This window comes from Duganella sp. GW821-FHT01E12, assembly GCF_059422325.1.
In genome coordinates this window covers 102,437-328,097 of record NZ_JBWKWR010000002.1, presented here as the reverse complement: position 1 = coordinate 328,097, position 225,661 = coordinate 102,437, and the positions used below count along the sequence as shown (strand labels likewise).

205 protein-coding genes and 2 pseudogenes (1 of these 207 only partly in view) are annotated in these 225,661 nt (G+C 65.7%); 103 read left to right on the top strand and 104 right to left on the bottom strand.

Translation table 11 applies throughout. The features are described 5' to 3' along the window. On the top strand, nt 1-685 hold the final stretch of the coding sequence (gene flgK / locus AC07WS_RS06745; RefSeq protein ID WP_494728309.1) for a flagellar hook-associated protein FlgK. The gene continues 1,271 nt to the left of window position 1, outside the view; only the last 685 of its 1,956 coding nucleotides appear in the window; its start codon lies beyond the left edge, outside the window; the stop codon is at nt 683-685. Nucleotides 686-690: 5 nt separating this feature from the next. Further along, complete coding sequence (gene flgL / locus AC07WS_RS06740) at nt 691-1,953, top strand: flagellar hook-associated protein FlgL (RefSeq protein WP_494728308.1); 1,263 nt, start codon at nt 691-693, stop codon at nt 1,951-1,953. A gap of 165 nt (nt 1,954-2,118) precedes the next feature. Here flgL and AC07WS_RS06735 read toward each other — a convergent pair whose 3' ends face one another. The 14 genes from AC07WS_RS06735 to fliF form a co-directional block, all read right to left on the bottom strand. Next, nucleotides 2,119-10,914, bottom strand: a complete 8,796-nt coding sequence (locus tag AC07WS_RS06735) for an SPM autocatalytic domain-containing protein (RefSeq protein ID WP_494728307.1) — start codon at nt 10,912-10,914, stop codon at nt 2,119-2,121. 85 nt (nt 10,915-10,999) lie between these two features. Further along, a complete protein-coding gene (gene fliR / locus AC07WS_RS06730; protein ID WP_494728306.1) occupies nt 11,000-11,842 on the bottom strand; it encodes a flagellar biosynthetic protein FliR in 843 nt (280 codons plus the stop codon). Between the two features lie 96 nt (nt 11,843-11,938). Then, nucleotides 11,939-12,208, bottom strand: a complete 270-nt coding sequence (gene fliQ / locus AC07WS_RS06725) for a flagellar biosynthesis protein FliQ (protein WP_494728305.1) — start codon at nt 12,206-12,208, stop codon at nt 11,939-11,941. Nucleotides 12,209-12,217: 9 nt separating this feature from the next. Continuing rightward, entirely contained in the window at nt 12,218-12,994 is a 777-nt protein-coding gene (gene fliP, locus AC07WS_RS06720) for a flagellar type III secretion system pore protein FliP (RefSeq protein WP_494728304.1), read from the bottom strand. Then, nucleotides 12,984-13,679 (bottom strand): flagellar biosynthetic protein FliO, encoded by a 696-nt coding sequence (gene fliO, locus AC07WS_RS06715; RefSeq protein WP_494728303.1) that lies wholly within the window; start codon nt 13,677-13,679, stop codon nt 12,984-12,986. The genes fliP and fliO overlap by 11 nt, the downstream gene beginning before the upstream one ends. Then, nucleotides 13,676-14,101 carry a flagellar motor switch protein FliN gene (gene fliN, locus AC07WS_RS06710; RefSeq protein WP_494728302.1) on the bottom strand — a complete coding sequence of 142 codons (426 nt, stop codon included), beginning with the start codon at nt 14,099-14,101 and terminating at the stop codon, nt 13,676-13,678. Before fliN ends, fliO begins: the two co-directional genes overlap by 4 nt. Before the next feature lie 44 nt (nt 14,102-14,145). Then, the gene (gene fliM, locus AC07WS_RS06705; RefSeq protein WP_494728301.1) at nt 14,146-15,126 is read right to left on the bottom strand and encodes a flagellar motor switch protein FliM; all 981 of its coding nucleotides are present in this window, start codon (nt 15,124-15,126) and stop codon (nt 14,146-14,148) included. Nucleotides 15,127-15,137: 11 nt separating this feature from the next. Then, a complete protein-coding gene (gene fliL / locus AC07WS_RS06700; protein WP_494728300.1) occupies nt 15,138-15,659 on the bottom strand; it encodes a flagellar basal body-associated protein FliL in 522 nt (173 codons plus the stop codon). A 205-nt stretch (nt 15,660-15,864) separates the two neighbouring features. Continuing rightward, nucleotides 15,865-17,544, bottom strand: coding sequence for a flagellar hook-length control protein FliK (locus tag AC07WS_RS06695; RefSeq protein ID WP_494728299.1), 1,680 nt, complete (start codon nt 17,542-17,544; stop codon nt 15,865-15,867). Nucleotides 17,545-17,577: 33 nt separating this feature from the next. Further along, on the bottom strand, nt 17,578-18,018 hold the full coding sequence (fliJ, locus tag AC07WS_RS06690) for a flagellar export protein FliJ (RefSeq protein WP_494728298.1): 441 nt from the start codon (nt 18,016-18,018) through the stop codon (nt 17,578-17,580). 36 nt (nt 18,019-18,054) lie between these two features. Next, nucleotides 18,055-19,476 (bottom strand): flagellar protein export ATPase FliI, encoded by a 1,422-nt coding sequence (gene fliI, locus AC07WS_RS06685; RefSeq protein ID WP_494728297.1) that lies wholly within the window; start codon nt 19,474-19,476, stop codon nt 18,055-18,057. 1 nt (nt 19,477) lies between these two features. Then, the gene (locus AC07WS_RS06680; RefSeq protein ID WP_494728296.1) at nt 19,478-20,233 is read right to left on the bottom strand and encodes a flagellar assembly protein FliH; all 756 of its coding nucleotides are present in this window, start codon (nt 20,231-20,233) and stop codon (nt 19,478-19,480) included. Beyond that, nucleotides 20,233-21,231: a flagellar motor switch protein FliG gene (fliG, locus tag AC07WS_RS06675; protein ID WP_008451337.1), complete on the bottom strand. Its 999-nt coding sequence runs from the start codon at nt 21,229-21,231 to the stop codon at nt 20,233-20,235. Before fliG ends, AC07WS_RS06680 begins: the two co-directional genes overlap by 1 nt. Continuing rightward, nucleotides 21,224-22,975 carry a flagellar basal-body MS-ring/collar protein FliF gene (gene fliF, locus AC07WS_RS06670; RefSeq protein WP_494728295.1) on the bottom strand — a complete coding sequence of 584 codons (1,752 nt, stop codon included), beginning with the start codon at nt 22,973-22,975 and terminating at the stop codon, nt 21,224-21,226. Before fliF ends, fliG begins: the two co-directional genes overlap by 8 nt. Before the next feature lie 228 nt (nt 22,976-23,203). Here fliF and fliE point away from each other — a divergent pair, with 228 nt between their 5' ends. Beyond that, the gene (gene fliE / locus AC07WS_RS06665) at nt 23,204-23,548 is read left to right on the top strand and encodes a flagellar hook-basal body complex protein FliE (protein ID WP_117011627.1); all 345 of its coding nucleotides are present in this window, start codon (nt 23,204-23,206) and stop codon (nt 23,546-23,548) included. Here the strand turns inward: fliE and AC07WS_RS06660 are convergent. From AC07WS_RS06660 to AC07WS_RS06605, 12 genes are all read right to left on the bottom strand, one after another. Then, nucleotides 23,545-24,303: a flagellar brake protein gene (locus tag AC07WS_RS06660; RefSeq protein WP_494728294.1), complete on the bottom strand. Its 759-nt coding sequence runs from the start codon at nt 24,301-24,303 to the stop codon at nt 23,545-23,547. The two genes, fliE and AC07WS_RS06660, sit on opposite strands and share 4 nt — an antisense overlap. A gap of 8 nt (nt 24,304-24,311) precedes the next feature. Further along, a complete protein-coding gene (locus tag AC07WS_RS06655; RefSeq protein ID WP_494728293.1) occupies nt 24,312-24,644 on the bottom strand; it encodes an EscU/YscU/HrcU family type III secretion system export apparatus switch protein in 333 nt (110 codons plus the stop codon). Next, on the bottom strand, nt 24,641-26,224 hold the full coding sequence (gene fliK / locus AC07WS_RS06650) for a flagellar hook-length control protein FliK (protein ID WP_494728292.1): 1,584 nt from the start codon (nt 26,222-26,224) through the stop codon (nt 24,641-24,643). Before fliK ends, AC07WS_RS06655 begins: the two co-directional genes overlap by 4 nt. A gap of 14 nt (nt 26,225-26,238) precedes the next feature. Next, nucleotides 26,239-26,568: a flagellar protein FliT gene (locus tag AC07WS_RS06645; protein ID WP_494728291.1), complete on the bottom strand. Its 330-nt coding sequence runs from the start codon at nt 26,566-26,568 to the stop codon at nt 26,239-26,241. Nucleotides 26,569-26,571: 3 nt separating this feature from the next. Further along, nucleotides 26,572-27,009 (bottom strand): flagellar export chaperone FliS, encoded by a 438-nt coding sequence (gene fliS, locus AC07WS_RS06640; protein WP_494728290.1) that lies wholly within the window; start codon nt 27,007-27,009, stop codon nt 26,572-26,574. Nucleotides 27,010-27,037: 28 nt separating this feature from the next. After that, entirely contained in the window at nt 27,038-29,728 is a 2,691-nt protein-coding gene (gene fliD, locus AC07WS_RS06635) for a flagellar filament capping protein FliD (RefSeq protein ID WP_494728289.1), read from the bottom strand. 249 nt (nt 29,729-29,977) lie between these two features. Continuing rightward, a complete protein-coding gene (locus AC07WS_RS06630) occupies nt 29,978-30,367 on the bottom strand; it encodes a flagellar protein FlaG (protein ID WP_494728288.1) in 390 nt (129 codons plus the stop codon). Nucleotides 30,368-30,460: 93 nt separating this feature from the next. Beyond that, nucleotides 30,461-32,038: a flagellin N-terminal helical domain-containing protein gene (locus tag AC07WS_RS06625; RefSeq protein ID WP_494728287.1), complete on the bottom strand. Its 1,578-nt coding sequence runs from the start codon at nt 32,036-32,038 to the stop codon at nt 30,461-30,463. Between the two features lie 300 nt (nt 32,039-32,338). After that, nucleotides 32,339-33,928 carry a GGDEF domain-containing protein gene (locus AC07WS_RS06620; RefSeq protein ID WP_494728286.1) on the bottom strand — a complete coding sequence of 530 codons (1,590 nt, stop codon included), beginning with the start codon at nt 33,926-33,928 and terminating at the stop codon, nt 32,339-32,341. A 138-nt stretch (nt 33,929-34,066) separates the two neighbouring features. Further along, on the bottom strand, nt 34,067-34,714 hold the full coding sequence (locus tag AC07WS_RS06615) for a response regulator (protein WP_117011614.1): 648 nt from the start codon (nt 34,712-34,714) through the stop codon (nt 34,067-34,069). A gap of 24 nt (nt 34,715-34,738) precedes the next feature. Beyond that, nucleotides 34,739-35,923, bottom strand: a complete 1,185-nt coding sequence (locus tag AC07WS_RS06610) for a sensor histidine kinase (protein WP_494728285.1) — start codon at nt 35,921-35,923, stop codon at nt 34,739-34,741. A gap of 23 nt (nt 35,924-35,946) precedes the next feature. Continuing rightward, nucleotides 35,947-36,516, bottom strand: coding sequence for a hypothetical protein (locus tag AC07WS_RS06605; protein ID WP_494728284.1), 570 nt, complete (start codon nt 36,514-36,516; stop codon nt 35,947-35,949). Between the two features lie 115 nt (nt 36,517-36,631). Between AC07WS_RS06605 and greB the strand changes: the two genes are divergently transcribed. The 3 genes from greB (at nt 36,632) to AC07WS_RS06590 (ending at nt 39,995) form a co-directional block, all read left to right on the top strand. Beyond that, a complete protein-coding gene (gene greB, locus AC07WS_RS06600) occupies nt 36,632-37,198 on the top strand; it encodes a transcription elongation factor GreB (RefSeq protein WP_008451309.1) in 567 nt (188 codons plus the stop codon). A 1-nt stretch (nt 37,199) separates the two neighbouring features. Continuing rightward, nucleotides 37,200-38,066 carry a hypothetical protein gene (locus AC07WS_RS06595; protein ID WP_494728283.1) on the top strand — a complete coding sequence of 289 codons (867 nt, stop codon included), beginning with the start codon at nt 37,200-37,202 and terminating at the stop codon, nt 38,064-38,066. 141 nt (nt 38,067-38,207) lie between these two features. After that, on the top strand, nt 38,208-39,995 hold the full coding sequence (locus AC07WS_RS06590; RefSeq protein ID WP_494728282.1) for a hypothetical protein: 1,788 nt from the start codon (nt 38,208-38,210) through the stop codon (nt 39,993-39,995). Nucleotides 39,996-40,046: 51 nt separating this feature from the next. Here the strand turns inward: AC07WS_RS06590 and AC07WS_RS06585 are convergent, their stop codons facing one another. From AC07WS_RS06585 to AC07WS_RS06570, 4 genes are all read right to left on the bottom strand, one after another. After that, nucleotides 40,047-42,377 carry a RelA/SpoT family protein gene (locus tag AC07WS_RS06585; protein WP_494728281.1) on the bottom strand — a complete coding sequence of 777 codons (2,331 nt, stop codon included), beginning with the start codon at nt 42,375-42,377 and terminating at the stop codon, nt 40,047-40,049. A 97-nt stretch (nt 42,378-42,474) separates the two neighbouring features. Further along, entirely contained in the window at nt 42,475-42,678 is a 204-nt protein-coding gene (rpoZ, locus tag AC07WS_RS06580; protein ID WP_008451304.1) for a DNA-directed RNA polymerase subunit omega, read from the bottom strand. 24 nt (nt 42,679-42,702) lie between these two features. Next, the gene (gmk, locus tag AC07WS_RS06575) at nt 42,703-43,341 is read right to left on the bottom strand and encodes a guanylate kinase (protein WP_494728280.1); all 639 of its coding nucleotides are present in this window, start codon (nt 43,339-43,341) and stop codon (nt 42,703-42,705) included. 83 nt (nt 43,342-43,424) lie between these two features. Beyond that, on the bottom strand, nt 43,425-44,168 hold the full coding sequence (locus tag AC07WS_RS06570; protein ID WP_494728279.1) for a DUF72 domain-containing protein: 744 nt from the start codon (nt 44,166-44,168) through the stop codon (nt 43,425-43,427). A gap of 114 nt (nt 44,169-44,282) precedes the next feature. Here AC07WS_RS06570 and AC07WS_RS06565 point away from each other — a divergent pair, with 114 nt between their 5' ends. From AC07WS_RS06565 to AC07WS_RS06555, 3 genes are all read left to right on the top strand, one after another. Next, the gene (locus AC07WS_RS06565) at nt 44,283-44,570 is read left to right on the top strand and encodes a putative quinol monooxygenase (RefSeq protein ID WP_494728278.1); all 288 of its coding nucleotides are present in this window, start codon (nt 44,283-44,285) and stop codon (nt 44,568-44,570) included. A gap of 72 nt (nt 44,571-44,642) precedes the next feature. Continuing rightward, nucleotides 44,643-44,927 (top strand): hypothetical protein, encoded by a 285-nt coding sequence (locus tag AC07WS_RS06560; protein ID WP_494728277.1) that lies wholly within the window; start codon nt 44,643-44,645, stop codon nt 44,925-44,927. A gap of 117 nt (nt 44,928-45,044) precedes the next feature. Beyond that, on the top strand, nt 45,045-45,347 hold the full coding sequence (locus AC07WS_RS06555; protein WP_494728276.1) for a hypothetical protein: 303 nt from the start codon (nt 45,045-45,047) through the stop codon (nt 45,345-45,347). A 19-nt stretch (nt 45,348-45,366) separates the two neighbouring features. Here AC07WS_RS06555 and AC07WS_RS06550 read toward each other — a convergent pair whose 3' ends face one another. Then, entirely contained in the window at nt 45,367-46,257 is an 891-nt protein-coding gene (locus tag AC07WS_RS06550) for a YicC/YloC family endoribonuclease (protein ID WP_161091886.1), read from the bottom strand. A gap of 88 nt (nt 46,258-46,345) precedes the next feature. Between AC07WS_RS06550 and AC07WS_RS06545 the strand changes: the two genes are divergently transcribed. From AC07WS_RS06545 to hemW, 6 genes are all read left to right on the top strand, one after another. After that, a complete protein-coding gene (locus AC07WS_RS06545; RefSeq protein WP_494728275.1) occupies nt 46,346-47,371 on the top strand; it encodes a serine/threonine protein kinase in 1,026 nt (341 codons plus the stop codon). A gap of 26 nt (nt 47,372-47,397) precedes the next feature. Beyond that, a complete protein-coding gene (locus AC07WS_RS06540) occupies nt 47,398-48,369 on the top strand; it encodes a PP2C family protein-serine/threonine phosphatase (protein WP_494728274.1) in 972 nt (323 codons plus the stop codon). A gap of 12 nt (nt 48,370-48,381) precedes the next feature. Continuing rightward, nucleotides 48,382-49,116 (top strand): ribonuclease PH, encoded by a 735-nt coding sequence (gene rph / locus AC07WS_RS06535; RefSeq protein ID WP_494728273.1) that lies wholly within the window; start codon nt 48,382-48,384, stop codon nt 49,114-49,116. A gap of 72 nt (nt 49,117-49,188) precedes the next feature. Beyond that, on the top strand, nt 49,189-50,118 hold the full coding sequence (locus AC07WS_RS06530) for an ABC transporter substrate-binding protein (RefSeq protein ID WP_494728272.1): 930 nt from the start codon (nt 49,189-49,191) through the stop codon (nt 50,116-50,118). Nucleotides 50,119-50,181: 63 nt separating this feature from the next. Beyond that, the gene (rdgB, locus tag AC07WS_RS06525) at nt 50,182-50,766 is read left to right on the top strand and encodes an RdgB/HAM1 family non-canonical purine NTP pyrophosphatase (RefSeq protein ID WP_070270546.1); all 585 of its coding nucleotides are present in this window, start codon (nt 50,182-50,184) and stop codon (nt 50,764-50,766) included. After that, nucleotides 50,763-52,022 carry a radical SAM family heme chaperone HemW gene (gene hemW, locus AC07WS_RS06520; RefSeq protein WP_494728271.1) on the top strand — a complete coding sequence of 420 codons (1,260 nt, stop codon included), beginning with the start codon at nt 50,763-50,765 and terminating at the stop codon, nt 52,020-52,022. The genes rdgB and hemW overlap by 4 nt, the downstream gene beginning before the upstream one ends. 4 nt (nt 52,023-52,026) lie before the next feature. Here hemW and AC07WS_RS06515 read toward each other — a convergent pair whose 3' ends face one another. From AC07WS_RS06515 to tal, 6 genes are all read right to left on the bottom strand, one after another. Further along, nucleotides 52,027-53,772: a methyl-accepting chemotaxis protein gene (locus tag AC07WS_RS06515; protein ID WP_494728270.1), complete on the bottom strand. Its 1,746-nt coding sequence runs from the start codon at nt 53,770-53,772 to the stop codon at nt 52,027-52,029. A 101-nt stretch (nt 53,773-53,873) separates the two neighbouring features. After that, a complete protein-coding gene (locus tag AC07WS_RS06510) occupies nt 53,874-54,959 on the bottom strand; it encodes a patatin-like phospholipase family protein (RefSeq protein ID WP_494728269.1) in 1,086 nt (361 codons plus the stop codon). Between the two features lie 102 nt (nt 54,960-55,061). Next, on the bottom strand, nt 55,062-56,495 hold the full coding sequence (locus AC07WS_RS06505) for an efflux transporter outer membrane subunit (RefSeq protein WP_494728268.1): 1,434 nt from the start codon (nt 56,493-56,495) through the stop codon (nt 55,062-55,064). Continuing rightward, entirely contained in the window at nt 56,488-59,640 is a 3,153-nt protein-coding gene (locus AC07WS_RS06500) for an efflux RND transporter permease subunit (protein WP_494728267.1), read from the bottom strand. Before AC07WS_RS06500 ends, AC07WS_RS06505 begins: the two co-directional genes overlap by 8 nt. A 12-nt stretch (nt 59,641-59,652) precedes the next feature. After that, nucleotides 59,653-60,852 (bottom strand): efflux RND transporter periplasmic adaptor subunit, encoded by a 1,200-nt coding sequence (locus tag AC07WS_RS06495; RefSeq protein WP_494728266.1) that lies wholly within the window; start codon nt 60,850-60,852, stop codon nt 59,653-59,655. 177 nt (nt 60,853-61,029) lie between these two features. After that, nucleotides 61,030-61,965, bottom strand: a complete 936-nt coding sequence (gene tal / locus AC07WS_RS06490; protein ID WP_494728265.1) for a transaldolase — start codon at nt 61,963-61,965, stop codon at nt 61,030-61,032. Nucleotides 61,966-62,341: 376 nt separating this feature from the next. Here tal and AC07WS_RS06485 point away from each other — a divergent pair, with 376 nt between their 5' ends. Further along, complete coding sequence (locus AC07WS_RS06485; protein ID WP_494728264.1) at nt 62,342-63,817, top strand: glycosyl hydrolase family 28-related protein; 1,476 nt, start codon at nt 62,342-62,344, stop codon at nt 63,815-63,817. Between the two features lie 15 nt (nt 63,818-63,832). Here the strand turns inward: AC07WS_RS06485 and AC07WS_RS06480 are convergent, their stop codons facing one another. The 4 genes from AC07WS_RS06480 to pgi all read right to left on the bottom strand — a co-directional run bounded on the left by AC07WS_RS06480 (nt 63,833) and on the right by pgi (nt 68,829). After that, nucleotides 63,833-64,687: an SIS domain-containing protein gene (locus tag AC07WS_RS06480; protein WP_161087322.1), complete on the bottom strand. Its 855-nt coding sequence runs from the start codon at nt 64,685-64,687 to the stop codon at nt 63,833-63,835. Nucleotides 64,688-64,693: 6 nt separating this feature from the next. Further along, complete coding sequence (gene zwf / locus AC07WS_RS06475) at nt 64,694-66,166, bottom strand: glucose-6-phosphate dehydrogenase (RefSeq protein ID WP_494728263.1); 1,473 nt, start codon at nt 66,164-66,166, stop codon at nt 64,694-64,696. A 112-nt stretch (nt 66,167-66,278) separates the two neighbouring features. After that, nucleotides 66,279-67,175 (bottom strand): SMP-30/gluconolactonase/LRE family protein, encoded by an 897-nt coding sequence (locus tag AC07WS_RS06470; protein WP_494728262.1) that lies wholly within the window; start codon nt 67,173-67,175, stop codon nt 66,279-66,281. A 4-nt stretch (nt 67,176-67,179) separates the two neighbouring features. Continuing rightward, entirely contained in the window at nt 67,180-68,829 is a 1,650-nt protein-coding gene (gene pgi, locus AC07WS_RS06465; protein WP_494728261.1) for a glucose-6-phosphate isomerase, read from the bottom strand. 209 nt (nt 68,830-69,038) lie between these two features. Between pgi and edd the strand changes: the two genes are divergently transcribed. Both edd and eda read left to right on the top strand, forming a co-directional pair. Then, nucleotides 69,039-70,961, top strand: a complete 1,923-nt coding sequence (gene edd / locus AC07WS_RS06460) for a phosphogluconate dehydratase (protein WP_494728260.1) — start codon at nt 69,039-69,041, stop codon at nt 70,959-70,961. Nucleotides 70,962-70,964: 3 nt separating this feature from the next. Beyond that, nucleotides 70,965-71,588 carry a bifunctional 4-hydroxy-2-oxoglutarate aldolase/2-dehydro-3-deoxy-phosphogluconate aldolase gene (gene eda / locus AC07WS_RS06455; RefSeq protein ID WP_161087327.1) on the top strand — a complete coding sequence of 208 codons (624 nt, stop codon included), beginning with the start codon at nt 70,965-70,967 and terminating at the stop codon, nt 71,586-71,588. Between the two features lie 16 nt (nt 71,589-71,604). Here eda and AC07WS_RS06450 read toward each other — a convergent pair whose 3' ends face one another. The 4 genes from AC07WS_RS06450 to AC07WS_RS06435 form a co-directional block, all read right to left on the bottom strand. Beyond that, nucleotides 71,605-71,817: a BrnA antitoxin family protein gene (locus tag AC07WS_RS06450; protein WP_494728259.1), complete on the bottom strand. Its 213-nt coding sequence runs from the start codon at nt 71,815-71,817 to the stop codon at nt 71,605-71,607. Nucleotides 71,818-71,968: 151 nt separating this feature from the next. After that, nucleotides 71,969-72,121, bottom strand: a complete 153-nt coding sequence (locus AC07WS_RS06445; protein ID WP_494728258.1) for a hypothetical protein — start codon at nt 72,119-72,121, stop codon at nt 71,969-71,971. A 281-nt stretch (nt 72,122-72,402) separates the two neighbouring features. Next, the gene (locus tag AC07WS_RS06440; protein ID WP_494728257.1) at nt 72,403-72,915 is read right to left on the bottom strand and encodes a hypothetical protein; all 513 of its coding nucleotides are present in this window, start codon (nt 72,913-72,915) and stop codon (nt 72,403-72,405) included. A gap of 52 nt (nt 72,916-72,967) precedes the next feature. Beyond that, on the bottom strand, nt 72,968-73,867 hold the full coding sequence (locus tag AC07WS_RS06435; protein ID WP_494728256.1) for a LysR family transcriptional regulator: 900 nt from the start codon (nt 73,865-73,867) through the stop codon (nt 72,968-72,970). Between the two features lie 84 nt (nt 73,868-73,951). Here AC07WS_RS06435 and AC07WS_RS06430 point away from each other — a divergent pair, with 84 nt between their 5' ends. Then, entirely contained in the window at nt 73,952-74,740 is a 789-nt protein-coding gene (locus AC07WS_RS06430) for an NAD(P)H-dependent oxidoreductase (protein ID WP_494728255.1), read from the top strand. Here the strand turns inward: AC07WS_RS06430 and AC07WS_RS06425 are convergent. Continuing rightward, nucleotides 74,737-76,167: a cytochrome P450 gene (locus tag AC07WS_RS06425; protein WP_494728254.1), complete on the bottom strand. Its 1,431-nt coding sequence runs from the start codon at nt 76,165-76,167 to the stop codon at nt 74,737-74,739. The two genes, AC07WS_RS06430 and AC07WS_RS06425, sit on opposite strands and share 4 nt — an antisense overlap. A 91-nt stretch (nt 76,168-76,258) precedes the next feature. Here AC07WS_RS06425 and AC07WS_RS06420 point away from each other — a divergent pair, with 91 nt between their 5' ends. Next, the gene (locus AC07WS_RS06420) at nt 76,259-77,107 is read left to right on the top strand and encodes a helix-turn-helix domain-containing protein (protein WP_494728253.1); all 849 of its coding nucleotides are present in this window, start codon (nt 76,259-76,261) and stop codon (nt 77,105-77,107) included. Here the strand turns inward: AC07WS_RS06420 and AC07WS_RS06415 are convergent. The 4 genes from AC07WS_RS06415 to AC07WS_RS06400 all read right to left on the bottom strand — a co-directional run bounded on the left by AC07WS_RS06415 (nt 77,089) and on the right by AC07WS_RS06400 (nt 79,540). After that, on the bottom strand, nt 77,089-77,505 hold the full coding sequence (locus AC07WS_RS06415) for a DoxX family protein (RefSeq protein WP_494728252.1): 417 nt from the start codon (nt 77,503-77,505) through the stop codon (nt 77,089-77,091). The genes AC07WS_RS06420 and AC07WS_RS06415 overlap by 19 nt on opposite strands. A 72-nt stretch (nt 77,506-77,577) precedes the next feature. Beyond that, nucleotides 77,578-78,543, bottom strand: a complete 966-nt coding sequence (locus AC07WS_RS06410; RefSeq protein ID WP_494728251.1) for a diguanylate cyclase — start codon at nt 78,541-78,543, stop codon at nt 77,578-77,580. Then, nucleotides 78,540-79,166 (bottom strand): chemotaxis protein CheX, encoded by a 627-nt coding sequence (locus AC07WS_RS06405; RefSeq protein WP_494728250.1) that lies wholly within the window; start codon nt 79,164-79,166, stop codon nt 78,540-78,542. Before AC07WS_RS06405 ends, AC07WS_RS06410 begins: the two co-directional genes overlap by 4 nt. 2 nt (nt 79,167-79,168) lie before the next feature. After that, nucleotides 79,169-79,540, bottom strand: coding sequence for a response regulator (locus tag AC07WS_RS06400; RefSeq protein WP_494728249.1), 372 nt, complete (start codon nt 79,538-79,540; stop codon nt 79,169-79,171). 221 nt (nt 79,541-79,761) lie between these two features. Here AC07WS_RS06400 and rpiA point away from each other — a divergent pair, with 221 nt between their 5' ends. Continuing rightward, nucleotides 79,762-80,439: a ribose-5-phosphate isomerase RpiA gene (gene rpiA / locus AC07WS_RS06395; protein ID WP_494728248.1), complete on the top strand. Its 678-nt coding sequence runs from the start codon at nt 79,762-79,764 to the stop codon at nt 80,437-80,439. Nucleotides 80,440-80,557: 118 nt separating this feature from the next. Further along, nucleotides 80,558-80,917, top strand: a complete 360-nt coding sequence (locus AC07WS_RS06390) for a hypothetical protein (RefSeq protein ID WP_494728247.1) — start codon at nt 80,558-80,560, stop codon at nt 80,915-80,917. A 45-nt stretch (nt 80,918-80,962) separates the two neighbouring features. Here the strand turns inward: AC07WS_RS06390 and AC07WS_RS06385 are convergent, their stop codons facing one another. Together AC07WS_RS06385 and argA are read right to left on the bottom strand one after the other, a co-directional pair. Further along, on the bottom strand, nt 80,963-81,235 hold the full coding sequence (locus tag AC07WS_RS06385; RefSeq protein WP_494728246.1) for an oxidative damage protection protein: 273 nt from the start codon (nt 81,233-81,235) through the stop codon (nt 80,963-80,965). A 34-nt stretch (nt 81,236-81,269) separates the two neighbouring features. Next, nucleotides 81,270-82,580 (bottom strand): amino-acid N-acetyltransferase, encoded by a 1,311-nt coding sequence (gene argA, locus AC07WS_RS06380; protein WP_494728245.1) that lies wholly within the window; start codon nt 82,578-82,580, stop codon nt 81,270-81,272. A gap of 217 nt (nt 82,581-82,797) precedes the next feature. Between argA and hrpA the strand changes: the two genes are divergently transcribed. Both hrpA and AC07WS_RS06370 read left to right on the top strand, forming a co-directional pair. Then, a complete protein-coding gene (gene hrpA / locus AC07WS_RS06375; protein WP_494728244.1) occupies nt 82,798-86,859 on the top strand; it encodes an ATP-dependent RNA helicase HrpA in 4,062 nt (1,353 codons plus the stop codon). A gap of 67 nt (nt 86,860-86,926) precedes the next feature. Then, nucleotides 86,927-88,057, top strand: a complete 1,131-nt coding sequence (locus AC07WS_RS06370; protein WP_494728243.1) for an extracellular catalytic domain type 1 short-chain-length polyhydroxyalkanoate depolymerase — start codon at nt 86,927-86,929, stop codon at nt 88,055-88,057. A 26-nt stretch (nt 88,058-88,083) separates the two neighbouring features. Here AC07WS_RS06370 and AC07WS_RS06365 read toward each other — a convergent pair whose 3' ends face one another. Together AC07WS_RS06365 and AC07WS_RS06360 are read right to left on the bottom strand one after the other, a co-directional pair. Then, complete coding sequence (locus AC07WS_RS06365; protein WP_494728242.1) at nt 88,084-88,392, bottom strand: hypothetical protein; 309 nt, start codon at nt 88,390-88,392, stop codon at nt 88,084-88,086. Nucleotides 88,393-88,593: 201 nt separating this feature from the next. After that, nucleotides 88,594-89,847, bottom strand: a complete 1,254-nt coding sequence (locus tag AC07WS_RS06360; RefSeq protein ID WP_494728241.1) for a putative Na+/H+ antiporter — start codon at nt 89,845-89,847, stop codon at nt 88,594-88,596. A 136-nt stretch (nt 89,848-89,983) separates the two neighbouring features. Between AC07WS_RS06360 and imuA the strand changes: the two genes are divergently transcribed. Genes imuA through AC07WS_RS06345 form a run of 3 tightly spaced genes read left to right on the top strand, consistent with a single transcriptional unit; the run spans nt 89,984 to nt 92,898 of the window. Next, the gene (gene imuA / locus AC07WS_RS06355) at nt 89,984-90,703 is read left to right on the top strand and encodes a translesion DNA synthesis-associated protein ImuA (protein ID WP_494728240.1); all 720 of its coding nucleotides are present in this window, start codon (nt 89,984-89,986) and stop codon (nt 90,701-90,703) included. Next, entirely contained in the window at nt 90,633-92,111 is a 1,479-nt protein-coding gene (locus AC07WS_RS06350) for a Y-family DNA polymerase (RefSeq protein WP_494728239.1), read from the top strand. Before imuA ends, AC07WS_RS06350 begins: the two co-directional genes overlap by 71 nt. A 31-nt stretch (nt 92,112-92,142) precedes the next feature. Beyond that, nucleotides 92,143-92,898: an alpha/beta hydrolase family protein gene (locus AC07WS_RS06345; RefSeq protein WP_494728238.1), complete on the top strand. Its 756-nt coding sequence runs from the start codon at nt 92,143-92,145 to the stop codon at nt 92,896-92,898. Nucleotides 92,899-92,903: 5 nt separating this feature from the next. Here AC07WS_RS06345 and AC07WS_RS06340 read toward each other — a convergent pair whose 3' ends face one another. The 3 genes from AC07WS_RS06340 to AC07WS_RS06330 all read right to left on the bottom strand — a co-directional run bounded on the left by AC07WS_RS06340 (nt 92,904) and on the right by AC07WS_RS06330 (nt 96,157). Then, the gene (locus AC07WS_RS06340; RefSeq protein WP_494728237.1) at nt 92,904-93,251 is read right to left on the bottom strand and encodes a hypothetical protein; all 348 of its coding nucleotides are present in this window, start codon (nt 93,249-93,251) and stop codon (nt 92,904-92,906) included. A gap of 43 nt (nt 93,252-93,294) precedes the next feature. Next, nucleotides 93,295-94,221 carry a sensor domain-containing diguanylate cyclase gene (locus AC07WS_RS06335; protein ID WP_494728236.1) on the bottom strand — a complete coding sequence of 309 codons (927 nt, stop codon included), beginning with the start codon at nt 94,219-94,221 and terminating at the stop codon, nt 93,295-93,297. A gap of 61 nt (nt 94,222-94,282) precedes the next feature. Then, the gene (locus tag AC07WS_RS06330; protein WP_494728235.1) at nt 94,283-96,157 is read right to left on the bottom strand and encodes a M61 family metallopeptidase; all 1,875 of its coding nucleotides are present in this window, start codon (nt 96,155-96,157) and stop codon (nt 94,283-94,285) included. Between the two features lie 256 nt (nt 96,158-96,413). On the opposite strand from AC07WS_RS06330, the gene AC07WS_RS06325 reads away from it, so the two are divergent. The 6 genes from AC07WS_RS06325 (at nt 96,414) to AC07WS_RS06300 (ending at nt 103,598) form a co-directional block, all read left to right on the top strand. Next, nucleotides 96,414-96,872, top strand: a complete 459-nt coding sequence (locus AC07WS_RS06325; RefSeq protein ID WP_494728234.1) for an Hsp20 family protein — start codon at nt 96,414-96,416, stop codon at nt 96,870-96,872. Between the two features lie 155 nt (nt 96,873-97,027). Beyond that, nucleotides 97,028-98,530 (top strand): DegQ family serine endoprotease, encoded by a 1,503-nt coding sequence (locus tag AC07WS_RS06320; RefSeq protein ID WP_494728233.1) that lies wholly within the window; start codon nt 97,028-97,030, stop codon nt 98,528-98,530. A 46-nt stretch (nt 98,531-98,576) separates the two neighbouring features. After that, on the top strand, nt 98,577-99,236 hold the full coding sequence (locus AC07WS_RS06315; protein WP_117011532.1) for a response regulator: 660 nt from the start codon (nt 98,577-98,579) through the stop codon (nt 99,234-99,236). A 5-nt stretch (nt 99,237-99,241) separates the two neighbouring features. Continuing rightward, nucleotides 99,242-100,630 carry an ATP-binding protein gene (locus tag AC07WS_RS06310; protein WP_494728930.1) on the top strand — a complete coding sequence of 463 codons (1,389 nt, stop codon included), beginning with the start codon at nt 99,242-99,244 and terminating at the stop codon, nt 100,628-100,630. A gap of 32 nt (nt 100,631-100,662) precedes the next feature. Then, nucleotides 100,663-101,811 (top strand): pantetheine-phosphate adenylyltransferase, encoded by a 1,149-nt coding sequence (gene coaD, locus AC07WS_RS06305; protein ID WP_494728232.1) that lies wholly within the window; start codon nt 100,663-100,665, stop codon nt 101,809-101,811. Nucleotides 101,812-101,933: 122 nt separating this feature from the next. Beyond that, complete coding sequence (locus AC07WS_RS06300; protein ID WP_494728231.1) at nt 101,934-103,598, top strand: phospholipase D-like domain-containing protein; 1,665 nt, start codon at nt 101,934-101,936, stop codon at nt 103,596-103,598. A 150-nt stretch (nt 103,599-103,748) separates the two neighbouring features. Here AC07WS_RS06300 and AC07WS_RS06295 read toward each other — a convergent pair whose 3' ends face one another. From AC07WS_RS06295 to AC07WS_RS06245, 11 genes are all read right to left on the bottom strand, one after another. After that, on the bottom strand, nt 103,749-104,033 hold the full coding sequence (locus tag AC07WS_RS06295; protein WP_494728230.1) for a type II toxin-antitoxin system RelE/ParE family toxin: 285 nt from the start codon (nt 104,031-104,033) through the stop codon (nt 103,749-103,751). 2 nt (nt 104,034-104,035) lie between these two features. Then, on the bottom strand, nt 104,036-104,320 hold the full coding sequence (locus AC07WS_RS06290) for a hypothetical protein (protein WP_494728229.1): 285 nt from the start codon (nt 104,318-104,320) through the stop codon (nt 104,036-104,038). Between the two features lie 73 nt (nt 104,321-104,393). Further along, nucleotides 104,394-105,137, bottom strand: coding sequence for a tetratricopeptide repeat protein (locus AC07WS_RS06285; protein WP_494728228.1), 744 nt, complete (start codon nt 105,135-105,137; stop codon nt 104,394-104,396). Between the two features lie 52 nt (nt 105,138-105,189). Then, nucleotides 105,190-107,286, bottom strand: coding sequence for a bifunctional 2',3'-cyclic-nucleotide 2'-phosphodiesterase/3'-nucleotidase (locus AC07WS_RS06280; RefSeq protein WP_494728227.1), 2,097 nt, complete (start codon nt 107,284-107,286; stop codon nt 105,190-105,192). A gap of 77 nt (nt 107,287-107,363) precedes the next feature. Then, nucleotides 107,364-109,067 carry a DUF3443 domain-containing protein gene (locus tag AC07WS_RS06275; protein WP_494728226.1) on the bottom strand — a complete coding sequence of 568 codons (1,704 nt, stop codon included), beginning with the start codon at nt 109,065-109,067 and terminating at the stop codon, nt 107,364-107,366. A 10-nt stretch (nt 109,068-109,077) separates the two neighbouring features. Continuing rightward, the gene (locus tag AC07WS_RS06270; RefSeq protein WP_494728225.1) at nt 109,078-109,539 is read right to left on the bottom strand and encodes a DUF2844 domain-containing protein; all 462 of its coding nucleotides are present in this window, start codon (nt 109,537-109,539) and stop codon (nt 109,078-109,080) included. 106 nt (nt 109,540-109,645) lie between these two features. Continuing rightward, on the bottom strand, nt 109,646-110,986 hold the full coding sequence (gudD, locus tag AC07WS_RS06265; RefSeq protein WP_494728224.1) for a glucarate dehydratase: 1,341 nt from the start codon (nt 110,984-110,986) through the stop codon (nt 109,646-109,648). 9 nt (nt 110,987-110,995) lie between these two features. Then, entirely contained in the window at nt 110,996-112,324 is a 1,329-nt protein-coding gene (locus tag AC07WS_RS06260) for an MFS transporter (RefSeq protein ID WP_494728929.1), read from the bottom strand. A 61-nt stretch (nt 112,325-112,385) separates the two neighbouring features. Continuing rightward, nucleotides 112,386-113,459: a porin gene (locus AC07WS_RS06255; RefSeq protein ID WP_494728223.1), complete on the bottom strand. Its 1,074-nt coding sequence runs from the start codon at nt 113,457-113,459 to the stop codon at nt 112,386-112,388. 117 nt (nt 113,460-113,576) lie between these two features. Beyond that, nucleotides 113,577-114,461, bottom strand: coding sequence for a LysR substrate-binding domain-containing protein (locus AC07WS_RS06250; RefSeq protein ID WP_494728222.1), 885 nt, complete (start codon nt 114,459-114,461; stop codon nt 113,577-113,579). Nucleotides 114,462-114,552: 91 nt separating this feature from the next. Further along, the gene (locus AC07WS_RS06245; RefSeq protein WP_494728221.1) at nt 114,553-116,955 is read right to left on the bottom strand and encodes a TonB-dependent receptor plug domain-containing protein; all 2,403 of its coding nucleotides are present in this window, start codon (nt 116,953-116,955) and stop codon (nt 114,553-114,555) included. Nucleotides 116,956-117,662: 707 nt separating this feature from the next. Here AC07WS_RS06245 and AC07WS_RS06240 point away from each other — a divergent pair. Beyond that, entirely contained in the window at nt 117,663-119,408 is a 1,746-nt protein-coding gene (locus AC07WS_RS06240) for an AAA family ATPase (RefSeq protein ID WP_494728220.1), read from the top strand. Further along, a complete protein-coding gene (locus AC07WS_RS06235) occupies nt 119,405-120,268 on the top strand; it encodes a hypothetical protein (protein ID WP_494728219.1) in 864 nt (287 codons plus the stop codon). Before AC07WS_RS06240 ends, AC07WS_RS06235 begins: the two co-directional genes overlap by 4 nt. 139 nt (nt 120,269-120,407) lie before the next feature. On the opposite strand, the pseudogene AC07WS_RS06230 reads toward AC07WS_RS06235, so the two are convergent. Then, nucleotides 120,408-121,004: pseudogene (locus tag AC07WS_RS06230) on the bottom strand (integrase core domain-containing protein); the annotation flags it as partial. A gap of 373 nt (nt 121,005-121,377) precedes the next feature. Here AC07WS_RS06230 and AC07WS_RS06225 point away from each other — a divergent pair. Then, a complete protein-coding gene (locus tag AC07WS_RS06225; RefSeq protein ID WP_494728218.1) occupies nt 121,378-124,551 on the top strand; it encodes an error-prone DNA polymerase in 3,174 nt (1,057 codons plus the stop codon). Here the strand turns inward: AC07WS_RS06225 and AC07WS_RS06220 are convergent, their stop codons facing one another. Next, a complete protein-coding gene (locus AC07WS_RS06220; protein WP_494728217.1) occupies nt 124,552-124,974 on the bottom strand; it encodes a PRC-barrel domain-containing protein in 423 nt (140 codons plus the stop codon). 203 nt (nt 124,975-125,177) lie between these two features. Here AC07WS_RS06220 and pyrG point away from each other — a divergent pair, with 203 nt between their 5' ends. The 11 genes from pyrG to AC07WS_RS06165 all read left to right on the top strand — a co-directional run bounded on the left by pyrG (nt 125,178) and on the right by AC07WS_RS06165 (nt 134,071). Beyond that, nucleotides 125,178-126,866 carry a CTP synthase gene (gene pyrG / locus AC07WS_RS06215; RefSeq protein ID WP_494728216.1) on the top strand — a complete coding sequence of 563 codons (1,689 nt, stop codon included), beginning with the start codon at nt 125,178-125,180 and terminating at the stop codon, nt 126,864-126,866. Continuing rightward, complete coding sequence (kdsA, locus tag AC07WS_RS06210; protein ID WP_445233212.1) at nt 126,863-127,717, top strand: 3-deoxy-8-phosphooctulonate synthase; 855 nt, start codon at nt 126,863-126,865, stop codon at nt 127,715-127,717. The genes pyrG and kdsA overlap by 4 nt, the downstream gene beginning before the upstream one ends. Nucleotides 127,718-127,846: 129 nt before the next feature. Continuing rightward, on the top strand, nt 127,847-129,130 hold the full coding sequence (gene eno, locus AC07WS_RS06205; RefSeq protein WP_494728215.1) for a phosphopyruvate hydratase: 1,284 nt from the start codon (nt 127,847-127,849) through the stop codon (nt 129,128-129,130). A gap of 42 nt (nt 129,131-129,172) precedes the next feature. After that, nucleotides 129,173-129,493, top strand: coding sequence for a cell division protein FtsB (ftsB, locus tag AC07WS_RS06200; protein ID WP_494728214.1), 321 nt, complete (start codon nt 129,173-129,175; stop codon nt 129,491-129,493). Between the two features lie 6 nt (nt 129,494-129,499). Continuing rightward, nucleotides 129,500-130,297, top strand: coding sequence for a substrate-binding periplasmic protein (locus tag AC07WS_RS06195; RefSeq protein WP_494728213.1), 798 nt, complete (start codon nt 129,500-129,502; stop codon nt 130,295-130,297). 4 nt (nt 130,298-130,301) lie between these two features. Next, the gene (locus tag AC07WS_RS06190; protein ID WP_494728212.1) at nt 130,302-130,697 is read left to right on the top strand and encodes a VOC family protein; all 396 of its coding nucleotides are present in this window, start codon (nt 130,302-130,304) and stop codon (nt 130,695-130,697) included. Between the two features lie 82 nt (nt 130,698-130,779). Further along, complete coding sequence (locus AC07WS_RS06185; RefSeq protein ID WP_494728211.1) at nt 130,780-131,694, top strand: L,D-transpeptidase family protein; 915 nt, start codon at nt 130,780-130,782, stop codon at nt 131,692-131,694. Nucleotides 131,695-131,772: 78 nt separating this feature from the next. Next, on the top strand, nt 131,773-132,084 hold the full coding sequence (locus tag AC07WS_RS06180) for a DUF4124 domain-containing protein (protein WP_494728210.1): 312 nt from the start codon (nt 131,773-131,775) through the stop codon (nt 132,082-132,084). Between the two features lie 98 nt (nt 132,085-132,182). Then, entirely contained in the window at nt 132,183-132,875 is a 693-nt protein-coding gene (locus AC07WS_RS06175; protein WP_494728209.1) for an aspartate/glutamate racemase family protein, read from the top strand. A 15-nt stretch (nt 132,876-132,890) separates the two neighbouring features. Beyond that, nucleotides 132,891-133,511 (top strand): glutathione S-transferase family protein, encoded by a 621-nt coding sequence (locus AC07WS_RS06170; RefSeq protein WP_494728208.1) that lies wholly within the window; start codon nt 132,891-132,893, stop codon nt 133,509-133,511. Nucleotides 133,512-133,540: 29 nt separating this feature from the next. Continuing rightward, nucleotides 133,541-134,071, top strand: a complete 531-nt coding sequence (locus tag AC07WS_RS06165) for a gamma carbonic anhydrase family protein (protein ID WP_494728207.1) — start codon at nt 133,541-133,543, stop codon at nt 134,069-134,071. On the opposite strand, the gene AC07WS_RS06160 is transcribed toward AC07WS_RS06165, so the two are convergent. Further along, nucleotides 134,056-134,544 (bottom strand): hypothetical protein, encoded by a 489-nt coding sequence (locus AC07WS_RS06160; RefSeq protein ID WP_494728206.1) that lies wholly within the window; start codon nt 134,542-134,544, stop codon nt 134,056-134,058. The two genes, AC07WS_RS06165 and AC07WS_RS06160, sit on opposite strands and share 16 nt — an antisense overlap. An 18-nt stretch (nt 134,545-134,562) precedes the next feature. Next, the gene (locus AC07WS_RS06155; RefSeq protein WP_494728205.1) at nt 134,563-135,639 is read right to left on the bottom strand and encodes an extracellular catalytic domain type 2 short-chain-length polyhydroxyalkanoate depolymerase; all 1,077 of its coding nucleotides are present in this window, start codon (nt 135,637-135,639) and stop codon (nt 134,563-134,565) included. Between the two features lie 259 nt (nt 135,640-135,898). Here AC07WS_RS06155 and AC07WS_RS06150 point away from each other — a divergent pair, with 259 nt between their 5' ends. The 8 genes and pseudogenes from AC07WS_RS06150 to AC07WS_RS06115 all read left to right on the top strand — a co-directional run bounded on the left by AC07WS_RS06150 (nt 135,899) and on the right by AC07WS_RS06115 (nt 144,598). Beyond that, nucleotides 135,899-138,199, top strand: coding sequence for a TonB-dependent receptor domain-containing protein (locus AC07WS_RS06150; protein WP_494728204.1), 2,301 nt, complete (start codon nt 135,899-135,901; stop codon nt 138,197-138,199). A 9-nt stretch (nt 138,200-138,208) separates the two neighbouring features. Continuing rightward, nucleotides 138,209-139,390: a hemin-degrading factor gene (locus AC07WS_RS06145; RefSeq protein ID WP_494728203.1), complete on the top strand. Its 1,182-nt coding sequence runs from the start codon at nt 138,209-138,211 to the stop codon at nt 139,388-139,390. A 57-nt stretch (nt 139,391-139,447) separates the two neighbouring features. Then, entirely contained in the window at nt 139,448-140,200 is a 753-nt protein-coding gene (locus AC07WS_RS06140; protein ID WP_494728202.1) for a DUF4440 domain-containing protein, read from the top strand. 94 nt (nt 140,201-140,294) lie between these two features. Further along, nucleotides 140,295-141,581, top strand: coding sequence for a methanethiol oxidase (gene mtoX, locus AC07WS_RS06135; RefSeq protein ID WP_494728201.1), 1,287 nt, complete (start codon nt 140,295-140,297; stop codon nt 141,579-141,581). Next, nucleotides 141,562-142,290, top strand: coding sequence for an SCO family protein (locus tag AC07WS_RS06130; RefSeq protein WP_494728200.1), 729 nt, complete (start codon nt 141,562-141,564; stop codon nt 142,288-142,290). Before mtoX ends, AC07WS_RS06130 begins: the two co-directional genes overlap by 20 nt. Further along, nucleotides 142,257-143,582, top strand: a pseudogene (locus AC07WS_RS06125) (NAD(P)/FAD-dependent oxidoreductase); the annotation flags it as partial. The gene AC07WS_RS06130 and the pseudogene AC07WS_RS06125, both read left to right, overlap by 34 nt. 71 nt (nt 143,583-143,653) lie before the next feature. Next, entirely contained in the window at nt 143,654-143,905 is a 252-nt protein-coding gene (locus tag AC07WS_RS06120; protein WP_494728199.1) for a sensor histidine kinase, read from the top strand. A 78-nt stretch (nt 143,906-143,983) separates the two neighbouring features. After that, complete coding sequence (locus tag AC07WS_RS06115) at nt 143,984-144,598, top strand: PEP-CTERM sorting domain-containing protein (RefSeq protein ID WP_494728198.1); 615 nt, start codon at nt 143,984-143,986, stop codon at nt 144,596-144,598. A gap of 5 nt (nt 144,599-144,603) precedes the next feature. On the opposite strand, the gene AC07WS_RS06110 is transcribed toward AC07WS_RS06115, so the two are convergent. Both AC07WS_RS06110 and AC07WS_RS06105 read right to left on the bottom strand, forming a co-directional pair. Continuing rightward, entirely contained in the window at nt 144,604-145,776 is a 1,173-nt protein-coding gene (locus AC07WS_RS06110) for a glycerophosphodiester phosphodiesterase (protein WP_494728197.1), read from the bottom strand. Continuing rightward, the gene (locus tag AC07WS_RS06105; RefSeq protein ID WP_494728196.1) at nt 145,776-148,172 is read right to left on the bottom strand and encodes a TonB-dependent receptor; all 2,397 of its coding nucleotides are present in this window, start codon (nt 148,170-148,172) and stop codon (nt 145,776-145,778) included. The genes AC07WS_RS06110 and AC07WS_RS06105 overlap by 1 nt, the downstream gene beginning before the upstream one ends. Nucleotides 148,173-148,290: 118 nt before the next feature. Between AC07WS_RS06105 and AC07WS_RS06100 the strand changes: the two genes are divergently transcribed. The 5 genes from AC07WS_RS06100 (at nt 148,291) to bla (ending at nt 151,386) form a co-directional block, all read left to right on the top strand. Next, nucleotides 148,291-148,605 carry a hypothetical protein gene (locus tag AC07WS_RS06100; RefSeq protein WP_494728195.1) on the top strand — a complete coding sequence of 105 codons (315 nt, stop codon included), beginning with the start codon at nt 148,291-148,293 and terminating at the stop codon, nt 148,603-148,605. Nucleotides 148,606-148,711: 106 nt separating this feature from the next. Beyond that, on the top strand, nt 148,712-149,437 hold the full coding sequence (locus AC07WS_RS06095; protein ID WP_494728194.1) for a hypothetical protein: 726 nt from the start codon (nt 148,712-148,714) through the stop codon (nt 149,435-149,437). Further along, on the top strand, nt 149,434-150,009 hold the full coding sequence (locus AC07WS_RS06090; protein WP_494728193.1) for a GNAT family N-acetyltransferase: 576 nt from the start codon (nt 149,434-149,436) through the stop codon (nt 150,007-150,009). Before AC07WS_RS06095 ends, AC07WS_RS06090 begins: the two co-directional genes overlap by 4 nt. Further along, nucleotides 150,002-150,490: an MgtC/SapB family protein gene (locus tag AC07WS_RS06085; protein WP_494728192.1), complete on the top strand. Its 489-nt coding sequence runs from the start codon at nt 150,002-150,004 to the stop codon at nt 150,488-150,490. The genes AC07WS_RS06090 and AC07WS_RS06085 overlap by 8 nt, the downstream gene beginning before the upstream one ends. A gap of 17 nt (nt 150,491-150,507) precedes the next feature. Continuing rightward, nucleotides 150,508-151,386: a subclass B3 metallo-beta-lactamase gene (gene bla / locus AC07WS_RS06080; protein ID WP_494728191.1), complete on the top strand. Its 879-nt coding sequence runs from the start codon at nt 150,508-150,510 to the stop codon at nt 151,384-151,386. A gap of 77 nt (nt 151,387-151,463) precedes the next feature. Here bla and hslO read toward each other — a convergent pair whose 3' ends face one another. Next, nucleotides 151,464-152,423: an Hsp33 family molecular chaperone HslO gene (gene hslO / locus AC07WS_RS06075; RefSeq protein ID WP_494728190.1), complete on the bottom strand. Its 960-nt coding sequence runs from the start codon at nt 152,421-152,423 to the stop codon at nt 151,464-151,466. A gap of 3 nt (nt 152,424-152,426) precedes the next feature. Further along, nucleotides 152,427-152,951: a gamma carbonic anhydrase family protein gene (locus AC07WS_RS06070; RefSeq protein WP_494728189.1), complete on the bottom strand. Its 525-nt coding sequence runs from the start codon at nt 152,949-152,951 to the stop codon at nt 152,427-152,429. A gap of 156 nt (nt 152,952-153,107) precedes the next feature. Here AC07WS_RS06070 and AC07WS_RS06065 point away from each other — a divergent pair, with 156 nt between their 5' ends. From AC07WS_RS06065 to dapA, 9 genes are all read left to right on the top strand, one after another. Further along, entirely contained in the window at nt 153,108-153,992 is an 885-nt protein-coding gene (locus tag AC07WS_RS06065) for an alpha/beta fold hydrolase (protein WP_494728188.1), read from the top strand. Nucleotides 153,993-154,244: 252 nt separating this feature from the next. Further along, nucleotides 154,245-155,285, top strand: a complete 1,041-nt coding sequence (locus AC07WS_RS06060; protein ID WP_494728187.1) for a threonine ammonia-lyase — start codon at nt 154,245-154,247, stop codon at nt 155,283-155,285. A 29-nt stretch (nt 155,286-155,314) separates the two neighbouring features. Next, nucleotides 155,315-156,148, top strand: coding sequence for a 3',5'-nucleoside bisphosphate phosphatase (locus AC07WS_RS06055; RefSeq protein ID WP_494728186.1), 834 nt, complete (start codon nt 155,315-155,317; stop codon nt 156,146-156,148). 19 nt (nt 156,149-156,167) lie between these two features. Further along, a complete protein-coding gene (gene htpX, locus AC07WS_RS06050; RefSeq protein ID WP_494728185.1) occupies nt 156,168-157,052 on the top strand; it encodes a protease HtpX in 885 nt (294 codons plus the stop codon). Between the two features lie 43 nt (nt 157,053-157,095). Further along, nucleotides 157,096-157,719, top strand: a complete 624-nt coding sequence (locus tag AC07WS_RS06045) for an L-threonylcarbamoyladenylate synthase (RefSeq protein ID WP_494728184.1) — start codon at nt 157,096-157,098, stop codon at nt 157,717-157,719. A 106-nt stretch (nt 157,720-157,825) separates the two neighbouring features. Further along, complete coding sequence (locus AC07WS_RS06040; protein ID WP_494728183.1) at nt 157,826-158,503, top strand: site-2 protease family protein; 678 nt, start codon at nt 157,826-157,828, stop codon at nt 158,501-158,503. Between the two features lie 6 nt (nt 158,504-158,509). Beyond that, nucleotides 158,510-159,709, top strand: coding sequence for a tryptophan--tRNA ligase (locus AC07WS_RS06035; RefSeq protein ID WP_494728182.1), 1,200 nt, complete (start codon nt 158,510-158,512; stop codon nt 159,707-159,709). Continuing rightward, on the top strand, nt 159,709-160,257 hold the full coding sequence (locus AC07WS_RS06030; RefSeq protein ID WP_494728181.1) for a class I SAM-dependent methyltransferase: 549 nt from the start codon (nt 159,709-159,711) through the stop codon (nt 160,255-160,257). Before AC07WS_RS06035 ends, AC07WS_RS06030 begins: the two co-directional genes overlap by 1 nt. A gap of 87 nt (nt 160,258-160,344) precedes the next feature. After that, complete coding sequence (dapA, locus tag AC07WS_RS06025; protein ID WP_494728180.1) at nt 160,345-161,220, top strand: 4-hydroxy-tetrahydrodipicolinate synthase; 876 nt, start codon at nt 160,345-160,347, stop codon at nt 161,218-161,220. 5 nt (nt 161,221-161,225) lie between these two features. Here dapA and AC07WS_RS06020 read toward each other — a convergent pair whose 3' ends face one another. After that, complete coding sequence (locus AC07WS_RS06020) at nt 161,226-161,384, bottom strand: hypothetical protein (protein ID WP_175001155.1); 159 nt, start codon at nt 161,382-161,384, stop codon at nt 161,226-161,228. Between AC07WS_RS06020 and bamC the strand changes: the two genes are divergently transcribed. Then, on the top strand, nt 161,359-162,474 hold the full coding sequence (bamC, locus tag AC07WS_RS06015) for an NlpB/DapX family lipoprotein (RefSeq protein WP_494728179.1): 1,116 nt from the start codon (nt 161,359-161,361) through the stop codon (nt 162,472-162,474). The genes AC07WS_RS06020 and bamC overlap by 26 nt on opposite strands. Before the next feature lie 177 nt (nt 162,475-162,651). Here bamC and AC07WS_RS06010 read toward each other — a convergent pair whose 3' ends face one another. The 3 genes from AC07WS_RS06010 to AC07WS_RS06000 all read right to left on the bottom strand — a co-directional run bounded on the left by AC07WS_RS06010 (nt 162,652) and on the right by AC07WS_RS06000 (nt 164,804). Continuing rightward, nucleotides 162,652-162,894, bottom strand: a complete 243-nt coding sequence (locus AC07WS_RS06010; RefSeq protein WP_116990225.1) for a hypothetical protein — start codon at nt 162,892-162,894, stop codon at nt 162,652-162,654. 296 nt (nt 162,895-163,190) lie between these two features. Beyond that, on the bottom strand, nt 163,191-163,667 hold the full coding sequence (locus tag AC07WS_RS06005; protein WP_494728178.1) for a DUF7931 domain-containing protein: 477 nt from the start codon (nt 163,665-163,667) through the stop codon (nt 163,191-163,193). Between the two features lie 15 nt (nt 163,668-163,682). Continuing rightward, entirely contained in the window at nt 163,683-164,804 is a 1,122-nt protein-coding gene (locus AC07WS_RS06000; RefSeq protein ID WP_494728177.1) for a JmjC domain-containing protein, read from the bottom strand. A 103-nt stretch (nt 164,805-164,907) separates the two neighbouring features. Between AC07WS_RS06000 and AC07WS_RS05995 the strand changes: the two genes are divergently transcribed. Beyond that, nucleotides 164,908-165,450: an FKBP-type peptidyl-prolyl cis-trans isomerase gene (locus tag AC07WS_RS05995; RefSeq protein ID WP_161095451.1), complete on the top strand. Its 543-nt coding sequence runs from the start codon at nt 164,908-164,910 to the stop codon at nt 165,448-165,450. A gap of 4 nt (nt 165,451-165,454) precedes the next feature. On the opposite strand, the gene AC07WS_RS05990 is transcribed toward AC07WS_RS05995, so the two are convergent. Then, nucleotides 165,455-166,441, bottom strand: coding sequence for a hypothetical protein (locus AC07WS_RS05990; protein ID WP_494728176.1), 987 nt, complete (start codon nt 166,439-166,441; stop codon nt 165,455-165,457). Further along, a complete protein-coding gene (gene mutS, locus AC07WS_RS05985) occupies nt 166,438-169,128 on the bottom strand; it encodes a DNA mismatch repair protein MutS (protein ID WP_494728175.1) in 2,691 nt (896 codons plus the stop codon). Before mutS ends, AC07WS_RS05990 begins: the two co-directional genes overlap by 4 nt. 224 nt (nt 169,129-169,352) lie before the next feature. Here mutS and AC07WS_RS05980 point away from each other — a divergent pair, with 224 nt between their 5' ends. Then, entirely contained in the window at nt 169,353-170,255 is a 903-nt protein-coding gene (locus tag AC07WS_RS05980; protein ID WP_494728174.1) for a LysR family transcriptional regulator, read from the top strand. Here the strand turns inward: AC07WS_RS05980 and AC07WS_RS05975 are convergent, their stop codons facing one another. Genes AC07WS_RS05975 through AC07WS_RS05925 form a run of 11 tightly spaced genes read right to left on the bottom strand, consistent with a single transcriptional unit; the run spans nt 170,256 to nt 181,610 of the window. Continuing rightward, a complete protein-coding gene (locus AC07WS_RS05975) occupies nt 170,256-170,969 on the bottom strand; it encodes an SDR family oxidoreductase (RefSeq protein WP_494728173.1) in 714 nt (237 codons plus the stop codon). Then, the gene (locus tag AC07WS_RS05970; protein WP_494728172.1) at nt 170,966-171,352 is read right to left on the bottom strand and encodes a 5-carboxymethyl-2-hydroxymuconate Delta-isomerase; all 387 of its coding nucleotides are present in this window, start codon (nt 171,350-171,352) and stop codon (nt 170,966-170,968) included. Before AC07WS_RS05970 ends, AC07WS_RS05975 begins: the two co-directional genes overlap by 4 nt. 11 nt (nt 171,353-171,363) lie before the next feature. Then, nucleotides 171,364-172,749: an MFS transporter gene (locus tag AC07WS_RS05965; RefSeq protein ID WP_494728171.1), complete on the bottom strand. Its 1,386-nt coding sequence runs from the start codon at nt 172,747-172,749 to the stop codon at nt 171,364-171,366. Between the two features lie 14 nt (nt 172,750-172,763). Continuing rightward, nucleotides 172,764-174,020 carry a hypothetical protein gene (locus tag AC07WS_RS05960; RefSeq protein ID WP_494728170.1) on the bottom strand — a complete coding sequence of 419 codons (1,257 nt, stop codon included), beginning with the start codon at nt 174,018-174,020 and terminating at the stop codon, nt 172,764-172,766. After that, nucleotides 174,017-174,964 carry a hypothetical protein gene (locus AC07WS_RS05955; RefSeq protein ID WP_494728169.1) on the bottom strand — a complete coding sequence of 316 codons (948 nt, stop codon included), beginning with the start codon at nt 174,962-174,964 and terminating at the stop codon, nt 174,017-174,019. The genes AC07WS_RS05960 and AC07WS_RS05955 overlap by 4 nt, the downstream gene beginning before the upstream one ends. A 10-nt stretch (nt 174,965-174,974) precedes the next feature. Next, a complete protein-coding gene (locus tag AC07WS_RS05950) occupies nt 174,975-176,732 on the bottom strand; it encodes a thiamine pyrophosphate-dependent enzyme (protein WP_494728168.1) in 1,758 nt (585 codons plus the stop codon). A gap of 10 nt (nt 176,733-176,742) precedes the next feature. Beyond that, on the bottom strand, nt 176,743-177,855 hold the full coding sequence (locus tag AC07WS_RS05945) for an enolase C-terminal domain-like protein (RefSeq protein WP_494728167.1): 1,113 nt from the start codon (nt 177,853-177,855) through the stop codon (nt 176,743-176,745). Further along, nucleotides 177,848-178,720, bottom strand: a complete 873-nt coding sequence (locus AC07WS_RS05940) for an alpha/beta fold hydrolase (RefSeq protein WP_494728166.1) — start codon at nt 178,718-178,720, stop codon at nt 177,848-177,850. The genes AC07WS_RS05945 and AC07WS_RS05940 overlap by 8 nt, the downstream gene beginning before the upstream one ends. A 7-nt stretch (nt 178,721-178,727) precedes the next feature. Further along, nucleotides 178,728-180,398, bottom strand: coding sequence for a GH3 family acyl-acid amido synthetase (locus AC07WS_RS05935; protein ID WP_494728165.1), 1,671 nt, complete (start codon nt 180,396-180,398; stop codon nt 178,728-178,730). A gap of 31 nt (nt 180,399-180,429) precedes the next feature. After that, nucleotides 180,430-181,401 (bottom strand): aldo/keto reductase, encoded by a 972-nt coding sequence (locus tag AC07WS_RS05930; protein ID WP_494728164.1) that lies wholly within the window; start codon nt 181,399-181,401, stop codon nt 180,430-180,432. A gap of 2 nt (nt 181,402-181,403) precedes the next feature. After that, nucleotides 181,404-181,610, bottom strand: a complete 207-nt coding sequence (locus AC07WS_RS05925) for a hypothetical protein (protein ID WP_494728163.1) — start codon at nt 181,608-181,610, stop codon at nt 181,404-181,406. A 596-nt stretch (nt 181,611-182,206) separates the two neighbouring features. Between AC07WS_RS05925 and AC07WS_RS05920 the strand changes: the two genes are divergently transcribed. The 6 genes from AC07WS_RS05920 to AC07WS_RS05895 all read left to right on the top strand — a co-directional run bounded on the left by AC07WS_RS05920 (nt 182,207) and on the right by AC07WS_RS05895 (nt 188,948). Next, nucleotides 182,207-185,119, top strand: a complete 2,913-nt coding sequence (locus AC07WS_RS05920) for a reprolysin-like metallopeptidase (RefSeq protein WP_494728162.1) — start codon at nt 182,207-182,209, stop codon at nt 185,117-185,119. A 92-nt stretch (nt 185,120-185,211) separates the two neighbouring features. After that, entirely contained in the window at nt 185,212-185,778 is a 567-nt protein-coding gene (locus AC07WS_RS05915; RefSeq protein WP_494728161.1) for a cohesin domain-containing protein, read from the top strand. A 167-nt stretch (nt 185,779-185,945) separates the two neighbouring features. Next, the gene (locus tag AC07WS_RS05910; RefSeq protein WP_494728160.1) at nt 185,946-186,416 is read left to right on the top strand and encodes a VOC family protein; all 471 of its coding nucleotides are present in this window, start codon (nt 185,946-185,948) and stop codon (nt 186,414-186,416) included. 16 nt (nt 186,417-186,432) lie between these two features. Beyond that, nucleotides 186,433-186,846: a YciI family protein gene (locus AC07WS_RS05905; RefSeq protein WP_494728159.1), complete on the top strand. Its 414-nt coding sequence runs from the start codon at nt 186,433-186,435 to the stop codon at nt 186,844-186,846. A gap of 34 nt (nt 186,847-186,880) precedes the next feature. Beyond that, nucleotides 186,881-187,693, top strand: coding sequence for a YciI family protein (locus AC07WS_RS05900; RefSeq protein ID WP_494728158.1), 813 nt, complete (start codon nt 186,881-186,883; stop codon nt 187,691-187,693). Nucleotides 187,694-187,724: 31 nt separating this feature from the next. Next, nucleotides 187,725-188,948, top strand: a complete 1,224-nt coding sequence (locus AC07WS_RS05895; RefSeq protein ID WP_494728928.1) for an RNA polymerase sigma factor — start codon at nt 187,725-187,727, stop codon at nt 188,946-188,948. 70 nt (nt 188,949-189,018) lie between these two features. Here the strand turns inward: AC07WS_RS05895 and AC07WS_RS05890 are convergent, their stop codons facing one another. Beyond that, nucleotides 189,019-191,679, bottom strand: coding sequence for a TonB-dependent receptor (locus AC07WS_RS05890; RefSeq protein ID WP_494728157.1), 2,661 nt, complete (start codon nt 191,677-191,679; stop codon nt 189,019-189,021). A gap of 288 nt (nt 191,680-191,967) precedes the next feature. On the opposite strand from AC07WS_RS05890, the gene AC07WS_RS05885 reads away from it, so the two are divergent. Then, nucleotides 191,968-192,711, top strand: coding sequence for a GntR family transcriptional regulator (locus AC07WS_RS05885; protein WP_494728156.1), 744 nt, complete (start codon nt 191,968-191,970; stop codon nt 192,709-192,711). Here AC07WS_RS05885 and AC07WS_RS05880 read toward each other — a convergent pair. The 3 genes from AC07WS_RS05880 to AC07WS_RS05870 form a co-directional block, all read right to left on the bottom strand. Further along, nucleotides 192,678-193,547 carry an alpha/beta hydrolase family protein gene (locus tag AC07WS_RS05880; protein WP_494728155.1) on the bottom strand — a complete coding sequence of 290 codons (870 nt, stop codon included), beginning with the start codon at nt 193,545-193,547 and terminating at the stop codon, nt 192,678-192,680. The genes AC07WS_RS05885 and AC07WS_RS05880 overlap by 34 nt on opposite strands. A gap of 34 nt (nt 193,548-193,581) precedes the next feature. Continuing rightward, nucleotides 193,582-194,088: a GAF domain-containing protein gene (locus AC07WS_RS05875; protein WP_494728154.1), complete on the bottom strand. Its 507-nt coding sequence runs from the start codon at nt 194,086-194,088 to the stop codon at nt 193,582-193,584. Between the two features lie 68 nt (nt 194,089-194,156). Next, nucleotides 194,157-195,047 (bottom strand): LysR family transcriptional regulator, encoded by an 891-nt coding sequence (locus AC07WS_RS05870; protein WP_494728153.1) that lies wholly within the window; start codon nt 195,045-195,047, stop codon nt 194,157-194,159. 89 nt (nt 195,048-195,136) lie between these two features. Between AC07WS_RS05870 and AC07WS_RS05865 the strand changes: the two genes are divergently transcribed. The 3 genes from AC07WS_RS05865 to AC07WS_RS05855 all read left to right on the top strand — a co-directional run bounded on the left by AC07WS_RS05865 (nt 195,137) and on the right by AC07WS_RS05855 (nt 196,993). Beyond that, a complete protein-coding gene (locus AC07WS_RS05865) occupies nt 195,137-196,111 on the top strand; it encodes an aldo/keto reductase (protein WP_494728152.1) in 975 nt (324 codons plus the stop codon). A 222-nt stretch (nt 196,112-196,333) separates the two neighbouring features. Continuing rightward, the gene (locus tag AC07WS_RS05860) at nt 196,334-196,465 is read left to right on the top strand and encodes a hypothetical protein (RefSeq protein WP_494728151.1); all 132 of its coding nucleotides are present in this window, start codon (nt 196,334-196,336) and stop codon (nt 196,463-196,465) included. Nucleotides 196,466-196,633: 168 nt separating this feature from the next. Then, entirely contained in the window at nt 196,634-196,993 is a 360-nt protein-coding gene (locus AC07WS_RS05855; protein ID WP_494728150.1) for a KGG domain-containing protein, read from the top strand. Between the two features lie 81 nt (nt 196,994-197,074). Here the strand turns inward: AC07WS_RS05855 and AC07WS_RS05850 are convergent, their stop codons facing one another. Next, nucleotides 197,075-197,572, bottom strand: a complete 498-nt coding sequence (locus AC07WS_RS05850; protein WP_494728149.1) for a pyridoxamine 5'-phosphate oxidase family protein — start codon at nt 197,570-197,572, stop codon at nt 197,075-197,077. A 168-nt stretch (nt 197,573-197,740) separates the two neighbouring features. Between AC07WS_RS05850 and AC07WS_RS05845 the strand changes: the two genes are divergently transcribed. From AC07WS_RS05845 to AC07WS_RS05820, 6 genes are all read left to right on the top strand, one after another. Further along, complete coding sequence (locus AC07WS_RS05845; RefSeq protein WP_494728148.1) at nt 197,741-198,388, top strand: PepSY-associated TM helix domain-containing protein; 648 nt, start codon at nt 197,741-197,743, stop codon at nt 198,386-198,388. A gap of 18 nt (nt 198,389-198,406) precedes the next feature. Further along, nucleotides 198,407-198,922 carry a DUF2271 domain-containing protein gene (locus AC07WS_RS05840; RefSeq protein WP_494728147.1) on the top strand — a complete coding sequence of 172 codons (516 nt, stop codon included), beginning with the start codon at nt 198,407-198,409 and terminating at the stop codon, nt 198,920-198,922. A 9-nt stretch (nt 198,923-198,931) separates the two neighbouring features. After that, nucleotides 198,932-199,753 carry a DUF4198 domain-containing protein gene (locus AC07WS_RS05835; RefSeq protein WP_494728146.1) on the top strand — a complete coding sequence of 274 codons (822 nt, stop codon included), beginning with the start codon at nt 198,932-198,934 and terminating at the stop codon, nt 199,751-199,753. Nucleotides 199,754-199,770: 17 nt separating this feature from the next. Next, on the top strand, nt 199,771-200,781 hold the full coding sequence (locus AC07WS_RS05830; RefSeq protein ID WP_494728145.1) for an FAD:protein FMN transferase: 1,011 nt from the start codon (nt 199,771-199,773) through the stop codon (nt 200,779-200,781). Then, nucleotides 200,778-202,142: a sulfite reductase subunit alpha gene (locus AC07WS_RS05825; protein WP_494728144.1), complete on the top strand. Its 1,365-nt coding sequence runs from the start codon at nt 200,778-200,780 to the stop codon at nt 202,140-202,142. Before AC07WS_RS05830 ends, AC07WS_RS05825 begins: the two co-directional genes overlap by 4 nt. Before the next feature lie 349 nt (nt 202,143-202,491). Further along, on the top strand, nt 202,492-205,203 hold the full coding sequence (locus tag AC07WS_RS05820) for a TonB-dependent receptor (protein WP_494728143.1): 2,712 nt from the start codon (nt 202,492-202,494) through the stop codon (nt 205,201-205,203). 81 nt (nt 205,204-205,284) lie between these two features. Here AC07WS_RS05820 and AC07WS_RS05815 read toward each other — a convergent pair whose 3' ends face one another. From AC07WS_RS05815 to AC07WS_RS05790, 6 genes are all read right to left on the bottom strand, one after another. Next, a complete protein-coding gene (locus tag AC07WS_RS05815; protein ID WP_494728142.1) occupies nt 205,285-206,589 on the bottom strand; it encodes a DUF2325 domain-containing protein in 1,305 nt (434 codons plus the stop codon). 14 nt (nt 206,590-206,603) lie between these two features. Then, entirely contained in the window at nt 206,604-206,936 is a 333-nt protein-coding gene (locus tag AC07WS_RS05810; RefSeq protein ID WP_494728141.1) for a hypothetical protein, read from the bottom strand. Between the two features lie 107 nt (nt 206,937-207,043). Then, nucleotides 207,044-207,238 (bottom strand): hemin uptake protein HemP, encoded by a 195-nt coding sequence (gene hemP / locus AC07WS_RS05805; protein ID WP_494728140.1) that lies wholly within the window; start codon nt 207,236-207,238, stop codon nt 207,044-207,046. A 161-nt stretch (nt 207,239-207,399) separates the two neighbouring features. Further along, the gene (locus AC07WS_RS05800; RefSeq protein WP_494728927.1) at nt 207,400-208,197 is read right to left on the bottom strand and encodes a Crp/Fnr family transcriptional regulator; all 798 of its coding nucleotides are present in this window, start codon (nt 208,195-208,197) and stop codon (nt 207,400-207,402) included. A gap of 301 nt (nt 208,198-208,498) precedes the next feature. Next, complete coding sequence (locus AC07WS_RS05795) at nt 208,499-209,143, bottom strand: response regulator (RefSeq protein WP_008450985.1); 645 nt, start codon at nt 209,141-209,143, stop codon at nt 208,499-208,501. Between the two features lie 88 nt (nt 209,144-209,231). Next, nucleotides 209,232-209,699 (bottom strand): universal stress protein, encoded by a 468-nt coding sequence (locus AC07WS_RS05790; RefSeq protein WP_028819635.1) that lies wholly within the window; start codon nt 209,697-209,699, stop codon nt 209,232-209,234. Between the two features lie 390 nt (nt 209,700-210,089). Between AC07WS_RS05790 and AC07WS_RS05785 the strand changes: the two genes are divergently transcribed. The 15 genes from AC07WS_RS05785 to accD all read left to right on the top strand — a co-directional run bounded on the left by AC07WS_RS05785 (nt 210,090) and on the right by accD (nt 225,654). Then, the gene (locus AC07WS_RS05785) at nt 210,090-210,905 is read left to right on the top strand and encodes a protein phosphatase CheZ (RefSeq protein ID WP_494728139.1); all 816 of its coding nucleotides are present in this window, start codon (nt 210,090-210,092) and stop codon (nt 210,903-210,905) included. Further along, nucleotides 210,905-212,782 carry a chemotaxis protein CheA gene (locus AC07WS_RS05780; RefSeq protein ID WP_494728138.1) on the top strand — a complete coding sequence of 626 codons (1,878 nt, stop codon included), beginning with the start codon at nt 210,905-210,907 and terminating at the stop codon, nt 212,780-212,782. Before AC07WS_RS05785 ends, AC07WS_RS05780 begins: the two co-directional genes overlap by 1 nt. Nucleotides 212,783-212,997: 215 nt before the next feature. Next, a complete protein-coding gene (gene leuC, locus AC07WS_RS05775) occupies nt 212,998-214,401 on the top strand; it encodes a 3-isopropylmalate dehydratase large subunit (RefSeq protein WP_494728137.1) in 1,404 nt (467 codons plus the stop codon). A gap of 30 nt (nt 214,402-214,431) precedes the next feature. Then, a complete protein-coding gene (locus AC07WS_RS05770) occupies nt 214,432-214,554 on the top strand; it encodes an entericidin A/B family lipoprotein (RefSeq protein ID WP_020701795.1) in 123 nt (40 codons plus the stop codon). A 56-nt stretch (nt 214,555-214,610) separates the two neighbouring features. Beyond that, nucleotides 214,611-215,258, top strand: a complete 648-nt coding sequence (gene leuD, locus AC07WS_RS05765; RefSeq protein WP_117014888.1) for a 3-isopropylmalate dehydratase small subunit — start codon at nt 214,611-214,613, stop codon at nt 215,256-215,258. A gap of 15 nt (nt 215,259-215,273) precedes the next feature. Next, a complete protein-coding gene (gene leuB, locus AC07WS_RS05760; RefSeq protein WP_494728136.1) occupies nt 215,274-216,344 on the top strand; it encodes a 3-isopropylmalate dehydrogenase in 1,071 nt (356 codons plus the stop codon). Between the two features lie 37 nt (nt 216,345-216,381). Then, on the top strand, nt 216,382-217,509 hold the full coding sequence (gene asd / locus AC07WS_RS05755) for an aspartate-semialdehyde dehydrogenase (RefSeq protein ID WP_494728135.1): 1,128 nt from the start codon (nt 216,382-216,384) through the stop codon (nt 217,507-217,509). A gap of 255 nt (nt 217,510-217,764) precedes the next feature. Next, the gene (locus tag AC07WS_RS05750; protein WP_494728134.1) at nt 217,765-220,461 is read left to right on the top strand and encodes a motility hub landmark protein FimV; all 2,697 of its coding nucleotides are present in this window, start codon (nt 217,765-217,767) and stop codon (nt 220,459-220,461) included. 48 nt (nt 220,462-220,509) lie between these two features. Next, on the top strand, nt 220,510-221,313 hold the full coding sequence (truA, locus tag AC07WS_RS05745; RefSeq protein WP_494728133.1) for a tRNA pseudouridine(38-40) synthase TruA: 804 nt from the start codon (nt 220,510-220,512) through the stop codon (nt 221,311-221,313). Between the two features lie 6 nt (nt 221,314-221,319). Beyond that, nucleotides 221,320-222,033: a phosphoribosylanthranilate isomerase gene (locus AC07WS_RS05740; RefSeq protein ID WP_494728926.1), complete on the top strand. Its 714-nt coding sequence runs from the start codon at nt 221,320-221,322 to the stop codon at nt 222,031-222,033. Beyond that, the gene (trpB, locus tag AC07WS_RS05735; protein WP_494728132.1) at nt 221,996-223,231 is read left to right on the top strand and encodes a tryptophan synthase subunit beta; all 1,236 of its coding nucleotides are present in this window, start codon (nt 221,996-221,998) and stop codon (nt 223,229-223,231) included. The genes AC07WS_RS05740 and trpB overlap by 38 nt, the downstream gene beginning before the upstream one ends. 10 nt (nt 223,232-223,241) lie before the next feature. After that, entirely contained in the window at nt 223,242-224,039 is a 798-nt protein-coding gene (gene trpA / locus AC07WS_RS05730) for a tryptophan synthase subunit alpha (protein ID WP_494728131.1), read from the top strand. Nucleotides 224,040-224,129: 90 nt separating this feature from the next. After that, nucleotides 224,130-224,405 (top strand): BrnT family toxin, encoded by a 276-nt coding sequence (locus AC07WS_RS05725; protein WP_494728130.1) that lies wholly within the window; start codon nt 224,130-224,132, stop codon nt 224,403-224,405. A gap of 4 nt (nt 224,406-224,409) precedes the next feature. Next, nucleotides 224,410-224,673: a hypothetical protein gene (locus tag AC07WS_RS05720; protein ID WP_494728129.1), complete on the top strand. Its 264-nt coding sequence runs from the start codon at nt 224,410-224,412 to the stop codon at nt 224,671-224,673. Between the two features lie 108 nt (nt 224,674-224,781). Then, nucleotides 224,782-225,654: an acetyl-CoA carboxylase, carboxyltransferase subunit beta gene (gene accD / locus AC07WS_RS05715; protein ID WP_020701805.1), complete on the top strand. Its 873-nt coding sequence runs from the start codon at nt 224,782-224,784 to the stop codon at nt 225,652-225,654. Nucleotides 225,655-225,661 lie beyond the last annotated feature (7 nt).

The window sequence follows — 225,661 nt, the reverse complement described above, 5'->3', positions numbered from 1 at the left end:
CGTCGCCATCACCGACCGCACCAAGATCGCGCTGGCGGCGCCGATCGCCACGGCCGCGCCGACCGCCAACGCCGGCAACGCCAAGATCAGCGCCGGCACGGTGGACGTCAACTACCTCACGCCGGGCAATGCGCTGGCCGCGCCGGTCACGCTGACCTACGACAAGGCCAGCGGTTCGCTGTCGGGCTTCCCGCCGGCGCAGGACGTGACGGTGACGGTCAACGGCGTGGCCACCGTGTATCCGGCCGGCACGCCGAGCGTACCCTACACCGACGGCGCGGCGATCAGCTTTGGCGGCATCAACTTCAACATCAGCGGCACGCCGGCCAACCTGGACACGTTCACTGTCGGGCCCAACGTCAGCGGCGTTGGCGACAGCCGCAACGGCGCCTTGCTGGCCGGGCTGCAGACCAAGAACATCCTGGACAACGGCAACGCCACCTACCAGACCACCTACGCGCAGATGGTCAACTTCGTCGGCAACAAGGCGCGCGAGGCGCAGATCAGCGGCTCGGCCGCCGACGCCGCCGTGGCCCAGGCCACCACGCAGCAGCAGAGCGTGTCCGGTGTGAATCTGGATGAGGAAGCGGCAAATCTGTTACGCTATCAGCAGGCCTACCAGGCCAGCGGCAAAGTCATGCAGGTCGCCAGCACGCTGTTTGACGTATTGCTCAACATTAGGTAATTATCATGACCATGCGCATCAGTTCCAAGACGATCTACGACGTCGGCGTAGGGCAGATCAGCACGCTGCAGACCGCGCTCGCCCGCACCCAACAGCAGCTCTCGACCGGCCGCAAGAACCTGACCGCGGCCGACGATCCGATCGCCACCGCGCGCGCGCTGGAAGTGACGCAGTCGCAGTCGATCAACACCCAGCTGGTGACCAACCGTTCCAACGCCAAGGGCACGCTGTCGCTGGAGACGGTGGCGCTGGCCAGTTCGACCTCGATTTTGCAGGACATCAAAACGCTGACCGTCAACGCCGGCAACGGCGGCATGACGCAGAAGGACCGCGAATCGCTGGCGACCGAGCTGGAGGGGCGTCTGGCCGACCTGCTGGGCCAGGCCAACACGGCCGACGGCACGGGCGGCTATGTGTTTTCAGGCTACAAGTCGACCACCTTGCCGTTCACCCAGACCGCCACCGGCGCCGCCTACCAGGGCGACCAGGGCCAGCGCGAGTTGCAGGTGGGCTCGACCCGCAAGCTGCCGATCAGCGATTCGGGCGCGTCGGTGTTTGAAAACAATGCGACCGGCAACGGCACTTTCGTCACCAGTCCCGATCCGGCCAACTTCACGCGCGGCGGCTCGGGCATCATCAGCGCCGGCTCGGTCAAGGACGCGACCCAGCTGACCGGCCACAAGTACCAGGTGGATTTCCAGGTGGTGCCGGCCACGCCGGGTACGCCCAAGGTGACCACCTACACCGTCACCGACCTGACGCTGAACCAGCCGGTGCCTCCGGCGCCGGTGCCGGCCGTGCCGCAGCCCTACGTCAGCGGGCAGAACATCACCTTCGACGGCGTGCAGTTCGACGTCAAGGGCGACCCGGCCGACCTCGACAACTTCACGGTGCAGCCGAGCACCAAGCAATCGGTGTTCACCACCGTGACCGACTTGATCGCGGCGCTGCGCGCGCCGGGCGACGGCGCGGCGGGGCAGGCCAGCCTGAACAACAAGCTGAACCAGGCGCACATGAATATCGACAACGCCACCGACAATCTGTTGTCGATCCAGTCGGAGGTGGGATCGCGGCTGAAGGAGCTGGACTATCTGGACAGTTCCGGCGACGATTTGAATTTGCAGTACGCGACCACGCTGTCGGACTTGCAGGACGTCGACACGGTGAAGGCGATCTCGCTGTTCACGCAGCAGCAGACCACGCTGGACGCGGCGCAGAAATCGTTCAAGAGCCTGGCGGGCTTATCGCTGTTCAACTACATCACCTGATCGTCGCGCCCACGGCGCGATCAAAAAAAAAGCCCTGACGCTCACGCGCTCAGGGCTTTTTTGTGGCAGCAATTTTGGGGTCAAGTCTGACATTCGGACACGAGCTCAACCGTAGCGTGGCGCTACGGTTGAGCTCGTGTCCGAATGTCAGACTTGACCCCAATTTTATTTGGCGGCCAGCAGGCCGTTTGCGGCGTTGGGCTTGCGGAACCAGTCCTGCTCGCCGGCTGAGGCGCTGCCGCTCAGGCCGGCGGCGGCGTCGTACTGCTTCAGCTGCTCGGTCAGGGCGGCGACGTGGCCGGCCAGGCCAGGGGCGGCCGGCGCCGTCAGCTGGCCGGCCGCGCTGTTGCCGGCCACTGCGCCGGCTTGCTGGCCGTAGCCGGCGATCGCCTGCGTCAGCGCGCTGGTCTGCGCCGCCCGGCTGGCCAGGAACCAGACGTCGGCCATCTGGTGCGCCACGCCGTCGCTGCCGGTGTAGCTGGAACGCAGGCCGATCCAGTTGTTGTTGTCGAGTTCGCTCACTTTGTCGGCCTGGACCGTCAGGCTGGCGATGCCCAGCGAACTCAAGGTCTTGAGCTCGCCGCCCTGGCTGACGCCGTCCGCGTTGGCGTCGATCCACACGCGCAGGTCGCCGAACTGCGCGTCCTTGCCGTCGACCACGCCGTCGTGGTTGCTGTCGAGGTCGGCCAGCGCGGCGAAGCCGTCCTTGGCCTTGCCGCCGGCCGCGCTGTTGGTGGCGGTGCCGAACAGCTCGCTGCCGTCGTTGATCAGGCCGTCATGGTTGCGGTCCAGCGCGAGCAGGCCGTCGCCCCGGCCGACCCAGCCGGTGTTGACGCGCTGGCCGTCCGCGTACAGGTCGAACTGGACGCCCGCCTCGATGCCCAGCGTGCCGATGCCGTCGCCGTTGAGGTCGAGGATCAGCGGGCTGCCCAGCGGCAGCACCGCCAGTTGCTCGGCCGTCAGCGCCGCGTGCTGGTCGGCGGTCAGCGCGCACACCTGGGTCGCGGCCAGCGCCGAGATCTCGGTCACCGTCAGCGCGGCGATCTGCGCCAGCGTCAGCGCCTTGATCTGGGTCGCCTTGAGCGAGCGGATCTGCGCGGTGGAGAACGCGGCCACCTGGTCGGCGCCGAAGTTGGCGATGGTGGTCGCCGTCAGGCTCGACAGTTGCGCGGTCTTCAGCGCCACGATGTCGTTGCCGTCGAGCGAGTGGATCTGGTCCGAGTTCAGCGCGTTGAGCGCGGCCGCCGACAGCGCCGCCACCAGGGTCGGGTCGAGCGAGGAGATTTGCGTGGTGGTCAGGCCCTGCGACTGGGTCGCGCCGAACGCGGCGATCTGGGCGGTGCGCAGGCCGTTGATCATGTCGGCCGACAGGCCGACGATCTGGTCGGAACTGAAGCCGGTGATCTGGGTCACGGTGAAGGCGCTCAGCGAGCCGAGCGCGGCCAGCTGGTCGGTGCTCAGGCCGCGGATCTGCGTGACCGCCAGCGAGGCCAGCGAACGGGTCGACAGCGCGGCGAACTGGGCGCCGGTGAGGGCGGCGAGCTGGTTGGTCTTGAGCGTGACCAGCTGCGCCGTGCTCAGCGCGGCCACCGCGTCGACATTCAGCGCGGCGATCTGGTCGGTGCCCAGGATGGTCATGTTCAGGCCGCGCGCCTGCTGGGTGCTCAGCGCGCCGAGCTGGTCGGTGGTCAGCAGCGCCATCTGGCGCAGGGTGAACGCGGCGATCTGCGCCGAGCGCAGCGTGGCGAAGTGGTCGACGTCGATGCCGCCCAGCTGGTCGGAGGTCAGCGCCGCCACCTGGCCGGCGTTGAGCACGCCCAGCGTGCTGAGCGTGTTGATCTGCTGCGTGCTCAGGGCGGTGATGTCGTTCGGGCTCAGCGTGGCGATCTGCTGGGTCGCCAGGCTGGCGATCTGGCCCAGCGTCAGCGCCGTGAACTGGGCCTTGGTCAGCGCATTGAGCTGCGCGCTGCTGAGCGCGGGGATGTCGTCCAGCGTGATCGCCTGGATCTGGTCGGTGCTCAGGCCGGCCAGCGCGGCCACGTTCAGCGCGCGCACTTGCGCGGTGCTCAGGTTGGCCAGCTGGTCGGTGGTGATCGCCTGCAGCTGGCCCTTGGTCAGCGCGGCGATCTGCGCGGTCCTCAGCGTCACCATGTGGTCGCCGTTGAGAGAGACCAGCTGGTCGGTGGTCAGCGCGCCGACCTGCAGCGTGGTCAGCCCGGCCAGCGTGGCCAGGCCGTTGAGCTGGTCGGTGGTCAGGGCCTTGGCCTGGGTGGCGGTCAGCGCGGCCACTTCGGCCGTGGTCAGCACGCCGAACTGGTCGACGCTGAGCAGCGCGATCTGCTGCGTGCTCAGCGAGGCGATCTGGCTGGTCTTCAGGCCCGACAGGTCCTCCACTTCCAGCGCGGCGATCTGGTCGCTGTACAGGCCGCGCAGCGCCGAGGTGCTCAGCGCGCGCCACTGCGCCACCGACAGTTGCTGGATCTGGTGGGTGGTGAAGGCCTGCATCTGGCGGCTGCTCAGCGCGGCCAGCTGCGCCGTGCTCAGCGCGCCCAGCTGGTCGTCGCTGAGGGCCTGGATGCGGTCGGTGCTCAGCGTCGAGACCTGGGTGGTGTTGAGCGAACCGAGCGAACCGAGCAGCAGGAACTGGTCCGGCGTCAGGTAGCTCAGCTGGGTGGTGCTCAGGGCGGCGATCTGCGCGGTGCTGAGGGTGCTCAGCTGGTTGGTGGTCATGCTGACCAGCTCGCTGGAGGTCAGCGCGCGGATCTGCCCGCTGCGCAGCGCGGCCAGGTCGCCCAGCTCGATCGCGACGAACTGGTCGGTGCTGAGCGTGGCGATGCTCCGGGTCGACAGCGCGCGGAACTGGGTGTCCGTCAGGTTGACGATCTGGTCGGTGGTCAGCGCGCGCACCTGGTTGGCGGTCAGGCCATTGACCGCGTTGGTGCCCAGCACGGCGATCTGGTCGGTGGTGAGCGCGGCGATCTGGTCGGTGGTGAGCGACGACAGCTGGGCCGAGCGCAGCGCGGCCACGTCGGCCAGCGCGAGCGCGACGACCTGGTCGCTGGTGAGCGCGGCCAGGCTGCGCGTGTTCAGCGCCAGCATGTCGGCGGTGCTCAGCGCGCCGATCTGGTCGCTGGTGAGGTTGACGATCTGGGTGGGGCTCAGCGCGGCGATCTGGGCGGTGCGCAGCGCGCCGATCTGGCCCGGCAGCAGGGAACTGAGCTGGTCGGAGGTCAGCGCGCGGACCTGCGCCGTGGTCAGGCCGTTGATGTTGTTCAGGTAGATCAGCTGGCTGGTGGTCAGCAGCGGGATCTGGCTGGCCTTGAGCGACGCCACCTCGCGCGAGGTCAGCGAACCGACCTGGTCGCTGGTGAGCGCCTGCAGCTGGGCGCTGGAGAGCGCCTGCAGCTGGGCCGACTTGAGCGCGGCGATGTCGCCCGCCTCGATGTAGGTGATCTGGTCGGTGCTCAGGCCGGCCAGCGCGGCCACGCTGAGCGCGCCCACCTGGGCGCCGCTCAGTTCGATGATCTGGTCGCTGCTCAGCACCGACACCTGCAGCGACGACAGGGCGCCGATCTGGCGCGTGCTCAGCAGGTCGATGTCCAGCAGCGACAGGCCGGCGATGCGGCTGGTCGACATGGCGGCGATCTGCAGCGTCGAGTAGTCGGCCAGGTTGCCCAGCGCGGCGGCCTGGGCGTTGCTGAGCGCGGCCAGCTGGGCCTGCGAGAAGGCGGCGATGCCGGCCGGCGTCAGCGCGTGCAGCTGGTCGGTCAGCAGCACCTGCATCTGGGCCGTGGTCAGCGCGTGCAGCTGGGCGGTGGTCATGGCGGCGAAGTCCAGCGCGCCGATGGCGTCGAGCTGGTCGCTGCTGAACGCGGTCAGCAGGCCGGTGGAGAGGGCGCGGATCTGCGCGGTCGACAGCGCGCCGATCTGGTCGCTGTTGATGCCCTGCACCTGGCGGCTGGTCAGCGCGCCCAGCTGGCGCGTGCTCAGCGTGACGAAGCGCTGCGCGGTCAGCGCGCCCAGCTGGTCGGTGGAGAGGGCGCCGATCTGCAGCGTGGTCAGCGCGGCCAGGTTGGCCAGCGCGGCGATCTGGTCGCTGGTCAGGTAGCTCAGCTGGCGGGTGGTCAGCGCCGCGATCTCGCTGTTGATCAGGGTGGCGTACTGGGTCAGCGACAGCGCGCCCAGCTGGTCGCTGGTCAGGGCCATCAGCTGGTTGGTCTTGAGCGCGGCTAGGTCGGGGCCGCTCAGCGCCAGGATCTGGTCGGTGGTCAGCGCGGCGACGACCGCGCCCGGCAGCGCCCGCACCTGGGCCGTGCTGAGCACCGGGATCTGGTCGCTGGTGAAGTACTGGATCTGGGTGCTGCTGAAGGCGGCGATCTGGGCCGTCTTGAGCGCGGCCACCTGGGCCGGCGTCAGCGCGATGATCTGGTCGCTCGACAGGCCGCTGATCTGGCGCGTGTTGAGGCCGGCCAGACTGCCCAGCGCGGCGAACTGGTCGGTGGTCAGCACGCCCAGCTGGCGGGTGGTCAGCGCGGCGATTTCCTGCGAGGTGAAGGCGCCGAGCTGCGCCAGCGTCAGCGCGGCGATCTGGCTGGTGCTCAGCGCGGCGACCTGGACGGTGCGCAGCGCGGCGATGTCGACCAGCTCGATCGCGGCGATCTGCTCGGTCGAGAGCGCGTTCAGCGCGGCCGCGCTCAGGCCGCGGACTTGCGCGGTTTCCAGCGCGATGATCTGGTCGCTGGTGAGCGCCTGCAGCTGGGCGCTGGCCAGCGCGTTGAGCTGGCGCGTCTTCAGCGTGGCGATCTGGGCCAGGCCGAGGCTGGCGATCTGGGCCGTGGTGAGCGCGGTGATCTGGTTGGTGGTCAGCGGCGCCAGCGACGCCAGGCTGTCGATCTGGCCCAGCAGCAGGCTGGCCACCTGGTCGGTGGTCAGGCTGGCCAGCGTGCGGGTGCTGAGCGCGGCGAACTGGCCGGCCGTCAGCGCCGCCAGCTGGTCGCTCGACAGGGCGGTGATCTGGTTGGTGCCCAGCGCGGCCACGTCCACCACCTCGATCGCGGCCACCTGGTCGGTCGACAGCGCGGCCAGCGTGGCCGCGTTCAGGCTGCGCACCTGGGCCGTGCTCAGCGCGACGATCTCGTCGGTGGTGAGCGCGCCCACCTGGGCGCTGGTCAGGCCGGCGATCTGGCTGGTCTTCAGCGTGGCGATCTTGGCCAGCGCCAGGCTGGCGATCTGCAAGGTGGTGAGGGCGGCGATCTGCTTGCTCGTCAGCGGCGCCAGCGTGGCGAAGCTGGCCACCTGGTCGGTCGACAGGGCGGCGATCTGCTGCGTGCTGAGGTTGGCGATGTCCAGCGTGCTCAGCGCGCCGAACTGGGCCGGCGTCAGCTCGCTCAGCTGGGTGGTGGTCAGCGCGCCCACCTGGCGGGTCGACAGCGCGCGCACGTCGGCCAGCGGGATGGCCGGCACCTGGTCGGACGTCAGCGCGGCGATCTGGTCGGTGGTCAGCGCGCGGAACTGGGCGGTCGACAGCGCGACGATCTCGTCGGTGGTGAGCGCGCCGATCTGGTCGGTCGTCAGCGCGGCGATCTGGCGCGTGGTCAGGCCGGCCAGGATGGCCAGCGGCAGCGAGGCGATCTGCGCGGTCGTGAGGGCGGCGATGGCGGCGGTCGAGAAGCTGGCCAGCGAGCTCAGCGCGCCGAGCTGGTCGCTGCTCAGCGCGGCCTTCTGGTCGGAGCTGAGGGCGGCGATTTCCTGCGTGGTCAGGCCGGTGATCTGGGCCGTGCTCAGCGCGACGATCTGGTCGGTGGTCAGGTTGACCAGCTGCCGGGTGCTCAGCGAGGCCAGCTCGGCGTTGGACAGCGCGCCGATCTGGACGGTGGTCAGCGCCGCGATGTCGCCGGCGGCGATGCCGCGCAGCTCGGCCGTGGTCATGCCGTGGATCTGGTCGGTGGTCAGCGCCACCAGCTGGTCGGTGCTCAGGGCGCGGATCTGGCGCGAACTGAGCGAGCGCAGGTCGGCCAGGTTCAGCGTGGCCAGCTGGTCGGTGCTGAAGCCGGCCAGCTGTTTGGTGGTCAGCGCCGACAGCGTGGCCAGGGCGTCGATCTGGTCGCTGCTCAGGCCGGCGATCTGGGTCAGCGTCAGCGCGGCGATCTCGGCGGTGGTCAAGACCCGCAGCTGCTGCGTGCTCAGCGCGGCCAGCTGGGCGGTGGTGAGCGCGGCCAGCTGGCGCGTGCTCAGCGACACCAGGTCGGCGTTGCGCAGCGCGGCGACGCGGTCCAGGCCGAGCGCGGCGATGGCGTCCGAGCTCAGCGCGCGCACCTGCGCGGTCGACATGGCCAGCACCTGGTCGCTGCTGATCGCGGCGGCCTGGTCGGTGTTGAAGGCGGCCAGCTGGTTGGTCTGCAGCGACGCGAAGTCGGTCGTGCTCATCTGCGCGATCTGGTCGGTGGTCAGGCCGGCGATCTGCTTGGTCACCAGCGGGCCCAGCGTCGAGAGCGCGACGATCTGGTCGCTGCTGAGCACGGACAACTGGTCGGAGGTCAGCGCGCGGATCTCGCCGGTGGTGAACGCGGCCAGCTGGGCCGTGGTCAGCGCCGCCACCTGGGTGGTGCTCAGCTGGGCGATCTGGGCGGTGCGCAGCGCGCGGATGTCGCGCGTCTCGATGGCGGCGATGGCGGCGGTCGACAGCACGGCCATGGCGCTGGTGCTCAGCGCCACCAGCTGGGCCGAGTTGAGCGCGACGATCTGGTCGCTGGTGAGCGCCTGCAGCTGGTCGCTGGTGAAGCCGGTGAACTGGCGCGTGGTCAGGCTGGCCAGGTCGGTGGTCGTGATGCTGCCGATCTGGTCGGTGGTGAGCGCGCGGATCTGGCGCGTGGTCAGCGCGGTCAGGAAGCGCAGCGCGTCGATCTGGGCGCTGTTCAAGGCCTGCACCTGGTCGGTGCTCAGCGCCGCCGTCTCGGCCGAGGTCAGCGCGAACATCTGGTCGGTGCTCAGCACCGCGATCTGGGCGGTGCCGAACTTGTTGATCTGCTGGGTGTTCAGGCCGGCCAGGTCGGCCGTCTCGATGGCGGCCACCTGGTCGGTGGTCAGCGCCGCGATGGCGGCCGAGCTCAGGCCACGGAACTGGCCGGCGCTCAGCGCGACGATCTGGTCGGTGGTCAGGGCCTGGATCTGGTCCGAGTTCAGCGCCCGCAGCTGGCCGGTGGCCAGCGTGCCCAGGTTGTGCAGCGACAGGGAACTGAGCTGCGCGGTGGTGAAGGAGCTGATCTGGCGGCTTGACAGGCCCACCAGCGTCGACAGCGCGTTCAGCTGGTCGGTGGTGAGCACGCTGATCTGGTCGGTGCTGAGGGCGCCGATGGCGCTGCTGCTGAGCGCGGCGAACTGGTCGCTGAGCAGCACCACCAGCTGGTCGGTCGACAGGCGGGCGATCTGGCCGGCGCGCAGCGCGGCGATGTCGCGCGTCTCGATCAGGCCGATCTGGGTGCTGGTGAGCGCGTTGAGCATGTTGCTGCCCAGGTTGCTGTACTGGAGCGCCGTCATCTCGATGATCTGGTCGCTGGCCAGCGCCTGCACCTGGTCGAAGGTCAGCGCCGCCAGCTGCACGCTGCTGAGGTTGACGATGGCCTTGCTGTTCAGGCCGGCGATCTGGGCGGTGGTGAGCGCCTGGATTTGCTGCGTGCTCAGCGGGGCCACGCTCTTGAGCGCGTTGAGCTGGTCGGTGCCCAGCGCGGCCAGCTGGTCGGGCAGCAGGGCGGCCTCGTCGGCCGTGCTGATCGCGGCGATCTGGACGGTGGCGAGCGCCACCAGCTGGTCGCTGCTCAGGGCGCGGATCTGGGCCGTGGTCAGCGCGCCGATGTCGCGCGTCTCGATGGCCTGCATCTGGCCGGTGGTCAGCGCGCCCAGCATGGCGCTGCTCAGCGCCGCCACCTGGGCGGTCGACAGCGCGACGATCTGGTCGCTGTTCAGCGCCTGCACCTGGGCGGCGTTGAGCGCGGCCAGCTGGGCGCTGCTAAGGGCGGCGATGGTGCGGGTGGTCAGCGAGGTGAGCTGATCGGTGCTCAGCGCGCCGATCTGGGCGGAATTGAGCGCGGCCAGCGAACTGAGCGCGTTGAGCTGGTCGGTGCTCAGCACCGGCAGTTGGTCGGTGGTGAGGGCGGCGATTTCATTGCTGCGCAGCGCGTGCAGCTGGTCGCTGCCCAGGCCGGCCAGCTGCAACGGGCCCAGCGCGGCGATCTGGCTGCTGCTCAGGCCGATCAAGTCGCGGGTTTCCAGCGCCGCCACCTGGTCGCTGCCCAGGCTGGCCAGCGAGGCGGTGGCCAGCAGGCTCACCTGCAGCGCGCTCAGGCCGGCGATCTGGTCGGTGGTGACGGCGGCCAGCTGGCCTTGCGTCAAGGCGTTGAGCTGGCTGGTGGTCAGCTGGGCCAGCATGGCGGTGGCCAGCGACTGGATCTGGTCGGTGGCGATGGCTTGCACGGCGCTGGTGCTGAGGGCGCGCAACTGCTGGGTGGCCAGCGAACCGAGCTGGCCGCTGGTGAGGGCGGCGACCTGGTCGGAGCCGAGCACGCTCAGCTGCATGGTCGACAGCGCGCGCAGGTCCACCGTTTCCAGCGCGCCGACCTGGTCCGAGTTCAGCAGGTTGAGCTGGCGGCTGGTCAGCGCCTGCATTTCGCGGCTGCTCAGGGCGACCAGCTGGTTGGTGCTGAGGGCGGCGATCAGATCGCTGTTGAGCGCGCCCACCTGCAACTGGGTCAGGACGGGGACGTTGGCGGTGGACAGGCCGGCCAGGCCGTCGGTGGTCAGGTAGTTCAGCTGCAGCGTGGTGATGGCGCGCACCTGCGCCGAGCTCATCACGCCGACCTGGTCGGAGCTGAGCGCCTGCATGTCTTCGGTCGTGAACAGGCCGATCTGCGCAACCGTGAGGCTGACGATCTGGTCGGTTGTGAAACTGGTAACGATCGAAGTCATTGCGTTGTTCTCCCGGGGAGCTTCCATGATACGCGCATAATTGCCTCATGGAAACCAAAAATCACTGGCTGGCTATTGAATTTCGCTATGGCCGCGGCGCCGGAGGTTGAACCGGCAAGCTTGCCGGTTTGGCCGTCGCGGGGCGCTGGGACCAGGTGCGCGGCATCAGCCGCACGCGTTCTATGCCATCCAAAAACAGGTTTTGCACGGGCGTCGCCAAGTACGGGAGCGTCGTGGCGATGACCAGCAAACCTACACCTAAGGTGATCGGAAATCCGATCCCGAACAAATTCAGTTGCGGCGCCGCGCGTGTCAGGATGCCCAGCGCGACGTTGGTAATCAGTAAAGCCGCCACGATGGGCAGCGACAGCTGCACACCGGTGCTGAAAATCTTGCCGCCCCAGTCGGCCAGCTGCTTGAAGCCGCCCCCGTACACCGGCGAGGCCGACACCGGCAGCGTGTAAAAGCTCTCCACCAGCGCCGACAGCAGCACCAGGTGGGCGTTGACCGCCAAAAACGTCATGGTCGCCACCAGCGCCAGGAACTGGCTGATCGCCGACGAGCGGCCCTGGGTGTTGGGGTCGAAGAACGTCGCGAACCCCAGGCCCATGGTCAAACTGGAGATTTCTCCCGCCATCTCCACCGCCGCGAACACGATGCGGATGCTGAAGCCCATCGCCAGCCCGACCAGCATTTCCTGCAGCACGATCAGCAAGCCGGCCAGCGAGGTCGGATCGGCGGCCGGCAGCGGCGGCACGGCCGGCGCCACCACCATGGCCAGCAGCACGCCCAGGCTGATCTTGACGCTGGCCGGCACGCTGGAGTTGCCGAACAGCGGGGACGCCGCCAGCAAGCCCAGGATGCGGGTAAGCGGCCACAGCAGACCGGCGATCCACAGGTTGATATCGGCAGTGGAGAACGAAATCATGAGGCGTTTTCCCTATTTATTTCCACCGAGCATCTACCTTCTTATTTTAAATCAACTTCTTATTGAATCGTAAATTGTTACATATTGGCAAAATGTCTAGCCGACCAGGCCGGGGATGCCGCCGAAGATCTCGCGCATGTAGTCGAGCATGACCGACAGCATCCACGGCCCGGCCACCACCAGCGCCACGAAGATGCCGACCAGCTTGGGGATGAAGGACAGCGTGGCCTCGTTGATCTGGGTGGCGGCCTGGAAGATGCTGACCACCAGGCCGATGATCAGCGCCACCAGCAGCATCGGGGCGGCGATCATCAGGGTCACCTCCATCGCATGGCGGCCCATCGTCATCACGCTTTCGGGTGTCATGGCGCGCTCCTAGTAAAAGCTCTGGGCCAGCGAGCCGAGCAGCAGTTGCCAGCCGTCCACCAGCACAAACAACATCAGCTTGAACGGCAGCGAGATCACGGCCGGCGACATCATCATCATCCCCATCGACATTAAGACAGAGGCGACCACCATGTCGATAATCAGAAATGGAATGAAGATGGCGAAGCCGATCTGGAACGCGGTTTTCAGCTCGCTGGTGACGAAGGCCGGCACCAGGATGCGCAGCGGCACGTCTTCCGGCCCCTGCAGCGCGGGACTGCGCGACAGTTTCACGAACAGGGCCAGGTCGGCCTGCCGGGTTTGCTTCATCATGAAAGTTTTTAACGGCGCCGCGCCCTTGTCCATGGCCACGCTCATGTTGATCTTGTTTTCCTGCAGCGGCAGATAGGCCTCAGTGTAGATCTTGTCGAAGGTGGGGCCCATGACGAACAGCGTCAGGAACAGCGCCAGCCCGACCATCACCTGGTTGGGCGGCGCGGACTGCGTGCCCAGCGCCTGGCGCAGCAGCGACAGCACGATGATGATGCGGGTGAAGCTGGTCATCAGCAGCAGCGCGGCCGGGATGAAGGTCAGCGCCGTCATCAGCAGCATGGTCTGGATCGGCAGCGTGTAGCTGGTGCCGCCGCCCGGCGCCGGGGTGGCGTTGAAGGCCGGGATGCCGATGCTCGAATCGGCGCCGGCCGCGAGCGGCAGGGCCAGCGCGGCCAGCATCAACAGGGATTTGACGGCCGTAGCCAGGGGGAAGCCGGCCTGCTTATTTGCCATTGCGCTTGTCGATCGTTTGTTTGAACCATTCGGCGAAGTTGGCGGTCGGCAGCGCGGCGGTGGTGGCCGGTTCGCTGCTTTCCTGGCGCGGCATGGTGGCCAGCGCGTTCATGCGGCCGGGCGAGGCGCCGACCACTATCCATTGTTCGCCCACTTCCACCACCAGGATGCGCTCGCGCGCGCCCACGCTAAGCGCGCCGACCAGCTTGACGTTGCTGTTGCCGCCGCCGAAGTTCTTGGGGCCGAAGCGCTTCAGCAACCAGGCCGCGCCGATCAGCAGGGCCAGCACGAACATCAGCGCGAAGGTGGTCTGCAGCAGGCCGCCGCCGGGCGAGGCCGGCGCCGCCTGCGGCGTGGGGATGGTCATCGCCAGCGGGCCGGCGGGGGCCGCAGTGGCCGCCGAGCCCGGCGCGGGCGCCGCTGCCGTAGAGGCGGGCGCATCGGCCGCAACGCCGGCGGGCGGCGCGGCCGTTGCCCCGGCGGCCGGCGGGGCCGTGATGGCGGCTGCGGCGGCAGGCGGGGCGGCGGGAGCAGAGCCGGCGGCAGCGGCAGGCTGCGCGGCCACGGCCGTTGCGCTGGCCGCGTGCTGGCCGCCGATGGTGCCCGACACGCTGCGCTGGGCCATTGCAGGCGCGGCGGCCAAGGCCGCCGCGAGGATCAGGGTTGAGCTCAGTCCGTGCTTCATTTATTCAGTTTTCGGATACGTTCGGACGGCGTGATGATGTCGGTCAGGCGGATACCGAACTTGTCGTTGACCACCACCACCTCGCCCTGGGCGATCAGGCAGCCGTTGACCAGCACGTCCATCGGTTCGCCGGCCAGGCCGTCCAGCTCCACCACCGAGCCCTGCGCCAACTGCAGCAGGTTCTTGATGGCGATCTTGGTGCGGCCCAGTTCGACCGTCAGCTGCACCGGGATATCGAGGATGAAGTCGATATCGTTGTGGGTCTCGGTCTTGCTCGGCGTGTTGGAAAAGTCCGTGAACACGGCGGCGCTGGCCGCCTGGGCCTGCTGCTTCTCCAGCGCGGCCGCCTCGGCCTGGGCCTGCTCGGCGATGGCCGCGCCCCATGGGTCGTCGTCCATCGTATCGTCTTGATTATCCGACATGCTTCTCTCCTGTATTGCGGTCACCGGCGGCGGTTGCGCCGGCGTTATTTGATGTTATCGGCATTGGCGAGCAATTTCTCCACCTTCAGCGCGTATTGTCCGTTCATCACGCCGTAGCTGCAATCCATGACCGGCACGCCGTCGACCGTGGCCGACAGCAATTCCGGGATGTGCAGCGGGATGATGTCGCCCACGCGCATGTTGAGGATCTCGTCGAAATTGACCTTGGCCGTGCCCAGCGAGGCGACGATTTCCACCTCGGCGATCTGGATCTGCTGCGTCATCAGGCGGATCCAGCGCTTGTCCACTTCCAGCGCCTCGCCCTGCAGGCTGGAGGTCAGCGAATCGCGGATCGGCTCGATCATCGAGTACGGCATGCAGAAGTGGATCTGGCCGGACACCGATCCCAGCTCCACCGTGAAGGTCGACGCCACCACCACCTCGTTGGGCGTGGCGATGTTGGCGAACTGCGTATTCATTTCCGAGCGGATGTACTCGAACTCGACCGGATAGACCGGTTCCCACGACTTAGTGTAGGCCTCGAACACGATGTCGAGGATGCGCAGGATGATGCGCTGCTCGGTCTGGGTGAAGTCGCGGCCCTCGACGCGGGTGTGGAAGCGGCCGTCGCCGCCGAACAGGTTGTCCACCAGCAGGAACACCAGGCCAGGATCGAACACCATCAGCGCGGTGCCGCGCAGCGGCTTCATGTGCACCAGGTTGAGGTTGGTCGGCACCACCAGGTTGCGGATGAACTCGGAATACTTGGAAACCCGCACCGAACCCACCGACACCTCGGCGCTGCGGCGCAGGAAGTTGAACAGGCCGACCCGCAACAGGCGGGCGAAGCGCTCGTTGATAATCTCCAGCGTCGGCATGCGCCCACGGACGATACGTTCCTGGGTGGCCAGGTTGTACGTTCGTACTCCCGCGACGTCTTCCTGCGCCTGGACATCGTCCTGGTCGCCGTTGACGCCCTTCAGAAGGGCATCGACTTCTTCCTGGGAGAGAAAATTATCAGCCATGATGATTCAACTTACTGAATGATAAACGAGGTGAACAGCACATCTTCGATGTCCTGCGGCGAGCCGCGGTCCTCGAAGGGTTCCTTGAGCTGCGTGATGATTTCCTTGGCCAGCTGGACCTTGCCGTCCGGCGTGTTGATGTCCACGGCGCGCTTGCTCGACAGCAGCAACAGCATGCGGCTGCGCACCTTGGCCATATTGTTCTTGACGTTTTCCTTCTCCTCCAGCCCGCCCACTTCCAGCGTGAAGGCGATCTGCAGGTACTGGTCGGCGCCGTTGTCGCCCGGCTGCAGGTTGACCGTGAACGGTTCCACCGGCACGTATTCGGGCGGGCCGGCCTTGACCTTCTTGGCGTTCTTGTGCTTCTTGGCCGGCGCCTCTTCCTCGGCCGCGTCGCCTTTGCCATGCAGGAAGAACCAGGCCGCACCGCCGCCGGCCGCGCCCAGTACCAGGACCGCCGCCAGGATGATGATGATCAGTTTTTTGCTGCCGCCGCCGGAGGGCGCCGCTTCAACTTTCTGATCGGCTTTCATTTTTGGGTTCGCTTTCAAAATTGCCCTTGCATGATGCGGAAGTGGAACATGACGCCATTATGTCATTATCGGTTGGGACTGCGGCATTGCATACGTCGAAAAGAGGGGCGATCCGGGTACTGCTTGAGGTTTCCGTAGTGAAACAAACAACAAAACCGGGAAGGCAGGGTGGCCGCTCCCGGTTTTCGTCGCTGCCGCGGCGGGATCAGGCGAAGGTGTCGACCGCGCCGGCCGGTACGCGGCGCGCCGGCGGGGCGCTGCGCGGCACGTCGCCGCCGCTTGCGCTGTCGCCGCCGAAGCTGGCGCCGGAACGGCCGCCGCCCCCGTGGCCGCCGCCGTTCTGCGCCGAGCCGGCCTGCTGGTTGAAGCCGTTGTTCTGGTCAGACATGCCGGCCGAGACGGTGGCGTTGCCCAGCTGGATGCCGGCCTCGCTCATCATCTCGCGCAGCTTGGGCATGGCCGCTTCCAGCGCCTGGCGCACTTCCGGCGCGGCCGAGCTGAAGGCGGCGGTGGCCTGGTCCTTGTTCACGCTCAGCACGACCTGCAGCGGGCCGAGGTCGGGCGGATTCAATTCCATGGTGGCGCTCTGCTCGCCGCCGGCCGCCATGAAGATGATCTTCTGGCCCAGTTGCTGGTCCCAGGCCTGGGTGCCGACGCGGCTGCTGAGCTTGTCGGTCGGCACGGCGGTGACGGCGGCCTTGGCCGCCTCCAGCGCCGATTGCGCGCTCGGCGCGATGGTGATGGCCGGGCCGGCCTCCTTCAGCACCGGCGCCGCCTCGGTCGGCTGGGCGGTCTTGCCGTTGAAGACGGGCTGCAGCGGATCGGACTGGCGCGGCGTGGCGTGGGCCACGTCGGCCGGCTTTTCCATGCCGGGGCCGGCCTTGATCGGGGCGGCCGGGTCGGCCGGCGTGGCCGGCGCGGCGTCGGTGGTGTCGGCCAGGGTGTCGATGACCGGGCCGTCCGGCACCGCGCTGGCGGGCTTGCTGTCGGCGACGGCGGGCTTGACGGCGTTGGCGGCCGTGGTGGCGGCGGCGACGGTGGCGCCGGCCGTGGTGCTGGCGGCGGCCTTGGCGGCTGCGGCGGCCGCATCGGCGGCGCTCTGCGCGGCCGAGCCGGCTTTGCCCAGGGCGGCCTTGAAGTCGGCGGCGGCGTTGGCGTTGGCGTCGGCGCCGGCCTGGGCGGTTTTCAGCGTGTCGGCGTCCAGCGCTGCGGCGGCGGGCAGGGCGGCGGTGGCGTTGGCGTCCACGGCGGGGGCGGCCGCGTCGTCGGTGCCGGCGCCGGCGGCGGATGCGGCTGTCGCGGCGGCTGCCGCAGCGGCGGCTTCGGCAGCCAGGGCGGCGGCGCTCACGGCGCCGGTGCCGGCGTTGCCGGCCGAGGCGTCGGCCGCGCTGGCGACTGGTGCGGCGGCCGGCGCCGCCGGTTGATTGAAGGCGGCCACCAGGGCCAGCATGTCGGCGACCGGATCGGCCTGGGCGGCCGCTTGCGCATCGCTGGCCGCGTTCGTTGCGGACTCGTCGGCGCTGGCATTGCCATCCTTGCCGGGGTTCTTGGCCGGCGCGGGCGCGGCGGGCGCCGCCTGGCTGTCATTCTTGGCGACAGCCTGGTTGTTGTCGGCGGCGTCGGACTGCTGGTTTTGCGCCGGGGCGGGCTTGGCCTGCTCGGCCGGCTTGGACGCGGACGGGCGCGAGGCGGCGGGGCGCTCGGGCGCCTTGGCGACGATGGCGGGGCCGTTATTGGCGTTGCCGGCCTGGCGCTGGTCCATCTCGCGCGACAGGGCGCGCTGGAAGGAGTTGTCGGCGCCGCCGGCGTTCAGATTCAGGTTGACCTTGGGCGCCGCCACCGCATTGGCGTTCAGAGTGGGAATTTGGAGATTCTGGGTTTGCATGATCGCGCCGTGTCGGTTGGTTGCGTCTAAATGTCAGCGTTTGTAATACGCCTGCCGTGCTGCATGTTCATCCATCTGCTTCTGGTCGCGCTTGTTTTCCAGCTTGAGCGCCTCGGCATCCGCCCGGTCGTTCAGGGTGGAGTAGGACATGCGCTTGCGTTCGCTTGCCTGCCAGGCGGCCTTTTCCTGCTCGCTGCGGTACTCGGCGTGCTTGATCATGTCCAGCTGGCCCTTGACCGCCACGTCCAGCTTCTCCATGAAGGCCTGGAAATTGCGGTAGGCCATGGGCGTGATGCCGGCCTGCTGCGCCGCCTCGAAGCGTTTCGCATACTCGTCGCGATAGCCGGCCAGCATCTGGTGCTTCTGCTTGGCCTCGTCCACGGCCTTGAGCGAAGCGCCCAGCCGCTTGGCGGCGTCGTCGGTTTCCCGGCGCGCCAGGTCCATCAGTGTTTCAAGTTGCGCTTTGGAAGCCATGATGCGTCAATTATAGGTGGCGGTTGCCGGCGTCAATCAGTCGAACAGAGAGGTAAGTTGGGCCAAGCTCTCGCCCATGGTCACCCGTTCGGTGATTTGCTGCTGGAGGAAATTCTCTATCCGGTCGTGCAACTGGATGGCCTGGTCGAGCACCGGATCGCTGCCGGGCGCGTAGGCGCCCACGCTGATCAGGTCGCGGCTGCGCTCGTAGCGCGAGAACAGTTGCTTCAGGTGGCGCGAACGGGTCTGGTGCTCGGGCGAGGTGATCGAGTGCATGGCCCGGCTGATCGACTGTTCGATGTCGATGGCGGGGTAGTGGCCGGCCTCGGCCAGGCGGCGGTTGAGCACGATGTGGCCGTCGAGGATGGCGCGCGCCGAGTCGGCGATCGGATCCTGCTGGTCGTCGCCCTCGGTCAGCACGGTGTAGAAGGCGGTGATCGAGCCGCCGCCCATCTCGCCGTTGCCGGCGCGCTCGACCAGGATCGGCAGCTTGGCGAACACCGACGGCGGATAGCCCTTGGTGGCCGGCGGCTCGCCGATGGCCAGGGCGATCTCGCGTTGCGCCATGGCGTAGCGGGTCAGAGAGTCCATGATCAGCAGCACGTTCTGGCCCTTGTCGCGGAAGTGCTCGGCGATCGCGGTGGCGTAGGCCGCGCCCTGCAGGCGCATCAGCGGCGGCGTGTCGGCCGGGGCCGCCACGACCACGGAGCGGGCCAGGCCTTCCTCGCCCAGGATCTGCTCGATGAATTCCTTGACCTCGCGGCCCCGCTCGCCGATCAGGCCGACCACGATGATGTCGGCCTCGGTGTAGCGCGCCATCATGCCCAGCAGCACCGACTTGCCGACGCCGGAGCCCGCGAACAGGCCCATGCGCTGGCCGCGGCCGACGGTCAGCATGGCGTTGATCGAGCGCACGCCCACGTCCAGCGTCTCGGTGATCGGCGCGCGCCCCAGCGGGTTGGCGGGGCGGGTGTTGATGGGCGCGCTGTCGGAGGCGTGCAGCGGGCCGAGGTTGTCGAGCGGGCGGCCGGCGCCGTCCAGCACGCGGCCCAGCAGCTCGGGGCCGACCGGCAGGTGGCGCGCGCGGTCGCTGGGGCGGCGGCGCGGGTGGTTGACGGTGCCGGGGCGCGGTATGGCAGGCTCGACCGGGAACACGCGGGTGCCCGGCACCACGCCCTCGACGTCGCTTTGCGGCATCAGGAACAGTTTTTCGCCCTCGAAGCCGACCACCTCGGCCTCGATCTTGCCGCCGGACGGCAGCGGCACGGTGCAGGCGGCGCCCACGGCCAGGCGCAGGCCGACCGCCTCCATCACCAGCCCGGCCACGCGCGTGACGCGGCCCGACACCTGCATCGGCTCGACGAAGCCGACCAGCGCGCCGCAGTCGTGCAGATAGGATTTCCAGCGGCCGGCGTGCGGGCTGGCGGGAGCGGGGGCGGGTGGCGCGACGGCGTCCATATCAGGCCAGCCAGTCCACTTCTTTGCCGAGCGCGTGGCTCAGGCGCTGCCAGCGCGCGGCGGCGGTGGCGTCGATCTGGTTGCTGGCGGTGTCGACCTTGCAGCCGCCGCGGCCGACCTGCGGATCCTCGACCACGCGCCAGCCGCCCTTGTCGAGCTCCTCGCCGATGCCGGCGCGCACCACGGCGGCGTCGTCGGGATGCAGCACCAGCAGCGCAGGCTGTTGCAGCACCGGCAGGTATTCGATGGCCTCGCGCACGATCGGCAGGATCAGCTCGGGCTTGACCTGGAAGGCGTTCTTGAGCATGCCCTTGGCCAGCTGCAGGGCCAGCTCCAGCACGTCGTTGGCGATCAGCTGGTCGGCGTCGTGCAGGGCGTTGCTGAAGTTGGCGGCGAGGGCGCGCACCTGCTCCAGCTCCTCGGCCGTGACCAGCTTGCCGGCCGCGAGGGCGTCGGTGTGGCCGGCCGCGTGGCCCTCATCGTAGCCGTCCTTGCGGGCTTCCTCGCGGATCGCCTCGAGTTCCTCGACGGTGGGGTAGTCCATCGGCGGCGGCAGCGGCGGGCCCATTTCCAGCGCCTCCTGCTGCTCCATCAAGGCGTCCTGCACGCGCTGCTCGGCGTCCAGGCGCGCCTGTTCGGCGTCGCGCTCGCGCTGCTCGGCCTCGCGCTGCGCGATCACACGGGGACGCTCGTCGCCAAACGAGGTCATCTCCCAGCGCTGGAACGCCGACTGCTGTTCTTTGGGTAGCAGAGACATTAGACGAAGGAATCCTCACCTTTACCGCCAAGCACGATCTGGCCTTCGTCGGCCAGGCGGCGGACGATCTGCAGGATCTGCTTCTGCTGGGTTTCCACCTCGGACAGGCGCACGGGACCCTTCGATTCCAGGTCCTCGCGCATCATTTCCGACGCACGGGCCGACATGTTCTTGAAGATCTTGTCGCGCAGCTCCTGCGACGCGCCCTTCAAGGCGATGATCAGCATTTCGGACTGCACCTCGCGCAGCAGCAGCTGGATGCCGCGGTCGTCGATATCGATCAGGTTGTCGAACACGAACATCTCGTCCATGATCTTCTGCGCCATGTCGTTGTCGTAGTTCTTGATGTTGTCCATGACCGAGCCTTCCTGCTCGCCGGACATGAAGTTGAGGATCTCGGCCGCCGCGCGCACGCCGCCCAGCGACGATTTCTTGATGTTCTCGTTGCCCGACAACAGCTTGGTCAGCACGTCGTTCAGTTCGCGCAGCGCGGCCGGCTGCACGCCGTCCAGCGTGGCGATGCGCAGCACCACGTCGTTGCGCAGGCGGTCGGTGAAGTGGCCGAGGATCTCGCAGGCCTGGTCGCGCTCCAGGTGGACCAGGATGGTGGCGATGATCTGCGGGTGCTCGTTGCGGATCAGCTCGGCCACGGATTGCGAATCCATCCACTTCAGCGACTCGATGCCGGACGCGTCCTTGCCGCCCAGGATGCGCGACAGCAGCACCGAGGCCTTGTCGTCGCCCAGCGCCTTGGTCAGCACCTGGCGGATGTACTCGTCCGAGTCCAGGCCCACGGTGGAGGCGGCCGCGACCATGTCGCGGAAATTGTCCAGCGTGCCCACCACTTCCTCGTGCGGCACGTTCTTCATGGTCGCCATGGCGGCGCCCAGCTTGAGCACCTCGCGCGGGCCGAGGAACTTCATCACCTCGGCGGCCTCGCTCTCGCCCATGGCCAGCATCAGGATGGCGGCCTTTTGCAGTCCGGTATTCTCAGTCATTTGCGCCTATCCATTCTTTGATCACGTTGGCAACGATGCGCGGATCCTCGGTGGCCAGCTTCTTGGCCATGGCCAGGTTCTCGCGGTAGGAGCGCACGGTGTTTTCTTCCATCTTGCGCAGTTCTTCCTCGGCGATGAGGGCCTCGTCCGGGCCTTCCTCGACCACTTCCTCCGGCTCTTCCGGCTCCGGCTCCGGCGCGTTGATCTCGTCGATCTTCTTGAACACCGGACGCATCATCGGCTTGACGATGCGCAGCACGATGTACAGCAGGATCAGCGCGGTGATCAGGAACTTCGCCAGGTCCTTGGCCATCGGCAGGTTGGCCGGATCGCGCCACCACTCCGGCGGCGGTTCGAACGGCTTGTCGACGCCGTCGAACGGCGAATTGGCCACGCTGACGGCGTCGCCGCGGTCCTGGTTGTAGCCCATGGCCTGCTTGACCAGGTCGTTGATCTTGACCATCTCTTCTGGAGTATAGGCCTTGATGGTGACTTTGCCATCCTTGCCGATGATGCGTTTGTAGTTGACCACCACCGCCACCGTCAGGCGGCGCAGGCCGCCCATGCCGCGCTGTTCGTAGCGCACGGTCTTGTCGACCTCGTAGTTGGTGGTCGATTCCTTGTGGCTCGGGCCGGTGGCCGTCGTGGTCGAGGCCGCGCCCGGCGGCGTGCCCGGCGCCGGCGCGGTGCCGGTCGGCGAGCCGGCGGTCTGGGTCAGCGGCGCGGTGGCCGTGCCCGGCGGCTGGTTCGACAGCGCGCCCGGAATGCCGCCCGGATTGGTGCTGCCGTTGTTGCCGTTGGTCTCGCTGCTCTGCTGGCTGCGGATGGCCGAGGCAGCCGGCGGCGAGTTCGGCTTGTAGGTCTCGGCGGCCTGCTCGATCTGGGCGAAGTCGACGTCGGCGGTGGCCTCGGCGCGCACATTGCCCTCGCCGACGATGGGGATGATGATCGATTCGACCTGCTTGATGACCTGCAGCTGCATGTCCTTGACATACTTGAGCTGGGTCTCGTCCATGTTCTTGGCGTTCAGGCCGCCGTTGCCGTTCTTGTTCTGGTCGGAGATCAGGTTGCCGGCCTGGTCGATGACGCTGACGTTGGCCGGCAACAGCTCCGGCACGCTGGAGGCGACCAGGTGGACGATGGCGGCGGTCTGGGACGGGTCGAGCTGGCGGTTCGGGTGCAGCGTGACGATGACCGAGGCGGTCGGCTTCTGCTGGTCGCGCACGAACACGGACGGCTTGGGCAGCGCCAGGTGGACGCGGGCGTTCTCGATCGCGGCCAGCGACTGGATCGAGCGCGCCAGCTCACCCTCGAGCGCGCGCTGGTAGTTGACCTGTTCGAGGAACTGGGACACGCCCAGCTTCTGGTTCTCCATCAGCTCGAAGCCGACGTTGCCGCCCTTGGGCAGGCCCTGGGCCGCCAGTTTCAGGCGGATGTCGTGCACCTGGTCGGTCGGCACCAGGATGGCGCTGCCGTTCTCCGAGAACTTGTGCTTGACGTTGAGCTTGTCCAGTTCTGCCGTGATGGCGCCGCCGTCGCGGTCGGTGAAGTTGGAGAACAGCACGCCGTACTCGGGCGGCTTGTTCCACAGCCACAGGCCGAGCAGGATGGCGACGATGGCCGCCGCGCCGGCCGCGCGCAGGAAGTTGCGGCCCATCGGGGTCTGGATGAAGGGCAGCTTCTCGGCACCGTCATCGGCGGCGTCGGCTGCTGTGTCGTTGTCGAGTGGTTCGGCTACGGCCATGATGATAGGTTTCCGGTGCGTGGTTCTAGAGAGGATGAGCCATTATTGCCTGATCGCGGGCGAATCAATCGGCCAAACAGAGCGCCATTTACGGTCCTGCTCGGCCAAGGGGACTGGCTTTGCCCTTGGTATTCTGTCAGCACTGATAGAGCCGTGCCGTATTGTAACGCCGCGCCCGGCCGTGTCGTGGAAATTTGTTCCATGGCAGCAACAAGATGGGAGTATGCGATGAAGACAGGTGGAATCGACGGGAGCCAGATCCAGGCCATGATCGCCCAGTTGAAGGCGCACGCCACGCGTCCGGGGCTGACGCCGCCGGTGATCAAGACCGAGCCGGCGCCGGCGGCCAAGGTGGAGTTTTCCGACGCCCTGAAGAACGCGCTCGACGGCGTGAACGCCAGCCAGGTGCAGGCCGACGACATGGGCAAGAAATTCGCGATGGGCGACGACAGCGTCAGCCTGTCGGACATGATGGTGTCGATGCAGAAGGCCAGCATCAACTTCCAGGCCACCATCCAGGTGCGCAACAAGCTGGTGTCAGCCTACCACGACATCATGAACATGCAGGTTTAGATCAGGCCGGCGATGCGGGCGTTGCGTTCGCGTTCCAGCTTGGTGATGTAGCGCTGCACGTACGACAGCATGCCGCGCGAGATGCCGACGAACTCGCAGCCCAGCCGCCGGTTGGTCTTGTTGTTGAGCAGGGTCAGGTCCAGCGAGTTGCGGATCTGTAGCGACGTCGCCACCTGGCCGATCTCCGGCAGGTCGATGCGGCAGTCCGGATACTCGCGGCCGATGGCGTCGCCCAGCATCATCTTGTTGTCGAGGATGGCGATGCCGCCGCAGCTGATATCGGCCAGCGGGAAGGTGGTGTTGCCGCCCAGCTCCTCCGGCAGCGGGATCAGCACCCGCACCGGATTGGTCACCGGCGTCGAGATGCGGTAGTACTCGCGCCGCTGCAGACGGATCAGCGTCGGCGGCACGGCGATCTTGAACGCCGGATTGCCTTGCCAGGTGGCGGTCTCGATGCGGTCGGCCGCGAACAGGATGCGCACCTTGTCCAGCGTGGTCTCGAACGACAGCCGGCGCGACGCCAGGATGCGCTTGTTCTGCTCGCGGTCGATCGAACAATCCAGGTAGACCGTGTTGTGCGGCTCGTCCACTTCCAGGATGGAGGTCACGCAGACGTCGGCCTCGCCCTGGATCAGCATGCGGATCAACTGGTTTTTTTCGCCGATACCGCGCAGCAGGGAAGTGATTTCCTTCCGTGATTCGACTTCAAAATCGTGCCAGTTTTCCAATTCCGCATCCTGAAAGTGTGGGTACATCGTTCGCGTCAAATTTCTGTGAGGGGGATGCCGGTGTCGGGCGCCGCCGGAAGCGGCAGGCCGGACTTTTGCGCTGCTTCAATATAATATAGCCACGCTAATAGTTCCGCAATCGTCCGGTAGAGCGTGGGCGGAATCTGTTGATCCAGGTCAACGTCCATCAACAAAGAGACAAGTTCCTTGGACTCGTGGATGAACACGCCGGCCTCCAGCGCCACGCTGATGATCTGCTCGGCCACCAGCCCGCGGCCCTTGGCCACTACCTTGGGCGCGGGCGCGCCGTTTTCGTAGGTCAGGGCCACCGCCTGCTGCAGCGGACGGCGCGGCAGGTCCTCGGTCATGGCGCTTCCTGGGCGATGGTCAGCGAGGACAGCGGCGCGCCGGCCGCCTCCATCGCCTGCTCCAGCTGGCCGGCGTAGGCGCGCAAGGTGTCGGCGGTGCCGCCGTCGTCGGCTTGCACCTGGATATGCACCTGGCCGCCGATCAGCGTGACCGACGCCGACACCGCGCCCAGCATCGGGAAGCGGAAGCGCACGCCGCTGCGCCAGATCTGCTCGGGCTCGCCGTCGGCGCCGCCCTGGTCCTGGCGGCCTTCGCGCTGCTCGCGGCGGATTTCCCATTGCATCGGCTGGCCGGGCCAGGCCTCGCCGTTCCACTGCACCCGGCCTTGCTCGTGCGTGTGCAGTTGCTGGTTGATCAGCTGCGCCGCGCTCAGGTCGGGGCCGTTGGCGGCGGCGCGCGCGGCGGTCTCGCCGCCTTGCAGCATGCGCTGCATCTGCGGCTCGCGCATCAGCTCGGGCAGGGTGCGCTCGCCCTTGGCCCATTCGGTGACATGCGATTCGTAGAACAGGCCGCTTTGCGAGATGGTGTCCTGCAGCTTTTGCGCCAGCTGCTCGGTGGCCGGCGCGGCGTTGCCGAACAGCGCGCTCTTGCCGATCAGCGCCAGTTGCGCGGCGCCGCCGCTCTGCGCGGTGCTGAGCACGGTGGTCAGCACGCGGGCGGCGTTGCTCAGCGTGGCTTGCGGCGTGTTGGGGTCGAGGTCGGGCAGCTCGTTGGCCGGCGTCAGCGGCGCCTTGCCCAGCAGCGTGGCGGCCAGGCTTTGCGGCTTGACGGCGTCGGCCGGGACGGCGCCGCCGGTGGCTGGTGTTGCGACTGCCGCGCCGGCCTGGGCTGCTGCGCCGGTGGCTGCGGTGGGCGGCATCGCGGCCATGCCTGGGAGATTTGTGGCCGGCGTCGCGGTGCCGGCGGTCGCCGCAGGCGCGGTGCCGGCGGGACGGCCGGTTGTCGGAGTTTGATTGTCGGCGGCATCCGCGCCGGCTGCGCCGGCAGAGGCGCCTGCCGCCGCGTCGGCTTGCGCGCCACCGGCAGCCGGGCTGGCCGCATTGCCGGCGGCCGGCTGCGTGCCCGGCTTGGGCTGGCCCGGCACACCTTCCGCTTCCGCCGGCACGCCGGCTTCGGCGTCGGCCGCGCCGGGCGTGGCCGGCTGGCCCGGCGTGGCGTTGCCGGCCGGTTGACGTGGCGTGCCCGGCAAGTTGGGCGGCGCGTCCTGCGACGGCAGGGTGGGGGAGTAGAGGCCGGGGTCGGCTTCGGCGGTGTCGCCGTAGACCAGCGTGGTTGAGCTGCCGGGGTTGCCGTTACCGAGCTGGAAAGTGGGGCGGGGACTGGCGGTCAGCACGGTCAGCGGCACGTCGGCGCCGACCCGCACTTCCGGCGGCAGCATCATGCGCACGGCGTTGTCGGCCACGCGGACCAGGAAGCTGCCGTCGTTGTACTTGGACAGCACCTCGGCCGTGACCGATTGCCCGACCAGGCTTTGCAGCGCGCGCTGGAAGGCGGCTTGGCGGCCGTCGCCCACCGGCGCGGCGCCGCCGACGCCGGCGGCCGGGCCGACCGGCAAGATGGTGACCGCTGGCGGCAACATGGCGCGCCCCTGCTTTAGACGCTGCCGTAGGCGTTAATCACGCGCCGTTCAGTGCCGGTGGAGTTGATCAGTTTGGACAGTTGCGCCATCCACGGCATGGTCAGGTCGCGGATCTGGCGGTCGGCGTTGAGCATCTGGCGGATCAGGTTGATCTTGCGTTCGCGCTCGGCACCCTGCATCGGCTGTGCCGGCTCCTGTTCGCGCAGCGCCTGCACGTGGGCGGCGCAGCGCTGCTCCAGCAGCACCAACTGGTCCCAGTCGCTGCGCGTGGCGGCCTGCACCATCTGTTCGGTCAGGTCGGCCATGGCGGCGTACACGGAGAGGATATCTTGGCTGGTCATCATGAATCAGGCGCTCGCGAGATTGGTGGTCGGGTGGATGCCGGTGGCGGCAGGGGTGTCGGCGATCGCATTCCAGGCGTCGCGCAACTCGGTCAGCAGGCGCTGCACTTCCTCCAGGATCGCTGGATCGTTGTTCAGGTTGGCCGTCAGCAGGCGCGCGCTCATGTACTCGTACAGCGCGTCCAGGCCCTCGGCGATGTCGCCGCCGGCCTTCTTGTCGAGCGCGGCGCGCAGACCGCTGTCGATGATCATGATGGCCTTGGAGATCGATTTGCCTTTCTCGCCGATGTCGCCATTGCGCATGCCGTTCAATGCCGCGCTCAACGCCACCAGGGCGCCGTCGAACAGCATGACGATCAGCTTGTGAGGACTGGCGGCTACCACGCCGGTTTCCATGCCAACCTTGGCATAGGCATGCACGCCAGTTTGTCGCGATCCGAACATACTCTGTCTCCTGTTAAAGCGTCAGCGGCTATTGCTTGGACATAGCCGCGAACTGTTGCGCCAAGAATGACGCGGTGGTATTCATGCTGGCGATCGAGGTATCGAGCGCCGAGTACTGTGCGCGGTAACGCGCTTCGATGTCGACCAGGCGGGCGCTGAAGGCGTCCTTCTGCTTGGAGATGTCCTTGACCGAATTGTTCAGTCCGGTGGTGCGATCGGTAATCGCGCCCTTGGCACCCAAGTAGCCCGCCGCCAGCGCGTTGAGCTGATATGCATAGCCCTGCGAGAAGCCGAAACTGCCGCGCGAGCCAACGGCATCGCCGGTGACGGTTAGCTTCAAGCCGTCCACCGGTGCGCCCGGCGAACCGGTCAGGGTCTGGCCGCTGCCGGTGGCGGTGTAGCCACCGATGGTGCCGGCTACGTCCAGGCCATCGACCGACGCGCCGGTGCCGAAGACGGCCGAGATGTCGGTGCCGGTGGCCGTGGCGATGTGGATGTTCGATTTCGAACCATAGTTGGTCGAGGCCAGCTTGAGCTTGCCGTCGTCGCCGACGGTGGCGGTGACGGTGGCGCCTGCGTTGGAAAACGCGCTGACGCCATTGATCGACGATTGCAGCAAGGTGGCCAACTGGCTGGGGTTGTAGCTGCCGGCCGGCAGGGAAATGGTGGCGGTGTTGGCCAGCGTCGGCGGCGTGGTGTCGTTCAGCGTAACGGTCCACGTGGTGTCCGCATCGATCACGGTTTCGGCCGGCAGCACGTTGGTGCCCTGTAGCGTACCCTGGGTTGCCAGTTGGGTGATGTTGATCGCGTAGTCGCCGGCCTTGGTGTTGGTGCCGGAGCTGGAGAACTTGACGTCTGGATCGGAGCCGTGGCCAACCGCCGCGAACAGGCCGGCAATGTCGTTGAAATTATTGGTGACGGCTTTTTGCAGCTTGGAGTTGTCCAGGGTCAGCGAGCCATCCTTCTGGAAGGAGATGCCAATCTGCGATAGATTGGTCAGGCTGGTGCCTTGCAGGCCGGTGATCGAGGTGCCGAGTTGGCGTCGGATCGAGGCCTGCAGATTGCGCAGCGTCGGATCGCCCAGCAGCGGCCCCCCGGTCTTGGTGTCGGGATCGTATGCGCCCAGCTGCTTGATCTGGTTGTTCAAGTCGTTGTACGCCTTGACAAAGCCGCTGACTGCAGTTGTGAGCGAGCCGCTGTCTTTGCTCACCGACAGCGTCGAGCTGCCGACCTTGAGTGCGCTGATATTGATGCCAGAGATCGCGCCGCCGATGCTGGTGCTGGAACTGGTGACGGCAATGCCGTTGACGGTGGCCAGCGTGTCGGCCGCTGCGGATTTCTGGCTCAGGTTCTGCACGCCGCCAGGATCGTAGCCGAGCAGCGAGACCAGATCCGGGTCCGGTGGATTGCCGCCGGACCCGGCCAACGTGATCTTCATGGTCGAGGTGGCGCCAGTTGCCGTCGAAGTCAGGATCAGGTGGTTGGGCGTGGCAGTGGTGCCGGTGGAGCCGTCCGAGACGATGCTGGCGGTGACGCCGAAGTTCCCCTTGTTGATCGCGGCCAGGATGCCCTGCAGCGTGTTGTTGCTGCTGTCGATGACGATATTGCCGCTGGTGCGGGTCGAATCGGCGCTGAAGCTGGCGCCCAGGTAGGCGCCGCCGACGCCGGCCGTCAAGCCGGCGCCGGCCGGATTGGTGCCGCCGACGCTGATCGGGCTGCCGTCGGCCGAGACCAGCGAGATCGAACCGACCGCCGTGGTGCTGGAGCCGATATTGGCCGTGCCGCTGTTGCCGATGCCACCCGTAACGGTGCCGGTGACGGCCTCGGCGATGGCGATGTTGCTGCCGTCGGCGTTGGTGAACTGCAGCGTGCCGGCGGCGGCGGTGCCGGTGACGGTGATGTTGGCGTCGGCCAGCGCGCGGCTGACGGCGGTGTTGCCGGTCAGCGCGGCATCGATCGAGGCGGCGCTGACGCTCCCTGCGCCGCCGCCGGCGACGCCGGTCGCCTGGGCGGCGATCTCCACGCCGCCGACGGTCAGCGCATAGGTGCCGCCGCCGCTGGTATCGATATTGCCGAAGGTGGAAGCGCCGGCGGCGCCGAACAGCGTCGCGCTGGTGACGGTGGGCGCGGCCTTGGCGGATACGCCGGTGGTGGTGCTCTTGGCGTTGATGGCGTCGGCCAGCAGGCGCGCGCTGCGGGTGGTGCCGTCGCTGGCGATGACGGTGTTGTTGATGCTCAGCGAGCCCGGCGACAGGCCGCCGCTCGACAAGCTGGCGCCCAGCTGCGTGCCGGTGATGCCGAAGCTGCCGCCGCTGACGGTGCCGAGCGAAAAGTTGATCGTGGTCTTGGCGCCCAGGCCGATCGCCGCAGTGGTGGTTTTGTAGCCGCCCGAGGCCAGCGTCTGCGATTGCGCGAGCTGGTTGATGTTGACGCGATAAGTGCCCGGCTGAGCGGTGCTGCTGGCGGTGGCGGTCATCACGGTGGCGTCGCTGGGCGTGCTCACCAGCGTCTGGAAGCTTGACACCGAGGTCAGTCCCGCCAGCACCCCTTGGAAGCTGCCCAGCGCACCGGACAGATTGCCGAACGCGGACACTTGGGCCAGGTAGCTGGCCGACTTCTTGTCGTAATCAGCCAGCGGCGCAGACTCTACCGCCATCAGCTTGCTGACGATTTCGTCGACTTTGATGCCAGAGCCGATGCCCGGTGAAGAGATGCCCACGATGTGCTCCTAAGTAAAGCAATAATATAAGACAATATCGGCAGAATCAAACCGGACTTGAGAGGGAGGAATACCTGCCAGTTCAGGCAAAGCTGAAAAAACGGGCAGATGTCGGCGGTACGGAAGGGACGTGGCGCGATGCCGTTGCGGGTCAGGCCCGTCAGATTCTATGTGATGCGACAACGTGGCGCTCCCAAGGATCAGGATGCCATGAAGGTAGAAAAAGCGGCGCGCGCAAGCGCGGCCGCTTCAGGCGGTCTGCTGGATCAGCAAGCCGGAGTTGCTGGACTTGGACTCCAGCGATTTGGCGATTTCCAGCGCCTCGGGCGAGGGAATCTGGCGCAGCACTTCCTTGGTGTTCTGGTCGATCACCTTGACCACGGTGCGCTTGGTGTCGCTGTCGACCGAGAACTCCAGGCCTTGCGACTTGGCCTGCGCCGACTTGTTCAACTGCGACACGGCGTGGTTGACTTGCTCCAGCGTCGGCACGTTGGCCGGGCCTTTGACAGCGGCCGCCGTTTCCACGGCAGTAGCTGGCGCGCGCGCGGCGCCCTGCGCGGCGACATCGCCGCCGGCGGCGCTGGCCGGGCGGTCTACTGGGCGGGGCTGGGTAGCCGAGCCGATGGTATCGATAGTCATGATGCTTCCTTTGTGAAAAATCCCCGACTGAATAAATCAGCCGGGGAACCTAGTCAGAGCTGCGGCGCTCGTCCGCCGTCTCTTCCCCGGATTTTAGCCACGCAGCAGGGACAGCACGCCGTTCGGCAGCGAGTTGGCCTGGGCCAGGATGGCGGTACCAGCTTGTTGCAGGATCTGGCCGCGGGTCAGGTTGGCCGTTTCCGACGCGAAGTCGGTATCTTGAATCCGGCTACGCGAAGCGGACAAGTTCTCCGTCGTCGTGTTCAGGTTCGAGATGGTCGAGGCGAAACGGTTCTGGATCGCACCCAATGCTGCGCGGTTGCTGTTGATCTGGTTCAGTGCCGAGTCGATGGTTTTCAGGGCCTTGTTGGCGCCGTCCACGGTCGACACGTCCACCTTGGACACCGATTGCAGGTCCGAACCGGTGGAGCCGTTGACGATGGTCTGGGTCGGGGCTGCCGAAGCGACGGTGAAACCGCTGTCGGACGAGAAGTTCAGCTTGCCGCCAATCGTGATGCTGGCGGTGCCACCTTGGGTTGGTCCGGCCTGGGCGAATGCGGCCACCGCGGCGGTGTTACCCACGGCTGGCTGGTCGGTACCGCGGATAGTGGTGCTTTTCAGCAGGTCATCGCCAGCAGCATTGGTGTTGTTGATCTCGATGTCGGCGCCCGATGCGTTGGACAGCTGCAGTTCTTTAACGCCGGTGGTGCTATTGGTCTTGATGCTGGCCGAAATGCCGGTGGTGCCGGACTGGGCATTGACAGCCTGTGCCACTGCCGACAGATCGCCGCCCTTGACCTTGGCCGAGATGGTGACTGCAGTCGAATTGGCATCCGCTTCCAAGGAGTTATCGCCTCGCAAGGTGAACTGCACCGAGCCGTCGACGGCGGTCGACAGGCCGGAGATGGTGGCGGAGGTGCTGGCCGAGGCGCTTACACCACTCTGAGCCGACAGTGCGTTGACGCTCGCGGCAATCTTCTTGGCGCTGTCGCCGGCCGCAATGCTCACATTGGTGGTGATGCCGCTGCCGGAGGTTACGTTCAGCGTGTCGGCTGCCTGATTGTTGGCCAGGTGACCGCCAGCGACTGCTGGGGTGCCAGCGGCAGTCGCATCCGACAATGTGCCGCCGGTGCTTTGGAAGAAGGACGACAGCGTATTATTGCCGATATCAGTGGCCTTGGCCGACTGCACGCCGATGTTGATGGTCTGGCCCGAGTTGGCGCCGACCTGGAACTGGGCCGAAGTCAGCGAACCGTCCAGCACGTTCTGGCCGTTGAACTGGGTCGACGTGGCGACGCGATCGAGCTCGCCCGACAGCGCCGAGACCTCGTTCTGGATCGACTTGCGGTCGGAATCGGAGTTGGTGCCGTTGGCGGACTGGACTGCCAGTTCGCGGATACGTTGCAGCAGATCGCCTGCGGTGCTCAAGCCACCCTCGGCCGTTTGAGCCAGCGAGATGCCGTCGTTGGCGTTACGTGCAGCCGTGGTATTGCCGCGAATTTGCGAGGTGAAGCGCTCGGAAATCGCCAGGCCGGCGGCGTCGTCTTTTGCGCTGTTGATGCGCAGACCGGAAGACAGGCGTTGCAGGGAAGTCGACAGCGAGGCTTGCGACGTGGTCAGGTTACGTTGCGAATTCAGCGATGCAATATTAGTGTTAATGACTTGTGCCATGATGTTTCTCCAGACTTAATACTTCGATTCGGCGATATGCTCAGTTCCCATTGGTCTGTCTCCACGTTCCGAGACATTCAAACCGCTGTTGTAACTGGTAACGGTTGCCCTATGGGAAAATTAAGGGGTAAAAAGCCGGGAAATTTTCTGCGGCAGGCCTAAAGTTCATTCGCTATGCCCGTTTAAACGACCGCGATCGCGGAATCTTTAGGGCAAAAATAATTATTTTTTAGCCTTGTTTTTGGGCAAAAAAAAGCCCGGCGGGCGCCGGGCTGGAATCAAATTGACAATAAACGGGGCTTAGTCGGCCACCACCACCCGGTTTTTGCCGGTCTGCTTGGCGGTGTACATGGCCTTGTCGGCCCGCTTGACCAGCTCGGTCTGCTCCTCGTTCGGACGGCGCAGCGCCACCCCGGCCGAGAAGGTGATCAAGACCTTCTCGTTATCGTGCAGGAAGAAGTGCTTGGTCAGCTCGCGCTGCAGGCGGGTCATCGTGCTCGCGGCCGCCTCGACCGTGGTCTCCGGCATCAGGATCAGGAATTCCTCGCCGCCGAAGCGGGCGATCACGTCCATCGAGCGCAGCGTGTCCTTGACGATCTTGACCAGGTGCTTGAGCGCGGCGTCGCCGGCGATGTGGCCGTAGGTGTCGTTGAGCTTTTTGAAGTCGTCCAGGTCGAGGACGGCGATGCACAGCGGCGTGCCGCGGCGGTCGGCGCGCGCGGTCTCGCGCTCGAACACGTCGTCCAGGCCCCGGCGGTTGAGGCTGCCGGTCAGCTGGTCTTCGCGCACCAGCTCGCTCAAATGCTGCAGCTTGGCCTCCAGCGCGTGGATGCGGTTCTCGGCGTCCTGCACCTCCTGGCGCGCCAAGACCATCTTGTCGCGCGCTTTCAGGGCCTCGCTCTGCACCAGCCGGGTTTCCTTGAGCACCTCGTCGAGGATGTTGTTGAGCTCGGCGATGTTGTCGGCCTTGCTGATCTTTTCCGAATAGCCGCCGATCTTTTCGTGGAAGTCGCCGGTCGAGGCCGCCACTTGGCCGAGGCGGTCGATAAAGGTCATCATCATGTTCTTGACGGTGAGCTTGACGTCCGACAGGCTGTGCTTGAGCTGGCCCTGCTTGTAGATCACTTCCTTCAGGCTGCGCGTGGCTTCCTCCAGCGCGCGCACGTCGATCGGGCCGGTGATCAGGTTCTGCACCGACTCGATCTGGCCGCGCAGCCAGCTGTCGTCGTCGAGCAGCTCGCTGACGTTCTCCAGCAGCAGCTTGAACAGGCGCAGCAGCAGCTCCTGCTGCTCGCCGCTGTCGCCGCCGCGCAGCTCGATCTGGTAGCACAGCTGCTTGAGGCGTACGGCGATCTCGGCCAGCGCCTCCTCGCTGTGGGCCAGCTTGGTGGCCGCGCCCAGCGATTCTGCCTCGGCCACCAGCACCGGCGCGCCCGACAGCAGCGAGGCCACCGCGAAGGTCAGCGTGCGGCTGAGCAGGTCGCGCAGCGTGCGGCTTTGCTCGTCCTCCGGCGCCAGGCTGGCCACCTCGATGCCGCTTTTCCTGCTGACGAAGTGTTTTTCCACCAGCTGCGACAGCGCCTTGGCGTAGCCCTCCCAGTCGCGCGACTTGACGGCGCGGTTGAAGCGGCGGCCGAAGTCGGCCAGGTCGCCGGTGTTTTCGGTCAGGCGGGTGGCGAACTGGCTGAGCACGGATTCCGGGCCGGGATCGACCGCGCCCAGCGGCGCCGCGGCAGCCGCGGCCGGCTCGGCGGCGACGCCGGCGATTTCGTTGTAGATGTCGCGGTAGGCTTCCGGCGTCGGCGCGATGCGGCGCACCGCCAGGCGCTTGAACGCCTCGCGCGCGATATCGGCCGGATTCTGCTCGGGAGTGGTCGGTTTGCTGGACATCAGATGCTGCCTCTTAAGGGTTTGTTCATTAAACCATAATAAGCCCGCGTCCCGGTCGGCATAGCCTGAATAAAAGGGCTGAATGTGGCTTTCATCAGAGTATTAAGTATGGGCATTCCGGCAAGCCCCTGCCCATGCCTATTCGATCAGCTGGTTCTTGATCGCATAGTGGGTCAGTTCGGCGCTGTTCTTCAACTTCATCTTGACCAGCAGCCGGGCCCGGTACTCGCTGACCGTCTTGACCGACAGCGACAGTTCCTTGGCGATCATGCCCACCGTCTTGCCGGAGGCGATCATGGTCAGCGTCTGGTATTCGCGGTCGGACAGGCAGTCGTGCGGCGGCGCCTCGTGGTCCTCGCCGACGTGGTTGGCCAGTTCCTGCGCCAGCGCCGGGCTGATGTACTTGAGCCCGCCGGCCACCTGGCGGATCGCTGTCACCAGCTCGCGCGGCGCGCTCTGCTTGGTCAGGTAGCCGGCCGCGCCGGCCTTGAGCGAGCGGATCGCGTACTGGTCCTCGCGGTGCATGGACAGCATCAGCACCGCCAGCTCCGGCTTTTCCTTCTTGATCTGCTTGAGCACCTCGATGCCGCTGCGGTCGGGCATCGAGATGTCGAGCAGCATGACCTGGCAGTCGGCCTTGCGGAACAGCTTGATGGCGTCCAGGCCGTTCTCGGCCTCGCCCGCCACGACGATGTCGCGCGTCTCGGCCAGGATTTGTTTCAAGCCTTCCCGCACGATGGCGTGGTCGTCGGCGATGAAGACCTTGATGATGGCTTTTTCTGACATGTGAGTCACTCTATCCTATCTTTACTATTTCACAGCAGAAATGTTTTCACCTGCTATTGTAGCGCCGGCGGCGGCCGCGATGAGGGCCGCGCGCTCGGTTTCGCGCTTAATTTTGATGGCGACCACGGTGCCGCCGCCGGCCGCGTGGCTCAGCGCCAGCGTGCCGCCCAGCGCGCGGGTCCGTTCGGCCATGCCGCGCAGGCCGAACGAGGCCGGCTTGGCGCGGTCGGCCTGGCGGATGCCGCGGCCGTTGTCGCTGATCTTCAGGCTGATGTGGTGCCGCAGCCGCGCCAGCTTGACGCTGATGCGGGTGGCGCCGGCGTGCTTGGCGATATTGGTCAGCGCCTCCTGGGCGATGCGGAACAGGGCGGTGGCCTGGTCGTCGTCGAGCTCGACGTCGCGCTGGTTGGCGTTGAAGCTGCAGGCGATGCCGGTCTGCTTCTCGAATTCCTTGACCTGCCACTCCAGCGCCGCCGCCAGGCCCAGGTCCAGCAGCGCCGGGCGCAGGTCCAGCGAGATGCGGTGCACGGCGTCGATGGTGCGGTCGACCAGGGCGTCCACGTAGTCGGTTTTTTCGCGCAGCGCGGGGTAGTCGCCCACCTCGTCCAGGCGCGCGGCCAGCATGGCCACCGCCATCTTGATCGCGGTCAGGTTGCCGCCCAGCTCGTCGTGGATCTCGCGCGCGATGCGGCCGCGCTCCTGCTCCTTGACGCGCTCGGCGTGCGCGCTCAGCTCGGCCAGGCGGGCGCGCGAGTGGCGCACCTCCAGCTGCTCCTGCTTGCTCTCGCTGATGTTGGTCATGATGCCGTCCCAGCGCACCGCGCCGTCCGCCAGCGCGTGCGGCGTGCAGCGCAGGTTGATCCACTTGACGTCCTTCCAGGCGTCGACCCAGATCCGGCCTTCCCAGTTCCAGCTCCACAGCGCGCTGGCCGAGGCTTGCATCGCGTCCAGGTAGGACTTGCGGTCGTCGGCCAGGATCAGTTCGAGGAAGCGGGCCGGGTGGTCGTGCAGCTCGGCCGCCGTCAGGCCCAGCAGCGCCTGGCAGCCGTCGCTCAGATAGGGGAAGGAGACGTTGCCGTCGGGGTGCAGCACGAACTGGTAGACCAGGCCCGGCGTGTTGGAGACGATGGCGTCGAAGCGCGCGCGCACCTGTTCCAGTTCGGCGGCCAGGGCCGCGCTGTCGGGGTGGGGGAGGGAGGCTGCGTTCATGGTAATGATATAAATAGTATGGATTAACGGGGCCGCCAGCGCGCGCGGAAGCGCCGCAGCAGGCGGCGGAAGCGCGCGATCCAGCCGCGCGGCGACGGCGTGGCGTGCTGGCGCCAGTGGCGCCAGGCTTGCGCCAGCGCGCCGACCCGGCGCCAGGCCGCAGTGGCGCGCAGGCGTTCGATCCAGCGTTCCTTGAGCGCCAGGAACCAGTGCAGCAGGCGGGCGAACCAGACGATGGTCAGCAGCACCGGCCGCGTCAGCAGGAAGATGCGCGCCACGGCCGCCGCGCCGCCCAGCTTGGCCAGCACGATGACGAGCAAGCCCAGCAGCGCGTGGCCGTGCGTCATGGCCCACAGCGCCAGCAGCTTGACCGGGAACAGCAGCAGCGCCGGCAGCACGAACAGCGCCAGCGCGGCGTGCGGACCCAGCGTGCAGATCCACGCTTCCAGCCGGTGCAGCGGCGGCCAGGCCGACAGCCGGCGCAGCACGCGCATGCCGAGGTCCCACAGCCAGTCCTCCAGCAACAGCAGCAGGGCCGCCAGGTAGACCAGCGGGGCGAACAGCGAGCGGCAGAAGCGGTGGAAGGGTTTCATCGTTGAAGCATTGTTCTATCGCCATCATGATACGTGAAAGCACCGTCGGCGCGGGGAAAAACACCGAACGTGCACAACAGCCACGGCACCGCTCGAAGCCGTTACAATAGCCCGCATGAACAAAGCATTTGTCAAAGAGTCGGACCAGGACGACGACGAGGAAGCCGCCGCGCTGGCCTTGGCGATTCCGGCCGGGTCGAAGAACTACATCCGGCCGGAGGGCTACCAGCGCATCAAGGACGAGCTATTGCAGCTGATCGACGTCGACCGGCCGGAGGTGGTGCGCATCGTGCATTGGGCCGCGTCCAACGGCGACCGGTCGGAAAACGGCGACTACATCTACGGCAAGCGGCGGCTGCGCGAGATCGACCGCCGCATCCGCTTTCTGACCAAGCGCATGGATTCGGCCGCCATCGTCGACCCCAGCGTGCACCATGGCAGCGACCAGGTGTTCTTCGGCGCCACCGTCACCTATTGCAACCAGCACGACGAGACGCGCACCATCACCATCGTCGGCATCGACGAGCTCGATCCTTTGAACGGCAAGATCAGCTGGGTGGCGCCGGTGGCGCGCGCGCTGACCAAGGCGCGTGAGGGGGATGTCATCACCTTCCAGGCGCCGCACGGCGTGGAGGAGCTGGAGATACTTGAGGTGAGTTATCCGGCCCCGGCTGCCGACTAGCGTGCGCCGTTGGGCGTGTCTGCTGGCGCTGCTGGGCTGGCAGGCGCAGGCGGCGGCGCTGGATCGTTACGTCATCGACCTCAATTCCAGCAAGTCCGAATACAACGACAGCCATGTCAGGCACCTGTTGACGGCGGCGCTGGAAGCCTCGCGCGCCAGGTACGGCGCCTACGAGCTGAAGGTCTCGACCTTGCGCGTGCAGCGCGACCGGTTGATGGTGGAGATGATCAAGGGGCGCGAGGTCAACCTCAGCGCGCAGGTGACGTCGCCGGAATGGGAGCAGAAGCTGATACCGGTGCGCATTCCGGTGGACAAGGGGCTGTCGGGCTATCGCATCGCGCTGATCGATGGCCGCGACCAGGCCGAGTTTTCCAAGGTGCGCACGCTGGCGCAGTTGAAGGCCAAGAGCCTGGGGGCGGGGCGGCAGTGGAGTTCGACGGCGGTGCTGGCGGCGGCCGGGTTCCAGGTGGTCGGCGGCCCGACGACGGCGGGGCTGCACCGCATGCTGGCGGCGCATCGTTTCGAGTATTTTCCGCGCGCGATAGACGAGGCGCTGTTCGAGCGCGACGAATATGCGCCGGCGTTTCCGCAGTTGGCGGTGGAGCGCAGCATCGCGATCTATGTGCCGTTGCCGCGCTATTTCTTTGTCGGCGGGCAGCCGAGGCTGGCGCGGCGGCTGGAGTACGGGCTGCAATTGCTGATCGCCGACGGGCGTTTCGATCAAATCTTCCACGAGTTCTATGACGGCCTGATCGAGAAGGCGGGGCTGCGCTCGCGCCGCATCTTCAAGCTGGACAATCCACTGCTATCCCCGCAGACGCCGCTGGGCAACAAGGCCTATTGGTACGACCCGCTTCAACTCCCTTGACCTGCCAACCCCAAGTGAGTTGATAAATAAAATATCTTTTATTTGCAATGTTACTTTTATGGTAAATTCCCAAATGAAATAATTCCAAGCGAGAACTTTTACTTGAATTATGTTATTGACAATTTACATTGGGGAGTTTGCATGGAGTTATTACATCGTCGTTGGAGTCGTTTCGCGTTGGGTGTCGTTGGCGCATCGCTGAGTATGGTCGCAGGCACGGCGTTCGCCGCCCCAGATATCTCTGTTCGCTACGTGCAGTTGCCGCCGATGACGGGTACTTTGAACTTGACGTTGAGCGCGGATGGCCATTATGCGGCTTATCGCGTTGCAACTGCAGGCACAAGTACCGTCAATATCTACGTTCATGATTTGATCAATGACACGCGGGTACAGGCTAACTTGATGGCCACCGGTGATGCACCGACCGCAGCGCAGTGTGATGCACCAGCGATGAGTGGGGATGCACGTTATGTGGTCTTCGGCTGTCTGTCTACGACCATGGGCTCGCAGCCTTCCGCAGGGAGCCAGTCTTATTATGTCTACGACCGTATTCACAATAAGACTGAAGTGTTGCCAACGTCAAATATGGTGAACCGATTGGGGGCTGTGGCGATTAGCGCGGATGGACGATACGTCGCGTATCGTTCTAATGATGTGGCGGGAGTTTTCTCGCTCTTCGTTCGCGATATGCTGAACAAGACCACGCGGACTACTAACGCCAAGGCGCTAACTCCAATCGGATTTCCGGCCTTGACTACAATCAGCGCTGACGGCCGCTTCGTTTCATACGATGGGCGCCTGACGCCAGGTGCTTCGACCGCTGATGTGTCGGTCTATGATGTTTTGAAGGGCATCACTGAAACGATAAATGTAAATACGGCAGGCGTGCGTGGTCCTCAAGGTGGAACTCAGTCGACTATGAGCGCAGACGGTAGTGTCGTCGCGTTCTTATCGGGCGATCCCAGCTTAACCACGCCGCCTCCGCCAAATTCTGGCGGCATTATCGTCCGGGACCGGGCGGCAGGGAGGACCGAGTTAGTGAGTAAAGGCCCTGCCAATTATCCCGCGTTGAGTACTAACGGACGCTATGTCGCTTTCGTTGCCAATCCCGTGCCTGGCGTCAGGAACCTGTATGTGTATGATCGGTTGACAAAGGTTACGCGGAGCATTCCTGGCGCCTTCACCGGTGGTCGTGCTGTGACTTGGTCGAAATTCAGTGCTGATGGGCGCTATCTCGCATTTGAGTCCAATCAGTATGTACCGAATAGTCCCGGCAAGTTGTCGATTGGGGTTGCCGATTTGGGAGTGGCTGCCGGCCTGATCGTGTCCGCTGATCCCTTGTCGCTCACCGAAGGTGGCGCTGCTGGCACTTACTCAGTGGTGTTGGCTCAAATTCCGATCGCCGATGTTACGGTGGCGATAAGCCCTGATAAGCAGCTTAGCGTCGCGCGCACCAAGCTGGTCTTCACGCCGGACAACTGGAACGTGCCGCAAGTGGTCAGCGTGCAGGCCTTGCAGGATGGCGTGGCCGAAGGCAAGCACAGCGGCGTCATCACGCATACCGTTACCAGCACCGACATCGATTACACCGTGGTCAAACCATCGAGCGTGACGGTGGCGATCAACGATGCCGTGACGCCGACCGTGGTGCTGCCAAGCGGAACCTGGATCATGTCTGATCTTCCGGTCAGCGGCACCGCTGCGCCGGGTGCCAATGTGCTGTTGACGGCCACTAACCGCAGCACCGGCTGGCTGACTTCGGTCAGTGTGCTGGCTGACGCGCAAGGCAACTGGAGCCGTACCCTGACCGGTTTGAGCGACGGCGTGATCGAGATCGATGCCCAGGCTGACGGCATTCACAGCACGGTGCAGAGCGTCACCGTCGCGCTGTCGCCACCACCGATCAGCCTGCCTCCGCAGCAGCAGTAAACGCAAAAGGGCAGGCGCGATGCCTGCCCTTGTTGTGCTGCGCGACGCGGCTTAGCTGCGCTCGCGCAGGATGCGGTTGACGCCGGCCACGCGGCGCACGTTGCGCAGCAGGCCCGCCAGGTGCACGCGGTCCTTCACCTGGATCGTGAAGCGCAGCTGGTGCAGCACGTGTTCCTTGTCCTCGTCCATGCCGACATACGTGATGTTGGCGTCGGACTCGCCGATCTCGGCCGCCACGCGCGCCAGGATGCCCTTCTCGTTGTTGATCAGCAGCTTGATGCGGCTGTCGAAACGGCGGTTCAGTTCCGTGCCCCACTTGACCGCGATCCAGCGATCCGGTTCCTTGATCTTCTGCCGCTTGGCCAGCGTGCAGTCGCCGGTGTGCACCAGCAGGCCCTGGTCGCGCCGCAGCTGGCCGATGATGGAGTCGCCCGGGATCGGCAGGCAGCACGGCGCCAGCTGTACCGACACGCCTTCGCTGCCGCAGATGGTCACCGGGTCCAGCTCGGCCGCGCTGTTGTGGTCGACCGGCGCGCTGGCCGATTCGCCGCCGCGCAGGCCGAAGATGTGGCGCGCCACCAGCGCCGCCATGCGCTTGCCGATGCCGATGTCGGCATACAGCTCGTCGAGCGACTTGGCGCTCGATTCGTTCAGCAGCCGCTCCACCAGATGCTCTTCCAGCTCCGGGTTGATGCCCAGCGAGGTCAAGGCATGCGACAGCAGCTGCTCGCCCAGCGTGATCGATTCCGGCAGGTTGATGGTGCGCAGGTGGTGGCGGATCGCCGAGCGCGCCTTGCCGGTGCGGACGAACGACAGCCACGTCGGACTCGGCCGCGAGTTGGCGTCGGTGACGATCTCGACGATGTCGCCGTTGCGCAGCTCGGTGCGCAGCGAGGCCGGCTCGTTGTTGATGTTGACCGACACCGTGTGGTCGCCGATGCCGGTGTGGATCGAGTAGGCGAAGTCGATCGGCGTGGCGCCGCGCGGCAGCGCGATGATCTTGGACTTGGGCGTGAACACGTACACCGAGTCGGGGAACAGGTCGACCTTGACGTGTTCGAGGAATTCGGCCGAGTCGCCGGTCTGCTGCTGGATGTCGAGCAGCGACTGCAGCCACGCGTGGGTGCGCTGCTGCATGTCCGACATGTTGGCGTCGCCGTTCTTGTACAGCCAGTGCGCGGCCACGCCGGATTCGGCGGTGCGGTGCATCTCCTGGGTGCGGATCTGGAACTCCACCGGCGTGCCGTACGGGCCGATCAAGGTGGTGTGCAGCGACTGGTAGCCGTTGAGCTTGCGGATCGCGATGTAGTCCTTGAACTTGCCCGGCATCGGCTTGTACAGCGAGTGCAAGGTGCCCAGCGCCACGTAGCAGTTGGGGAAGCTGTCGACCACCACGCGGAAGCCGTACACGTCCAGCACCTGCGAGAACGACAGGTGCTTGCTGCGCATTTTTTTGTAGATGCCGTACAGCGTCTTCTCGCGGCCGTAGACCTCGGCCTCGATGTTGGCCATGGCCAGCGTGTTCTTGACCGATTCGAGGATCTTCTTGACCACCTCGCGCCGGTTGCCGCGCGCCGCCTTGACCGCCTTGGCCAGCGTGCGGTAGCGCAGCGGGTACAGGTGCGAGAACGACAGGTCCTGCAGCTCGCGGTAGATGTTGTTCAGGCCCAGGCGGTGCGCGATCGGCACGTACACTTCCATGGTCTCGCTGGAGATGCGCGCCTTCTTGGCCGGCGCCATCACCTCCATGGTGCGCATATTGTGCAGGCGGTCGGCCAGCTTGATCAGGATGACGCGCACGTCCGACGCCATCGCCAGCAGCATCTTGCGGAAGTTCTCGGCCTGCGCCTCGATCTGGCTCTGGAACTCGATCTTCTCCAGCTTGGACAGGCCGTCGACCAGGTTGGCCACCGGCGCGCCGAAGCGCTCGATCAGCTCTTCCTTCTTGACGTCCTGGTCTTCCATCACGTCGTGCAGCAGCGCCGCCATGATGGCCTGGGCGTCGAGCTTCCAGTCGGCGCAGATCTCGGCCACGGCGATCGGGTGCGAGATGTAGGGCTCACCCGATTTGCGCACCTGGCCCAGGTGCATTTCGTCCGAGAAGCGGTAGGCTTCCTTGACCTTTTTCAGGTCGGCGGCGTTCATGTACTCGGCCAGTTTTTCGGTCAGATGCGTGACGGAGGCGACGCCGGCGGTCAGGGTGGGCGTGGCCAGGGGCGACGAAGAAATCACAGGCGGGATGGGGGTTGGTGCGGATGAGGCGATGGTGGCGGTGCTATCCCCTGCGTCGGCGCCGGACGTGGCCGCAGCCGGCGCTGGGGCCGGCTGGTTCGCCCTGGCGGGCATGCCACTCAATGTCGGATCGGCAGGGATCAGATTCATACGTTCGCGTTCCGTCTCGATGAGAATGTAGGATAAGGATATCCCATACTACTGCTAAACCGCACCATTCACATTGTTCGGGAACGCCGGGCCCAACTTACATTGGGACCTTTTTCAACATTTCCAGACCGACCTTGCCGGCGGCGATTTCGCGCAGCGCGACGACGGTCGGCTTGTCCTTGGCTTCGACCTTGGGCGTGTGGCCTTGCAGCAGTTGACGGGCGCGATAGGTCGCGGCCAGGGTCAGCTGGAAACGGTTAGGGATAGTTTTCAAACAATCTTCAATAGTAATGCGGGCCATCTTAACTCCTAAAATCTTGTGTATTTATTCAGCGTGGATACCCAGTTGGGCAAATAGCGAGGCGTTGCGCGCCGCTTGTTGCGCAAACCGGCAACGGGCCGCTCTGACAATCGCCGTCAGTTCCGACAGGGCGACTGCAAATTCTTCGTTGATGATAGCATACTCGAACTCGGGAGCGTGGGCGATTTCGCCGCCCGCCGCCAGCAGCCGGCGCGTGATCACATGCGGTGCGTCGGTGGCGCGTTTCTTCAGCCGTTCCTCGAGCGCGTCGATCGATGGCGGCAGGATGAAAATGCCGGCCGCCTGCGGGAATTGCTTCTTCACCTGGCGCGCGCCCTGCCAGTCGATTTCCAGCAGGATGTCGGTGCCGGTCTTCATCTGTTGTTCGACCATGATGCGCGAGGTGCCGTAGTAATTGCCGTGCACCTCGGCCCATTCCAGGAACTCGCCGGCGTCGGCGCGGGCGACGAAATCCTCGGCGGTGGTGAAGTAGTATTCCTTGCCGTGGGTCTCGCCCGGACGCGGCGCGCGGGTGGTGGTGGATATCGACAGCTTGATGGTCGGTTCCTGCGCCAGCAGCGCGTTGACCAGCGTGGACTTGCCGGCGCCCGAGGGCGCGACCACCATGAACAGGCTGCCTGCGAATGAGTTGGTTGAGCTCATGTCTCTCTTTCGAAAACGTCAGCGGGCGCACAACTGCGTCGCCCAAAGACGTATTTTACCAAGAGCAAGCATGGGCAGCCAATTTACAGCAGTGCGAGCAGCTGCAGCGCGGCGGCCGGCGCGCGTTCCTTGGCGCCGTTGATGAAGTAGAGGTAGGCGTCGCCGGACTTGGCGCCTTGCTGCCATTGGCGCGCTTGCTCGGCCCATCGTTTCAGCGCGGGCTTGGTGTAGCCGGTTTCGAGGTCGCTGCGGGCGTCCATCAGGCGCGCGTAGACGAACTCGCCGGTGACTTCGGCGACGTTGGGATACTTGGGCGAATCGGTGATGACGGTGGCGATCTTGTGCTTGCGCGCCAGCTGGTAATAGTCGTCGCACAGGAAGCTGGGGTGGCGGACGTCGAGCACATGGCGCAGCTTGCGCGTACCCAGCCTGACCGGCAGCAGCTTGAAGAACGCTTGCAGGTCGTCGGGGTCGAACTGCTTGGTGGCGGCCAGCTGCCACAGGATGGGGCCGAGCTTGGCGCCCAGTTCGTCCAGGCCGCTGCCCATGAAGCGCTCGATGGATTCGCCGGCCTCGGCCAGCACCTTGCGGTTGGTGGCGTAGCGGCTGGCCTTGACCGAGAACACGAAGTCGTCCGGCGTTTGCGCGGCCCAGGCGGCGAAGTGCTCGGGCTTGGCGGTGCGGTAGAAGGTGCCGTTGATTTCAATGCTGGTCACTTGCCGGCTGGCGTATTCCAGCGCCTTCTTCTGCGGCGTGCCTTGGGGATAAAAGGTCTCGCGCCACGGCGCGTAGTCCCAGCCGCCTATGCCCACCCTGATCTGTGCCATGCGTCGCTCCTTGCCGGTCGATGGGGCGATGATAGCGGGATTTTTTTGCGGGTGCACTTGCCGTTTTTTCAATCGTCCCCAGCTTGGATTTTCTCATCACACACAGGAGTCCCCATGCAAGAACTGATCGTCGTCGCCACCCTGACCGCCAAGCCGGGCCACGAGGCCGTGCTCAAGGCCGCGCTGGAGCGCGTCGTGCCGCCGAGCCGGGCCGAAGCGGGCTGCATCCGCTACGACCTGCACGCGGACCTGGAGCATCCGGGCCGCTTCGTCGTCATCGAGGCCTGGCGCGGCGCCGAGGCGCTGGAGTTCCACTTCACCACGCCGCATTTCCTGGAGCTGCTGAAGGCCATCGATGGCGTGGCGGACGCGCAGCTTGTCAAGCTGAACCAGCTGGCATAGTTATCGTCAAGCCGCAATTGGCCGTCACTGATATACTTTAGATATACATTGATCCGGTCGGGGGAGTTTGAAATGTCAAAACCTGCGGCAAAAGCTGCGCCTCAATTTCTGCTGCGTTTGCGCGAGCGCGATACCCCGACTGGAGTCAGCGAGGCGACTGTCGAGAAGCTGATGAAGGTGACGGGTCTGACTAAAACAGAAGTGGCCCATCTGGCATTGAAGCAAATGGCTGGCCGGTATTTGCCTTTTTACGAGCAGGACGACGGGCCGTTGACGGTCGAGCAGATCCGGGCCATTCGTCAGGCCAGCAACGCGACCGATACGCCGGACGAGCAGTTCACTCAGCGGATATTCTGATCCGTGGCGCGCCGGACAACACCACGCAGGTTCCATCCCCTGCCGGCGCCGGGGGATATCGTCTGGTGCGCTTTTCTGCAGTTGGCGGGGGTGCCCGGTCCCAAGAAAAGACCTGCATTGGTCGCGCGGGTCGCGCCGCCAACGCATGAGGTTTCAGTGGTGTACGGCACCAGCCAAAAGACGGACCATATCTATCCGACCGAGGTGGTGCTGGATCCCGCTGATGCGGGTTTTGCGGTCAGCGGCCTGTCGCACCGAACCAAGTTTGACGTTGCCTATCAGGTTCAGCTGCCGTTTGACAGCGACTGGTTCGAACCCGCGCCAGGATCGCAAGCCAACATCCCTTTGCCCAAGATGGGTATCCTGCATCCCAGCTATATGCCGGCTATAGCGTCCGCGGTGAAGCGGATCCGCCGGTAATTGCGGCCGCCAGCGCACCTTACTCCAGGTTCTGCACCTGCTCGCGCATTTGTTCGATGAGCAGCTTGAGTTCCATCGAGGCGTCGGCCAGTTCCTTGACCGAGGCCTTGGCGCCCAGCGTGTTGGCTTCGCGGTTGAGCTCCTGCATCATGAAGTCCAGGCGCTTGCCGACCTGGCCGCCTTTTTTCAGGATGTGGCGCGTCTCGGTCAGGTGCGCCGACAGCCGGCCCAGCTCCTCGGCTACGTCGATGCGGATGCCGTACAGGATCACCTCCTGGCGGATGCGCTCGAGTGCGTCCTGGCGCGACAGCGCCGAGTTGGAGCCCTGGCAGGCCAGCCCCAGCGCGTCCTGCATGCGCTCGACCGCCTTCTGCTGGAAGGCCGCCACCACCTGCGGTATCAGCGGCGTGATGCGCTTGACGATCACCTCCATCGCCTCGATGCGCGAGGTCAGCATCGCTTCCAGCGCCGCGCCCTCGCGCTGGCGGCTGTGGACGAAGGCCTGCACCGTGCGCGCGGTCAGCGCGGCGACGTCGGCCTGCAGCGACTCCTGGCCGATCTGGGCTTCCTCGATCACGCCCGGCCAGCGCAGCAGCTCGGCCACCGACATGGTGGCGGCGGCAGGGAAATGGCCGCTCACTTCGGCTTGCAAGCGTTGTAATTCGGTCAAAAGCGGCAGGTTCAGCGCCTGCGAGCCGGTGGTCGCGGCCTTGCGGCCGAAACTGAGGCGCAATTCCACCTTGCCGCGCGTGATGGCCGCCATGATCGCCGAGCGCAAATCGGGTTCAAGCGCTCGCAAATCGTCGTTTATTCGAAACTGAAGGTCTAAAAATCGCGAGTTGACGCTCTTGATTTCGATAGTCAGTGTTCCCGCCGCACTTTCACTGGTGGCGACGGCGTAGCCCGTCATACTGGAAATGCTCAATGGATGTCCCCGATTTAATCTTTACAAAACAGTGATTTATCCACACAATCCGGTTGTTGAGGCGAGGAATCCTATGGCTGCACAAAACAACGCCCCGTTACCAGATGGTCTGGAAATTGCTGGATATCGCATTGTAAAGAAAATTGCGTCCGGTGGGTTCAGTATTGTTTATCTGGCGTACGACGGCGACGGCGTGGCGGTGGCGATCAAGGAGTATTTGCCCAGTTCCCTGGCCCTGCGGCAGGAGGGCGAACTGGTGCCGACCATCTCCAAGGCGCATCTGCCCGTGTTCCGCATCGGCCTCAAGTGCTTTTTTGAGGAGGGCCGGGCGTTGGCGCGCATTTCGCATCCCAATGTTGTAAGCGTGCTCAACTTCTTCCGCGCCAACGACACCGTCTACATGGTGATGGCCTACGAATCGGGCCACTCGCTGCAGGAGCACATCCAGCGCCAGCGCGCCAAGGGCAGCAAGGTGGGCGAGGCCTTCATCCGCACCATCTTCCTGCAAGTGCTCAAGGGCCTGCGCGAGGTGCACGCCAACAAGCTGCTGCACCTGGACCTGAAGCCGGCCAACATCTACCTGCGCACCGACGGCACGCCGATGCTGCTGGACTTCGGCGCCGCCCGCCAGACCGTCAACAACGACCTGCCGACGCTGACGCCGATGTACACCCCCGGCTTCGCCCCGCCCGAGCTGTACGCCAAGGCCGGCGGGCTGGGGCCGTGGTCGGACGTGTACAGCATCGGCGCCTCGATGTTCGCCTGCATGGCCGGCGCGCCGCCGCAGCCGGCCGACCAGCGCAAGACCGAGGACAAGATGGCCGGCCATTTCGACAAGCTGGAAGGCCAGTACACGCCGGAGCTGGTGCAAATGGTGCGCTGGTGCCTGGCGCTGGACCCGCTGGAGCGGCCGCAAAGCCTGTTCGCGCTGCAGAAGGTGCTGCAGGCGGCGCCGCCGCCGCCCGCCGCGCCGCCTCCGCCGCCGGGTGTGATGGAGCGGCTGGGCGCCGGCTGGCGCGGCCTGGTGGGCCGGCTGGGCGGGCAGGACAAGCCCAAGGCCAAGGCCCAGGCCAAGGCCGGACCCGACACGCTGATTTAACCGACAAGACGACAAGAGGCCGCACCATGCAATTCTCCGTGTACCAGGAAAGTCACATCGGCGGCCGCAAGGTCAACCAGGACCGCATGGGCTACAGCTTCACCCGCGACGCGCTGCTGCTGGTGCTGGCCGACGGCATGGGCGGCCACCTGCGCGGCGAGATCGCCGCCACCGTGGCGTTGCAGACCGTGTCGGCGCTGTTCCAGCAGCAGGCCACGCCCTACGTGAAAAAGCCGCAGCGCTTTCTGGAGCAGGCCTTCCTGGCGGCCCACCACGACATCCACCGCTACCGCCACGAGCACCAGCTGCCGGAGACGCCGCGCACCACCATCGTGGCCTGCCTGATCCAGCACAACACGGCCACCTGGGCGCACTGCGGCGATTCGCGCCTGTACTGGATGCGCGACGGCCAGATCCTGGCGCGCACGCGCGACCACTCGCACGTGGAAAGCCTGATCGCCAAGGGCCTGGCGCTGCCGTCCGAGCGCGCCACCCATCCCGACCGCAACAAGCTGTACAACTGCCTGGGCGCCGACAGCCTGCCGAAGGTGGAAATCTCGGGCGGCGCCGGCATGCTGCCGGGCGATTTGATGCTGTTGTGCTCGGACGGTTTGTGGTCTATGCTGCCGGACGACGAGCTGGCGCGGCGCCTGCACAGCCAGACCGTGGTGCGGGCCGTGCCCGACCTGCTGCAGGCGGCGCTGGGCGCGGCGGGCAGCGCCAGCGACAACGTCACGGCGCTGGCCATCATGTGGCAGGGCAGCTCCATGGTCGACAGCATGGGCGCCAGCACGCTGGCGGCGGCCGAGCTGTCGACCGTGATCTCGACCGAGGCGCTGCCGCAGGACCTGCACAGCACCACGATCAACAGCGCCCCGGTGCCCGAGCAGGCCGCCGCGCCGGCCACGGAAGCGGACGCCTTCGACGACGACGAGATCGAGAAGGCCATCGCCGAGATCCGCGGCGCCATCGAAAAATCCTCCCAAATCCTCAAATAAGGAATACTGTTTATGTCATTTGAATCCCGTCCCAGCGGCCGCGCGGTCGATGCGCTGCGCACCCTGCGCCTGACCCGCAACTACACCAAGCACGCCGAGGGCTCGGTGCTGATCGAGTGCGGCGACACCAAGGTGATCTGTACCGCCAGCATCGAGGAGAAGGTGCCCGGCTTCCTGAAGGGCAAGGGCCAGGGCTGGATGACGGCCGAATACGGCATGCTGCCGCGCTCGACCCACACCCGCATGGACCGCGAGGCCGCGCGCGGCAAGCAGTCCGGCCGCACCCAGGAGATCCAGCGCCTGATCGGCCGCTCGCTGCGGGCCGCGTTCGACCTGGAGGCGTTCGGCGAGCGCACGCTCAACCTCGATTGCGACGTGATCCAGGCCGACGGCGGCACCCGCACCGCCTCCATCACAGGCGCCATGGTGGCGGCCTATGACGCCTTCTCCAAGCTGGTCGAGCGCGGCGCGGTGCCGGCGATCCCGCTCAAGGCCTTTGTGGCGGCGATCTCGGTCGGCGTGTACCAGGGCATGCCGGTGCTGGACCTGGACTACGTCGAGGATTCCGGCTGCGACACCGACATGAACGTGGTGATGAACGACGCCGGCCACTTTATCGAAGTGCAGGGCACGGCCGAGGGCGCGGCCTTCGACCGCGCCGGCATGAACCGCCTGCTGGACCTGGCCCAGGGCGGCATCGCCGACCTGATCAAGCTGCAAAAGCAGGCGCTGGGCCTGGCCGCCTGATCTGCAACAGGGCCGCCGAAATACCGCCATCGGGCGCCGCCCCGGTTGTAAAATGGCCGGATGAAAAAATGGATGTCGCTCCTGCTGGTGTGCATCGCGTTTTCGATGTGGCCGGCGCATGCCAAGGACCTCAACGTCGTCTTCATCCCGAAGTCGCGCGACCAGGACTTTTGGACCTTCATGCGGCAAGGCGTGGAGCGCGCCATGCGCGAGGACGGCCATGTCGCGCTGACCTGGCGCGGCCCGGCCTACAACGACGACATCGATTCGCAGATCCAGATCCTGCGCATCTATTCCAGGCCGGAGGTCGATGCCATCATCATCGCCTCCACCGACCGCGCGCGCCTGGTCGAGCCGGTCAGGCAGGCGGCGGCCATGGGAATCAAGATCGTCGCGGTCGATTCGGCGCTGGACGGCGGCGCCCACGCCAACTTTGTCACCACCGACAACCGCGCGGCCGGCGCCCTGGCGGCCGAGCGCCTGGCCGGCCTGCTGAACCGGCGCGGCACGGTGGCGGTGCTGCGCACCATCCCCTCCAGCGGCTCGACCGACGACCGCGCCGTCGGCTTCATCGACTACCTGAAGGCGAACGCGCCGCAGGTGGTGGTGGTCGCCGACGAGTATGGTGGCGGCACGCGCGGCAAGGCCGCCCGCAGCGCGGCAACGTTGCTGGAAAAGTATCCCCAGGTGGACGGCATCTTCGCCGTCAACGAATCGACCAGCGACGGGATGCTGCGCGCGCTGCGCCACGCCGGGCTGGCGGGCAAAAAGAAATTCGTCGGCTTCGACACCACCGAATTTCTGCTGGACGGCCTGAAGCGGCAGGAAATCCATGGCCTGGTGGTGCAGGACCCGCGCCAGATGGGCTACCAGGCGATGCGCGCCGCGCTGGCCGCCGCGAAGGGCGCGGCCATCAAGCCCTCACTCATCCTGACGGAGGCGGTCATGGTCACGCAGGAGAACTACCAGAAGCCGGAGGTCCGGTCGCTGCTGACCCCATAGCGGGAGCGGCGCGCGCAAAAGGATTACAATGGCAGGTTCCCCCATCGTTTCGCCAGATTAATCATGACCCAACGCCTGATCCTCGCCTCCAACAACGCCGGCAAGCTGAAAGAATTCAACGAGCTGCTGTCGACGGTTGGTTTTTCCGTGCACGCCCAGGGCGAGTACGACGTCCCCGAAGCGGACGAGCCGTTCCACACCTTCGTTGAAAACGCGCTGCAAAAGGCCCGCCACGCCTCGCGCCTGACCGGTCTGCCGGCGCTGGCCGACGATTCCGGCGTGTGCGTCAACGCGCTGGGCGGCGCGCCCGGCGTGTACTCGGCGCGCTACGCCGGCGAGCCGAAATCGGACGCCCGCAACAACGAGAAGATGATCGCCGACCTGGCCGCGCACGCCGACAAGTCCGCGTACTACTACTGCGTGCTGGTGTTCGTGCGCCACGCCGACGATCCGCAGCCGGTCATCGCCGACGGCCGCTGGAACGGCGAGATGATCGCCACCCCGCGCGGCAACGGCGGCTTCGGCTACGATCCGCACTTCTACGTCCCGGCGCTGGGCAAATGCGCCGCCGAGCTGACGGCCGACGAGAAGAACGCCCTGTCGCACCGCGGCCAGGCCCTGCGCGCACTGGTAGAGAAACTGAAATGATCCCGATTAAAATCGCCGGCGCCGCCAGCAAGGCGGCCAAGCCGGCCACCGACATCAGCGAAGCGGCCGGCGTGGCCGCCAGGTATCTGCAGGCCGGCTCGCTGAACCTGCAGGCGCTGCCGCCGCTGTCGCTGTACATCCACTTCCCGTGGTGCGTGAAGAAGTGTCCCTACTGCGACTTCAATTCGCACGAGGCCAAGGACGGCCACACCTTCCCCGAACAGGAATACCTGGACGCGCTGCGCACCGACCTGGAAATGGCGCTGCCGCTGATCTGGGGCCGCAAGATCTACACCATCTTCATCGGCGGCGGCACGCCCAGCCTGATGTCGGCGGCGGGGCTGGACCGGCTGCTGTCGGACGTGCGCACCCTGCTGCCGCTCGACAGCGACTGCGAGATCACGATGGAGGCCAATCCTGGCACCTTCGAGGCCGAGAAGTTCAAGTCCTACCGCGCCAGCGGCATCAACCGGCTGTCGATCGGCATCCAGAGCTTCAACGAGCGCCACCTGAAGGCGCTGGGCCGCATCCACGACGACAACGAGGCCAGGCGCGCGGTGGACATCGCGCGCGCCAACTTCGACAACTTCAACCTCGACCTGATGTACGCGCTGCCGTCGCAGACGCTGGAAGAGGCGCGCCACGACGTCGAGACCGCGATGGCCTTCGAGCCGCCGCACCTGTCGCTGTACCACCTGACGATGGAGCCGAACACGCTGTTCGCCAAGTACCCGCCGGCGCTGCCGGACGACGACGCCAGCGCCGACATGCAGGACATGATCGCCGAGCTGACCGCCGCCCACGGCTACGGCCAGTACGAGGTGTCGGCCTACGCGAAGGAGGGCCGGCGCGCGCGCCACAATCTCAATTATTGGGAGTTCGGCGACTACCTGGGCATCGGCGCCGGCGCGCACTCCAAGCTGTCGTTCCCGCACCGCATCCTGCGTCAGGCCCGCTACAAGCAGCCCAGGGCGTACATGGAGCAGGTGCGGCTGGGCGCGCCGGTGCAGGAGGAGTACGAGATCGGGCGCGACGACATGGGCTTCGAGTTCATGCTCAACACGCTGCGCCTGCACGGCGGCTTCGATCCCAACCTGTTCGCCGAGCGCACCGGCCTGAGCCTGAACGCGATCGAGAAGCAGCTCAACGCGGCCGAGGCCAAGGGGCTGCTCTACCGCGACTACAAGCTGATCAAGCCGACCGAACTGGGCCAGCGCTTCCTCAACGACCTGCAACAGATGTTCCTGACCGGCTGACGGCTTAGAACTCTTCCCAGTCGTGGTCGCCGCCGACGCTGGCGGATTTCTTGCCGGCCAGCTTGGCCGGCGCCGGCCTGGCTACGGGCGCCACGGTGCGCAGCGGCCGCACGGCCGCCCGCACGGCGGGCGCCGCGACGGCGGGCCGCATGGCGGCCTGGACCGGCCGCGGCAGCGCCTGTGGCGGCCGCGCCGCCTCGTCGCCCAGCTTGAACGACGCCGCCACGTCGGCCAGGCGCGCCGCCTGGTCCTGCATGCTGGCCGCCGCCGCGGCGGCCTGTTCCACCAGCGCCGCGTTCTGCTGCGTCACCTGGTCCATCTGCGTGATGGCGGTGTTGACCTGGTCGATGCCGATGCTCTGTTCGCTGCTGGCCGAGGTGATCTCGCCCATGATGTCGGTCACGCGGCGCACGCTGGCCACCACCTCGCCCATGGTGCTGCCGGCCTGCTGCACCAGCTTGGCGCCGAGGTCGACCTGCTCGACCGAATTGCCGATCAACTCCTTGATCTCCTTGGCCGCCGCCGCGCTGCGCTGGGCCAGGTTGCGCACCTCGGACGCCACCACCGCGAAGCCGCGCCCCTGTTCGCCGGCGCGCGCCGCCTCCACCGCCGCGTTCAGGGCCAGGATGTTGGTCTGGAAGGCGATGCCGTCGATGACGCCGATGATGTCGACGATCTTGCGCGCCGAGGCGTCGATCGAGCCCATGGTGTCGACCACCTGGCCGACGATGGTGCCGCCGCGCTCGGCCACGTCGGACGCGGCCTGGGCCAGCTGGTTGGCCTGTTTGGCGTTCTCCGCGTTCTGCCGCACGGTCGAGGTCAGCTCCTCCATCGACGACGCGGTCTCCTCCAGCGAGCTGGCCTGTTCCTCGGTGCGCGAGGACAGGTCCATATTGCCGGCCGCGATTTGGTTGGAGGCGGTGGCAATGGTGCTGGTGCCGCTCTGCACCTGGCTGACGACGTTGTGCAGGGCGTCGTTCATGCCCTTGAGCGCGGTCATCAGCTCGCCGATCTCGCAGCGCGTGGTGTCGGTGGCGAAGCGGGTGGTCAGGTCGCCGTTGGCCACGGTGGCGGCGATCGCCACGGCCGACTTGAGCGGCACCGTGATCGAGCGCGAGATCACCCACGCCGCCAGCGAGCCGATCGTCACCATCAGCGTGGCCAGCACCAGCAGCAGCATGTTGCTGCGGGCGTTGGCGGCGTCGATCGCGTGGGCGGTGTCGTCGATGGCCTTGCGTTGCAGGGTCAGCAGCTCCTGCACCTTGTTCTGGTAGGCCTCGGCCGAGGGCATGAAGACCTCCTTGTACAGCTTTTCCGCCTCGGCCGCGTCGCCGGCCTTCTTGGCGTTCATGATGTCGGTCTTGGCCTTCTGGTAGGTGTTGCGCAGGCCCATCGACGCCTCGAACACTGCCTTTTCCTGGTCGGTGGCCAGCAGCTCCTTGACGCGCCCGAGCAGCTCGCCGCCCTTCTTGACGCTGGCGCCGATGACGTCGGCAAAGGTGGTCGACAGCGTGTCGTCGCTGCTGCGGGCGATCAGCGCGGTGCGCGCCACCGCCGAGTAGATCAGCACGTACCAGTCGGACACCAGGCGCTCCTTGGCCAGCGGCCGCTCCATCATCTGGCGGGTGGCCTCGGCGTTGGCGCGGGCGTTGACCAGGGCGACCGTGGTGGCGCCGATGGCAAGCAGCAGGACGATGGCGAAGCCGGCCGCGAGCCGGGTGCCGATGCGCAGATGGGTCAGAAAATTCATGATCACTCTCCGTGGGACGCAACTTGCAGGGCTCAAGTATGCGCCCGTCCGGCGGCGGCGGGCATGAAACTTCGGGTGTTTCCGTTGCTTTTTCGAAACAATCAGAAGGCGGCGGCCCGGGCCAGGTCGGGCCGCTCGCACCAGGCGGCGAAGGCCTCGGCCAGCCGTTCGCTCTCGGCGATGGCGCGGGTCCAGTCGCGCTGGCGGGCGGCGTGGTCCTGGCCGTAGGCCTTGAAGTCGCGGCGGTCGGGCAGCTTGCCGTTGGGCAGGGCGGCCACGAAGGCGGGCGAGGGCGAAACCAGGATCACATTGTCCAGCGCCCGATTGTGCGCGCCGGCGCGGGCGCGGCGCCACGGCATCGACTTGTCCAGCCAGCCGGGCACGAGGTAGTCGCTGAAGTGCGGGTACAGCACCAGGCCGGGATCGCGCTGGTAGGGCAGGTGCAGGTGGTAGTCGATCAGGCCACCGTCCCAGTAGGCGCCGGCCGGAGCGCCGGCGATGGCCGACACCGCCTCGAGCACCAGCGGGATTGAGCCCGAGGCTTGCAGCGCGTCGCGCAGGTTGGCCGCGTCGAGGCCGACGAAATGGGCGGCGAAGGCGTCGAACGGCTGGCGCAGCCAGTGCGCATCGTCGCGCCGGTTGTGGAACACCACGCGCTCCATCGACGCGGCCAGATGGCGGCGCGACAGCGCGTTGCCGGCGGCCGCGCGCGCGAAGCCGGCCAGCTCGCGCCAGCGCCGGCCGCCGGTGTTGCCCAGCGCGCCGACGCCGCGCGCGGTCAGCACCGAGACGTGGTGGTCCGGATGGTTGACCGCCTCGGCGGCGCGGCCGTCGAGCAGTTCGTCGAGCAGGGCGCGGATGGTCTGGCTGACGTAGGCGGGCGTGACCCTGGCCGGATAGCGCTGGCCGGCGTACAGGCGCGCCAGCCGCCGGTGGGCCGCGAGCGGATCGTCGAAGGCCGAAGCCGCCATGCGCCAGGCGCCGATGGAAGCGCCGACCAGCTTGCGCGGACGGGGCGCGGCGGCCAGCCAGTGGCCGAACATCCAGCAGTCGAGGCCGTGCAGGATCAAGCCCTTCGGCCCGCCGGCGGCGGCCGGCACGATGGCGACATCGGCCGCGCGGACGCCCTCGGCCGCGATACGCTCGCGCGCCCGAACGCCAAGCCGAATAATGATAGGAGATGCCATATAAAATTGGGGTCAAGTCTGACATTCGGACACGAGCTCTGCTGTAAGCGCGCGCTTACAGCAGAGCTCGTGTCCGAATGTCAGACTTGACCCCATCGTGGGTTACTTGAGGCCGCCGCCGAGGGCGCGGTACAGGTCGATGGCGCTGGCGGTGCGTTGCAGGCGCGCTTGCACCAGCGTCTGTTGTGCGCTGAACAGCTCGCGCTGCGCGTCCAGCACGTCCAGCGCGCTGGCGATGCCGTTGTCGAAGCGCAGTTGCAGCAGCTTCAGGCGGTCGGCCTGGGCGTCCTGCACGGCGCGCTGCGCCGTCACCTGCTCGCCCAGGTAGTCGCGTGCGGCCAGGGCGTCGGCCACTTCGCGGAAGGCGCTCTGGATGGTCTTCTCGTAGTCGGCCACGGCCAGGTTCTTGCGCACTTCGGCCAGGCCCAGGTTGGCGCGGTTGCGGCCGGCGTCGAAGATCGGCAGCGTCAGCTGCGGCGCGAACGACCAGCTGCCCGAGCCGCTGTCGAACAGCCCGTGCAGCGACGGGCTGCTGCTGCCCAGCGCGGCCGTCAGGCTGATGCGCGGGAAGAAGGCGGCGCGCGCGGCGCCGATGTTGGCGTTGGCCGACTTCAAACGCTGCTCGGCGGCGCGGATGTCGGGACGGCGCGCCAGCAGGTCCGAGGGCAGTCCGGCCGGCAGCGCGCTCAGGGCGTCGATCTGCCGGTCGCTCGGCATGGCGCCGGCGGCGCTGGCGCTGGCCGGCTGGCCGACCAGCAAGGTCAGCGCGTTGTCGGCCTGCGCGCGCTGGCGCGCCAGCGTCAGCGCGGCGGCGCGCGCGGTTTCCATCAGCGTCTCGTTGGAGCGCAGGTCCAGCCGCGACGAGGCGCCCACTTCGGCGCGCTGCTGCGTCAACTTGTAGGTGCGGGCGCGCGCGTCGTAGGTCTGCTGCGCCAGCGCATACTGCTCGGCGTAGGCGCGCTCGGTGTAGTAGGCCTGCGCCACCTGCGCCACCAGGCTGATTTGCGCCGCCTGGCGCGCCTCGTCGGTGGCCAGGTAGGCCGCCAGCGCGGCGTCGTTCAGGCTTTTCACGCGGCCGAAGAAATCCAGCTCGAAGGAGGACAGCGCCAGCCCGGCGTCGTAGCGCTTGCCGATGCTGGTCTGGCCGCTCGGCGACAGGAAGGCTGGCGTCTTGGCCCTGGTGGCACCGGCGTTGGCGTTCACGTTCGGCAGGCGGTCGGCCGACTGGATGTCGTACTGCGCGCGCGCCTCCTCAATGCGCAGCGCGGCGGTGCGCAGGTCGCGGTTGTTCTCCAGCGCGGCGGCGATCAGCTGCTGCAGGCGCGGATCGGTGAAGTAGTCGCGCCAGCCGGTATCGGCGGCGTCGCGCGTGCCGGCCGCCGGCGGCAGCGGCACGCTGGTGCGCGCGGCGGCGCCGGTGCTGTCGGCCGGGAAGGCGGCGGCCACCGGCGCGGCGGGACGCTGGTAGGTCGGCGCCAGCGAGCAGGCCGACAGCAAGGCCGCCAGCGCGGTCAGGGGCAGGGCAAACTTAGTCATAGGTTTCATGGTTCTTATCGTTCAGTTCATGTGCGGCCAGCTTGCGCTGACGTTCGCTGCCCTTGAAGATCTTGCGGATCACGACGAAGAACACCGGCACCAGGAACACCGCCAGCACCGTCGCGGTGATCATCCCGCCCATCACGCCGGTGCCGATGGCGCGCTGGCTGGCCGACCCGGCGCCGGTGGCGATCACCAGCGGCAGCACGCCGAGGATGAAGGCCAGCGACGTCATGATGATCGGCCGGAAGCGCAGGTGCACCGCCTCCAGCGTCGCCTCGATCAGGCCCTTGCCCTGCGCCTGCAGGTCCTTGGCGAATTCGATGATCAGGATCGCGTTCTTTGCCGACAGGCCGATGATGGCGATCAGGCCGACCTTGAAGTACACGTCGTTCGGCAGCCCGCGCAGGGTGGCGCCCAGCAGCGCGCCCAGAATCCCCAGCGGCACCACCAGCAGCACCGCCACCGGGATCGATTCGCTTTCATACAGCGCCGCCAGCACCAGGAAGGCGGCCAGCAGCGACAGCGCGAACAGCATCGGCGCCTGCGAGCCGGAGGTCTTCTCCTCCAGCGACTGGCCGGTCCATTCGATGCTGAAACCGGGCGGCAGCTGCGCCGCCAGGCGTTCCAGTTCGTCCATCGCCTCGCCGGTCGAGCGGCCAGGGGCGGCGTCGCCGGTCAGCTTGATGGCGGGGTAGCCGTTGTAGCGCACCAGCTGCACCGGACCTTGGATCCAGTGCGACGTGGCGAACGAGGAGAACGGCACCATCGTGCCGGCCGCGCTGCGCACGTTGAGCTGCATGATGTCCTGCGGCTGCAGGCGGCGCGGCGCGTCGGCCTGCACGATCACGCGCTGCTGGCGCCCGCTGCTGGCGAAGTCGTTGACGTAGGTCGAACCGAGCGCGGTCGACATCATCGCGTTGATGTCGGCGAAGCTCACGCCCAGCGCGTTGGCTTTCTCGCGGTCGATGTCGACCTGCAGCTGCGGCGCGTCCTCCAGCCCCTCTGGGCGCAGGCCCTTGAGGATGGCGCTTTTGCCGGCCATGCCGAGCAGCTGGTTGCGCGCCGCGATCAGCGCGTCGTGACCGAGCGCGCTGCGGTCCTGCAGGCGCGCGGTGATGCCGGTGGCGTTACCCAGTTCGCGGATCGGCGGCGGCGACAGCGGGAAGATGATCGCGTCCGGGATGCTCGACAGGGCGCCGAACGCGCGCTGCGCGATCGCCTGCGCCGATTCTTCCGGCCCGCGTTCCTTCCAGTCCTTCAGCGGGATGAACACCAGGCCGGCGTTCTGGCCATTGCCGGAGAAGCTGAAGCCCGCCACCGCGATGGTGCGCGCCACGCCCGGCTGCTTGCGGAAGTAGGCGTCGGCCTGCGCCAGCACGGCCTGCGTGCGGCTGGTCGAAGCGCCGGCAGGCAGCTGCACGTTGGCGATCAGGTAGCCCTGGTCCTCGTTCGGCAGGAACGACGACGGCAGGCGCGCATACAGCCAGCCCACCACGCCGCAGATCAGCGCGAAGATCACCAGGTAACGGCCGGTGCACTTGATCATCTTGGCGATCACGCCCTGGTAGCCGGTGGCGGTCACCGCGAAGCGGCGGTTGAACCAGCCGAAGAAGCCTTTCTTCTCGTGGTGGTGTCCCGCTTCCACCGGTTTCAGAATGGTGGCGCACAGCGCCGGCGTGAGCGTCAGCGCCATCAGCGCCGAGAACAACATGGCCGACACCATCGCCAGCGAGAACTGGCGGTAGATCGCGCCGACCGCGCCGCCGAAGAAGGCCATCGGAATGAACACGGCGATCAGCACCAGCGTGATGCCGATGATGGCGCCGGTGATCTGCGTCATCGCCTTGCGGGTGGCGTCGCGCGGCGACAGGCCTTCCTCGCTCATGATGCGTTCGACGTTCTCCACCACCACGATGGCGTCATCGACCAGAATGCCGATCGCCAGCACCATGCCGAACATGGTCAGCACGTTGATCGAGAAGCCGAAGATCTGCATCGCCGCGAAGGTGCCCATCAGCGCCACCGGCACCACGATGGTCGGGATCAGCGTGTAGCGGAAGTTCTGCAGGAACAGGTACATCACCAGGAACACCAGCACCACCGCCTCGAGCAGGGTCTTGACCACTTCCTCGATCGAGATCTTGACGAACAGCGAGGTGTCGTAGGGGATGGTGTATTTCACGCCGGGCGGGAAGTACTTGGCCAGCTGGTCCATCTTGGCGCGCACGGCGGTCGCCGTCTGCAGCGCGTTGCCGGTCAGGGACAGCTGCACCGCGATGGCCGAAAACGGCGCGCCGTTCAGGCGCGCGTTGATGGCGAAGCTGGCGCCGCCCATCTCGATGCGCGCCACGTCCTTCAGGCGCACCAGCGAGCCGTTGGGATTAGCGCGCAGCACGATCTGGCCGAATTCGGTGGTGGACGACAGCTGGCCGGTGACCACGATGGGCGCGGAGAAGGTCTGCCTGGCGGGGCTGGGCAGGTCGCCCAGCGTGCCGGAGGTGACCTGGGCGTTCTGCGCGCGGATGGCGGCGGTGACGTCGGCCATGGTCATCTTCAGGCCGATCAACTTGGCCGGATCGACCCAGATGCGCATCGCGCGCTCGGTGCCGAACAACTGCGCCTGGCCGACGCCGGGGATGCGCTTGACCTCATTGACCACGTTGCGGGCCAGGTAGTCGCCCAGGCCGGTCGGGTCGAGCCGGCCGTCGGTCGAGGTCAGGCCGACGAACATCAGGATGTTGGAGCGCGCCTTGTTGACCTGCACGCCCTGCTGCGTGACGGCGGCCGGCAGGCGCGATTCCACGCGCTTGATGCGGTTCTGCACATCGACCGCCGCCAGGTCCGGATTGGTGCCGGGGACGAAGGTGACGGTGATGGTGACGGCGCCGCTGGCCTCACTGGACGATTCGACGTACTGCAAGCCGTCGGCGCCGTTCATCTCCTGTTCGATCACGCTGGTGACGGCGTCGTCCAGCACCTGCGCGGTGGCGCCGGGGTAGTTGGCCGTCACCACGATCGATGGCGGCGCGATGGTCGGGTACTGCGACACGGGCAAGACCGTGATCGCCAGCATCCCGCCCAGCAGTATGAAAAGTGCGATCACCCACGCGAATACGGGGCGATCGATGAAAAACTTGGCCATCAAGACTCCCTGTTATTTGGCGGTGCCGCGATCGGATGCGGCGGGCGCGGCGGCGGCCGGCGCCGCTGCGGGCGCTGCGCCGGCCGGGCCTTTCCACGGCTGCGGATTGACCGTGGCGCCGGGCTTGGCCTTCTGGAAGCCCTCGACCACGATGCGCTCGCCGCCTTTGAGGCCGGAGCTCACCACCCAGTTCTGTCCCTCGTTGGCGGTGGCGGTGACCGGTTGCGAGATCACCTTGTTGTCGGCGCCGACGATCAGCACCGACGAGCCTTCCGGGCTGCGCACCACGGCCTGCTGCGGCACGGTGATGGCGGCCTCGTTGACGCCCTGGTCGAGCCGCGCGCGCACGTACATGCCCGGCAGCAGGGTGCGCTGGGGATTGGGGAACTCGGCGCGCATGGAGACGGCGCCGGTGCTCTCGTCCACCGACACGTCGGAGAACAGCAGCCGGCCCGTTTGCGGGTAGGCCTGGCCGTCCTCGGTGAGCAGGGTGACGCGCGCCTCGTTCTTGCCGGCGCTCTTGATCTTGCCGGCGGCCAGCGCGCGCTGCAGCTGCAGCAGCTCGGTCGATGACTGGGTGATGGTGACGTAGATCGGGTCCAGCGTCTGCACGGTGGCCATCGGCGTCGCTTCGCCCTGGCCCACCAGCGCGCCCTCGGTCACCAGCGCGCGGCCGATGCGGCCGGAGATGGGCGAGGTGACGGTGGCGTAGCCCAAGGTCAGGCCGGCGTTGGTGCGCGCGGCCTTGGACGTGGCCAGGTCGGCGGCGGCCTGCTTCTGCGCGGTGACGGCGTCGTCGTATTCCTGCTGGCTGACGGCCTGCGCGGCCAACAACGGTTTATATCGTTTTACCTTTAAATCGGCCTGGGCCAGGTTGGCCTCGGCCTTGGCGACGGCCGCCTGCGCGCTGTCGTAGGAGGCCTGGAAGCTGGCCGGGTCGATGCGGAACAGCACCTCGCCGGCCTTGACGTCGCCGCCTTCCTTGAACACCCGCTGCAGCACGATGCCGGCGGTGCGGGCGCGCACCTGGGCGATGCGCGACGCCTCCGTGCGGCCCGGCAGTTCGGTGCTCAGGGTGACGGCGGCGGGGGCGACGGTGACGACGGCGACGGTGGCGGCAGGCGGGGTGCCGGGGGCGGCGGCTTTGTCGCCGCAGGCGGCCAGCAGGGACAGGGAAACAACGGCAGCTGTGTAACGAGGTACTAATCTCATGGATGGATCTCGTAAAAAATTGAGGTATGGCGCTTGATCAGCCAGGCGGGATAGGTGGCTAAGGTCGCAACATTGTAATACAGCTAGTTATGTAACGTTTTGTATGCCAACAAAAGTAAAAAGGCGGCAACACAGCTTGCGCCGCGTTACCGCCTTCCGCTGGTCCCTGCGCGGGTGTCAGCGCATGCCGGAGATGATTTGCTTCAGTTTGCCGGAGTCGGCGCAGAAGGCGCGGATGCCTTCGCCCAGCTTTTCGGACGCCATCTGGTCTTCGTTGAGCTGGAAGCGGAAGGTCTTTTCGTCCTGCGACAGCTTGATGATGCCGGCGCCCGGCACCGTCTCGGCGCTGAGCTTGCGCTCGACCGGGGCGTCGCTGTCGGCCAGTTTTTGCAGCAGCTCGGGGCTGATGGTGAGCAGGTCGCAGCCGGCCAGTTCGAGGATCTGGCCGGTGTTGCGGAAGCTCGCGCCCATCACCTCGGTCTGGTAGCCGAACTTGCGGTAGTAGTTGTAGATGCGCTTGACCGACTGCACGCCCGGATCTTCGGCGCCGACGTAGTCGATGCCGGTGGATTTTTTATACCAGTCGTAGATGCGGCCGACGAACGGCGAGATCAGCTGCGCGCCCGCCTCGGCGCAGGCGATGGCCTGGCCCAGCGAGAACAGCAGCGTCATATTGCAGTGGATGCCTTCCTTTTCCAGGACCTCGGCGGCGCGGATGCCTTCCCAGGTGGCGGCCATCTTGATCAGCACGCGCTCGCGCTCGATGCCGGCCTGCTGGTACAGCTTGATCAGCTCGCGGCCCTTGGCCACCGAGCCTTCGACGTCGAACGACAGGCGGGCGTCGATCTCGGTCGACACGCGGCCCGGGATGATGCGCAGGATTTGCTTGCCGAAGGCGATCAGCAGGTGGTCGATGGTCTCGGCGATGGAGTTGTCGAGGTTGTCGCGCACGGCTTTTTCCAGCAGCGGCTTGTACTCGTCTTTCTGCACCGCCTTCAGGATCAGCGAAGGGTTGGTGGTGGCGTCGCGCGGGGTGTAGGCCTGGATGGACTGGAAATCGCCGGTGTCGGCGACTACGGTGGTGAATTTCTTGAGCTGTTCGAGCTGGTTCATGTGCGCTGCCATTCAGTTGAGGGGAGTAAGGCTTGTCTTATTGTACTCAACCATGAAGGATTGTTAAAGAACGCGGATTTCAATAGTCTCTATATGGTCACGCAATAAAGGTCAGTTTGCTGTTTAGGCATTTCGGCGGCTGCCTCCCGCCGACCCTGGCTTATGCGCCGGACCAGTCGAGTTCGCGGACGAACGCCGGCGGAGGCCATGGAGCAAGCGGCCTTTTCGTTGAATTATTACGTTTTAATTAAAGTTACATTTTGTGTATTTCGCGTGGATGAGGACGCGTATATTGGCCCTCGCAGTTCTCGTGCGTCCGGTATGCCGTGACGCATCCCCCCAGTTCAAGCTCACTTTTTAATGAGGCGAAAAGACAATGCCAACAGATGTCATCAGCGTAAAAGATTTTGGTGCGGTGGGTAACGGCGTATCGGACGATACGGTAGCTTTTCAGAATTTTGCCAACAGCCTGGGCACCACCGGCAAGCGCGGGTATATACCGACCGGCCGCTATAAGCTGACCGCCCAGGTCAATTTCACGGACAATTGCCTGGTGTACGGCGATGGATGGAAGGACGTCAGGGACGCCAATCCGTCGACCAATTTGCGCGACTGGTCGCAGGCCAAACCTTACGGCACCATCATCTTCATGGCGTTCCAGACCAGCGGCAGCCAGACGGCCGCGTTTTATGTCACCGGCAACAGTTGCATTTTCAGGGATATGGAGTTCGAGGCGATCCAGCCGGTACCGGCTGCTGGCTGGGCCAGCAATAATACGCCGCTGGCGATTTCCTGCTACCGTGGACCGTATCTGGAGCAGGGCGGGAATGGCGTGCTGATCGAAAATATCATGCTGCGCAATCTGAAGAACGGCATCAAGTTGCTGGGGGCGTCGCGCGGTACGCTGCGCGGCATTTATGGCCAGTGCTTCGGCCTGGGGATTAGCGTATCGCAATGCTACGACGTGCTGAAGGTTGAGGATGTGCATCTGAACTGGCCGTTTTATTCCGGACAGGCAGACGTCAATGCCTACATGAATGACCACGCGATCGGGCTGTCCATGGGGCGGGTCGATAATCCCATCGTCAGCAACTTCTTCTGTTTTGGCGGATATGCCGGCATCAAGACCTATATTGAGACCGATCCGTCATTCGGCGGCGGCGGCAAGGTCGAGCGCCTGCAGGCCAGCAATATCGGCATTGACAATGTGCTCTACGGTATCGTTCTGGAAGATGCGGTAACGGTCAGCTTGTCGAATTTCTACGTCTACAATCGTGCGGCGGCCGGCAGTATCGGATTGCTGGCGTCCACCAATTTGGGCGGCGGCCAAATTCCCATGAAACTCAGCATGGTCAACGGCGACTTTCAGGGCTCGCAGGCAGAGGCCATGCGGTTCACCGTCCCCGGCGAGGCCATGCTGAGCAATACCCGCATACGCGACTACAATAACTCCGGCGGGGCATTTCCTGCGATCAGTGCCGGTAACGGCGTTTCCGTCCTGATCCAGAATATCGTCGTCGACACGCTGCATGCGACGCCGGTGGTCCAGGCCACCGGCACAGGACGCTATTCGGGTTACTACAATACCCCGGCCGATACGATGTACACGCTGCGGGTCTTTGTCGGCAAATGTGACAGCGCTGGCAACGTGACGGTCAATCATGGCATTCCCAACTTGCAGCAAATGGGGCTGATAGTTCAAGGATGGCATAAGTCGACCTCGGATGGCGCCATGCTGCCGCTGTCCAACTCCTTTGTCACCAACACCTCGATTGCGATGATCGGCGGCGTGGCCAATCAATCCTATCGTGTGACCGCCATGTACTCGCCGACCTTGATCGCCGGATGGTAATTTACGCGTCTGTCCTCAGCTGATGAAGGAATCGAACTGCAGGTCGAACTCCTGCAGCGCCTTCTGCGCGTTCTGCATCTTCTTGCGGAACTCGGGACCGCGCTGCAGCGCCAGACCGACCGCCAGCACGTCGATCACCACCAGGTAGGCCAGGCGCGCCGAGATCGGCGTGTAGGGATCGATGTTGAAGATCAGGTCGATCGGGATCAGCACCGTCGCCAGGTCCGCCAGCGGCGTGCCCGACGGCGCCAGCACGATGACGTCGGCGCCGCCGCGGCGCGCCAGCTTGATCGAGCGCACCAGCGACGGGCTGTTGCCGCGCTGCGAGATGGCCACCACCGCGTCGCCCGCGCGCAGCAGGGCGGCGGCGATGCTGTGGATGTGCGGGTCGGCGTACGCCACCGTCGGCACGCCGGAGCGGAAGAACTTGTGCTGCGCGTCCGCCGCCACGATGCCCGACGTGCCCTGGCCGTAGAACTCGATCTTGTTGGCCTTGGACAGGATGTCGAGCGCCTTCTGGATCGCCTCGGGATCGAGGTTGTTGCGCAGGTCCAGCAGGGTGTTGATCGAGCGGCTGCAGATCTTGTTGACCAGGTCGGCCGCGAGGTCGTCCTGGGTCGGCTGTTCGTTCAGACCGGGCAGGGCCAGCGCCAGGCCCTGCGCCAGCTTGAGCTTGAACTCATGCCAGCCGTCGTAACCCAGCGTGCGGCAAAAACGCACCACCGTCGGCTCGGACACCTGCGCGCTCTTGGCGAGCGCCGTGATGTTCTGGCTGACCGTCTGGCCCGGATGATCAAGCACGGCCAGCGCGACCTTGCGCTCCGATTTGGAGAGCGAGTCGAGCTGGGTGCGGATGGAATCTAGCAGCATTGTCGTTTAATCTTCCGGTAAAGCTTCTTCGCGCCATTGCAGGCCGTCGCGGCCGATCAGCGCCGAGGCGGCGGCCGGACCCCAGGTGCCGGAGGCGTAGGGAATCGGGAAGCTGTCGTCGGCCTCCCAGTTGTTCAGGATGGGCTCGACCCATTCCCACGCCGCTTCCAGCTCGTCGCCGCGCATGAACAGCGTCAGCTGGCCGCGCAGCACGTCGAGCAGCAGGCGCTCGTAGGCGTCCATGCGCGGCGATTTGAACGATTCGCGGAAGTCCAGTTCCAGCTCGGCCTGCTTGAGGCGCATGCCGTCGCCCGGCGTCTTGGCCATCAGGTTCATGCGCAGGCCCTCGTCCGGCTGCAGGCGGATCACCAGCGAATTGGGCTGGAAGCTGTTGGTCGGCTGGGCGAAGATCGAATGCGGGATCTGCTTGAAGCGCACCACGATCTCGGCCAGGCCGTCGGCCATGCGCTTGCCGGTGCGCAGGTAGAACGGCACGCCGGCCCAGCGCCAGGTGTCGATCTCCGCCTTCATCGCGACGAAGGTCTCGGTGCGCGAATGTTCCGGCGCATCCGGCTCGTCGCGGTAGCTCGGCACGGCCTTGCCGTCCACATGGCCGGCGCGGTACTGGCCGCGCACGATGTTCTGCGCCAGCGTGGTCGGCGTGAATTTTTTCAGCGAACGCAGCACCTGCAGCTTGGCGTCGCGCACGGCGTCCGGCGCGATCGAGGTCGGCGGCTCCATGGCCACGATGCACAGCAGTTGCAGCAGGTGGTTTTGCAGCATGTCGCGCAGCGCGCCCGAGGTGTCGTAGTAGCCCATGCGGTTGCCCACGCCCAGCTTCTCGGCGATGGTGATCTGCACGTCGGAGATCCACTCGCGGCGCCACAGCGGCTCGAACAGGATGTTACCGAAGCGCAGGGCCAGCAGGTTCTGCACGGTCTCCTTGCCCAGGTAGTGGTCGATGCGGTAGATCTGCGATTCCTCGAACACCTGGCCCACTTCGGCGTTGATCTGCTTGGCCGAGGCCAGGTCGCGGCCCAGCGGCTTTTCCAGCACCACGCGCGAGTTCTTGGTCACCAGGCCGTTGGCCTTGAGGTTCTCGCAGATCTGCGAGAAGATCGCCGGCGGCGTGGCCAGGTAGTAGACCTTGGTGATGGCGTCGTCCTTGCGCAGCGCCTCGACCAGCGACTTGTAGCTGTCCGAATCGGTGGCGTTGAGCGACACGTAGACGATGCGCGCGGTGAACTTGGCCCAGGCGGCCGGCGTGACGGCCGGCGACTTGATGTGCGGTTTGGACGTGGTCTCGACGGTGTGCAGGAAGTCCTGCTGGCTGGCCTCGGCGCGGCCGACGCAGATGATGCGGGCGGTGGCGGGCAAGTCGTTGGCGACATCGCGGGCGTACATCGCGGGCAGCAATTTGCGCATCGCCAGATCGCCGCTGCCGCCAAACAGAACCAGGTCAAAATCGGTAAGAGCCATAATTATTCGCAGTATGTAGAGTGCTGAAAGAGGGATGTAACTGTAAATTTACTACACGATTTAGCGTATTGCAAGAAAATTTACTACAAATGCTGCGGATGCAACATATAGTTTATTCGATATAGGCCGGCTCCGTGCGGCCGGCCACGTCGACCCGCAGCGACAGCAGCTTGCCGCTGAGCGGGTACTGCGCCAGCTCCGGCGCCGGCCGCGCGCCCGCGCTGGTGACGTACAGCGTGCGCAGGTCGGCGCCGCCGAAGGCCAGCATGGTGGGGCAGCGCACCGGCAGCGCGATCTCGCCGATCAGCTCGCCGGTCGGCGAGAGCTTGGCGATGCGCGCGCCTTCGAACATCGCGACCCAGTAGTTGCCTTTGCTGTCGACCGCGGCGCCGTCGGGACGGCCGCCGTAGTTGTGCTCCTTGTCCATCGAGAACTGGTGCAGCAGGCGCTGGTTGGACGCCTTGCCGCTGGCGACGTCGAAGTCCAGCTTGGTGACGCGGTGGGCGCTGGTGTCGGCGTGGTACATGGCGCTGTAGTCGGGGCTGAAGCCCAGGCCGTTCGAGTTGGTCATGCCGCCCGACCAGGCCTTGCGGATCGTGCCTCGCTCCAGCACGAACATCTCGGCGGCCGGCTTGTCGCGCGGCTCGTAGATGGTGCCGACCCAGAAGCGTCCGGCGCCGTCGACGTGGCCGTCGTTGAAGCGGGTGATGGCGGTGTCGTAGGGCGCGGCGGCGATATCGGTCAGGCGCACCTCGTCGCTGCCGGTGTCCAGGTGGGCGAAGCCGCTGCGCATGGCGACCACCAGGCCGCCCTGGTCGCTGACGGCCAAGGTGGCCGGCTCGCTGGACAGCTTCCACGAACGGTGCGCGCCGCTGGCGGGATCGAGGCGGTGCACGGTGAAGGCGGGGATGTCGACCCAGTACAGCGCCTGCTCCTGCGCGTGCCACAGCGGGCACTCGCCGGTTTGCATGACGGCGTCGTAGGCGACTTCGATCTGTGGTGTGCTCATGGTCTTAGATGTGTTGTGCGGCCTTGGCCATGATGATCAGGCCATTGGTGGAGCTGTCGTGGCGTTCCGGTTTGATGTCGCCGGTCAGCTCGGCGTGGATGTTCTTGGCGAGGACCTTGCCCAGCTCCACACCCCACTGGTCGAAGCTGTTGACGTCCCAGATCACGCCCTGCACAAAGGTCTTGTGCTCGTACAGCGCGATCAGCGCGCCCAGCGTGGACGGCGTCAGCTGGTCCATCAGGATGGTGTTGGACGGACGGTTGCCGGGGAAGGTCTTGTGCGGCACCAGTTCGTCGATCTCGGCCTCGCTCAGTTTTTGCGCGGTGAGGTCGGCGCGCACTTCGGCGGCGGTCTTGCCGGTCATGAAGGCTTCCGATTGCGCGAAGCAGTTGGCCAGCAGCGAATCGTGATGTCCCGCCAGGTCGTGCGTGGCGCGCAGCGCGGCGATGAAGTCGATCGGCGTGACGTCGGTGCCTTGATGGAGCAGCTGGAAGTAGGCGTGTTGCGCGTTGGTGCCGCATTCGCCCCACACCACCGGGCAGGTCGGCGTGTCGACTTCGGCGCCGCCGCGCGTGACGCGCTTGCCGTTGCTCTCCATGTCCAGCTGTTGCAGGTAGGCCGGGAAGCGGCTCAGGTCCTGGTGGTACGGCGCGATCGACAGCGAGCCGGCACCCAGGAACTGGCGGTTCCAGAAGCCGACCATCGCCAGCAGCACCGGCATGTTCTGCTCCAGCGGCGCCTCGCGGAAGTGTTCATCCATCGCGTGCGCGCCGCCGAGGAAGGCGCTGAAGTAGCCGAAGCCCACCGCCAGCGCCACCGCCAGGCCGATCGCCGACCACACCGAATAACGGCCGCCGACCCAGTCCCAGAATGGGAACATATTGGCCGGGTCGATGCCGAAGGCCTTCACGGCTTCGATGTTGGTGGAGACGGCGACGAAGTGGCGCGCCAGGTCTTCCTCTTTGGCCGACTGCAGGAACCAGTTGCGGGCGGTGCCGGCGTTGAGCATGGTCTCGGCGGTGACGAAGGTCTTGGAGGCGATGATGAACAGCGTGGTCTCGGGATTGACCTGCGCCAGCGCGGCGTCCATGTCATGGCCGTCGACGTTGGAGACGAAGTGCATCTTCAGGCGCGGATGGGCGTACGAGCGCAGCGCCAGCACGGCCATCTTCGGTCCCAGGTCCGAGCCGCCGATGCCGATGTTGACGACGTCGGTGATCGGCTTGCCGGTGTGGCCCAGCCAGGCGCCGCTGCGTACGCGATCGGTGAAGTCCTTGATCTGGTCCAGCACCGCGTGCACGTCGTGCGCGATGTCCTGGCCGTCCACGGTCAGCGCCTTGCCGCGCGGCATACGCAGGGCCGTGTGCAGCACGGCGCGATGTTCGGTAAGATTGATCTTCTCGCCACCCAGCATGGCGTCGCGCTGGCGCTCCACGCCGCGTTCGCGGGCCAGGTCCAGCAGCAGGCCGATGGTGGTGGCGTTCAGGCGGTTCTTCGAATAATCGAGGAACAGGCCGGCCGCGTCCACCGTCAGTTTGGGGAAGCGCTGCGCGTCGGCTGCGAACAGCTGGCGCAGTTGCCAGTTCCTGGCGTCGGCTGCGTGGGATTCAAGGGCTAGGAAGCTGGAAGTGGTGGTCAGTGCTGGCTGGCGCATAATCGTTGGGCGTCGTTAAGTCTGAGGGAGGGGATGCATGAATGATACAGGAAAATCCGGTAAATTCACTACGCTTCCGTGAAAACTATCGTTTCCGGGCTGGGCGGGTCGGGTGGGCAGGCCCATCGGACGCGGGCGGGATAATAAAAGTAGCTTGAATTCGGAATTTTGTAGTAAAATTTCACGGAATTCATTCATAAGGAACGATCATGGCGTTGCATCCAGTCCTAGAAACCGTCACCGCACGCATCATCCAGCGCAGCAAGCCGTCGCGCGGCGCGTATTTGGCCCATCTTGAGGCGGCCCGCGTCAAGGGCGTCCAGCGCGGCGCGCTCGCTTGTACCAACCTGGCGCACGGCTTCGCCGCCTTCCCCGCCAACGACAAGCTGTCGCTCAAGGAACTCAAGAAGCCATCGGTGGCGATCGTCTCGGCCTACAACGACATGCTGTCGGCCCACCAGCCGTTCGAAGGCTTCCCGGCGCTGATCAAGGACGCGGTGCGCGAAGTCGGCGCGGTCGCCCAGTTCGCCGGCGGCACGCCCGCCATGTGCGACGGCGTCACCCAGGGCCAGCCGGGCATGGAGCTGTCGCTGTTCTCGCGCGACGCCATCGCCATGTCGACCGCCATTGCGCTGTCGCACAATATGTTCGACTCCGCCGTCTACCTGGGCGTGTGCGACAAGATTGTACCCGGCCTGCTGATCGGCGCGCTGCACTTTGGCCACCTGCCCGCCGTGTTCGTGCCGGCCGGCCCGATGACCACCGGCCTGTCGAACTCCGAGAAGGCCAAGATCCGCCAGCTGTACGCGCAGGGCAAGGTCGGCCGCGCCGAGCTGCTCGAAGGCGAATCGCAGTCCTACCACAGCGCCGGCACCTGCACCTTCTACGGCACCGCCAACAGCAACCAGATGCTGATGGAGGTGATGGGCCTGCACCTGCCGGGCGCCGCCTTCATCACCCCGAACACGCCGCTGCGCGACGAGCTGACCAAGGCCGCCGCCAAGCGCGCCGCCGTCATCACCGCGCAATCGCAGGAATACCTGCCGGTCGGCCACGTGGTCGACGAGAAGTCCATCGTCAACGCGGTGGTCGCGCTGCTGACCACCGGCGGCTCGACCAATCACACGCTGCACCTGGTGGCCATCGCCAAGGCGGCCGGCATCGTCATCGACTGGAACGACTTCGACGAGCTGTCGAAAGTGGTGCCGCTGCTGACGCGCATCTACCCGAACGGCAACGCCGACGTGAACCACTTCCACGCCGCCGGCGGCACCGGCTTCGTCATCCGCGAACTGCTGGACGGCGGCCTGCTGCACGACGACGTCACCACCATCCTGGGCAAGGGCCTGCGCGCGCACTGCGCCGAGCCGTTCCTGGGCGAGGGCGGCAAGGGCGTGGTCTGGAAGGATGCGCCGACCGAGTCGGGCGACGAGGCGGTGCTGCGTAAGATCAGCGCGCCGTTCTCGCCGGACGGCGGCACCGTGCTGGTGCAGGGCAACCTGGGCCGCGCCGTGATGAAGGTGTCGGCCGTCAAGCCCGAGCATCAGACGGTGGAGGCGCCGGCGCTGGTGTTCAACTCGCAGGAGGATTTCATGGACGCCTACAAGGCCGGCCAGCTTGATCGCGACTTCGTGGCCGTGCTGCGCTTCCAGGGGCCGCGCGCCAACGGCATGCCGGAACTGCACGCGCTGACGCCGGCGCTGGCCAACCTGCAGGACGCGGGCCGCCACGTGGCGCTGGTCACCGACGGCCGCATGTCGGGCGCGTCGGGCAAGGTGCCGGCGGCGATCCACGTGTCGCCTGAGATTTTGGCCGGTGGTCCGCTGGGCCTGGTGCGCGACGGCGACATCATCCGCGTGTGCGCCAAGACCGGCACGCTGGAAGCGCTGGTCGAATCGAGCGTGTGGCATTCGCGCTCGCTGGCCACGGCCGACCTGACGCCGAACGGCGTGGGCATGGGCCGCGAACTGTTCGCCATGTTCCGCAACAGCGTGTGCGAGGCGGAGAAGGGCGCGACCACCTTCGGGCTGCCGTCGCCGATTCCCACCACGGTGGGCCTGCATGACAAAGACCCGGTCGGCAATACCGTGCCGGGTTCCGATGAAGATTACTCGATGAAGAAAGATGCGTAAATCATGACCATGACTCTGCTCGACATTATGCGTACTTCGGCCGTGATCCCTGTGATCGCGATTGACGAACCTGAACATGCGGTCCCGCTGGCGCGCGCGCTGGTGGCCGGCGGCATCCGGGTGCTGGAGGTGACGCTGCGCACCAAGCACGGCCTGGGCGCGATCAAGGCCATGTCGGAAGTGGAAGGCGCCATCGTCGGCGTCGGCACGTTGACGCAGCCGGAAGAGTTTGCCGCTGCGCGCGATGCGGGCGCGGTGTTCGGCGTGTCGCCGGGTTTGACGTCGGCGCTGATTGCCGCCGCCAAGAGCAGCGGCCTGCCGCTGCTGCCGGGCGTGATGACGCCGTCCGAAGTGATGGCGGCGCGCGAGCATGGTTTCCGTCAGTTGAAGCTGTTCCCGGCGGTGCCTGCCGGTGGCATCGGCATGCTGAACGCGATCGGCGGCCCGCTGCCGGACGTGATGTTCTGCCCGACCGGCGGCATCTCGCAAGAGACCGCGTCGCAGTTCCTGGCGTTGAAGAACGTCGCCTGCGTGGGCGGCTCGTGGCTGACGCCGAAAGACGCCATCGCCGCCGGCGACTGGGATCGGATCACCGACCTGGCCAAGGCGGCCAGCGGGTTGCGGTAAGTTGAAACGACGGCGCCTAGGGCGCCGTTTTACTGAGCAAGTCGCTCATGCGCTGCTGCCACCCAGGCCCAGTGGCTTTCCAGCGCTCGATCACCTCAACCGGAAGGCGCAGCGACACTTCTTCCGCCGCAGGCGTTTCCACCTGCGTCAACCGAGCTGCCTGCCCTGAGCGCATCTGCTTTACCGATTCCAGCAAATCGCGTTGGAAGTCTTCTTTCTCAGAGGGCATCTTCAATTCCTTCTTTCAGATTAGCCAGAAATGTTGTCGGGAGCTTGTCGAATTTTGACTTCGTGTAGACGATCAGGAGCCAGATAACTTCGTCTGCGGTACAAAAATAAATTATTCTTGCGCCGCCTCGTTTGCCTTTCCCCCGCGTTGATCAGCGTACTTTTTGGCAGCCACCGCTACCGGAAATAACATCACCGGCATCGGGATGGCTTGCAATCCATGAAATGAATTCCATGCGTTCGTCTTCGCTCCAGATCTCAGCGGCGTACCGGACGAAAACAGCTGTTTCAGCCACGGTGTGCATGATGAAATTCTACGCCGAACAGCGAAGATGCGGAAGAAACTGCGTTCGTCATCATGGGCTCCTGAGAGAGTGTGTCTCATGAGCTTATCGCAATGAAGAACTGATGGCTTTGATCCTTTCGGGCCTCAAGGCTCCTTGAACTTGGCGATATGGCAGATCAGCCAGGCTTCTCATTTTTCCTCAGCATCGAGAGTTCTTCGCGGATGACTTTTCTGAGAGCGGCTGCCGTAATTGGCTTTCCAGGTTCGGCAGGGGGATTCATTGCATTCCGTAGCGCGGCATTAATAGCGGTTGGGATTCAGGCAGAACAGGCCGGCCTTCGTGGCAAGTTCCAGCACCGGCGCGGCCTGCTCCTTGTTTTTGAAATACAGGATGTTGGTGTCGTCCCAGCCCGCCGCGTAGATGCAGCCCAGTTCCGGCAGGATGATGAATTGCGACGGCACGCCGTAGTCGTTGAAGCGCGACTGGCGCAGGTAGCCTTCGCGGTCGGTGTAGCGCTTCAGCACCAGCTTGGCCTTCGCCGGCCAGCGGCCGCGGTGGCGCAGCGTGTAGACCGGCGTCAGGTCGTACAGCGCCGCCCAGTGCTGCCCGAACTTCTTGTTGCGCGCCACGCGCTCCTGGCCTTCGAAGCAGTCCAGCAGATGCCATTCGCTCTCGTCGTCGAGCCAGTGGTCGAACACGGAGATCGCCACGCGCTCCATGCCGCCGTCCGAGTCCAGCTCCCTGATTTGCTTCAATTGCGGAAACTGCCGGTGGATTTCGGCAGCGACGTTCGCGTCAACGCGAGACAGCATCTTCATATACATCCTTCATTGGTGACCAAGCCTTCAGCGCCGAAGTATATACTCAAGCCACCGTGCTGGCGATGTGCTCGCGCAGCCATTGATGCGCCGGGTCGCGATGCGAGCGCTCGTGCCACAACATGGCCATCTCATAGCCGGGCACCTCGACCGGCGGCGCCACGCGGCGCAGCGCTGGATGGTCTTTCACCAGTCGCTCCGGCAGCATCGCGACCATATCGGTGCTCGCCAGCGCCGATATCACAAACAGAAAGTGCGGCACCGACAGCGCCACCCTCCGTGGCGGCAAGCCAGCCGCTGCCAGCGCGCGATCCGTGACGCCGCTGAACCCTCCGCCGTCGGGCGATACGATGACATGCTCCATGGCGCAGAACTGCGCCAGCGTCGGCCGCCGTTTCAGGCGCGGATGGCCGTGGCGTCCCGCCAGTACGTAACGCTCCCGGAACAGCAGCCGATGGCGCATGCCCGGCGGCGCTTCCTCGCTGATGTGGAAAGCCAGGTCGATCTCGCCCGATTCCGCCTGCCTGGCGATGCGTGGCGGGATCAGTTCGTGCACCGCCAGCCGCGTTCCCGGAGCCGCCGCGCGCAAGCCCGCCAGCGCCGGCAACAGGATGGTCGATTCGCCGTAGTCGCTGGCGGCGACGCGCCACGTTTGATTCGCCTCCCGCGGATCGAATGGACTGGCTGGCGACACCGCGCGGCCCAGCGCTTCCAGCGCCAGCCGCAAGGGTTCGCGCAATTGGTCGGCGCGCGCGGTGGGGCGCATGCCGCGCGGCCCGGGCAGCAGCAGCGGATCGCCGAAGATGTCGCGCAGCTTTGACAAGTGTACGCTGATGGATGGCTGCGAAAAGTTCAGGCGCTCCGCCGCCCGCGTCACGTTGTGCTCCGAGAGCAGCACGTCCAGCGTCACCAGCAGGTTGAGGTCCAGACGGCGGAGATTATTCATGGCTATACCTGGGATATTGGAAATTCATTTCTAATATACCTGATCCGCTCCTATGCTGGTGTTTTCCACTCAAGGAGTAGCGTAATGAATGTTCTGATTGTGTATGCCCATCCCGAACCGAAGTCGTTGAACGGCGCGTTGAAAGACTTCGCGGTGCGGCGTCTTGAAGCGGCGGGACACGCCGTCCAGGTGTCCGACCTGTATGCGATGAAATGGAAGGCGCTGGTCGATGCCGGCGATGTCGTCGGCGGCCCGGCCGGCGACCGTTTCGATCCGGTGGGGGATTCCCGGCGCGCCTACGCCAACGATTTACAAAGCGCCGATATCGCCCGCGAGCAGGACAAGCTGCGCTGGGCCGATACCGTCATTTTCCAGTTCCCGATGTGGTGGTTTTCGATGCCGGCTATTATGAAAGGTTGGTTTGAGCGGGTCTATGCCTTTGGCTTCGGCTACGGCGTCGGCGAGCATTCGGATGTGCGCTGGGGCGACCGCTACGGCGAGGGCACGCTGGCCGGCAAGCGCGCCATGCTGGTGGTCACGGCTGGCGGATGGGCGTCGCATTACGGCCCGCGCGGCGTCAACGGCGCTATCGACGATCTGCTGTTCCCCATTCAGCATGGCATCCTGTACTACCCCGGCTTCGATGTCCTGCCGCCGCTGGTGGTGTACCGCGCCGAACGCATGGACGACGCCAGGTTCTCCGCAGTGCGCGACGAATTCGGAGAGCGTCTCGACACGCTTGCGCAAACCGCGCCGATCCCGTTCCGCTCTCAGAATGGCGGCGACTACGACATCCCCGCCATGACGTTGAAAGCCGATGTGGCGCCCGGGCTGTCGGGCTTTTCCGCCCATCTCGATGTGGCGGATGCTTAGCCCACGCGGTTCCGCAGCCGCATGCGCAGGCCGACCGGCGACATCGTGAAGGCCATCAGCTCGTCCGGCTCCTTGCCGTCCACCGTGTCGAGCGAGGCGATGTCGAAGCTGTTGAGCAGCATGGCGCCGGCCAGCTTGATCTCCAGCAGCGCCAGATAGCGCCCGGGGCAGGTGCGCACGCCGGAACCGAACGGCATCGACACATGCTTGTCCATCGCGCCGTCGCCCTTTTGCAGCCAGCGCTCGGGATCGAACTGGCCGGCCTGCGGCACGTAGTTGTCGCTGATGCTGTCGTGGCGCATCACGCACCATACCAGACCGCCCTTGGGAATGCGGACGTCGCCGATCACGCTGTCGCGCAAGGCTTCCAGCGGCAGGAAGGGCGCCACGGGCTTGAGGCGCATGGCTTCCTGCGCGCAGGCGTCCAGATAGTCCAGCGCGTCCATCTGCTCGATGGTGAACGCCGCCGTGTCGGGCGCGATACGCCGCACTTCCTCGCGCGCCTTGCGCAGCGCGGCCGGATTCTTTTGCAGCAGGTACAGCATCCATGCCAGCGTGTTGCTGGTGGTGTCCTCGCCGGCCAGCAGCAGCGTGGTGACGTTGCCCGCCACGGTGATGTCGTCGACGCCGCTGTCGCCTTCGTCGGCCGCGCAGATCATCGCCTCCAGCAGGTTGGCGGGACGTTCGCGCCGGTGCGGCTCGGCCGCCAGGCGGGCGCGCGCGTCGGCCACCAGGTCGTCGACCGCCTTGCCCAGATTGCGCACGCTGTCGTCCAGCCGGCGGTCGCGCGGCAGCTTCACGTAGCGCCAGTACGGGAACAGCGAGAACGAGCGGCGCGACACCTCCGGCAGGATGGCGTCCATGTGGCGCTGGATCACGTCCTCGCCGCCGTCGATGGTGTTGACGTCGGTGCCGAAGGCCAGGCCGGCGATCACGTCGACGCTGAAGCGCTTCAGGTCTTCGGTCAGGTCGATGGCGGCGCCGTCGCGCGCGGCCTGGCGCCAGCGCTGCTGCAGCCGCAGGCCGACCTTCACCAGCGACGGGAAGTAGGCCTTCACCGCGTGCGGCGCCAGCGCCGTCATCACCATGCGGCGCTGGTTGCGCCAGGCCGCGCCCTCGGCCAGGAACAGGCCGGGACGTCCGCCCATTTCGTCCGACACCTGGGCCGTGATGGAGGGGCGGCGGAAGCCGTCGGGGCGGTCGCGCAGCGCGGCGTTGACCAGCTCGTGCCCGGCCAGCACCAGCATCGGCGTGCTGCCCAGCGTGATCTTGAACATCGGCCCATAGCGCTTGCTCCACGCCTCGACGCTGCGGTGGATGTGCTGCAGGTCCATGTTCGGCAGGTTGCCGGCCAGCGGCCAGGGACGTGGTCCGGGCAGGCTCTCGACGGTGCGCAGGGCGGGGGCGGCGGTGATGGCGTGTTCCATGTCGGCTTCCTTGTGTGATGATGCCTCACTATGCCGCGCCGCCGCCGGCCCGTATTGAACGTTTGCGACAGCTTTGGTATAAACTTTGCAAATGTCCGACACCGAACCAGCCCTGACGCGTTTGATCGTGCCGCCCTTCGCGCTGGCCTCCTGCGTGCGCGCCTACATCACGCGCAGCACGGTGGAGCGGCCGCTGACCGATGCGGCCGAGCGTTTCAATCACTTCCCCGCCACGCCGCATTGTTCGATCACCTGGTTCATCGAGGGCGAGGCCGAGGTGGTGCAGCCGCCGGGCATACCGAAGACCGAAATGCGCGCCGTGTTCGTCGGCCCGCAGTCGCGCCCCATGGTCACCTACAATCCGGGGCCGGTGCGGATACTGATGGTGATGTTTTATCCGCAGGCCATGCATGCGCTGGGCGGCATCGACGTGCCGGCCTGGGTCGACCGCTGGGACGCGGTGGACCGCGTGCTGGGGCCGGAGTGGCGGGCGATGTCCGACGCGGTGCTGGCCGCGGCCGACGACGCCGCGCGGCTGGCGGTGCTGGAGGCCTTCCTGGCGCCGCGCTGGCAGGGGGCGCGCCCCGGCGGGCCGGGCGCGACGGCCGGCGACTGGGTGCGCCATCTGGCGTGGCAGGTGGCCGACACCGCGCTCGGGCGCGGCGTGCGCAGCATCGAGCGCCACATCAAGGCGCGCGCAGGCCAGCCGATGCGCAAGCTGCTGCGCCTGCAGCGCGCCGAGCAATCGTTCTTCGACGCCCGCGACGAGTTCCTGGCCGGGCGGGTGGTGTGGTCCGACGTGGCCGCGCGCGGCGGCTATGCCGACCAGGCCCACCTGTGCCGCGAGGCGCGCGAGATCACCGGCCACAGCCCGCACGCGCTGGCGCGCATCATGCAATCCGAGGATGAAAGCTACTGGATCTACCGCATCTGGACCTGAGCGCGCCGGGCCTTCAGCTCTTCCCAGGCGGTGACCAGCAGGCAGGTGATCAGCAGCGCGCTGTATTCCCAGCCGCCGGTGCCCGGTCCCACCACGAAGAAGCCGTTGTGGCGGTGGAACAGGAAGATGCCGGTGGCGTAGATGACGGTCAGCGCGGCGCAGACGGGCAAGGTCAGCAGGCGCAGCGCCAGCAGCACCGTGCCCACCGTCTCGGTCAGGTTGACCGCGTACGCCAGCAGGGTGCCGCTGCCGTGCGGGAAGCCTTCCTCTTCCAGGATCTGGCCGAGGATGGGGCTGCTTCCCTCGTAGAAGCGGTAGGCGCCGTGGGTGAACAGGATGGCGCATAAAACCAGACGCAGCAGATCGGTGCCGGCGCTGGCGCGTGCGAAGATTCTCATAGGTCTCCCGGGAACATTGTTGTTATTGCATGAATGCCCGGGCACTCTAGCACAGACGCGCCGCGCCGGATATCAGGCCGGCAGCAGCGCCTCGGTGCGGTCGCGGCCGTTGCGCTTGGCCAGGTAGAGCGCGCGGTCGGCCGCGCCGATCAGCGCCTCGATCTCGACCGGCGCGTCGACCCGCTGGGTGGCGATGCCGATGCTGACCGTGACGCGCTGGGCGGCTTCGCAGTTGCGCTCGTGCGCGATGGCCAGCGCGCGGGTGCGCGCGTGGATCGCCTCGGCCATCAGGGTGGCCTGCTCGACGTCGGTCTCGGGCAGGATCATGGCGAACTCCTCGCCGCCGTAGCGCGCCATCAGGTCGCACGGGCGCTTGAGCAGGGCCGCCAGCGCGGCCGCCACCTGGATCAGGCACTGGTCGCCCTTCTGGTGGCCGTAGTGGTCGTTGTAGGCCTTGAAGTGGTCGATGTCTATCATCAGCAGCGACAGCGGCGTGCCGCCGCGCTTGGCGCGCCGGTGTTCCTTTTCCATGGCGACGTCGAAGTGGCGGCGGTTGGCGATGCCGGTCAGGCCGTCGGCGAAGGTCTGGGTGCGCAGCACCATGGCCTGCTCGCGCAGCAGCTTCTCGCGCCCGACCGCGATGCTGACGTCGGTGATCTGGATCAGGCAGTGGCGCGCCGCGCCCTCGACCGCGATCGGCGTCACCTGCACCGCCTGCTGGATGCGCGCGGCCCCCTGGGCGCCGGCGTACAGCGCGAACGGCGCCTTGTTGAGCGTCTGCGACAGCAGCGACGGGAAGTTGTTGTACAGCGCCTGCTGGACCGCCGACTCGACCCGGCCGCCGCGCAGGTCCGGATACACGGCGAAGAAGTCGGCGCCGGCCACCTGCCCGTGGTCCAGGCCGGAATGCCGGGCCATCCACGCGTTCCACAGCACCACGCGGCGCTCGTGGTCGAGCACGATGGCGCCCAGGTTCACCGAGGACAGCACGCTGTGCAGCAGGCGCAGGCGGTGCGCTTCGGTCAGGTCGCTCATCATGCCTGTCCCATCGCGCGGGCGATGTAGAGGTTGATCTGCTCCTTGAGGTCGTGCAGCGCCGAGATGTCCAGCACGAAGGCCACGTAGCCGTGGATCTGGTGCTTCTCCAGCAGGAAGTCGATGTGCAGCATCAGCACCACGGTGTCGGCCTGGCTGCCGGAGGCGATCAGGATCTCGTCGCTGGTGCCGACGTGGTACTGCGGCAGCGAGCCTTGCAGCTCGCGCTGGAAGATGTTGGCCAGCGTGCCCACGCAGGAGTTCAGGATGATGTTGCCGATCTCGCACATGGCCTCTTGCTCCATCTCGGTGAGCTCCTTCTGCGACACCGCCTCGCCCACCATCAGGCGCACGATCTCCAGGCTCTTATCCTCGGGGAACATGAGGATGGCCTCGGTCGAGAAGGCGCCCTCGTAGTGCTGGCTGACGCCGCAGATGGCGCCCGGCTCGGCCGATTTGCCGTCCAGCAGGCGCGCGGCCTCGGCGCGGTTGATGAAGCTCACCGACGGCACCGACATGTGCACCGCCTCGTTGACGATGGCGCTCATCGACGCCGCCGCCTGGCCGACGCCGATGTTGAAGATCTCGATCAGCGCGTCGTTTTCCAGTTCGGACAGGGAGAACATGCTCAGGCCGCTTCCAGGGTGGACAGCAGCTGGGCGATGCGCGCCTCGGTGATCGGCTTTTCCATGAAGCCTATGCCCAGCAGCGTGGCGCGCTCGCGCGTGGCGGCTTGCACATTGGCCGTCAGCAGCGAGATCGGGGTGGCGGGAAACTCCTGGCGCAGCAGCTCGGCGGCGGCGATGCCGCCCATGCCGGGCATGTTGACGTCCATCAGCACCAGGTCCGGCCGCGCGGCGCGCGCCTTGAGCAGCGCCTCCTCGCCGGTGGCCGCCTCCTCGACGATCCAGTCGGCATGCAGGGCGCCGATGTACTGGCGCGCCATCAGGCGCGACACCCGGCTGTCATCGACTATCAAGACTGTTCTGGTAAGCGTCATATCCCGTCCCCGCGATCAAATTGGGCGCTGCGTCGCGATCATTCTCGCATATCCGGCCCCTTCGCTGGCAAGCAACGTTGCGTGGCCGCTGCGCTTGTGCCAGTCTGCGACACCGGCGCGGAATTGGTATTGTCTCGGCGCAATTTTTGGCCGAAAAACGGGGCGGGCGGGGGCGATCCGTTAAAATAGCGGGACCGCCTTTCCTCTCTTATAGAAACATCATGACCCAAGACGAACTGAAACAAGCCGTAGCCCGCGCCGCCATCGATTACGTGGTGGACAACCAGATCATCGGCGTCGGCACCGGCTCCACCGCCAACTTCTTCATCGACGAGCTGGCCAAGATCAAGCACCGCATCCGGGGCGCGGTGGCCTCGTCCGAGGCGACCGCGACGCGCCTGCGCGGCCACGGCATCGCGGTGTACGACCTGAACGACGTGGCCGAGATCGCCGTCTACATCGACGGCGCCGACGAGATCACCAGCACTGGCGCCATGATCAAGGGCGGCGGCGCGGCGCTCACGCGCGAGAAGATCGTCGCCTCGGTGGCCAAGCAGTTCGTCTGCATCGCCGACGGCTCCAAGCTGGTCTACGTGATGGGCAAGTTCCCGCTGCCGGTGGAAGTGCTGCCGATGGCGCGCGCGTCCGTCACGCGCGCGCTGGCCAAGCTGGGTGGCACGCCCAAGCTGCGCCTCAAGCCGGGCAGCGACGAGGCTTTCATCACCGACAACGGCGGCGTGATCGTCGACGTGGCCGGGCTGTCGATCACCGACCCGGTGGCGCTGGAGCAGCAGATCAACCAGATCGTCGGCGTGATCGCGGTCGGCCTGTTCGCCGCGCGCGGCGCCAACGTCTGCCTGCTGGGCACGGCGGACGGCGTCAAGACGCTGACCTTCTGACCCCCAACGCGTGGCGGGGTCAGACCCCGCCGGGGTCTGACCCCTATGTGGCGGAGCCGCTTCCGCCGGGCACGGTGGCGGGGTTGAAAGCGCCGCCCACTACAGTGAGAGTTCCCCCATGAAACGATTGCCGCTGTTGTTGTCCTGCGCCGCGCTGCTGGGCGCCTGCTCCTGGCTGCCGCCGCTGGGCAAGCCGCGCGACGCGGCGCCCGCGCCGCGCCAGCCGGCGCCGCGCACCACGGCCGACGACGGCACGCCGCTGGCCTATGTGGACGGCGTGGAAATCCAGAAAGTGCCGTTCCGCGCCGGCGTCTCGTCGGCGACGGTGGAGAGCCTGGCCAAGCGGCAGGGCTGCACGGGCGGCTGGGGCGCGGGATTGGTGAGCGAACCGGGACCGGTCGAGGTGTACCGCATGACTTGCGAAAACGGTAAGGTTTTCATGGCCAGATGCGAATTGAAACAGTGTAAATTGATGTAGAACACCACACGCCGGCGGCGGGCGCCGCCGGCGTTTGCCACCAGCTTACTCGCTTGGCGGCACGTAGCCCTGGGCGGCGTCGGCGCCGTCGCCGAAGAAGTGCTTCTCCATCTGCGTGGCCAGGTATTTGCGGGCGCGCTGGTCGGCCAGGTTCAGGCGGTTCTCGTTGACCAGCATGGTCTGGTGCTTCAGCCAGGCCGCCCAGGCTTCCTTGGAAACCGATTCATAAATCTTCTTACCCAGTTCACCCGGATACGGCGGAAAGTCCAAGCCCTCGGCTTCCTTGTTGAGTTTGATGCATTGAACGGTGCGGGCCATCTGCGTTGCTCCTAAAGCGGTATGTAAAACGAGATTATAAGGTCTTAATCAAAACCTGGGACTTGCGCTGCCAGTTGTACATGCGCTGGCGGTCCTTGGGCAGGGCGTCCACCGTGGCCGGCACGAAGCCGCGCTTCTGGAACCAGTGCGAGGTGCGGGTGGTGAGCACGAACAGCTTCTGCACGCCGATGGCGCGCGCGCGGTTCTCCATGTGCTTGAGGATGCGCTCGCCGTCGCCCTGGGCCTGCACCTCGGGGTTGACGGTCAGGCAGGCCATCTCGGCCATCTTCTGCTCCGGGAACGGGTACAGCGCGGCGCAGCCGAAGATCACGCCGTCGTGGTCGATGACGGAGAAGTAGTCGATCTCGCGCTCGATCAGCTCGCGGCCGCGCTTGACCAGCGTGCCGTCCGCCTCGAGCGGCTCGATCAGCTTGATGATGCCGCCCACGTCCTCGATGGTGGCCTGGCGCAGCGACTCCAGGTTCTCGTGCGAGATCATGGTGCCCACGCCGTCGTGGGTGAACAGCTCCAGCAGCGCCGAGCCGTCCATGTCGAACGAGACGATGTGCGAGCGCTCGACGCCGTTGTTGCAGGCCTTGACGCAGTGCTTCAGGTAGAAGGCGGTGGCGTCCGGCAGGAAGCCGGCCTGCAGCACGGCCTCGGCCTGGTGCGAGGACAGCTCGCGGATCTCGGCGCCGCCGGCGTCGGTCATCATGCCGGTCTCGGTGATGAAGATCAGCTTGTCGGCGTGCAGGGCGATGGCGGTGCTGCAGGCCACGTCCTCCATGGTCAGGTTGAAGGCCTCGCCGGTGGGCGAGAAGCCCAGCGGCGACAGCAGCACCAGGCCGTCCGAGCCGAGGATGGAGTGGATGGTCTCGGCGTCGACCTTGCGGGTGATGCCGGTCAGCTCCAGGTCGACGCCGTCGATCACGCCCAGCGGGCGGGCCGTGATGAAGTTGCCGGAGATGATGCGGATGGCCGCGTGCGACATCGGCGTGTTGGGCAGGCCCTGGCTGAAGGCGGCCTCGATGTCGAGGCGCAGCTCGCCGGCGGCCTCCTTGGCGCACTCCATGGCGGCGGTGTCGGTGATGCGCAGGCCGTTGTGGAAGCGGCCCTCGACGTTACGCAGGGCCAGCTGCTCGGCCACCTGCGGGCGCGAGCCGTAGACCACGGTGACGTTGATGTCGAGCGCGTGCAGCAGCGACAAATCGTGCGCCAGCACCTGCAGCGCGCCGGCGCTGACGAGTTCACCAGGGAAGGCGACCACGAAGGTCTTGCCACGGAAGGCGTGGATGTACGGCGCGACCGAGCGCAGCCAGTGGACGAATTGGGTAGGGTTTTCCATTAGGCGCATTATAATTCGGTGCGCGACTTCCGCGCCAAAACCTTTGTAAAAAACAATGTCAGAAGCCAGCAACAAGTCCAAAGGCGCGTCCGGCGCGCCCGCCAGCACGCAGAACGCCCCCTCCCGCACCCCGCAAGCGCCCAATGCCCGCCCGGGGCAGGGCCAGCCACGCCCGCAAGGGGAGGGGCGTGCGCGCGGACGCTCACCCCGAACCGACATGGGGTCTGACCCCGTACGGGGTCAGACCCCTGGCTCCGGGGTGCGGGGTGGTTCGCGCGCGCCGCTGCCGGATGGCGAGGGCTCGCTGCCGCCGCCACGCCGCGAGCCCCGGCCGCGCCTGACGCCCGAGGAGCAGGCCGCGCGCGACGCCGAACGCGCCTTCCGCAACCCGCTGCCAGCGATCACCTATCCTGAAGACCTGCCGGTCTCCGGCCGCCGCCACGAGATCGCCGAAGCGCTGCAAGGCCACCAGGTCATCATCGTCTCCGGCGAGACCGGCTCCGGCAAGACCACCCAGCTGCCGAAGATCTGCCTGGAGCTGGGCCGCGGCCAGCAAGGCCTGATCGGCCACACGCAGCCGCGCCGCATCGCCGCCTCGTCCACCGCCAAGCGCATCGCGCAGGAACTGGGCACGCCGCTGGGCGTCACGGTCGGCTTCAAGGTGCGCTTCGCCGACACGCTGACCAAGGGCGCCTCGGTCAAGCTGATGACCGACGGTATCCTGCTGGCCGAAACCCAGACCGACCCGCTGCTGAAGAACTACGACACCATCATCATCGATGAAGCGCACGAGCGCAGCCTGAACATCGACTTCCTGCTCGGCTACCTGAAGCAGCTGCTGCCGCGCCGCCCGGACCTGAAGGTGATCATCACCTCGGCGACCATCGACGCCGACCGCTTCTCGCGCCACTTCGGCACACCGGAGAAACCGGCGCCGGTGATCGAAGTCTCGGGCCGCCTGTACAAGGTGGAAGTGCGCTACCGCCCGATCGAAAGCGACATCGTCAATCCGGCCGTGGCCAACGCCGAAGGCAAGGGCCAGCGCACCGCCGCCGCCCGCGAAAAGCGCGACCTGATGGACGCCGTGGTCGACGGCGTCGACGAGCTGTCGCGCCTCGGCTCGGGCGACGTGCTGGTGTTCCTGCCCGGCGAACGCGAAATCCGCGACGCCGCCGAAGCCCTGCGCAAGCACCATCCGCCGCACGTGGAGATCCTGCCGCTGTTCGCCCGCCTGTCGGCCGAAGAGCAGGAGCGCGTGTTCAAGCTGACCAACGCGCGCCGCATCGTCCTGGCCACCAACGTCGCCGAAACCTCGCTGACCGTGCCAGGCATCCGCTACGTGGTCGACGCCGGCCTGGCACGCGTGAAGCGCTACAGCTACCGCAACAAGGTCGAGCAGCTGCAGATCGAACCGATCGCGCAATCGGCCGCCAACCAGCGCGCCGGCCGATGCGGCCGCGTGGCCGACGGCGTCTGCATCCGCCTGTACGAAGAGCAGGACTTCCTGCAGCGGCCCAAGTTCACCGAGCCGGAGATTCTGCGCTCGTCGCTGGCGTCGGTCATCCTGCGCATGAAGTCCCTGCACCTGACGGATGTGGAGACCTTCCCGTTCATCGAACCGCCGCTGGCGCGCGCCATCGCCGACGGCTACCAGCTGCTGCAGGAACTGGGCGCGGTCGACGAATACAACCAGCTCACGGCACTGGGCAAGAAGCTCGCCAAGCTGCCGCTGGACCCGCGCGTGGGCCGCATGATCCTGGCCGCGCTGGACAACGTCTGTCTGGACGAGATGCTGATCATCGCCTCCGCGCTGTCGGTGCAGGACCCGCGCGACCGGCCGATGGAGCACCAGCAGGCCGCCGACGAGGCGCACAAGAAGTTCGCCGACGAGAAGTCGGAGTTCCTCAGTTATATCAAGATATGGAAGTGGTTCGAGAACGCGATTGAGCACAAGAAGACCAACCGCCAGCTGATGGACAACTGCCGCACCAACTTCCTGTCGCAACTGCGGCTGCGCGAGTGGCGCGACGTGCATTCGCAGCTGCTGACCATCGTGAAAGAGCAGGGCTGGCGCATCAACGACACCCCGGCCACCTACGAGAACCTGCACCTGGCGCTGCTCACCGGCCTACTGGGCAACATCGGTTTCAAGAGCGAGGACGAACCGGGAGCCGGCTACCTGGGCGCGCGCGGCATCAAGTTCAACATCTGGCCGGGCTCCTCGCTGCTGAAGAAGCCGGGCAAGTGGATCATGGCGGCGGAGCTGGTCGACACCACGCGCCTGTATGCGCGCTGCGTGGCGCAGATCCAGCCGGAGTGGCTGGAGAAGGTCGGCGGCCACCTGCTGAAGAAATCGTGGGGTGAGCCGCGTTGGGAGAAGAAATCCGCGCAGGTCAGCGCGTCCGAACGCGCCACGCTGTATGGGCTGGTGGTGTACAGCCAGCGCCGCATCAACTACGGCTTGTTCAACCCGGTGGAGGCGCGCGAGATATTCATCCGCGATGCGCTGGTCGGCGGCGATTACGAAACGCGCGCGCCGTTTTTCGCGCACAACCATAAGCTGATCAAGGAAATCGAAAACCTTGAGCACAAGTCGCGCCGCCTCGACGTGCTGGTGGACGATGAACTGATCGCCGCCTTCTACGACAAGCTGATACCGGCCGACGTGGTCAACGGCGCCGGCTTCGAGAAGTGGCACAAGGATGCCACGGCCGCCGAGCCTAAGCTGCTGTACCTGAATCGCGACGAATTGATGCGCCACGAAGCGGCCGGTGTGACCACCGACCTGTTCCCGAAGATGATGTCGGTGACGGGGCTGGAGATGCAGCTGACCTATCACTTCGAACCGGGCAGCGTGCGCGATGGCGTGACCATGGCCGTGCCGCTGTACGCCTTGAACCAGCTGCCGCGCGAGCGTTGCGAGTGGCTGGTGCCGGGCATGTTGAAGGAGAAGGTGCACCTGCTGCTCAAATCCCTGCCGCAGAAGCTGCGCCGCCATTGCGTGCCGCTGCCGGATTACGCGGCCAAGTTCTGCGAGCGAGTGCACGAAGCGGGCGTGTTCGGGCGCGGCGACTTGATCGACGCGATCATCGCCGACATCCGCGCGCAGATCACGATCTCGGTGCTGACCAGCGACTTCAAGCCGGAGACGCTGCCGGCGCACCACTTCATGAACTTCAAGGTGATCGACGAGCACGGACGCCAGCTGGAGATGGGCCGCAACCTGGCCACGCTGCAGGCGGAATTCGGCACGCAGGCGCGCGAGAGCTTCCAGAAGATGGCCGAGTCGTCGGGCGGTCAGGGCGTGAGCATGCGCGCGCTGGGCACTGGCGGCAGCGCTGGCAGCTCCGGCGGCGCCGCGCCGTCCGCGCCGGCCGCGCAAGGCAAGGGCGCGCCAGCCGCCGCGCCGACGGCCACCAGCGGCATCACGCTGACCGGCCTGACCTCGTGGACCTTCGGCGAACTGCCGGAGCTGCTGGAAATCGCCCAGGGCAAGCTGACGCTGATCGGCTTCCCGGCGCTGGTGGACAAGGGCACGCACTGCGACCTGGAAGTGTTCGACGATCCGACCGTGGCCGCGCGCACTCACCGCGTCGGCCTGCGCCGCCTATTCGCGCTGCAGATGAAGGACCAGATCAAGTTCATCGAGAAGAGCATCCCCGGCCTGCAGCAGATGGGCATGCAGTTCATGAGCATGGGCACGCAGGAAGAGCTGCGCGAGCAAATCATCAACAAGGCGCTGGACATCGCCTGCCTGCAGGACCCGCTGCCGATCGACGCGGCCAGTTTCGCCAAGCGCAAGGACGAAGGCAAATCGCGCCTGGTGCTGCTGGTGAACGAGATCGCGCGTTTGCTGTCGCAGGTGCTGACCGAGTTCCACGGCCTGCCCAAGCGCCTGCAAGGGCTGCCCGCGCAGGCGGCGGCCGACATGCAGTCGCAGTTGCAGGGATTGGTCAACAAGCGCTTCCTGTCGGAGAACGAGTACAGCCAGCTGTCGCACTTCCCGCGCTACCTGAAGGCGATGAACGTGCGCATCGAGAAGCTGCGCGGCGACCCCGCGCGCGACGCCAAGCTGATGGCCGAATGGCAGCAGGCCGCGATGCTGTACCAGCGCGCCAACAAGGACAAATCGGCCGGCAAGAACACCGATCCGAAGATGGTGGAATTCCGCTGGATGCTGGAGGAGTTGCGCGTGTCGCTGTTTGCGCAGGAGCTGCGCACGCCGATGCCGGTATCGGCCAAGCGGCTGCAGAAAGTATGGGAGTCGATGCAGCGCTAAGCGCGCTGGCGCACGCAGGCTGGGGCGGGTTTCAAGGTAGACTTTATCGCAACAGGAGAACACTGCGATGAAGAGATCCGCCAGCAGTTTGTTGCGCAGCCTGGTCCGCTCGGGGACGCGGCAAAGCCGTTCCGTCAGCAAGATCGTGACGGCGCTGTTCACCGCCCCCGCAGCCGCCAAGCCCAAACGAAAACGCAAGCCCGCCGCGAAGCCGAAACCCGCCAGCAAGGGGTCTGACCCCGTCCGGGGCCAGACCCCGGCATCCGCTGTGCGGGTTCAAAGCGCACCGCACGTCCCGCCATCGCCAGGCAAGTGGCTGGCATCGCACTACGCCACCCCGACGCGCCGCATGAGCTACTGGCTCTACCTGCCCAGCAAGCCGCCCGAAGACACGCAACGCAAAGGCCTGCCCCTGCTGGTGATGCTGCACGGCTGCCACCAGACCGCGACCCAGTTCGCACAAGGCACGCGCATGAATCAATGGGCCGAGCAGATGGGCTACGCCGTGCTGTATCCGCAGCAGCTGGTCAGCGTGCAGGCGCAGCGCTGCTGGAAGTGGTACGACCGCGCCACGCAGGAGGGCGGCGGCGATGTCCCCACCATCGTTGGCATGATCGGCAAGGTGATGACGCAATACGCCATCGACAGCTCGCGCATCTACATCGCCGGCATCTCGGCCGGCGCCGGCATGGCCAACATCGTCGCGCTGAACCATCCGCAATTGTTCGCCGCCGTTGGGCTGCACTCAGGCCCCGTGTTCGGCGCGGGGCACAACACCATCGGCGCGCTGGGCGTGATGCAGCACGGCGCCGCCACGCGCATGGACAGCGCCGCGCACGAAGTGCTGATGCGCCATCCCCAATTCCCCGGCATGCCAGCGATCCTGATCCAGGGGGAGGGCGACCAGGTCGTCCGCCCGATCAACCAGCTCCAGCTGACACGCCAAAGCCGGCTGCTGAACCGCCTGTCGGCGGCGCCGAAGATCACCCACAAGCCGCAAGGACGCGGCGGCCGCCACAACGCCCACCAGCTGCATGATTTTTACGAAGGAAGAAAACTGCTGCTGCGCGTCGCCCGGATCGCCGACCTGGAGCACGCCTGGAGCGGCGGCGACCCGGCACTGGCCTTCAACGCCAAGGCCGGCCCGGACGCCAGCAAGATGATGCTGGAATTTTTCTCACGCCACCAGCGGCGCTGAATTTATTGCCCGTCTTTCCAAAACTCTTATACCTTGACGGTGATCGTTTGGTTCCAGGCGACGCCAGGCGGCGTGTCGTTCTTTTCGAAGGAGTACGGGGTGGTCACGCCATTGTTCGTGACCGCAACAGCGTACTTGGCCGGGCCGCCCCAGTTGATGCCGACCATGGTCAGCGAATACGTTCCGGCCGGCAGAATGGAGCCGAGGCTGACGTTATAGGCTACCGGGTCGTTATTGCCGGACGAGATATGGCAGATTTCAGTAGAGAACGACGGAGTGGAAGCGATGACGTGAAGTTCATTGTCGCAGGCGGTGATTTTGATAGAGGCAGTCATGGTGTATCCTTTGAGTGAAAAGGTTGGGAATCCTGACGTTGCTACCTGTGGGCCTAGACCCAAAACCATTGTAGTGAGCAAAATTGCCACAAAATACGTATTTTGTAACAACTTGGCGAATATATTTTTAACCGCGCGTTACTTTTCTGTCGGGCTTGCAGAAGCCCCTCTGGGTACGAGCTTGGGAGCCTGTCGGCGTGGTTACAGCAGAAAAGCCAGCGCAGCCACGACCGTCGGCGCCAGCGCGCCGGCCAGCAGGCCGATAGCGCCTATCGATTCATCCTGGAAGCCGCGCCGCAGCAGCGACACGCCGGCCGGATTCGGCGCGTTGGCGATCACCGTCAGCCCGCCGCCGGCCACCGCGCCGGCCACCAGCATGTATTGCGACTGCGCTGAAATCCCCTGGATCAGCGAACCGAGATAGGTCAGCGCCGCGTTGTCGGTGATCGCTGTCAGGCCGAGCGCGCTGAAGAACAGCGCCATCGGCGGCAGGCTTTCGACGATGGGCTGCAACCACCATTGCTGCATGCCGCCCAACACCACCAGCCCGGCCAGGAAGAAGCCGACCAGCAAGCCCTCCTTGATGATCAGCGGATTCTGGTAGCGCTGGTAAGCCTGCGTGAAGCCCAGGAACAGCATGAAGATGCCGAGGAATAGCACCGGATGATGGCCCAGCAGCACCACCGCCGCCAGGAAGGCCAGGTGGATCGCGGTGACCGCCAGCGGCACCGCCGGCGCCGCCGCGGCTTCGGCCGACGGCGCGGCCGGCGCCCGCAGATGCTTGCGCAGGATGAAGGTGATCGCGGTCGCGTTGAGCACCACCGCGATGGCCGCCTTCCAGCCGAAGTGCGTGGCCATGAAGGCGCTGTCCCATTGCCAGGTGCCGGCCACCATCAGCACCGGCGGCGCGGCGTAGGCGGTCAGCGTGCCGCCGATCGAGACGTTGACAAACAATACGCCCAGCGCGCCATACTTCAGCCACTCCGGCATGCCGTCGCGGAACACCAGCGGCGCCAGCATCAGCGCGGCCAGGGTCATCGCGGCCGGCTCCGTGATCAGCGAACCGGTCAGCGGCACCAGCGCCAGGCCGAACCACACCAGCGCCAGTTCGACGCGCATCGGCAGCAGCTTGGCCAGCACCAGCAGCAGGCGCTCCATGATGTCCAGCACCGGCCGCGACGCGGCCACCACCATCACGGTGAACACGAACAGCGGCTCGGTGTATTGGCGCGACTCGGCGTAGTGGATGGCGGCCTCGCCGCCGCTCAGCAGCGCCATGGCGGCGATCAGGATGAAGGCCCAGAAGCCGAACACCACCTCCACCTCGCCCAGCAGGTGGAACAGGCCCGCGTGGCGCGGATGGCGGTGCGACAGGATTTCGAAGGATTTGGCTGCGAAGGTGTGCAGTAGCGCCAGTCCGAACAGGATGGCGCCGACCAGTTGAATGGTTTGCAAAGGATGTCCTTGTTGTTAAGTTGCCTGAACCACATGGTACAGCATGCGCCGCACGATACAGATTGGCCTTGCCAAAAACGGCCGCAAATAGTACTGTGTATTCATACAGTATTTACGGTAGAATCCAGTCCATATCATGAGCCGATCTGCCTCCCTTTCCGCCGCCGTTGCACCCGAAGCCGTCCACCCATCGCTATGGCTGGCGTCGCAGCTGGCGCACAGCGCCACCCGCTGCGCCGACACCGGCTTTGCCGCCTTGTCGGCCCAGCTGCCGGGCGGCGGCTGGCCGCTGGGCGTGCTGGTCGACCTGCTGGTGCAGCAGCACGGCATCGGCGAGCTGCGGCTGCTGCGGCCGGCGTTGCTGGGGCTGGGCAAGCGGCCCATCGTGCTGCTGCAGCCGCCGCACGCGCCGCAGGCGCTGGCGCTGGCCGCGCTGGGCCTGGAACCGTCGCAGCTGGTGTGGATACGCAGCGGCGCCAAAAGCGGCGACGCGCTGTGGGCGGCCGAACAGGTGCTGCGCAGCGGCTGCTGCGGCGCGCTGCTGCTGTGGCAAAACCACGCGCGCGGCGAAACGCTGCGCCGCCTGCACCTGGCGGCGCAAAGCGGGGACACGCTGTTCTGCATGCTGCGCCCGCTAGCCGCCGCGCAGGACGCCTCGCCGGCGCCGCTGCGGCTGTCGCTGCACACGGCGCCGGGCGGCATCAACATCGGCTTCGTCAAGCGACGAGGACCGCAGCGCGACACGCCCTTGTTCTTGCCCTTAACCCCATCGCTACTACAACGCCATGCGCCTCTGGATCGGACTACACCTGCCACGGCTCCCGCTCGAAGTATTCTGCCCGCGCTGGTCGGCTGACCGCTGCACCGTGGTGCTGGAGCAGGAGCGGGTGGTGGCCATGTCGGCGCTGGCGCGGCATGCCGGCGTCGAGGCCGGCATGCGGCGCGGCGGCGCGCTGATGCTGGCGCCGCAGTCGCAGTTCCAGCAGCGCGCGCCGCAGCTGGAGGCGGACGCGCAGCACGCGGTGGCCATGGCGCTGCTGCAGTTCACGCCGCAGCTGGCGCAGGCGGAGGAGGCCACGCTGCTGCTCGACGTCGGCGCCAGCCTGCGCCTGTTCGGCGGCATCCGCGCATTGTGCCGGCTGGTGGCGGCCAGCATGGAGGCGCTTGGTTTCACGGCCACGCTCAGTTGCGCGCCCACCGCGCGCGGCGCCTGGCTGCTGGCCTGCGGCAACGCCGGGCGGGCCTTGACGATGGACGCGCTGGTGCGGCGCATGGACCGCTTGCCCGGCAGCCTGCTGCCTCCGGCTCGGCCCTACCTGAGCTGGTTGGAAGGCATCGGGTGCTTGACGCTGGGCGAGATGCGCCGCCTGCCGCGTCCCGGCTTGCAGCGCCGCTGCGGCCGGGCCTTGATCGACATGCTGGACGACGCCCACGGCGAGCGCGCCGAGATGCACCAGTGGCTGGAGGCGCCGGCCAGCTTCCGCGCCAGGCTGGAACTATTCGACCGCGTGGAGAACGCCGAGGCGCTGCTGTTCGGCGCGCGCCGCCTGCTGCAGCAGCTCACCGGCTGGCTCAGCGCGCGCCAGTTCGCGGTCGAGCGCATCCGCCTGCTGCTCGAGCACGAGCGCGGCAGGGTGGCCGGCCCGCCGACCGTGATCGACATCGTGCTGGCCGAGCCGACCTGGCGCGACGAGCACCTGGTGCGCCTGCTCAAGGAGCGCCTGGCCAAGCAGGCGCTGGATGCGCCGGTGATCGGCCTGTGCCTGGAGGCGCCGCAGGTGCGGCCGATGGCGCCGCCGAGTGATTCGCTGTTTCCCGAGCCGGGCGGCAGCAAGGAGGACTGGCAGCGCCTGCTGGAACTGCTGACCGCGCGGCTGGGGCCGGAGAACGTGCTGCAGGCCGCGCCGCGCGCCGACTACCGCCCCGAGCAGGCCAACGCCTGGGTCAGCGTGCAGGAAAAAATCCGTCCGGCCGACGCCCGCGCCCAGCTGCCGCCGGACATGCCCAGCCTGCCGCGCCCCGCGTGGCTGCTGGCCAAGCCCATCGCCCTGCTGATGCGCGACCACCGGCCGTACTACGGCTCGCCGCTGAAGATCATCTCCAGCGGCGAGCGCATCGAGGCCGGCTGGTGGGGCGCGATGCAGACCCGCGACTACTTCATGGCCGAGGGCGAGGACCACGCCCACTACTGGCTGTACCGCGAGCGCACCGGCCACGAGGGCGGGCAGACGGCGCGCTGGTATCTGCACGGTTTGTTTGGTTAAATAGCGTCTGCCATCAACCACGGGACAGCGCATGCGATCACATCGACAGGAATTCCTCGGCGCCGACGGCCAGAAGCTGGCCGCGCGGCTGGACGCGCCGGACGGCGCCATCCGGGCCTACGCCCTGTTCGCCCACTGCTTCACCTGCGGCAAGGACGTGTTCGCGGCCAGCCGCATCGCGCAGGCGCTCACCGAGCATGGCTTTGCCGTGCTGCGCTTCGACTTCACCGGCCTGGGCGCGAGCGAGGGCGAGTTCGCCAACACCAATTTCTCGTCGAACCTGGCGGACCTGCTGGCGGCGGCGGCCTACCTGCGCGCCAGCCACAAGGCGCCCAGCCTGCTGATCGGTCACAGCCTGGGCGGCGCGGCGGTGCTGGCGGTGGCTGGCGACGTGCCGGAGGCGAAGGCGGTGGTGACGCTGGCCGCGCCCAGCGATCCGGTGCGCGTGACCGGCCTGTTCAGCCAGCATCTCGACCAGATCGCCGCCGAGGGCGAGGCGCAGGTGCAACTGGCGGGCAGGCCTTTCCGCATCCGGCAACAGTTTGTCGAGGACGCGGGCGGGCACAATTTGAAGGTGAAGATCGCGGCCCTGAAGCGGGCCTTGCTGGTGATGCACGCGCCGGGCGACGACACGGTCGGCATCAGTAATGCGATGGAGATTTTTACCGCCGCCAAGCATCCGAAAAGCTTCATCTCGCTCGACAGCGCGGACCACCTGCTGACCGAGCGCGAGGACGCCGTCTACGTGGCCAAGCTGATCGCGGCCTGGAGCGACCGCTACATCTGACGCCGTTATTCGTCGCCGAATTCCTCGGCCAGGTCTTTCCAGCCCTTGCCGGCGGCGAAGGTGTTGAATTCGTCCGGCGCTTCCAGCACCAGCAGCTTGCTTTCCTGGAGCACGGAATCGCCGGCGGTCAGGGCCGGGCCCTTGTAGCCGACGGTGCGCAGCTGCGCGACCACGGCGTCGATCAGCGCTTTGTCCTTGTGCAGGCCGCTGATCGAACCGGAAAAGTCCACATACACGTCGATCGCGCCGTAGCCTTCGTCGAAGATACGGATCGCCTTGGCGTCGTGGGCACGGCCGGAGCCGTCGGAGGCCTTGAAGGGGCCGCTGAGTTGGATGTCGGTGTCTTTGTTCATGCCATCAGGATACACCAAAATCGGCAAACGCCAAGGCGCAGACCTAGCACGAGACCGTGTTGCGGCCCTGGTGCTTGGCCCGGTACAGGGCCTGGTCGGCCTGCTGGTAGACCTCGTCCTGGCTCGGCGCCGCGTCCGGCGCGATGAAGGCCAGCCCCAGCGACAAGCTCACATGGCCGTCCGGCGGATTGCCCTGGTGCGGGATGCGGCGCGCCGCCACGTCGGCGCGGATGCGCTCGGCCAGCGCCACGCTGTCCTCGGCGCTGTTGCTGGCGAACAGGCAGGCGAACTCGTCGCCGCCGATGCGGAAGCACAGATCGCCCGGACGGTTGAGCGCGCGCTGCATGGCGTCGGCCACCGTCTTGAGCACCTGGTCGCCCTGCGGGTGGCCGTAGCTGTCGTTGTATTGCTTGAAGCGGTCGACGTCGATCAGCAGCAGCGTCAGCAGGCGCCGGTCGCGGCGGGCGCGCTTCTGTTCCTCGCCGAAGCGGATGTTGAGGTAGCGGCGGTTCTTCAGCCCGGTCAGCTCGTCGGTCACGCTGTCGAACTGCGCGGCCTTGGTGTCGGTGATGTCGGTGGAGACGGCGCAGGTGGCGTAGACCTGGCCCTCGTCGTCGAGCAGCGGGAACTTCACCGTCATGTAGGTGTGCAGCGTCTTGTCGCGGTGGTAGACCGCTTCCTCCTCCTGGACTGCGCGCTTTTCCAGCGCCGCCAAGCGGTCGTTGCGCCACAGCTGCTCGGCGATCTCGCGCGGGAACAACTCGAACACGTTGGCGCCGACAAAGTTGGCGGGATCGTAGCCGTCGAGGATGTCGAAATGGCGGTTGGCCATCGTGATATTGCCTTGCAAGTCCTTGGTGGATATCAGGATGGGGGCGTTGTCGAGCAGGGCGTGAAAAATGCGGTCGGACGCGCGCAGCTGGTCTAGCTCGGTGCGCGGTGGCGGGCGGGGATCGGTCCGGTCTGGCATGGGGCCAGTATAACCCGGCGGGGCGCCGCCACAAGCGGCCGGCGCCCTGTCGAAACGACAATTATTTCAGCGGTTGCAGAATTGCCTCAAGGCGATCCGGCGTGCCCTCGATGCGCTCCAGGCGCGGATACTTCAGGCCGCCGTGGTAGTCGAGCGCATAGGTCTGGTACAAGCCGCCTTTCCTGACCAGCAGGTTGATCGGCTCCTTGCCGGTCTTGGCGGCCGTGACGGCGGCGCGCAGCACCTCGGCCTTGTAGGCGCGGCCGTTGACGGCCAGCAGCGTGCCGCCGCCCGACAGGCCGGCCTTGAAGCCCACGCCCTCCCACTGCAAGGCTTCCAGCTTGCCATCCGAGTCCACCGAGAAGCCCAGCGAGTACTGGAAATTGGCCGACTTGCTTTGCTCTTCCTGGGCCTTCAGGAAGTCGGTCGGCTTGTCCGCGTACACCAGTTTCCAGCCGGCGCGCGCCAGACCATCCAGCGGCGCGCCGGGGCCGTGGCCGTCCAGACGGCTGCGCAGGAAGCCGGCCCAGTCGTACGGCTGCACCGCGTTGAGCGCCTTGACCACGTCGTCGAAGGTGTAGTGCTTGGCCACGTTGACGCCATCGTCGACGCCGAAGAAGCTGCGGGCGAAGTCGTTGAGCGAGCGCTGGTCGCCGGACTTTTCGCGGATCAGCGTGTCGGCGTCCAGCCAGATCAACTCGCCTTCCGAGTAGTAGTCCTCGGCCCGCTGCCAGTTGTTCCAGCCTTGCGGACGGCGGGCGTTGACGATCGGGTCGTTGGTGGTGTCCTGCACCGCGCGCCATTCGCGGCCGCGGGTGTTGTCGTAGCGGGCGGCGGTGGCGGCCAGCAGGTCGCGCGTGTGCTCGGGCTTGATCAGGCCCGAGCGCGCCGCGAGCACCGCGCCCCAGTACTGGGTCTGGCCCTCGTACACCCACAGCAGCGAGTTCTGCAGCGGGGTGTTGAAGTTGGGGACGTTCTGGTCGGCCGGGCGGCGGAACTTGCCGTTCCACGAGTGCGTGAATTCATGCGGCAGCAGCTCGCGCCGCGCCTCCTGCTTGGCCCAGTCGGCGAAGTAGCCCGTCTTGACGCCGTTCTCGCTGGACTGGTGATGTTCGCGGCCGATGCCGCCGAACTCGTCGCTGATGGCGAACAGGAAGTCGTAGTGCCGGTAGTGGCGCGAGTCGAACAGTTTGTAGGCCTGTTGCACCATGGCGCGGTGCGGGGCGATCTGTTCCGGCGTGGCCTCCAGCTGCTCGGCCGAGTCGGCCACGACGTTCAGATGCACCGGCACTTTCGCGCCCGGATCGAGGTCGATGCGGCGGAAGTAGCGGCCGGCGAACAGCGGCGAATCCATCATCGCCTCCAGGTCCAGCGGCTTGAAGGCGATCTCGTCGCCGGTGCGCGCGGCCGTCTCCAGCGCCGTGCCGTACTGCCAGCCGGCCGGCAGCGTCAGGTTGGGCTGCATGGTGATGCGGCGGCTGTTGTAGCCGGCCGGGTACAAGGTCAGCGACTGCCATTGCACGCCGACGATGTCGTTGGTCATGGTGTTGCGGCCCTGGTTGGCCTCGGTCGGCGACAGGTACTGGAACTCCACGTCCACCGACGCCGCGTCCTTCGGCACCTCGAGGTGGAAGGCGTAGACGTTGACCGTGTCGCGCTTCCATTCCAGCGGCTTGCCGTTGGCGCTGACCTTGAGGCCGGCGAACTGGTTCAGCGCGCCGCTGGGGCCGTGGTTGGCCGGTATCCACTGCGGATAGAGCAGGGTCAGCTTGCCGGGCTTGGCGGGGATGCTCTCGCGCACGCGGAAGATTTGCTGCGCCGTGTTGGTGGCGTCCACTTTCAAGACGATGGTGCCTGGATAAGGCTGTTCGGAGATGGCTTCTGCCTGGGCGCTGAAGGCGGTGGCCAACAGGACGGCGAGGGCGGCACGTGACATGGACATTTGGTCGATAACGAGGTTGGACAAGAAGGCGAGTGTAGCACGCAGGTAACTTGCAAATCTGGCAAAAAGATGGCGCGCCGCGGCGAAAATATTTTTAAATTTTTTACGGCGCTGGGGATCTTGCGGGCGTTTTTCAAGGCCTTGAAAGGCCCGAAAACCATCCTATATCGGACTCAGTGGTTGCCCAGATGGGGACCACCGAGGGGAAGCTTCCCCGCCCATATCGCTTAACTTGAAAAGGATATCCACCATGCGTACTTTTGACCTGACCCCACTGTATCGTTCCGCCATCGGCTTTGATCGCCTGGCACAAATGCTCAACGACGCCCAGCGCGGCGACTCCACCCCGAGCTATCCACCGTACAACATCGAACTCGTTTCGGAAGACAAGTACCGCATCGTCATGGCGCTGGCCGGCTTCAGCCGTTCGGAGATCGACATCACCTTCGAGCGCGATTCGCTGCACGTGGTCGGCCGCAAGCAGAAGGACACCACCGAGCGCACCTATCTGCACCGGGGCATCGCGGCGCGCGATTTCGAGCAGCGCTTCCAGCTGGCCAACCATGTCAAGGTGACCGGCGCCACCTTCGACAACGGCATGCTCAACATCGAGCTGGTGCGCGAAGTGCCCGAGGCGCTCAAGCCGCGCAAGATCGTCATTGACGGCAGCGACAACGTCACCGCCCTGGAGCAGCGCCAGGCCGCCTGATCCTCCGTAGCTGAGTAGTTCCGACTGGCCGGTATATCCGGCCAGTTTTGCGTAAACTTGTGCTGCTTGTAAGCAATTGTATTGTTAAGACGGGTCTAAGTTTTTACCCTCATATTGGATACATCTACAACCCCATTCAATTCAGGAGTGCAGCTATGTCCGAATCTACTCTCAAACGTGCAGCCCTCGCCGTGGCAGTGCTGGGCGTGATAGGCGTGGGTGGCGCCGCCGTTGTCAAACAAGGGAATGCCGTTGCCGCCGCCCCCGTCGTGGTGCAAGCCGCCGCGCCGGCCCAGGCCGCGCCAGTCGCCGTGCCTGCGCCGGCCATCGCGCTGCCCGACTTCAGCGTCATCGCCGCCCACAACGGCCCGGCCGTGGTCAACATCAGCGTCACCGGCAGCACCAAGACCGCCTACGACGGCGGCGAGCAGGCCGGCCGCGGCGACCCCTTCGCCGACGACCCGTTCTACGAATTCTTCCGCCGCTTCCAGGGCCCGCAGCAGCGCGGCGGCCAGCGCAGCGTGCCGACCCACGGCCTGGGCTCGGGCTTCATCATCAGCGCCGACGGCATCATCCTGACCAATGCCCACGTGGTGCGCGACGCCAGCGAGGTGGTGGTCAAGCTGACTGACCGCCGCGAGTTCCGCGCCAAGGTGCTGGGCTCGGATCCTAAGAGCGACGTGGCCGTGCTGAAGATCGACGCCAAGAACCTGCCGGTGGTCCCGCTGGCCAAGGGCAACGACCTGAAGGTGGGCGAGTGGGTGCTGGCGATCGGCTCGCCGTACGGCCTCGACAACACCGTGACCGCCGGCGTGGTCAGCGCCAAGGGCCGCTCGCTGCCCGACGGGAACGTGCCCTTCATCCAGACCGACGTCGCGGTCAACCCCGGCAACTCGGGCGGCCCGCTGTTCAACACGCGCGGCGAGGTGGTCGGCATCAACTCGCAGATCTACAGCCAGACCGGCGGCTACCAGGGCCTGTCGTTCGCCATCCCGATCGAGGTGGCCGGCAAGATCAAGGACCAGATCGTCTCGACCGGCAAGGTCACCCACGCCAAGCTGGGCGTGACGGTGCAGGAGATCAACCAGGGCTTCGCCGACTCCTTCAACCTGGCCACGCCGGAAGGCGCGCTGGTGGCCAACGTCGAGAAGGGCGGCCCCGGCGACAAGGCCGGCCTGAAGGCGGGCGACGTGATCCGCACCATCAACGGCACCAAGATCGTCAGCTCGGGCGATTTGCCGGCGATCGTCGGCCTGGCCGCGCCGGGTGATAAAGTGGCGCTGGAAGTCTGGCGCCAGGGCAAACCGGTACAATTGAGCGCCACGCTGGGCAACGCCAACGACAAGGTCGCGGCCGCCGACGGCGACGAGCGCACAGGCCAGGCCAGCGCCAAGCTCAAGCTGGGTCTGTCGCTGCGTCCGCTGGAGAACATCGAGAAGCGCCAGTCCGGCATCCCGGGCGGCCTGCTGATCGAGGATGCGCGCGGTGCGGCGGCCAACGCCGGCGTGCAGCCGGGCGACGTGCTGCTGTCGGTGAACGGCCGTCCGGTCAATACCATCGAGCAGGTGCGCGAGGTGGTCGACAAGTCCGGCAAGTCGGTGGCGTTGCTGATCCAGCGCGGCGACGATAAAATCTTCATTCCGGTGCGACTGGGTTAAGCCCTCGGGCCGGCAGAACGCAACACAAAAACAGAAAGGAAACAATATGCGACTTCTGCTGGTGGAAGACGATACGATGATCGGCGAAGTGGTGCTCGACCTGCTGCGGGCCGAGCACTACGCGGTGGACTGGGTCAAGGACGGTGCGATGGCCGACACCGCGCTGCAGACCCAGACCTACGACCTGGTGCTGCTGGACCTGGGCCTGCCGCGCAAGGACGGCCTGGAAGTGCTGCGCTCGATGCGCGCGCGCAAGGAGCTCACGCCGGTGCTGATCGCCACCGCGCGCGACGCCAAGGAACAGCGCATCGCCGGCCTGGACGCCGGCGCCGACGACTACGTGCTCAAACCCTACGACCTCGACGAACTGCTGGCGCGCATCCGCGCCTTGCTGCGCCGCTCGGCCGGCCGTGCCGAGCCGGTGTTCGAACACGGCGGCGTCAGCGTCAATCCGCAAACCCGCGAAGTGATCGCCGACGGCAAGCAGGTCAACCTGTCGGCGCGCGAATGGGCGGTGCTGGAGGCGCTGATCGCGCGGCCCGGCATCGTGCTGTCGCGCCACCAGCTGGAGGAAAAGCTGTACAGCTGGAAGGATGAAGTCAACAGCAACGCGGTCGAAGTCTACATCCACGGCCTGCGCAAGAAGCTTGGCGCGGAACTGATCCAAAACGTGCGCGGCCTGGGATACATGGTACCTAAGCTATGAAGGCGATGAAGGTGAAGATGCCGTCGCTGCCACGGGTGCCCGTGGTGACGCACTCGCTGCGCGGCCGCCTGCTGTGGTTCCTGCTGGCCGCCATCACCATGGCCGCCGTCGCGCAGGCGATGATCGCCTACCGCAGCGCGCTCAGCGACGCCGACCAGATATTCGACTATCACATGCAGCAGATGGCGATGTCGCTGCGCTCCAGCGCCACGCTGACCAACAAGGCGGCCGACACGGCAGCCGATCCCGAGAACGACGACCTGGTGGTGCAGGTGTGGACGCCGGACGGCGCGCAGGTGTTCCGTTCGCTGTCGCGCGCGGCGCTGCCGCAGCGCGCCGTGCTGGGCTTCTCCAACGTCAAGGCCAACAACACCACCTACCGCATCTTCTCGGTGCAGACCAGCAACCAGACGGTGCAGGTGGCGCAGGACATGGCGGTGCGCCAGCGCATGGCCGGCACGCTGGCGCTGCGCACGGTCGGCCCGATCGCCGTCATGGCGCCGGTGCTGATGCTGGTCGTGTGGTGGGTGGTCAGCGGCTCGCTGGCGCCGGTGTCGCGCGTCAAGCGGCAGGTGGCGGCGCGCCAGGCGGACGACTTGTCGCCCGTGTCCGAAAACGATTTGCCCGACGAGGTGCTGCCGCTGGTGCACGAGCTCAACCTGCTGTTCGGCCGCGTACGCACCGCCTTCGACGCCCAGCAGCACTTCGTGGCCGACGCCGCGCACGAGCTGCGCTCGCCGCTGGCCGCGCTCAAGCTGCAGGTGCTGAGCTTGGAGCGCGCGCAGGACGACGCGGCCCGTAGCGTGGCCATCGGCCGCGTCACGGCCGGCATCGAGCGCGCCACGCGGCTGGTGGAGCAGCTGCTGGTGCTGGCGCGCCAGGAGGGCTCGGCCAACCACGTCAAGCTGGAGCCGGTCAACCTGAGCGAACTGGTCAAGCGCACGCTGGGCGACATGGCCGGGCTGGCGCAGGCGCGCCAGATCGACCTGGGCCTGCACCACGCCGACGAGGCCTCGGTGGGCGGCCAGCCGGACGCGCTGATCATCCTGCTGCGCAACCTGGTCGACAACGCCATCAAGTACACGCCGGCCGGCGGCACCGTCGATATCGACCTGCGCCGTAGCGCCGGCGCCACAAAGGCCGCGGCCGGCCGCGTGGTGCTCAGCGTCGAGGATTCCGGCCCCGGCATCCCGGCCGAGGAGCGCGAGCGCGTGTTCGGCCGCTTCTACCGCGTGCCCGGCAGCCAGGCCGGCGGCAGCGGCCTGGGGCTGGCGATCATCAAATCCATCGCCGAGCGCCACGGCGCCGTGCTGACGCTGGGTCAGTCCGAGCGCCTGGGCGGCCTGCTGGTCAAGGTCGATTTTCCTGAGACTGCAAGGGCCACTCCAGTCTAAAATGTCAGTTTGACATGGCGTTGGAGCGGCGTATGAGGAAAATCGGCTTTTCGGGCACACTGGACCCTATCACCAACGGCCACATGTGGGTGATGAACGAAGCCCGTTCGCTGGCGGACGAGGTGGTGGTCTTCCTGTCCGAGAACCCGGCCAAGAAGCCCAAGTTCACGGCCGAGGAGCGCAAGAGCATCATCGCGCTCAGCTGCGCCGAGCAGGGCTGGGACAATGTGCAGGTGGTCATCGTCAAGGGCGACTACACGGCGCGCGCGGCCAAGAAGCAGGGCGTGCACTGCCTGATCCGCGGCATCCGCACCACCGCCGATTTCGACTACGAGAACCTGATCCAGCAAACCAACGTCGACGTGCTGCAGGGCGCCAAGACCATCTTCGTCATGCCGCCGCGCGACCTCGGTTCGGTCAGCTCCAGCTTCGTCAAGGCGCTGGAGGGGCCGATCGGCTGGAACTGGATCATGAAGAAGTTCGTGCCCGGCCCGGCCTACCACGCCTGGGTGCTGAGCTGGCTGCGCAAGGAGTGGGAGGCGCTGTGGGACTACGAGCACCGCGACGCCACCGCCATCGCCCACGCCGACCAGTGGTTCGTGCAGCTGACCGGCGCCACGGCCTATGGCGGCCCGGCGCGCCACTACCACAACCTCGACCACCTGGTGCACGGCCTGTGCGAGATCCGCGTGTGGGCGGCCAACACGCGGCCCGATCCGGTGGACGTGGACATCGTCAAGCAGGCGTTCTGGTTCCATGACGCCGAGTACGGCCACAGCGGCGAGCCGGGCGCGCTGACCAACGAGGAAGCCAGCGCCCAGCTGTGGCTGGGCAGCCACCTGGGCCAGGAGATGGCCGACGCCGCCGAGCTGATACGCGCCACCGACCACTTCCAGGAAGCCTCGATCAGCCACCGCCTGAAGGACACCATGCTCAGCGTGGACCTGGCGATCCTGGGCCAGGACGACGAGGTCTACCAGAACTATGCGCGCGCCATCCGCCAGGAGTACATCCACCTGCCGGACGCCAAATACCGCGAGCAGCGCGGCGGCGCCCTGGCCCACCTGTGCCGCAAGGCGGAGGCGGGCCTGTTGTTCGGCAACGACTACTTCGCCGACCAGTACAACGAGCGCGCCATAGACAATATGCAGCGCGAGATGGAGCGCCTGGCTGCAACGTGAAAAAATTTCACGTGCCGCGCCGTCATAGCGGCGCGTCGCCCCCCGGTGAGAAAGTGCGTAGATCTGATGCACATTGCGAACTATAGTGCATTGACTTTCCGCAAACTTTCTTAGGGGGTACTATGGCTGCAAATCTGCAAGTGGTAAGCAATTCCGACGACGCCTTGCTGGCCTGGACGCCCGATCCCTGGAGCGACGATCTGGTCGGCTTCCGGCTGGAACGCAAGGACTTGAAGACCGGCAACATTACCGTGCTCAACAACCGCATCCCGGCCGGCGCCGACGGCACCCAGGTGCCGGTGGGCGGCATCGACTCGAGCGCGTCGCCGATCCGGCGCTGCATGTGGGTGGACCACGACGTCGAGCAGGCCGGCCACGCCGCCTACCGGGTCACGCCGATGGCGGCCGGCGCCGGCGGCTTCGTGTTGCGCGAGGCCGAGGCCTCGGCCTGGGTGTCGGCCGAGGCGCCCGACAGCGGCGCGGAAGGCACGGCCGTCTACTTCAATCGCGGCACCATCATGTCGCAAGTGGTGTCGCGGCTGGCGGGCGGCGAGGTCGACATCAAATCGCTGAAGGCCTTGAAGGCTCACCTGGCGGAGCCCGGCTTTCCGGGGCGGCGCTACCTGGCCGGGCAGGCGCGCCACGCGCTGCTGGACTTCATGGCCAACGCCGACCGTCGCGGCAACCACCTGTACGCGGCCCTGTACGAGCTCAACGATCCCGAACTGATCGCCGGCCTGAAGGCGTTCGGCGCGCGCTGCCATCTGCTGCTGGGCAACGGCAGCTCCACGCTGGACGACACCGCGCATGAGCTGGAGGGGGCCGACGTCATCGTCAAGCACCGCGACCTGTCGCACAAGGGCGCGTCCAGCCCCAGCGTGCACAACAAGTTCGTGGTGGAGGTGGACGCCACCAGCGGCCAGGCGCTGCGCATGCTGACCGGCAGCACCAACTGGACCACGACCGGCCTGTGCACGCAGCTCAACAACGTGCTGGTGCTGGAGCGTCCGGCCACGGCCAACCGCTTCTACCAGCAGTGGCGCAAGCTGGCCGAGGTGGGCGACGACATGCCCGAGCAGCTGCGCGTCGACAACGGCAAGGCCACGCTCGACGGCAACGTCACCACCTTCTTTGCCGCCACCAAGGGGCAGGCGGAATTCGCGCCGGTGCTGGACGCCATCGCCAAGGCCAAACACGGCGTGCTGTTTCTGATGTTCATGCCGGGCCAGTCGCCGCTGCTGGAGGCGCTGCTGGCGCGCGTGGCTGAGGCGGACGCGCCCTACATCCGCGGCGTGGTGTCGGCGGTGACGCAGAGCGAGAAGGGCGTGGTCACCGAGCACAACGCGCAGGTGATCGCCAACGGCGTCGACCCGGCGCGTTTCCACAACGAGGTGCTCAAGCCGGACGGCCTGCCGCCGGCCAACCTGCCCAAGTGGGCGCTGGAGGAATTCCAGCGCAGCATGTACCTGAGCGCCGGGCTGAACGCGATCATCCATTCGAAGACGCTGGTGATCGATCCGTTCTCGGACGACTGCGTGGTGGTGACGGGTTCGCACAACTTCTCGCCGGCGGCGTCGGCCAAGAACGACGAGAACCTGGTCATCATCCGTGGCGACAAGGCGCTGGCGCAGGCGTACGCGGTGCACATCGAAGGCGTGTACGACCACTTCGCGTGGCGCGCCTTCCTGTCCAATGGCGGCGATCCGGCGGCCATCTACCAGCCGCTGACCGGCTGGAAGAGCGGCGACCGCGCCAAGGAACTGGCGTTCTGGATGAACCGATCCTAGTGCGGCGGCAGTGCGACTAGACCTTTGCGCGCGGCGACCTCGGCGCCGAGCGCATCGAGGTCCATCAGGTCGTCGGCCTTGATCGCGGCGCGCACGGCGGGGTATAAAATTTCCTCTTCCGCCGTGGCTCAACGACGGTCTGTGCGATGTTCAACGTTGCTGCCTTTGGCTTTGTATGGCGAGCACAAATACCGTATCGATATCGGCCAAGTACTTGTATATGGCGACATAGCCGTGTTTTCGTTTTCCAATGAGAAGCTCACGCTTGTCTTTGTGGGTGACGTGGCCGATCAAGGGTGTAGTTTGCAGAACATTGATGGACTTCTGAATTTCGAGAATTTTCGCGGGAGCGTTCAACACCTTGTTTTGAACTAAAAAATCCAGAATGCGATCGAGATCGTCGATCGCATTCGGCATCAGCTCAAGGCGTGCCATGATCAGGGAATAAAAGTTTTAGGCACTGGCGGTGGAGCTGCTTCGCCAGCAGCGCGCCTTTCCAGATAGATGCTGACCTCTGTCCATGGAACCGACTGCCGGTTCTTTAAGAATTCCTCGAACCGATCATCGGCGATTGCGCAAACCTCATCTTTTTCCGCGATCAATGCAATCTTTTCCGCGATCGATTCCAGAATAAATTCTTGGGCCTTCACTTTATCGCTATCGGTAATTGCATCGAGCCTCAGGCTGAGTGCGGACGGTAATTCGATGGTGAATTTTGGCATGGCAGTCTCCCGCGGTGAGTGATAATTTTAGCACTGCGGATTGACCGGGTCTTCCAGCTGAATCAAACGCGCGTCAGAAGCGATTCCAGTTGTTGTGGCGGTGCTCGGCCGCTTCCTTGAGCAGGTAGCCGGCGCGGCGCTCGTCCTTGGGACTGAGCGCGTCGCCCAGCTGCACCGTCATCGCCAGTTCCTGGATCGCCGGCGGATACTCGTGCTCGGCCGCTTCCTCCAGCAGATGGCGCGCCTGCGCGCTGTCCTGCGCCACGCCGCGGCCGTCGCGGTAGATGTAGGACAGCAGGAACATGGCGTGCGGATTGCCCAGATCGCTGGCCACCTTCAGCCACTGCGCCGCCTGCACGTCGTCGCGCGCGACGCCGTAGCCGTTTTTGTAGAGCATGCCCAGCATCAGCGCCGCCCGCGCGTGATGCTGCTTGGCCGCCATCGCGTACCACGGCGCCGCCGCGGCCGGCGCCGCCGCCACGCCGGCCACCCCCACCCGCAACATCTCGCCCAGCTGGTAGGCCGCGTCCACATCGCCGCCGCGCGCCGCCTGCTCGAACAGCGCCAGCGACTGCGCCCTTTGCTCGGGACGGGTCTGGTACAGCAAGCCCAGCTCGCGCTGCGCCACCGGCATGTTCTGCGCCGACCACGACATCAGCTTGCGCTCGGCGCTGGCGTCGGCCTGCTGCATGGCCTTCATGCCCACCGTCTCGATTTGCGCCGAGGTCGGCTTCTCCTGCTGCAGCTGGCAGCCGAACAGGAACACGCCCGCCAGCAGGCCGATCAACGCAACGCCGGGATAATTTTTCACTTGCATGATAGTGACCTCACGATAAACGGAGCCGGCAGTGCCGGCCCCGCGCACCCACTTACTTGCTCAGATCGATAGCGTACTTGGCGAAGCCGCTGGCATCCAGCGCGCCCTCGGCCGTGACGGCGGTGATGCCGCTGCTCTTGGCCAGCGCCAGGTGGCCCGGCGCCGAACGCAGGATCACCGGCCCGGCCGTCGCCACCTTGACGAAGCTCCAGCTGCGCGCGCTGCCGTTGCCCGCCAGCGTGACCTTGCCGCTGGCCGCGCCCTGCGCCGTCAGGTAGTTGCTGACCACGGTCTGGTTGGCGTCCGGCGACTTGATGATGGTCTTGCTGCCGTCGATGCCGGGCACGGCGCCGCCGCCGCCCGCGCGGTAGTCGTTGGTGGCGACGATGAAGTCGTCGCCGTCGGCCACCGCCTTGCCCAGGTAGGTCAAGTTGACGATGCGGCTGCCGACCGGCTTGGTCACGTCGATCTGGTAGGTCAGCGCGTTGTTCTCGGCGTAGAACACGTCGTAGTTGTAGATCGTGCCGTACGACGGCACCAGGTCCTGCTCGCTGGTCTTGGCCGGGTCGATCTGGCCGAACTGTTTGGCCGCCGTTTCCAGCCAGGCCTTCAGGTCCGAACCCTTGATCTTGACCGCCTGCAGGTTGTTGTTGCTGTACAGGTAGAGGTCGCCCGGATTGCGCACCTGCAGGCCGACCGGCGCGGCCGCGCTGGCGCCCGGCGCGACGTCGGTGAAGTCCGATGGACCGTTGCGGCCGGCCTTGAACGGCGCGCTGCACGAGATCACCGGAATGTTCTTGTAGCTGGCGATGGTGGCGTCGGTGCTGGCGGCGATGAATTTCTTCACGTAGTCCAGCTGCGCCTGGTTGACCAGCTGGATCGCGCTGACGTCGCCCACCAGCGAGAAGTAGGCCGACATTTCGAAGTCGGTGCTCACGCCCAGCGGCTGCTTGGCGTAGGCGATGGTGGCCGCGTGCTCGGTGGCGACGATAGGCGCGATGGCCGGATCGGCCTTGACGACGGTGGTGCCGTCGGCGTACTTGAAGCCGCGCGATTCCACGCTGGTCTTATCCTGCTGCACCACCCACTTGCCGCCGGTGTAGACCAGGGTCAGCTTGATGATGCCCAGACGGCGACCCCAGCTTTGCGCCATCACGGTCGGCACGCCGTTGACGAAGCCGTTGACGGCGTCGATCTTGGCGCTGGCCGGGAAGGCCGCGAACGACGCATCCAGCGCCGGCGCGCCGGTCTCTTTACCCTTCGGGAAGATCAGGTGCGAGTGGCCGATCAGCAGCGCGTCGATGCCGGTGCTGGTCAGGTGATAGCTGCCGTTCTCCATCTTCGGGCTGTAGGCGCTCGGGTCCAGGCCGCCGTGCGACAGCGCCACCACCAGGTCGGCGCCCTTGGCGCGCAGCTCCGGCACGTACTGCTTGGCCGCTTCCTGCACGCCGGTCACGGCGACCTTGCCGGCCAGGTTCTTCTGGTCCCAGTCCAGGATCTGCGGCGGCACGAAGCTCATGATGCCGATGTTCAGTTTGACGTCGACCTTGGTGCCGTCGAGCTTGGTGGCGCTGAAGGTGCGCGGCAGCAGCGTGTACGGCTGCACGATGGGCTTGTTGCTGGCCACGCCGGTGACGTTGGTCAGCACCAGCGGGAAGTTGGGGGCGCCACAGGTGCCGCTGGGCTTGGCCACGCCGGGAATGCCGAAGTCGGTGTTGGTGATCTGGCTCAGCAGCGGCAGGCCATAGTTGAACTCGTGGTTGCCGAAGCCGCCGCCGTCGTACTTCATGGCGTTCATCACCTTGTGCACGGCCATGGTGTCGGCGCAGGCGACCGGCTTGGTCACGGCCTGCATGTCGCCCAGCAGCGTGCCCTGGATCACGTCGCCGTCGTCCAGCAGCACGTTGTTCGGGTTTTCCGCGCGCGCCGCGCTGACCAGGGTCGAGGTGCGTTCCAGGCCCAGGCTGGTGTCTTCGGCCAGCGAGTAGTAGTTGTAGCTCATCACGTTGGCGTGGATGTCGGTGGTCTCCATCAGCGCCAGCGTGACGGTCGTGCCTTCCGCGATGGCCGGCGGTGGCGTGTAATCGCCGCCGCAACCGACCAGACCCGCTGCCGCCATGGCAGCCAACATCACCAGATTTAATTTCATCGCACCCTCAAAGTAAGAAAATTCAAGGGGGCGACTTTACCCAATCGACATGACAGGGCGATGACAAAAAGCAAAATCTAGTAGGCCCAGAGCGGTCCCGTCTTGCCGTTGACGCTGGCGCCCTCGATCACCACGAACACGCGGCGGCCGTAGAAGAAGGGCAGGCCCCAGTCGAAGTAATTGCCGTTGCCGGCGGTGCCGCCGACCTGGGCCGCCGAAATGGTGGACGCCAGCTGCACCATGTTGGCCACGCTGAAGTTGACGGCGCCGCTGGCGCTGCCGTCGGCGGCGGTGTTGGTGGCGCTGAGCGACAGCGTGGCGGCCGGGCAGTAGAAATCGCCGCCCGAGCACGTGCGTATCGTGCTGTCGTTGAAGAAGTAGCCGTTCGAGCCGCTGTCGATGAAGCTGGCGCTGTAGGTCTTGCCCTTGTAGGTGGTGTTGAAGTCGCCGCCGCTGTTGGTGGTGAACAGGGTCTCGCCGACGATGGTGTTGTTGGCCTGCGTGTTGACGCCGAAGATCAGCGTGCCGCCGACCGAGGTCAGGCCGGAGGTGCCCACGCCGGGCAGCACCAGCAGCACGCCGTTGTTGTTGACGGCGAACGAGGCCACCGGATTGCTGACCTGCGAGGCCAGCGCCATGCTGCTGGCGACGCAGCCGCTGGCGGTGCAGGCGTAGTAGGCGCCGCCCACCGCCGACCTGGCGCAGCTGTCGCCGCAGTCCTGCTTGAACAGGCCGACGCCCAGGATGCCCTTGGCCCCCAGCGCCGCCAGCGTGCCGAGGTTGTTGCCGGCGCTGCTGCAGCTGGACGGCGTGGCCGCGTAGTTGGCGCCGCTGTCGCCGATCACCTGGATCGAGATGCCGGCCGCGGTTTCGTCGGCCATCCTGACGTCGGCCCGGCGCACCGCACCCCAGGTGTAGCCGCCGATGAACTTGCCGCAGGTGCCGGCGTCGGCGCCGGACGGCGTCTGCACCGCCGGCAGGTTCAGCGCCGCGTCGAGCGGCGCCAGCAGGCGCAGGCCGTAGGAGCCGGTGTCGAGCAGCACGTGGTCGATGGTCTGGCAGGTGCTGGTGCCGGGGCGGCACACCGTCACGCTGACATACGGAATGTTGATCGCGCCGTTGACGCCGGTCGGGCCGCTGTCGACCACGATGGCGGTGCTGTTGCTGAGCGGCGCGGTCACGCTCAGCGCGGCGCTGGCGTTGACGTTGCCGCCGTCGCCGGCGCAGGACAGCGTGTAGACGAAATTGCCCGCCGCATTGGGCGCGATGGTGAGCGAGCCGGAGGTGGCCTTGGCGCCGCTCCAGGCGCCGCCGGCGGTGCAGCCGCTGGCGTTGGCCGACGACCAGCTCAGCACCGAGGTCTGCGCGGTGGTGATGCTGGCCGGCGCCAGCGTCAGGTTGACGGTGGGCGAGGGCGGCGGCGAGCTGACCACCACGCTGGTGGTCTTGCTGACGCCGCCGCAGGTGACGGTGTAGTAGGCGGTGCCGGCCGCGCCTGCCGTGACGGTGCGCGAGCCGCTGTTGTCCAGCGCGCCGCTCCAGGCGCCGGACGCGGTGCAGCCGGTCGTGGTCGGATTGCTGACGCTCCAGCTCAGGGTGACGACCTGGCCGACGGTGGTGGCGGTCGGCGTGGCGCTGATGCTGACCACCGGCGTGGCGGCGGCGCCCTGGCTGGTCGCTTGCGTGGTTTGGGCGGCGGTCGTCGCGGCGCCGCCGCTGCCGCCACCGCAGGCGCTGAGTGTGAACGCGAGCACGGCGCCGGCAAGGAGGGAACGGAACATGCGCGTGTCCTTATTCGATGACGGCAGTGTCGAAGCCGGCCGGCAGCGCGCTGGGTATCCAGGCGTGGCCGGCGTAGGCGCGCATGTGGCCGCCCGAGACGATGACCACGTCCGGCTGCTCCAGCGCCAGCTGCGAATGGCCGGCCTTGGGACGCTTGGCGGCGGTGCTGGTCAGCACGGCGAACTTGTCGCCCAGCAGGGTGCGCAGGTCGGGCAGGGTTGGGCCGTTCCAGCTGACGGCGAACACCGTGCCGTCGCCGTTGACGTATTCGCGCACCACGGTGCCGCTGTCGAGCGTGCTCTGGCTGACGGTGTAGACGGCCGTGCTGTCGGCGCCGGTGGCCGCCAGGCTGCGCGCGCCTTGCCGCACGGGCGTCGCGCCGAAATTGGAAGGGGAACTGCCCAGCGCCGCATAGGCGAGCGCGCCCTGCAGCAGGGAAAGCAACAACATGAATAGGAATGCCCGGCGCATAATACGCTCCTGTGCCTAAGATGCAGGCAGTGTAAAACGGCGCCGGGTTGGATGGCGTTAGCGATGTGTAAGCAAACGTTACACATCGACGGTTGGCGATCCTGCCTTAGCGCATCAGGCAAGGGCGCTTGTTATCGAACTTCCAGTTGGGAACCAGGAACTGCATCGCCGCGGCATCGTCGCGCGCACCTAGGCCCATGTTCTTGTAGGCCTGATGGGCCTTCTCCAGCTCCACCATATCCAGCTCGACACCCAGGCCGGGCCGGGCAGGGACATGTATCATCCCGCCCTCGATCTTCAACGGCTCCCTGGTCAGGCGCTGGCCGTCCTGCCAGATCCAGTGGGTGTCGATCGCGGTCACCTTGCCCGGCGCCGCCGCGCCGACGTGGGTGAACATCGCCAGCGAAATATCGAAGTGATTGTTCGAGTGCGAGCCCCAGGTCAGGCCGAACATCTGGCACAGCTGGGCGACGCGCACCGAACCCTGCATGGTCCAGAAGTGCGGGTCGGCCAGCGGGATGTCGACCGATTGCAGCTGGATCGCATGCGCCATCTGGCGCCAGTCGGTCGCGATCATGTTGGTGGCGGTCGGCAGGCCCGTTTCACGACGGAATTCGGCCATCACTTCGCGGCCCGAGAAACCGTTCTCCGCGCCGCACGGGTCTTCCGCGTACGCCAGGATGCCGTGCTTGTCGCGGCAGACGCGAACCGCGTCCTTGAGCAGCCAGCCGCCGTTCGGGTCCAGCGTCACGCGCGCTTGCGGGAAGCGTTCATGCAGGGCGACGATCGCCTCCATCTCCTCGTCGGCCGACAGCACGCCTCCCTTCAGTTTGAAATCGTTGAAGCCGTAACGGGCATGGCTCGCTTCGGCCAGGCGCACGATGGCTTCCGGCGTCAGCGCCTCCTCGTTGCGCAGCCTGAACCACGCATCGTCGGCACCGGGCTCGCTGCGATAGGCCATCGGCGTCTTGTTGCGGTCGCCCACGTAGAACAGGTAGCCCAGCATCTCGACCGCGGAACGCTGCAAGCCGTCCCCCAGCAAGGCCGCGACCGGCACGTTCATGAACTGCCCCAGCAAGTCGAGCAGCGCCGACTCCATCGCCGTCACCGCGTGGATGGTGGTGCGCAGGTCGAAGGTCTGCAGGCCACGGCCGCCGGCGTCGCGGTCGGCGAACGCGCTGCGCATCGCGTTGAGCACGCCGTTGTAGTCGCCCAGCGTTTTGCCTATGACAAACGGGCGGGCGTCCTCGATGGTCTGGCGGATTTTCTCGCCGCCGGGAACCTCGCCCAGGCCGGTATTGCCGGCGCTGTCGGTCAGGATCACGATGTTGCGGGTGAACCATGGGCCGTGGGCGCCGCTGAGATTGAGCAGCATGCTGTCCTGGCCGGCGACGGGAACGACGCGCATGTCGGTCACGACCGGGGCATTGGTGACGATGTGATTCATAGATAAGTTCTAGCGTGGTTGGGTGGAAGTGGTCAGCGAGACGCGTTTGATATCGCCGACAATGAACAGGTAACAGACGATGGCCATCGCGGCATTGGCGCCGACAAACACCAGCGCGCCCGAGAACGAGCCGGTGTTTTGTACGATGTAGCCGATGACGATGGGGGTGGTGATGCCGGCGGTATTGCCGAAGGTGTTGAACAGGGCGCCGCTCAGGCCGCCGGCTTCCTTGGGCGACGTGTCCGACACCACCGCCCAGCCCAGCGCGCCGATGCCCTTGCCGAAGAAGGCCAGCGACATGATGGCGACGACCAGCATATCGGTCTCGATGTAGTTACAGGCGATCATGCTCATCGACAGCAGCATGCCGATCACGATAGGCAACTTGCGCGACACCGACAGCGAATAGCCCGCCTTGTTCAGGCGATCCGACAGCCAGCCGCCGCTGACGCCGCCCAGGAAGCCCGCGATGGCGGGCAGCGAGGCGACAAAGCCGGCCTTCAGGATCGTCATGTGGCGCTCCTGCACCAGATACACGGGGAACCAGGTGAGGAAGAAGTAGGTGAGCGTGGTGATGCAATACTGGCCGATGTACACGCCCAGCAGCATCCGGCTGCTGAGCAGCTCCTTGATGCAAGCCATGGTGTTCACCTGCGCGGGCTGGGCCGCGCGCGTGCCGCTTTCCAGGTCGACCAGCGCGCCGCCTTGCTGAAGGTACTGCAGCTCGCTGGCGTTGATGCCGGGGTGGTCCTTGGGGCCGTAGATCGTCTTGAGCCAGACGAAGGCCATGAAGATGCCCAGGGCGCCCATGGCGAAGAAAACGCTTTGCCATCCAAAGGAATGCACCAGCCAGCCCATGATGGGCGCGAACAGCACCGTGGCGAAGTATTGCGCCGAGTTGAACACGGCGGCGGCAAGGCCGCGCTCGTGGGTGGGGAACCACGACGAGGCGATCCGGCTGTTGCCCGGGAACGAAGGCGCTTCGGCGGCGCCGACCAGCAGGCGCAGCACGAACAGCAGCACCACCGCCGCGCCGCCGGTCACGAATCCCGCGGCGCCGGTGAACAGGGTGAAGGTGGACCACAGGAAGATGCTGAAGAAGTAGGTGATCTTCGATCCGAAACGGTCCAGCAGCCAGCCGCCCGGAAGCTGGGCGAGCACGTAGGACCAGGCAAAGGCCGAGAAGACAAAGCCCATCTGGACCGCGTCCAGGCCGAGCGCTTTTTTGATTTCCGGCCCGGCGATCGAAATCGTCGCGCGGTCGGCGTAGTTGATGGTGGTGATCGCAAACAGCATGGCCAGGATGACCCAGCGTTTGCGCGTCTGCGGCTTGGCCATGCTGACGGCCTGGGTGAATTGAGCTTGTTCCACGGTGCGTCCTGTCTCTGGTGATGCCGGGTTAGAAGGCGTGACGCATGCCGAGGTTGTAGCCGGTGTTGCCGGAGCCGCTTTCAGTATTGTTGGCGACCGTGTAACCGGCGCCGTTTTTATTGCGGATGTGGCCGTACGCGGCGTAGAGCGAGGTGCGTGGCGACAGCGGATGCAGATAGCCGATGCCCCAGGCGTTGGCGTCCTGGTTGAAGCTGGTGCGGTCGTCCTTGTGCATCACCGAGCCCAGCACGGTGCCCGGCCCGGCCGGCATGCTGAAGCCAAGCAGGTAGTCGCGGCCGTCGGTCGAAGCCGTCGGCTTGACGCCGCCGTAAGGATTGTTCGGGTTGCCCAACGGCGCGGCGTTAAAGCCCTTGTCGATGCCGTAGCCGGCATGGAGCTTGATCCAGCCGAAGTTGTAGTTCGCGCCCAGCAGCGTGTTGCGGCCCAGGGTGCGGTCCAGCGCCGGCGTGGCGCCGCTGGCGACCACGTCGGAATTCTTGCTGTTGTAGGCCAGGCGCACGGTCAGCTGACCTGTGGCGTAGCCGAGCGCTCCGCCGAACTGGCGGCCGGCGCGGATATTGGTCTGCTCGCCGGCGCTGTAGGACAGTTCGCCATCGACGCCGTTCACGCGCGGCGAGGCATAGCTGATCGTATTGCTGGTGCGGACGTTCGCGCCGGAGTCGGGGAACAGGTTCTTGGAGGTGCCCGCGTAACCCGTGCTGAACGGGTCGACGATATTGACCAGCGTGGTGTGGTACGGCGTGTACTGCCGGCCGAGGGCGACCGAGCCGATTCCGCTTTTCAGTCCGACGAAGGCCTGGCGGTTGAACAGGGTGCCGGCCGCGTCGATTTCGCCGGTATCGATCTTGGTGCCGGCCTCCAGCGTGAAGAAGGCCGACATGCCGCCGCCCAGATCCTCGGTGCCGCGGAAGCCGAGGCGCGAGGCGGAGCCCGCGCCGCTGGTGACCTTGGTGAGATTGCCTGCACTGCCGCCGCGTTCGCCGACGATGGCGGCATCGACGATGCCGTAGATCGCGACGGAGGACTGGGCTTGCGCCGTGGCTGCGCCCAGGGCGAGGACAATTGCTGCCGCTTGTTTCATGCTGTCTCCTTGATGTATTTTTTATGATTGGCTTGCAAATCAATCATAGGGCGGGCATCTATGCATCACCAAACCAAAGAGTGTCGCCAGCGATTCAAATAGTGAATCGCTGCGGGATCAGTCAGCGTGGAACGTCGGCAGCACCTCGCGTTTAAAGACACGCAATACGGGGTTTTCGTTGTCGCGCCGGTGGACGCACACCATGTGCACCGGTTCGGTCTCCATTTTTCTCATCACCAGGCCGTTGAACCCGAGCCGCCCCGCGCCTTCGGCAATCAGGGCCACGCCCAGGCGGGCGCGCACCAAGGCCAGCATGGTATGCACCTGGCCGACGTGCTCGACGATGTCCGGCTCCACGCCGGCCTTGGCGAACCGCTCGCTCAGCATGTGATGGAACGGCCGCGCGTCGAACGGCGAGTACATCACGAAAGGCCGGCCGTGCAGGCTCTGCAGTGTAGGCGCCAGCGGCCAGTCGCCGGCGTCGTCCTCGTGGATGGCCAGCATCAGCGATTCGGTCGTCAGCGGTATGGTTTCGAGTTCCGCGTTGAGCGTGTGCGGGCGCATCAGGCCCAGGTCCAGCTCGCCTGAGTTGAGCGCCTCGACCTGCGCCGTGCTGACCAGTTCCTTCAACGTCAGGGAGAGGCCGGGGCAGTGTTCGCGCAGCCGGCGGACCACCTCGGGGAGCAGGCTATAGCCCGATGCCGAGGTGAAGCCGATCGCCAGATGTCCCTGCTCGCCCTTGGCGGCGCGGCGCGCCGTCAGCGCCGCCTCGTGCGCCAGCCGGAGTATGCGCGTGGCCTCCGGCAGGAAAGCCTTGCCGGCGGCGGTCAGCCGCACCACGCGGCTACTGCGCTCGATGAGCTCCGCGCCGACATTGTGTTCCAACAGCCGGATCTGGCGGCTCAGCGGCGGCTGCGTCATATTCAGCCGCTCGGCCGCGCGGCTGAAGTGCAGCTCCTCGGCCACGGCGACAAAACAGCGCAGCTGGCTGATCTCAAACATGTTGTGTCCTTCGCGACGATGCGCTATAAAAAAACCCCGAAAGCTGATAGCCAGCTTTCGGGGTTCAGTCTACAGGTCCGGCAGCGCCGGCTTAGAACTTGACGTACAGGCGGCCGAAGTACGACGCGCCGTTCAGGCCGAACTGCACGCTCTCGTACTTGAAGCCGTTGTCGGTTTCGTCCGGGTTCTGCGAGGTCGGCTTGACGTTGAAGATGTTGTTGCCGCCGAAGGTGAACTTCATGTTTTTGTTGATGGCGTAGGTGAAGCTCAGGTCGGCCGAGGTCTTGGACTCGTAGTGCTGGTTAGGCACGCCGGCCGCCGTGCCGCTGAACGTGCCCAGGGTCTGCGGGCCGAAGTGGATGATCTTCAGGTCGCTTTCCCACGGGCCGGTCACGTAGTCGAAGCCCAGCGTGGCCTTGGAGCGCGGCGCGCCCTGCTCGATGTACAGGCGCTCCTTCTCCGACAGCAGCACGTCCTCGAAGCCCTTGAGCGAGGCCGGCGCGTGGATGCCGGTCACTTCCGTCTTGCTGACGTTGAGCGCCAGGAAGGTGGTCAGCTTGTTGGGGCCGAAGTTGGTCTTGTGCGACGCGGTCAGGTCCAGGCCCTGGGTCTTGGTGTCGACCGAGTTGACGAAGAACTGCGCCTCGCCCACGCCCAGCTTGGCCAGGCGCTCGGCCAGGTCGGGGTAGGTGTCGGCGTTGAAGCGGCCCGACAGCACGATGCGGTCCTTGATCTTGATGTCGTACAGGTCGGCCGTCACGGACAGGGCGGCGTTCGGCGTCCAGGTCGTGCCCAGCGTGAAGCTGGTCGATTTTTCTTCCTTCAGTTTCGGGATGCCGGCCGCGTTGGCGACGGCGCCGCCGTTGGGCGCCAGCACCACGTCGGTCGGCACGCCGCCGATGAAGTCGGTGAAGGTGGACGAGAAATAAACTTGTTGCAGCGACGGCGCGCGGAAGCCGGTGCTGGCCGAGCCGCGCAGCAGCACGCTGTCGGCCACGCGCACGCTGCCGGCCAGCTTGCCGGTGACGGTGGAGCCGAAGTCGCTGAATTTTTCATAGCGCACCGCGCCCTGCAGCTTGACCGTCTTGTTCAGGTCCGCTTCCAGGTCGAGGTAGGCGGCGGTGCTGTGGCGCTTGGCGTTGACCTGGTCGGCCGGCTGGAAGCCGGGGAAGCCCTGGCTGCCGGCGTTGCCGCCGAAGCCGACGCCGTCGACGTCGTTGTACGAGCCCGGCTCGCCGGCGAAGATCTTGTAGTTCTCGCTGCGGTATTCGCCGCCGAAGGCCACGTTCAGGCCGTCGCCGACCAGGCCGTCGTAGTAGTGGTTCAGGTCGAGGTTGGTGGTCAGCTGCTGGAACGAGAAGCCGCCCGCGTCGAAGCGGTCGGGGCTGATGCCCTTGCCGCCGGCCAGCAAGTCCTTGTTGGCGATCGAGGCGTTGATCGTATGGCTGATGTTGTACTTCATCTTGTTGTAGCCATAGGTCTGCGACAGGTCCAGGTTCCAGTCGCCCACCATGCTGCGGTGGCCGAGGATGGCGTAGCGGTCGTCGATGTCGGCGTTGATGAAGGGCACGAAGCCGTTCGGGTACATGGCGGCCGAGTTGCGGCTCGGGATGTCGTCGGAGCCGACGCCGCCGCGCGCGAAGGCGGCGCTGGAGGCGTCGCGGGTCTGGGCGCCTGCCGTGAAGTACAGCTTGCCGGTGCCGACGGTCGGCAGTTCGCCGTTCAGGTACAGGGTCTGGTTCTTGGTCTTGCTGTCGCCGATGATGCGCGGGTTGTCGGCCTCGGCGCGGTTGGAGCGGCCGCGGTCGAGGTATTCGCCGGTGATGCCGAGCGTGCCGCCGTTGCCGATCTCGAAGCCGCAGTAGGCCGAGGTCAGGTAGTTCTTGCCGTCGCGCTTGGAGTATTCGCTGAAGCCGGCCACCGCCTCGCAGCCCTTGCTTTTCTTCAGGCCGATGTCCATCACGCCGGCGATGGCGTCCGAGCCGTACTGGGCGGCGGCGCCGTCGCGCAGCACCTGCACGTCCTTGATCGCCAGCAGCGGGATGGTGTTCATGTCGGTGCCGGTGTTGCCGCGGTTGCGCGCGCCGAACAGGTTGACCAGCGCGGTGGTGTGGCGGCGCTTGCCGTTGACCAGCACCAGGGTCTGGTCGGAACCGAGGCCGCGCAGCGCGGCCGAATCGACCAGGTCGGCGCCGTCGGAGCCGCTCTGGCGGGTCGAGTTGAACGATGGCGAGATATAAGTCAGCGTTTGCGCCAGGTCGAACTGGCCGCCTTGTTCTGTGGACTTGCTCATCGGAATGATATCGACCGGCACCACGGTGTCGGTGGAGGAACTGGTCGCGCGGCGCGAACCGACGATGCTGACCGACTGGATGGGGGTGTCTGGCTTGGCTTCCGGCGCGGACTGCGCGAAGGCGGAGGGTGCGAGGCTCAGGGCGGCTGCGCCGTACAGGCTGAGCAGTACTGCATTACGAAGTGGCGTGGTGGCGAACAAGTTTTCTCTCCCGTGAAAAATTTGATTTTAGTCAAATCGCTCTAACGGGGTGAGGATTCTGACAATTTTGCGGGCAAACTTTATTTATTGTTGTTTTGCCGCGCCATAGTTGCGCCGGGCGCTGCGTAGTTCTACGTAGCGCGCCGCTTGAACGGCCGCTCCGGGTGTATTATACTGTATAAAAACACAGTATATCGCCATGAACACCATCTTGCCGGCCTACGCAGAGTTGTTCTTATAGGCTCGACAGGATCAAGGGCACTCAGGAGCGACAAGCCAGCACGTTTGAGGACGCGACTGACGGTCGCTTTTACCGAAATCTATCCTGATGAGACTGGACAAAGCGCTGCGCAATTTCTGCGTAGCGCTATTGCGTATTACAAAAGCCTAGGCATCAATCTGACCCACGTTAGTAGCACAATTCCAACTGTCTCATCGGCATGAGTTCGGAGTGATCAAGGTGGCTTTACTCGGCATCATTCGACGATGGCACCTTCGTGACCAGATCCCAATTCGAGAAATCGCCAAACGAACAATGCGCCCACCATTGGAAGGGCACGCCCTCAATGCCGTCTTGATGAAAGCCCGTGACGGCGCCGCAGACTTTGCTGGAAGGGGACAGGGAATGGCTCGGTGAAAATTTGTGAGTTTCCTTGGTGATAAAAATGGTAAGATGTTTTCTTTAGGCAACTTTAAGTGGGAAACGTATGAGTTGGAGCTTATCTTTTACCGATGATGCAAAAGCGTATATCCCCCCAGGCGGTATTCGGATTCTTCCAACAAATTCCGGCTGGAACGATTTCTCATATAATTTTAATTCGCTGATTTCAATCAATCCCCCCGACAACCGGAAACCGATTTCCGTAACTGCCTACGTGGTGCCGTTGGGCGGCCACGTGGCGAGTAACCTGCTGCAGTGGATAAAAAAAAATCCTCACCTACTGAGCCACGAAAGTGTCGGTAATACGGCAACTGCGCCGCATGGACGCCTGTTATTCGCAACCCTCATCGGGCATGAGCAAGGTTACTCGCAGCTAGCGAAATGGGTGCTCGATGACGTGGAGCTGGATTCGATATTACTTGCGCTGAACGACGTGTTGTGGTTGAGAAATTCCCAATTTGGCGAGGATATTGCAAAGTTGCTTTCGCAAACCTCGTTCAGCTTGGGTGTACTGCGATCGCCTACGGCATACCGAGCCATGCGCCGGGGTATGCGTTCCCTTCAGGGAAGTCAGATTAAGGAGTTACCAGAAACGAGAAAGAGTTTTACGTTCCGGACGCAACTACACGGTTTTGATGAAGGTGTGCATGATTTGTCGGTTGGGTTCAAGGACTTGGGCTTGTTCGAGGACCGGGTTCACTGCCTTATCGGTGTCAATGGCACAGGTAAGACGCGGTTGTTGAGGGAATTAGTATTGTGGCTTGGCAGGCTGTCAGGAAAGGCTGACCAGGCGTTTAATCCATTCGAGGAATGCTCTGAAGCTATTTCCGAGTGCGAATATGATGGTCCGCTTTACAATCGCTTGCTGGTATTCTCTACCACCCCGGAGGATCGCTTTCCTTCGCGTGCCGCGGATGAGGGGAATTTCGAATACCAGTACTTTAACCTAGTCGATGTCGGAACGTTTCGCGTACGAAGAATAGAGTCGGATCCCCTGACCAATTTAATGGTCGACCTGATCCGGGATCAAACTCAGTTAGTAGGCGTGCTGCTTACCAGATTTGCTCTCCTCAAACGCACACTGCGAGACCATATTGACCTTGAAATGTTGTACCTGCCAGTGTTGCCGGAGGTTGCGCAAGACAGCTTCACTTATCAGGATGAGCGAGGCGAGTATTATGTACGCGCCCTGGATATCCTGCGGATGAATGAACAACGGCATTTGTTGTTCACGTCCGCCGTGGATACGGCGCGCCCGTTGGGATTTTATGCGCAGACCGGCGGGAACAATCGGATACGTGTACTACACCTTAGCAGCGGCCAGCATATTTTCTTCCGCTTCTCCCTGAGGCTGATCAGCAGCATCGATCATGGGACACTGGTGATTATTGATGAGCCGGAAACCCATCTCCATCCTAACCTAATCTGTGAATTCGTAACGCTGCTGTACACCGTGCTGGAGGCGACTAAATCGATCGCGCTGATTGCCACGCATTCCGCCTACATTGTGCGCGAGGTGCCAACCCATTGCGCGCATGTTTTCTCATTTGATGAGGATTCGAAACAGGTCAACATCGGACAGGTCCGCATGAAGACCTTGGGGGCGAGTATCGATAGCGTTTCGCAGGCGGTTTTTGGCGACTCCACTGCAAGAAAATATCACGAAAAATTTGCTAGGGACGTGTTCAAAAGCGGCATGTCGCCGGAGCAGTTGCTAGCCGAGTATGGCTCAGTGCTTAGCCCTGAACTACTGATCGAAATACGCGCAATGCAGTCGGGGAGCGGTAATTGATCTTCGTTCCGTATCCTCGCGTTAGAAATTCAAAAACTATCTCCGTTTTTTCAGTATATGCGCCGTCATTGTTAGCGCTGGCACCGGATCTGAAGAGGGCTTACTGCGCCTACCGTATCAACAAGGGAAGTCCGACCGTTGTTCTTCCTCTCAATAAAACGCAGCCAGGGAAAATCTCACCCGTCCAAAAAGAGGAATTAACGGGGCTTTACGGAACGACCTATAAAAAACTGAAGGAGAACTACCGGCAGCTGGACTGGGCCTATGACTTGAGAAAGTCCGATAAGCTTCCGTATTGTCCCATGTGCGGGAATACCGGTCGGGACGCATTGGACCACTACCTAGCCAAAGCGGACTATCCAGAATTTGCCATCCTGTCGTTTAATCTGGTACCAACCTGCACAGCCTGCAATTCAAAGCGTAGCAACTCGGCCAATGTGCCAGGAACGCTACTGCCGTTGATACATCCGTATTTCGAAGGCCCGCGCCTCGATAGCCCGCTGGTTCGAGTAGAGATCGAGGCGGACAAGGGAGTGGTCCCGCCCACTTACCAAATGCCGTCGTTTCGGCTGGTACCAGCAATTCCGACGACTGACCCGCTTTTTCAGCGACTGGAAAATCACCTGAACAAGTGCGTCGATGAAGCGCAACTGCGACGTTGGGTGACTGGGCGATGGAAGCTGTGGCGAATCAAGGCACCCGACTACAGCTCGGTGTCTGAATTGGGCAAGGACGTCGATCGCGAGCTGCAAGCGGAAGTTGATGTTGGAGGCATGAACAATTGGACCGCAGCCTTTTTACGCGGCTTGCTGGCTACGCCGTCCGCCATGCAATGGATGATGAGCAATCCGACGCCTTAAGCCGACATTTCATATCGGGTGTGTTTCAGCCAACATCTGAGCTTGAAGGTTCTCATGGAGAGCGCTCCTCTCTCCGCAGCGTTGCAGCGTTGCAGCGGTTCGGCAGTTCTTTTGGCATCAACGAACTGCTGCGAACACATTAAATGTCGAGTCCCGTTTGATCATAGACGCGTTTATCGAATAATTCGGGCTTGGTCTGCTGCCACTCTTTCGGCACCTGGACTGGCGTTTTAGCACCGATGGCGCGTTGCGGGATGTGGTGGTTGTAAAGCTTCAGGTAATTGAGCAAGGTTGTCTCCAGATGGGCCCTGCTATCGAAACGGGGCTGCTGCAATAGCTCACTGATGCGGCCGTTGAACCGTTCCGCCATGCTGTTCGTTTGCGGATGGCGCGGTGGCGCCAGGCGATGCTCGATGCCCATGCCAGCACAAACCTTGTCAAAGGCATGCTGGCCGCTGGGCTTTTTGTCTTTTGTCGTGAAGCGGTCGGTGAACTGCGAACCATTGTTAGTCAGCAGTTTGATGATTTTGATCGGCGATGCCAGCTTCAGCAGGCGCAAGAAATCGACGCTGCTCTTGTTCGTCATGTCGCCGTTGATGTGCAGGAACACCCAGCGCGTGGCACGATCAATGGCCACGAATAGGTAGCGACGCGAGGTTTCGTCGGGCATATGGGGCAGGTATCTGATGTCGATGTGAACAAAGCCGGGGTCGTAGTCCTTGACGGTTTTCTTTGCCGATATCGTTTCTCCCATGCTACGACGAGGGACATGATCACACGAAACTGAACAAATACTCATGCACCATGCAAACGCAGTCGACCGCATGATTTGATCATTTAGAGTTTAGACGCTTGCTTGGTCAGCCGTAGATTTGTTGAGGGCAAAGAAGAACCTGCTCACCTAGGGGAAAATTCTGCCCTTGCACACCAAACTGACATTGGACTCGAACGAAGCGGGGTGGCGTTTGATGCGAAAGTGTACTTGGCTGGCAGGGCGCCAAGGTCAAACATGAGCAAATCGCTTTCTCGGCCCAAGATTTATTTATACCCTTTCGACGACATAACCGCGCAGGTTGCACTATACTGTATAAAAACACAGTATACAGTTTATGAACGCCATCGCCACGTCGCCCGCGCAGGGTTTGCCGGCCTACGCAGAGTTGTTCTGCCTGACCAATTTCTCCTTCCTGCAAGGCGCGTCCAGCGCCGAGGAGCTGGTCGCGCGCGCCGCGCAGCTGGATTACGCCGGCCTGGCCATCACCGACGAATGCTCGCTGGCCGGCGTAGTGCGCGCTCACGCACAGGCCAGGGACGCCGGCTTGCCGCTGCTCATCGGCAGCCATTTCCACCTGAAAAATCCGGACGGCGGCCCGGCGCTGTCGCTGATCGCGCTGGCGCAGAACCGCGAGGGCTACGGCAATCTCTGCGAGCTCATCACGATAGGGCGCAACCGTGTCGCCAAGGGCAGCTACCTGCTCACGCCGGCCGACCTGGCCGCGCCGCCGCCGGCCTACGCCCATCTGCAAGGCTTGCCCGGCTGCTTGCTGATATTGCTGCCGCATTACCCGGCTTTCCAGCCGGACGACGTCGACCGCCTGCACGCGCAGGCCGCGTGGATGGAGGTCACGTTTCCGGGCCGCAGCTGGATGGGGCTCAACCTGCTGCAGCGCGCGCTGGACGAGGCGCACCGTCTCAGCATCGACGAGGTGGCGCTGCAGCACGGCATGCCGGTGGTGGCGCTGGGCCAGGTCTGCATGCACGTGCGCTCGCGCAAGCCGCTGCTCGACACCCTGTGCGCGGTGCGGGTCGGCAAGCCGGTGGCCGAGTGCGGCTACGCGCTGGCGCAGAACGCCGAGCAGCACCTGCGCTCGCGGCTGCGGCTGGCCAACCTGTATCCGCCGCAGGCGCTGGCCGAAACGCTCAACATCCTGCGGCAATGTAGCTTCAGCCTGAGCGAGCTGCGCTACGAATATCCGCACGAGCTGGTGCCGCCGGGCCATACGCCGGGCAGCTATCTGCGGCAGGAGGTGTATGCCGGCGCGCAGCGGCGCTTTCCCGACGGCGTCTCGGCCAAGGTGAGCGGGCAGATCGAGAAGGAGCTGGAGCTGATCCGCGAGCTCAAATACGAGCCGTACTTCCTGACGGTGTACGACATCGTCCGCTACGCCCGTTCGCAGGACATCCTGTGCCAGGGCCGGGGCTCGGCGGCCAACTCCGTGGTCTGCTACTGCCTCGGCGTGACCGAGGTCGATCCCGAGCGCAGCAACATGCTGACCGGGCGCTTCATCTCGCGGGAGCGCGACGAGCCGCCCGACATCGACGTCGATTTCGAGCACCAGCGGCGCGAGGAAGTGATCCAGTACATCTACAAAAAATACGGCGCCGACCGCGCCGCGCTGGCGGCCGTCGTCATCAGCTACCGCCCCAAGAGCGCGCTGCGCGACAGCGGCAAGGCGCTGGGCGTGGACCTGGCCATCGTCGAGAAGGTGGCCAAGGCCCACCACTGGTTCGACGGCCGCCACGACCTGCTGGGCCGGCTGGCCGAGTGCGGCCTCGATCCGGAATCGCAACTGGCGCAGCAGTGGGCCGCGCTGGCGGTCGCCCTGCTGGGCTTCCCGCGCCACCTGTCGCAGCACCCGGGCGGCTTCGTCATCGCGCACGAAAAATTGTCGCGGCTGGTGCCGATCGAGGCCGCCACGATGGAGGGGCGCTGCGTGATCCAGTGGGACAAGGACGACCTGGAGGAGCTGGGCCTGATGAAGGTGGACGTGCTGGCGCTGGGCATGCTGTCGGCGCTGCGGCGGGCGCTGGCGCTGGTGGGCGCGCGGCGCGGCGCCCCGTTCCGCATGCAGGACATCCCCAGGGAGGACCCGGCCACCTACGACATGATGTGCGAGGCCGACACCATCGGCGTGTTCCAGATCGAGTCGCGCGCGCAGATGAGCATGCTGCCGCGCCTGCGGCCGCGGGTGTTCTACGACCTGGTGATCGAGGTCGCGCTGGTGCGGCCGGGGCCGATCCAGGGCGGCATGGTCCATCCCTATCTGCAGCGGCGCATGCGGCGCGAGGAGGTCCACTACCCGCCGCGGCTGGAGGAGGCGCTGGGCCGCACGCTGGGCGTGCCCATCTTCCAGGAGCAGGTGATGCAGATCGCCGTCATCGCCGCCGGCTTCACCGAGGGCGAGGCCGACCAGCTGCGGCGCGCGATGGCCGCGTGGAAGCGCAAGGGCGGGGTCGACAAATACCAGCAGCGCATCATGGACGGCATGCGCGAGCGCGGCTACGACGAAGGCTTCGCCGCCGCCATCTGCAGCCAGATCCAGGGTTTCGGCGAATACGGCTTCCCCGAATCGCACGCGGCCAGCTTCGCGCTGCTGACCTATGCCAGTTCCTGGCTCAAGTGCCACGAGCCGGCCGCCTTCCTGTGCGCGCTGCTCAACAGCCAGCCGATGGGCTTCTACAGCCCGTCGCAGCTGGTGCAGGACGCCAAACGCCACGGCGTGCAGGTGCGCCCGGTCGACGTCGCCGTCAGCGGCTGGGATACCTCGCTGGAGGAGCTGGCGGGGCGGCGCGCCCAGCCTGCCGTGCGGCTGGGGCTGTCGCTGCTGAAGGGCATGCGGGCCGAGGCGGCCGCGCGCATCGAGCAGGCGCGTGCGCAGCAGCCATTCGCCAGCGTGGCCGACCTGGCGCGGCGCGCCGACCTGGACCGCCACGACCTGCAGGTGCTGGCCGGCGGCAACGCGCTGCTGGCGCTGGCAGGCGACCGACGGCAAGCGCTGTGGCAGGCGGTCGGCGCCATGCCGGACAAGGATTTGCTGCGCCCCACCACGCCGGTCGAGGACTTGCCCGTGCTCAGGCCGCCGACCGAGGGGGAGGACATCCTGGGCGACTACCGCTCGCAGGGGCTGACCTTGGGGCGCCATCCGCTGGCGCTGCTGCGGCCCAAGCTGCTGGAGCACCGCTTCCTGCCGGCGTCCACGCTCAACACCTACACCGACGGCATGCTGGCGCGCGCCTGCGGCATGGTCACGGTGCGCCAGCGTCCGGGCACGGCCAAGGGCGTGCTGTTCATCACCATCGAGGACGAGACCGGCAACGTCAACGTCATCGTCTGGCCGGCGCTGGTCGAGCAGCAGCGGCGCGAGGTGCTGGGCGCGCCGCTGCTGGGGGTGTACGGCGTGTGGCAGCGGGAGGGCATCGTGCGCCACCTGGTCGCCAAGCGCCTGGTCGACATGTCCCACCTGCTGGGACGGCTGCCGACCATCAGCCGCGATTTCTGCTGATCAGCGTTGCAGGCCGGCGCCGCGCTTGGTGCTGGTGCCGTAGTAGGTGTGGATCTGGCTGGCCCAGGTCTGGTTGGCCATGTCGGGCCAATGGTGGGAATCGAAGCCGGGGGCGGTGTCGATGCGCTCCTTGTCCAGGTTCAGCGTGAAGCGCTTGTGGACGGTATCCAGCGCCAGCGCCTCCCACGGCACGGCGAACAGTTTCTCGCCGAGCGTGAACACGCCGCCGTGCGACATCACCGCGTAGGCGATGGCGCCGGTGCGCATGTCGAGCATGATTTCCTTGATCTCGCCCAGGTGCTCGTCCTTCAGGTTGTGGACGTGGTTGCCGATCAGCGTGTCGGCGCCCATCAGTTCCGGGCCGGGGCCCTTGTGGCCGTGGTCGACGTACATGCCCAGGGCATCGAGTTCTTCGTAGTTCATTTTGACCTCCAGGATTATCAATGAGCTATCATTTTTGACCGATCGGGCGGGGCGGTCTGTACGGTGCAGCACGGTGACGGCGCATGGGCGGCGTGAGGGGGAAACACGCCGGGGCGCGGATTTTTCCGGGCAGGAAGGTGAAGAATCGCGCGTTTTAGGGTATAATTTCAATTTCCCGCACGTGCCGTTCGGCACCATCTGCAATGACCAAATTTGTCTTCGTCACTGGCGGCGTCGTGTCTTCCCTTGGTAAAGGGATTGCCGCCGCCTCTCTCGCCGCGATCCTCGAATCGCGCGGCCTCAAAGTCACCATGCTCAAGCTCGACCCGTACATCAACGTCGATCCTGGCACGATGAGCCCTATGCAACACGGTGAAGTGTTCGTCACCGACGACGGGGCCGAAACCGACCTCGACCTCGGCCACTACGAGCGCTTCATCTCCACCCGCATGAAAAAGGTGAACAACTTCACCACCGGCCAGATCTACGAATCGGTGATCCGAAAGGAACGCCGCGGCGAGTACCTGGGCAAGACGGTGCAGGTGATCCCGCACATCACCAACGAGATCCAGGACTACATCCGCCGCGGCGCCGAAGGCTACGACGTGGCCCTGTGCGAAATCGGCGGTACCGTGGGCGACATCGAATCGCTGCCGTTCCTGGAAGCGGCGCGTCAGCTGAGCCTGCGCGCCGGCCGCAAGAACACCGCCTTCGTCCACCTGACGCTGGTGCCGTTCATCGCCTCCGCCGGCGAGCTGAAAACCAAGCCGACCCAGCACTCGGTGCAGAAGCTGCGCGAGATCGGCATCTCGCCGAACGCGCTGCTGTGCCGCGCCGACCGCGCCATTCCGGAAGACGAACGCGCCAAGATCTCGCTGTTCTCCAATATCGAAGAGCAGGCCGTGATCTCCGTGTGGGACGTCGACACCATCTACAAAGTGCCGCAGATGCTGCACGACCAGGGCCTGGACGCGATCATCTGCGAGGCGCTGGACCTGAACCCGGCCCCGGCCGACTTGTCGGTGTGGAGCCGCCTGATCTACACGCTCGAGCATCCGAAGACCGAAGTGTCGATCGGCATGGTCGGCAAGTATGTGGAACTGACCGAGTCGTACAAGTCGCTGACCGAGGCGCTGCGCCACGCCGGCATCCACAACGAATCCAAGGTCAACATCGAGTACATCGACTCGGAAGAGATCGAAACCACCGGCTGCGCCGCGCTGGGCAAGTACGACGCCATCCTGGTGCCGGGCGGCTTCGGCAAGCGCGGCGTGGAAGGCAAGATCATGGCCGCCCAGTTCGCCCGCGAGAACAAGATCCCCTACCTGGGCATCTGCCTCGGCATGCAGGTGGCGCTGATCGAATACGCCCGCCACAAGGCCGGCCTGACGCACGCCAACTCCACCGAGTTCGACCTGGAGACCTCGCAGCCCGTGGTCGCCCTGATCGACGAATGGCAGGGCCAGGACGGCAAGGTCGAGAAGCGCGACGAGAACTCCGACCTGGGCGGCACCATGCGCCTGGGCGCGCAGACCTGCGCCATCAAGCCGGGCACGCTGGCTTCGGAAATCTACGGCGCCGTGGTCACCGAGCGTCACCGCCACCGCTACGAAGCCAACAACCACTACCTGCCGCGCGTGGAAGCTGCCGGCCTGGTGGTCGCGGCCCGCACGCCGACCGAAGACCTGTGCGAAATCATGGAACTGCCGCGCACCGGCGAGAACGCGCACCCATGGTACATGGGCGTGCAGTACCACCCTGAATTCAAATCGACCCCGCGTGACGGCCATCCGCTGTTCACGTCCTACATCAAGGCAGCACTGGCCCACAAGGCCGCCGGCGGCAACCGCCTGCACGCTGTCGGCGATACTCTGCAAGGAGATGCAGCATGAAACTGTGCGGATTTGACGTTGGCCTCGACCAGCCGTTCTTCCTGATCGCCGGCACCTGCGTGATCGAATCGCGCCAGATGGCGTTCGACACCGCCGGCGCGCTGAAGGAAATGACGGCCGCGCTGGGCATCCCGTTCATCTACAAGTCCTCGTTCGACAAGGCCAATCGTTCCTCCGGTACCTCGTACCGCGGTCCCGGCCGCGACAAGGGCCTGGAGATCCTGGGCGACGTCAAGCGCGAGCTGGGCGTGCCGGTGCTGACCGACGTGCACTCGATCGACGAAATCGCCGAAGTCGCTTCGGTGGTCGACGTGCTGCAGACCCCGGCCTTCCTGTGCCGCCAGACCGACTTCATCGTCGCCTGCGCGGAATCGGGCCTGCCGGTCAACATCAAGAAGGGCCAGTTCCTCGCCCCGCACGACATGAAGAACGTCATCGACAAAGCCCGCCTGGCCGCCAAGGCCAAGGGCCTGAACGAAGACAACTTCATGGCCTGCGAGCGCGGCGCCTCGTTCGGCTACAACAACCTGGTCTCGGACATGCGTTCGCTGGCCATCATGCGCGAATCGAACTGCCCGGTGGTGTTCGACGCCACCCACTCGGTGCAACTGCCAGGCGGCAACGGCACCTCGTCGGGCGGCATGCGCGAGATGGTGCCGGTGCTGTCGCGCGCGGCCGTGGCCGTGGGCGTGGCCGGCGTCTTCATGGAAACCCATCCCAACCCTGCAGAAGCCCTGTCGGACGGCCCGAACGCCGTGCCGCTGGGCCGCATGAAGGAGTTGCTGTCCACGCTGATCGAGCTGGACCGCATCACCAAAAAAGCTGGCTTCCTGGAAAACAGCTTCAACTAATGCAACATACCTGGCGTACGAGTTTTCGTATGAGTGGCGCTGGTGCGCCGGGTACAATCCCCGTTATTTCGTCCGCAACGCGCATCAGAACGCGTAGCGACTTCGCATCGCCTAACTTTGGAGAATGACATGAGTGCTATTGTTGACATCATCGGACGTGAAATCATTGACTCGCGCGGCAATCCTACCGTCGAATGCGACGTGCTGCTGGAATCGGGCGTGATGGGCCGCGCCGCCGTGCCGTCGGGCGCGTCGACCGGTTCGCGCGAAGCGATCGAGCTGCGCGACGGCGATCCGAAGCGTTACTTCGGCAAGGGCGTGCTGCAAGCCTGCGAAAACATCAACACCGAAATCTCGGAAGCCATCATGGGCCTGGACGCCAATGAGCAAGCCTTCCTGGACCGCACCCTGATCGACCTGGACGGCACCGAGAACAAGGCCCGCCTGGGCGCCAACGCCATGCTGGCGGTGTCGATGGCCGTGGCCAAGGCCGCCGCCGAGGAAGCCGGCCTGCCGCTGTACCGCTACTTCGGCGGTTCGGGCGCGATGCAGCTGCCGGTGCCGATGATGAACGTGATCAACGGCGGCGCGCACGCCGACAACAATCTGGACATCCAGGAATTCATGATCATTCCAGTGGGCGCGCCGTCGTTCAAGGAAGCGGTGCGCTACGGCGCCGAAGTGTTCCACACGCTGAAGAAGATCCTGCACAAGAAGGGCCTGAGCACCGCCGTCGGCGACGAGGGCGGTTTCGCGCCGTCGCTGGCCAACCATGAGGAAGCGATCAAGCTGATCATCCAGGCGATCGAAGAAGCCGGCTACGAGCCAGGCACCCAGGTCGCCATCGGCCTGGACTGCGCGGCGTCCGAGTTCTACAAGGACGGCAAGTACGAGCTGGAAGGCGAGGGCCTGAGCCTGACCGCCACCGAGTTCACCAACCTGCTGGCGACCTGGTGCGACAAGTACCCGATCATCTCGATCGAGGACGCGATGCACGAAGGCGACTGGGACGGCTGGGCCATCCTGACCAAGGAACTGGGTAAGAAGATTCAGCTGGTGGGCGACGACCTGTACGTCACCAACACCAAGATCCTGAAGGAAGGCATCTCGAAAGGCATCGCCAACTCCATCCTGATCAAGATCAACCAGATCGGCACCCTGACCGAAACCTTCGCCGCCATCGAAATGGCCAAGCGCGCCGGCTACACCGCCGTGATCTCGCACCGTTCGGGCGAAACCGAAGATTCGACCATCGCCGACATCGCCGTTGGCCTGAACGCCCTGCAGATCAAGACCGGCTCGATGTCGCGTTCGGATCGCATGGCCAAGTACAACCAGCTGCTGCGCATCGAAGAAGATCTGGGCGATATCGCTTCCTACCCAGGCCGCGACGCGTTCTATAATCTGAAGTAACTAGCCAGTGCGGCCGGACCAGCTCCGGCCGCTGTCGATTCCATGCGTCTGATCACCCTCGCACTGGCAGCCCTGCTGCTGTTGATCCAGTACCCGCTCTGGCTGGGGAAGGGGGGATGGCTGCGCGTGAAGGACTTCGAAGGCCAGGTCGACACCGCCCACAGGAAAAACGCGGAACTGATCGCCCGCAACGCCAAGCTCGACTCCGAAGTGCGCGACCTCAAGGACGGCACCGGCGCGGTGGAGGAGCGTGCTCGCTACGAGCTCAGCATGATCAAGCAAAACGAAATCTTCATCCAGATCGTCGGCAAAGGCCAGGCCGCAGCGCCGCCGCCGCTGGCGCCCAAACCTCCCGAAAACTGATCCTCCATGGCGATCCGTGCTGGCATATTGCTGATGTTGGCCACGCTTGCCCCCGTAGCGCACGGCGCGGGCGCCTGCACGCCGCTGCGGGTCGGCTATATGGACCAGAACCGTCCTCCGTACTGGATGGGCGAAGGCGAGCAGGTGCCCGAGCCGCCCGGCGCGGCGGTCGATCTGATCCGCAACGCGGTGCTGGGTTCCGGCTTCAACTGCCTGCCCACGCTGGTGCGCCTGCCGGTGGCGCGGCTGCGCGTGGCGTTGGAGGCGGGCGACATCGACATGACGCCGCTGGGCGAGCAGTCCAGCTACCCGGCCGAGATCGCGCTGCCGCGCGACAAGGACGGCCGCGTCGACCGCAACCGCGCGCTGCACAACACGCTGGTGGTGCTGGTGCGCGCCAGGGACAAGCTGCCGGCCGGCACCAATCCCAACGACTATTTTCGCGGCAAGACGCTGGGCGCGACGCAGGGCAACAGCTACAACGCCCGGCTGCGCGAGTCCGGCCTGACGGTGGACGACGGCGCCCGCGACCTGGAGCGCAACATCGAAAAGCTCAAGCTGGGCCGGGTGGACGGCGTGGTGGTCAACCTGGTCAAGCCCGAGCACCTGGCCGCCACGCTGAAGCGCTACCACGGCGCCGTGGTGCAGCTGCCGCAACCGTTGATCAATACGCGGCTGTGGCTGGCCTTCAACGCCAATTACTACCGTGCCCATCCCGAGCAAGTCGAAGCCCTGTGGAGCTGGCTGGACGCGCATCGCGGCCACCTGGGCGACGGCCTGCAAAAATACCGAAAGGCGGACTAGTCCCATGACCAAGCATTTGAACCACGTGAGCGCCATCAGCCTGTTCGTCGAAGACGTGGCGGCGGCCAAGGCGTTTTATCTGGACGTGTTCGGCGCACCGGTGGTGTATGAGGACGCGGTGTCGGCCGCGCTCAAGTTCGACACCCTGATCGTCAACCTGCTGCACACCGGCAGCGCGCCGGAGATCATCGCGCCGGGCGTGGTGGCGCCGCGCGAGGCCGGCTCGCGCTTCCAGCTCAGCATCTGGGTGGAGGACGTGGACGCGGTCTGCGCGCAGTTGCGGCAGCGCGGCGTGAGCTTGCTGGCCGGCCCCGTCAACCGCCCGTGGGGCATGCGCACCGCCAACTTCGTCGACCCCGCCGGCCACAGCTGGGAAGTCGCACAACAACTGGAATCCTGACGTGGGCCATCGCACGATAGTGCGAGCCCGGCGGATGGCGGTACGCTAAAATAAGCGCCCACATCGTCAGTCGAGTATTGGTTTGAGAGTCTTATTTTTTGCAGCGGCGCTGGCGGTGGCCGGCCTCGCCAACGCGGCCACCGTCGGGCCGCGCGCCAGGGGCGAGCAGGTGCTACGGGCACAGGTGCTGCTCGACCGCGCGCACTTCTCGTCCGGCGAAATGGACGGCGCCTACGGCAGCAATATGCGCAAGGCCGTCCTCGGCTTCCAGAAGCTGCACCAGCTGCCGCTGACCGGCGTGGTCGATGCCGCCACCTGGACCGAGCTGGAGCGCGACCAGGCGCCGGTGCTCGACACCTACACCGTCACCGCGCAGGACGTCGCCGGCCCGTACACGCCGGTCCCGTCCGGCATGATGGCCAAGGCCAAGCTGCCCGCGCTCGGCTACGCCAGCCTGGCCGAAGCGCTGGGCGAGCGCTTCCATTGCAGCCCCGATCTGCTGCGCCGCCTCAACCCCGGCAAATCGCTCACGCGCGCCGGCACCCAGCTGACCGTGCCCAACGTGGCCGCCGCCAAGCCGCTGCCCAAGGCCAGCTCCATCCTGGTCGACGCCCACGACGGCACGCTGACCCTGCTCGACGCGGGCGGCATGCCGTTCGCGCAATTCCCGGCCAGCACCGGCAGCAAGCACGATCCGCTGCCCGAAGGCCGCTGGCAGGTGCGCGGCGTGGCCACCAATCCAGAATACCGCTACAACCCCAAGCTGTTCTGGGACGCCAGGGCCGGCGACGCCAGGGCCCGCATCGCGGCCGGCCCCAACAATCCGGTCGGCGTCGCGTGGATAGAGCTGAGCAAGGAACACTACGGCATCCACGGTACGCCCGAGCCGGGCAAGATCGGCAAGACCCAGTCGCACGGCTGCATCCGCCTGACCAACTGGGACATCATGGCCGTGGTGCATTCGGTCGCGCGCGGCGCGGTGGTGCTATTGCAATAGTGGTGACATTTCAATAGATTTCTATATAGTAATTTTTCGTACAATCGGCGGGTCGATTCTCCATGAGAACAATCCACCATGTCCCGGATACTGCTCATCATCTCTCTGCTGTGCGCCTGCGCGAGCGGCCACGCCCAGATCTACAAATGGGCCGACGCCCAAGGCCGCATCCACTACACCGACAACAAGGACGACGCCGGCGACGCCCCGGTCGCCGAGTTGAAATTGAACGGCGAGCCGACCGTGCTGCCGGCCCCGCCCGCCAACGGCCCGACCTGGCAGCAGCGCGCGGCCGAGTTCAAGCGCCGCCAGCAATACAAGCTGCTGGCACCCGGCTTCCGTCCGCGCCAGCCTGCCGCGCCGGTGCAGGCGTCCGTCCAGCAGTCCTGATCCTGTAAGCCCGGGGCCGCTGCGCGAACGCGCGGCGCCGTGTATGCTTGCATTCCGCGGCCGCGCATCGGCGGGCCGGACTTCTTGAGGGAGCGCACTTGAAAACCATAGGGCTGATAGGCGGCATGAGCTGGGAATCGACGGTGCCTTACTACCGTCAGGTCAACGAGACGGTGAAGGAACATCTGGGCGGGCTGCACTCGGCCAAGGTGGTGCTGTACAGCGTGGACTTCCACGAGGTCGAACGCCTGCAGCACACCGGCGACTGGGACGCGGCCGGCGCCATGCTGGCCGACGCGGCCCGCTCGCTGCGCGCGGCCGGCGCCGATTTCCTGGTGCTGTGCACCAACACCATGCACAAGGTCGCGCACGCCATCGAAGCGGCGGTGGACATCCCGCTGTTCCACATCGCCGACCCCACGGCCGCCGCCATCAAGCACGCCGGCCACGCCAGGGTCGGCCTGCTGGGCACGCGCTTCACGATGGAGCAAGCCTTCTACAAGGACCGCCTGCGCGAGCGCCACGGCCTCGACGTGATCGTGCCGGACCAGCACGACCGCGACATCGTCCACCGCATCATCTACGAAGAGCTGTGCCTGGGCCGCATCGTCGACGCCTCGCGCGACGAATACCGGCGCATCATCGCCGGCTTGGTGGCGCGGGGCGCACAGGCTATCATCCTGGGTTGTACCGAAATCTCGTTGCTGGTTGCGCCGCAGGACGCGGACGTGCCGCTGTTCGACACCACCGCCATCCACGCGCGCAAGGCCGCCGAGTGGGCGCTGGCTTAACTCATTGGAGAAAATATGAAACTGATCGGCATGCTCGATTCGCCCTATGTCCGCCGGGTGGCGGTGACCTTGCAGCTGATGGGCGTGCGCTTCGAGCACCAGTCGCTGTCGGTGTTCAGCACCTTCGATCAATTCCGCCGGATCAATCCGGTGGTCAAGGCGCCGACCTTCATTGCCGACGACGGCACCGTGCTGATGGACTCGACGCTGATCGTGCAGTACGCGGAAGCGCTGGCCATGCCGTCGAGCCGCCTGACGCCGTCGATGCCGACCGAGCTGCTGCGCTCGCTGCGCGTGCTGGGCCTGGCGCTGGCGGCCTGCGACAAGGGCGTGCAGCTGGTGTACGAGGGCATGGTGCGCCCGACCGCGCACCAGCCGTGGGCCGAGCGCGTGACCGTGCAGCTGCTGGCGGCGTTCGACGCGCTGGAGGCCGAGCTGCGCGCGCAGCCGCTGTCGGCGGCGGCGCTGGACCATGCCGGCGTGATGACCGCCGTGACCTGGCACTTCATGCAGCAGATGCTGCCGCAAGTGGTGGACGCGGCGCGCTATCCGCTGCAAGCCGAGTTCTCGCGCCAGGCCGAGGCGCTGCCGGCCTTCCGCGCCGCGCCGCACGGCGACAGCACCTACACCGCCTAACCAAACACGCCCACCTTCGACAGGAAACCATGCCCATCTCCAGCTACCTCAACACCAGCCCCTATTTCGGCGAGAACATCTACCTGCACGCCTCCGCGCAGGTGATCGGCGACGTGCGCATCGGCCACGACAGCTCGATCTGGTGCAACACCGTGCTGCGCGGCGACGTCAACCGCATCGTGGTCGGCGTCTGCAGCAACGTGCAGGACTTCGCCATGGGCCACGTCTCGCACAAGCACCCCGGCAAGCCCGAGGGCTCGCCGCTGATCATCGGCGACTACGTCACCATCGGCCACTCGGTGCTGCTGCACGGCTGCACCATCGGCGACGAATGCCTGATCGGCATGGGCTCCATCATCATGGACGACGTCGTCGTGGAAGACCGCGTGATGGTGGGCGCCGGCAGCCTGGTCCCGCCGGGCAAGGTGCTGGAGAGCGGCCACCTGTACGTGGGCCGCCCGGCGCAGAAGGTGAGGGCGCTGACGGCCGAGGAGATCGCCTACCTGAGGTACTCGGCCGAGCACTACGTCCGCGTCAAAAACAACTACATCGAGGGTTGATCGCCGTGTAGCTTCTGGCTGGCCCAGTAGCCGAAATCGACGTCGATGTTTTCCAGCAGCGCCACGAAATCCGTGGCCTGGCTGGTCAGCAGGGCGGTCGATTGCGAGATGAGGTTGCCCTGTTTCTCCAGCAGCTTGGACATGGTGTTGGCTTGCCGCAGCTGGCCGTAGTCCTCGGCCAGGATCGCGAACCCCTTGCGCCAGTTCTGGTTCTGCACCTGCAGACGCTGCGTTATCGCCGCCTGCATCTGCGTCAGTTCGCTCCACACCGCCGGGTCCCACAAGCGCATCGCCAACGCCACCGACAGGGTGCCGTTGTTCATCAGGTGGGTGGCGTCCTTCTGCATCAGCCTTTGCGTGGTCATCGCGTGCGCCAGCGGCGCTATCGTGCTGGAAGCAAGCGCGACGGATTCGGCCGCGACGTTCTCTTTTTCAACCGGATTCAATTTGACAGCGACGGGAAATTTGCTCATTACGTTCTCCATGGGCGCTCAAGCGCAAAGACGGTCCAGCATTTTGTGTATGGCCTTGATCTGCACCGCCTCGCGCGAATAGTAAGGCGAGTCGGCATTCTTGGTGCTGTATCCCCACCAGTCCCAGCAGCCGTCCGGGTTTTGGATGGCGCCGTTGTCCGTGCCTTCGGCCTGCGGATACAGCACGATGATGTCGTTGCTTTCGGCGATGTGGTTGTAGCCGGTGGTGGTGAAGTAGCGGTTGCCGTACGGCGGCTGGTTGGCGATGTCGGCGCGGCCGTTCACGTAGTCGGTGTAGTTGTAGCCCTGCTTGCAGCCGTGCAGCGCGATGTGCACGCGCGGCTCGGCCACCTGGCCGGCCAGCACCTTCGACGGAATGTAGGCGTAGCCGAACTTGCTCATGCTGGCCCACGGCGCGTCGTCGCCCAGGAATTCCGTCTGGTCGAAGCACTGCAATTGTCCGGTGAGCTGCTCGGCGGGCGGCTTCAGCGGCCCGTAGATGTGGCGCAGGATGTCGTGCGACTGCATGAAGCCGCCGTTGTTGATGTATGGCGGCTGATTGGTGGCCAGCTCCGAATCCTCCGGGTTGTCGGTGATGATGCTGTGGCCCGCGGGAATGTTGTCGTGGTAGGCGATATTTTCCTGCTTCACGCCCAGCATCTCGTAGAACTCGCGGGTGCGCTGCACCACGTCGGAATAGACCACCTCGTCCTCGCTGCCGGTGAAGATGTAGAGGCGATCGTCGGCCAGGTTGGCGACGTCGTCTATCAGGCCGGCCTGGGCCGTGTCGCGCGCCATGTGCACCAGCTTTTGCGCATCCGGGCTGGAGGCCGGGATCAGCGGGTTCATGCAGATGTACAGCGAGTTCTCGATGCGGGAATCCTGCGGCGTCACCATGCCGCCGGCCTGATAGGTCTCGGCGCAGCGGAACGGCCCGCCGGCGATGATGCCGGCCCCCGCGAAGCTGGCCGAGCGGGCCAGATGCAGCTGCACGGTCATGAAGGCGCCGGATGACAGCCCGGAGATGGAATTTTGCTGCTTCGACGCTGCGTACGATCCGAGTTGAACAATCTTGCCGTTTGCACTGGCTACCATCGTGGACCTCCTGTTTTGGCTGGGGATGAATTTTCCGGGGGGAACTGGCATGTACGCGCTTGCCGCGTAGAAGCGGTATTCTGCTGGCGCCTCGCGCTGAGCTCTTGAGCTTTATCAAGATAAACGAATAACAAATAGATGCAAGAAAAATAATTATTCTCCTTGACTTGTAAATGAGAATCATTATTGTTAATATGTGTTTTTTGCCAGCAATCGCCGTAGGTCCGAGAGCCAGCCGTCACCTCACTCCTGGAACTCTATGGCCGCTACCACTTCGGGCGCCCGGCATCCGGCCGCGCCTTTCTCCCTTCATGCCGTCACGCTGGCGGTGCTCACCGCGCTGATCCCTGCCCACGCCGCCGACGCGCCCGCCACGCCCGCGCTGGGCGAGATCCTGGTCAAGGCCAGGCGCGACGACAGCAGCAACACCCGCAACGGCGCCACCGTCGTCATCGACGCCGAGCAGATCGGCAAGAACAACGCCATCGACCTGGCCAACCTCGCGCGCTATTCGCCGCTGATCAGCGTGCCGGCCGCCGCCAGCGGCTCCGGCAATATCTGGGATGGCGCCGGCAACACCGGCATCAACATCCGTGGCGCCGAGGGCAACCGCGTCAGCATGGAGCTGGACGGCATCGCGCTGCCCGACGCCGCGCCCAAGCCGGACGCCAACTCCACCAACGCCTTCGGCATCGGCCGCGACTACTTCGATCCCGAGACCTTCCGCGAAGTGCGCATCGGTTCCGGCACCAGCCCGGCGGGCGCCGGCACGCCGGGCATCGGCGGCGCGGTCTCGTTCATCACCAAGACGCCGGAAGAATATCTGGCCACGCGCAAGCTCTACGCCGACTACAAGGTCGGCTACAGCTCCGACCATGCGCAGCGCATGCACGCGGTGACCGCAGCCGCCCAGCTCAGCGATAATCTGCAGGGCCTGATTGTCGGCGTGCACCGCGACGGCGAACAAGGCAAGAGCAAGGGCAGCACGCCGCAGAACCCGGACGACTGGAGCTCGGACGCCGTGCTGGCCAAGCTGAACTGGACGCTGACGCGCGAGCAGAAGCTCAACTTCACCATCGACAACTACAAGGCCCAGCACGACCTGGTGTTCGCCAACAAGCTGGCCGCGTCGTATCCTGAAGGCGCGTCGCAGGATGCGCGCACCGAGCGCACCCGCTACAGCATCGAGCACCGCTACACGCCGGGCGCCGGCCTGCCGTTCGACACGCTGGACACCCGCGCCTACACACAGAACGCGTCGGTGGCGGACCTGACCCGCGCCAGCTACATCACCGGCGGCCAGCCCTACGTGCGCAACATCTCGACCGGCTTCTACAACAACAGCAAGGGCCTGGCGCTGGACGCCACCAAGCAGCTGGCTCCGCTGGACATGCTGAGCTACGGCGTCAGCTACGAGCAGCAGGAGTCGCGCCGTCCATGGCTGGAGGACCGCACCGTGATCAAGACCGGCGCGCACCAGTTCACCATGAAGAACCGCATGGCCGACATGGACACCGACAAACTGGCCGCCTACCTGCGCGGCGAGTTCGGCTTCACGCTGCTGGGCCGCCAGGCTACGCTGACGCCGGGCCTGCGCGCCGAACGCCGCAAGCTGACGCCGAAGAACCTGGCGGCCTACCTGATCGCCGTGCCGAGCGCGGCCAGGGAAATCAGGGAGGAGAGCGACTCCTTCTTCACGCCCAGCCTGAACCTGTCGGTCGAACTGGCGCCCGGCTTCAGCACCTACGCGCAGTACAGCCGGGGTACGTGCCTGCCCACTGCGGCGGAGCGCACCGGCACCTACGATTCGTTCAGCTACACCGCCGCCGGCAACGCCTACGCCGTGCTGGGCAATCCGAACCTGCAAAAGGAAACCAGCAACGCCTTCGAAGTGGGCGTGAAGGGCGCGCCGGCCAACGGCGTGGAACTGAGCGCGTCGGCGTTCTACACCCGCTACAACAACCTGATCGAATACGCCGCGCAGCCGCTGGACCCGGTCAACTATCCGACCATCACCTTCGGCCTGTACCGCCCGGAAAATGTCGGCAAGGCCAGCACCAAGGGCGTTGAGGTCAGCAGCCGTTTCCTGCTGGGCCAGTGGGCCGAGGCGATGAAGGGCTACAGCGTGGCGCTGGCCGGCGGCATCTCGCAGGGCACGGCGGAGAACCGCCTGACCGGCAAGCAGGCCGACCTGCCGTCGATCCAGCCGTACAAGGCCAACGCCACCTTGGCCTATGACGATCCGGCGCTGCGCGGCGGCGCGGCCTTTGTGGTGAGCACCGTGCGCGGCAAGAAGGCGGCCGACGACGTGATCGCCGACGCCAGCGGCGCGCGCTTCGCCGTGCCGGGTTCGACGGTGATGGATGTCACCGCCTACTGGAACATCGGCAAGCATGCCGTGCTCAACGCCGGCGTCTACAACCTCGGCGACAAGAAGTACTGGGACTACGCGTCGGCCCGCAGCCTGCCGGCCGGCACCAACGCCGCGACCCTGGCCGATATCGAACGCTACGTCCGTCCGGGCCGCAACTACGCGGTCAACCTCAAAGTGATCTACTAAGGAGTCCTCATGAAAGCTCATCACCGTTTTGCCCTGGCGCTGACCGGCGCCCTGTTGCTGGCCAATCTGCCGGCCCACGCCGCCAGCCTGTCCGAGCGCTACGACGCGTTGCGCACCGAACAACCCAAACTGCAACTGCGCGACGCCGCCAAAACGCTCAACGTCTCCGAAGCCGAGCTGCTGGCCACCGGCATCGGCAAGACCGTCACCCGCTTGCAGGAGGGCGAGAACGTGCCGCGCGAAATCATGCGCCGCGCGCTGGACCTGGGCACCGTGCTGGCGCTGACCCGCAACGACAATGGCGTGCTGGAACGCACCGGCGTGGCCACCCGCCTCAAGCCGCAGGAGGAAATTGCCGGCCTCGACGCCGACAAGGAAAAGGAACGCGAAGCCCGCCTGCGCAACATCGCCGGCGGCTACCTGGGCGGCGAGATCGACCTGCGCTTCACCTTCAAGAACTGGAAGTACGCGTTCGCCGTGGTCCAGTCGGGCAAGGATGGCGCGCTCACGCGCAGCCTGCAATTCTTCGACACCCACGGCAACGCCGCGCACAAGATCTACGTGAAGAGCGAGGCCGGCGTGCCGGTGTTCGACAAGCTGGTGGCCGAGTTCCGCAATCCGGTGCAGAGCGCCGAGCTGAAGGTGACGGCCATGCCGGCCAAGGCCGCCGAGAAAGCGGACAGCGCCATCGACATCAAGGAATTCCAGCTGGCCTGGAACGAGCTGACCGACGTGCACCAGTTCAGCCGCCTGCTGGACGAGTTCGGCGTATCGCGCGAGCAGGCGATGCGCCTGGCGCCGGCCAGCGCGGTGCAGCGCGTCACGCCGCTGGCGGCGCGCCAGCTGCTGGAAGAATCGGCCAAACAAAAGCTGGACATCATGGCCTTCCTCGGCAACGAATCGACCATCCAGATCTACAGCGGCAAGGTCGTCAAGGTGCAGGAGGCGGGCGGCTGGTTCAACGTGCTGGACCCGGAATTCAATCTGCACCTGCGCGACAGCGCCTTCAACAGCGGCTACGTCATCAAGCGCGCCGGCGTGACGTCGGTGGAATTCTTCGACAGGAACGGCGAGCTGGTGGTGAGCTTCTTCGGCGTGCGCGAGCGTAACAAGCCGCAGCTGCAAAGCTGGGTCGACATGACGGCCGCGCTGCCCAAGCCCGACGGCACGGCGCGCCAGGCCAGTCGATGATTGCATTAAAGTCAATGTTTCGCTATGCTGGGTTCCTCATCGAAAAGGGAGAACGCCATGTGGACCCATGTAGCAAGCATAGAAACCAGCGCCTCGCCGGCGGAGGTGTGGGCGAAGTTTGCGGACGTCGCCGGCTGGAAGCGCTGGAACGCCGGCATCGTCAACATCGAACTGCACGGCCCCTTCGCTGAAGGCACGCGCTTCACGATGCAGGTGCCGGGCGGCGACATCTTCGCCAGCATCTTGCGGACTGTGCGCGAGAACCAGGAGTTCACCGACGAGACCGTCATTGACGACAACCGCGTGCTGGTGTTCCACCGCATCGAAGCCTTGCCGTCCGGCGGCAGCCGCGTCAGCTACAGCACCGAGATCACCGGGCCGCAGGAAGCCGAGTTCGGCCCGATGGTGGTGGGCGACTTCCCCGAGGTGCTGGCCGCGCTGAAGCGCCATCTGGAAATCCCCGCCGCCGAGGAGCGCTTGCGGCAGGCCATGCAGGCCTCCGACGTGCAGGCGCTGGACCAGATCCTGGCGGACGATCTGCTGTTCACCAACCACATGGGCCAGATCGTCAGCAAGCCGCAGGACCTGGAGCTGCACCGCGCCGGCACGCTGCGCTTCCGCAGCGTCGAGACGGTCGAACTGCAAGTGCTGGGCAACGCCGCGCTGCCGATGACCTCCATTTGCGTCAAGCTCGACGGCTCGTACGGCGGACAGGACTTCAAAGCCCTGCTGCGCTTCACCCGCATCTGGCGGCAGGCGGACAACAGTCAATGGCAACTGGTCGTGGCCCACAGCAGCCCGGTGCTTTAACGTGTTGTTTTTCGTTCGGTGCAAAAGTAACGGTTGATTTTTCAATTGAACGATGTCAGATTGGATACATTGACAAATATGCACGGAGCCCGAAATGAAATTTCTGCCTGTCGCCAGTTTGCTCTTGTCGATGTTCCTGGCCTGCCCGGCCGGCGCCGACGAGACCTGTAATTCCCCCTACATGGCCAACCTGATCAAGGGCCAGGAAGACTACGTCCATGTCTGGACGCTAGGCATCAAAGGCATCGGTGACGGCCAGGACAAGCTCGTCACCATCGACGTCAATCCCGCCTCGCCCAAGTACGGCAAGGTGATCGACAAGCTGTCGGTGCCGGGACGCGGCGACGCGCACCACGTCGGCTTCACCGAAGACCGCAAATACCTGTGGGCCGGCCGCCTGCAGGACAGCAAGATCTTCGTGTTCGACGTCGGCACCGATCCGGCCCATCCCAAGCTGGTCAAGACCATCAACGACGTGGTCGGCAAGAGCGGCTTCGTCGGCCCGCACACCTTCTATGCGCTGCCGGGCCGGATGCTGGTCGGCTTCCTGTCGAACCCGCGCGACATGGGCGGCGCCACCGGCATGGCGGTGTACAACAACAAGGGCGACGTGGTGGCCAGCTATCCCAACCCCACCGGCAAGATCGGCGATGTGCAGGGCGACGGCTACGGCTACGACCTGGCGATCAACCCCGGCCGCAACGCCATGCTGACCTCCAGCTTCACCGGCTACAACAACTACCGCACCGACCTCGGCAAGCTGATCAAGGACCCGGCGGCCATGCAAAAATTCGGCAACACCATGGTGCTGTGGGACTTCAAGGCCATGAAGCCGCAGCAGATCTTCAGCACGCCGGGCGCGCCGCTGGAAGTGCGCTGGTCGCAGGCGCCCGGCGACAACTGGGCGATCACCGCGACAGCGCTGACCTCCAAGCTGTGGCTGGTCCGGCCGGACGCCAACGGCCGCTGGCAGGCGCGCGATGTCGGCCCGATCGGCGATCCGTCCACCACGCCGCTGCCGGTCGATATGTCGATCACGGCGGACGGCAAGGGCTTGTGGGTCAACACCTTCATGGACGGCAAGACCCGGTTGTTCGACCTGAGCAATCCGGAAGCGCCGCGCCAGGTCTACGAAAAGGTCACGGGCAAGCACGTCAACATGGTCAGCCAGAGCTGGGACGGCAAGCGCCTGTACATCACCACCAGCTTGCTGGAACACTGGGACCTGGACAACGACGACCATTTCATCAAGCTTTACCACTGGGATGGCCACGAGCTGAGCCAGCAATGGAAGATCGACTTCTACAAGGAGAAGCTGGGCCGTCCGCACCACATGAAGTTCAGCGCGAAGCCTGTCGCCAATGTGGCGTCGTTGCGTTGATTACTGGCCGCTGCTGCCGGTGCTGGCCTTGCTCCTGCTGTTGAGCGGAACGCAGGCCGGCGTTCCGCAACGGCGGGCGCCGCAGCAGCAGCTGATGGTGCCGGCGGCGGGCAGCTACCGCCTGCCGGTGATCCAGCCGGGGCCGCACGGCGTGGTGTTCGACAGCGACGGCCGCGAGGTGCCGCTGGAACGCTACCTCACCGGCCGCGTCACCCTGCTCAGTTTCATGTACACCTATTGCAGCGATGCGGCCGCCTGTCCGGCGCTGTTCTCCACCATGAACGATGTGCGCGAACGCCTGCTCAATGCGCCCGCCCTGGCGCGCCGCGTGCAGTTGATCAGCATGTCCTTCGATCCGGTCAACGACACGCCCGAGGCCATGAAGAACTACGGCGGCCCGTTGGGGCGTGCCGGCCAGGCGCTGCGCTGGCATTTCCTGACCTCGCGCTCGGTGGGGCAGTTGCAGCCCATCCTCGATGAACTCGGACAGAGCACCTCGGTCCAGCTCGACAACCAGGGCAGGCCGACACGCTTGTACTACCATCAGGTCAAGCTATTCCTGTTCGACCAGCAGGGGCGGGTGCGCGAAATCTACAGCCCGGCTTTCCTGCAGCCCGAGCTGATCTTCCGCGATATCCAGACGCTGCTGCTTGAGGCCGACGCCGCGCAAACCCACGCCGCCGCGCCGGACGGCCGGTGGCAACGCTAGCGGCCATGGCGGCATTCCCATCCTTGCCAGGCGCCACGCAGCCAAGCGCGGACGCACACGCGGCCGGGCACGCTGTCGTCATCGTCGGCGGCGGCGCGGCCGGCATCGCCACGGCGGCCAGCCTGCTAAAGCGCCAGCCGGATCTCGACGTCGCGATCATCGAACCGGCCGACACCCACTACTACCAGCCCGGCTGGACACTGGTGGGCGGCGGCGCGATGCCCAGTGCCGCCACGGCGCGGCCGATGGCCCGCACCATGCCGCGCGGCGCGCGCTGGATCAGGTCGGCGGTGGCAGCGTTCGAGCCGGAGCACAATGCCGTCGTGCTGGCCGACGGCGCCGTGCTGTACTACCGCCAGCTGGTGGTGTGTCCCGGCCTCAAGCTGGACTGGGACGCCATCGCCGGCCTGTCCGACGCGCTGGGCCGGGATGGCGTGAGCTCGAACTACCTGCACAGGCTGGCGCCAAGCACCTGGCAGATGGTGCGGCAGCTGCGCGGCGGCCGCGCCATCTTCACGCAGCCGGCCATGCCGATCAAGTGCGCGGGCGCGCCGCAAAAGGCGATGTATTTGTCGGCCGACCACTGGCGCCGCCACGGCGTGCTGGACGATATCGAGATCGAGTTCTGCACCGCCGGCGCGGCGCTGTTCGGCGTGCCGGACTATGTGCCGGCGTTGATGGAGTATGTCGGCGCCTACGGCATCGACCTGCGCTTCGGCCACACGCTGGTCGCGGTGGACGGGCCGGCCCGGACAGCCACCTTCCGCCGCGCCTTGCCGGACGGCGGCAGCGTAGAGATCCAGCGCGGCTACGACCTGCTGCACGTGGTGCCGCCGCAGACGCCGCCCGATTTCATACGCGCCAGCACGTTGGCCGACGCCGGCGGCTGGCTGGACGTCGATCCGGCCACGCTGGCGCAGCGGCGATGGGACAACATCCACGCGCTGGGCGACATCATCAACTGCAGCAATGCCAAGACTGTCGCCGCAGCGCGCCGCCAGGCGCCGGTGGTGGCGCACAACGTGCTGGCCGCGCTCGGCTACGCGCAGGGCACGGCGCGCTACGACGGCTACGGCGCCTGCCCGCTGACGGTCGAGCGGGGCAGGGTGGTGCTGGCCGAGTTCTGCTATGGCGGCCGGCTCTCGCCCAGCCTGCCCGGCTGGCTGATCGAAGGCACCCGGCCGTCGCGCCTGGCCTGGCTGCTCAAGCGGCGCGTGCTGCCGCCGCTGTACTGGCAGGCCATGCTCAAGGGCCGGGAGTGGCTGGCCGCGCCGCCGACCAGCCTTGACTGAAACCGTCAGGCTCAGTACGCGTAGCTGACGTAGACCGCGCCGGTGGGGCTGGTTTTGCGCTGGGTGGCGTGGTGCGGGTGGGCCTGGCCTGCGCGGCGGGGCGGGCGGTGTTGACGGTGGAGGATCAGGGGCCGGGCATCGCGCCGGAGTTGCGCGGGCGCGTGTTCGACCGCTTCTTCCGCGATCCGCAGCAGACCAAGGGCGGAAGCAGGCAGGGCCTGTCGATCGCCGCCTCGGCGGCGGCCAGCCACGGCGGAATCATCGAACTGAGTGACGCGCAGGGCGGCGGCCTGCTGGCCCAAGTGACACTGCCCATGGCCTGAGTACCATATGAGAAATATTTTCAACTCCCTAATAATTGTTTATTATATAATTTCCAAATAAATCACAAAGGGGAAGTTATGAACAAAATCGGCCGTATCTTTGTCGCGTTGTTTGTTTCACTGCTGTGTACGACTCAGGCCAGTGCATCGTCGATCACTATCGACTTTGAGCATCTGCCTGGGGCGGATGGAGTTCTTGGCACGGCAGACGATGTGCCGATGGATGGCGGCTCGTTTCAAGCATTGGGTGAAAAATACGCCGCTATCGGTTTGCATTTTTCACAGGGTACGCTGTTCCAGGGGGCCTTTTTCGATGGCAATCCACTGAATCATTTCGTCAGCTCGACCAATCCGATCGCCACGCTGTCAGTGCCCGTGTACGGCATTTCGATGGAGAGCCATTCGTTCTGGAACGCGACGTTGACGGCTTATGACGTTCAAGGAAATATCTTGGCGACGAATGTGTTGCTGAACCCCGCTCCCGGCACCGGCACCTTTAACGGTGTTGTCAGTCTCACGAGCAGCGCGCCTATTTATCGCTTCTCGGTACTGCCACCGGAAAAAGGCCAGATCCTCAATCTCGATAATCTGGTGCTGACAACCACCGCCCCGGTGCCTGAGCCGTCTCAGTATGCGATGCTGCTGGCCGGGCTGGCGCTGACGGCAGGCTACGCCCGCCGTCGTTCGCGATAGCCGGATCAGCCGTTGATGGCGGCCCGGCCCAGCGCCGGGTCGTCGGTGAAGAAGCCGTCCATGCCGGTGGCGATGTAGCGCTTGATCTCGGCGATCGAGCCGGCCTCGTTGCGCGCGGCGTCGCCCGCGTTGTTGCGGAAGTCCGCCGCCAGGAAATGGTTCTCCGGCCGGAAGGTCCACGGCTCCACCCGCAAGCCCGCCTTGTGCGCATCGTCCACCAGCGAGCTTGGCTGGTCCAGGCTGCCGTCCTTCTTCAGCGGAATCAGCGAGCGCGTCGGCGGTGCCACCACGTCGGCGTACTGCGCGATGTCGCGCAGGCCGGCCGGCGTGCACATCTGCGCGAAGGTCAGCGTGCCGCCGGCCTTGGCCACGTCCATCGGCCGCACGTTCTCGCCGATCACCAGCTGCATCAGGCGCAGGTTGGCGCGCTGGCCCAGCTTGCCGCGCATGTATTTCAGGTTGGCCACCTCGAAAGACTGGATCTCGACCGGGTTGCGGCGCGTGTAGTCGTGCGCGGCCAGGATGGACAGGAAGCGGTCCTCCAGCGGCAGGCCGACGCTGGCGAAGTAGGTCGAGTGCTTGAGCTCCGGCACCAGGCCGATGATGCGCCCGCGCGCCGCCGCCTCGGCCGCCGTGAAGTCGATGATCTCCTCGAACGTCAGCACCTGGAACATGCCGTTGTACTGCACGCTGCCGGGACGGAATTGCGGCAGGCGCTCCACCGCGCGCAGCGTCTTGAGCTCGGCCAGCGTGAAGTCGTCGACGAACCAGCCCTCGTGGGTTTCGCCGTCGATGGTCTTGCGCGTCTTGCGGCTGGCGAATTCGGGATGGCTGGCGACGTCGGTGGTCTCGCTGAGGAAGGCTTCATGGCGCGCGACCAGCACGCCGTCCTTGGTGCTGCATAGGTCCGGCTCGATGTAGTCGGCGCCGTCGGCGATGGCCTTGGCGTACGAGCCCAGCGTGTGTTCGGGACGCAGCGCGCTGGCGCCGCGGTGGCCGAACACCAGCGGCGTCTTCGGCCCCGCGCCGACCGCGCCGACGCCCGGCATGCCGGACAGGTCCGGCGTAGCCGCCGCCAGCACCGAGCCCGGCAGGATTAACGAAGCGCCGGCGGTCGCCGCCGCCGCTTGAATGAAGCCGCGCCGCGACAGGCGCTTGGGCAAATAAAGATTGGTCATCAGAAGTCAGCCATCAAAGTCAGGAAGCCCTGACGCGGTGCGATCGGGTAGGTATTGTACGTCCCGCTGGCCGCGCCGACCACCACGTTCAGGCTGCCGTCGCGATTGGCCAGGTTGCTGACGTTGAGGCGGTAGCGCGCGTTCTTGATCCAGCTGTTGTTGAGCATCGGCAGCTTGCCCGACACGCCCAGGCTCATCAGGAAGTAGCTCGGCACGTCCAGGTCGTTGGTGTAGGTGGCGTAGCGCTTGCCGACGTAGTCGCCGATCAGCTGGAACTCGGTGTCGGCCACGGTCATCGTGGCGACGAACTTGTTCATCCACTCGGGGCTGCCCGGCACCGACTTGCCGGAGGTCGGCACCACGTCCTTGCCGTTGTTGTAGTTGTCCGAGTAGGTCGAGCGGTTGAACGACAGCGCGTCGTAGAACGAGAACATGCGGCCGAAGTGCAGCGTGCCGGAGAGGTCGATGCCGTCGGTCTTGACGCCGCCGACGTTGGCCAGCACCGGATTGCCGCCGATGATGGAAGTGATCACCGGCGTCGGGCTGATGGTCAGCAGGCGGTCCTTGAAGTCCACGTGGTACAGGTTGACCTGGCCGTCGATGGCCTTCAGCGGGCCGAGGTCCAGCTGGTGGCTGGTGCGCAGGCCCAGTTCGTAGGTGACCGAGGTCTCGGGCTTGGCGCTGCTCTTGAACAGGTCGAACGCAGCCTGGCTCGCCAGGCTCCACGGCGAGGCGCCGCCGCCGCCGTAGGTGACGAACTGGCGCATATTCTTCTGCACGTTGACGAACATCTGGTCCTGCGGCGTGATGTCCCAGCGCGCGCCGACCTGCGGCAGGAACCATTTCTTGGTGATGATCTCGCCCACCGGCAGCGCCAGCGAACCGTTGGCGATGGCGCCCTTGGCCGGCTGCACCGGGAACTGGCCGTCGGCGAACTGCAGGCTGGACTTGAAGCCGGCCTGCAGCGCCAGGTCGCTGCGCACGCGCCATTCGTCCTGCACGTGGATCTGCGCGACCTTGTTGTCGATCTCGCTGCCGTACTGCGTGATCAGCGGATTGCTGGGACGGTCGTACGGCGAGCTTGGATGGTTCACGTCCAGCGCATACCAGCGGCGGTAGGCCGACGAGCGGTTATGTTCCAGCCACAGGCCGCCCTGCAGCTTGTGGTTGCCGAACTCGCTGGTCAGGGTCGACAGCCAGCCGTTGCGGTTGATCGCATATTCGGTGGTGCGGGTGGCGTAGCCGGAGTTGCCGAACACCTGCTTGAGGTTCTGGCCGGGGAAGTAGACCGCGAACAGGCCCGGCAGGCCGGCCACGCCGATCGGGCCGGCCACCACGCCGACGCCGTCGTCGTTGTGGTAGTAGAGCTGGTTGGACCAGGTGGTCGATTCGCCGATGTTCAGGTCGTACTTGGCGTAGGTCAGGTAGTCCTTGCGCTGGGCGTCGCTGTAGTAGTTGCGGTAGTTGTTGCCCTCGGCGGGCGGCGTGGCGCCGGTCGGCGACAGGTAGGCCAGCGCGGCCTGGAAGTCCGGGTAGGTGAACGGACGGGTGTAGGGCTGGAACTTCTCGCTGGCCGAGTGCACGGTGGCGTCCTCGTTCGGTTCGATCTTGTCCGAATAGTTGAAGTACAAGGTCAGCTTGCCGGCGTTGCCCTGGTTGATGTACTTGGCGTTGATCTGGTCGCCGCCCTGGCGGCCGTTGAAGTCCCAGGCCTTCTGCTCGTGGTGCACGGCCGAGAGGTAGGCGCTGTTGCCGTTGCCGAAGTCGCCCGTGTCGTAGCGCAGGAAGGTGCGCGAGGTGCTGTGGCTGCCCACGGTCTGCTGCACGGCCAGGTTGCGGCTGCGCTGCGGATCGCTGGAGAAGGTCTCGATGGTGCCGCCCAGGTTGCTGGTGGAGGCGGTCGACAGATCGCCCGCGCCGGACGACAGGATCACGCTGCCGACGTTCTCGCTGATGACGGCGCGCTGTGGCGACAGGCCGTTGTAGTTGCCGTACTGCTGGTCGCCGAGCGGCACGCCGTCCATGGTGTAGCCCAGCTGCTGGCCGCTGAAGCCGTGCACGAACAGCGACAGGTTCTGCTCGTTGTTGCCCCAGGGGTCGGCGGTCTGGAAGCTCACGCCCGGCAGGGTCTGCAGCGCCTTCAAGGGATTAATCCCCGGCAGGATCTTCTGCATGTCGCCCTTGGTCAGCGCGACCGAGGAGCGGGTCCGGCGGGTGGCGATTTCAATCGTGGCGACTGGCGCGGCGGCGGCCGCTTCGGCTTCCGTGGCGTGTCCGGCGGCCGCGGCGGGCGCATCGGCGGCCATGTCGGCAACGGCAGCGGCGACATTGGCGGCCATCGCCAGCATAGGGAAGCTCAGCGCGGCGAAGCACACTGCGGATAATTTCTTGTTCATGATCTGCCTTGGATACCAGTTGGAGGAAATGTAAACTTTGCGCATGATAGGCACCCAGTGTTACCGGGTGATGACGCCGTGCGCTACACTGCTGGCTGGAAATAACGAGAGGATCGCGATGCGCAAACTTTGGATGCTGGCGCTGGCTCTGCAACTGGCCGGCTGCTACACGGTGAATCAGGCGGGGCTGGGCAACTTCATCACGCAGACGGTACAGCCGGGCATGCCGCTGGAGCAGGCGCTGGTGCGCATGCGGGCCGAGGGCTTTTACTGCGCCACCAGCACGGCCGGCACGGTGACCATCTGCACCCGCAACCAGGAACGCCTGCTGCGCGGCTCCTGCCTGGAGCGGGTCGACCTGATGCGCAGCGCCACCTCGACGCAGACCTTGGGCGCCATTGACGTGATGGAAATCCGTTGCGCAAAACCATGATGGGGTCAAGTCTGACATTCGGACACGGCCTCTGCTGTAGCGGTCGCTACGGCAGAGGCCGTGTCCGAATGTCAGACTTGACCCCATTGAAAAGGTACTGATTATTATGAATTCGAAACCCAGCATTCGCGATTGGGCGCTGGCCGCCATCGGCACCATGTTCGTTGTGATGGGGCTGGTGATACTGCCGCATGACCTGAACACCGGCGTGACCACCATCGCCTTCTTCGGCGCCTGCGCGGCAGCGGGCATTGCCACCATCGTGCGCAAGCTGCGTTATGCGCGCCAGAGCGTGCAAGGCATCACAGTGGTCGGCGGCGCGCGCATCCGTCCGTCGCGGCTCAGGCTGGCCCTGTTCGGCGGTGGACTCCTGGGCCTGGGCGTGGTGCTGCTGGTCTTCAGTCCAGCAGCTTCCGATCTGGTCTGGTACAGCTTCTGGGTTATCGCCGGTGCGGGCGCCCTGGTGCTGGCGGGCGTGGCGACCGGTCTGCTGCCCAACCAATATATCGAATTCACGCCCGAAGGACTGGTGTTCGGGTTCAGGGCCTGGGCGGTGGTGTTGCCGTGGGACCGGATAGCGCGGGTCGCTGCCGGCGAGTTGCATCGCAATCCGGCCTTGCTGCTGTGGCTGGACGGGCCGGAGACTTTCCAGGTCACGCCTCTCGGCAAGCATGCGAAATTCCTCAAGTATGTGGGCCAATGCCGTAGCTGGGTGGGCGCGGACATGTTCCTGATGACCACGCACTTCGGCGTCGATCTGCCGCTCCTGGTCGGCGCCATCGGCCGCTACGTGGAAGACCGCGAAGCGCGGGCAACGCTGGCGCGCGCATGACGTCGCCCGTCCAACAGTCGGAGTTAGCGGCCGGGCGGCTGCTGCTCAGGCGCCCGGCCACCGGCGATGCCGCCAGGATGCTGGCCTATCGCGTAAGGAACCGCGCCCATCTGGAACCGTGGGAGCCCAGGCGCACCGGCCAGTTCTACAGCTTGCAGGCCGTTGAAGAACAGCTCGGCAGAATGGAACGGCTGGTCGAGGAAAGATCGGCGCTGTTCTGGCTTCTGCAATATCCCGATGGCGGGGAAGTGGTCGGCGAATGCAGCTTCACCAATATCGTCCGTGGACCGTTTCAGGCGTGCCATATGGGCTTTTCGCTGGACAGCAGGCACACCGGCAAGGGCCTGATGCACGAGGCATTGACGGCCGCGATCGCGCACACGTTTGAAGCGCACGGCCTGCATCGCATCATGGCCAACTATCAGCCTTCCAACTCCAGCAGCGAGAAGCTGCTGCGGCGGCTGGGTTTCGAGCGCGAGGGCCTAGCCAGGAAATACCTGATGATTAACGGACGTTGGACCGACCATGTGCTCACGTCCTTGATTAACCCTGGGGAAGCAAAAGATGATTGATTATTGGGATATCGCGGGCCGCCTCGTGATTGCGCTGCTGTTTGGCTGCATCATCGGCATCGAACGCAACCTGCACGGCAAGCCCACCGGCATGAACACGCTGGGCCTGGTCGCGATGGGCGCGGCGCTGGTGACGATGGCCAGCATGGAATTCCTGCCGCTGGACGGCGCCTACAGCCACGATGCCTTGAGCCGCGCGATTCAGGGCGTGGTGACGGGAATCGGTTTTCTTGGCGCCGGGGTCATCGTGCTGAACAACCAGTCGTCCAAGGTGAAGGGCCTGACGACGGCCGCCTCGATCTGGATGACGGCGGGCATAGGCATCGTCTGCGGCATGGGCGCGTGGCGGATCGCCGGCATCGGCCTGGTGCTGGTGATGGTGTTGTTCCTGGTCGGCCATCTGCTGGAGCGCATGCTGCACCGGCGCTGGCTGGGCAAAAGCGAGAATGAACGGGCTGAAATTAATCTGCACGACGAATAGAAAGAGGTAGTCCATAAATGAAAAAGAAACTTCTCGGTTGCTCCATGTTTGTCCTGGGAGCTTTCCTCACCACTGCCAGTGCGGCGGACTGGTATGCGCCGCAAGAGCCTTTCCGCGTGTATGGAAACACCTACTACGTCGGCACGGGTGGCATCAGTGCGGTGCTGATCACCTCGCCGTCGGGACACATCCTGGTCGATGCTGGCGGCCCCGAGGCGGGCGCCCAGGTTGTGGCGCATATCCGCAAGCTGGGCTTCCGGGTCGAAGACATCCGCTACATCCTGAATTCGCACGCGCACCAGGATCATGCCGGCGCCATCGCGGACTTGCAGAAGCTGAGCGGTGCGACGGTGCTGGCCAGTCCGGCCGCTGTTCTGGTGCTCGCAAGCGGCCAGCCAGACCGGGGCGATGCGCAATATCCGAACCTGACGCCCATGCCGCCAGTCGCGCCCACGCGCGCGGTGCGTGACGGCGAAACCATCCACCTCGGGCCGCTGGCCGTGACCGCGCACTACACCCCCGGACACACCAATGGCGGAACCAGCTGGGCCTGGCAAGCCGAAGAAAAAGGCCGGATCGCGAACGTCGTGTTTGCCGACAGCCTGACCGCGCTGGCAGCCGAAGGACTGCGCTTCAGCGGCAATCCGCTGTACCCGCAGGCGCAAGCCGATGTCGAGCGCTCGTTCGCCACCGTCGAGGCGCTGCCCTGCGACATCCTGGTCTCCGCGCATCCGGAAGCGGGCGGCCTGTGGGAGCGCAAGGCCAAGCAGGCGGAGTTCGGCGACGCCGCCTTCATCGACGCCAAGGCTTGCCGCAACTATGCGGCCAAGGCGCGCGTAACTCTTGCCGAGACGCTCAGTGCCGAGGCGGCGCTCGGCAAAACCAGCGCAAAGTAACAGACCAACGCGGGGCGATAAAAAACGCGCCGGACGTGAACGTCGGGCGCGTTTTTCTTTGTGGCGAAGGCGAGGGCTTAGTGCTTCACTTCGCCCGCCGGGATCAGCGCTTCGACCGGCGCGTCGGTGGCGAACAGCTGGGCGCAGTCGACCTTGTCGTAGTCGTAGTGCTGGCCGCAGAAGTCGCAGTTGACGCCGACGTGGCCCTGCTCTTCGAGCACGCTGTCGACTTCGGCGCGGCCCAGCATCTTCAGCATATTGCCGACCTTCTCGCGCGTGCAGGTGCAGTGGAAGGCCGGATGCAGCGGATCGAACACGCGGATGGTCTCTTCCCAGAACAGGCGCTGCATCAGCACGTCGATGGTGGTCGCCAGCAGTTCCTCTTCCTTCAGCGTCGAGCCGAGGATCACGGCGCGGTTCCAGGTTTCCAGCGCTTCGTCCTCGGTCAGCGGCGCCGCTTCGGTCTTGCCGCCGTTGTAGGGCAGCTTTTGCAGCAGCAGGCCGCGCGAGACGTTGTCGTCCGCCGCCAGCCACAGCTTGGTGTCCAGCTGTTCCGAACGCAGCATATAGTTTTCAATCACGGTGCCGACGTCGTCGCCGTCCAGCGGCACGATGCCCTGGTATGGCTGCTGGCCCGGCATCTTGTCGGCCGGATCGAGCGTGATGATGAAGCGGCCCTTGCCGTGCGCGTTCAGCAGCGACGGCAGCTTGGCGTCGTCCGCGATCAGCGCTTCGGGATCGATCTTGGCGGTGGCGCGCAGATGCAGCTCGGCGTCGCACTCGACCACCAACAGGCGCACCGGGCCGTCACCGTGGATCTGCATGATGATCGAACCGTTGAACTTTAGGTTGGCCGACAGCAGCGCGGCGGCGGCCACCATCTCGCCCAGCAGCTTCTTGACCGGGGCCGGGTAGGCGTGGCGCGCCAGCACCTCGCGCCAGGTGGCGGAGATGTCGATGAACTCGCCACGCACGGCGGCGTTGTCGAAGATGAATTTCTGCAGGGTGTCCTGGCCGATGATGGGGGTAATGCTCATGTGTTATCCGATCTTTTTGAGTTGCGTCTTGAACAGTTGGCCGCGCTTGACGTAGCTGTCGGCGCTGGCGAGCAGGCGCGCGGCGTCCTCGTCGCTCAGCGTGCGCACGGCCTTGGCCGGCGAGCCGATGATCAGCGAGTTGTCCGGGAATTCCTTGCCCTCGGTGACCAGCGCGCCGGCGCCGACCAAGCAGCCCTTGCCGATCTTCGCGCCGTTGAGGATCACGGCCTGGATGCCGATCAGGGCGCCGTCGCCGATGGTGCAACCGTGCAGCATGGCCTGGTGGCCGATGGTGACGTTCTTGCCCACCGTGAGCGGATAGCCCATGTCGGTGTGCATGACCGTGCCTTCCTGTACATTGCTGTTTTCGCCGATGGTGATGCGTTCGTTATCGCCGCGCAGCGTCGCACCGAACCATACCGAAGTGTTGGCGTGCAGGCTGACTTTGCCGATCACTGTGGCAGTGTCGGCAACAAATGACGATGCATCGATCTCGGGCGCATGTTCGCCCAGTTGATATATAGACATTGGATACCTTAGGTTGAGTGCTGAATTCAGCGCTGATGAGCGGTGGGATGGCGCTATTTTACGCTTGAGCGGCTATCGAACGGTCGTGCTATTATTTTACTTCATCGCCAGCAAGCAACCGATATTGCGGCGGCTTACGCATTTTCAAGGACCACCATGACCTTCACTTCGTCCCGCTCCGAGTTCCTGACCATCCGCGGCCTGCGCAGCCACGTGCGCCACTGGGGGCGGGACGGCGCGCCCAAGATCTTCATGCTGCACGGCTGGATGGACGTGGGCGCCTCGTTCCAGTTCGTGGTGGACGCGCTGCGCGGCGACTGGCACGTGATCGCGCCGGACTGGCGCGGCTTCGGCCTGTCGCAGCGCTGCGGGACCGACACCTACTGGTTCCCCGATTACCTGGCCGACCTGGACGCCATCCTGCGCCACTACTCGCCGGACCAGGCGGTCAACCTGCTGGGCCACAGCATGGGCGGCAACGTGGTCGGCATCTACGCCGGCGCGCGGCCGGAACGCATCCGCAAGCTGATCAACCTGGAAGGCGGTGGCCTGCGCTCCAGCAAACCGGAGCAGGCGCCCGGCCGCTACGCCAAGTGGATGGACGCGCTGCTGGTGCAGCCGGAGATGCGCAGCTATCCGTCGCAGGCCGCCGTGGCCGCGCGGCTGCAGAAGACCAATCCGCGCCTCAGCGACGAGCGCGCCGCCTTCCTGGCGCAGCACTGGTCGGCGCAGAACGATGCAGGTGAGTGGGAGATACTGGGAGATCCGGCCCATAAGCAGCCGGGCCCGCTGCCTTACCACGTCGAGGACATCATGGCGTGCTGGAGCGCGACGACCGCGCCGGTGCTGTGGGTGGAGGCGGACCAGACCAATATGTGGACCTGGATGGGCGGCGAGCTGGAAGGGCGTGCCGAGCTGGTGCGCCGCCTCGGCTATTTGCGCGACGTTGAATGCAAGGTGCTGGCCGATGCGGGCCACATGCTGCATCACGACCAGCCCGAGGAACTGGCCCACCTGATCGAGGCCTTCCTGGCGCGCTAGAACGAAACGCTTGCCAAGGCTTGGCGCTTTTGGCATGATTGTTCGTATGAACTCCCATCCGACCATCCAGCCAAGCCGCCGCCACGTCGCCTCCGACGCTGGCGCCGCCGCGTTTGCCGGTCGGAGCCTGTCCGCCGTCTCCATTATTCGAATTATTCAGGGTCGCTGAGCTGCGGCTGCGCCGGTGCTCGGCGCCCCCAGCCTCCACGCGGCCAAGGCCGCATTCCCTTGAATATTCTATGGAGCTGCACCATGACACCATCCTATCCCTCGCTGGACCAGATCCGCGCCACCGCCCGCCGCCTGCAAGGCAAAATCCTTGAGACGCCCGTGTGGCGCTGGCAAACCGGTGTGGCCGAAGAACAGTTCGCCGGCGGCGAAGTCTGGCTCAAGCTGGAACTGTTCCAGAAGACCGGCACCTTCAAGCTGCGCGGCGCCCTCAACTGCGTCGAAGCGCTGGACGCGGCGGCGCGCGAGCGCGGCATCGTCGCCGTCAGCGCCGGCAACCATGCGATCGCGGCTGCCTACGCCGCGCGGCTGGCCGGGTGCGGCGCCAAGGTGGTGATGCCACGCCACGCCAGTCCGGCCCGCATCGCCGCCTGCCGCGAGCTGGGTGCCGAGGTGCTGCTGATGCCCGACGTGCACCAGGCCTTCGCGCGCGGCCGCGAGATCGAGCGCGACGAGGCGCGCACCATGCTGCATCCCTACGAGGGACCGCTGACCGCGCAAGGCACGGCGACGGTCGGCCTGGAGCTGATGGCGCAGGTGCCGCGACTGGACGCGGTCGTGGTGCCGGTGGGCGGAGGCGGTCTGTGCGCGGGCATCGCCGCCGCCGTCAAGCAGATCAATCCGTCCTGTGCGGTGTACGGCGTGGAGCCGTTCGGGGCCGACGCGCTGTACCGCAGTTTCGCCTCGGGCCGGCCGGAGGCGCTGGAGCGGGTCGACACCGTGGCCGACAGCCTGGGCGCGCCGTACGCCATGCCTTACAGCTTCGGCGTGTGCCGCCGCTTCGTCGACGAGGTGGTGCGGGTGACTGACGACGAGATCTGTCTGGCGATGCTGAACCTGTTCCGCGACGCCAAGCTGGTGGCCGAACCGGCCGCCGCAGTGGCGACCGCCGCGCTGTTCGGGCCACTGCGCGAGCGGCTGGCGGGCAAGCGCGTGGGTCTGCTGGTGTGCGGCTCGAACATCGACCCGGTGCGCTTCGCCGAGCTGCTGGCGCGCGGCGTGCGCTTGCGTGGCGCCGGCCTTGACGCAGCGGTGGATGGACTTTGCTCAGGCAGCGTACAATGAAGCCTTCATTGCCGTAAATATTGAGCCATATGTTGAAAGTCGATCTGCATTGCCATTCCAACGTTTCCGACGGCGTCCTCGCACCGGCCGCCGTGGCGCAGCACGCGCGCAAGGCGGGGGTGGATGTGTGGGCGCTGACCGACCACGACGAAGTGGACGGCATCCCTGCCGCCCGCGCCGCTGCGCAGGAGCAGGGCATGCGTTTCGTCACCGGGGTCGAGATCTCGATCACCTGGGCCAACGAAACCGTGCACATCGTCGGCCTGCAGATCGACGAGAACAATGCCGGGCTGGTCAACGGCCTGGCCTGCACCCGCTCCGGGCGCGACAACCGTGGCCGCGAGATCGCCAACCAGCTGGCCAAGGTCGGCATCGAGGGCGCCTACGAGGGTGCGCTCAAATACGTCGGCAATCCCGACCTGATGTCGCGCACGCACTTTGCCCGCTACCTGGTGGAAATCGGCGTCTGCGCCAACATTCCGGAAGTGTTCAAAAAATACCTGTCCGAGGGCAAGCCGGGCTATGTGGCGCATTGCTGGGCCAGCCTGGCCGATTCGGTCAACTGGATACGCGGCGCCGGCGGCATCGCCGTGATCGCCCATCCGGGCCGCTACAAGTTCAGCCAGCTGGCGCAGGGCCAGTTGTTCGACGAGTTCAAGCAGCTGGGCGGCGCGGCCATCGAGGTGGTCACCGGCAGCCACACGCCGGAGCAGTACCCGATCTACGCGCAGCTGGCCAACAGCTACGGCTTCCTGGCCTCGCGCGGCACCGACTTCCACGCGCCGGGCGAATCGCGCGTCGATTTCGCGCTGCTGCCGCCGTTGCCGGCCAATGTCACGCCGGTCTGGCACGACTGGTTCTGAAGAAGTTGGGAGACTGCCCATGAAACGCATCGTCTTGTTTATCGCCACCAACCTCGCCGTGATGCTGGTGCTGTCCATCGTCTTGTCGCTGCTGGGCATCGGCCGTCCGGGATCGGGCAACACGCTGCAGCTGGGCAGCCTGCTGGCGTTCTCGCTGGTGGTGGGCTTTACCGGCGCGATCTTTTCCCTGCTGATCAGCAAGCCGATGGCCAAGTGGTCGACCGGCGCCCGCGTGATCGACGCGCCGTCCTCGTCGACCGAGCAGTGGCTGCTCAACACCGTCAAGGCGCTGTCCGAGCGCGCCGGCATCGCCATGCCGGAAGTGGCGGTCTACGATGGCGAGCCGAACGCCTTCGCCACCGGCGCCTTTAAGAACTCGGCGCTGGTGGCCGTCTCCACCGGCCTGCTGGCGAACATGAACCGCGACGAGGTGGAGGCCGTGCTGGGCCACGAAGTCGCCCACGTCGCCAACGGCGACATGGTGACCATGACCCTGATCCAGGGCGTGGTCAACACCTTCGTGGTGTTCCTGGCGCGGGTGGTGGGCTTCTTCGTCGACAGCGTGCTGCTCAAAAATAACGACAGCGAACGGCGCGGCCCCGGCATCGGCTACATGGTGACGGTGTTTGTGTGCGAGATCATCTTCGGCCTGGCCGCCTCGCTGATCGTGGCCTGGTTCTCGCGCCAGCGCGAATTCCGCGCCGACGCCGGCTCCGCCAGGCTGCTGGGCAGCAGCGTGCCCATGCAGCACGCGCTGGCCCGCCTGAACGGCATGGAGCCGGGCGCCTTGCCGCAGTCGATCGCGGCGGCCGGCATCACCGCCGCCGGTGGCTGGACCGCGCTGTTTTCCACCCATCCCCCTTTCGAGCAGCGTATTGCCGCCTTGCGTAGCGTACAATCCTAACCGTGATTAACAGCGGCCGGGACTACGCACCGGCAGCGCCCATATGAGTCAATTTTTCCAGGTCCATCCCGTCAATCCGCAGCCGCGCCTGATCAAGCAGGCGGCGCAGATCGTGCACGACGGCGGCATCGTCGCCGTGCCGACGGATTCCTGCTATGCCCTGGTCTGCCATCTGGACGATAAATCCGCGGTCGAGCGCCTGCGGCGCATCCGCGGCATCGATGAAAAACACCATCTGACGCTGCTGTGCCGCGACCTGAGCGAGATCGGCGTCTACGCGCGGGTCGACAACCGCCAGTTCCGCCTGCTCAAAGCGGCCACGCCCGGCCCCTTCACCTTCATCCTGGAAGCGACCAAGTGCGTGCCGCGCCGGCTCAGCCATCCGTCGCGCAAGACCATCGGCCTGCGGGTGCCGGAGGACGCCATCGTCCACGCGCTGCTGGAGGAACTGCAGCAGCCGCTGCTGGGCACGACCCTGATCATGCCGGGCGAGACCGACCCGCTGAACGACGCCGACGCCATCTGCGAACGGCTGGGCAAGCAGATCGAGCTGGTCATCGACGGCGGCGCCTGCAGCCTGGAGCCGACCACCGTGATCGACCTCAGCGGTTCGGGCGCCGAGCTGGTGCGCCAGGGCAGGGGCGACGCGGCCATGTTCGGCCTGTAAGCCTGGCCTAAGCCTGGGCTGTCACTGTCAGGCTTTTAACTGGGCAAGCGCGCCGGCCCTCGACGGCGCAGCAAGAACACGTCCCGGCCTCTGGTAAAATTCCCCCATGAACGAAACCGATAGTATTATCCAGACCATCGCGGTCTACCTGATCCCTGTTCTTTTTGCAATTTCCCTGCATGAAGCCGCACACGGATACGTCGCCCGCTATTTCGGCGACCCCACCGCAGCCAACGAAGGCCGCCTGAGTCTCAATCCGCTGCGCCACATCGACCCGTTCGGCACGGTGATCCTGCCGCTGATCCTGAGCCTGCTGCACCTGCCCGCGCTTGGCTACGCCAAGCCGGTGCCGGTGGACTACGGCCGCCTGCGCAATCCGAAAAAGCAAATGGCGCTGGTGGCGGCTGCCGGCCCGGCGGCCAACTTCGCCATGGGCCTGGGCTGGATGGCGCTGTGGGTGGTGCTGACCTACGCGCTGGCCATCCCGCAGGACGACTTCTTCATCGAGATGAGCAAGGCCGGCATCGGCGTCAACTCGGCCATGTGCGTCTTCAACCTGATTCCGCTGCCGCCGCTCGACGGCGGCCGCATCGTCACCGGCATCCTGCCGCTGCCGCTGGCGCGCAAGTACGCGCAAATCGAACGTTACGGCGCATATGTGTTCATCGGCCTGATCCTGATGATGCAGTTCGGTATGCTGACCGGCTTCCTGATCGGTGGTATGCACATATTGCAGAGCATGTTCCATGTGCTGTTGTATCCCCTTATTTTTCTTCTGAGCTGAGCGACTATGTATCCCGATCGTGTTGTATCCGGCATGCGCCCGACTGGCTCCATGCACCTGGGCCACTACCACGGCGCCTTGAAGAACTGGATCAAGATGCAGTCCGAACTGCCTTGCCTGTTCTTCGTGGCCGACTGGCACGCGCTGACCACGCACTACGACGACCCGTCCATCATCGAGCGCAGCACCTGGGACATGCTGGTCGACTGGCTGGCCGCCGGCGTCGATCCGTCGCAGGCCACGCTGTTCATCCAGTCGCGCGTGCCCGAGCACGCCGAGCTGCACCTGCTGCTGTCGATGGCCACGCCGCTGGGCTGGCTGGAGCGCGTGCCGACCTACAAGGACCAGATCGAGAACCTGTCCAACAAGGACCTGGCCACCTACGGCTTCCTCGGCTACCCGCTGTTGCAGGCGGCGGACGTGCTGATCTACCGCGCCAGCCAGGTGCCGGTGGGCGACGACCAGGTGCCGCACATCGAGATGATGCGCGAGATCGCGCGGCGCTTTAACCACCTGTACGGCAAGGAAAAAGGCTTCGAGGAAAAGGCGCAGGACGCCGTCAAAAAGCTGGGCAGCAAGCGCGCCAAGCTCTACAACGAACTGCGCACCGAATACCAGCAGGACGGCAAGGAAGAGGCGCTGGAGCAGGCCAAGGCCATGCTGGACGACGCCCAGAGCCTGTCGATGGGCGACCGCGAGCGCCTGTTCGGCTATCTGGAAGGCAGCCGCAAGCTGATCCTGGTGGAGCCGCATGCCCGCCTGTCGGTCTCGTCGCGCCTGCCGGGCCTGGACGGCCGCAAGATGTCAAAAAGCTACGGCAATTCCATCGCGCTGCGCGAGGACAAGGCCACGGTGGAAAAGAAGATCCGCACCATGCCGACCGATCCTGCCCGCGTGCGCCGCACCGACGCCGGCGACCCGGCCCGCTGCCCGGTCTGGCAATTCCACCAGGTGTATTCCGACAACGCGACCCAGGAATGGGTGGTAAAAGGATGTAAATCCGCCGGCATCGGTTGCATCGAATGCAAACAGCCGGTGATCGACGCCATCATCAAGGAACAGGAGCCCATGCACGAGCGCGCCCAGCAGTACCTGGACGACCCGTCGCTGGTGCGCGCCATCGTCGCCGACGGCAACGACGCGGCCCGTAAGCTGGCGCTGGAAACCATGCGCGACGTGCGCGAAGCCATGGGGCTGGCGTACTGATGACCGAGCTCGTTTCCCCTTGGGTGCGGCGCTACGCGCCCTTGATCCCCGGCGGCGAGGTGCTGGACCTGGCTTGCGGCAGCGGACGCCATGCGCGCCACCTGGCCGCGCTGGGCCACGCCGTGCTCGCGGTGGACCGCGATCCCGAGGCGCTGGCCGCCGCGGCCGGTCCTGAAATCACCACCACCGCCATCGACCTGGAGGAGGCGGGCGCCGTCTGGCCTTTTGGTCCGGAGCGATTTGCCGGCATCGTGGTCACAAACTACCTGCATCGGCCGCTAATTGCCGATATGCTGGCCAGCCTGGCGCCAAACGGCGTGTTCATCTACGAGACCTTCGCGGACGGCAACGCGCAGTTCGGCAAGCCGTCGAATCCGGCCTTTTTGCTGCAGTCCGGCGAGCTGCTGGATTGGGCGCGCAACCACGGCTTGCGCGTGGTGGCCTTCGAGGACGGCGTCATCGACACGCCAAAAGCTGCCATGGTGCAACGTCTATGCGCCGTGAAGCCGGATTTCCCGCGTGTGGCGGCGCTTTTACCGCCATTTTGAAGGCCGATTTGTCGCCCTGAATGCACCACATGGGCAGGCTATCGTCTACAATCGTTGTTTTATACTTTATGCAGGCAGTGGTTACCTATGATTAAGGGCAGCATAGTAGCAATCGTCACCCCGATGAACGCAGACGGCAGTCTGGACTTCGAGGGTCTGAATCGGCTGATCGACTGGCACATCGCCGAAGGTACGGACAGCATCGTCATCGCCGGCACCACCGGCGAATCGGCCACCGTGAGCGTGGAAGAGCACTGCGCGCTGATCAAGGCGACGGTCGCCCACGCCAAGGGCCGCATTCCCATCATCGCGGGCGCCGGCGCCAACTCCACGGCCGAGGCGATCAAGTTGACCCGCTTCGCCAAGGAAGCCGGTGCGGACGCCACGCTGCAAGTGGTTCCCTACTACAACCGTCCTACCCAGGAAGGCATGTACCAGCACTTCAAGGCCATCGCCGAAGCGGTGGACCTGCCGGTCATCCTGTACAACGTGCCGGGCCGCACGGTAGCCGACATGAGTAACGACACCATCCTGCGCCTGGCGAAAATCCCGAACATCGTCGGCGTCAAGGACGCGACCGGCAACATCGGCCGCGGCTACGACCTGCTGCGCCTGGCGCCGAAATCGTTCGCCGTGTACTCGGGCGACGATCCGACCGCGATGGCCCTGATGCTGGCCGGCGGCGCCGGCAACATCTCCGTCACCGCCAACGTCGCCCCGCGCGACATGGCCGACATGTGCGAAGCGGCGATCGCCGGCAACATCGCCAAGGCGGTCGAGCTGAACAATAAAATGTTCCCGCTGCACCAGAAGCTGTTCATCGAGCCGAATCCGGTGCCGGTCAAGTGGGCGCTGGCGGAAATGGGCAAAATGCCAGCCGGCATCCGTCTGCCGCTGGTGCCGCTGGCGGCCGAATGCCACGACGCGGTACGCGCGGCCCTGCGAGAAGCCGGCGTACTGTAAAAACCTTAGCCACAAGCCCCGACTTCGGTTCGGATCATCCCTGATTTGCTGCTTTTCAGCTTCTTAAACAGTAACGACATGACTATTCGCAAGACAGCTTCTATTTCCTCGCAGCGCGCCGTTGTAGTCGGCGCATTGATGGCCAGTTTGACCGGTTGCGGCATGATCAGCTCCGTCGTCGGCAACGACAAGGTGGACTACAAGTCCGCCAAGAAGGCCAGCACGCTGGACGTGCCGCCGGATCTGACGCAATTGCAGAAAGATAACCGCTACTCGCTGCCGGACTCGAACAACGGCATCGCCACCGCCTCGGGTTACAACGCTTCCAAGGGCATCGTCGCCGGCCCGGCCGCCATCATGCCGGGCACGCCCGCCGCAGGCACCGTGGTGCCGACCAGCATCAACGACATCAAGGTCGAGCGCGACGGCAACCAGCGCTGGCTGGTGATCAAGCAGACGCCCGAGCAACTGTGGCCGCAGCTGAAGCAATTCTGGGAAGATTCGGGCTTCGTGCTGGCCAAGGAAAACGCCACCGCCGGCACCATGGAAACCGAATGGAACGAAAACCGCGCCAAGATCCCGCAGGATTTCATCCGCAACACCATCGGCAAGGTATTTGACTCGGTCTATTCCAGCGGCGAGCGCGACAAGTTCCGCACCCGCGTCGAACGCCGCGCCGACGGCGCCAGCGAGATCTACGTCAGCCACCGCGGCGCCCAGGAAGTCGTCACCGGCGCCCAGAAGGAATCGACCACCTGGATGCCGCGTCCCAACGATCCGGGCCTGGAAGCTGAATTCCTGGCGCGCCTGATGACCAAGCTGGGCAATGGTTCGGAAGTGGCGCAGGCCAAGTCGGCCGTCGACACCGCGATTGTGCAGCCGCAGCATGCGTCGCTGGTGGGCGCCGGCGCCGAGCGCGCCGTGCAGGTGGACGAGGGCTTCGACCGCGCCTGGCGCCGCGTGGGCCTGGCGCTGGACCGCGCCGGCTTCACCGTGGAAGACCGCGACCGCACCCAGGGCACGTACTTCGTTCGTTACGTCGACGACGCCGCCGAAACCAAGGGCTTCTTCAGCAAGCTGTTCAGCTGGGGCTCGTCGTCGGAAGCCGATAAGGAAGCGCAGCGCTATCGCATTTCGGTGAAAGCCGGCGCGGGTAACAGCAGCATCGTTACCGTGTTGAGCAATGCCGGCAAAGCGGAAGCCACGCCGGTCGCCGAAAAGATCCTGACCCTGCTGCACGAGCAATTGAAATAATGGGATAGCCGGTTATTGCCGGCTATTCAAAACAAAACCCGCCAGCCTGAACGCGATCTTGCGTGCGTTCAGGCTGGCGGGTTTTTTATATCCGCATCCAAATGGAACTTTCCCCTTGGATGCAAAAGCATCAGGCGTAAAAAAACCGGCCCGAAGGCCGGCTTTTCCACAAGCTGATTACTTCGAAGCAGCAGGAGCAGCAGCAGCCGAAGCGGCTGGAGCAGCAGCAGCGTCCGAAGCGGCAGGAGCAGCAGCAGCTGGAGCAGCAGCGTCAGCAGCTGGAGCAGGTGCTGGAGCAGCAGCAGGAGCAGCAGCTTCTGGAGCAGCTACTGGAGCTGGAGCAGCAGGAGCTTCTTCTTTTTTGGAGCAAGCAGCCAGAGCAACAGCCAGCAGGGAAACGATCAGCAGGGATTTTTTCATGGGGTTTTCCTTAATTAATTCAAAATTAAACACAATTGTTGCGATTAATAATTACCGGTAATTATCGCTCATTAGGTCGTCTTCGAAGGCTTTCGTACCGGAAATGGTGCCTGCCAGACAACGGAAACTTCCTAACCGAATATTATAGCGATTTTTAGTGCGTCGCAATAGGACAAACAGCCGTTTCCACAACTATTTTGCGATATCGCAACATTTCGGTTTCGACTCTACTTTAGCAGATTCGGCACGGAATACCAGTGTTCGCATCGAACACCGGCATTTTACCTTGAACTGGATCATAATCCAGTTGAGTTTGCGAACAATCCGGGCGCCGATTCTAACCAAATCGTAATAAAGCGGTCGCCGCTGGTTTGGGTATCTTCCGGCCCGTCAAAAACCGCTTCGCCGCGGAAATGATCCGAGTGAAAACGCCGCACGATATGGCGTTCGTCGGCGATGCAGAACGAGTCCGTCAGCTGGCGCAATTGCTGGCTGGTGCGGCGCACTTCCACCAGATGGCTGTAATCCTTGATCAGGCGCAGGAAGCGCGGCGCGTCGCGCTCGATGTGGTGGCCGTCGTGCCCGGTCATCTGCAGGCGGCCGCCCTGGTGCAGGAAGCGGCGCAGCAGGGCGTCGGTGGCGCTGCTGCCCAGCTCCCAGATGGCGAAATCCGGGTCGAACAGCGTCAGCGTGTGCTGGGCGCGGGTGAAGCAGCTGGCCAGGTGCTCAAGAAATTCCGCCCTGGTGGTGAATGGAAAACTCTGCCTGTCCATACCGCCTCCCCGTGATTAGCCCAACTCGATCCAGCCGTCCTGATACCAGGTGTATAGCGCGTCCATAACGTCGTCCGACGCCTGGGACACCTCCGCGCCGGCCAGCGCGCGGTGGTTGGCCAGCAGCTCCAGCGTGATCTTGTCGGCGCGGCTGACGCCGAACGATTCGCCGTTGATGAACACGTGTTTGCCGCGGTACAGCATTTGCGTCTTGCGCGACAGCGACAAGCCCTTCTTCGCCGCCGCTTCGCCGAACTTGCCGAACGTCAGCGGCTTGGCCGGGCCGGTGAAGAACACGTTGTGCTTGGGCTCGGACATATACTCGCCCAGGAAGATGGTGATGTCTTCCTCGGTGAAGCTGACCTTGTTGATTTCCTCGGCGATCGTGTTCAGCATGTGGCGCGGGATCTCGGCCGGCTTGGAGGTCGCCTCCAGCTCCGGATCGCCGTAGCGGCCCGGCAGGTCGATCGAATCGGCCATGAACTGCAGGAAGGCTTCGCCCAGCTCCTGGTAGGACGGCGAACGGAAGCCGATCGAATAGGTCTGGCAGTCGCCGATGGCGATGCCGTCGTGCGCGTAGTGCGGCGGCAGGTACAGCATGTCGCCCGGATTGAGCACGAACTCCTCGTTCGGCTTGAAATTGGCCAGTATCTTCAGCGGCAAGCCTTCGACCAGGCTCAGGTCCTTCTGCGGGCCGATCTGCCAGCGGCGCTGGCCCTGCGCCTGCAGCAGGAACACGTCGTAGGAATCGAAGTGGGGGCCGACGCCGCCGCCGTCGGTGGCGAAGCTGACCATCAGGTCGTCCAGGCGGGCGTCCGGCAGGAAGCGGAACTGGCGCAGCAGCGCGTCGGCCTTGGCGTCGAACAGGTTGACGCCCTGGACCAGCACGGTCCATTCCTTCTGGTCCATCGGCGGCAGGGCCTCCAGCGGGCCATGCTGCATATTCCACTGGCCGTCGACATTGGTCACCAGGCGCGATTCCGCGTGGTTGGTCGAGGCCAGCTTGGTCAGCGCCTCCATGCTCAGCAAAGGCTTGAAGCCGGGGATGGCGTTGCGGATCAGCAGGGGCTTTTTGTGCCAGTAGTCGCGCAGGAACTGCGCCGGCGTGATGTCGCCGAGGAGAGGTAGTTTTTTCATGCGCCCATTATAACCATCGCCGCGCCGATTGTCGGGCTGGCGGCGGTTCGGCGGGCGATCCAAGGTATAATTCCGGGGCTTATATACAGAAAGGAATTACAAAATGAAGATTGCCAAGAACACGGTCGTGACTGTGAATTACAAGCTGTCCGATGCCCAGGACAATCTGATCGAAGACGGCCGTCAGCCTATGGTCTACCTGCACGGCGGCTACGAGAACACCCTGCCGAAAATCGAAGAAGAACTGGACGGCAAGGAAGCCGGCTATTCCACCATCCTGCAGATCGAACCGGAAGATGCGTTCGGCGACTACGACGCCGCGCTGGTCAAGGTCGAGCCGCGCAACCGCCTGCCTGAGCCGCTGGAAGTGGGCATGCAGTTCGAAGGCATGCCGGATGGCGACGATGGCGAAGAAGCGATGATCTTCACCGTCACCGATATCGCCGACGACAAGGTGGTCCTGGACGGCAATCACCCGCTGGCCGGCATGGCGCTGCGTTTCTCGTTGAGCGTGGCCGAAGTGCGTGAAGCCACGGACGAAGAAATCGCCCACGGCCACGTGCACGGCGCCCACGGCCACCACCACGGCGACGAGGACGACGAAGGCGAAGAGGGCGATCACGTCGCCATCCACCCGATCCACTAAGTGCTTACTGCGTCGCTTCGGCGGCGCCGCCCTTGAGCGTGAACAGGGCGGCGCTGCCTGGCGCGACGCGCACCTCGGCCCATTCCCCGGCCAGGCTCAGATGTCCCACATTGCCGCGCCAGACGATGGATGGCTCGGTCCCGGCGCCGCCCTGGGTATCGACCAGCAGCACCTTCCCCTTGAATTTTTCCGCCATCGCCCGTATCTGCCGGCGCGGTTCGGCGAAGCCATCCTGTTTCGACTGAAAACTCGGCAGCAGCGAGAAGCCTTGCTCCGCCTGCACCCCGACGTCGCCGTCCGAGAACAGCACCAGCCCCTGCATCTTCTGCCGCTCCGCCAGCGTGAACAGGCGGTGCAGCCAGGCGCGGTTGGCCACCAGCCGGTCCTCGTACTCGCTGTTGCGGCCGGCCTCGGCGCGGAAGTGGTTGTTGTTGGCCGGCAGATTGATGGTGGCGAACAGCACCTTGCCGTATTCCCAGTGCGCGTTCTCCGCGTAGCTGCGGAACTTGGCGCTGGCAGACAGGCGCGTCAGCGGCAGCCGGCGTTCGCCCAGCGATTCGCCGTCGGCGTAGAACAGTTCGCGCAGGCGGTTCAGGCGCTCGATCGCGTTCGAGCGGCCGATGGAGTTGACGCAGCCGCTCCAGTCGCTGCCGGCCAGCGAGACGATCATCGGCGGCGCCGCCTCGTTGAGCACCGCGCGGCGCTGGGCGTACAGCCTGTCGCTGCAAGGCTCCGTGCCGGCCTTGATGCCGGTGGCGACGATGAAGGCCGGCGCGACCTGCGTGACGTCGGCGATGGCGCGCCTGAGCACCGATTCATCCGGGCCGCTCTTGAACGAATGGCCGATCACGCCGAACTGGAAGCCGCGCATGGCCGGCTGCGCGGCCTGCGCCTGGCACGCGGCCAGTACCGCCACGCCAGCCGCGATCGCGGCCAGGCGGCGCGGCGGCGCAGCGGCGGTGGCCGTGCCAGGGACGTGCAGCGGCATCATGCCTGCGCCGTCTCCGTCAGGCGCTTGAGCTGATACAGGCGTTCCAGCGCTTCGCGCGGGGTCAGCGCATCCGGATCGAGATCGTCGAGCGCATCCAGCAGTTCGCGCATCGCCGGGCTGGGCGCCGCCGGCGCGCCGTGCGCCGGCGCCTCCAGTTCCTGGTCGTCCGCGTCGGCGGTCGGCGCGGCGAACAGGTCCAGCTGCGGCGTGGCGTCCAGCGCCTGCGCCTCCAGGCGCGCCAGGTGCTTGCGCGCGGCCTTGATCACCGGCTGCGGCACGCCGGCCAGCTGCGCCACCTGCAAGCCGTAGCTTTGCGACGCCGGGCCGTCCTGCACCGCGTGCAGGAACACGATGCTGTCCTTGTGCTCGACCGCCGACAGGTGCACATTGGCCGCCGTCGGATGGCTCTCCGGCAGCTGCGTCAGTTCGAAGTAGTGGGTGGCAAACAGCGAGAAGCTGCGGCTGGTGTCGATCAGGTGGCGCGCGATGGCCCACGCCAGCGCCAGGCCGTCGAAGGTCGAGGTCCCGCGTCCCACCTCGTCCATCAGCACCAGCGAGTGCTCGGTGGCGCCGTTGAGGATGGCGGCCGATTCGGTCATCTCCACCATGAAGGTCGAGCGGCCGCCGGCCAGGTCGTCGGTGGCGCCGATGCGGGTGAAGATGCGGTCGATCGGGCCGATGGTGGCGCTGGCGGCCGGCACGTAGCTGCCCACGTAGGCCAACAGCGTGATCAGCGCCACCTGACGCATGAAGGTCGATTTACCGCCCATGTTGGGGCCGGTGATCAGCAGCAGGCGGCGGTCCTCGACGAAGCGGCAATCGTTGGCGATGAAGCGCTCGATCTGGTTCTCCACCACCGGATGGCGGCCCTCGGCGATGTTGATGCACGGCGTGTCCACCAGCTGCGGCGCGCACCAGTTGTGGCGCAGCGCGTGGTCGGTCAGCGAGGTCAGGGCGTCGAGCTGCGCCAGCGCCTTCGAGATCGTCTGCAGCGTACCGATGAACGGCGCCAGGTCGCCCAGCAGCTGGTCGTACAGCATCTTCTCGCGCGCCAGCGCCTTGTCCTGCGCCGACAGCGCCTTGTCCTCGAAGGCCTTCAGTTCCGGCGTGATGTAGCGCTCCGCGTTCTTCAGCGTCTGGCGGCGGCGGTAGTCGTCCGGCACCTTGGTGGTCTGGCCGTGCGTGACCTCGATGTAGAAGCCGTGCACCTTGTTGTACTCCACGCGCAGGTTGGCGATGCCGGTGCGGGCGCGCTCGCGTGTTTCGAGGTCGACCAGGAACTGGCCGGCGTTCTCGGACAGCGCGCGCAGCTCGTCGAGCTCCGCGTCGAAGCCGCGCGCGAACACGCCGCCGTCGCGCACCATCGCGGCCGGCTCCAGTGCCACCGCGCGCTGCAGCAGGTCGAGGCAGGCCGCCGGCGTGGCCATGTCGGCGTGCACCGCGGCCAGCAGGCCGTGCGGATCGGTCAGCGCGCGCTGCATCGCCTGGCGCAGCGACGGCAGCTGCTGCAGGCCGTCGCGCAGGCTGGCCAGGTCGCGCGGCCGCGCCGACAGCAGCGCGATGCGGGTGGTGATGCGTTCGATGTCCGGCACCTGCGCCAGCGTGTGCGACAGCGCGCCGGTGGCGTCGGCCTGGCCCAGCGCGGCGATGGCCTCGTGGCGCGAGCGGGCGATGGCCTGGTCGCGGCGCGCGTGGTGCAGCCAGTGGCGCAGCAGGCGCGAACCCATCGCGGTGCGGCAGTGGTCCAGCAGCGAGAACAGCGTCGGCGACTCCTGGCCGCGGATGGTCTCGGTCAGTTCCAGGTTGCGGCGGGTGGCGGCGTCCAGGCCGATGAATTCGTTCTCGGTTTCGGTGGCCAGCGAGCGCACGTGCTGCAGGCCGCGTCCCTGCGTCGACTGGGCGTAGCGCAGCAGCGCGCCGGCCGCGCCGAACGCCGCGCCCAGGCCGTCGGCGCCGAAGCCGGTCAACGTCGCCACGCCGAGCTGGTCGAGCAGCGCCTTGTGGCCGCCGACCACGTCGAAGTGCCAGTCCGGCACGCGGTTGACGTGGCAGTGCACGGCCTCCTCGAACAGGTCGGCGTTATCGCCGCGCAGCACCTCGGCCGGCGCGATGCGCTCCAGCTCCTGCTGCATGCGGGCGGTGACGGTGCGGGTGTCGCCGGAGAACTCCATCAGCTTGAGCGCGCCGCTGGCCAGCGACAGCCACGCCAGGCCGGCCGTGGCCACCTTGCGCTGGCTGAGGATGCACATCGCCAGCAGCGGACGCTCGGCCTTTTCCGGCAGCAGGTCGGCGTCGGTCAGCGTGCCCGGCGTGACCACGCGCATCACCTTGCGTTCGACCGGCCCCTTGCTGGTGGCCGGGTCGCCGATCTGCTCGCAGATCGCGCACGACTCGCCGATCTTGACCAGCTTGGCCAGATAGCCCTCGAGCGAATGGAAGGGCACGCCGCACATCTTGATCGGCTGGCCGCCCGAGCTGCCGCGCGCGGTCAGCGTGATGCCCAGCACCCGCGCCGCCTTTTCCGCGTCCGAGTGGAACAGCTCATAGAAGTCGCCCATGCGGTAGAACACCAGCATGTCCGGGTATTCGGCCTTGATGCTCAGGTACTGAGCCATCATCGGAGTGACTTTTTCGGTAGGGCTGTTCTTGACGGCGGCGGCGTTGATTTCGTTCGGGACGGTGGTCATTGGTTCTTTTTCGGCGGTGCGATGAGTCTGGTTTTGCAGGGGCGAAAACGGCCCCGGCGCGTAACCCGTCATTCTACCGCTTTCGGGCGCGCACTCCCAAAGAAGCGCGCGAAGTTGGCTTCCTTCCGGCCGGAGGTGTAATATTGCATAAAAAGTAAGCCGGCGGCGGGGCGGGTGTGCCCGGCGCCGGGCGTGTGGATCATCAGAACAGAAGGCGTGCGGCAATGGATAAATTGAAGGCGATGCAAATTTTCGTCAGAGTCGTGGACAAGAAAAGCCTGACGGTCGCAGCGCAGAACTCCAATCTATCCGTATCGATGGTCAGCAATTATCTCCGCTATCTGGAGGACGACCTGGGGACCGCGCTGGTGATCCGCACCACCAGAAAGCTGTCGATCACCAATTTCGGCACCTACTACTACGGCATCTGCCTGAACGTGCTGGCGATGATCAAGGAGAGCGGCGAGGTCGCCTCCAACTTCACCGACAACCCCGAAGGCACGCTGCACCTGACGGCGCCCCGCACCTTCGGCATCGTCGCGCTGCTGCCGCGCCTGAGCGAGTTCTACGCGAAACATCCCAAGATCCGCATCGACGTCTCGATCAGCGACGACATCGTCGACATGACCAAGACCGACTACGACGCCGCCATCCGCCTCGGCCCCTTGTCCGATTCGAACTTGGTGGCGCGGCCGCTGCGGCCGTATTCGGTGGTGCTGTGCGCGGCGCCGGACTACCTGGCCGTCAATCCGCCGCCCGCCACGCCCGAGGACCTGGCCCAGCATCTGTGCATCGCCACCTACTTCGACCACAAGACGGTCTGGAACCGCCTGCAGACGACCTGGGAGTTCATCGGCGACGGCGACACCAGCCACAAGGTGAACGTGCCCTTCAAGATGCAGGTGAACGACGCGCAGGGCGTGTGCGCGCTGGTCCTGAAGGGCACGGGCATCGCGGTGATACCGGAGATCCTGGCGCAGCCGTGGCTGCAAAGCGGCCAGCTGGTGCGCCTGCTGCCGGAATACCGCCTGCCCAACCGGGCCATGCACCTGGTCTACCGCAAGATGGACTTCATGCCGTCGAAGCTGAAAGCCTTCATCAACTTCCTGCTCGACGAGTTTTCCTGACTAGGCCAGGCGTCCGCCGCCGTCCAGGAACAGCGTGATCCCGGTGGTGTAGCCGTTCCCCGCCAGGAAGACGATGCCGTCGGCGACATCGTCCGGCTGGCCCACGCGCCCCACCGGCAGGCGCTTGCCGGCGGCGTCGAACATGGCGCCGCGCTGGAGCGCCGGCATTTTTCCCCACAGTTCCGTGTCGAGCAGGCCGGGCGAGACCGTGTTGACGCGGGTCGGCGCCATCTCCAGCGCCAGCGCGCGGCCCAGTCCCTCCAGCGCGGCGTTGATGGCGCTCTGCAGCGCGCTGGCGCGGCCCGGCCGCTGCGACAGGTAGCCGGCCACGAATGTCAGCGAGCCGCCGGCGCGGATGTTGAGCAGCTTGGCGATCCGGTAGGCGCCCCAGAACTTGCTGTCCATGGCCTGGTAGGCGGCGTCCAGCGGCAGGTCGCGCGCGCTGCCCATCGGCGTCTCGGCCGCGCTGACGACGATGTGGTCCCACACCTCGCCCGCCTGCGCGCCGGCCGCGATCGCTTCGACATCGGTGAAGTCCAGCTGGCGCCCGCTGGCGCGCTTGCTCAGCTTGCCCAGCGCCTGGTCCAGCTTGCTCCAGCTGCGGGAGGCGATCGTCACGTTGGCCCCCAGCTCGTCGAAGCGTCGGGCGGTGTCGAAGCCGACGCCGGAGGAGCCGCCCACGATCAGGATGTTCTGGTCTTCAAAGGTCTTCATTGCGCGCCCTCCAGCAGCTCGTTCGAGCGCACGCGGGAAAAGACCTCGCGCTCGAGCTCGGTCACCTGCACCGAGATGTCGCAGTTGGTCGCGGCCAGCGTGTCGCGGAAATAGGCGCTCAGCACGCGCAGCGCGGTCTCGGTCAGCAGCTTGCGCTCGTCGACCGTCTTGCCCTGGAAGGTGGCGATGTCGAGGTTGATGAACGACTGGTTGGCGTTGCCCTTGCCGATAAAGAAGGCGCTGGCGGGATAGCCGCGGCTCTTGAAATCCTGGATCTTGAAGGTGCTCACGCCGGCCAGCACCTCGTGCAGCTCGGAAAACAGCGCCTGGAAATCCAGGCGGCCGGTCAGGTTGGTGGAATATTCGAGCGTTAAATGTGGCATGACTTCTCCTGTTACGATGTACGGGTTGCGATGATGGGGGATTCGAATTTTCTCAAGCCGAAGAAACTGATCAGCCCGCCGATGGCCAGCGCGGCGATCGACCACAGCAGGGCGGGCGCCATGCCGCTGGTGAAGTGTTCCGCCGTGATGTCGCCGACGATCAGGCCCATCGAGGCGACGCCGATCAGGCCGCCGATCTGGCGCGAGGCGTTGAGCACGCCGGAGGCGATGCCGATGAAGCGTTGCTCGGTGGACGACACCATGGCGTTGGTCATCGCCGGCACCGCCAGTCCGATGCCCAGCCCGGCCACGACGAACTGGACGCCGATGTGGGCGTACTGGCCGTCGCCGACGAAGGGCAGCATGGCCAGGTAGCCCAGCGCGGCCAGCGCGATGCCGCAGATGAGCACGGTTCGGTAGCCGTGCTTGACCATCAGCTTCCCGCACAGCAGGTTGGCGATCATGATCGAGCCGGTCATCGGCAGGAAGGCCAGGCCGGTGTCGAGCGGGGTGTAGGCCCAGGCGTACTGGAAGAACAGGCTGAACAGGAAGATCAGGCCGTAGAAGGCGAAGTTGACCAGGATGCCGATCAGCGACGACGAGGCGAAGTGGCTGTTCCGGAACAGGTACAGCGGCAGCATCGGCTGGGCCTTGCTGTTCTCCACCGTGATGAAGGCCGCGCTGGCGAGCAGGAACACGATCATGCCGCCCATGACCTGCGGCGAGTGCACGCCGGACGAGCTCACCTGTATCAGCGCCAGCGTGAAGCCGCCCAGCGCCAGGGCCGCCAGCAGCTGGCCGGGAATGTCGATCACGCGGCCGGCCGTGTTGCTGGCGTCCTTGACGCAGCGCCAGGCGATCAGGCTGCCCAGCAGCGCGATCGGCACGTTGACGAAGAAGATCGAGCGCCAGCCGGTCAGCGAAATGAGCACGCCGCCGAACACCGGGCCGAGCGCCAGCGCCATGCCGCCCGACGCGGCCCACAGGCTGATCGCCCGGCTGCGCGCGTTCTTTTCCGGGAAGGTCTGGTTGACGATGGCCAGCGAGGCCGGCACCACCAGCGCCGCGCCCAGGCCCTGCAGCAGGCGGTAGACGATCAGCGCCGTCAGGCTGTCGGCGATGCCGCACAGGAAGGAGGCCAGCGCGAACAGCACGAAGCCGAGGATGAAGACTTTCTTGGGGCCGAAGCGGTCGCCCAGCGCGCCCGCGGTCAGCAGGAAGGCGGCGAAGGTCAGCGTGTAGCCGCTGACCACCCATTCAAGGTGCGCGATGGTGCCGGTGAATTCCGCGCGCAGGCTGCGCAGGGCGACGTTGACCACGCTGACATCGAGAATGACGATGATGAAGGCGAGGCAGGATGACAGGAGCGCGAGTTGCTTTCCGGTTGGGGTGGACATGATGGGTTCTCCTGTTACGTAAGGCTGGGTTGGCACGGCAAGGCGCGATGTTCCATCGTCGTCTGCTCGATGCGGGTGATGAGGCGGGCGGCCACGGCCTGGCCGAAGTCGGCCGACAGGGCCGGTGCGGCATGGGTGAAGTTCAGATGAAAGGCGCCGCCGAACGACGACAGGTGCAGCACCAGCGCGTAGTTGGCGACGCAGCGGTTGACCACCGTCTGGACCAGGCCGACGTGGGGCGCCAGCGCCGGCGGCGGATCGACCTGGCCGCTGTTGGTCAGGCAGATGCCGCCGAAGTCCGCGGCCTCGCCCAGCGCGGCGATCCGCTGCCGCAGCGCCTCATGCCCGGTGGCGGCGGGCGACCACAGGGCGTCCTCGCGCGCCAGGCGTTCGCGATACTGGCGCACGGTGTCCGGCAGCCGTTCCGAGTTCAGCGCCATCGGCGTCCTGACCACGCCGATGTTGCAGCCCAGTCCCTTGGCCACGGCGTGCTCGGCGTAGCGGCCGCGGGTATTGACGGCCGTGTAGAAATTGAACTCGCGCCGCTGGCTGGTGGCGGCGTAGGCCTGCATCATCAGGGCGGCGAACAGCTGGTTGACGGTCAGGCGGTTGGACTTGCAATAGGCCTTGAGGCGCTGGCTTTGCCGCACGCTCAGCACGCGGCTGACCAGTTCCGTGCGGCGCAGGCGCACCGGCGCCTGGCGCATATGGGGCTGCAGGCCGGCCGGGGCCGCGGCCACGCCGCCCGCCTGGCCCGGCGCCAGATAGGCGTGGGCGTTGCGGTCGGCCAGCAGCGGCTGTCCGCGCAGGCCGTGCGGGCCGGCGCCGGTCAGCGCCTCGACCAGGCTGTTCACCTGCCGCCGGGTGGTGTAGGCGTCCGAGATCGCGTGGTTGCGGGTCAGGTACAGCTCCATCGCCTGCGGCCGCAGATGGGCGCTCAGGCGCCACAGCCGGGCGTGCGAATCGAGCGGCGTATTGAGTTCGCGCAGCAGCTCCTGCTGCGGATCGAAATCCGGGGCGGCGTCGGCCACGCGCGGGCTGGCGCCGGCGTGCTCGTCGTAGTCGAACCACAGCGAGCCGGCGCGCTCGGCCACCCGCGCCAGCAGCAGCGGATGCGACACGGCCCACTCCCGCAGGCTGGCGCGCACGGCCGGCGCGCTCCAGCTGCCGGGCATGCTGATGCGCGTGACCACCTGGGTCGAGCCGTGGCATTCGCGGTGGAGGTAGAAGAACGCCGCCTCCACATCGCTCAGTCGTCGCGGCGTGATCATGCGACCGGCTGCAACGGCGCGTTGCGCTGCTTCTCGGACGGCGAGCGGGACGCCGGCGCCGGCTGCGGCGGATTGAACACCAGCTCGCTCTCGACGGCGACCCCGAGCTCCTTGAATTCCAGCGCGAAGCGGTCGCCCGGCCTGGTGCGGAAGCCGGCGTCGTAGCTGTTGCGGTCGGCGCCGATGTAGACGTAGTTCACCATGCCCGGCAGCTGGAACGATGGATGCTGGAACAGATTGCCCAGCATTTGCGCGATCGGATAGTACAGCTCCTCGGTGCCGGTGCTGAACTTGCCTTCCCACGCCAGCGCGCCGTCGCGGTAGATGGCCGTGCGGCCGGTCAGGCGCTGCGGCGGCGGCTCGATGAACAGCGTCTGGTGCACCGCGCACTCGCACAGCTTGCCGTAGGAGAAGGCCTGCGGGCTGGACTTGATGGTGCCCATGTCGGTCAGGTCGTTGCCCACGGTGAAGCCGATGTAGCGCGGCATGCCGTGCTGGTCGTTCATGTAGACCAGCACGATTTCCGCCTCCTCGCAGATCGAGATGGCGGTGGCGCTGACGGCGATGCGGTCGCCGTTGACCTTGAGCGCGGGCCCGGTGCCCTTGAAGAACCACGAGGGACGCGGCGCCGGCGTGTTGCCCGACATGGTGACCTTGCCGCGGTTGCTCAGGCCGAAGCCGCTGATGACGGCGCAGGTCTTCAGCGGCGGCATCAGCGGCGGCAGCAGGCGGATCTCGGCCAGCATCTCGGCGGTGAACAGCCGGCGCGGCGTGCCGTCGACGATGCGCTCCTTGTAGCGGACGAAGGAGTAGCCGGTGGCGGCCATCACTTCCTGCAGGTAGCCGGGCATGTAGTGGTAGGCGGACAGCTCCACGCCCTCGCGCGGGTGGTCGAAGGAGATGTAGTGCTGGTCCTGGTAGATAAATTCGAAAAATGCGTTCAAGGGGGTCTCCTCACAAGATTTTGAATTCGATGACCGCCGGTCGGCGGTGGGTCTTGATGTACTCGATGGCCTGCCGCACCGCAGGCAGGACGGCGGCCGCCTCGGTCACGGCCGGGAAGGCCTGGACGTTGAACGAGGCCGCCAACGTGGTGAAGTCCACCGGGCAGGCGTGGAAGCTGGTGGCGATGTGGGCGTTGTGGATGTCGCGGTCGCGCTGCCCGGCGATGCGCTGCGCGTGCTGCGTCGAGTTCAGGTACAGCTGGTTGTTCATGACGATCACCAGCAGCGGAATGGCATACGCGGCCAGCGTCCACAGCCCGCTCGGGGTGTAGAGGAAATCGCCGTCGGACTGCAGGTCGATGCAGATGGCGTCGCTGTCCTGGAGCGCCAGGGCGGCGCCGATGGAGGCGCCCAGGCCGTAGCCCAGCCCGCCGCCGCCGTTCAGGCCGAGGTAGCAGCCGGGACGCGTCATGTCCCAGCCCTTCTTGACCAGGGCGTCGATGGTGAGGCTGCCGGTGTTGGTCAGCACCCAGCGCTCGGCCTCGACCGCCCTGGCGATTTCCGCCACGGCGGTGCCGGCGTGCAGCCTTGGGTGGTCGTCGTAGCCGGCCTGGTCGGCCTGCATCCTGAGCAGGCGGCGGGCGCGCTGCTGCTCGAACAGCCGCCGGCGTTCGGCCCGCTGCTCCGGCGAGCGCGCGGCCGGCGTCTGCTCCAGCGCGGCGGCCAGCGCGCGCAGCGTGGCGACGGTGTCGGCCGCGTACGCGCGGCTGACCGGCACCAGGCGCTGGTAGTCGGCCGCCCATTTGCTCACCAGCAGGTCGTTGCAATCGAGCGTGACGATTTCCCGCCCCGCGCCGATCTGCTCGACGCTGCAGTCCGGGAACATCTTGAACAGCGCGCCCTCCAGGTCCTGCACCTCGATGGCGAAAATGAAGTCGCACGCGGCCAGCACCTCGCTGTCGTACTCGTTGCACTGGTTGAGGTGCTGGTTGGGGAAGTTGAAGCGGTTGCCGCGGTCGATGACGGCGATGTCCAGCCGCTCGACCAGCTCGAGCAGCAGGGCCACGGTCTCGGGATGGCGGCCCTGGAAGTCCAGCACCAGCACCGGGAAGTGCGCCTGCGCCAGGCGGCCGCGCAGGTAGGCGATGTCGGCGGCGCCCAGCCCGGGCAGCGTGGCCGGCTGCGAGGCCGTGCGCGGCAGCAGCTTGAGGCCGGGCTGCAGCGGCTGTTCCTGCACGTCGAAATCGGCCGCGATGAACACCGGCGCCTGCTGGCCGGTCTGCATCAGCTTGTAGGCGCGGTACAGCGACTCCAGCGTGGCGGCCTGGCTCGCGGGCTGGTCGCTCCATTTGACGAAGTCGTTGACCGCCGTCTCGATGTTGGACGAGGTGTGGATCCAGTCGATCCACGGCCGGCGCTTGCTGGCGTCGATCGGGCCGTTGCCGCCGATGAGCAGCAGCGGCACGCGGTCGCACCAGGCGTTGAAGATCGCCATCGAGGCGTGCAGCAGGCCCACGTTGGCGTGGATCAGCACGGCCATGTGCTTGCCGCTGGCCTTGAAGTAGCCGTGGGCGATGGCGACGGCGATCTCTTCGTGGCAGGCCATCACGATGCCGGGCGCGATGGCGGCGTTGTCGGCGAAGACCAGGGAGTCGTGTATGCCACGGAAGGAGGCGCCCGGATTGAAGGCGACGTACTCGATGCCGTGCTGGTCGAAGAACTCGACGACCAGGTCCGAGAAATAGCGTTGAGGCGCGGCTGTGTTCACTTTGATTACCTTAATTCACGGAGAAATGGTGATACCGCGCGATGGCCGGGGTCAGCACGGCGCCGAAGCCGTGGCCGCTTGGGCAATCGACGGTGTTGGTCTGGCGGTCGACGCGGCTGGCGAAGCGCGCGACCGGCTGGTCGAAGAACAGGTCGGACTGGCCGGCCTCGGTCGTCATGGCGTCCGTCAGGCTGAACGACAGGCAGCGGCCGGCGTCGACCAGGGTCGCCACCTCGGCCACCTGGACCCCGACCTGGTAGGCGATGCCGTTCTGGCCGGCGAACGCGGCGATCGCGCGGCAGGCGTGCCAGCCGCCCATCTTGGCCACGCGCAGGTTGATGGCGTCGCAGGCGCCGTGCAGGTCGGCCGCGCGCGCGTCCTCCAGGCTGCAGACCGATTCGTCCAGCATGACGGCGATGCCGGTCTCCCTGCGCAGGCGCCACAGGTCGCGGTAGCGGCGCGGCGCCAGCGGTTCCTCCAGCATGCCGACGCCGATGTCGAGCAGCTGCCGGGCGTTGGCGATGGCCGCGTCGACCTCCCAGCTCATGTTGGCGTCCACCATGATCGGCACGTCGCCGGTGGCGGCGCGGATCGTGCGCAGCGTTTGCAGGTCGCGCGCGAAATCGTCGCTGGCCTTGAACTTGATGAAGTGGAAGGGCCCGCGCTGGCCGAGGAACTCGTCGACCGTCAGTTCCGAATCCATGACCTGGGACACCGCCAGCGTCCGGCCGGCGCGCGCCTGCTGGCCGAGCGCGCTGCGCCCGGTGCGCCGCCACAGGTAGTCGAGCGCCAGCAGTTCCAGCAGGCAGACGGTGTTGTTGCCGGCGGCGATGCCGAAGGCCGCGCCGGCGCCGCCGTGCAGCAGCGTCTCGAGCAGGGCCAGCGGATCGACGGTGTCGAGCGCGCCGCAGTAGCGCCGCAGGTCGAGCGTTGCCAGCTCGGCCAGCACCGTGTCGATGCTTTCGTTGGTGACGTAGCGGCGCGGCGCGCACTCGCCGTTCGCCTCCAGGCCCTGGCTGGCGTAGCGCAGCACCACGCTCTCGGACTCGCTGCGGCGCGCCGCGGCGTGCCCGAAGCTGCGCGCCATCGGCATGGTGACCCGGTACACGTCCAGCTTAGACATAGTGCGTATGGCCGTAGGAGCTGACGTAGGACGTGACCTTGTTGATCAGGCGGTTGCGCACGTCGGTGAACAGCAGGAAGTGCTTCGGCGTCGGCAGCTCCAGGATTTCGCCGGCGTTGCCGAACATCTGCGCGTACTGTTTCTTGGCGCAGTCCAGGTTGACGATGGGATCGTCGTTGCCGCAGATGTAGATGCTCGGCGCGTTCCGGTACAGGTCGCGGCGGTGCACATACATCATCTCCAGCTGCACCAGCGTCGCGCGCGAATCAAAGCTGAGCTGGCGCGTGGACAGCACGTCGTTCTTGATGAACTCGATGTACTTGGGCTGGTCGGTGAAGTGCTCGGCCTTCAGGCCCGCGTCCCAGTGGCCGTCGCGGCGGTCGTTGAGGATGGCTTGCAGCTCGCCCGGCGGCAGCGTGTGGTGCAGCTTGCCCAGCCAGGCCGAGCAGAAGGTGGTGGCTTCGTACGGCACATCGAAGTTCGGATCGGCCATCAGCGCGGCCAGGAAGGAGCCGCCCAGGCAGTGGCCGAACAGGCCCAGCGGCACATCCGGGCCGATCTCCTCGCGCACGTGGGCGATCGCCACGCGGTAGTCCTCCAGGCAGGTGGCCGGCGACGGGATCTCGTTGCGCCGGCCGTCGCTGATGCCGCAGCCGCGCCGGTCCAGCACGTACAGCGCCACGCCGTTGCGGGCGAACTGGCAGCCCACCTCCCACAGCCAGCCCGCATGGCTCTGCAGGCCGTGGAAGTAGAACACCGCGGCCCGCGGCGCTTCCGGCCGCCAGGCGTGCAGGGCGAGGTTGAGGCCGTCGCGTCCGATGTAGTCGATGGAGCGTTCGACGTGTTTCATGTTAAGCGTAGTCATATAAACCTCAGCTGAGTGATCCGTTAATGGCGGCCAGGAAGTCCAGGTTCTTCTCGAAGGGCTTGTACTTGTACTGGTTCGAGTTGACCGCGTTGCGTTTGCTTTCCACATAGCGCACGATGGTGTCCTGCGGCACGGCGAAGAACTTGATCGGGTTGAGCCGGTTCGAATCGCGCTTGGAGGCGTATTCGAGGTTGATCTTCTTCAGCTCCGCGTCCATCCGCAGGGCCATCGCGGCCGCGTCGTCGGCCGCGCCGTTGGCCGTCTCCGCCATCACCACGTAGTGCGGCGGCTCGTCCCAGGCCGGGCCGCAGATGTACAGGCCCAGCTTCAGGCCGCTGGCGGCGAAGGTGTTGCTGATCGCCTCGGTGACGTGGTACTCGGTCAGCTTCTCGCCGGTGAAGGAGTGGAAGATGCCGTCGCGCCGGATGAAATGGATCCACGGCAGCTCGCCGTCGATGCGGTCGACGTGGTAGATGTCGCCGGTCCACAGGCGGTACATGCCGTTGCCCTGGCTCATGATCAGGTGGTATTCCTGGCCCGCCTGCAGCTGGTTGAACAGCAGCGTCTCGACCGGCTTGCCTTCCTGGATGTGCTCGCGCAGCGGGAAGTCGGCGGGCACGAATTCAAAGAAGGCCTGGCCCACCGCGAGCGGCTGGCTGTAGGGGCTGGCGTCGACCGGCAGCGTGGTCACGCCTTCCGAGCCGCAGCTCATGAAGGGCAGCTTGGCCACGCCGGGGAACAGCGCGTCCAGCTTGGCGTTGTACAGGCCGGCGGACGCGGTCAGCCAGCAGCTGTAGAACTGCAGGTCAGGCCAGATGTCCTTGAGCGTGAAGTCGTTGCCGGCGACGATGCGGGCGATCTCGGCCGCCAGCTGCGGGTCCGGCGCGTTGAAGACCTGGCCGTCCAGCGTGCCGTCCTTGATTTCCTGGACCAGGGTGTCGCGGAACTTGTACAGGTATTCGCGGATCGAGATCAGCGTGCTGGGGTTGATCGCGGAAATGCAGTGCAGCTTCTTGCCGACGAAATTGCGGATCCGGTGGTACATCTTGCGTTCATGGCTGATCGGCATCGCCGGCGAGAACCAGGGCTCGTCGTACCACGGCGGATTCCAGTCGTGCTCGTTGATCTTGGGATGGCGGTTGCTGATGGCCTGGTGCTCCACGCCATGCAGGTAGTCCGACACGTCCTCGCGCACCGTCTGCGTATCCAGGATGGCGTGGCGATGGGCGAAGATGTCGGGGTAGTGGCGCTGGTAATTGCCCCACAGCACCTTCATCGCCGGGATGCGGTAGCGCTGCAGCCAGTGCAGGGTGTAGGGGATGCGCTTGGGCACGCCCGTGGTGCCGCTGGTTTTCAGCCAGCGCATGACCGGGCTGCAGGTCAGCACGCCGCCCTTGGCCAGGGCTTCGCGTTCCAGCAGCGGCTCGAAGTCCTCGTAGCGCATGATGGGCAGCGTGGCGCGGAAGCTGTCGGCGTCCGTCACCGCGTCGGAATATTGCTGTTCGCGCCAGTGCAGCGCCTTCCTGCTGATGGCGATGATGTCGTCCAGCACCGCCTGCTGGAGCGCCGCGGGCGACTGCAAGGCGCCCAGGTATTTTTGGAATGCGGTTTCGCATTCGCCGGAGAAAATTTCTTTATGCTTTTGCCAGTCGATTGGCATTCCGATTTTAGCCATTATTCACCTTTATGATTCACAACGTTCGTGCTTATCGATCTATCAGTGACATCATTCTCTCGTTATAACGAGGGCCGGCCGCATTAATGTCGTATAAGGCGGCAAGCAATGATTCCGATAAATGTATTTCAGTCGATTTGGCGTTTTCAATAAAATACTTGCGGCGCTTGGTGCCGGGAATCGGGACAATATCCTTGCCTTGTTCAAGCAGCCAGGCGATTGCCAGTTGAGCCGGCGTCATATTATTTTCTTCGGCCAGTTCTTTAATCTTCCTGGCGATCGCCATATTCAAATCGTAGCTGTCGCCCTGCAGGCGCGGATCCTGGCTGCGGAAGTCCGTGCTGGCGTAGGATTCGGCGCGCTCGACGGTGCCGGTGAGGAAGCCGCGCCCCAGCGGGCAGAACGACACCAGGCCGATGTTCTTCTGGCGCAGGAAGGGCAGGACGTCGTCCTCGATGTTGCGTTCCCAGATGGAATACTCGCTTTGCACCACGGAAAGAGGGTGGACCGCGTGGGCGCGCTCGATGGTCTGGACGCCGACCTCGCACAGGCCGAGGTACTTGACCTTGCCGGCCTTGACCAGGTCCGCCATCACGCCCACCACCTCCTCGATCGGTATCGACGGGTCGATGCGGTGCTGGTAGAGCAGGTCGATGTAGTCGGTGTCCAGCCGCTCCAGCGAGGCGTTGACCACGTTGACGATGTGCTCGGGCCGGCTGTTGACGCCGACGATGTTGCCGTCCTTGAGATCGAAGCCGAACTTGGTGGCGATCACCGCCTCGCCGCGCCGCCGCTTGAGCGCCTTGCCCAGCAGGCGCTCGTTGGTGTAGGCGCCGTAGGCTTCGGCGGTGTCGAAGAAATTGACGCCGCTGTCGAGCGCCTGGTGGATGGTGGCGATCGATTCCTCATCGTCCGGAGCGCCGTACCACTGGCTCATGCCCATGCAACCGAGCCCGATCCTCGATACCGACAGTCCCTCATTACCCAGCTTTACTTTTTCCATCGTTAATCCTTTTGAAAATGTAATTCGTGTACATCCAGCGTAATCATTTTGGAGAGAGCGAAATCGTGCGGTTCATTTGTCACCAAATCGGTGCAACGCAAAAGCCACTGCGGTATGACGTGCCATTGGGTTGAGCCAAAATGAATGTAATGCGGTTCGATCAGACGCTCCCTGGTTTTTCCTTCCCAGTTCTCATACGAAACCTTCATGGTGCATTTCCTATTCCGGTGATGAAGACTTTCATCTTGAGTTAATCGTAGTTCTTGAACGATCGTGCTGTAAAGAATTCATATATGAAAACACTTTGAACCAGCATTAAATAATGAGGAATGGAAGTGGCGCGAACGCGCGGTAATACGGGGCGGGGAGGGGGAATTTAAAAGCGCCGGTTTCGCCGGGCTTCACAATCGGGATGGGCGGGCGCAAACGAAGGCGGGGCGGCCGCGCGCTTGCGTTTCGCGGCGGCCGGTATAACAGGTCAAACAAAGCTGTGTATTAAAGACAATAGTGATTTTTTGATCTTGCGGGTGGGACGGGCGGCTTGCCGCCGTCGCGGCAAAAAAAAACGCGCCAGCTGTTGTGATAATAAATTAATTAAGCAATACTTAAGTTGAAACTTTTGCATGTCTTGTTCGCAACACATGAGTGTTTCGCCGAGTACATTTTTTCTTGCTGCACAGGGAAAACGGACCTTTCGGATCAACAATAAAATAAGGGTATAGCAGGCATGAAACTTTCAGTGAAACCGTCACCGGCTCCCCGCCTCAAAAAGGCCAGGGCTACGCTGCGTCCCAGCGCTGGACGCATGTTAATTGCTTTCATGGCGCTGGGCTGGACCATCTCCGGCTCCGCCGCCGTCATCGCCCAGGACGCGCCGACCCCGAGCCAGCCCACCGGCGACTTCTGGCAGGACGTCGGCCCCGCCGGCGGCCGCAGCGCGCAGGCGGCCGGCACGACCGGCCCGCGCCGCTTCCACGCCGCCAGCCTAAACCGCAACGGCCTGAAGCAGCTGGCCCGCTCGGCGCCGCTGGAGCGCACCGAGGCCGCCGCCGTCAGCCCGCTGATCATTTCCCTGCCGCACCCGGACGGCGGCTACCAGCGCTTCGCCATCGTCGATTCGCCGATCATGGAAGCGGGCCTGGCCGCCAAGCATCCCGAAATCAAGACCTACGCCGGCAAGGGCATCGACGATCCGAACGCCAGCCTGCGCATGGACATCACCCCGCTGGGCCTGCACGCCTCGGTGCGCACGCCGAAGGGCGCCTGGTATGTCGATCCGCAAACGGCGCTGGACGACAGCGTCTACAACAGCTATCACAGCCGCGACCTGGCCAACAGCCATGGCGCGCTGCGCGAAGCGCCGCTGACCGAGGCGCAGATCGCCGTGTCGCAGGGCTTCTACCACGCCGGCGACCAGGTCGAAGTGCGCGGCGCCGGCTTCACGCCGGGCGCCTCGGTCACGGTCTCGGTGCGCAACGAGGGCGACAGCGCCACGCGCCAGAGCGTGGTCGTCACGGCCGACGCCGAGGGCGTGATCAACACCACGCTGGTGGCCGATCCGTCGCGCAACACCGGCGCCTTCGAGGTCAGCGCCACCGACGGCAAGTCGACCAGCACCGTGGCCTACCACGTGGTGGACGACCAGGTCGTGGCCGGCCCGGCTTCCGGCAACCAGCTGCGCACCTATCGCCTGGCGCTGGTCACCGATCCTTCCTACGCCACCTATTTCGGCGGCCCGGCCAACGTGACGGCGGCCAAGGTCACGCTGATCAACCGCGTGACCCAGGTCTATGAAGACGAGACCGCGATCCGCCTGATGCTGATCAACAATACCGACGCCCTGAACCTGGACACCGCCGCGCAGATGACCGGCAGCAATGGCCCCTGCGGCGGCGCGGCCTGCTTTACCGCGTCCCAGGCGGCCAGCTGCGGCAGCTCCACGCTGACCCGCAACCGCGTCGTGGCCGGCCTGCTGGCCGGCGCCGGCAACTACGACGTCGGCCACATCGCGCTCGGCCTCAACGGCGGCGGCATCGCCAGCCTGGGCGTGGTCGGCGGCAGCGCCAAGGCGCAGGGCTGCACCGGCATTCCGACCCCGGTCGGCGACTTCTACGCGGTCGATTACGTGGCGCACGAAATGGGCCACCAGTTCTCCGGCAACCACACCTTCAACGGCGTGGTCAGCAATTGCTCGGGCGGCAACCGCAACGCCGGCACCTCGGTGGAACCGGGCAGCGGCTCGTCGATCATGGCCTACGCCGGCATCTGCGGCAGCGACAACCTGCAAACCCACAGCGACGCCTACTGGTCGCAGCGCAGCTTCGACGAGATCGTCGCCTACACCTCGGGCGCGGAAAGCGGCGTCAACGAAGTGCAGATGGTGGCGCTGACCAACTTCGGCGGCACCCAGCAGTTCAAGCTGCGCTACAACGGCCACGACTCGGCGCCCATCGTCCGCGGCAGCAACTTCAACGTCGGCGGCATCAAGAACGCGATCGAGGGCATCAGCGGCTGGCCCGCGGGCGGCACCGTGTCCGTCAGCGCCGTGAGCGACAACGCCGTCACGCTGACCTTCAACGGCGCGCTGGCCAGCTCCAAGGTCGCGCTGCTGCAGCTGGTCGATTGCAGCGGCGGTTGCAGCGGCTACGTCGGCGAGATCGTCTCCGGCGGCGCCACCACCCGCCGCGGCACGCTGTCGTTCACCGGCAATACCACGCCGGTGGTGACGGTGCCGGCCGGCTACACCATCCCGGTGCGCACGCCGTTCGCGCTGACCGGCAGCGCCACCGACGGCGAGGCCGACACGCTGACCTATATGTGGGAGCAGAACGACCGCGCCAACGGCACCGGCACCGGCTTGATCAGCAACGCCAAGACCAACGGCCCGCTGTTCCGCCAGTTCGGCGTGCGCGCCGTGGTCAGCAACGACGACGCCATCAAGTATGGCTCGCCGGGCGAAAACCATGTCAGCACCGATCCGACCCGCGTGTTCCCGGACATGGCGCAGATCCTGGCCAACAACACCAACGCCGAAACCGGCAGCTGCCCGGCCGCCGCCGCGACGCCGACCCCGGCCGACATCGAGTGCTACTCGGAGTTCCTGCCGACGGCCGACTACGTGGGCTTCAGCGCCAACGCCAATCCGGCCGCGCTGAACTTCCGCCTGACCGCGCGTGACGGCCGCGGCGGCGTGGGCAACGCCAGCACCAAGCTGGTGCTGGCGCCGAACGCCGGTCCCTTCCTGGTGACGTCGCCGAACACGGCGCTGTCCATGGACGCCGGCTCGACCCAGACCGTGACCTGGAGCGTGGCCAACACCGACGTGGCGCCGGTCAGCACCGCCAACGTGAAGATCACGCTGTCCACCGACGGCGGCAACACCTACCCGTACACGCTGGCGGCCAGCACGCCCAACAACGGCAGCAAGGCGGTCACGCTGCCGCTGGTGGGCAGCACCACGGCGCGCATCAAGGTGGAAGCGGTCGGCAACGTGTTCTTCGATGTGTCGAACGCCAACTTCACGATCCGCCTGGTGGGCGACGTCAACGGCGACGGCGTGGTCAACTGCGACGACCTGGCCATCATCAAGGCCTCGATGGGCAAGCGCAGCGGCCAGGCCGGCTTCGACGCGCGCGCCGACCTGAACAAGGATGGCGTGGTCGATGCGCGCGATCTGTCGGCCGAGTCGCAACGCCTGCCGGGCGGTTGCCGCCTGTAAGCGGTCACACACTCGCGGTCACACACGAGCGGCGCCGGGGCAGTCCCGGCGCCGATGCTGAATTGAAGCCCGATGGGCAAAGGAAAAACAATATGTTGAGTTTGAATAAATGGAAATACCAGGCCGGCGCCGCGCTGCTGGCGGCCGTCTTCGCCGCGCCGTCGGCCTACGCCGCCGATCCGGTGCTGAGCATTGTCGCCACCCCGTCCAGCGGCGTGGTCGGCTCGACCATCGACCTGGACATCCGCATCGCCGGCGTGACGGATCTGTACGGCTACAACTTCACGCTGGTGTTCGATCCGGCCTACCTGCATCTGGCCGGCGGCAGCGAGGGCGCCTTCCTGGGTTCCGACGGCGGCGCCACCGACTTCGGCATGGGCGACGTGTCCTATGTGTACGGCACCAAGTTCGGCGCGGTGCCGGGCGTGAGCGGCGGCGGCAGCCTGGCCCACCTGAAGTTCAACGTGATCGGCGCCGGCACTAGCACGCTGAGCTTTACCGACGCCTTGTTCCTCAACTCCAACCTGGCGGACATCACGACCCAGCTGGGCACGCAGACGCTGGTGACGACCGCCGTGCCGGAACCGTCGGCCTACCTGATGCTCGGTGTCGGCCTGGTGGGGCTGGCGGCGCTGCGCCGCCGCAAAGTAGCCGGCTGATGCCCGGCCGCGCTGCCGTTTCGCGACGGCAGCGCTTTCTCTTTTCCCCTCCGTTAAAAAAATCTGAAAATATTTAAAAATATTTGTCGATTTGATCCGTGCTGCTTCGTCGTGGAGGTAGAGTGGGCGTTCTCACTCGGTCCAACTTTCACTTAAAGGAGAGCATCATGACTGCAAAAGTAGATCCCATCCCGGAAGGCATGCACAGCGTCACCCCGCACCTGGTGGTCGATGGCGCGGCTGCCGCCATCGAGTTCTATAAAAAAGCCTTCAAGGCCGTGGAGACCGCGCGCATCCCCGGCCAGAACGGCAAGTTGATGCACGCCGCCGTGCGCATCGGCGATTCCACCGTCATGCTGGTGGACGAGATCCCCGACTTCGGCAACCTCGGCCCCAAGGCGCTCAAAGGCAGCCCGGTCACGCTGCACATCTACGTGCCCGATGCCGACGCCACCTACGCCCAGGCGATCGCCGCCGGCGCCACCGAGAGGATGCCGCCGGCCGACATGTTCTGGGGCGACCGCTACGGCCAGGTCACCGATCCCTTCGGCCACGTCTGGTCGATCGCCACCCACGTCAAGGACATGACGCCGGAGGAGATGGGCGAAGCGATGAAACAGCAAATGCCACCGTGCTGATCATAGGAGAGCGAAAATGCGTTTCATGATTATCGTTAAAGCCACCGGGGATTCCGAGGCGGGCAAGATGCCGAGCACCGAGCTGCTGACCGCGATGGGCAAGTTCAACGAGGAGCTGGTCAACGCCGGCGTGCTGCTGGCCGGCGAGGGCCTGCATCCCAGCTCCAAGGGCGCGCGCATCCGCTACGACGGCGCCAAGCGCACCGTCATCGACGGCCCGTTCGCCGAGACCAAGGAACTGATCGCCGGTTTCTGGCTTATACAGGTGAAGTCGAAGGAGGAGGCCATCGAGTGGATGAAGCGCTGCCCGAATCCGTTCGACGTGCCGTCGGAGATCGAAATCCGCCAGGTGTTCGAGATGGAGGATTTCGGCGAGGCCGCCACGCCGGAACTGGTCGCGCAGGAAGAAGCCTTGCGCGCCCGCCTGTGATGCTGCTACCTTAGCGGAAAAAAAGGAGTAAGCGATGGAATACATGGTACTGCGCCGCGCCAACCAGAGCACCGAACGCGGCCAACAGCCGCCCGCGCTGGAGCCGGGAACTTTTCTCAAGCCCAGCACGGAGGCGGTGCGCCTGCTGCGGCGCGACGGTGTGTGGAGCCTGCAGCATGGGCCATTCGCGCCCAGGGAGCTGGTGGCCGGCTTCACCCTGATCGAGGCCGCGTCGAAGGAGGACGCCATCGAGCAGGTGCGCTGGTGGCCGCTGTTCGACAGCGGCGCCGTGTATGAAATCCGCGACGCCGGCTGCCCCGGCAACTGCGTCGGCTTCGACGAGCGTGGCACGGCGGCGGGCACCATCCCGCGCCGCGACGAGGCGCTGACGCGCTACGTGGTCTTCATCCGTTCCGATGGCGACACCGAGGCCAACGCGGTGCCGCCGCCGGAAGTCATCGACGTGATGAACGCCTGCAACGAGGCCGGCGTGCAGCAGGGCGTGCTGCTGGCGGGCGAGGGTCTGAAGGCCAGCGCCTCCGCCACCCGCGTCCACTTCGCCAATTCCAAGACATCGGTGGTGGACGGCCCGTTCACCGAAGTCAAGGAACTGATCGCCGGCTACTGGATGCTGCAGGCGGCCTCGCTCGACGACGCCATCGCCTGGGCCAAGGCCTATCCCTATCCCATGCCGGGCGACCTGACGCTGGAGATACGCGAAGCCTGCGAGCGCATCGCCCACCAGGAATTTACGCCCGAGATGCGCGCAGCCGAGGAGCGCCTGCGCGCCGAACTGCTTGAGGCCGGCCTGCGCGAAGCGTTCAGGAAAAAAGCCCGTGGCGGCTGACGTCCACAAGATCGTCGAAGCGGTATGGCGGATGGAGTCCGCCAAGATCATCGCCGTGCTGGCGCGCATGCTGCGCGACGTCGGCCAGGCCGAGGAGCTGGCGCAGGACGCGCTGGTGATGGCGCTGGAGCGCTGGCCCGAAGCCGGCGTGCCGGATCAGCCGGCCGCGTGGCTGACCACGGTCGCCAGGAACCGCGCGCTGGACCTGCTGCGGCGCCGCCAGCTGCACCAGGAAAAGGAAGCGGAGCTCACCTACGAAATCGAAGGCGTGCTGCAGGACGCCGCGCCCAACCTGGACGCGGCGGTGGCCGACGCGCTGGAAAACGACATTGGCGACGACCTGTTGCGGCTGGTGTTCGTGGCCTGCCATCCGGTGCTGCCGACCGACGGCCGGGTGGCGCTGACGCTGCGCATGCTGGGCGGCTTGAGCACCGAGGAAATCGCCCGCGCCTTCCTGGTGCCGGAGGCGACGGTGGCGCAGCGCATCGTGCGCGCCAAGCGCACGCTGGCCGAGGCCAAGGTGCCGTTCGAGGCGCCGCGCGCGCACGAGCTGGTGGAGCGGCTGGCGTCGGTGCTGCAGGTGGTCTACCTGATCTACAACGAAGGCTATTCCGCCAGCGCCGGCGCCGACTGGATGCGCCCGGCCCTGTGCGAGGAGGCGCTGCGGCTGGGCCGCATCCTGGCCGAGCTGGCGCCGGACGAGCCGGAGGTGCACGGCCTGGTGGCGCTGATGGAGATCCAGTCCTCGCGCGCGCGCGCCCGGGTCGGCCCCAAGGGCGAGCCCATCCTCTTGCTGGAGCAGGACCGTTCGCGCTGGGACCAGCTGCTGATACGGCGCGGCCTGGCGGCGCTGGCGCGCGCCGAGCGCACCGGGCGCGGACTGGGTTCGTATGGCGTGCAGGCGGCCATCGCGGCTTGCCACGCGCGCGCCAGGCTCGCGGCCGACACCGACTGGCAGCGCATCGCCGCGCTGTACGACGCGCTGGCGCAGCTGACGCCGTCGCCGGTGGTGGAGTTGAACCGCGCGGTGGCGCTGGCCATGGCCTTCGGGCCGGAGGCCGGGCTGGAGGTGGTGGACGGCTTGATGGATGTGGCGGCGCTGAGGCACTACCATCTGCTGCCGAGCGTGCGCGGCGATTTCCTGTCCAAGCTGGGACGGCGCGACGAGGCGCGGCGTGAATTCGAGCGGGCCGCGCAGCTGACGCAGAACGAGCGCGAGCGCACGCTGCTGCTGGCGCGCGCGGCCGCCCAATAAAAAAAGCTGGCCCCCACGGGAGTTAAGGGCCAGCCAACCTTGGTATCACTACCTCTTTACACACTACGCCTTACAGCTTGGCGCGCAGGCCCAGGTAGAAAGTGCGGCCGTTCGAGTAAAACGCGCGCGGCTGGTCGGGCGTCTCCGCGTACATCTTGATGGTGGTGTTGCTCAGGTTTAGCGCATCGAAGGTGATCGACAGCTGCTCGTTGATCTTGTAGTTCAACGAGGCGGCCAGGTTGCCCGCGCCCTTCACGTGCTGGCTGGCGCCGCGGTCCACGCCGGCCTTGTAGCTGGAGCGGTAGTTGTAGGCCAGGCGCGCGCTGAACTTGGCGTCCTCGTAGAAGCCGGTGATGTTGTAGGTGCTCTTCGAGGAGTTCAGCAGCTCGCTGCCGTCGTCCAGCTTGCCGTCCGCGTAGGTGTAGTTGGCCAGCACGCCGAAGCTGCTGAACAGCGGCTGCTGGTAGCTCAGCTCCACGCCCTTGTTCTTGCCGCTGGTGTTGAACGGCGACGTGATCTGGTACACGGTCGGCTTGTTCTGCTTGTTGTTGAAGAAGGTGCCGGTGGTGGTGCCCTGCGCCACCACCGACACCAGGTCCATGTAGAACAGGCCGGCCGACAGCGAGGACTTCGGCGCGAAGTACCACTCGGCGCTCACCTCCGCGTTGTTGGAGCGGATCGGGTCGAGCTTGGCGTTGCCGCCGCTGCCGCTGAGCGCGTCGTCGTTCAGCGACACCGAGCCGCCCAACGCGCTGTAGTCGGGACGCGACATCGCCCGCGCCAGCGCGCCGCGCACCACCAGGTCCTTGTTGACGTCGTACTTGATGTTCGCGCTCGGCAGCACGTCGTTGTAGGTGCGCTCGAACGGGGTCGGGGTGTAGGGGCCGAAGGCCGAGCCGGTGATCGGGTTGGAGCCGCCGGCCAGGTTGACGATGGACGTCTGCTGGGTGCGCACGCCGCGCACGCCGACATTGCCGCTCCAGCTGTCGCCGGTCAGGTTGGCCATGCCGTACAGCGCGGTGGTTTTCTCGTTGACCTTGAATTCATCGGTCCAGTTGTGGCGCAACACGAAGTCCAGCAGGCGGTTGCCCGGCACCGCGCCCCAGGCGCCCAGCGCCGCACCGCTGTAGCGGAAGTAGGCCGACGACAGATTGCCGCCCAGGTTGGAGGCGAAGTCGCTCGGATACTGCTCGCCGTTCCAGGCCGGGCCGGGATTGCTGAAGCCCAGCGGACCCGGACGGGTTTCCAGCGGATGCTCGGCACTGCGCTTGTGGTCGGTGAAGCGCACGCCGAACTTGACAGAGTCGAACACGCCTTCGCTGATGCGCAGGTCGCCGTCCAGCTGGGCGTAGTGCTCCTTGTCGATCGACTGCGCCTCGCCGCCGCCGGCCCAGGCGGTGCTGCCGGGCTTGGTGGTGACGCCGCCGGGGTAGGAGACGTTGGCCGGGCTCAGGCCGTTCAACTGGTAGCTCATGCCGCCGTTGACGTTGTTCTGGTAGTAGACGTCGCCGTGGTCCCAGCCCTCGCCGTGGGTCAGGCCGGCCTTGCCGCTGAAGGTCAGGTCCTGGGTGGCGCGGTAGCGGAAGTTGAAGTCGACGTAGTAGGCTTCGCCGCCGGCGTCCGGACGGTAGATGTTGTCGACCTCGCCCGAGTTGCTGGCGAAGGTGGCGCCGGTGATGGTGCCGCCCCTGGTGCTGACATTGGTCGGCACCAGGTTGTCGCGGTTGAAGGAGTTGGCGGGCGCGGCCAGCCAGTTGGTGTTCTGGTGCGGCGCGCTGAGCTTGGAGTAGAAGCCGTTCAGGTCCAAGGTCAGCTCTTTCGACGGCTTGACCTCGACGTCGAAGGAACCGCCTTCACGTTTCTTCTTCTGCTCGAACAGCGAGGCGCCGATGAAGGTCGGCACGTTCAGGCCGGCCAGCGCCGGATTGGCCTTGGCGGCCGCGCTGTCGGCGGCCACCTTGGCGTAGCCCAGCACTTCCTGGCCGTCGCGGCGCACGCTGGTTTTCTCGGAGAAGGCCTGCACCAGCACGCCGGCGGTGTTGGTCTCGTTTTTCCAGGCGAACAGGCCGGAGAACTGCGGCTCGGTCTTGCCGGACAAGTCGTTGTACACGGCCTGCACCGAGCCTTCCAGCGTCAGCGACTTCTTGAAGTCCAGCGGACGGCGGGTGATGACGTCGATGGCGCCGGACACGCCGCCCTCGACCAGGTCGGCGGTCTGCGACTTGTGCACCACGATCGAGCTGACCAGCTCGGAAGGCAGCAGCGAGAAGCTGCTGGAGCGGCCGACGTTGCCGCCGAACTGGTTCAGCACGAACCAGTCGCCGGTGCTGATGGCGTGGCCGTTGAACAGGGTTTGCTGCAGGGACGGGCTGGTGCCGCGCAGGCTGACGCGGTCGTTCTCGCCGAAGCCGCCTTCGCCGCCGGCCGACGACTGGATGTTCACGCCGGGCAGGCGCTGGATGGCGTCGGCCACGTTCTTGTCGGGCATCTTGCCGATGTCTTCGGCGGTCACCACCTCGACCACGGAATCGGCGTTGCGTTTTTGCTTGAGCGATTGCTCCAGGGCGGCGCGTACGCCCGAAACGGTCACCACGGCCGGTGCGTCGCCGGGCTGGGTGGTCTGCGCGATCGCCGGCGTGGCGAAGGCGATCATCATGCCGACCGCCGCGGCGATCGGGGTCAGGCCGGTGCGGGCCGCTGTGCTGCGTGCTGCGTGCTGTTGAAACGTCATTGCAAATCTCCGGTATGGCCCGTACGGACCCTGTTCACTTCTTGTGATGATGAATCTCTCGCAAGATTCCCCCTTGCAAACCAAACAACAAAACCAGTTCGATGCCAATATACTGTAAACAATGATACCAGAGCGCTACCAGTTGTAAAAAAATTAGCGCATGTGGTGTTTTTTAGACAAAAAATCGCTTAATATTCACCTGTTTGGTGCGAAATATTGAAAATACATCAAGATTTAACGTAGATTTTGGTACTTAATTGGTACTATGTTGATGGCGGAGGGTATCGTATGATGACGTTAACCAACATCGTGAAGGTGCTGGGAGAGAGCAGCAGCCTGCCGCTGTATCACCAGTTGCAGCGCGCCCTGCGCGAGGCCATCGCCCAGCGCGTGCTGCTGCCGGACGACGCGCTGCCGCCCGAGCGCAAGCTGGCCAGCGAGCTGAACGTGTCGCGGCTGACGGTGCGCAAGGCGCTCGACGGGCTGGTGGCGGAGGGCTTGCTGGTGCGCCGTCCCGGCTCGGGCAACTTCATCAACCACAGCCGCATCGAGCAGAATTTTTCCAAGCTCAGTTCGTTTTCCGAGGACATGCGCGCGCGCGGGCGCCAGCCCGGCAGCACCTGGCTGCACCGCGGCGCCGGCGTCGCCACCTGCGAGGAGGCGGTGCGGCTGCGCCTGAGTCCGGGCGAGGCGGTGTACCGCTTCCACCGCGTCCGCTACGCCGACGGCACGCCGATGTGCGTGGAGTACGCGGCCGTGCCGGGCAGCTGCCTGCCGTCGCCGGAGTCGGTGGACCAGTCGATGTACGAGGCGCTGAACCGCTGCGGCAACCGGCCGGTGCGGGCCCTGCAGCGCTTGTCGGCGCTGCTGCTCAACGCCGAGCAGGCGCGCCTGCTGGACGCCAGCGAGGCCGACGCCGGCCTGGCGGTCGAACGGCTGGGCTTTCTGGCCGACGGCCGGGTGGTGGAGTTTTGCCGCTCCTACTTCCGCGGCGACGCCTACGACTTCGTGGCGGAGCTCAGCTCGGTCTGAAACCAGTCCAGCGCATCCTCCCACAGCGGCTGCGCCTGGGCCTTGAAGTAGCCCATGTGGCCGATGGCGCCGAAGCCGGCCCGCGCCGGGTCGATGGTGACGGTGGCGACGTCGGCGTTGCGGTAGCCGGCCATGAAGGCGTCGCGCGAGGCCGGCCCGGCCCACAGGTCGTCCACCGAGTTGGCCGCCAGCACCGGCATGCGCACCCGGTCGTAGCTGGCGCGGATGCCGTTCATGGTGGGATCGTCGAAGAAGTAGTGCGGGTAGCGGCACCAGCGCTTCCACTGGCGGTAGACGCTCAGCGGCAGGTCCTCGCCCATGCCCAGCTTGCTCCAGGCCAGATAGCCCTTCCAGCGCGTCAGCAGCGGGCCGAACAGGTTCCAGGTGAGCCAGACCTTGGCCCGTTCCAGCGGCGGCATCCAGCCGTGCCAGCCGGCGCTGACGCCGAACAGGTAGCAGGCCGCGATCTTGTGCTGGTTGGGCAGCAGCCCCAGCGCGTGGCCGCCGTAGGAGTGGCCCACCAGCAGCAGCGGCAGCCCGGGGCTGTCCATGTGCTCGACGGCGGCGGCCAGGTCGAGCCGGCCCCAGTCCAGGAAGTCCACCTCGAAGCCCTTGAGCGTGGCCGGGCGCGACAGGCCGATGCCGCGGTAGTCCAGCGTCAGCACGCGGTAGCCGCGCGCGGCGGCGAACTCGGCGAAGCGGCGGTAGTAGCCCTGCGGCACGCCGGTGGCGCTGGCCACGATCAGGTGGGCGTGCGCGGCGCCGGCGGCCGGGTAGAGCGTGGCGACCACGGGATAGCCGTCGGCGGCCTCGAGGGTGATCACTTGCTTGGTCATGGCGGTCTCCGAGGGGGGGGCGCAGATCCGCCGCTCAGGCCAGCGTGGCTTCGAGGATCTGGACCAGGGCCTCGATGCCGTCGGCGTCGGTCTGGTCGAAGCGGTTCGGCAGCGGGCTGTCGAGATCGAACACGCCGACGATCGCGCCGCCGGCGCCGCGCACCGGCACCACCAGCTCGGAGCGCGAGTTGACGTCGCAGGCGATGTGGCCGGGGAAGGCGTGCACGTCAGGCACGACGATGGACTTGCCTTCGACCACGGTGGTGCCGCACACGCCGCGCCCCTTCTTGATGCGGATGCAGGCCGGCTTGCCCTGGAACGGCCCCAGCACCAGCTCCTCGCCCTTGAGGAAGTAGAAGCCGGCCCAGTTCAGGCCCGGCATGCTGTTGAAGACCAGCGAGCTGAAGTTGGCGGTGTTGGCGATCAGGTCGGTTTCGCCGTGCACCAGGCCGGTCAACTGCGAGCGCAGGTCGTCGAACATGGCGCGCTTGGCTTCGGGAGTGTCGGTGCCGTAGGCGGTGTCGTTGAGGGTGAAAGTCATGGTGGTGTTCCATCAAAAAAATTTGCCAGGACGGTATGGTAGCCGTTTCCGCGCCCGGCCGCAGCGCTTCATGCCAAGGTCTGGGCCGCCAGGCGCCGCAGCAGGGCCTCGGCGGGGTGGCCCTCGGCCACGATCAGGCCCAGGCCGGCGGCCAGCTCGTCGCCCTCCTTGAGCTTGCGGTAGGCCACGCCCGTCCGGCTGATCGCCGCGAACGAGGCCGGCAGCAGCGCCATGCCCTTGCCGGCCGCCACGTCGCTGAGCAGCACGTGGTGGTCGTGCGGCTCCAGCAGGAAGCGCGGCGCGAAGCCGTGGCGGCGGAACACGGCGTGGCTGTGGTCGAAGAAGGCCGGCTGGCGCGCCCGTTCGAACCAGTACACCGGCTGGTCCTGCAGGTCGGCCAGCGACAGGCTGCGGCGCCTGGCCAGCGGATGGCGGCTCGACAGCGCCACCAGCGTCGGCTGCTTGCCCAGTTGCTGCACCGGCAGGTCGAAGGTCTTGGTCGGCAGCGCGATGATGGCCGCGTCCAGCCGCCGCGCGCGCAGGCGGGCGACCAGGCGCGGCGAGGCGTCGAACAAGGTCTCCAGCGCGCCCGCCCGGCCGTCGCCGAGCTCGGCCGAGATGCCGTCGGTGAAGGCGCGGTACAGGTCGGACTCCATCGACGAGGTCATGCCCAGCCGCAGGCGCAGGGCCGGCTGCGGCACTTGCAGCGCCTGCTCGGCCTCGTCCAGCAGCGCCAGGATGCGCAGCGCGCGCGGCAGCAGCTCGGTGGCGGCCGGCGTCAGCGCCACATGCTGGGTGTCGCGCTCGAACAGCTTGGCGCCCAGGCGATCCTCCAGCTGGCGCACGGCGCGGCTCAGGGGCGGCTGCGTCATGTGCAGCTGTTCGGCGGCCTGGCGGAAGTTCAGGCACTGGGCCACGGCGACAAACATCTGTAAAGCGTGCGTATCGAGTTTTCTCATGATACTGAAAAGGTATCACGATTTTGCACATTCCGCACGCCGCCCGCGCTGGCTAGACTCGGCGCCATCAACCAACAACGGAGGTCTGCATGAAGAAATTATCGGCATTATCGGGGATCGGTCTGGGCTGCATGGGCATGTCGGAGTTCTACGGCAGCACCGACGACACGCAATCGCTGGCCACGCTGGAGGCCGCCTACGAGGCCGGCGTCACGCTGTACGACACGGCCGATTCCTACGGCGCCGGCCACAACGAGGAGCTGCTGGGCCGCTTCCTGCGCGGCAAGCGCGAGCGGCTGACGCTGGCCACCAAGTTCGGCCTGGTGCGCAAGCCCGGCAACTACGAGCGCCGCATCGACAACTCGCCGGCCTACATCCGCGAGGCCTGCGAGGCCTCGCTGCGCCGGCTGGGTGTCGAGCATATCGATTTATACTATATGCATCGTTTGAACCTGGCGGAGACGCCGCTGGAAGAGTCGATGGAGGCGCTGGCGCAACTGGTGCGCGAGGGCAAGATCGGCGGCATCGGCCTGTGCGAGGTGTCGCCCGCCACCCTGCGGCGCGCCGCCGCCGTGCATCCGGTGGCCGCCGTGCAGAGCGAATACTCGCTGTGGACGCGCGACCCGGAAGACGGCGTGTTGCAGGCCTGCCGCGATGTGGGCGCCGCCTTCTGCGCCTACAGCCCGCTGGGGCGCGGCTTCCTGACCGGCAAGGTGATGCCGCTGGAGGAGGGCGACTTCCGCAAGTTCAGCCCGCGCTTCGCGGAAGACAATATGGCGGCCAACCAGCGCATCGTCGACATCGTGCGCGAGATCGCCGCCGCCAAGGGCTGCACGCCGGCCCAGCTGGCGCTGGCGTGGCTGCTGGCGCAGGGCGAGGCGCACGGCGTTGACATCGTGGCGATTCCCGGCACCAAGCGCATCACCTACCTGCTGGAGAACCTGGGCGCGCTGCGCGTGGAGCTGAGCGGCGAGGAACTGGCGCGCATCGGTTCGGCGCTGCCGCCCGGCATGGCCGCCGGCGAACGCTATCCGCTGGAGGGCATGAAGGGACTGAACTCCTAGCGATTCCTAGTCGTTTTCGGTGACACTCCTACGCTCGTTCTAGGCAGTCTCCGATGGCGTGCGCGCGCAGCTCGCGATACGCTGGAGGGCAGTGCGTCGCGGCGGGCCCGCCGCGCGCGTTTGTTGACCATCGAAAATGGATTACCTATGCCGACCAGAAAAAAGAACGCCGTCCTACCGCGTCAGGGGAAATCGAGAACATCGTCCAGGGGAGAAAACGCAGTGCCATACGGGCCGCCAAGGCTGTCGCCGGAAATCGAGGCGATGCTGATGGTGGGCGAGGAACACGTCATCATCAATCAGGAGGTGAACGACAACATCGGCTTCATGGCGGAACTGATCGATCCGGTCTGAGCCGGCCGTTGCGAGGGACATTCGCTTGGCCGTGCTGCCGGTACGCGGAATGGTCCTACGTCGTTGTCTGCATGCGTCCTACATTGTGTGGTTGGGTCGTGAACTACGATGACTGCTCCTGCGCAGCAAGCAGGATCTGGCAACAGTCAAGTTCAACAGGAGGCTATCATGGCGACTTCCAACCAGGACCACGATCAGGGCGGCAAGCAGGGCGACAAGTCCGGCAGCCAGCAGAAGGACACCAGCAAACGCGGCTTCGCTTCCATGGATCCGGCGCAGCAGCGTGAGATCGCGGCCGAAGGCGGCCGCGCCGCCCACGAGAAAGGCACGGCGCACGAATTCACTTCCGAAGAAGCGCGCCGGGCCGGCAGCATGAGCCACAAGAACGATGCCCGCAGCAGCCAGAGCAGTTCGCCCGGCAGCGCATCGCAGAGCGGCGGCAAGCAGGACGAGGACGAGAACAGCAAGAGCGGCCGCAGCGGTTCCAGCCGTTCGGGATCGTCGGGCGGTTCCGCTTCCAAGTCCTGAACGCTGAGCGTTAAATGACCCGCCGGCACTGAACGCGTTACGCAGCGCGTCCAGTGCCGGCGGTTTTTTCGCGCGCGGCGGTCACAGGCAGATGGTGGTGTGCTGTCCCATCGGCTGCGGCGTCCTGCCGCTGATGGCGGAGCGGGCCAGCTGCAGCAGCTGCTTCATCTTGCCGGCGCCGGCATCCCAATACTCGGCGGTCTGCACGCGCACCCGTATCAGCGCCAGGTGCGGATCGTCCAGCCCGCCGGGAAACCAGCCGCGCACCATCGGGTGCCACAGCTCGCGCGCCTTGGCGCGGTCCTTCACGATGCAGGCCTGGCCGGACACCGACAGGTACAGGTTCTCCTTCGGGTTGGCAAAACTGATGCTGACGCCGGGATGTTGTTGCAGGGCGGCGCTGAAGTCGACGTCGTCCGAGGTGAAGAACCAGAGGTTGCCTTCGTTGTCGATCTGCTGCGTGGGCAGCGGACGGCAGGTGAGCACGTTCTGGTCGTCGGTCGTGGTGAACATGCCCACCGGCACATCCTTGATCCGGGCGGCGAGGGCGTGGATCTGTTCCTGATTGTAGAGCGGCATGATGCACCTCCGTGATGAGTATGGACGGTCACCCCACCTTAGCCGTCCGCGGGCGGGCGCACCGTGCGTGACTTCACGTAGTTTTACATTTGCGATACATGATGGCGATTGACTTCGCAAATGATAATCATTATCATCTGCGTTTATTCCAATGAAGAAGGACAGCCCTTGAGCGCCCAAGCCGCAGCCTCCGCCCGCAACGCCAGCCGTGCCGTTTGGCTCAAGCATCTGCACCAATGGCACTGGGTCAGTTCGGCGATGTGCTTGATGGGCATGTTTTTGTTCGCCATCACCGGCATCACGCTGAACCACTCGTCGCAGATCGAGGCCAAGCCGGCCGTGGTGCGCCAGCAGGCCAGCGCGCCGGCCGCGCTGACGGCGCAGCTGCGCGCCTACGCCGCCGAACACGACGGCGCCAGGGAGCCGCTGCCGGCCGCCGCCGAGCAATGGCTGCGCGACACCTGGAAGCTGCAGGCCGGCGGCCGCGTGGCCGAATGGGCCGTCGACGAGGTCTACCTGCCGCTGCCCAAGGCCGGCGGCGACGCCTGGGTGCGCATCGCGCTGGAGGATGGCGCGGCCGAATACGAAAACACCGACCGCGGCTGGATCTCCTGGCTCAACGACGTGCACAAGGGCCGCAACACCGGCACGGCCTGGAACTGGTTCATCGACATCTTCGCCGGCGCCTGCCTGGTGTTCTGCATCACCGGCCTGCTGATCCTGAAATTCCACGCGGCCAACCGGCCGTTCACCTGGCCGATGGTGGGCCTGGGCGTCCTGATTCCGTTTGTTATCGCACTGCTGTTCATCCATTAATCTCACGACAGGTCCTCCATGAAACTACGCTATTCCATCGCCCTCAGCCTGCCGCTGGCCAGCGCCACGGCCATGGGCGCCGAGCTCGCGCTCAAGCTCGAACTGCCGCAGCTGAACGTGGCCGAATATCACCGCCCCTATATCGCCGCGTGGCTGGAAAACGCCGACCAGAAAGTGGTGGCCAACCTGGCCGTGTTGTACGACGTCAAGAAGAAGGACAACGCCGGCACCAAGTGGTTGAAGGATGTCCGCCAGTGGTGGCGCAAGAGCGGCCGCGACCTGGCGATGCCGATGGACGGCGTGAGCGGCGCGACCAGGGCGCCGGGCGAACAGTCGCTGAGCTTCCCGGGCGCCAAGGCCGCGCTGGACAAGCTGCCGGCCGGCCAGTACACGCTGGTGGTGGAGGCGGCGCGCGAGGCGGGCGGCCGCGAGGCGGTCAAGGTGCCGCTGCAATGGCCGCCGAAGTCGGCGCAGAATGTGAGCGGCCAGGGCAAGGAAGAGCTGGGCGCCGTGGTGGTTCAACTCAAACCTTAAGGCCCGGCCATGAAACTGTATAAATCGTTTATCGCGTTGGCGCTGGCCGGCCTGTCGCTGAGCGCGCAGGCGCACAAGCCGTGGCTGCTGCCATCGTCCACCCTCGTCGAAGGCAAGGAAGCCTGGGTGACGGTGGACGCCGCCATTTCCGAAGGCTTGTTCGATATCGACCACCAGCCGCTCAAGCTGGACGGCATCGTCATCACCGGCCCGGACGGCGGCAAGCTGGACATGGAAAACGTCAACAACGGCAAGCTGCGCAACACCTTCGACCTCAAGCTGCCCAAGCCGGGCACCTACCGCATCGCGCTGGTGTCGCAGAGCGTGATGGGCAGCTACAAGAGCAAGGAGGGCGAGATGAAGCGCTTCCGCGGCAGCGAGGAAGCGCTGGCCAGGGACGTGCCGGCCGACGCCACCGACGTCAAGCTGACGCGCATCCAGAGCCGGCTGGAGACCTTCGTGTCCGCCGGCACGCCGGACATGGCGGTGTTCAAGCCGAGCGGCGTGGGCCTGGAGCTGGTGCCGGTGACGCACCCGAACGATATGCGCGCGGGCGAGAAGGCCACCTGGCGCTTCCTGCTGGACGGCAAGCCGGCCGCCAACCAGGGCTTCAGCCTGATTCCGGGCGGCGTGCGCTATCGCGGCACGCTGGGCGAGCTGCGCAAGAGCACCGACGCCAACGGCGAGGCGAGCTTCGAGCTGCCGGCGGCGGGCATGTACCTGGTCAGCAGCGCCTGGCCGGCCGCCGCGCCGCAGTCGCCGGGCCAGCCGCCGCAGATGCCGCCGCGCCGCGTCAGCTACGCGGCGACCGTGGAAATCCTGCCGCAATAAGGCGCGGTAGGCTTGCCATGCGCCGGGTGCTGCTGCCTCATATTGTGTCCGAAGACCCGGCGCCCGCCGGCGGCGTGATCCGCGATTTCGGCGGCCGCAGCATGGGCACCAGCTGGTCGGTGCGCCTGGTGTGTGCGCCGGACGACACCTGCGCCCAGTTGCAGCAGGGCTTGCAGCAACAGCTGGACGCCGTGGTGGCCGAGATGAGCCACTGGGAAAGCGATTCCGACCTGGGCCGTTTCAACCGCGCCGCAGCGGGCAGCTGGCAGCAGCTGCCGCCGGCGTTCTTCGACGTGCTGGCGTTTGCGCTGGAGGTGGCGCGCGAGTCCGGCCGCGCCTGCGATCCGTGCGCCGGCGCGCTGGTCAACCTGTGGGGCTTCGGCCCGCACGGCAGGTTCGGGCAGCCGGATTTCGCGCCGCCGTCGGCCGCGCACATCGGCGCGGCCTTGGCCCTGCAGCCCGCGCTGCTCGACCGCGAGGGCCGCCGCGCCTGGCAGCCGGGCGGGGTGCAGCTGGACCTGTCGGCCGTGGCCAAGGGCTACGGCGTGGACCGGCTGGCGTACTTCCTGACGTCGCAGGGCTACGCGCACTGCCTGGTCGAAGTCGGCGGCGAGCTGCGCGGCGCCGGCGTCAAGCCGGACGGCCAGCCGTGGTGGGTGGCGCTGGAGCAGGCGGGCGCCGCCGGCGCGTCGCAGCCGGACGAGCTGGTGCTGGCGCTGCATGGCTTGTCGGTGGCGACCTCGGGCGACTACCGCCGCTATTTCGAGCTGGACGGACGGCGCTATTCCCACACCATCGACCCGCGCAACGGCATGCCGATCGCCAACGGCCTGGCTGCCGTCACCGTGGTGCATCCGCAATGCATGGCGGCCGACGCCTGGTCCACCGCGCTGACGGTGCTCGGTTGCGAGCAAGGCCTGCGACTGGCCGAGCGGCAGGGCCTGGCCGTCCGTTTCGTGGTCCGCCGGGCGGACGGCGGATTCACCGAACACATGAGTACCCATTTACGCAGCATGCTCGACGAATGATCTGGACCAACGACCCCACCCGACTGATGCTGGCGGCCGGCCTGACGCTGAGCTACGCGCTGGTCTGCCTGGCGCCCTACCTGCGCACGCGCCGCAAGCGGCTGGCCGCGCTGCGCGCCAGGGCCGAGGCGGCCGCCCATCCCGGCTGGATCGTCGCCTACGCCAGCCAGACCGGCAACGCCGAGGAACTGGCCGGCCAGACGCTGGCGACCCTGCGCCTGGCCGGCATCGCCGCGCAGCTGAGCGAGTTGTCCGAGCTGCAAGCGGCGGACCTGCAACGCGCCGAGCGCATCCTGTTCCTGGTCAGCACCTACGGCGAGGGCGACGCGCCGGACGCCGCCGCCGCCTTCGCCGGCCGCCTGATGAGCAACGGCCTGGCGCTGCCGCAATTGCACTACGCCGTGCTGGCGCTGGGCGACCGCGCCTACGCCCGGTTCTGCGGCTTCGGCCGCGCGCTGGACCAGTGGCTGCAGGCGCAGGGCGCGCACAGCCTGTTCCCGCGCATCGAGGTGGACCGCAGCTCGGCCGGGGCCATCGGCGCCTGGCGCCAGCAGCTCAGCCATCTGGCCGGCACCAGCGATGCGCCGGACTGGAGCGCGCCAGCCTTCGCAGCCTGGCGCCTGGCCGAGCGCGTGCTGCTCAACCCGGGCAGCGCCGGCGCGCCACTCTACCATCTGGAGCTGGAGCCGTTGGACGGCGCCTTGCCGGCTTGGGAGTCGGGCGACCTGGTGCAGGTCTGCGCGCCCGCCGATCCCGAGCGCGCCCGCGAATACTCGATCGCCTCGATCCCGGCCGACGGCCGCGTGCACCTGCTGGTGCGCCTGCACACGCACGCGGACGGCAGCCACGGCGCCGCCTCCGGCTGGCTGACGCAGCAGGCGGGCCTGGGCCAGACCATCCAGCTGCGCCTGCGCCAGCACCGCCGCTTCCGGCTGGAGGACAACGCGCAGCGGCCGCTGATCCTGATCGGCAACGGCAGCGGCATCGCCGGCCTGCGCGGCCACCTGAAGGCGCGCGCGGCGTCCGGACGGGCCCGCAACTGGCTGCTGTTCGGCGAACGCAACGCCGCGCACGACGCCCATTACCGCGACCAGCTGGCGACGTGGCAGCTGCACGGCAAGCTGGAAAAACTGGACCTGGTGTACTCGCGCGACCAGCCGCAGCGCCGCTACGTGCAGCACCGCCTGGCCGAGCAGGCGGACGTGCTGCGCGCCTGGGTCGAGGCCGGCGCGGCCATCTATGTGTGCGGCAGCCTGGACGGCATGGCGGCCGGCGTCGACACCGCCCTGGCCGCCGCGCTGGGCCGCGAAGCGCTGGATCAGCTGGCCGCCGCCGGCCGCTACCGGCGCGACGTTTATTGATGTTTTATTACAACGCACCACGATAGTGCAAATTTGATCGTTCTGAAAATATCAAAATATTACGTTTTATCCATATATTATTGAATAAATACTGAAATTTAATTCTGTCATAAGCCTCGCAAGGCAAACTTGTGAGGTTTGTTCTAATTTTGCTTCAACTATGTATCAAAATGTACGGTCAGGCCCGATAATTCTATTATCGAAGAGCAATGTTGGTCACTTCGACTCCCTGACTTTCGGTGCATCTTCGGTTTGCAGTCGTAACACAGCGGTATGGCATTGCTCTCGATTTTTACGTTTTTAATCGGGAGTTTGAATGGTATTGCAAGAAAAAATCGGTGTACGTTCCGTGCGTATCGCCCTGAGCGTGCTGACCGGTACAGTACTGATCGCTGGCCAGGCCTTTGCAGACGAGGCTATCCAGAAAGTTGAAATCACCGGCTCGAGCATCAAGCGCATCGCCGTCGAAGGCGCGTTGCCAGTGCAGCGCCTGTCGCAAGAACAAATCGCCAAGACCGGCGCCACCACCGTTGCCGACCTGATCCAATCGCTGCCTGCGATGCAGGGCTTCAGCATCGCCGCCACCGCGGCCGGTTCGAACTCGGGCGGCATCGTGTCCGCCTCGATCCACAACATCGGCGAGAGCTACACCCTGGTCCTGCTGGATGGCCGCCGCATCGCGCCGACCGGCTCGGGCAGCATCATCAACCTGAACTCCATTCCGATGAGCGCCGTTGAGCGCGTCGAGATCCTGACCGACGGCGCCTCCGCCCTGTACGGTTCGGACGCGATCGCCGGCGTGATCAACTTCATCCTGAAGAAGAACGCCCAGGGCGGCACCATCGACGCCACCTGGTCGCAGCCGACCAGCGGCCGTCCAGGCCAGTCGTACAACACCAACCTGACCTACGGCTTCGGCGACCTGCAGGAAGACCGCTTCAACATCCTGGCGACCTACCGCCACGACGAGCAGGGCCCGGTCAAGGCCACCGACCGCTCGTTCGCGTCGACCTCGTACATCCCGTTCAACTACAACGGCCACAACTACATCTACGACCGCACCAGCCCGGCGGCCGCGCCGGCCAACGTCGGCGTGACCTTCAACAAGGGCCTGGCGCCGATCGGCTTCAGCCCTTACCTGGCGCAGAACGGCAGCTGCCCGAAGCAGACCTACCTGAGCCTGAACAACACGGCCGACACCCGCAACTGCTCGTTCGACTCGACCCCGGCGGTGGAAATCTCGCCGCAGAACAAGCGTGACAGCTTCTTCACCAAGGCCCAGTACAAGGCCAGCGACGACATCACCGTGTTCGCCGAGATGGCGCTGTCGCGCCTGGACCTGACCGCGCGCATCGCGCAGAACATCGCGCCGTTCACCATCGCGCCGGGTTCGGATCGCTACAACACCTACGTGCTGCCTTACCTGACCCCTGAGCAGGCGGCCAACGTCAAGCAGGTGTCGGGCAGCTACCGCACCTACGACTGGGGCACCCGCGACAGCCAGACCATCACCGACGCCCAGCACCTGGTGGTCGGCGCGGACGGCGAGATCGGCGGCTGGAGCTTCGGCACCGGCCTGACCTGGTCGCGCAACAAGCTCGACGAGCGCTATGTCGGCGGCTACGCGATGACCAAGGAATTCAAGGACATGTTGGCCACCAACGCCTTCAATCCGTTCGCGCCGATCGGCAGCCAGAGCGACGCCACCAAGGCGCAGATCGCCAACTCGATCTTCCATGGTTCGATCCGCGAAGCGTCGACCACGCTCAAGGGCGTGGACGCGCACGGTTCGCGTGAAGTGTTCACGCTGCCGGGCGGCGCCGCCAACCTGGGTGTCGGCGCCGACTACCGCGAGTACGCCTACCAGCAGACCCCATCGGCCGCCGCGGCCAGCGGCATGGTCTACAACCTGAGCGCGCCAGCCGCGTACGACATGAAGCGCGCCTCGTACGGCGTGTTCGGCGAGCTGCTGGCGCCGGTGACCAAGGAGCTGGAAGTGACCCTGGCCGGCCGCTATGACAGCATCGACGGCGTCGACAACCTGCTGGCGCACCGCAAGATGGGCGAGACCCAGTCGGCCAGCACCTACAAGGTGTCGGCCCGCTGGCAGCCTGCCAAGACCCTGCTGTTCCGCGGCTCCTACGGCACCGGCTTCAAGGCGCCGAGCATGCTCGAGATCGGCCAGCCGCTGGTCAGCGCCGGCGTGACCGCCAACAGCTACGCCTGCCCGTTCCCGGGCACCGACCTGTGCCGTCCGGGCAATGTGCAGTACAACGTGCTGTCCGGCGGTAACGAGCAGCTCAAGCCCGAGCGTTCCAAGCAGTACTCGATCGGCTTCCGCGTCGAGCCTAGCCCGTCGTTCTCGTTCGGCGCCGACCTGTGGGACGTGAAGATCACCGACGCCGTGTCGTCGATCAGCGAGCAGCAGATCTTCGCCGACCCGGCCAAGTTCCGCAGCCTGTTCAGCACCTTCACCGAGCCATCGACCGGCAACACCTACTGGGCGATGAAGAACCTGTCGATCAACATCGGCAAGACCCACAACCAGGGTATCGACTATGACATGGTGGGCCGCCATAAGTTCTCGTTCGGTCAGCTGACCGCCAACCTGAACGGCACCTACCTGATGAAGTCGGACTACACCCGTCCGGGCACCGACGGCGACTGGACCAGCGACCTGAACTTCTTCGGCGTCGACAACAAGGTAGCCTTCCGCCACATCGTGCGCGCCGCGCTGACGCTGGATACCGGCAAGCTGAGCAACACGCTGAGCGCCAACTACCGCAACGGCTACCGCGACGCGCAAGCGACCGTGCGCAACGTCGACAGCGGCAAGGACGAAGCCATCCGCCTGTGGGTGCCGTCGTACCTGACGATCGACTGGCAGGGCAAGCTGGCGCTGACCAAGACCGCGTCGATCCGCATGGGCGTGAAGAACCTGCTGGACCGTGAGCCGCCGCTGTCGCTGCGCGCCTCGTCGGGCCACCAGGTCGGCTACGATCCGCGCTACACCGACCAGATGGGCCGCACCGTCTACCTGACCGGCACGCTGGCGTTCTAAGCTGCCGAACGCGCAAAAAGCCCCGTGTGTGCTTGCGACGGCCAAGGCCGCCGCAAAGCCACACGGGGCTTTTTTGCGTGCTTACTCCGCGCCCGCTTGTTCGAGGCCGCGCGCCAGGCTGGAGATGCTGGGGTTGTCGATGAACACGCAGCGCTTGCCGTTGCGCTTGCAGTAGTCCTTGACCCGCCAGTACGCGCTGTGGCTGATGCAGCCGGTCTGGCAGATCACCAGGTCGGCCGCGGCCAGGCTGGCGTCGAGGCGGTTGGCGTTGTCCTCCAGGCCGCCGTCGTGGTGGGCGAACTGCGCGCCTTCGCGCTCGATCAGCTCGCGGTAGGTGGCGACGTTGCCGCTGCGCCCGCCCACGCACAGCACCGCGCGGTCGTTCAGGCTGAGCGGCATGCGCATGACGTGCTCGACGACCTGGCGCGTCTGCTCCGGCGCCGGCGCGGTTTCGGCCGCCGTCTGCGCCTTCGCCAGTTCCAGCCTCAGCTCGGCGATCTGGTTGCGCATGCCGCGTTCCCTTTCCTCCATCTGCATCAAACGCTCGGCCAGCTTGGCGCGGCTCTCCAGGCCGGGGATGGACTCCCGCAACTGTTCCAGTTCGGCCCTGAGCGAATCGATCATGCTGTCCTTGCCGACCGACTGCGCGCGCAGCTGCATCAGCTGCGCCGCGTGCTTCTCGCCGTCCGCGCTCTTGTCGGCCAGCAGGGCGGCGGCGCGCTGCTGGGCCTTGGACAGCTCGTGCGCCAGGCGTGCGTTGTCGGCCAGCGTGGCGTTGAACTTGTGGATGTCGGCGCGCACGCAGGCGCCGGCCTGGTGCTGCACCATGTGCAGGTCGCGGCACATCTGTTCTTCCAGCCCGGCGTTGCAGCGCGGATGCGTCAGGCCGGCCCAGAAGGCGCCGGCGACGTCGCCGTTGGCCACGGCGGCGCGCCACAGCGCGGCCACCTCCGCCGTGCTCTTGGCGGCGCGGAAGCGCAGCAGCACGGCGGCGTAGCGGCGCTCCAGTTCCTTTTGCAGCGCCTCCGACAGGCGGTTGCGGCTGCCGCATTCGGTGACGGCGCCGACATGCACCTCGTAATCGTCGGCCACCACTTTGCCTGACGCGACCTTGTCGACCAGCTTGCGCAGCACGCCCAGCGGGAAGCCGACCCCGACCAGCGGGCAATGGCAGGCGTGGCCGAGCTCCCACAGCCGGCGGCGGCGCGAGGCGTGGGCCTGGTCCAGCGCCTGCGCGACGTTGGTGATGGCGGGCTTGAGCACCTGCTGCTCGGCGCGGCGCGGCGGCGGGGCGGCGGGCGTCGGCGCGCCGGGCGCCAGCGCGCCGGCCACCTGCGGCATGGCGGCGGCGATGATGGCCGCCAGCGGATCGTGTTTGTCGCACATGGCCAGCGCTCTCCTTACGCGGTGGCCGGCGCGGTGCGGGCGCGCGACATGATGCGGCTGAGGAAGTTGCTCTTTTCCTGGGTGTGCAGATTGCGTTCGACCACGGCGGCCCACTGCTCGGACAGCTGCTGGCAGGTGGCGCTGAGCACCGGCGGCAGATCGGGCAGGCCGGCCAGCGCCTTCAGGTGGCGTTCGATCACCGAGGCCAGCTTGACGCAGCCGCCGGCGTCGTCGCTGCCGGCGGTGTAGTGCGACATCAGATGCAGCACGGCGGACAGCATCAGTTCTGGATTGTGTCCGCCGTGCGACGGGGCGAGAAAAATCGGATTGCTACGGTCTATGGCCATCAAACGCTCCTGGGGTTGGTGGAGAGTCTGGCTGGCGGCGCGGCTGGCTACTCGGAGAGGGAGAGGGCGCGCTGGCGCCCTGGTTCACGCACAGTGAACGGTGTCCGTCATGCGGTCAGGATCAGCTTGTTGAGCTGGGTGATGCGCAGGCGGTAGATGCGGCCCGAATGTTCGATCTCGACTTCGCGGCCATCCCCCATCAGGCTGGCGCTGGTGATGCGCTTGGTCGGCACGGCTGCCGGCGCCGCAACGACGGCGGTGGCGTGGATGGCGGGTGGGGTGGCGGGCAAGGTCGTGGTCATCTTCTAGGCTCCATAAATAAGAATGATTCGTATTTGCATTCATTATTGTGGAAGCGCGGGAGGAATGCAAGTGTTATTTGGGAGTTATTTTCCGCCGGGCCGGCGTGGATAAAAAAAGGCCCGGCTGGAGAAACCGGGCCCAAGCTGGGTACGGGAGGTGGTTACAGCGCGGCCAGCAACTGGGCGGGCGCGATGGCATCGTCGCCCTTGGTCTTGGCGGCCGCCTGCTGCTTGGCGCGGGTGCGCGAAGGCGGCAGGCGGCGCAGGGTTTTGAGTGCTTCCGGATCCTTGATGCCGATGGTGCGCTGGTCGACGCTGATCAGGCCGATCTCGTTGAAGGCCGACAGCGTGCGGCTGACCGTTTCCAGCGTCAGGCCCAGGTAGCTGCCGATTTCGTGGCGTGTCATGCGCAGGTTGAACAGCTTGCTGGAATAGCCCATCTGGGCGAAGCGCTCGGCCAGCGACACCAGGAAGCGCGCCACGCGCGCCTCGGCGCTGAGCGCGCCCAGCATGCCGATCATCGCCTGTTCGCGCACCAGCTCGCGGCTCATGACGCCGTACATCATGTTTTCCAGTTCCAGGTGGACGCGGCCGAGCGCGGTCAGCTTCTTGAACGGCAGCAGGATCAGGTCGCAGTCGGACAAGGCCACCGCCTCGGAGGAATAATGGCGGGTGTGGATGCCGTCCACGCCCAGCATGTCGCCCTTCATCGGGAAGCTGAGCACCTGCTCGTTGCCGAACTCGTCGATGAGCACGGTTTTCAGGAAACCCGAGTTGACGATGTACAGCGTGTCGAACGGCTGGCCGATGGTGTGGATGCGCTGGCCGGTCTTGAACTGCACGTGCTGGAACAGCAGCTCCTCGTTGGTGATCGAGCAGGCCGCCGGAATGTGCAGCAGGTCGCAGACTTCCTTCAGGTTCGACCAGAGCCGCCCCTGACGCTGACGGCCCGCCTCCATCGACGAGGACTGCATGGTGGCAGTGGTGGCCGGGCGAATTTCAGACGCTTGCGTAGACAGCATGTTGATCTCCTGTGTACAGGTATTGCTTTTCGAAAGGACGGGAACTGGGCTGCGCCGCGCTGCTTGGTTTCCTGTTGTGGTGTCGCACGGCATCGTGCTGCGATCTGTAGCCATGCAGCATGAATCGTATGGTTTCAGTATGCCAACGCGGGGGGGAGATAGATATCAGCAATGGCTGAATCTGCGCGTAGGAGCTAGCGCAGCATTGTAGGAGTTGTCCTAATGGCGGACGGCGGGATCAGGTCTTGAAGGGGGATAACAAACGGTGCGCCACGGCATATTGCACCATTTCCGAGAGCGAGCTCATGCCCATTTTCTGCATGATGCGGGTCTTGTGGGTGCTGACGGTCTTGACGCTCAGGTGCAGGCTGTTGGCGATCTCGGTGATCGACTTGCCGGCCACCAGCAGCGAAAACACCTCGAATTCCCGATCCGACAGCTGTTTATGCAACAGGCTTTCGTTGGGCATCATGATGTTGAGCGCCAGTTGTTCAGCCACCTCGGTGCTGATGTAGGGGCGGCCGGAGGCGACCTTGCGGATCGCGCCGACCAGCTGGGTGCCGGCGCTTTCCTTGGTCAGGTAGCCCTGGGCGCCGGCGCGGATGGCGCGCACCGCGTACTGTTCCTCTTCGTGCATGGTCAGGATCAGGATGGCGAGCTTGGGCGCCTCCGCCTTGATCTGGCGGATCAGGTCGACCCCGCTGCGGCCGGGCATGGACAAGTCCAGCAGCAGCAGGTCGAACCCGCCTTGGCGCACGTGGCCCAGGACTTCGAAGCCGTCGATGGCCTCGCCTACGATGTCGATGTCGGGCGCGCCGTCGAGTATGCGCTTGAGACCTTCGCGCATGATGGTGTGGTCGTCGGCGATGACAATTCGGATCATAGAGATGCTTGAAAGTGACTAAAAGTAAGTATTATTGTGTTTGAACCAATCTTGCGATCTTACTATAAAAAGCATCCGGTCCCGCTTTTTATTTGCTGCCGGGTTCCTTGATCAGGCGATGCACCAGCACCGGCGTTTTCGCATGCGACAGCACCTTGTTGGTCACACTGCCCAGCAGCAGCTGGCCCCAGCCGCTGCGGCCGTGCGAGCCCATGAAGATCAGGTCGCAATGGTGTTTTTCCGCCACATCGACGATCTTCAGCGCCGCGCTTTCCGCAAACGCGGTCAGCGCCTCGCACGGCACGCCGCGCTTGGCGCAGGAATCGACCACGTCCTGCGTATGTTCCTTGCCGGCGCGCAGCATCGCGGCGCGGTATTCATCCTCGCTGGGGTAGCTGGGCGGGATGATCTCGACATAGATCGGATACTGGTATTCCGGCGCCACGAACAGCACCAGCACCTCGGCCTTCATCTGCTCGGCAAAGGCCACCCCGGCGCAGGCGGTTTTGCTGGAAACGGCTGAGCCGTCGGTGGTAATCAAGATTTTGCGGTACATGATGAACCTCCTTTTAAAACCAGCTGGCTGCTCTTAATTGTAGTCCCGATTTACATTATTGTTAGTATGGAAAGACTTGATGCTTATCAAATAAAAGCGCTTTACGCTGGGGCGCGCATGTGGCCTTTCCTACTTTTTACCTGCTTTTTTTGCACCGTGGCACTACTTTTGTGTCTCAAGGCGTGTTTTGTCGATCTAACCAATGTTAGTATCTCCAAATACAACGAAACTTGGCTTGGACCCGGAGCGCAGGGCAGGCGACCCCACTCTGGGATTGAATAATCTGGCTGTGCCCTGATACACTCGGATAAGTGCGTTATATTGCCGAGCGTCATCACAAGCAAGCAATTTTAGGGCAGCAATTTTACAAATTATGGAGAAGCAGGGATTATGACCAACGCCGCTGACGATTTCGACGCACTATTTGATGAGGTGTCTGCCCAGAGCAAGACCGCAGCGCCCGCTCCAGCGCCTGCTGCCGCTGCGGAAGACGATTTGGAAAGCCTGTTCGACGAAGTGGCGTCGGCCCGTCCGGCGGACGTGGTGGCTGCGGCCCCTGCGCCGGCCCCGGCCGCCGCCGCGTTGGCCGACGGTGCCGCCGACGGCGAAGACAAGCCCATGTTCGAGCGCCTGGGCGGCATCGTGCGCCTGCTGCACGACTCGCTGCGCGAACTGGGCTACGACAAGGCGCTGACCGAAGCGTCGTCGCAGATCAACGATGCCCAGGACCGTCTCGAATACGTGGCCACCCTGACCGAGCAGGCCGCCAACAAGGTGCTCAACACCCTGGACGAAGGCATGCCGGAGCAGGACACGCTGTCGAAGAAATCCAAGGAAATGGAAACCCGCTGGGCAGACCTGTTCGCCGGCAAGCTGAGCCTGGACCAGTTCAAGCAGCTGGCCGGCGACTCGCAAGCGTTTGCCGTGGCGGTGTCGGCCGCCACCGAGGCGGAAAAAGCCCGCCTGCTGGAAATCATGATGGCCCAGGACTTCCAGGACATCACCGGCCAACTGATCAAGAAAGTCGTGAACATCACCAAGACGGTGGAGCACGAACTGGCAGAACTGCTGCGCGACAATGCGCCGCCGGCGGTACGCGAGAAAATCGCGCAGAAAGAGGTGAGCCTGATGCAAGGCCCTTCGGCTCCGGCCGTGGCGCTGAACCAGGACAATGTCGACGACCTGCTTGCTGATCTGGGATTCTAATGGACGATATGCTCAAGGATTTCGTCGTCGAGGCGATGGATCTTGCGGTCAACGTTGAAGAGCATCTGCTGCGGCTCGAACGCGACCCGGACAATAAGGAAACGCTGAACGCAGTGTTTCGCTCCTTCCACACCATCAAGGGCGGCGCCGGTTTCATGGGCCTGCCGGCGCTGGTGGCGGCCTGCCACCTGACCGAGAACCTGTTCGACGCGCTGCGCACCGGCGCCGCGCCGGTGACGCCGATCGCGATCGAGGCGGCGCTGCAGGCGTCGGGCTTCGTGGCCGACCAGCTGGCCGAACTGAACAACGGCGCCGAGCCGGACAGCCTGCCGGCCATGCCCAAGGATCTGGAAGTCATCCTGACCGACGCCATCGAGGGCAAGACCACCGCGGCTCCGGCTAAGGCCGCCGCCGCGCCGGCCCCGGCCCCGGCTGCCGCCGCACCGGTTGCCGCCGCGTCCGCGCCGACCGCCGCGCCGTCCGCCGACGGCCTGGACTGGGAAGGCATGTACGAAGCCGTGATGCCGCCCGGCAGCTACACCAAGCCGGCCGCCGCCGCCGCGCCGGCGCCATCGACGCCGCTGCCGGCCGCCGAGCTGGCCGCCGTCGTGGCCGCTGTGCAGGCCGCCGCGCCCACCTCGGCCAAGCGCGAGGCCGCCGAGAAGCGCGAAGAGCGTCCGCACGCCGCGCCGGCCAAGGAGGAATCGATCCGGGTCGATGCCGTCAAGCTCGACGCGCTGCTGGAAGTGGCAGGCGAATCGGTACAGGCCGCCAACCAGGCCGCCGTGCTGCTGGAACGCCTGCTGCAGTTCAAGTTCGAGGGCCAGGCCCAGACGCTGATGGCGACGCTGGCCGAAACGCTGGAACGCGCCTCGCGCTACTCCACCGAGCTGCAGCGCGCCACGCTGGCGACCCGCATGCAGCCGGTCGGCCGCCTGTTCCAGAAGTTCCCGCGCCTGGTGCGCGAGCTGGCCAAGGACCTGGGCAAGGACGTCGAGCTGACCATCGAAGGCGCGGAGACCGAGGTCGACCGCGTGGTGGTGGACAGCCTGTACGATCCGCTGGTGCACATGCTGCGCAACTCGCTGGACCACGGCGTCGAATCGCCGGAAGATCGGCTGGCGGCGGGCAAGCCGGCCAAGTCGTATATCTCGCTCAAAGCATGGCAGGAAGCAAATAGCGTTATGATTGTGCTTCAGGACGATGGCAAGGGCATGGATCCGGTGGTGCTGCGCACCAAGGCGCAGCAGAAGGGCCTGATCTCGGAATCGGTGCAGCTGACCAACGATGAATGCTTCCAGCTGGTATTCTTGCCGGGTTTCTCGACCAAGGAAGTCGCCTCCAGCGTGTCCGGCCGCGGCGTCGGCATGGACGTGGTGAAGACCGCCGTGGAGAAGAACCGCGGCGCCATCCACATCGAATCGGCGCTGGGCAAGGGCACCAAGTTCGCCATCCGCCTGCCGATCGAGCTGTCGATCGTGCCGACCATGCTGGTATCGACCTCGGGCGCCGCGCTGGCGCTGCCGATGGCCGTGGTGCAGCGCGTGGTCGAGCTGCCGGAAGTGTTCATGGAAGTGGGCGGCGCGCCGGTGCTGAAGGACCAGGGCCGTCCGCTGCCGGTGCGTTCGCTGGCCGATTCGCTGGGCTACGAGAGCTGCCGCGAGAAGGTGGGCATTGTTGTCGCTGCGCCACAGCCGTACATTCTGGCGGTGGAAGCGGTCGACGGCACGGCCGACCTGGTGATTAAACCGATGACCGCGATTAGCGTCGAGGGCATCACCGGCACCGCGCGTTCGGCCGAAGGCGAACTGGTGCTAGTGGTGGGCCTATCGTTCCTAATGGACGGATGTCGAGGTAGTGTACGCATGGCGGCTTAGTCTCAGCACTAGGCCAGAAAGACCCCAAGCCTGCGTCCACGCAGGCTTTTTTTTATTGTTATTTCGGAATTTAGCAAAAGGAGTCATAAAAAGTGTATCGGTAGGCGGAACTGCATCGGCTCACGAGGCCGGACAGCGGCGGCCGCTACCGCATTGCACAATATGGCATAATCGAAGTGGATCACTCACACAGGCAGTAGCAGTACTCATAAATCATGATGAAGACGCTTTACGACAAACTCTGGGAATCCCACGTGGTGAAGGCCGAGGAAGACGGCACCACCATCCTGTACATCGACCGCCATCTGGTGCACGAAGTCACCAGCCCGCAGGCCTTCGACGGCCTGCGCGCCGCCGGCCGCGCGCCGTGGCGCGTGTCCGCCAACCTGGCGGTGGCCGACCACAACGTGCCGACCACCGGCCGCGCCGACGGCATCGCCGACCCGGTCTCGCGCCTGCAGGTGGAAACGCTGGACAAGAACGCCAAGTCCTACGGCCTGACCTATTTCAACATGAACGACAAGCGCCAGGGCATCGTCCACGTGATCGGGCCGGAGCAGGGCGCCACCCTGCCGGGCATGACCGTGGTCTGCGGCGACTCGCACACCTCCACCCACGGCGCTTTCGGCGCGCTGGCGCACGGCATCGGCACCTCAGAAGTGGAGCACGTGCTGGCCACCCAGACGCTGCTGCAGAAGAAATCCAAGGCCATGCTGGTGCAGGTGGACGGCGCGCTGCCGGCCGGCGTCACCGCCAAGGACGTGGTGCTGGCCATCATCGGCAAGATCGGCACCGCCGGCGGCACCGGCTACTGCATCGAGTTCGGCGGTTCGACCATCCGCGCGCTGTCGATGGAGGGCCGGATGACGGTCTGCAACATGGCGATCGAGGCGGGCGCGCGCGCCGGCATCATCGGCGTCGACGACGTCACCATCAACTACGTCAAGGGCCGCCCGTTCTCGCCGGCGGGCCCGCACTGGGACCGCGCGGTCGACTACTGGCGCACGCTGCATTCGGACGCCGGCGCCAAATTCGATCTGGTGGTCACGCTCAACGCCGCCGAGATCAAGCCGCAGGTCACCTGGGGCACGTCGCCGGAAATGGTGACCTCGATCGACGGCCGCGTGCCGGACCCGGACCTGGAAAAGGACGCCGTCAAGCGCGACGCCATCGAAAAGGCGCTGGTCTACATGGACCTCAAGCCCAACATGGCGATCGAGGACATCCGCATCGACAAGGTCTTCATCGGCTCCTGCACCAACTCGCGCATCGAGGACTTGCGCGCCGCCGCCGAGGTGGTGCGCGGCAAGCACCGCGCCTCCAACGTCAAGCTGGCGATGGTGGTGCCGGGCTCCGGCCTGGTCAAGGATCAGGCCGAGAAGGAAGGCCTGGACCGCATCTTCAAGGACGCCGGCTTCGAGTGGCGCGACCCGGGCTGCTCGATGTGCCTGGCCATGAACGCCGACCGCCTGGAACCGGGCGAGCGCTGCGCCTCGACCTCGAACCGCAATTTTGAAGGACGCCAAGGCCAGGGCGGACGCACCCATCTGGTGTCTCCCGCGATGGCCGCGGCAGCCGGTATCGCCGGCCATTTCGTCGACGTGCGCGCGCTGCGCTGACGTCATTCACCACCCATCTTGAGAACCAACATGAAAAAACTGATCGCACTGACCATCTTCGCTCTGACCATCACCGGCTGCAACACCATTGCCGGCGTCGGCAAGGATGTCCAGAAAGCCGGCCAGGCGGTGCAGGGCGCCGCGGGCCATTAAACCCGACCCCGACGGCCGGCGCGGTCCTGCGCGCCGCCGTCAACATAGTGAGCATCATGGATAAATTTACGATCTACGAAGGACTGGTCGCACCGCTGGACCGCGCCAATGTCGACACCGACGCCATCATTCCGAAGCAATTCCTGAAGTCCATCCACCGCACCGGCTTCGGCCCGAACCTGTTCGACGAGTGGCGCTACCTGGACCACGGCGAGCCCGGCCAGGACAACAGCAAGCGTCCGCTCAATCCCGAGTTCGTGCTCAACGAGCCGCGCTACCAGGGCGCGTCTATCCTGCTGACCCGCAAGAACTTCGGCTGCGGCTCCTCGCGCGAGCACGCGCCGTGGGCGCTGGACCAGTACGGCTTCCGCGCCATCATCGCGCCCTCGTTCGCCGACATCTTCTTCAACAACTGCTACAAGAGCGGCTTGTTGCCGATCGTATTGCCTGAAGCGCAGGTTGATCACCTGTTCAATGAAGTCAAGGCCTTCCCCGGTTACCGTCTGGTGGTCGACCTTGAACAGCAGCGCATCTCCACCAGCAATGGCAGCGTCTCCTATCCCTTCGAGATCGACGCCTTCCGCAAATACTGCCTGATGAACGGGCTCGACGATATCGGCCTGACCCTGCGCCACGCCGACGCTATCCGCGGCTTCGAAGAGCGCCATCTGGCAACCCAACCTTGGTTGGCCAACGTCATCTAATCTCGAAAAAAACACATGAAAATCGCTATCCTCCCGGGCGACGGTATCGGCCCGGAAATCATCGCGCAAGCCGTCAAGGTCCTCAACGTGCTGGGCGAACAATTTGAGCTGGAAAGCGCGCCAGTCGGCGGCGCCGGCTACGCGGCCCACGGCCACCCGCTGCCCGAGGGCACGCTGGCGCTGGCCAAGGCGGCCGACGCGGTGCTGTTCGGCGCCGTCGGCGACTACCAGTACGACACGCTGGAGCGCGCGCTGCGTCCCGAGCAGGCGATCCTGGGCCTGCGCAAGAACCTGGGCCTGTTCGCCAACCTGCGTCCGGCCATCCTGTATCCGCAACTGGCCAACGCCTCGACGCTCAAGCCCGAGGTGGTGTCCGGCCTGGACATCCTGATCATCCGCGAACTGACCGGCGACATCTACTTCGGCCAGCCGCGCGGCGTGCGCGAGTGCCCGGACGGCGCCTTCAAGGGCCAGCGCGAGGGCTTCGACACCATGCGCTACGCCGAAGGCGAGATCCGCCGCATCGCCCACGTGGCGTTCCAGGCCGCGCAGAAGCGCGGCAAGCGCCTGACCAGCGTCGACAAGGCCAACGTGCTGGAGACCTTCCAGTTCTGGAAGGACATCGTCACCGACGTGCACAAGGAATACCCGGACGTCGCGCTCGAGCACATGTACGTCGACAACGCCGCGATGCAGCTGGTGCGCGCGCCGAAGAAGTTCGACGTCATCGTCACCGGCAATATGTTCGGCGACATCCTGAGCGACCAGGCTGCCATGCTGACCGGCTCGATCGGCATGCTGCCGTCGGCCTCGCTGGACGCCAACAACAAGGGTCTGTACGAGCCCTCGCACGGCTCCGCGCCCGACATCGCCGGCAAGGGCATCGCCAATCCGCTGGCGACGATTTTGTCGGCCGCGATGATGCTGCGCTACTCGCTGAACAAGGCCGAACAGGCCGACCGTATCGAGAACGCCGTCAAGCAGGTGCTGTCGCAGGGCCTGCGCACCGCCGACATCTACGAGGTCGGCACCACCAAGGTGGGCACGGAGGAGATGGGCAACGCGGTGGTCAAGGCGCTGTCGTAAACGGTATAAATAGTATAAATTATTAGAGGGAATGAAAATGAAACTCGTAGGCTTGGTAGGTTGGCGCGGCATGGTCGGTTCGGTCCTGATGCAGCGCATGCAGGAAGAGGGCGATTTCGCCCACATCGAACCGGTGTTCTTCACCACCTCGAACCCGGGCGGCGACGCCCCGGCGATGGCGAAGAATGAAACCAAACTGAAAAGCGCCACCGACATCGACGAACTGAAAAAGTGCGAGATCATCATCTCGTGCCAGGGCGGCGACTACACCACCGAGGTGTTCCCCAAGCTGCGCGCGGCCGGCTGGAACGGCTACTGGATCGACGCCGCCTCCACGCTGCGCATGGAGAAGGACGCCGTCATCGTGCTGGACCCGGTCAACCTGCACGTGATCAAGGACGCGCTGGGCAAGGGCGTGAAGAACTACATCGGCGGCAACTGCACCGTGTCGTGCATGCTGATGGGCCTGGGCGGCCTGTTCCAGCACAACCTGGTCGAGTGGATGACCTCCATGACCTACCAGGCGGCATCGGGCGGCGGCGCCCAGCACATGCGCGAGCTGCTGACCCAGTTCGGCACCATCAACTCGTCGGTCAAGGCGCTGCTGGACAACCCGGCCTCCGCCATCCTGGAGATCGACCGCCAGGTGCTGGCCACCCAGCACGGTTTGACGGCTGAAGAGACCAAGCAGTTCGGCGCGCCGCTGGCCGGCAATCTGATTCCGTGGATCGACAAGGACCTGGGCAACGGCCAGTCGAAGGAAGAGTGGAAGGGCGGCGCCGAGACCAACAAGATCCTGGGCCTGGGCGCGGACTTCGGTTCCAAGGCCATTCCTGTGGACGGCCTGTGCGTGCGCATCGGCGCCATGCGCAGCCACTCGCAGGCGCTGACCATCAAGCTGAAGAAAGACGTGCCGATCGACGAGATCCACGACATCATCGCCGCCAACAACCAGTGGGTCAAAGTGGTGCCGAACACCCGTGAAGCGTCGGTCAAGGACCTGTCGCCGGCCGCCGCCACCGGCAGCCTGACGATCCCGGTCGGCCGCCTGCGCAAGATGAGCATGGGCGACGATTACCTGTCGGCCTTCACCGTCGGCGACCAGCTGCTGTGGGGCGCGGCCGAGCCGCTGCGCCGTATGCTGCGCATCGTGCTGGACAAGTAACACGCCGTCCTGCAATTGTTAAAGCAGAAGGGATTTTCTCTATGAGCTCTCATAGGGAAAACCCCTTTTTTTGGTTTAAAGTAGGCATAGACGTTACACATCTTCATGTACCACTAGAGAAACATCGTGCAAAGCTTGCATGCTCTGGAGCATGATGATATGTTGGTATATCTGGGAAAGTAACATTTTCCCTCTGACAACCTGATGCCGCCCACTATGCACGTACCAACTCGCTCCAGCATTGTTTCCTTCGCTTTGAAGACACTCACGGGGGCTGTCGCCAGTGCGGTATTGGTGGCGGCCAGCGCCAACGCCGCCGGGCTCGGCAAGCTGACTGTCCTGTCGTCGCTGGGGCAGCCGCTGCGGGCGGAAATCGAACTGACGGCCGTGTCGCCGGAAGAGGCGGGCGCGCTGGTGGCCAAGCTGGCGCCGGCCGAAGCCTTCCGCACCGCCAACATCGATTTCAATCCGACCTTGCTGTCGCTGCGCTTCGAAGTCGAACAGCGCAACGGCCGCCAGGTGATCCGCGTGACGTCGACCCAGCCGGTCAACGAGCCCTTCGTCGACATGCTGCTGGAGCTGAACTGGACCGGCGGCCGCATGGTTCGCGAATACACCTTCCTGCTGGACCCCGCCGAGATGCGCGCGACGCAATCGCCGCAGGTGGCGGCGCCGGTGGAGCTGGGCCGCAACGCCGCCCCGGCTGCTTCGGCCGCCGCGCCCACCGCGCCGGCCGCAGCCGCGCCCGCCGCAGCGGTGGCGCAGAGTGCGCCGGCCAGGCAGGCCGCCAGCGAATACACCGTCAAGTCCGGCGACAACCTGACCCGCATCGCCAACCAGGTCAAGCCGGTCGACGTGTCGCTGGACATGATGCTGGTGGCGCTGTACCGCGCCAATCCGGAAGCCTTCTCCGGCAACAATATGAACCGCCTGAAGTCCGGCCACATCCTGGCCGTGCCGGACGCCGACACCATCCGCAACAGCGCGCCGGAAGGCGAGGCGCGCGGCGTGGTGGTGGCGCACGCGGCCGACTTCAACGCCTACCGCGCCAAGCTGGCCGGGCAGGTGGCCAACAGCACGCCGGCCAAGGAGGCGGACACCACCCAGAACGTGTCGGGCAAGATCACCGCCAAGGTGCAGGAGAAGCCCAACGCCGTCAACGCCGCCAAGGACAAGCTGACGCTGTCGAAATCGACCGCCAGCGCGCCGGTCGAAGGCAAGACCGGGATGGCGCTGGAAGACAAGGTCGCACGCCAGAAGGAGCAGGAAGAATCGGCCGCCCGCATCAAGGAATTGGAAAAGAACACCCGCGACCTGGAAAACCTGATGGCGGTGAGGAACAAGGCGGCCGCGCAGGCGGCGAAGCCATCGGCTTCTGCGTCGGCTTCGGTTTCCGCCTCGGCCTCGGTGCCGGCGTCGGCCGTGGTGGAAGCGTCGGCGCCGCCCAAGCCCAAGCGCACGCTGGTGATCCCGCCGAAGAGAGTCGAACCCAGCCTGTTCGAGACGCTGATGGACAACCTGCAATACGTGGGCTTGGCCGCAGCGGCGCTGCTGGCCGGCGGCGGTGCACTGATCGCCTCGCGCCGCCGCAAGCAGTTCGCCGTGCCGAAGGAGGAGACCAGCATCCTCGGCGACACCGCGATTCCTTCGCAGGCGCTGATCGCCGATGCCGGCGGCCAGAGCGTCGACACCAACAACAGCGTCTTCAATTCCAACTTCGCGCCATCGGCCAGCCAGCTCGACACCAATGAGGTCGATCCGGTGGCGGAAGCCGACGTCTACATCGCCTACGGCCGCGACGCCCAGGCGGAAGAGATCCTCAAGGAAGCGCTGCGCAGCCATCCGGAACGCCACGCCGTGCGCCTGAAGCTGCTGGAAATCTACGTCGCCCGCAAGGACGCGCGCGCCTTCGAGAGCCAGGCATCCGAGCTGTATTCGATGACGCGCGGCCAGGGCGACGAATGGGCGCAGGCGGCCGTCATGGGCCAGGCGCTGGACCCGGCCAATCCTCTGTACGCCGAAGGCCATGCGGCCCCGGCCGATACGGGCGGCGCCTCTGCGGCGCCTCCGGCCGCCGCGGTTGCGGCCGGCGCCGCGGCGTTCAGCGCAGCGGACTTTACCAACGACTTCAGCGCCCCGGCGCCCGCGCCAGCCCCGGCTTCCGGCGGCCTCGACCTGGACCTGGGCTTCGACGCCCCGGCCGGCAACAACAACGCGATGGACTTCGGCAGCGACATGGAGACGGCCTTGCCGCAGGCGGCCGATGCCGCCGTGTCGCCAGCCTCGGTGGCGGCGGAATCCGACAACCTGATGGACTTCGACCTGGGCGGCCTGAGCTTCGAGCCGCCCGCCGCAGCGCCGGCTCCGGCCGAGCCGGCAGCGATGCCGGAAGACGCCTTCAACCTGGCCTTCGACGCACCTGCCGCGCCAGCCCCGGCGCCTGCCCCGGCGCCGGCGCCGGTGGAAGACCTGAGCATGGACTTCGGCCTGGACCTGCCGGCCGAGACGGTCGCGCCGGCACTGCCGTCGGCCAGCAGCGATCCGCTGGACCTGGACCTGATGAATTTTGAAATTCCCGAGGTGCCGGCCGCCCCGGCACCGGCGCCGGAAGCCGAACTGGACGCCGGCGACTTCGCCGATGCGCTGCACGCTGCGGAAGAGGTCGCCCCCGCGCCGGCCCCGGCCGCGCAGGAGTTCGACCTGTCCGGCATCGACCTCGATCTGGACACCGCGCTGGGTGGCGGCGCCACCGCCGATGCCGCGCCCGCCCACGCGCGCGACGACACGCTGTCGGCCCACCACATGGAAATGGACACCAAGCTGGACCTGGCGGTGGCCTATCAGGAAATCGGCGACAAGGAAGGCGCGCGCGAACTGCTGGACGAGGTGCTGCGCGGCGGCAGCGACGACCAGATCGCCAAGGCCAACGCGATGCGCGCCCAATTGGGGTAAGGCCGCTCCGTATATAATGGCTGACTCTGACATTACATCGGGCAGCAATTGAAACGGATAGCAATCGGCGTCCAGTACGACGGAACCGCGTGGAACGGCTACCAGAAACAGGCGGACGGCCACACGGTCCAGGACAAGCTGGAACAGGCGCTGGAGAAATTCGCCAGGGTGCCGCTGGCCACCACGTGCGCCGGCCGCACCGACACCGGCGTGCACGCGCTGGAACAAGTGGTCCACTTCGACACCGAGCTGAACCGCGACACCCACTCCTGGGTGCGCGGCGTCAACGCCTTCCTGCCGCCGTCGATCGCCGTGCGCTGGGCCAAGCAGCTGGAGGGCGACCCCAACGTCGATGATTTCTTCCACGCCCGCTTCAGCGCCCGCGCCCGCACCTACCACTACGTGCTGTACAACAATCCGACCCGCTCGCCGCTGCTGGAAGGGCGCTCCGGCTTCTGCTTCCGCCCGCTGGACGTGGAGCTGATGCGGCAGGCCATCCCGCCGCTGATCGGCTGGCACGACTTCACGGCCTTCCGCGCCGCGCAGTGCCAGGCCAAGTCGCCGGTCAAGCTGATGCACGACATCCAGATCAAGCGCTACGGCGAGCTGGTGGTGTTCACCATCACCGCCAACGCCTTCCTGCACCACATGGTGCGCAACCTGGTCGGCTCGCTGGTCTACATCGGCACCGGCCGCGAGAAGCCTGAGTGGCTGGGCCAGCTGCTGGAAACCAAGGACCGCCACGCCGCCGCGCCGACCTTCATGCCCGACGGCCTGTACCTGGCCAAGATCGACTACGACCCCAAATGGGAACTGCCGCTGGAAACGACCAGCGCCTTGCCCTGGTTCTAAAGGAGCATCATGCGCACCCGTATCAAAATCTGCGGCCTGACCCGTGTGGAAGATGTGCAGGCCGCCGTCGCGGCGGGCGCCGACGCGATCGGCTTCGTGTTCTACCCCAAGAGCCCGCGCTACGTGCCGCCGGAGCAGGCTGCCGAGCTGATCCGCGCCGTGCCGCCCTTCGTCACCTGCACCGGCCTGTTCGTCAACGCCACGCCGGACGAGGTGGCGGCCACGTGCAAGGTGGCGCCGATTTCGCTGATCCAGCTGCACGGCGACGAGACGGAGGAGCAGTCCGCCGCCATCGCGGAGGCGGCCGGGCGACAGTTCATGCGCGTGTTCCGCGTCAAACCTGACACACAGCCGTCCGATTTGCTAGAATACGAGCAGCGATACCGCGCCGCCAGTCCCTTGTTCACCAGCCTGTTGCTGGACACCTTTGTGGATGCCTATGGCGGTGCAGGAAAGGGTTTTGATTGGTCTCTCATTCCAAAAGATCTCGCGCCTCGGGTCGTTTTAAGTGGTGGCTTGAGCGTACACAACGCGACTGACGCGGTGGCACGTGTACGCCCCTACGCCGTCGACATCAGCAGTGGTGTCGAAGCGGCCAAGGGGATCAAGGACGCCCGCAAGATCGCCGCCTTCGTCGCGGCGGTGCGGGCCGGAGATACCATGATAGAAAGCGAGACCCACCATGATGAACGCCCCGGCGAAGCCGCTGTTCCACGCTAAAGACTACAACCTTCCCGACTCCAAAGGCCATTTCGGCCCCTACGGCGGCTCCTTCGTCGCCGAAACCCTGACCTACGCGCTGGCCGAGCTCAACGCGGCCTACGAGCGCTACAGCAAGGATCCCGAGTTCCTCGACGAGTTCCGTTACGAGCTCAAGCACTTTGTCGGCCGCCCGTCGCCGATCTACTACGCCAAGCGCTGGTCCGAGCTGGCCGGCGGCGCGCAGATCTACTTCAAGCGCGAAGACCTGAACCACACCGGCGCCCACAAGATCAACAACGTCATCGGCCAGGCGCTGCTGGCCAAGCGCATGGGCAAGCCGCGCATCATCGCCGAGACCGGCGCCGGCCAGCACGGCGTGGCCACGGCCACCATCTGCGCCCGCTTCGGGCTCGAGTGCGTGGTCTACATGGGCAGCGAGGACGTCAAGCGCCAGGCGCAGAACGTCTACCGCATGAAGCTGCTGGGCGCGACCGTGGTGCCGGTGGAATCCGGCTCCAAGACCTTGAAGGACGCGCTCAACGAAGCCATGCGCGACTGGGTCACCAACATTGAAAACACCTTCTACATCATCGGCACCGTGGCCGGCCCGCATCCTTACCCGATGCTGGTGCGCGACTTCCAGTCGGTGATCGGCGAGGAGTGCCTGGTGCAGATGCCCGAGATGACCGGCCGCCAGCCGGACTGCGTGGTGGCTTGCATAGGCGGCGGTTCCAATGCCATGGGCATCTTCTACCCGTACATCGACCAGAAGCAGGTGCGCCTGATCGGCGTCGAGGCGGCGGGCGAGGGGCTGGACGGCGACAAGCACGCGGCCTCGCTGACCAAGGGCTATCCGGGCGTCCTGCACGGCAACCGCACCTATCTGCTGCAGGATGAGAACGGCCAGATCATCGAGACGCATTCGGTCTCGGCCGGCCTGGACTATCCGGGCGTGGGGCCGGAGCACGCCTACCTGAAGGACAGCGGCCGGGCCGAGTACGTCTCGATCACGGACGAGGAGGCGCTCAAGGCCTTCCACGACTGCTGCCATATCGAAGGCATCATCCCGGCGCTGGAATCGTCGCACGCGCTGGCGTACGCGGCCAAGCTGGCGGCGACCTTGCCCAAGGATCAAATCATTTTGGCCAACCTGTCGGGCCGGGGCGACAAGGACATGCATACGGTGGCAGAACGTATGGGTTTGAACTTCAACTAAGGGAAACGACATGTCCAAAATCGCAGCAACTTTCAGCGCCCTGAAGGCGCACAAAAAAACCGCGTTGGTCACCTTCATCACCGCCGGCGATCCGTCGCCGGAGCTGACGGTGCCGCTGATGCACGCCATGGTGGCTGGTGGCGCCGACATCCTGGAACTCGGCGTGCCGTTTTCCGATCCGATGGCCGAGGGGCCGGTGATCCAGCGCGCCTGCGAGCGGGCGCTGGCCAACGGCGTCGGCATCCATGATGTGTTCGGCTACGTGGCGGAATTCCGCAAGACCAACCAGACCACGCCGGTGGTGCTGATGGGCTATGCCAATCCGATCGAGCGCATCGGCGCGGCCACCTTCATCGCCAAGTCCAAGGCGGTGGGCGCGGACGGCGCCATCGTGGTCGACTACCCGCCGGAAGAGTGCGAAGAGTTCGCGGCCGCCATGCGCGCCGCCGAGCTCGACCTGATCTTCCTGCTGGCGCCGACCTCGACCGAGCAACGCATCGCGCAGGTGGCCAAGGTCGGTGGCGGCTTCAGCTACTACGTCTCGCTCAAGGGCGTGACGGGCGCCGGCAATATCGACACGGTGGAAGTGGCGGAGCGCTTGACGGCGATCCGCAAGCACGTGCAGTTGCCGATCGGGGTGGGCTTCGGCATCCGCGACGGCGCCACCGCGCGCGCCGTGGCCGAGGTGGCCGACGCGGTCGTCATCGGCAGCCGCGTCATCCAGGAAATCGAAAGCGCCGGCAAGGATGGCGCCGTGGCCGCCGTACAAACCTTCGTCAGCGGCATCCGCGCCGCCCTCGACGCATAAAAACCCCGCCGGCCGTCTTGGCCGGCCTCAAATCCCGACCGCTCACCTTGATACATAGTTAAGTACTGGCTATGTTGAAGGAGAGCGGTCGTGCGTTTCGAATGGGATATTCGCAAGGCCAAGGCTAACTTACAAAAGCATCGCGTGAGTTTCGATGAGGCCGAATCGGTATTTCGTGATGGCCGGGCGAGGTCCGTCGCCGACATCGAGCACTCGGAAGTTGAGGATAGGTTTATCAACATCGGTGTAAGTGATCGAGGTCGGTTGTTGACGGTCTGCTATTGTTTCCGCGGCAACGATTCCGTCAGAATTTTTTCTGCTCGCAAAGCCAATGCATTGGAAGTGCAACTTTATTTTTGGGAGTGATGCCATGTGCGAGGACGAGATTGATATTTCCAGGTGCGTCCCGGTGCCGAATCCTTTTGTCGACCTTTTGACGCGTGAACTGCCGCTGCGCTTACCTAAGGATACGATCAGCTATTTTCAGAAAATCGGCGATGAATTTGGATGGCCGGCAGATCGGATTATGGAGTTGTATCTGCGAAATATTGCCTATACAGGTAGCAAAATTCCTTTGGATTTGCCCGTCTTGGGTGCTAAACAGGCGGAGGAGGCTGTAGGTGATTCCCTCTAAAAACCCGCCAATTCCATGACGAAGCTTAAAAATTGTTGTACAGCAAAGTTCGACAGGGGGGCGAGAAACGGCTACACTTCGGCCACGAGTTAGCTGCAAGGAGAATTTATGAGTTGGTTGGAAAAACTGCTGCCCCCACGTATCCAGCGTTCCGACGCTGCCGCACGCAAGACCATGCCAGAGGGCCTGTGGGTCAAATGCCCATCCTGCGAAGCCGTCCTGTACCGCACCGATCTGGAATCGAATCTGCATGTTTGCCCCAAATGCGACCACCACATGCGCATCCGCGCACGCGAACGCCTCGACAGCCTGTTCGATGCTGGCGGCCGTTATGAAATCGGCATGGACACCCTGCCGGTCGATACGCTGAAGTTCAAAGACAGCAAGAAATACCCCGACCGCCTCAAGCAAGCCATGGAAGCCACCGGCGAGACCGATGCGCTGATCGTCATGGGCGGCGCCATCATGAGCCTGCCATGCGTGGTGGCCTGCTTCGAATTCGAATTCATGGGTGGCTCGATGGGCTCCGTGGTCGGCGAGCGCTTCGTGCGCGGCGCGCAAGTGGCCCTGGAACAGAAAGTGCCGTTCATCTGCATCACCGCCACCGGCGGCGCCCGCATGCAGGAAGGCCTGCTGTCGCTGATGCAGATGGCCAAAACCACCGCCATGCTGACCAAGCTGTCGGAGAAGAAGCTGCCGTTCATCAGCGTGCTGACCGACCCGACCATGGGCGGCGTGTCCGCCTCGTTCGCCTTCATGGGCGACGTGGTCATCGCCGAGCCGAAGGCGCTGATCGGCTTCGCCGGCCCGCGCGTGATCGAAAACACCGTGCGCGAGAAACTGCCTGAGGGCTTCCAGCGCGCCGAGTTCCTGGTCACCAAGGGCGCCGTTGACATGATCGTCGACCGCCGCAAGATGCGCGAAGAGATCGCCCGTCTGATGGCACTGCTGCAGAATCAAGCGGTCGAAGTATTGGCCTAAAAAGCCT

What these genes read in the sequence shown, in the direction of transcription:
- AC07WS_RS06290 (WP_494728229.1), bottom strand. Translation starts at nt 104,320, where the DNA reads ATGCCAAAATTCACCATCGAATTACCGTCCGCACTCAGCCTGAGGCTC.
- kdsA (WP_445233212.1), top strand. Translation starts at nt 126,863, where the DNA reads ATGAAACTGTGCGGATTTGACGTTGGCCTCGACCAGCCGTTCTTCCTG.
- AC07WS_RS06285 (WP_494728228.1), bottom strand. Translation starts at nt 105,137, where the DNA reads ATGCAAGTGAAAAATTATCCCGGCGTTGCGTTGATCGGCCTGCTGGCG.
- eda (WP_161087327.1), top strand. Translation starts at nt 70,965, where the DNA reads ATGACCATGACTCTGCTCGACATTATGCGTACTTCGGCCGTGATCCCT.
- tal (WP_494728265.1), bottom strand. Translation starts at nt 61,965, where the DNA reads ATGAACCAGCTCGAACAGCTCAAGAAATTCACCACCGTAGTCGCCGAC.
- AC07WS_RS06310 (WP_494728930.1), top strand. Translation starts at nt 99,242, where the DNA reads ATGAAGGTGAAGATGCCGTCGCTGCCACGGGTGCCCGTGGTGACGCAC.
- AC07WS_RS06085 (WP_494728192.1), top strand. Translation starts at nt 150,002, where the DNA reads ATGATTGATTATTGGGATATCGCGGGCCGCCTCGTGATTGCGCTGCTG.
- AC07WS_RS06045 (WP_494728184.1), top strand. Translation starts at nt 157,096, where the DNA reads ATGAGTCAATTTTTCCAGGTCCATCCCGTCAATCCGCAGCCGCGCCTG.
- AC07WS_RS06645 (WP_494728291.1), bottom strand. Translation starts at nt 26,568, where the DNA reads ATGATGACCAGCCAAGATATCCTCTCCGTGTACGCCGCCATGGCCGAC.
- AC07WS_RS06625 (WP_494728287.1), bottom strand. Translation starts at nt 32,038, where the DNA reads ATGGCACAAGTCATTAACACTAATATTGCATCGCTGAATTCGCAACGT.
- AC07WS_RS06615 (WP_117011614.1), bottom strand. Translation starts at nt 34,714, where the DNA reads ATGTCAGAAAAAGCCATCATCAAGGTCTTCATCGCCGACGACCACGCC.
- AC07WS_RS06140 (WP_494728202.1), top strand. Translation starts at nt 139,448, where the DNA reads ATGTGGACCCATGTAGCAAGCATAGAAACCAGCGCCTCGCCGGCGGAG.
- trpA (WP_494728131.1), top strand. Translation starts at nt 223,242, where the DNA reads ATGTCCAAAATCGCAGCAACTTTCAGCGCCCTGAAGGCGCACAAAAAA.
- argA (WP_494728245.1), bottom strand. Translation starts at nt 82,580, where the DNA reads ATGGAAAACCCTACCCAATTCGTCCACTGGCTGCGCTCGGTCGCGCCG.
- AC07WS_RS06415 (WP_494728252.1), bottom strand. Translation starts at nt 77,505, where the DNA reads ATGAGAATCTTCGCACGCGCCAGCGCCGGCACCGATCTGCTGCGTCTG.
- AC07WS_RS06410 (WP_494728251.1), bottom strand. Translation starts at nt 78,543, where the DNA reads ATGATGAGCGACCTGACCGAAGCGCACCGCCTGCGCCTGCTGCACAGC.
- AC07WS_RS06275 (WP_494728226.1), bottom strand. Translation starts at nt 109,067, where the DNA reads ATGTTCCGTTCCCTCCTTGCCGGCGCCGTGCTCGCGTTCACACTCAGC.
- AC07WS_RS06440 (WP_494728257.1), bottom strand. Translation starts at nt 72,915, where the DNA reads ATGCTGTCTCGCGTTGACGCGAACGTCGCTGCCGAAATCCACCGGCAG.
- AC07WS_RS05865 (WP_494728152.1), top strand. Translation starts at nt 195,137, where the DNA reads ATGAAGAAATTATCGGCATTATCGGGGATCGGTCTGGGCTGCATGGGC.
- fliO (WP_494728303.1), bottom strand. Translation starts at nt 13,679, where the DNA reads ATGAAGCACGGACTGAGCTCAACCCTGATCCTCGCGGCGGCCTTGGCC.
- gudD (WP_494728224.1), bottom strand. Translation starts at nt 110,986, where the DNA reads ATGAATCACATCGTCACCAATGCCCCGGTCGTGACCGACATGCGCGTC.
- coaD (WP_494728232.1), top strand. Translation starts at nt 100,663, where the DNA reads ATGAGGAAAATCGGCTTTTCGGGCACACTGGACCCTATCACCAACGGC.
- AC07WS_RS05995 (WP_161095451.1), top strand. Translation starts at nt 164,908, where the DNA reads ATGAAGATTGCCAAGAACACGGTCGTGACTGTGAATTACAAGCTGTCC.
- AC07WS_RS05890 (WP_494728157.1), bottom strand. Translation starts at nt 191,679, where the DNA reads ATGACGTTTCAACAGCACGCAGCACGCAGCACAGCGGCCCGCACCGGC.
- AC07WS_RS06220 (WP_494728217.1), bottom strand. Translation starts at nt 124,974, where the DNA reads ATGAACTACGAAGAACTCGATGCCCTGGGCATGTACGTCGACCACGGC.
- AC07WS_RS06110 (WP_494728197.1), bottom strand. Translation starts at nt 145,776, where the DNA reads ATGACCAATCTTTATTTGCCCAAGCGCCTGTCGCGGCGCGGCTTCATT.
- zwf (WP_494728263.1), bottom strand. Translation starts at nt 66,166, where the DNA reads ATGGCTCTTACCGATTTTGACCTGGTTCTGTTTGGCGGCAGCGGCGAT.
- AC07WS_RS05965 (WP_494728171.1), bottom strand. Translation starts at nt 172,749, where the DNA reads ATGTCCACCCCAACCGGAAAGCAACTCGCGCTCCTGTCATCCTGCCTC.
- AC07WS_RS06165 (WP_494728207.1), top strand. Translation starts at nt 133,541, where the DNA reads ATGCCCATCTCCAGCTACCTCAACACCAGCCCCTATTTCGGCGAGAAC.
- AC07WS_RS05855 (WP_494728150.1), top strand. Translation starts at nt 196,634, where the DNA reads ATGGCGACTTCCAACCAGGACCACGATCAGGGCGGCAAGCAGGGCGAC.
- edd (WP_494728260.1), top strand. Translation starts at nt 69,039, where the DNA reads ATGGCGTTGCATCCAGTCCTAGAAACCGTCACCGCACGCATCATCCAG.
- AC07WS_RS05975 (WP_494728173.1), bottom strand. Translation starts at nt 170,969, where the DNA reads ATGAAGACCTTTGAAGACCAGAACATCCTGATCGTGGGCGGCTCCTCC.
- dapA (WP_494728180.1), top strand. Translation starts at nt 160,345, where the DNA reads ATGATTAAGGGCAGCATAGTAGCAATCGTCACCCCGATGAACGCAGAC.
- AC07WS_RS06100 (WP_494728195.1), top strand. Translation starts at nt 148,291, where the DNA reads ATGCGCAAACTTTGGATGCTGGCGCTGGCTCTGCAACTGGCCGGCTGC.
- AC07WS_RS05840 (WP_494728147.1), top strand. Translation starts at nt 198,407, where the DNA reads ATGAAACTACGCTATTCCATCGCCCTCAGCCTGCCGCTGGCCAGCGCC.
- AC07WS_RS06480 (WP_161087322.1), bottom strand. Translation starts at nt 64,687, where the DNA reads ATGCTGCTAGATTCCATCCGCACCCAGCTCGACTCGCTCTCCAAATCG.
- AC07WS_RS06505 (WP_494728268.1), bottom strand. Translation starts at nt 56,495, where the DNA reads ATGACTAAGTTTGCCCTGCCCCTGACCGCGCTGGCGGCCTTGCTGTCG.
- AC07WS_RS06260 (WP_494728929.1), bottom strand. Translation starts at nt 112,324, where the DNA reads ATGGCCAAGCCGCAGACGCGCAAACGCTGGGTCATCCTGGCCATGCTG.
- AC07WS_RS06605 (WP_494728284.1), bottom strand. Translation starts at nt 36,516, where the DNA reads ATGAAACCCTTCCACCGCTTCTGCCGCTCGCTGTTCGCCCCGCTGGTC.
- AC07WS_RS06570 (WP_494728279.1), bottom strand. Translation starts at nt 44,168, where the DNA reads ATGGCACAGATCAGGGTGGGCATAGGCGGCTGGGACTACGCGCCGTGG.
- AC07WS_RS05830 (WP_494728145.1), top strand. Translation starts at nt 199,771, where the DNA reads ATGCGCCGGGTGCTGCTGCCTCATATTGTGTCCGAAGACCCGGCGCCC.
- AC07WS_RS06020 (WP_175001155.1), bottom strand. Translation starts at nt 161,384, where the DNA reads ATGCCGCAACCGGTCAAACTGGCCATCAATGCGCCGACTACAACGGCG.
- AC07WS_RS06060 (WP_494728187.1), top strand. Translation starts at nt 154,245, where the DNA reads ATGACACCATCCTATCCCTCGCTGGACCAGATCCGCGCCACCGCCCGC.
- AC07WS_RS06550 (WP_161091886.1), bottom strand. Translation starts at nt 46,257, where the DNA reads ATGACGGGCTACGCCGTCGCCACCAGTGAAAGTGCGGCGGGAACACTG.
- fliR (WP_494728306.1), bottom strand. Translation starts at nt 11,842, where the DNA reads ATGATTTCGTTCTCCACTGCCGATATCAACCTGTGGATCGCCGGTCTG.
- pgi (WP_494728261.1), bottom strand. Translation starts at nt 68,829, where the DNA reads ATGCGCCAGCCAGCACTGACCACCACTTCCAGCTTCCTAGCCCTTGAA.
- AC07WS_RS06155 (WP_494728205.1), bottom strand. Translation starts at nt 135,639, where the DNA reads ATGGTAGCCAGTGCAAACGGCAAGATTGTTCAACTCGGATCGTACGCA.
- hemW (WP_494728271.1), top strand. Translation starts at nt 50,763, where the DNA reads ATGATCCCGATTAAAATCGCCGGCGCCGCCAGCAAGGCGGCCAAGCCG.
- trpB (WP_494728132.1), top strand. Translation starts at nt 221,996, where the DNA reads ATGATGAACGCCCCGGCGAAGCCGCTGTTCCACGCTAAAGACTACAAC.
- AC07WS_RS06190 (WP_494728212.1), top strand. Translation starts at nt 130,302, where the DNA reads ATGACCAAGCATTTGAACCACGTGAGCGCCATCAGCCTGTTCGTCGAA.
- AC07WS_RS06385 (WP_494728246.1), bottom strand. Translation starts at nt 81,235, where the DNA reads ATGGCCCGCACCGTTCAATGCATCAAACTCAACAAGGAAGCCGAGGGC.
- hslO (WP_494728190.1), bottom strand. Translation starts at nt 152,423, where the DNA reads ATGAGCATTACCCCCATCATCGGCCAGGACACCCTGCAGAAATTCATC.
- AC07WS_RS05900 (WP_494728158.1), top strand. Translation starts at nt 186,881, where the DNA reads ATGGAATACATGGTACTGCGCCGCGCCAACCAGAGCACCGAACGCGGC.
- AC07WS_RS06695 (WP_494728299.1), bottom strand. Translation starts at nt 17,544, where the DNA reads ATGCAAACCCAGAATCTCCAAATTCCCACTCTGAACGCCAATGCGGTG.
- AC07WS_RS05770 (WP_020701795.1), top strand. Translation starts at nt 214,432, where the DNA reads ATGAAAAAACTGATCGCACTGACCATCTTCGCTCTGACCATCACCGGC.
- hemP (WP_494728140.1), bottom strand. Translation starts at nt 207,238, where the DNA reads ATGACCACGACCTTGCCCGCCACCCCACCCGCCATCCACGCCACCGCC.
- greB (WP_008451309.1), top strand. Translation starts at nt 36,632, where the DNA reads ATGAACAAAGCATTTGTCAAAGAGTCGGACCAGGACGACGACGAGGAA.
- AC07WS_RS05980 (WP_494728174.1), top strand. Translation starts at nt 169,353, where the DNA reads ATGGATAAATTGAAGGCGATGCAAATTTTCGTCAGAGTCGTGGACAAG.
- fliE (WP_117011627.1), top strand. Translation starts at nt 23,204, where the DNA reads ATGAAGACAGGTGGAATCGACGGGAGCCAGATCCAGGCCATGATCGCC.
- AC07WS_RS05825 (WP_494728144.1), top strand. Translation starts at nt 200,778, where the DNA reads ATGATCTGGACCAACGACCCCACCCGACTGATGCTGGCGGCCGGCCTG.
- AC07WS_RS05925 (WP_494728163.1), bottom strand. Translation starts at nt 181,610, where the DNA reads ATGAAGGTTTCGTATGAGAACTGGGAAGGAAAAACCAGGGAGCGTCTG.
- AC07WS_RS05875 (WP_494728154.1), bottom strand. Translation starts at nt 194,088, where the DNA reads ATGACTTTCACCCTCAACGACACCGCCTACGGCACCGACACTCCCGAA.
- AC07WS_RS06105 (WP_494728196.1), bottom strand. Translation starts at nt 148,172, where the DNA reads ATGAACAAGAAATTATCCGCAGTGTGCTTCGCCGCGCTGAGCTTCCCT.
- fliM (WP_494728301.1), bottom strand. Translation starts at nt 15,126, where the DNA reads ATGGCTGATAATTTTCTCTCCCAGGAAGAAGTCGATGCCCTTCTGAAG.
- mtoX (WP_494728201.1), top strand. Translation starts at nt 140,295, where the DNA reads ATGAAATTTCTGCCTGTCGCCAGTTTGCTCTTGTCGATGTTCCTGGCC.
- AC07WS_RS06180 (WP_494728210.1), top strand. Translation starts at nt 131,773, where the DNA reads ATGTCCCGGATACTGCTCATCATCTCTCTGCTGTGCGCCTGCGCGAGC.
- AC07WS_RS06495 (WP_494728266.1), bottom strand. Translation starts at nt 60,852, where the DNA reads ATGAGATTAGTACCTCGTTACACAGCTGCCGTTGTTTCCCTGTCCCTG.
- AC07WS_RS06340 (WP_494728237.1), bottom strand. Translation starts at nt 93,251, where the DNA reads ATGAACAAAGACACCGACATCCAACTCAGCGGCCCCTTCAAGGCCTCC.
- AC07WS_RS06430 (WP_494728255.1), top strand. Translation starts at nt 73,952, where the DNA reads ATGAATGTTCTGATTGTGTATGCCCATCCCGAACCGAAGTCGTTGAAC.
- AC07WS_RS05915 (WP_494728161.1), top strand. Translation starts at nt 185,212, where the DNA reads ATGTTGAGTTTGAATAAATGGAAATACCAGGCCGGCGCCGCGCTGCTG.
- AC07WS_RS06530 (WP_494728272.1), top strand. Translation starts at nt 49,189, where the DNA reads ATGTCGCTCCTGCTGGTGTGCATCGCGTTTTCGATGTGGCCGGCGCAT.
- AC07WS_RS06405 (WP_494728250.1), bottom strand. Translation starts at nt 79,166, where the DNA reads ATGTTCTCCCTGTCCGAACTGGAAAACGACGCGCTGATCGAGATCTTC.
- asd (WP_494728135.1), top strand. Translation starts at nt 216,382, where the DNA reads ATGAAACTCGTAGGCTTGGTAGGTTGGCGCGGCATGGTCGGTTCGGTC.
- AC07WS_RS06585 (WP_494728281.1), bottom strand. Translation starts at nt 42,377, where the DNA reads ATGAATCTGATCCCTGCCGATCCGACATTGAGTGGCATGCCCGCCAGG.
- AC07WS_RS05815 (WP_494728142.1), bottom strand. Translation starts at nt 206,589, where the DNA reads ATGTGCGACAAACACGATCCGCTGGCGGCCATCATCGCCGCCGCCATG.
- AC07WS_RS06545 (WP_494728275.1), top strand. Translation starts at nt 46,346, where the DNA reads ATGGCTGCACAAAACAACGCCCCGTTACCAGATGGTCTGGAAATTGCT.
- AC07WS_RS05960 (WP_494728170.1), bottom strand. Translation starts at nt 174,020, where the DNA reads ATGATCACGCCGCGACGACTGAGCGATGTGGAGGCGGCGTTCTTCTAC.
- AC07WS_RS05880 (WP_494728155.1), bottom strand. Translation starts at nt 193,547, where the DNA reads ATGACCAAGCAAGTGATCACCCTCGAGGCCGCCGACGGCTATCCCGTG.
- AC07WS_RS06160 (WP_494728206.1), bottom strand. Translation starts at nt 134,544, where the DNA reads ATGAGCAAATTTCCCGTCGCTGTCAAATTGAATCCGGTTGAAAAAGAG.
- AC07WS_RS06500 (WP_494728267.1), bottom strand. Translation starts at nt 59,640, where the DNA reads ATGGCCAAGTTTTTCATCGATCGCCCCGTATTCGCGTGGGTGATCGCA.
- AC07WS_RS06680 (WP_494728296.1), bottom strand. Translation starts at nt 20,233, where the DNA reads ATGTCTCTGCTACCCAAAGAACAGCAGTCGGCGTTCCAGCGCTGGGAG.
- AC07WS_RS05800 (WP_494728927.1), bottom strand. Translation starts at nt 208,197, where the DNA reads ATGGAGGCGGGCCGTCAGCGTCAGGGGCGGCTCTGGTCGAACCTGAAG.
- flgL (WP_494728308.1), top strand. Translation starts at nt 691, where the DNA reads ATGACCATGCGCATCAGTTCCAAGACGATCTACGACGTCGGCGTAGGG.
- hrpA (WP_494728244.1), top strand. Translation starts at nt 82,798, where the DNA reads ATGGGGTCTGACCCCGTACGGGGTCAGACCCCTGGCTCCGGGGTGCGG.
- AC07WS_RS05720 (WP_494728129.1), top strand. Translation starts at nt 224,410, where the DNA reads ATGTGCGAGGACGAGATTGATATTTCCAGGTGCGTCCCGGTGCCGAAT.
- AC07WS_RS06320 (WP_494728233.1), top strand. Translation starts at nt 97,028, where the DNA reads ATGTCCGAATCTACTCTCAAACGTGCAGCCCTCGCCGTGGCAGTGCTG.
- fliL (WP_494728300.1), bottom strand. Translation starts at nt 15,659, where the DNA reads ATGAAAGCCGATCAGAAAGTTGAAGCGGCGCCCTCCGGCGGCGGCAGC.
- AC07WS_RS06445 (WP_494728258.1), bottom strand. Translation starts at nt 72,121, where the DNA reads ATGCACACCGTGGCTGAAACAGCTGTTTTCGTCCGGTACGCCGCTGAG.
- AC07WS_RS05850 (WP_494728149.1), bottom strand. Translation starts at nt 197,572, where the DNA reads ATGCCGCTCTACAATCAGGAACAGATCCACGCCCTCGCCGCCCGGATC.
- rpiA (WP_494728248.1), top strand. Translation starts at nt 79,762, where the DNA reads ATGACCCAAGACGAACTGAAACAAGCCGTAGCCCGCGCCGCCATCGAT.
- AC07WS_RS05810 (WP_494728141.1), bottom strand. Translation starts at nt 206,936, where the DNA reads ATGGCCATAGACCGTAGCAATCCGATTTTTCTCGCCCCGTCGCACGGC.
- imuA (WP_494728240.1), top strand. Translation starts at nt 89,984, where the DNA reads ATGAGCCGATCTGCCTCCCTTTCCGCCGCCGTTGCACCCGAAGCCGTC.
- leuD (WP_117014888.1), top strand. Translation starts at nt 214,611, where the DNA reads ATGGATAAATTTACGATCTACGAAGGACTGGTCGCACCGCTGGACCGC.
- AC07WS_RS06130 (WP_494728200.1), top strand. Translation starts at nt 141,562, where the DNA reads ATGTGGCGTCGTTGCGTTGATTACTGGCCGCTGCTGCCGGTGCTGGCC.
- AC07WS_RS06090 (WP_494728193.1), top strand. Translation starts at nt 149,434, where the DNA reads ATGACGTCGCCCGTCCAACAGTCGGAGTTAGCGGCCGGGCGGCTGCTG.
- rph (WP_494728273.1), top strand. Translation starts at nt 48,382, where the DNA reads ATGTCATTTGAATCCCGTCCCAGCGGCCGCGCGGTCGATGCGCTGCGC.
- AC07WS_RS05990 (WP_494728176.1), bottom strand. Translation starts at nt 166,441, where the DNA reads ATGATGCCGCTGCACGTCCCTGGCACGGCCACCGCCGCTGCGCCGCCG.
- AC07WS_RS06325 (WP_494728234.1), top strand. Translation starts at nt 96,414, where the DNA reads ATGCGTACTTTTGACCTGACCCCACTGTATCGTTCCGCCATCGGCTTT.
- AC07WS_RS06630 (WP_494728288.1), bottom strand. Translation starts at nt 30,367, where the DNA reads ATGACTATCGATACCATCGGCTCGGCTACCCAGCCCCGCCCAGTAGAC.
- AC07WS_RS06250 (WP_494728222.1), bottom strand. Translation starts at nt 114,461, where the DNA reads ATGTTTGAGATCAGCCAGCTGCGCTGTTTTGTCGCCGTGGCCGAGGAG.
- AC07WS_RS06565 (WP_494728278.1), top strand. Translation starts at nt 44,283, where the DNA reads ATGCAAGAACTGATCGTCGTCGCCACCCTGACCGCCAAGCCGGGCCAC.
- AC07WS_RS06315 (WP_117011532.1), top strand. Translation starts at nt 98,577, where the DNA reads ATGCGACTTCTGCTGGTGGAAGACGATACGATGATCGGCGAAGTGGTG.
- pyrG (WP_494728216.1), top strand. Translation starts at nt 125,178, where the DNA reads ATGACCAAATTTGTCTTCGTCACTGGCGGCGTCGTGTCTTCCCTTGGT.
- AC07WS_RS06350 (WP_494728239.1), top strand. Translation starts at nt 90,633, where the DNA reads ATGCGCCTCTGGATCGGACTACACCTGCCACGGCTCCCGCTCGAAGTA.
- AC07WS_RS06735 (WP_494728307.1), bottom strand. Translation starts at nt 10,914, where the DNA reads ATGACTTCGATCGTTACCAGTTTCACAACCGACCAGATCGTCAGCCTC.
- fliN (WP_494728302.1), bottom strand. Translation starts at nt 14,101, where the DNA reads ATGTCGGATAATCAAGACGATACGATGGACGACGACCCATGGGGCGCG.
- bamC (WP_494728179.1), top strand. Translation starts at nt 161,359, where the DNA reads ATGGCCAGTTTGACCGGTTGCGGCATGATCAGCTCCGTCGTCGGCAAC.
- AC07WS_RS05885 (WP_494728156.1), top strand. Translation starts at nt 191,968, where the DNA reads ATGATGACGTTAACCAACATCGTGAAGGTGCTGGGAGAGAGCAGCAGC.
- AC07WS_RS06345 (WP_494728238.1), top strand. Translation starts at nt 92,143, where the DNA reads ATGCGATCACATCGACAGGAATTCCTCGGCGCCGACGGCCAGAAGCTG.
- AC07WS_RS06660 (WP_494728294.1), bottom strand. Translation starts at nt 24,303, where the DNA reads ATGTACCCACACTTTCAGGATGCGGAATTGGAAAACTGGCACGATTTT.
- AC07WS_RS06485 (WP_494728264.1), top strand. Translation starts at nt 62,342, where the DNA reads ATGCCAACAGATGTCATCAGCGTAAAAGATTTTGGTGCGGTGGGTAAC.
- AC07WS_RS06150 (WP_494728204.1), top strand. Translation starts at nt 135,899, where the DNA reads ATGGCCGCTACCACTTCGGGCGCCCGGCATCCGGCCGCGCCTTTCTCC.
- fliP (WP_494728304.1), bottom strand. Translation starts at nt 12,994, where the DNA reads ATGGCAAATAAGCAGGCCGGCTTCCCCCTGGCTACGGCCGTCAAATCC.
- AC07WS_RS06335 (WP_494728236.1), bottom strand. Translation starts at nt 94,221, where the DNA reads ATGCCAGACCGGACCGATCCCCGCCCGCCACCGCGCACCGAGCTAGAC.
- leuB (WP_494728136.1), top strand. Translation starts at nt 215,274, where the DNA reads ATGAAAATCGCTATCCTCCCGGGCGACGGTATCGGCCCGGAAATCATC.
- AC07WS_RS06610 (WP_494728285.1), bottom strand. Translation starts at nt 35,923, where the DNA reads ATGAACGCAGCCTCCCTCCCCCACCCCGACAGCGCGGCCCTGGCCGCC.
- AC07WS_RS06435 (WP_494728256.1), bottom strand. Translation starts at nt 73,867, where the DNA reads ATGAATAATCTCCGCCGTCTGGACCTCAACCTGCTGGTGACGCTGGAC.
- AC07WS_RS06000 (WP_494728177.1), bottom strand. Translation starts at nt 164,804, where the DNA reads ATGAAAAAACTACCTCTCCTCGGCGACATCACGCCGGCGCAGTTCCTG.
- AC07WS_RS06115 (WP_494728198.1), top strand. Translation starts at nt 143,984, where the DNA reads ATGAACAAAATCGGCCGTATCTTTGTCGCGTTGTTTGTTTCACTGCTG.
- gmk (WP_494728280.1), bottom strand. Translation starts at nt 43,341, where the DNA reads ATGAGCTCAACCAACTCATTCGCAGGCAGCCTGTTCATGGTGGTCGCG.
- AC07WS_RS05935 (WP_494728165.1), bottom strand. Translation starts at nt 180,398, where the DNA reads ATGGCTAAAATCGGAATGCCAATCGACTGGCAAAAGCATAAAGAAATT.
- fliQ (WP_494728305.1), bottom strand. Translation starts at nt 12,208, where the DNA reads ATGACACCCGAAAGCGTGATGACGATGGGCCGCCATGCGATGGAGGTG.
- AC07WS_RS06620 (WP_494728286.1), bottom strand. Translation starts at nt 33,928, where the DNA reads ATGTCCAGCAAACCGACCACTCCCGAGCAGAATCCGGCCGATATCGCG.
- AC07WS_RS05780 (WP_494728138.1), top strand. Translation starts at nt 210,905, where the DNA reads ATGGACGATATGCTCAAGGATTTCGTCGTCGAGGCGATGGATCTTGCG.
- leuC (WP_494728137.1), top strand. Translation starts at nt 212,998, where the DNA reads ATGATGAAGACGCTTTACGACAAACTCTGGGAATCCCACGTGGTGAAG.
- AC07WS_RS06010 (WP_116990225.1), bottom strand. Translation starts at nt 162,894, where the DNA reads ATGAAAAAATCCCTGCTGATCGTTTCCCTGCTGGCTGTTGCTCTGGCT.
- AC07WS_RS06170 (WP_494728208.1), top strand. Translation starts at nt 132,891, where the DNA reads ATGAAACTGATCGGCATGCTCGATTCGCCCTATGTCCGCCGGGTGGCG.
- AC07WS_RS06295 (WP_494728230.1), bottom strand. Translation starts at nt 104,033, where the DNA reads ATGGCACGCCTTGAGCTGATGCCGAATGCGATCGACGATCTCGATCGC.
- AC07WS_RS05795 (WP_008450985.1), bottom strand. Translation starts at nt 209,143, where the DNA reads ATGATCCGAATTGTCATCGCCGACGACCACACCATCATGCGCGAAGGT.
- htpX (WP_494728185.1), top strand. Translation starts at nt 156,168, where the DNA reads ATGAAACGCATCGTCTTGTTTATCGCCACCAACCTCGCCGTGATGCTG.
- AC07WS_RS06040 (WP_494728183.1), top strand. Translation starts at nt 157,826, where the DNA reads ATGAACGAAACCGATAGTATTATCCAGACCATCGCGGTCTACCTGATC.
- AC07WS_RS05835 (WP_494728146.1), top strand. Translation starts at nt 198,932, where the DNA reads ATGAAACTGTATAAATCGTTTATCGCGTTGGCGCTGGCCGGCCTGTCG.
- AC07WS_RS06270 (WP_494728225.1), bottom strand. Translation starts at nt 109,539, where the DNA reads ATGCGCCGGGCATTCCTATTCATGTTGTTGCTTTCCCTGCTGCAGGGC.
- AC07WS_RS06390 (WP_494728247.1), top strand. Translation starts at nt 80,558, where the DNA reads ATGAAACGATTGCCGCTGTTGTTGTCCTGCGCCGCGCTGCTGGGCGCC.
- AC07WS_RS06030 (WP_494728181.1), top strand. Translation starts at nt 159,709, where the DNA reads ATGACCGAGCTCGTTTCCCCTTGGGTGCGGCGCTACGCGCCCTTGATC.
- AC07WS_RS06330 (WP_494728235.1), bottom strand. Translation starts at nt 96,157, where the DNA reads ATGTCACGTGCCGCCCTCGCCGTCCTGTTGGCCACCGCCTTCAGCGCC.
- AC07WS_RS06005 (WP_494728178.1), bottom strand. Translation starts at nt 163,667, where the DNA reads ATGGACAGGCAGAGTTTTCCATTCACCACCAGGGCGGAATTTCTTGAG.
- fliK (WP_494728292.1), bottom strand. Translation starts at nt 26,224, where the DNA reads ATGTTGCCGCCAGCGGTCACCATCTTGCCGGTCGGCCCGGCCGCCGGC.
- AC07WS_RS06370 (WP_494728243.1), top strand. Translation starts at nt 86,927, where the DNA reads ATGAAGAGATCCGCCAGCAGTTTGTTGCGCAGCCTGGTCCGCTCGGGG.
- AC07WS_RS06035 (WP_494728182.1), top strand. Translation starts at nt 158,510, where the DNA reads ATGTATCCCGATCGTGTTGTATCCGGCATGCGCCCGACTGGCTCCATG.
- AC07WS_RS06240 (WP_494728220.1), top strand. Translation starts at nt 117,663, where the DNA reads ATGAGTTGGAGCTTATCTTTTACCGATGATGCAAAAGCGTATATCCCC.
- ftsB (WP_494728214.1), top strand. Translation starts at nt 129,173, where the DNA reads ATGCGTCTGATCACCCTCGCACTGGCAGCCCTGCTGCTGTTGATCCAG.
- AC07WS_RS06540 (WP_494728274.1), top strand. Translation starts at nt 47,398, where the DNA reads ATGCAATTCTCCGTGTACCAGGAAAGTCACATCGGCGGCCGCAAGGTC.
- AC07WS_RS05920 (WP_494728162.1), top strand. Translation starts at nt 182,207, where the DNA reads ATGTTAATTGCTTTCATGGCGCTGGGCTGGACCATCTCCGGCTCCGCC.
- AC07WS_RS06280 (WP_494728227.1), bottom strand. Translation starts at nt 107,286, where the DNA reads ATGAAATTAAATCTGGTGATGTTGGCTGCCATGGCGGCAGCGGGTCTG.
- AC07WS_RS06590 (WP_494728282.1), top strand. Translation starts at nt 38,208, where the DNA reads ATGGAGTTATTACATCGTCGTTGGAGTCGTTTCGCGTTGGGTGTCGTT.
- AC07WS_RS05895 (WP_494728928.1), top strand. Translation starts at nt 187,725, where the DNA reads ATGGAGTCCGCCAAGATCATCGCCGTGCTGGCGCGCATGCTGCGCGAC.
- AC07WS_RS06450 (WP_494728259.1), bottom strand. Translation starts at nt 71,817, where the DNA reads ATGCCCTCTGAGAAAGAAGACTTCCAACGCGATTTGCTGGAATCGGTA.
- AC07WS_RS06195 (WP_494728213.1), top strand. Translation starts at nt 129,500, where the DNA reads ATGGCGATCCGTGCTGGCATATTGCTGATGTTGGCCACGCTTGCCCCC.
- AC07WS_RS05930 (WP_494728164.1), bottom strand. Translation starts at nt 181,401, where the DNA reads ATGGAAAAAGTAAAGCTGGGTAATGAGGGACTGTCGGTATCGAGGATC.
- eno (WP_494728215.1), top strand. Translation starts at nt 127,847, where the DNA reads ATGAGTGCTATTGTTGACATCATCGGACGTGAAATCATTGACTCGCGC.
- AC07WS_RS06065 (WP_494728188.1), top strand. Translation starts at nt 153,108, where the DNA reads ATGACCTTCACTTCGTCCCGCTCCGAGTTCCTGACCATCCGCGGCCTG.
- AC07WS_RS05940 (WP_494728166.1), bottom strand. Translation starts at nt 178,720, where the DNA reads ATGACTACGCTTAACATGAAACACGTCGAACGCTCCATCGACTACATC.
- AC07WS_RS06420 (WP_494728253.1), top strand. Translation starts at nt 76,259, where the DNA reads ATGTCCGACACCGAACCAGCCCTGACGCGTTTGATCGTGCCGCCCTTC.
- AC07WS_RS06055 (WP_494728186.1), top strand. Translation starts at nt 155,315, where the DNA reads ATGTTGAAAGTCGATCTGCATTGCCATTCCAACGTTTCCGACGGCGTC.
- AC07WS_RS06255 (WP_494728223.1), bottom strand. Translation starts at nt 113,459, where the DNA reads ATGAAACAAGCGGCAGCAATTGTCCTCGCCCTGGGCGCAGCCACGGCG.
- AC07WS_RS06300 (WP_494728231.1), top strand. Translation starts at nt 101,934, where the DNA reads ATGGCTGCAAATCTGCAAGTGGTAAGCAATTCCGACGACGCCTTGCTG.
- AC07WS_RS05970 (WP_494728172.1), bottom strand. Translation starts at nt 171,352, where the DNA reads ATGCCACATTTAACGCTCGAATATTCCACCAACCTGACCGGCCGCCTG.
- AC07WS_RS06225 (WP_494728218.1), top strand. Translation starts at nt 121,378, where the DNA reads ATGAACGCCATCGCCACGTCGCCCGCGCAGGGTTTGCCGGCCTACGCA.
- AC07WS_RS06470 (WP_494728262.1), bottom strand. Translation starts at nt 67,175, where the DNA reads ATGAGCACACCACAGATCGAAGTCGCCTACGACGCCGTCATGCAAACC.
- accD (WP_020701805.1), top strand. Translation starts at nt 224,782, where the DNA reads ATGAGTTGGTTGGAAAAACTGCTGCCCCCACGTATCCAGCGTTCCGAC.
- mutS (WP_494728175.1), bottom strand. Translation starts at nt 169,128, where the DNA reads ATGACCACCGTCCCGAACGAAATCAACGCCGCCGCCGTCAAGAACAGC.
- bla (WP_494728191.1), top strand. Translation starts at nt 150,508, where the DNA reads ATGAAAAAGAAACTTCTCGGTTGCTCCATGTTTGTCCTGGGAGCTTTC.
- AC07WS_RS06510 (WP_494728269.1), bottom strand. Translation starts at nt 54,959, where the DNA reads ATGGCATCTCCTATCATTATTCGGCTTGGCGTTCGGGCGCGCGAGCGT.
- AC07WS_RS06655 (WP_494728293.1), bottom strand. Translation starts at nt 24,644, where the DNA reads ATGACCGAGGACCTGCCGCGCCGTCCGCTGCAGCAGGCGGTGGCCCTG.
- fliF (WP_494728295.1), bottom strand. Translation starts at nt 22,975, where the DNA reads ATGGCCGTAGCCGAACCACTCGACAACGACACAGCAGCCGACGCCGCC.
- AC07WS_RS06515 (WP_494728270.1), bottom strand. Translation starts at nt 53,772, where the DNA reads ATGAATTTTCTGACCCATCTGCGCATCGGCACCCGGCTCGCGGCCGGC.
- fliS (WP_494728290.1), bottom strand. Translation starts at nt 27,009, where the DNA reads ATGTTCGGATCGCGACAAACTGGCGTGCATGCCTATGCCAAGGTTGGC.
- rpoZ (WP_008451304.1), bottom strand. Translation starts at nt 42,678, where the DNA reads ATGGCCCGCATTACTATTGAAGATTGTTTGAAAACTATCCCTAACCGT.
- AC07WS_RS05785 (WP_494728139.1), top strand. Translation starts at nt 210,090, where the DNA reads ATGACCAACGCCGCTGACGATTTCGACGCACTATTTGATGAGGTGTCT.
- AC07WS_RS06070 (WP_494728189.1), bottom strand. Translation starts at nt 152,951, where the DNA reads ATGTCTATATATCAACTGGGCGAACATGCGCCCGAGATCGATGCATCG.
- fliJ (WP_494728298.1), bottom strand. Translation starts at nt 18,018, where the DNA reads ATGGCTTCCAAAGCGCAACTTGAAACACTGATGGACCTGGCGCGCCGG.
- AC07WS_RS05790 (WP_028819635.1), bottom strand. Translation starts at nt 209,699, where the DNA reads ATGTACCGCAAAATCTTGATTACCACCGACGGCTCAGCCGTTTCCAGC.
- AC07WS_RS05870 (WP_494728153.1), bottom strand. Translation starts at nt 195,047, where the DNA reads ATGAGAAAACTCGATACGCACGCTTTACAGATGTTTGTCGCCGTGGCC.
- AC07WS_RS06095 (WP_494728194.1), top strand. Translation starts at nt 148,712, where the DNA reads ATGAATTCGAAACCCAGCATTCGCGATTGGGCGCTGGCCGCCATCGGC.
- AC07WS_RS06425 (WP_494728254.1), bottom strand. Translation starts at nt 76,167, where the DNA reads ATGGAACACGCCATCACCGCCGCCCCCGCCCTGCGCACCGTCGAGAGC.
- AC07WS_RS05945 (WP_494728167.1), bottom strand. Translation starts at nt 177,855, where the DNA reads ATGTCTAAGCTGGACGTGTACCGGGTCACCATGCCGATGGCGCGCAGC.
- fliI (WP_494728297.1), bottom strand. Translation starts at nt 19,476, where the DNA reads ATGGACGCCGTCGCGCCACCCGCCCCCGCTCCCGCCAGCCCGCACGCC.
- AC07WS_RS06400 (WP_494728249.1), bottom strand. Translation starts at nt 79,540, where the DNA reads ATGACGCTTACCAGAACAGTCTTGATAGTCGATGACAGCCGGGTGTCG.
- AC07WS_RS05905 (WP_494728159.1), top strand. Translation starts at nt 186,433, where the DNA reads ATGCGTTTCATGATTATCGTTAAAGCCACCGGGGATTCCGAGGCGGGC.
- fliG (WP_008451337.1), bottom strand. Translation starts at nt 21,231, where the DNA reads ATGACTGAGAATACCGGACTGCAAAAGGCCGCCATCCTGATGCTGGCC.
- AC07WS_RS06145 (WP_494728203.1), top strand. Translation starts at nt 138,209, where the DNA reads ATGAAAGCTCATCACCGTTTTGCCCTGGCGCTGACCGGCGCCCTGTTG.
- AC07WS_RS06560 (WP_494728277.1), top strand. Translation starts at nt 44,643, where the DNA reads ATGTCAAAACCTGCGGCAAAAGCTGCGCCTCAATTTCTGCTGCGTTTG.
- AC07WS_RS05910 (WP_494728160.1), top strand. Translation starts at nt 185,946, where the DNA reads ATGACTGCAAAAGTAGATCCCATCCCGGAAGGCATGCACAGCGTCACC.
- rdgB (WP_070270546.1), top strand. Translation starts at nt 50,182, where the DNA reads ATGACCCAACGCCTGATCCTCGCCTCCAACAACGCCGGCAAGCTGAAA.
- AC07WS_RS06365 (WP_494728242.1), bottom strand. Translation starts at nt 88,392, where the DNA reads ATGACTGCCTCTATCAAAATCACCGCCTGCGACAATGAACTTCACGTC.